Annotated in this window: 194 protein-coding genes, 2 tRNA genes and 1 pseudogene (2 of these 197 only partly in view); 81 read left to right on the top strand and 116 right to left on the bottom strand. The window is 55.1% G+C overall.

Translation table 11 applies throughout. The annotated features are described in order from the left end of the window. The 9 genes from H7849_RS13950 to H7849_RS13915 form a co-directional block, all read right to left on the bottom strand. Positions 1-1700, bottom strand: partial view of an FtsX-like permease family protein gene (locus H7849_RS13950; protein ID WP_251106266.1) — the 5' portion only. It extends 133 nt beyond the left edge of the window; 1700 of the gene's 1833 nt are visible here — the first part of the coding sequence; it begins with the start codon at positions 1698-1700; the stop codon falls past the left edge of the window. Continuing rightward, entirely contained in the window at positions 1682-2476 is a 795-nt protein-coding gene (locus H7849_RS26465) for an ABC transporter permease (protein WP_222439647.1), read from the bottom strand. The genes H7849_RS13950 and H7849_RS26465 overlap by 19 nt, the downstream gene beginning before the upstream one ends. A gap of 1 nt (position 2477) precedes the next feature. Continuing rightward, on the bottom strand, positions 2478-2843 hold the full coding sequence (locus tag H7849_RS13945) for a PadR family transcriptional regulator (RefSeq protein ID WP_186740056.1): 366 nt from the start codon (positions 2841-2843) through the stop codon (positions 2478-2480). Between the two features lie 154 nt (positions 2844-2997). Continuing rightward, on the bottom strand, positions 2998-4200 hold the full coding sequence (locus tag H7849_RS13940) for a serpin family protein (protein ID WP_186740055.1): 1203 nt from the start codon (positions 4198-4200) through the stop codon (positions 2998-3000). A 186-nt stretch (positions 4201-4386) separates the two neighbouring features. Next, on the bottom strand, positions 4387-5202 hold the full coding sequence (locus H7849_RS13935) for a family 1 encapsulin nanocompartment shell protein (RefSeq protein ID WP_186740053.1): 816 nt from the start codon (positions 5200-5202) through the stop codon (positions 4387-4389). Next, entirely contained in the window at positions 5195-6262 is a 1068-nt protein-coding gene (locus H7849_RS13930) for a Dyp-type peroxidase (protein ID WP_186740051.1), read from the bottom strand. The genes H7849_RS13935 and H7849_RS13930 overlap by 8 nt, the downstream gene beginning before the upstream one ends. A gap of 196 nt (positions 6263-6458) precedes the next feature. Continuing rightward, positions 6459-6534, bottom strand: a tRNA-Lys gene (locus H7849_RS13925). 113 nt (positions 6535-6647) lie between these two features. Further along, positions 6648-8339, bottom strand: a complete 1692-nt coding sequence (locus tag H7849_RS13920; RefSeq protein WP_186740049.1) for a carboxypeptidase-like regulatory domain-containing protein — start codon at positions 8337-8339, stop codon at positions 6648-6650. A 164-nt stretch (positions 8340-8503) separates the two neighbouring features. After that, complete coding sequence (locus H7849_RS13915) at positions 8504-10261, bottom strand: GWxTD domain-containing protein (RefSeq protein ID WP_186740047.1); 1758 nt, start codon at positions 10259-10261, stop codon at positions 8504-8506. 275 nt (positions 10262-10536) lie between these two features. Between H7849_RS13915 and H7849_RS13910 the strand changes: the two genes are divergently transcribed. The 3 genes from H7849_RS13910 (at position 10537) to H7849_RS13900 (ending at position 13898) form a co-directional block, all read left to right on the top strand. Next, complete coding sequence (locus H7849_RS13910) at positions 10537-11940, top strand: efflux RND transporter periplasmic adaptor subunit (RefSeq protein WP_349627425.1); 1404 nt, start codon at positions 10537-10539, stop codon at positions 11938-11940. A 148-nt stretch (positions 11941-12088) separates the two neighbouring features. Beyond that, entirely contained in the window at positions 12089-12766 is a 678-nt protein-coding gene (locus H7849_RS13905; protein ID WP_285288965.1) for an ABC transporter ATP-binding protein, read from the top strand. 160 nt (positions 12767-12926) lie between these two features. Next, positions 12927-13898 (top strand): sigma-54-dependent transcriptional regulator, encoded by a 972-nt coding sequence (locus H7849_RS13900; RefSeq protein WP_186740045.1) that lies wholly within the window; start codon positions 12927-12929, stop codon positions 13896-13898. A gap of 466 nt (positions 13899-14364) precedes the next feature. On the opposite strand, the gene H7849_RS13895 is transcribed toward H7849_RS13900, so the two are convergent. Continuing rightward, positions 14365-14646: a VOC family protein gene (locus H7849_RS13895; RefSeq protein WP_251106817.1), complete on the bottom strand. Its 282-nt coding sequence runs from the start codon at positions 14644-14646 to the stop codon at positions 14365-14367. On the opposite strand from H7849_RS13895, the gene H7849_RS26855 reads away from it, so the two are divergent. Further along, positions 14563-14964 (top strand): hypothetical protein, encoded by a 402-nt coding sequence (locus tag H7849_RS26855; protein WP_251106839.1) that lies wholly within the window; start codon positions 14563-14565, stop codon positions 14962-14964. The two genes, H7849_RS13895 and H7849_RS26855, sit on opposite strands and share 84 nt — an antisense overlap. A 317-nt stretch (positions 14965-15281) precedes the next feature. Here the strand turns inward: H7849_RS26855 and H7849_RS27445 are convergent, their stop codons facing one another. The 4 genes from H7849_RS27445 to H7849_RS13875 form a co-directional block, all read right to left on the bottom strand. Further along, a complete protein-coding gene (locus tag H7849_RS27445) occupies positions 15282-15476 on the bottom strand; it encodes an energy transducer TonB (protein ID WP_186740041.1) in 195 nt (64 codons plus the stop codon). Then, positions 15422-15709 (bottom strand): hypothetical protein, encoded by a 288-nt coding sequence (locus H7849_RS13885; protein WP_186747920.1) that lies wholly within the window; start codon positions 15707-15709, stop codon positions 15422-15424. Before H7849_RS13885 ends, H7849_RS27445 begins: the two co-directional genes overlap by 55 nt. A gap of 97 nt (positions 15710-15806) precedes the next feature. Beyond that, positions 15807-15995, bottom strand: a complete 189-nt coding sequence (locus H7849_RS13880) for a hypothetical protein (protein ID WP_186740039.1) — start codon at positions 15993-15995, stop codon at positions 15807-15809. A 160-nt stretch (positions 15996-16155) separates the two neighbouring features. Continuing rightward, positions 16156-17070: a cation diffusion facilitator family transporter gene (locus H7849_RS13875; protein WP_186740037.1), complete on the bottom strand. Its 915-nt coding sequence runs from the start codon at positions 17068-17070 to the stop codon at positions 16156-16158. A 161-nt stretch (positions 17071-17231) separates the two neighbouring features. Here H7849_RS13875 and H7849_RS13870 point away from each other — a divergent pair, with 161 nt between their 5' ends. Both H7849_RS13870 and proC read left to right on the top strand, forming a co-directional pair. Next, positions 17232-19010 (top strand): DUF885 domain-containing protein, encoded by a 1779-nt coding sequence (locus tag H7849_RS13870; protein ID WP_186740035.1) that lies wholly within the window; start codon positions 17232-17234, stop codon positions 19008-19010. 178 nt (positions 19011-19188) lie between these two features. Continuing rightward, the gene (gene proC / locus H7849_RS13865; RefSeq protein ID WP_186740034.1) at positions 19189-20013 is read left to right on the top strand and encodes a pyrroline-5-carboxylate reductase; all 825 of its coding nucleotides are present in this window, start codon (positions 19189-19191) and stop codon (positions 20011-20013) included. On the opposite strand, the gene H7849_RS13860 is transcribed toward proC, so the two are convergent. From H7849_RS13860 to H7849_RS13850, 3 genes are all read right to left on the bottom strand, one after another. After that, positions 19991-21061 (bottom strand): NAD-dependent epimerase/dehydratase family protein, encoded by a 1071-nt coding sequence (locus H7849_RS13860; protein WP_186740032.1) that lies wholly within the window; start codon positions 21059-21061, stop codon positions 19991-19993. The two genes, proC and H7849_RS13860, sit on opposite strands and share 23 nt — an antisense overlap. A 28-nt stretch (positions 21062-21089) precedes the next feature. Beyond that, a complete protein-coding gene (locus H7849_RS13855) occupies positions 21090-22328 on the bottom strand; it encodes a glycosyltransferase family 4 protein (RefSeq protein WP_186740030.1) in 1239 nt (412 codons plus the stop codon). 153 nt (positions 22329-22481) lie between these two features. Then, the gene (locus tag H7849_RS13850) at positions 22482-22889 is read right to left on the bottom strand and encodes a Synuclein family protein (protein ID WP_186740028.1); all 408 of its coding nucleotides are present in this window, start codon (positions 22887-22889) and stop codon (positions 22482-22484) included. A 77-nt stretch (positions 22890-22966) separates the two neighbouring features. Between H7849_RS13850 and H7849_RS13845 the strand changes: the two genes are divergently transcribed. Continuing rightward, positions 22967-23938 (top strand): COX15/CtaA family protein, encoded by a 972-nt coding sequence (locus H7849_RS13845; RefSeq protein ID WP_251106265.1) that lies wholly within the window; start codon positions 22967-22969, stop codon positions 23936-23938. Between the two features lie 168 nt (positions 23939-24106). Here H7849_RS13845 and H7849_RS13840 read toward each other — a convergent pair whose 3' ends face one another. The 5 genes from H7849_RS13840 to H7849_RS13820 all read right to left on the bottom strand — a co-directional run bounded on the left by H7849_RS13840 (position 24107) and on the right by H7849_RS13820 (position 33864). Next, positions 24107-24916, bottom strand: a complete 810-nt coding sequence (locus H7849_RS13840) for a ferritin-like domain-containing protein (RefSeq protein WP_186740026.1) — start codon at positions 24914-24916, stop codon at positions 24107-24109. Between the two features lie 320 nt (positions 24917-25236). Continuing rightward, positions 25237-27114 (bottom strand): CRTAC1 family protein, encoded by a 1878-nt coding sequence (locus tag H7849_RS13835; protein WP_251106264.1) that lies wholly within the window; start codon positions 27112-27114, stop codon positions 25237-25239. A 188-nt stretch (positions 27115-27302) separates the two neighbouring features. Beyond that, positions 27303-29063 (bottom strand): tetratricopeptide repeat protein, encoded by a 1761-nt coding sequence (locus H7849_RS13830; RefSeq protein WP_186740022.1) that lies wholly within the window; start codon positions 29061-29063, stop codon positions 27303-27305. A gap of 3 nt (positions 29064-29066) precedes the next feature. Then, entirely contained in the window at positions 29067-29984 is a 918-nt protein-coding gene (locus tag H7849_RS13825; RefSeq protein WP_251106263.1) for a tetratricopeptide repeat protein, read from the bottom strand. Positions 29985-30195: 211 nt separating this feature from the next. Continuing rightward, entirely contained in the window at positions 30196-33864 is a 3669-nt protein-coding gene (locus H7849_RS13820; RefSeq protein WP_186740018.1) for a TonB-dependent receptor, read from the bottom strand. A 280-nt stretch (positions 33865-34144) separates the two neighbouring features. On the opposite strand from H7849_RS13820, the gene H7849_RS13815 reads away from it, so the two are divergent. Both H7849_RS13815 and H7849_RS13810 read left to right on the top strand, forming a co-directional pair. Further along, positions 34145-34768, top strand: a complete 624-nt coding sequence (locus H7849_RS13815; RefSeq protein ID WP_186740016.1) for a redoxin family protein — start codon at positions 34145-34147, stop codon at positions 34766-34768. 29 nt (positions 34769-34797) lie between these two features. After that, positions 34798-36996, top strand: a complete 2199-nt coding sequence (locus H7849_RS13810) for a tetratricopeptide repeat protein (protein ID WP_186740014.1) — start codon at positions 34798-34800, stop codon at positions 36994-36996. Here the strand turns inward: H7849_RS13810 and H7849_RS13805 are convergent. The 3 genes from H7849_RS13805 to H7849_RS13795 form a co-directional block, all read right to left on the bottom strand. Further along, positions 36990-38663: a tetratricopeptide repeat protein gene (locus tag H7849_RS13805; protein ID WP_186740012.1), complete on the bottom strand. Its 1674-nt coding sequence runs from the start codon at positions 38661-38663 to the stop codon at positions 36990-36992. The genes H7849_RS13810 and H7849_RS13805 overlap by 7 nt on opposite strands. A gap of 85 nt (positions 38664-38748) precedes the next feature. Then, positions 38749-39639 (bottom strand): SAM hydrolase/SAM-dependent halogenase family protein, encoded by an 891-nt coding sequence (locus H7849_RS13800; RefSeq protein ID WP_251106262.1) that lies wholly within the window; start codon positions 39637-39639, stop codon positions 38749-38751. Between the two features lie 84 nt (positions 39640-39723). Continuing rightward, on the bottom strand, positions 39724-40323 hold the full coding sequence (locus H7849_RS13795) for a YkgJ family cysteine cluster protein (protein WP_186740010.1): 600 nt from the start codon (positions 40321-40323) through the stop codon (positions 39724-39726). Positions 40324-40533: 210 nt separating this feature from the next. Here H7849_RS13795 and H7849_RS13790 point away from each other — a divergent pair, with 210 nt between their 5' ends. The 6 genes from H7849_RS13790 to fahA all read left to right on the top strand — a co-directional run bounded on the left by H7849_RS13790 (position 40534) and on the right by fahA (position 46970). Next, on the top strand, positions 40534-41322 hold the full coding sequence (locus H7849_RS13790; RefSeq protein WP_251106261.1) for a hypothetical protein: 789 nt from the start codon (positions 40534-40536) through the stop codon (positions 41320-41322). Then, a complete protein-coding gene (locus H7849_RS13785; RefSeq protein WP_251106260.1) occupies positions 41319-42665 on the top strand; it encodes a multicopper oxidase family protein in 1347 nt (448 codons plus the stop codon). Before H7849_RS13790 ends, H7849_RS13785 begins: the two co-directional genes overlap by 4 nt. Before the next feature lie 3 nt (positions 42666-42668). Continuing rightward, positions 42669-43409, top strand: a complete 741-nt coding sequence (locus H7849_RS13780; RefSeq protein ID WP_251106259.1) for an SIR2 family NAD-dependent protein deacylase — start codon at positions 42669-42671, stop codon at positions 43407-43409. A gap of 77 nt (positions 43410-43486) precedes the next feature. Next, positions 43487-44788, top strand: a complete 1302-nt coding sequence (gene hmgA, locus H7849_RS13775) for a homogentisate 1,2-dioxygenase (RefSeq protein WP_186740008.1) — start codon at positions 43487-43489, stop codon at positions 44786-44788. Between the two features lie 20 nt (positions 44789-44808). Continuing rightward, positions 44809-45681, top strand: coding sequence for a hypothetical protein (locus H7849_RS13770; protein ID WP_186740006.1), 873 nt, complete (start codon positions 44809-44811; stop codon positions 45679-45681). Continuing rightward, a complete protein-coding gene (gene fahA, locus H7849_RS13765) occupies positions 45672-46970 on the top strand; it encodes a fumarylacetoacetase (protein ID WP_186740004.1) in 1299 nt (432 codons plus the stop codon). The genes H7849_RS13770 and fahA overlap by 10 nt, the downstream gene beginning before the upstream one ends. Before the next feature lie 2 nt (positions 46971-46972). Here fahA and H7849_RS13760 read toward each other — a convergent pair whose 3' ends face one another. From H7849_RS13760 to H7849_RS13730, 7 genes are all read right to left on the bottom strand, one after another. Continuing rightward, positions 46973-47719, bottom strand: a complete 747-nt coding sequence (locus tag H7849_RS13760; RefSeq protein ID WP_186740002.1) for a copper homeostasis protein CutC — start codon at positions 47717-47719, stop codon at positions 46973-46975. Between the two features lie 23 nt (positions 47720-47742). Further along, positions 47743-48261: a hypothetical protein gene (locus tag H7849_RS13755; RefSeq protein WP_186740000.1), complete on the bottom strand. Its 519-nt coding sequence runs from the start codon at positions 48259-48261 to the stop codon at positions 47743-47745. 57 nt (positions 48262-48318) lie between these two features. Next, the gene (locus H7849_RS13750; protein ID WP_186739998.1) at positions 48319-49401 is read right to left on the bottom strand and encodes a LacI family DNA-binding transcriptional regulator; all 1083 of its coding nucleotides are present in this window, start codon (positions 49399-49401) and stop codon (positions 48319-48321) included. Between the two features lie 50 nt (positions 49402-49451). Next, a complete protein-coding gene (gene xylB / locus H7849_RS13745; protein WP_186739996.1) occupies positions 49452-50948 on the bottom strand; it encodes a xylulokinase in 1497 nt (498 codons plus the stop codon). 92 nt (positions 50949-51040) lie between these two features. After that, the gene (locus tag H7849_RS13740; RefSeq protein ID WP_186739994.1) at positions 51041-53533 is read right to left on the bottom strand and encodes an ABC transporter permease; all 2493 of its coding nucleotides are present in this window, start codon (positions 53531-53533) and stop codon (positions 51041-51043) included. Positions 53534-53561: 28 nt separating this feature from the next. Continuing rightward, the gene (locus H7849_RS13735; protein ID WP_186739992.1) at positions 53562-56036 is read right to left on the bottom strand and encodes an ABC transporter permease; all 2475 of its coding nucleotides are present in this window, start codon (positions 56034-56036) and stop codon (positions 53562-53564) included. A gap of 165 nt (positions 56037-56201) precedes the next feature. Further along, positions 56202-57338, bottom strand: a complete 1137-nt coding sequence (locus H7849_RS13730; protein WP_186739990.1) for a glycoside hydrolase family 5 protein — start codon at positions 57336-57338, stop codon at positions 56202-56204. Between the two features lie 118 nt (positions 57339-57456). On the opposite strand from H7849_RS13730, the gene H7849_RS13725 reads away from it, so the two are divergent. Continuing rightward, positions 57457-57996 carry an NUDIX domain-containing protein gene (locus tag H7849_RS13725; protein WP_186739988.1) on the top strand — a complete coding sequence of 180 codons (540 nt, stop codon included), beginning with the start codon at positions 57457-57459 and terminating at the stop codon, positions 57994-57996. 91 nt (positions 57997-58087) lie between these two features. Here H7849_RS13725 and H7849_RS13720 read toward each other — a convergent pair whose 3' ends face one another. Then, positions 58088-59203, bottom strand: coding sequence for a hypothetical protein (locus H7849_RS13720; RefSeq protein ID WP_186739986.1), 1116 nt, complete (start codon positions 59201-59203; stop codon positions 58088-58090). Positions 59204-59651: 448 nt separating this feature from the next. On the opposite strand from H7849_RS13720, the gene H7849_RS13715 reads away from it, so the two are divergent. After that, positions 59652-60575, top strand: coding sequence for a hypothetical protein (locus H7849_RS13715; protein ID WP_186739984.1), 924 nt, complete (start codon positions 59652-59654; stop codon positions 60573-60575). On the opposite strand, the gene H7849_RS13710 is transcribed toward H7849_RS13715, so the two are convergent. The 4 genes from H7849_RS13710 to H7849_RS13695 form a co-directional block, all read right to left on the bottom strand. After that, the gene (locus H7849_RS13710; protein ID WP_186739982.1) at positions 60572-61294 is read right to left on the bottom strand and encodes a ZIP family metal transporter; all 723 of its coding nucleotides are present in this window, start codon (positions 61292-61294) and stop codon (positions 60572-60574) included. The genes H7849_RS13715 and H7849_RS13710 overlap by 4 nt on opposite strands. 5 nt (positions 61295-61299) lie before the next feature. Further along, positions 61300-62379 (bottom strand): redox-regulated ATPase YchF, encoded by a 1080-nt coding sequence (gene ychF, locus H7849_RS13705; RefSeq protein ID WP_186739980.1) that lies wholly within the window; start codon positions 62377-62379, stop codon positions 61300-61302. A gap of 442 nt (positions 62380-62821) precedes the next feature. After that, positions 62822-63292, bottom strand: coding sequence for a DUF4149 domain-containing protein (locus H7849_RS13700; protein ID WP_186739978.1), 471 nt, complete (start codon positions 63290-63292; stop codon positions 62822-62824). A gap of 2 nt (positions 63293-63294) precedes the next feature. Beyond that, positions 63295-64167 carry a zinc metalloprotease HtpX gene (locus H7849_RS13695; protein WP_251106258.1) on the bottom strand — a complete coding sequence of 291 codons (873 nt, stop codon included), beginning with the start codon at positions 64165-64167 and terminating at the stop codon, positions 63295-63297. Between the two features lie 260 nt (positions 64168-64427). Here H7849_RS13695 and H7849_RS13690 point away from each other — a divergent pair, with 260 nt between their 5' ends. Both H7849_RS13690 and H7849_RS13685 read left to right on the top strand, forming a co-directional pair. Beyond that, positions 64428-67868, top strand: a complete 3441-nt coding sequence (locus H7849_RS13690) for a TonB-dependent receptor (RefSeq protein ID WP_186739977.1) — start codon at positions 64428-64430, stop codon at positions 67866-67868. Positions 67869-68038: 170 nt separating this feature from the next. Beyond that, positions 68039-68365, top strand: a complete 327-nt coding sequence (locus tag H7849_RS13685) for a DUF5818 domain-containing protein (protein WP_186739975.1) — start codon at positions 68039-68041, stop codon at positions 68363-68365. 54 nt (positions 68366-68419) lie between these two features. On the opposite strand, the gene H7849_RS13680 is transcribed toward H7849_RS13685, so the two are convergent. Both H7849_RS13680 and H7849_RS13675 read right to left on the bottom strand, forming a co-directional pair. Further along, a complete protein-coding gene (locus H7849_RS13680; protein WP_186739973.1) occupies positions 68420-68926 on the bottom strand; it encodes an SET domain-containing protein in 507 nt (168 codons plus the stop codon). 46 nt (positions 68927-68972) lie between these two features. After that, on the bottom strand, positions 68973-69881 hold the full coding sequence (locus H7849_RS13675) for a LysR family transcriptional regulator (RefSeq protein WP_186739971.1): 909 nt from the start codon (positions 69879-69881) through the stop codon (positions 68973-68975). A 90-nt stretch (positions 69882-69971) separates the two neighbouring features. On the opposite strand from H7849_RS13675, the gene H7849_RS13670 reads away from it, so the two are divergent. The 3 genes from H7849_RS13670 to H7849_RS13660 all read left to right on the top strand — a co-directional run bounded on the left by H7849_RS13670 (position 69972) and on the right by H7849_RS13660 (position 72189). After that, positions 69972-70439, top strand: coding sequence for a GNAT family N-acetyltransferase (locus H7849_RS13670; protein ID WP_186739970.1), 468 nt, complete (start codon positions 69972-69974; stop codon positions 70437-70439). Positions 70440-70507: 68 nt separating this feature from the next. Next, complete coding sequence (locus tag H7849_RS13665; protein WP_186739968.1) at positions 70508-71257, top strand: tetratricopeptide repeat protein; 750 nt, start codon at positions 70508-70510, stop codon at positions 71255-71257. A gap of 404 nt (positions 71258-71661) precedes the next feature. Continuing rightward, a complete protein-coding gene (locus H7849_RS13660; protein ID WP_186739966.1) occupies positions 71662-72189 on the top strand; it encodes a DinB family protein in 528 nt (175 codons plus the stop codon). A gap of 9 nt (positions 72190-72198) precedes the next feature. Here H7849_RS13660 and H7849_RS13655 read toward each other — a convergent pair whose 3' ends face one another. Next, a complete protein-coding gene (locus tag H7849_RS13655) occupies positions 72199-73056 on the bottom strand; it encodes a prepilin peptidase (protein WP_186739964.1) in 858 nt (285 codons plus the stop codon). A gap of 15 nt (positions 73057-73071) precedes the next feature. Between H7849_RS13655 and H7849_RS13650 the strand changes: the two genes are divergently transcribed. The 8 genes from H7849_RS13650 to H7849_RS13615 all read left to right on the top strand — a co-directional run bounded on the left by H7849_RS13650 (position 73072) and on the right by H7849_RS13615 (position 81076). Continuing rightward, positions 73072-74064, top strand: a complete 993-nt coding sequence (locus H7849_RS13650; RefSeq protein WP_186739962.1) for an oxygenase MpaB family protein — start codon at positions 73072-73074, stop codon at positions 74062-74064. 47 nt (positions 74065-74111) lie between these two features. Further along, entirely contained in the window at positions 74112-76535 is a 2424-nt protein-coding gene (locus H7849_RS13645) for an ABC transporter permease (protein ID WP_186739960.1), read from the top strand. 35 nt (positions 76536-76570) lie between these two features. After that, entirely contained in the window at positions 76571-77416 is an 846-nt protein-coding gene (gene mazG / locus H7849_RS13640) for a nucleoside triphosphate pyrophosphohydrolase (RefSeq protein WP_186739958.1), read from the top strand. Next, positions 77413-78279 (top strand): GNAT family N-acetyltransferase, encoded by an 867-nt coding sequence (locus H7849_RS13635; protein ID WP_186739956.1) that lies wholly within the window; start codon positions 77413-77415, stop codon positions 78277-78279. Before mazG ends, H7849_RS13635 begins: the two co-directional genes overlap by 4 nt. A gap of 3 nt (positions 78280-78282) precedes the next feature. Beyond that, positions 78283-79404, top strand: coding sequence for an o-succinylbenzoate synthase (gene menC / locus H7849_RS13630; RefSeq protein WP_186739954.1), 1122 nt, complete (start codon positions 78283-78285; stop codon positions 79402-79404). A 179-nt stretch (positions 79405-79583) separates the two neighbouring features. After that, complete coding sequence (locus H7849_RS13625) at positions 79584-80366, top strand: DUF2076 family protein (RefSeq protein ID WP_285288892.1); 783 nt, start codon at positions 79584-79586, stop codon at positions 80364-80366. Between the two features lie 53 nt (positions 80367-80419). Then, a complete protein-coding gene (locus H7849_RS13620) occupies positions 80420-80737 on the top strand; it encodes a type II toxin-antitoxin system RelE/ParE family toxin (protein WP_222439646.1) in 318 nt (105 codons plus the stop codon). A 15-nt stretch (positions 80738-80752) separates the two neighbouring features. Then, positions 80753-81076: a helix-turn-helix domain-containing transcriptional regulator gene (locus H7849_RS13615; RefSeq protein ID WP_186739950.1), complete on the top strand. Its 324-nt coding sequence runs from the start codon at positions 80753-80755 to the stop codon at positions 81074-81076. Between the two features lie 38 nt (positions 81077-81114). On the opposite strand, the gene H7849_RS13610 is transcribed toward H7849_RS13615, so the two are convergent. Beyond that, positions 81115-82011: a hypothetical protein gene (locus H7849_RS13610; RefSeq protein WP_186739948.1), complete on the bottom strand. Its 897-nt coding sequence runs from the start codon at positions 82009-82011 to the stop codon at positions 81115-81117. A gap of 234 nt (positions 82012-82245) precedes the next feature. Between H7849_RS13610 and H7849_RS13605 the strand changes: the two genes are divergently transcribed. Both H7849_RS13605 and H7849_RS13600 read left to right on the top strand, forming a co-directional pair. Beyond that, entirely contained in the window at positions 82246-82665 is a 420-nt protein-coding gene (locus tag H7849_RS13605) for a bactofilin family protein (protein WP_186739946.1), read from the top strand. Positions 82666-82727: 62 nt separating this feature from the next. After that, positions 82728-83384, top strand: coding sequence for a class I SAM-dependent methyltransferase (locus tag H7849_RS13600; protein ID WP_186739944.1), 657 nt, complete (start codon positions 82728-82730; stop codon positions 83382-83384). Here H7849_RS13600 and H7849_RS13595 read toward each other — a convergent pair. After that, the gene (locus H7849_RS13595) at positions 83374-84474 is read right to left on the bottom strand and encodes an SPL family radical SAM protein (RefSeq protein ID WP_186739942.1); all 1101 of its coding nucleotides are present in this window, start codon (positions 84472-84474) and stop codon (positions 83374-83376) included. The genes H7849_RS13600 and H7849_RS13595 overlap by 11 nt on opposite strands. Positions 84475-84663: 189 nt before the next feature. Here H7849_RS13595 and H7849_RS13590 point away from each other — a divergent pair, with 189 nt between their 5' ends. Continuing rightward, positions 84664-85374: a metal-dependent hydrolase gene (locus H7849_RS13590; protein ID WP_186739941.1), complete on the top strand. Its 711-nt coding sequence runs from the start codon at positions 84664-84666 to the stop codon at positions 85372-85374. 45 nt (positions 85375-85419) lie between these two features. On the opposite strand, the gene H7849_RS13585 is transcribed toward H7849_RS13590, so the two are convergent. The 3 genes from H7849_RS13585 to H7849_RS27110 all read right to left on the bottom strand — a co-directional run bounded on the left by H7849_RS13585 (position 85420) and on the right by H7849_RS27110 (position 88538). After that, the gene (locus tag H7849_RS13585; RefSeq protein ID WP_186739939.1) at positions 85420-85647 is read right to left on the bottom strand and encodes a hypothetical protein; all 228 of its coding nucleotides are present in this window, start codon (positions 85645-85647) and stop codon (positions 85420-85422) included. Positions 85648-85918: 271 nt separating this feature from the next. After that, positions 85919-88297: an APC family permease gene (locus H7849_RS13580; RefSeq protein ID WP_186739938.1), complete on the bottom strand. Its 2379-nt coding sequence runs from the start codon at positions 88295-88297 to the stop codon at positions 85919-85921. Between the two features lie 115 nt (positions 88298-88412). Further along, the gene (locus H7849_RS27110; RefSeq protein ID WP_285288891.1) at positions 88413-88538 is read right to left on the bottom strand and encodes a hypothetical protein; all 126 of its coding nucleotides are present in this window, start codon (positions 88536-88538) and stop codon (positions 88413-88415) included. A 77-nt stretch (positions 88539-88615) separates the two neighbouring features. Here H7849_RS27110 and lnt point away from each other — a divergent pair, with 77 nt between their 5' ends. From lnt to H7849_RS13565, 3 genes are all read left to right on the top strand, one after another. Beyond that, positions 88616-90235 (top strand): apolipoprotein N-acyltransferase, encoded by a 1620-nt coding sequence (gene lnt / locus H7849_RS13575; RefSeq protein ID WP_186739936.1) that lies wholly within the window; start codon positions 88616-88618, stop codon positions 90233-90235. Between the two features lie 15 nt (positions 90236-90250). Continuing rightward, a protein-coding gene (gene prfB / locus H7849_RS13570; RefSeq protein ID WP_222439645.1) for a peptide chain release factor 2 occupies positions 90251-91388 on the top strand; the annotation gives its coding sequence in 2 pieces (ribosomal slippage) (positions 90251-90319 and positions 90321-91388; 1137 coding nt in all). Positions 91389-91390: 2 nt separating this feature from the next. Next, on the top strand, positions 91391-91840 hold the full coding sequence (locus H7849_RS13565) for a CoA-binding protein (protein WP_186739934.1): 450 nt from the start codon (positions 91391-91393) through the stop codon (positions 91838-91840). A gap of 18 nt (positions 91841-91858) precedes the next feature. Here H7849_RS13565 and H7849_RS13560 read toward each other — a convergent pair whose 3' ends face one another. Further along, a complete protein-coding gene (locus H7849_RS13560) occupies positions 91859-93430 on the bottom strand; it encodes a flavin monoamine oxidase family protein (protein WP_186739932.1) in 1572 nt (523 codons plus the stop codon). A gap of 263 nt (positions 93431-93693) precedes the next feature. On the opposite strand from H7849_RS13560, the gene H7849_RS13555 reads away from it, so the two are divergent. Both H7849_RS13555 and H7849_RS13550 read left to right on the top strand, forming a co-directional pair. Beyond that, a complete protein-coding gene (locus tag H7849_RS13555; protein WP_186739931.1) occupies positions 93694-95811 on the top strand; it encodes a protein-disulfide reductase DsbD family protein in 2118 nt (705 codons plus the stop codon). A 355-nt stretch (positions 95812-96166) separates the two neighbouring features. Next, positions 96167-99709: a TonB-dependent receptor gene (locus tag H7849_RS13550; protein WP_186739929.1), complete on the top strand. Its 3543-nt coding sequence runs from the start codon at positions 96167-96169 to the stop codon at positions 99707-99709. Positions 99710-99834: 125 nt separating this feature from the next. On the opposite strand, the gene H7849_RS13545 is transcribed toward H7849_RS13550, so the two are convergent. From H7849_RS13545 to H7849_RS13530, 4 genes are all read right to left on the bottom strand, one after another. Beyond that, the gene (locus tag H7849_RS13545; RefSeq protein WP_186739927.1) at positions 99835-101550 is read right to left on the bottom strand and encodes an alpha/beta hydrolase; all 1716 of its coding nucleotides are present in this window, start codon (positions 101548-101550) and stop codon (positions 99835-99837) included. 196 nt (positions 101551-101746) lie between these two features. After that, positions 101747-101980: an anti-sigma factor family protein gene (locus tag H7849_RS13540; RefSeq protein WP_186739925.1), complete on the bottom strand. Its 234-nt coding sequence runs from the start codon at positions 101978-101980 to the stop codon at positions 101747-101749. Further along, the gene (locus H7849_RS13535) at positions 101977-102603 is read right to left on the bottom strand and encodes a sigma-70 family RNA polymerase sigma factor (protein WP_186739923.1); all 627 of its coding nucleotides are present in this window, start codon (positions 102601-102603) and stop codon (positions 101977-101979) included. Before H7849_RS13535 ends, H7849_RS13540 begins: the two co-directional genes overlap by 4 nt. Before the next feature lie 172 nt (positions 102604-102775). Then, a complete protein-coding gene (locus tag H7849_RS13530) occupies positions 102776-103243 on the bottom strand; it encodes an energy transducer TonB (protein ID WP_186739921.1) in 468 nt (155 codons plus the stop codon). 218 nt (positions 103244-103461) lie between these two features. On the opposite strand from H7849_RS13530, the gene H7849_RS13525 reads away from it, so the two are divergent. Continuing rightward, complete coding sequence (locus tag H7849_RS13525) at positions 103462-105837, top strand: lytic transglycosylase domain-containing protein (RefSeq protein ID WP_251106257.1); 2376 nt, start codon at positions 103462-103464, stop codon at positions 105835-105837. A gap of 16 nt (positions 105838-105853) precedes the next feature. Continuing rightward, a complete protein-coding gene (locus tag H7849_RS13520; RefSeq protein ID WP_186739919.1) occupies positions 105854-106348 on the top strand; it encodes a VOC family protein in 495 nt (164 codons plus the stop codon). Positions 106349-106365: 17 nt separating this feature from the next. Here the strand turns inward: H7849_RS13520 and H7849_RS13515 are convergent, their stop codons facing one another. The 4 genes from H7849_RS13515 to H7849_RS13500 all read right to left on the bottom strand — a co-directional run bounded on the left by H7849_RS13515 (position 106366) and on the right by H7849_RS13500 (position 113743). Further along, on the bottom strand, positions 106366-107892 hold the full coding sequence (locus tag H7849_RS13515; protein ID WP_186739917.1) for a hypothetical protein: 1527 nt from the start codon (positions 107890-107892) through the stop codon (positions 106366-106368). Positions 107893-107976: 84 nt separating this feature from the next. Continuing rightward, the gene (locus H7849_RS13510) at positions 107977-110628 is read right to left on the bottom strand and encodes an ABC transporter permease (RefSeq protein ID WP_186739915.1); all 2652 of its coding nucleotides are present in this window, start codon (positions 110626-110628) and stop codon (positions 107977-107979) included. A gap of 71 nt (positions 110629-110699) precedes the next feature. Continuing rightward, positions 110700-113393, bottom strand: a complete 2694-nt coding sequence (locus H7849_RS13505; protein WP_186739913.1) for an ABC transporter permease — start codon at positions 113391-113393, stop codon at positions 110700-110702. Beyond that, the gene (locus tag H7849_RS13500) at positions 113390-113743 is read right to left on the bottom strand and encodes a PadR family transcriptional regulator (RefSeq protein ID WP_222439644.1); all 354 of its coding nucleotides are present in this window, start codon (positions 113741-113743) and stop codon (positions 113390-113392) included. Before H7849_RS13500 ends, H7849_RS13505 begins: the two co-directional genes overlap by 4 nt. A gap of 256 nt (positions 113744-113999) precedes the next feature. On the opposite strand from H7849_RS13500, the gene H7849_RS13495 reads away from it, so the two are divergent. Then, positions 114000-114833, top strand: a complete 834-nt coding sequence (locus tag H7849_RS13495; protein ID WP_186739911.1) for a hypothetical protein — start codon at positions 114000-114002, stop codon at positions 114831-114833. A 97-nt stretch (positions 114834-114930) separates the two neighbouring features. Here H7849_RS13495 and H7849_RS13490 read toward each other — a convergent pair whose 3' ends face one another. The 3 genes from H7849_RS13490 to H7849_RS13480 form a co-directional block, all read right to left on the bottom strand. Next, positions 114931-115875: a hypothetical protein gene (locus H7849_RS13490; RefSeq protein ID WP_186739909.1), complete on the bottom strand. Its 945-nt coding sequence runs from the start codon at positions 115873-115875 to the stop codon at positions 114931-114933. A 351-nt stretch (positions 115876-116226) separates the two neighbouring features. Then, positions 116227-116892 (bottom strand): response regulator transcription factor, encoded by a 666-nt coding sequence (locus H7849_RS13485; RefSeq protein ID WP_186739907.1) that lies wholly within the window; start codon positions 116890-116892, stop codon positions 116227-116229. A 3-nt stretch (positions 116893-116895) separates the two neighbouring features. After that, positions 116896-118284, bottom strand: coding sequence for an ATP-binding protein (locus H7849_RS13480; protein ID WP_186739905.1), 1389 nt, complete (start codon positions 118282-118284; stop codon positions 116896-116898). Positions 118285-118556: 272 nt separating this feature from the next. Between H7849_RS13480 and H7849_RS13475 the strand changes: the two genes are divergently transcribed. From H7849_RS13475 to H7849_RS13460, 4 genes are all read left to right on the top strand, one after another. After that, positions 118557-119843: a TolC family protein gene (locus H7849_RS13475; RefSeq protein WP_186739903.1), complete on the top strand. Its 1287-nt coding sequence runs from the start codon at positions 118557-118559 to the stop codon at positions 119841-119843. Next, positions 119840-120979 carry an efflux RND transporter periplasmic adaptor subunit gene (locus tag H7849_RS13470; protein WP_186739901.1) on the top strand — a complete coding sequence of 380 codons (1140 nt, stop codon included), beginning with the start codon at positions 119840-119842 and terminating at the stop codon, positions 120977-120979. Before H7849_RS13475 ends, H7849_RS13470 begins: the two co-directional genes overlap by 4 nt. Next, complete coding sequence (locus H7849_RS13465) at positions 120976-124113, top strand: efflux RND transporter permease subunit (RefSeq protein ID WP_186739899.1); 3138 nt, start codon at positions 120976-120978, stop codon at positions 124111-124113. Before H7849_RS13470 ends, H7849_RS13465 begins: the two co-directional genes overlap by 4 nt. A 71-nt stretch (positions 124114-124184) precedes the next feature. After that, positions 124185-124322 (top strand): hypothetical protein, encoded by a 138-nt coding sequence (locus H7849_RS13460; RefSeq protein ID WP_186739897.1) that lies wholly within the window; start codon positions 124185-124187, stop codon positions 124320-124322. 64 nt (positions 124323-124386) lie between these two features. On the opposite strand, the gene H7849_RS13455 is transcribed toward H7849_RS13460, so the two are convergent. Continuing rightward, the gene (locus H7849_RS13455; RefSeq protein WP_186739895.1) at positions 124387-124680 is read right to left on the bottom strand and encodes a GYD domain-containing protein; all 294 of its coding nucleotides are present in this window, start codon (positions 124678-124680) and stop codon (positions 124387-124389) included. Between the two features lie 279 nt (positions 124681-124959). Between H7849_RS13455 and H7849_RS13450 the strand changes: the two genes are divergently transcribed. From H7849_RS13450 to H7849_RS13440, 3 genes are all read left to right on the top strand, one after another. Beyond that, positions 124960-126072 carry a DegT/DnrJ/EryC1/StrS family aminotransferase gene (locus tag H7849_RS13450; RefSeq protein WP_186739893.1) on the top strand — a complete coding sequence of 371 codons (1113 nt, stop codon included), beginning with the start codon at positions 124960-124962 and terminating at the stop codon, positions 126070-126072. A 110-nt stretch (positions 126073-126182) separates the two neighbouring features. Then, the gene (locus H7849_RS13445; protein ID WP_186739891.1) at positions 126183-126677 is read left to right on the top strand and encodes a MerR family transcriptional regulator; all 495 of its coding nucleotides are present in this window, start codon (positions 126183-126185) and stop codon (positions 126675-126677) included. Between the two features lie 62 nt (positions 126678-126739). After that, positions 126740-127003, top strand: a complete 264-nt coding sequence (locus tag H7849_RS13440; RefSeq protein WP_186739889.1) for a hypothetical protein — start codon at positions 126740-126742, stop codon at positions 127001-127003. A gap of 76 nt (positions 127004-127079) precedes the next feature. Here H7849_RS13440 and H7849_RS13435 read toward each other — a convergent pair whose 3' ends face one another. After that, positions 127080-127430, bottom strand: a complete 351-nt coding sequence (locus H7849_RS13435; protein ID WP_186739887.1) for an STAS domain-containing protein — start codon at positions 127428-127430, stop codon at positions 127080-127082. 18 nt (positions 127431-127448) lie between these two features. Continuing rightward, a complete protein-coding gene (locus H7849_RS13430) occupies positions 127449-127919 on the bottom strand; it encodes an ATP-binding protein (protein ID WP_349627424.1) in 471 nt (156 codons plus the stop codon). A gap of 183 nt (positions 127920-128102) precedes the next feature. On the opposite strand from H7849_RS13430, the gene H7849_RS13425 reads away from it, so the two are divergent. Then, complete coding sequence (locus H7849_RS13425; protein WP_186739885.1) at positions 128103-129356, top strand: magnesium transporter MgtE N-terminal domain-containing protein; 1254 nt, start codon at positions 128103-128105, stop codon at positions 129354-129356. Between the two features lie 105 nt (positions 129357-129461). Then, positions 129462-130718, top strand: coding sequence for an NRAMP family divalent metal transporter (locus tag H7849_RS13420; RefSeq protein ID WP_186739884.1), 1257 nt, complete (start codon positions 129462-129464; stop codon positions 130716-130718). A gap of 146 nt (positions 130719-130864) precedes the next feature. Here H7849_RS13420 and H7849_RS13415 read toward each other — a convergent pair whose 3' ends face one another. Further along, a complete protein-coding gene (locus H7849_RS13415) occupies positions 130865-132298 on the bottom strand; it encodes a sigma-54 interaction domain-containing protein (RefSeq protein ID WP_186739882.1) in 1434 nt (477 codons plus the stop codon). A 452-nt stretch (positions 132299-132750) separates the two neighbouring features. On the opposite strand from H7849_RS13415, the gene H7849_RS13410 reads away from it, so the two are divergent. Then, positions 132751-133044 carry a helix-turn-helix domain-containing protein gene (locus H7849_RS13410; RefSeq protein ID WP_222439643.1) on the top strand — a complete coding sequence of 98 codons (294 nt, stop codon included), beginning with the start codon at positions 132751-132753 and terminating at the stop codon, positions 133042-133044. A gap of 10 nt (positions 133045-133054) precedes the next feature. Here the strand turns inward: H7849_RS13410 and H7849_RS13405 are convergent, their stop codons facing one another. The 4 genes from H7849_RS13405 to H7849_RS13390 all read right to left on the bottom strand — a co-directional run bounded on the left by H7849_RS13405 (position 133055) and on the right by H7849_RS13390 (position 138363). Further along, a complete protein-coding gene (locus tag H7849_RS13405) occupies positions 133055-134557 on the bottom strand; it encodes a Dyp-type peroxidase (protein ID WP_186739880.1) in 1503 nt (500 codons plus the stop codon). Positions 134558-134570: 13 nt separating this feature from the next. Next, positions 134571-135869, bottom strand: coding sequence for a hypothetical protein (locus H7849_RS13400; protein WP_186739878.1), 1299 nt, complete (start codon positions 135867-135869; stop codon positions 134571-134573). Further along, positions 135866-136306, bottom strand: coding sequence for a hypothetical protein (locus H7849_RS13395; RefSeq protein ID WP_186739876.1), 441 nt, complete (start codon positions 136304-136306; stop codon positions 135866-135868). Before H7849_RS13395 ends, H7849_RS13400 begins: the two co-directional genes overlap by 4 nt. A gap of 137 nt (positions 136307-136443) precedes the next feature. Next, on the bottom strand, positions 136444-138363 hold the full coding sequence (locus H7849_RS13390; RefSeq protein WP_186739874.1) for a GMC family oxidoreductase: 1920 nt from the start codon (positions 138361-138363) through the stop codon (positions 136444-136446). Between the two features lie 148 nt (positions 138364-138511). On the opposite strand from H7849_RS13390, the gene H7849_RS13385 reads away from it, so the two are divergent. From H7849_RS13385 to H7849_RS27440, 4 genes and pseudogenes are all read left to right on the top strand, one after another. Next, positions 138512-139687: a catalase family protein gene (locus tag H7849_RS13385; RefSeq protein ID WP_186739872.1), complete on the top strand. Its 1176-nt coding sequence runs from the start codon at positions 138512-138514 to the stop codon at positions 139685-139687. Positions 139688-139814: 127 nt separating this feature from the next. Next, the gene (locus tag H7849_RS13380) at positions 139815-142268 is read left to right on the top strand and encodes a hypothetical protein (protein WP_251106256.1); all 2454 of its coding nucleotides are present in this window, start codon (positions 139815-139817) and stop codon (positions 142266-142268) included. A 2-nt stretch (positions 142269-142270) separates the two neighbouring features. Continuing rightward, positions 142271-144457: a hypothetical protein gene (locus tag H7849_RS13375; protein ID WP_186739870.1), complete on the top strand. Its 2187-nt coding sequence runs from the start codon at positions 142271-142273 to the stop codon at positions 144455-144457. Positions 144458-145146: 689 nt separating this feature from the next. After that, a pseudogene (locus tag H7849_RS27440) lies at positions 145147-145563 on the top strand (DUF4136 domain-containing protein); the annotation flags it as partial. A gap of 21 nt (positions 145564-145584) precedes the next feature. Here the strand turns inward: H7849_RS27440 and H7849_RS13370 are convergent. The 14 genes from H7849_RS13370 to H7849_RS13305 form a co-directional block, all read right to left on the bottom strand. Beyond that, the gene (locus tag H7849_RS13370) at positions 145585-147273 is read right to left on the bottom strand and encodes a M1 family metallopeptidase (protein WP_186739868.1); all 1689 of its coding nucleotides are present in this window, start codon (positions 147271-147273) and stop codon (positions 145585-145587) included. A gap of 27 nt (positions 147274-147300) precedes the next feature. Continuing rightward, positions 147301-150051, bottom strand: a complete 2751-nt coding sequence (locus H7849_RS13365; RefSeq protein ID WP_186739866.1) for a DUF5695 domain-containing protein — start codon at positions 150049-150051, stop codon at positions 147301-147303. An 82-nt stretch (positions 150052-150133) separates the two neighbouring features. Continuing rightward, complete coding sequence (locus tag H7849_RS13360; RefSeq protein ID WP_186739864.1) at positions 150134-151558, bottom strand: trypsin-like peptidase domain-containing protein; 1425 nt, start codon at positions 151556-151558, stop codon at positions 150134-150136. Beyond that, a complete protein-coding gene (locus H7849_RS13355) occupies positions 151555-151947 on the bottom strand; it encodes an efflux RND transporter permease subunit (protein ID WP_251106255.1) in 393 nt (130 codons plus the stop codon). Before H7849_RS13355 ends, H7849_RS13360 begins: the two co-directional genes overlap by 4 nt. A gap of 76 nt (positions 151948-152023) precedes the next feature. Then, on the bottom strand, positions 152024-152446 hold the full coding sequence (locus tag H7849_RS26850; RefSeq protein WP_251106816.1) for a helix-turn-helix domain-containing protein: 423 nt from the start codon (positions 152444-152446) through the stop codon (positions 152024-152026). Positions 152447-153179: 733 nt separating this feature from the next. Beyond that, complete coding sequence (locus H7849_RS13345; protein ID WP_186739860.1) at positions 153180-153539, bottom strand: cupin domain-containing protein; 360 nt, start codon at positions 153537-153539, stop codon at positions 153180-153182. 191 nt (positions 153540-153730) lie between these two features. After that, entirely contained in the window at positions 153731-154243 is a 513-nt protein-coding gene (locus H7849_RS13340) for a hypothetical protein (protein ID WP_186739858.1), read from the bottom strand. Positions 154244-154337: 94 nt separating this feature from the next. Continuing rightward, complete coding sequence (locus H7849_RS13335; protein WP_186739856.1) at positions 154338-154592, bottom strand: DNA-directed RNA polymerase subunit omega; 255 nt, start codon at positions 154590-154592, stop codon at positions 154338-154340. A 115-nt stretch (positions 154593-154707) separates the two neighbouring features. Next, the gene (locus H7849_RS13330) at positions 154708-154947 is read right to left on the bottom strand and encodes a hypothetical protein (RefSeq protein WP_186739854.1); all 240 of its coding nucleotides are present in this window, start codon (positions 154945-154947) and stop codon (positions 154708-154710) included. A 229-nt stretch (positions 154948-155176) separates the two neighbouring features. Then, positions 155177-156445, bottom strand: a complete 1269-nt coding sequence (locus tag H7849_RS13325) for a cupin domain-containing protein (protein ID WP_186739852.1) — start codon at positions 156443-156445, stop codon at positions 155177-155179. A 189-nt stretch (positions 156446-156634) separates the two neighbouring features. Beyond that, positions 156635-156835 (bottom strand): LysR family transcriptional regulator, encoded by a 201-nt coding sequence (locus H7849_RS13320; protein WP_186739850.1) that lies wholly within the window; start codon positions 156833-156835, stop codon positions 156635-156637. 531 nt (positions 156836-157366) lie between these two features. Continuing rightward, positions 157367-158173, bottom strand: a complete 807-nt coding sequence (locus tag H7849_RS13315) for a hypothetical protein (RefSeq protein ID WP_186739848.1) — start codon at positions 158171-158173, stop codon at positions 157367-157369. 60 nt (positions 158174-158233) lie between these two features. Beyond that, the gene (gene fdhA / locus H7849_RS13310; protein WP_186739846.1) at positions 158234-159433 is read right to left on the bottom strand and encodes a formaldehyde dehydrogenase, glutathione-independent; all 1200 of its coding nucleotides are present in this window, start codon (positions 159431-159433) and stop codon (positions 158234-158236) included. 102 nt (positions 159434-159535) lie between these two features. Beyond that, entirely contained in the window at positions 159536-160480 is a 945-nt protein-coding gene (locus H7849_RS13305; protein WP_186739845.1) for an SDR family NAD(P)-dependent oxidoreductase, read from the bottom strand. A 228-nt stretch (positions 160481-160708) separates the two neighbouring features. Here H7849_RS13305 and H7849_RS13300 point away from each other — a divergent pair, with 228 nt between their 5' ends. After that, on the top strand, positions 160709-161137 hold the full coding sequence (locus H7849_RS13300) for a hypothetical protein (RefSeq protein WP_186739843.1): 429 nt from the start codon (positions 160709-160711) through the stop codon (positions 161135-161137). 31 nt (positions 161138-161168) lie between these two features. On the opposite strand, the gene hypB is transcribed toward H7849_RS13300, so the two are convergent. The 21 genes from hypB to H7849_RS27435 form a co-directional block, all read right to left on the bottom strand. Beyond that, entirely contained in the window at positions 161169-161867 is a 699-nt protein-coding gene (gene hypB, locus H7849_RS13295; protein WP_186739841.1) for a hydrogenase nickel incorporation protein HypB, read from the bottom strand. Further along, positions 161833-162171: a hydrogenase maturation nickel metallochaperone HypA/HybF gene (locus tag H7849_RS13290; RefSeq protein WP_251106814.1), complete on the bottom strand. Its 339-nt coding sequence runs from the start codon at positions 162169-162171 to the stop codon at positions 161833-161835. Before H7849_RS13290 ends, hypB begins: the two co-directional genes overlap by 35 nt. A gap of 28 nt (positions 162172-162199) precedes the next feature. After that, a complete protein-coding gene (gene hypF / locus H7849_RS13285) occupies positions 162200-164479 on the bottom strand; it encodes a carbamoyltransferase HypF (RefSeq protein ID WP_186739838.1) in 2280 nt (759 codons plus the stop codon). After that, a complete protein-coding gene (locus tag H7849_RS13280; protein WP_186739836.1) occupies positions 164479-164718 on the bottom strand; it encodes a glutaredoxin domain-containing protein in 240 nt (79 codons plus the stop codon). The genes hypF and H7849_RS13280 overlap by 1 nt, the downstream gene beginning before the upstream one ends. After that, positions 164705-165889, bottom strand: coding sequence for an SIS domain-containing protein (locus H7849_RS13275; RefSeq protein WP_186739834.1), 1185 nt, complete (start codon positions 165887-165889; stop codon positions 164705-164707). Before H7849_RS13275 ends, H7849_RS13280 begins: the two co-directional genes overlap by 14 nt. A 10-nt stretch (positions 165890-165899) precedes the next feature. Beyond that, positions 165900-167024 (bottom strand): hydrogenase expression/formation protein HypE, encoded by a 1125-nt coding sequence (gene hypE / locus H7849_RS13270; protein ID WP_186739832.1) that lies wholly within the window; start codon positions 167022-167024, stop codon positions 165900-165902. Beyond that, a complete protein-coding gene (gene hypD, locus H7849_RS13265) occupies positions 166955-168085 on the bottom strand; it encodes a hydrogenase formation protein HypD (RefSeq protein WP_186739830.1) in 1131 nt (376 codons plus the stop codon). The genes hypE and hypD overlap by 70 nt, the downstream gene beginning before the upstream one ends. Before the next feature lie 27 nt (positions 168086-168112). Then, positions 168113-168421: a HypC/HybG/HupF family hydrogenase formation chaperone gene (locus H7849_RS13260; RefSeq protein WP_186739828.1), complete on the bottom strand. Its 309-nt coding sequence runs from the start codon at positions 168419-168421 to the stop codon at positions 168113-168115. Positions 168422-168435: 14 nt separating this feature from the next. Continuing rightward, entirely contained in the window at positions 168436-169032 is a 597-nt protein-coding gene (locus H7849_RS13255) for a YceI family protein (protein WP_186739826.1), read from the bottom strand. Between the two features lie 23 nt (positions 169033-169055). After that, positions 169056-169277, bottom strand: coding sequence for a hypothetical protein (locus H7849_RS13250; protein ID WP_186739824.1), 222 nt, complete (start codon positions 169275-169277; stop codon positions 169056-169058). A 27-nt stretch (positions 169278-169304) separates the two neighbouring features. Continuing rightward, entirely contained in the window at positions 169305-170138 is an 834-nt protein-coding gene (locus tag H7849_RS26460) for a hydrogenase maturation protease (RefSeq protein WP_222439641.1), read from the bottom strand. Further along, positions 170135-171205, bottom strand: coding sequence for a hypothetical protein (locus tag H7849_RS13240; RefSeq protein ID WP_186739822.1), 1071 nt, complete (start codon positions 171203-171205; stop codon positions 170135-170137). The genes H7849_RS26460 and H7849_RS13240 overlap by 4 nt, the downstream gene beginning before the upstream one ends. Further along, a complete protein-coding gene (locus H7849_RS13235) occupies positions 171202-171849 on the bottom strand; it encodes a DUF6084 family protein (protein ID WP_186739821.1) in 648 nt (215 codons plus the stop codon). Before H7849_RS13235 ends, H7849_RS13240 begins: the two co-directional genes overlap by 4 nt. Then, a complete protein-coding gene (locus H7849_RS13230) occupies positions 171842-172501 on the bottom strand; it encodes a DUF5947 family protein (RefSeq protein ID WP_186739819.1) in 660 nt (219 codons plus the stop codon). The genes H7849_RS13235 and H7849_RS13230 overlap by 8 nt, the downstream gene beginning before the upstream one ends. Before the next feature lie 2 nt (positions 172502-172503). Further along, positions 172504-173079, bottom strand: coding sequence for a NifU-related iron-sulfur-binding protein (locus H7849_RS13225; RefSeq protein WP_186739817.1), 576 nt, complete (start codon positions 173077-173079; stop codon positions 172504-172506). A gap of 13 nt (positions 173080-173092) precedes the next feature. Then, entirely contained in the window at positions 173093-174895 is a 1803-nt protein-coding gene (locus H7849_RS13220; RefSeq protein WP_186739815.1) for a nickel-dependent hydrogenase large subunit, read from the bottom strand. 38 nt (positions 174896-174933) lie between these two features. After that, on the bottom strand, positions 174934-175998 hold the full coding sequence (locus H7849_RS13215) for an NADH-quinone oxidoreductase subunit B family protein (RefSeq protein WP_186739813.1): 1065 nt from the start codon (positions 175996-175998) through the stop codon (positions 174934-174936). A 251-nt stretch (positions 175999-176249) separates the two neighbouring features. Then, the gene (locus H7849_RS13210) at positions 176250-176921 is read right to left on the bottom strand and encodes a response regulator (protein ID WP_186739811.1); all 672 of its coding nucleotides are present in this window, start codon (positions 176919-176921) and stop codon (positions 176250-176252) included. Between the two features lie 7 nt (positions 176922-176928). Next, positions 176929-178452, bottom strand: a complete 1524-nt coding sequence (locus H7849_RS13205; protein ID WP_186739809.1) for a PAS domain-containing sensor histidine kinase — start codon at positions 178450-178452, stop codon at positions 176929-176931. 121 nt (positions 178453-178573) lie between these two features. Then, positions 178574-179620: an NADH-quinone oxidoreductase subunit B family protein gene (locus H7849_RS13200; RefSeq protein ID WP_186739807.1), complete on the bottom strand. Its 1047-nt coding sequence runs from the start codon at positions 179618-179620 to the stop codon at positions 178574-178576. A gap of 162 nt (positions 179621-179782) precedes the next feature. After that, a complete protein-coding gene (locus H7849_RS27435; protein WP_432756490.1) occupies positions 179783-179884 on the bottom strand; it encodes a DUF6893 family small protein in 102 nt (33 codons plus the stop codon). Positions 179885-180463: 579 nt separating this feature from the next. On the opposite strand from H7849_RS27435, the gene H7849_RS13195 reads away from it, so the two are divergent. The 6 genes from H7849_RS13195 (at position 180464) to H7849_RS13170 (ending at position 189981) form a co-directional block, all read left to right on the top strand. Then, positions 180464-181204: a 6-phosphogluconolactonase gene (locus tag H7849_RS13195; protein WP_251106254.1), complete on the top strand. Its 741-nt coding sequence runs from the start codon at positions 180464-180466 to the stop codon at positions 181202-181204. Next, positions 181201-182511, top strand: coding sequence for an MFS transporter (locus H7849_RS13190; protein ID WP_186739803.1), 1311 nt, complete (start codon positions 181201-181203; stop codon positions 182509-182511). Before H7849_RS13195 ends, H7849_RS13190 begins: the two co-directional genes overlap by 4 nt. A gap of 320 nt (positions 182512-182831) precedes the next feature. Next, positions 182832-186251: a TonB-dependent receptor gene (locus tag H7849_RS13185; protein WP_186739801.1), complete on the top strand. Its 3420-nt coding sequence runs from the start codon at positions 182832-182834 to the stop codon at positions 186249-186251. A gap of 293 nt (positions 186252-186544) precedes the next feature. Beyond that, positions 186545-187456, top strand: a complete 912-nt coding sequence (locus H7849_RS13180; RefSeq protein WP_186739799.1) for an amidohydrolase family protein — start codon at positions 186545-186547, stop codon at positions 187454-187456. A gap of 153 nt (positions 187457-187609) precedes the next feature. After that, the gene (locus H7849_RS13175) at positions 187610-188533 is read left to right on the top strand and encodes a DUF6807 domain-containing protein (RefSeq protein WP_186739797.1); all 924 of its coding nucleotides are present in this window, start codon (positions 187610-187612) and stop codon (positions 188531-188533) included. 41 nt (positions 188534-188574) lie between these two features. Further along, positions 188575-189981: a Gfo/Idh/MocA family protein gene (locus H7849_RS13170; RefSeq protein WP_186739796.1), complete on the top strand. Its 1407-nt coding sequence runs from the start codon at positions 188575-188577 to the stop codon at positions 189979-189981. A gap of 41 nt (positions 189982-190022) precedes the next feature. Here the strand turns inward: H7849_RS13170 and H7849_RS13165 are convergent, their stop codons facing one another. Continuing rightward, entirely contained in the window at positions 190023-191066 is a 1044-nt protein-coding gene (locus tag H7849_RS13165; protein WP_186739794.1) for a LacI family DNA-binding transcriptional regulator, read from the bottom strand. Between the two features lie 460 nt (positions 191067-191526). Here H7849_RS13165 and H7849_RS13160 point away from each other — a divergent pair, with 460 nt between their 5' ends. From H7849_RS13160 to H7849_RS13140, 5 genes are all read left to right on the top strand, one after another. Next, positions 191527-194823: an outer membrane beta-barrel protein gene (locus H7849_RS13160; RefSeq protein WP_186739792.1), complete on the top strand. Its 3297-nt coding sequence runs from the start codon at positions 191527-191529 to the stop codon at positions 194821-194823. Between the two features lie 77 nt (positions 194824-194900). Further along, positions 194901-196034, top strand: a complete 1134-nt coding sequence (locus H7849_RS13155; protein ID WP_186739790.1) for an amidohydrolase family protein — start codon at positions 194901-194903, stop codon at positions 196032-196034. 152 nt (positions 196035-196186) lie between these two features. Beyond that, positions 196187-196966, top strand: coding sequence for a glucosamine-6-phosphate deaminase (locus H7849_RS13150; protein WP_251106253.1), 780 nt, complete (start codon positions 196187-196189; stop codon positions 196964-196966). A 60-nt stretch (positions 196967-197026) separates the two neighbouring features. Then, positions 197027-198451: a Gfo/Idh/MocA family protein gene (locus H7849_RS13145; RefSeq protein ID WP_186739786.1), complete on the top strand. Its 1425-nt coding sequence runs from the start codon at positions 197027-197029 to the stop codon at positions 198449-198451. 43 nt (positions 198452-198494) lie between these two features. Further along, positions 198495-199805, top strand: coding sequence for an MFS transporter (locus H7849_RS13140; protein ID WP_186739784.1), 1311 nt, complete (start codon positions 198495-198497; stop codon positions 199803-199805). A gap of 497 nt (positions 199806-200302) precedes the next feature. Here the strand turns inward: H7849_RS13140 and H7849_RS27430 are convergent, their stop codons facing one another. The 3 genes from H7849_RS27430 to H7849_RS27105 all read right to left on the bottom strand — a co-directional run bounded on the left by H7849_RS27430 (position 200303) and on the right by H7849_RS27105 (position 201213). Further along, entirely contained in the window at positions 200303-200512 is a 210-nt protein-coding gene (locus H7849_RS27430; protein ID WP_432756549.1) for a VWA-like domain-containing protein, read from the bottom strand. Between the two features lie 188 nt (positions 200513-200700). Further along, positions 200701-200973, bottom strand: coding sequence for a hypothetical protein (locus tag H7849_RS13130; RefSeq protein ID WP_186739780.1), 273 nt, complete (start codon positions 200971-200973; stop codon positions 200701-200703). Positions 200974-201084: 111 nt separating this feature from the next. Continuing rightward, on the bottom strand, positions 201085-201213 hold the full coding sequence (locus tag H7849_RS27105; RefSeq protein ID WP_285288890.1) for a hypothetical protein: 129 nt from the start codon (positions 201211-201213) through the stop codon (positions 201085-201087). Positions 201214-201274: 61 nt separating this feature from the next. On the opposite strand from H7849_RS27105, the gene H7849_RS13125 reads away from it, so the two are divergent. Beyond that, positions 201275-201433 (top strand): hypothetical protein, encoded by a 159-nt coding sequence (locus H7849_RS13125; RefSeq protein ID WP_186739778.1) that lies wholly within the window; start codon positions 201275-201277, stop codon positions 201431-201433. Beyond that, a complete protein-coding gene (locus tag H7849_RS27100; protein ID WP_285288889.1) occupies positions 201430-201561 on the top strand; it encodes a hypothetical protein in 132 nt (43 codons plus the stop codon). The genes H7849_RS13125 and H7849_RS27100 overlap by 4 nt, the downstream gene beginning before the upstream one ends. A 419-nt stretch (positions 201562-201980) precedes the next feature. Here H7849_RS27100 and H7849_RS26455 read toward each other — a convergent pair whose 3' ends face one another. Further along, the gene (locus H7849_RS26455; RefSeq protein WP_285288964.1) at positions 201981-203018 is read right to left on the bottom strand and encodes an ABC transporter permease; all 1038 of its coding nucleotides are present in this window, start codon (positions 203016-203018) and stop codon (positions 201981-201983) included. Between the two features lie 25 nt (positions 203019-203043). Further along, positions 203044-203385 (bottom strand): PadR family transcriptional regulator, encoded by a 342-nt coding sequence (locus H7849_RS26845; RefSeq protein WP_186739776.1) that lies wholly within the window; start codon positions 203383-203385, stop codon positions 203044-203046. Between the two features lie 225 nt (positions 203386-203610). Here H7849_RS26845 and H7849_RS13115 point away from each other — a divergent pair, with 225 nt between their 5' ends. Then, positions 203611-203844 (top strand): hypothetical protein, encoded by a 234-nt coding sequence (locus tag H7849_RS13115; RefSeq protein WP_186739774.1) that lies wholly within the window; start codon positions 203611-203613, stop codon positions 203842-203844. A gap of 133 nt (positions 203845-203977) precedes the next feature. Here H7849_RS13115 and H7849_RS13110 read toward each other — a convergent pair whose 3' ends face one another. After that, complete coding sequence (locus H7849_RS13110; RefSeq protein WP_186739772.1) at positions 203978-205687, bottom strand: carboxylesterase/lipase family protein; 1710 nt, start codon at positions 205685-205687, stop codon at positions 203978-203980. Positions 205688-206021: 334 nt separating this feature from the next. Here H7849_RS13110 and H7849_RS13105 point away from each other — a divergent pair, with 334 nt between their 5' ends. Then, the gene (locus H7849_RS13105; protein WP_186739771.1) at positions 206022-208652 is read left to right on the top strand and encodes a hypothetical protein; all 2631 of its coding nucleotides are present in this window, start codon (positions 206022-206024) and stop codon (positions 208650-208652) included. A 488-nt stretch (positions 208653-209140) separates the two neighbouring features. Then, positions 209141-212635 (top strand): carboxypeptidase-like regulatory domain-containing protein, encoded by a 3495-nt coding sequence (locus tag H7849_RS13100; protein WP_186739769.1) that lies wholly within the window; start codon positions 209141-209143, stop codon positions 212633-212635. A 168-nt stretch (positions 212636-212803) separates the two neighbouring features. On the opposite strand, the gene H7849_RS13095 is transcribed toward H7849_RS13100, so the two are convergent. Further along, entirely contained in the window at positions 212804-213595 is a 792-nt protein-coding gene (locus H7849_RS13095; protein WP_186739767.1) for a DeoR/GlpR family DNA-binding transcription regulator, read from the bottom strand. Positions 213596-213890: 295 nt separating this feature from the next. Here H7849_RS13095 and H7849_RS13090 point away from each other — a divergent pair, with 295 nt between their 5' ends. Together H7849_RS13090 and H7849_RS13085 are read left to right on the top strand one after the other, a co-directional pair. After that, positions 213891-214904 carry an L-rhamnose/proton symporter RhaT gene (locus tag H7849_RS13090; RefSeq protein ID WP_186739765.1) on the top strand — a complete coding sequence of 338 codons (1014 nt, stop codon included), beginning with the start codon at positions 213891-213893 and terminating at the stop codon, positions 214902-214904. 24 nt (positions 214905-214928) lie between these two features. Then, the gene (locus H7849_RS13085) at positions 214929-215876 is read left to right on the top strand and encodes an ROK family protein (RefSeq protein WP_186739763.1); all 948 of its coding nucleotides are present in this window, start codon (positions 214929-214931) and stop codon (positions 215874-215876) included. 5 nt (positions 215877-215881) lie between these two features. On the opposite strand, the gene H7849_RS13080 is transcribed toward H7849_RS13085, so the two are convergent. From H7849_RS13080 to H7849_RS13065, 4 genes are all read right to left on the bottom strand, one after another. Next, positions 215882-217675 (bottom strand): class I mannose-6-phosphate isomerase, encoded by a 1794-nt coding sequence (locus H7849_RS13080; protein WP_186739761.1) that lies wholly within the window; start codon positions 217673-217675, stop codon positions 215882-215884. 444 nt (positions 217676-218119) lie between these two features. After that, on the bottom strand, positions 218120-219925 hold the full coding sequence (locus H7849_RS13075) for an AAA family ATPase (protein ID WP_222439639.1): 1806 nt from the start codon (positions 219923-219925) through the stop codon (positions 218120-218122). A gap of 39 nt (positions 219926-219964) precedes the next feature. After that, positions 219965-220177, bottom strand: a complete 213-nt coding sequence (locus H7849_RS27425; RefSeq protein WP_186739759.1) for an AAA family ATPase — start codon at positions 220175-220177, stop codon at positions 219965-219967. Positions 220178-220514: 337 nt separating this feature from the next. Further along, positions 220515-220589, bottom strand: a tRNA-Val gene (locus tag H7849_RS13065). A gap of 147 nt (positions 220590-220736) precedes the next feature. Here H7849_RS13065 and H7849_RS13060 point away from each other — a divergent pair. From H7849_RS13060 to H7849_RS13050, 3 genes are all read left to right on the top strand, one after another. Then, positions 220737-221576, top strand: a complete 840-nt coding sequence (locus H7849_RS13060) for an RNA polymerase sigma factor (protein WP_251106251.1) — start codon at positions 220737-220739, stop codon at positions 221574-221576. 14 nt (positions 221577-221590) lie between these two features. Further along, positions 221591-222091, top strand: a complete 501-nt coding sequence (locus H7849_RS13055) for a hypothetical protein (RefSeq protein ID WP_186739757.1) — start codon at positions 221591-221593, stop codon at positions 222089-222091. A gap of 102 nt (positions 222092-222193) precedes the next feature. Continuing rightward, a complete protein-coding gene (locus H7849_RS13050; protein ID WP_186739755.1) occupies positions 222194-222967 on the top strand; it encodes a DUF3106 domain-containing protein in 774 nt (257 codons plus the stop codon). Between the two features lie 320 nt (positions 222968-223287). Here H7849_RS13050 and H7849_RS13045 read toward each other — a convergent pair whose 3' ends face one another. Next, entirely contained in the window at positions 223288-224199 is a 912-nt protein-coding gene (locus tag H7849_RS13045) for a LysR family transcriptional regulator (protein ID WP_186739753.1), read from the bottom strand. Between the two features lie 115 nt (positions 224200-224314). Here H7849_RS13045 and H7849_RS13040 point away from each other — a divergent pair, with 115 nt between their 5' ends. Then, positions 224315-225097: an alpha/beta hydrolase gene (locus H7849_RS13040; RefSeq protein WP_186739751.1), complete on the top strand. Its 783-nt coding sequence runs from the start codon at positions 224315-224317 to the stop codon at positions 225095-225097. Between the two features lie 816 nt (positions 225098-225913). Here the strand turns inward: H7849_RS13040 and H7849_RS13035 are convergent. Next, a complete protein-coding gene (locus H7849_RS13035) occupies positions 225914-226522 on the bottom strand; it encodes a TetR/AcrR family transcriptional regulator (protein WP_186739749.1) in 609 nt (202 codons plus the stop codon). A gap of 162 nt (positions 226523-226684) precedes the next feature. On the opposite strand from H7849_RS13035, the gene H7849_RS13030 reads away from it, so the two are divergent. Together H7849_RS13030 and H7849_RS13025 are read left to right on the top strand one after the other, a co-directional pair. Beyond that, positions 226685-227815 carry an alkene reductase gene (locus H7849_RS13030; RefSeq protein ID WP_186739747.1) on the top strand — a complete coding sequence of 377 codons (1131 nt, stop codon included), beginning with the start codon at positions 226685-226687 and terminating at the stop codon, positions 227813-227815. Between the two features lie 81 nt (positions 227816-227896). Then, positions 227897-228640: a glucose 1-dehydrogenase gene (locus tag H7849_RS13025; protein ID WP_186739745.1), complete on the top strand. Its 744-nt coding sequence runs from the start codon at positions 227897-227899 to the stop codon at positions 228638-228640. A gap of 262 nt (positions 228641-228902) precedes the next feature. Here H7849_RS13025 and H7849_RS13020 read toward each other — a convergent pair whose 3' ends face one another. Beyond that, positions 228903-229358 (bottom strand): VOC family protein, encoded by a 456-nt coding sequence (locus H7849_RS13020; RefSeq protein ID WP_186739743.1) that lies wholly within the window; start codon positions 229356-229358, stop codon positions 228903-228905. Between the two features lie 143 nt (positions 229359-229501). Next, positions 229502-229885: an ArsR/SmtB family transcription factor gene (locus H7849_RS13015; protein WP_186739741.1), complete on the bottom strand. Its 384-nt coding sequence runs from the start codon at positions 229883-229885 to the stop codon at positions 229502-229504. Between the two features lie 169 nt (positions 229886-230054). Between H7849_RS13015 and H7849_RS13010 the strand changes: the two genes are divergently transcribed. After that, positions 230055-230686, top strand: partial view of a glucose 1-dehydrogenase gene (locus tag H7849_RS13010; protein ID WP_186739739.1) — the 5' portion only. 115 nt of this gene lie beyond the right edge of the window; only the first 632 of its 747 coding nucleotides appear in the window; the start codon lies at positions 230055-230057; its stop codon lies beyond the right edge, outside the window.

Below are 230686 nucleotides of genomic sequence, written 5' to 3'. Positions count from 1 at the left end.
CCAAACAACAGCTTGCGAATTAACATCGACGCTCCAATCGAACAGACCAGACCGATGGCAAGCCCGGTGACGGTCAGCCATAGCGCTTGTCGGATGATGAGCGCGTAAACTGAGCTGCGTTGCGCGCCCATCGCCATGCGCACGCCTATCTCGCGCGTCCGCTGGCTTACTGCGTAAGCAATAACTCCGTAGAGCCCCACTACGCCAAGTGTCAGAGCCATCGCTGCGAATCCGCTCACGAGCCACGCCGAGAAGCGGTGCAGCAGCGCCGCTTGCGTAGTGCCAATCTTCTCGTCCATCGTCGCCTCGTCGGATACTCCCAGGTTAGGGTCGATCTGGCGCAGTGCGCTTACCAATGCAGGCAGCAGCGCTCCTGCGTCCTGGGATGTGCGCACTGCCAGACTGAAAGAGTGATCCCGCGTCTGGCTGAGGGGGAAATACTCCGTAGGTAAGATGTTGGTATCAAGCGGGCCCTCGCGAAAATCTTCTATTACGCCTACGATCTCCCACACGCTTTCGCGCCCGCCCTCGTCATCGGCTATCCTCTGGCCAACGGGGTCATGGCCAGGGAAATATTTTCGCGCCAATGCCTGATTGATCAGAGCTACGCCGGGCTTCGAAGCGTCGTCTGTTTCGGCAAAGAAGCGTCCTCGCACGAGCCTCACCTTGAGCGTGGGCAGATACTCCGCGCTCACATGACGCTCGTTCACTTCGTTGTGTTCGCCGTGAAACGGCCTGCCCGGGAACTGGATCCTATCGGTCGGGCAGTCACATTCCACAGGGAGCATGCTGGTGAGGCCTGTCGACTCTACGCCCGGCAGGCTTGAGATGCGGCGCCCGATGTCCCGGAAAAGCCCAGTTGTCTGTTCGTCACTTTTATAAGCTGTGCCCGGCGCCATCACGCGCACAGTTGCCAGGTGGGCTGCCTCGAATCCTAGTGGCACGTGTAAGAGGCGATAGAAACTCTGCCCAAGCAGTCCTGCGCCCGCCAGCAGCACTACCGCGATGGCTAATTCCACGACGACGAGGTTTGCTCCCAGCCTGCGCCAGAGCAGGCCCACTGCGCCACGATCCCCATCTGCCAGACCATCACGCACCTTCTGAAACGAAAGCCGCAGTGCCGGGGTGATCGCCAGCAACAGAGCGGCCAGCAAGGCAACAACGGCGGCAAATGCGCCTGTGTGCGCGTTTAAGCCAACGCCTCCCAGAAACGGCATATTGGACGCCATATCCTTGGGAATCAGATTTGCCAGAAGTCGCATGAGCCCCGCAGCAACGATTACGCCTGCAATGTCCCCAATGGCGGCAAGTAAGAGTCCCTCAGTGAGGAATTGCTGCACCATCCGCGCTCTTGTTGCGCCCAGTGCGCCTCGCACCGCGATTTCGCGTCTGCGGCTTTCGGATCGTACCAGCAAAAGACTAGCCACGTTGACGCACGCGATCAGCAATAGGAGGCCGGCTCCGCCGAGTAGCATCAATAGAATGGGCCGCACATTGCCGACAGCAATCTCCGTGAGAGGCACGACATTTGCGCTCAAATCGCGACCAACAATGCCATATTGACGCTGGAGTTGCTTTGCGATTGCCATCATCTCAGCCTGCGCCGATTGGACGGTGACCCCATCCCGCAGCCGACCAACTCCTAGAAAGGCATAGAACGTCCGTGAGTGTTCGTGAGGGCTCAACTCATTGACCGGCACCCAGAATTCTGCGTTACCGCTGAATGCGAGGAAAATGATCGGGGCAAAACGCCGATAATCGCATATGCGTGATTGTCCAGGTCCACCGTCTGCCCGACTACGTTCGGCTGAGCACCAAAGCGATTGAGCCATGCTCCATAACTCAGTATTGCCACATTCGGACCGCCCGGCCGGTTCTCGCCAGGATAGAAGTCACGCCCCAGCATGGGATGCACGCCGAGCGTTTGAAAAAAGCCGCCGCTCACGCGCACACCCTGCACTGGCTCCACGGCGGAGTTGGTGCGCAGAAGGTAGCCGCTCGGAGCGTAGGCAGAGAGCGAACTGAAAGATTTGTTCAGGGCTTGCCAGTCAAGAAAATCCGGATACGAGAGTGGCCAAAGCGGCGATTCAACGTTGCTTTCGTTGACTGACATCAGGCGCGCGGGATTCGAGTACGGAAGCGGTTCCAGTAGTGCCGCATCCGCAAAAGCAAAGATGGCCACACTCGCACCGATACCCAGAGCCAGCACGAGAATCGCAGTGGCGGTGAACCCCGGGTGTCTCGCAAGCTGGCGAATGGCAAACTTAATGTCGCGGGCAAGATTGTCCAACCACACTAGGTGGCCTCTCAGATAGAAGCGCTCTCGGGCCGTCTGCACATTGCCGAACTCGATCCTTGCCCTGCGGCGCGCCTCATCCTCGCTCAGGCCTTCACTTTGCAATTCATGGGCTTCGAGTTCCAGATGCGCCTTGATCTCGGCAGCAAAATCATCCGCATTCCGCCTACGTCTGAACATGTTAGACCTCCTCGCCGCTCGGTCCCCCATCCAGGATTAAGCCCATTGCTCTTGTCAACCGCTGCCATTCGCTCGTCTTCTGTACGAGGTGCTCGCGGCCTTTTGCTGTCAGCGAATAGAACCTTGCTTTGCGGTTGTTTTCGCTTACTCCCCACTTGGCGCTGATCCACTTCTTGTCTTCGAGTCTCTGCAGAGCCAGATAGAGTGAGCCATGGTCGACTAAAAAGACTTCTTCCGATTGACGCTGTATGGATCGAGCTATGCCTTGACCGTGGCGTGGTCCCAAGACAAGAATTTTCAGAATGAGAAGGTCCAGCGTGCCCTGCAACAGCGCGATACGGTCATCGTTGCTCTTTTGGGTCGTCATCCGACATGAGAATAGGATTTCTCGGGTCGGATGTCAACATGAATCCATGGGACTTGCTCCGAGTCGACTATTCAGAGCTGTGCTTCGAGGCCGGATTTCTCATTCATGGCAAAGGATTTTCTTCGCCTCCCTGCATAGTCCCGTTCAGGTCTGGCTAGCTTATGGGCTTTCCGATTGAGCCGGTGAAGATGATTTGACCATTCCGTTCGTCGCGAATCGCGAGAAAGAATGGGTGGTCGACAACCATGTGGAAGGGTGGTGGCTCGATTCTGATTGCTGTGGCGCGAATGCCAACGCTTGTCGCAGCGGCAGCTTCGGTTCCTTCCTCGTCGACCTTCAGGAACGAGGCGTGTCGCACTTCGCTGATTCTCAGGTGAGGCGGAGCTTTGCAGATGCCTTCGAAATTCGCGTGATCGCTGAAGGCATTCCCCATACCGAGTTTCGTCAAGATTGCATTCAGTGTCGCGTCGTATGTAATCGTGAAGCGCGGCAACTCGATTGTTCCCCGTTGTGGATGGAGGGACGACACGATCTTCGTAAATGCATCCGCAGTCAATTGTTGAAGAAACGATTGCATTGCGGTGTCATTCTTGGGTAAGACCACATACATCGCAAATGTGCCGTCGGCATAGGGTAAACGAATCGCTTCCAGCCCCTCAGCATTGCTGTACCCGTATTCAGCAGTCTGTTGCATGATCTGCACTTTACTTAGGGTGCCGTTCGCCATTTTGAAGTCATGTGGTTGCGTGACTTTCGGATCAAACTGCATCGTCCATTTACCTTTGAACGCAATTGCATTCGTTAGTAATGCGACGGTCGAGGGATCAACCTGATCGAGAATCTTTGGAATGCGATCATTGGTGTGTTTGGCGACCCAGGCATTGATCGTTTCTACCGCTGATGCCTTTCGAAAGTCCAGATTTTCGGCTTGGGCGCTATACGCAGCCTGGAGTGTCTGCCTAAAGGATGGGTTTACTGGAATATCTTGCTGTAGCCAGAGTGCATTCGCCATGGAGAGTTGTACGGCCGTTGTCCCGGCGATCTGCTCTTCAAGCGCACGATTGGCAGCATTGAAGGTCTCGACGGGTTGCCCGTCTGCATGCAAAGTTTGTAGGATCGCCTGCCGAGTCGCTCCGCTTGCGCCATTGGATGTCATAGCCAACGCAACCGCGATGTTGGTGGGCGAAACGAAAATGTTCTGATCAGACTTGTTCGACGCCAATTCCCGCAGCACATCAAATCCAAATTGTGCGTACGGCTGAGAGAGCACATGTGTATCGATGGATGAATTAGGTGCAGGCTCACCGCTAGCTCCGAACAACAGGCAAGCCATTGCGACGAACAAGCACTTCATCATGACGCTGCTCCCTATATTAGACCTGGCAGAACACCGGACGAGAGCGAATTGTCTTCAGCTCTTGAACGTTGATTCTAGAGTGCTCGCCTGCTATGAGGTGATGCAAGCGCTGTACATCCGGAAATGGAGAGCGTCTTTTGGGGTCGGCTCGGCTGCGTGCTTATCGCGCAGCCAAGCGAATATCTATCAAGCGGAGGGTTGTTGGGATGAAGAAAGTGCGACCGACGCCTCACTTGTCAGTACGCGGAAAGTGAATGTCTCCTGGAGATACAGTCGAACGATGGCGTCCGTATGGTTGAGATAGCCTATGGAAACATCCTGTCCGATATTGAGTTCGAAATCGCCGCCTCGCGTGGTCAGCACAAAGGCGCCATCAATGGCTGGCGCCCATACGATGTTTCCGTCAACAATGCGCTTGACGTGTTCCAGCAGGGGATATCCATGATCGCGGGTCTCAGAGAGTTCTGTGTACTCTTTCGCTCCAAGCAAAACGGAGTAAGGCCCATTCACGCCAACGATGCGCAATTGGCTCAGCGCCTGCGCAATAGCATCCGGGTATTCACGCACTTCCGCGGGTAAGGTCTTGACCGGATTGCTGGTACCTTCCCGAATGCCCTGTATATTCGCTGCACTATAACCATTGAAGATGGCGCGGTCTTCAGCAAATGCCATCTTCATCGCCGCGTCCTTGGCTGGCTGCCAATCGGAATCGTCGGAACCGCGCTCCACATCATCGATCGCCTGCCGAGTAAGTTCGAAGGGTACCCGCAGTTCGACGAGGGCCTTCACCTCACGCTGACTTGCAGCGATGCCGTCGGCTGGAGGCGCAATCGTCAGCAAGTGGCCGGTTGCGACTCCCGGCAGATCTAATCCACCTGGAGAGGGTACGTCGACGACTCGCCTACCGGCGAGATACCGCTTGAGCGTTCGCGTGGTCTCTTCTTCGATCTGAGCCCACGCTGCGTCTGAAATTGGTGCCAACTCCCGATGGAGATTATTCATCCTTCACTCCTTTTAACGATCCGATTCCAAGTGATGTGTCCCGCATGGGCGAGGCAGAAGACGAGTCGGACTCCACTGGTGGAGCGGCGATTGCCACGGCAGCAGGCTCATCTCCGATATTTTCGAGAAACGTCGCAGACGGTGCAAAGAACAGGCTTCCGGTGATTGGGCGGCTGAAGTCCAGCAATCTGTCGTAGTTGCCTGGTGGTCGCCCCACAAACATGTTTTCAAGCATCAATTCTGTGACGCGCGGAGAACGGCTGTATCCGATGAAATAGGTACCGAATTCTCCGAAACCGGGTCGTCCAAAGGGCATGTTGTCCCTTAGAATCTTGACCTCTTTTCCGTCCTCGACGATGACGGTCAAAGCGCTATGCGCCGAAGTGGGTTTGACGGCATCGTCTAACTCAATGTCGGAAAGCTTCTTGCGCCCAATAATGCGTTCCTGAGCTTCAGTAGAAAGAGCGTTCCAACTCTTCATATCGTGAAGATATTTCTGGACCAGAACATAGCTGCCTCCGGCAAACGGAGCGTCTTCTTCGCCGACGAGCGCGGCATCAAGAGCGGCCGTGCCCCTTGGATTTTCCGTTCCGTCAACGAAGCCGATCAGGTCTCGATCATCGAAGTAGCGGAAACCTTGCACCTCGTCGACGGCCGAGACAGCTTCTCCAATGCCTTGCATAATTTGCGTTACCAACTCGAAACAGCTATCCATTCGCTTGGCGCGAACATGAAAAAATACGTCGCCTGGCGTGGAGACGGCATGGCGTCCGCCCGCTCGGATCTCTCGAAAGGGATGAAGGTCGGCTGGTCGAGGACTGCCGAATAGCTTGTTCCAAGTGTCCGAACCGAAGCCCACGACGCAAGTAAGACCGGCCTCAATATCGCGGAATTCAACAGCTCGGATGAGCCCACCGAGGTCACCGCAGAACGAGCGCATGGTTGCGTAGCTTTCACGATCGGGCTTCACGCAGACGACCAGAAAGATCGCCGCGCGAGTGAGCGGCGCGAGCACCGGTTGCGGAAGCGCCTCCCGATTCAAGCCTTCGGTTACGATCATTCGACTTGCCTCACTCTGCTCAGAGCTTCGTTCATTCGGTCTGTCCCCTGAAACACAACTGTTTTAATTCCATTCCAGGAAGCTCGTGTAAGAACTAATGGTAATCGATCACTCGTGGCGCATGGTTGACGAGTAAAACCGAGATCTTAGTGACTACGGAGCTGACCAAGAGATTCTGCAAATGTGATTGATTTTATGGTGGACGCGGTAGGAATCGAACCTACAACCTGTCGGTTAAGAGCCGAATGCTCTGCCAGTTGAGCTACGCGTCCACATGCGCAGGAGGAAAACACTGCAGGGCTGATGAAGGGAAGCGTTCGATTTCGCGAACGCACTCCTAAGAATATAGCACAAAATGGCGTTGGAATTTCGCGCGTGAGCGATCTTAGAAGGAGAAGGAAAGACCACCCTGAACGCTGCGTTCTGCCTGCGCGAAGTAGAGCGTACTGCCATCCTGCGTGACAAATGGGCGATAGCCCTGTGCAAGCAAATTGCGTACGTCGATCAGCGCCTCTACGCGGTAGGGCAGGATACGACAGTGAATCGGTTGCCGCAAATAGAAGCTGAGGTAGGGATCAGGCAACTCTCCGTTGAATGGATCGACCGCGGTGACTGTGTCTGTTGGCTGCCATCTGTACGACGCACGCCATTGGGTGCCTGCCTGCTTCAGCTTGCCGCTCATGCTGGCAGAGAGCATGCCCGCTCGCCGTGGATGGAGGCTGTTGATTCCTTCTTCCAGCGAAACCTTTCCTGGCACAGAATTCATCGTCAGCGCATCACCCATGGCATAGGCAACGCTGAACCACGTGTCGTCGTTGATCCTTTCACGCATTTCGGCGAGCACGCCATTGCTGAAGAAGTTCTGCCCGGTTGCTTTCAGCAGATCGGTATTCGGGTCATACAGAAGATTGCCGCTATTCCAATCTGCGAGCGATAGGGTGCCACCGCCGCTGACAACGGGATTGTCGATGTGGTCCTGATAGACGGTCATCCGCCAGCGCAAATTGCCGTCGTGCCGCTCGTAAGATATCTCCTGGTGAAGACCTCGCTCGAGGAGAAGCTTGCCGTCTTTTTCCGTTAACGCAGGGGACAGAGTGCTCGCGCGATCGATCTCGTTTGCATGCTGTGCGCCAGGCGATGTAGATACGTGATATTCAACCGTGTTTTCACCGGCATGAACGCTCACTCCGGCAAATGGATGATTGGCAAACTGAGTTTCACCGAGATGGATCGCCTCGATCTCGTTCCCGAACTCAGCCGTGATTCCGTCCATCAGGTCCATGGATTCAGAGGAACGAAGGATCGCAGCCTGCATCCCCTGACCATCGAAGCCGCCTTGAATGTCTGGGCGATCCTCGACCGCCACCACTGTCCGGAATGTACGCCCTGGAGCGAGCTGCTTTGCGTAGCCAACGACTGTATTGAGGGACGCGCTCTCCGCCTGGCTCAGATCAGCTCGAAGAATCAATTGTTGATCGTCGCCATTCGAGCGCTGCATTTCGAAATCGTGGTGCATGCCGCCGTCGCCAAACTCATTGGCGCCGCCGCGAATGGTGACGCGGGCTTTCAGAGAGGGTGCGGTTCCGTCTCCATCGGAGACAACCACAAGCGGTCCATCTTCAAGCATACGCAGCAGTGGACGGTTGGCTGAAAGGCGCAGGGTCCACGTCCAATCGTCCTGCGGCTCATCCGCCTGGCGCGGTTTTGCCGGAAGCCATCGAAAAGCTTCATAGAGGGTGTTCAACGTTAAGTTGACGACCACTTTGGAGTCAGCGAGCACGCGAAGGTTTTCGCGCAAAGTGGGCAGGAAAAAGGACCCCGAAGCTTTGAGGTTGTAGCTACCCGGAGAAAGATCCCTCAGGGAGTAGCGACCGTGGTCGTCAGTGAAAGTATTTGCAATGACAACAAGATTCGGCCCCAGCAATTCAACCAGGGCGCCGACCTGCGGTGTGCCCTTGGCATCGCGCACAATCCCTGAGACAGCCCCTGGTCCTTCTGCATATGCAGACAGCGCAAACGCAGTGATCAGCAGCGCAAGCGCTGGGCCAAACTTGATTCGCAGATTGGGAACTATCATCCTCACCGATTTCGTTCGTCGCTAGAATCGGTTGACACTCTTCAGGCGTTCCTTGCTGTCCTGGAAAACGTCAAGCGACCCTAAAATACTCCTGGCCGATTGCCCCAAAATCGTTGTTGTTCAGAACCGGCAACTCTTGTGGTTGCTCCGTCCTTTGCTTCCTGCTACTCCACCGTAAACGGCGCCGACTGGGCAATCTCCTGATTGGAGACGCTGTCGTTCACCTTGATTCTGATTTGATACTTGCCTGGCTGAAGATTTGCAAGGGGGACGCTACGCTCCAGCGTTACCTGATCGGAACTGGCGCTCAATTTCTTTGAGTCCTCCTGCATATCGAGGACCGCCTTATTCGAGGCCAAATCAATAATCTGATATTGAATAGTTGCGGAGTTTTGTTTGCTCTTCTCGTCAATTCCTAGGTTATACACCTGCATCCAGAAATTCAGCTTCTGCGTCCGCTGGAATGATGGCGAAATTGTAGGATTCGAAGTGACCGCTGGCAAGAGCTTTGTGTTACCGATCACAAAATTTCCTGCGCCAATTTCTTTCGACGGCACCAGTTCCATGCGATTGGCAAGAATCAACGATGAAGCCGAGAGTTTGTCTTCGTCGTACTTCGGAACGTTGATCGCCTGCGCCCACACGCCGAGGTGGTCCGGGTTGTTCACATCCTTGATGCCGATGTCAACGCGATAGCGGCCCGGGCGCAGAGGAAGCGACTTCCAGTAAAGGCGTTTGTTGTCGAGAGTCTTGGTCAGGAGCTCCGTCGGAACTTCTACTTCAACCGTGTCCTCAAAGCTCTGCACAATCTTGCCTGTGATCGTTGAGACGCGACCGATAATATGAACTTCACCGACATCGATGCCGTCTTTGTTGTTGAAGGTGATGTCGCGGTTCTTGATCTGTAGAGTGATCGGTACCAGCACGGTGTCATCCGTCACTTTGACGTAGTCCGTGCGCACATCGAAGGGGAAGTAAGGCCCCGTCATAAGCTTGTGGTTCGACATGAATGACTCAAGCTCGAGGTCCTTGAACTTGATTACGGGCGGTGCCTGCAGCTTGGCATACTGTTCGAGTCGATCAAATTGCTTGCTCTGTTGCATGCCCGCCATAGGCCCATTACCCAGCGATTCCAGGCCGCCGCGGAAACGATCGGACTGCTTGGCCATGCCCATCTGCTCATACATCGTCTGGCCCGCGCCCGGCACGTGCAACAGCGCATCCTTCTCCGAGCGGTCAATGGTCATGTGATAGTCGCCGCACATGCAGGTGTCGACGAATTCAATGTCGATGTTCTCGCCGATGCCTTCGATGTAGCGGTAGTGCCAGGTTTCGAAGGGGTACGTCGAAGTTGTGCCGCCCCCTTCATCCATCGGTCGGTCGTAGGTGCCGCCGCTGGGATGGGAGTCGATGCTGTCCGGCTTCCCGTATGCGATGTACATGTGGCCGCGGTCGGTCTTCCAGCCTGGCTTGCCCGCGGCGAAATGCTCGTTCGCGTATTCAATGCGGCGATAGTGTTCTTCGCGGAACTCATTCTCAGGCGAATCGGGGTTTGGATTGCGGCGCTGCCAGAAGGCTTCGATAAAAGCGTCGCGCTCTTCGTCGTTGCTGAGACTCTTGAAGGCTTTTAATTCCTGATCGGTGATGATCCAATGAACGTCCTGATCAACCCACTTTTTGTAGGGTCCCTTTAACTCCTGCTTCAGTTCTTTTTGCTGGCTTCGGCGCTCTTTATCAGAGAGCTGGCGCTTGAGCGGATCTTCAGTGGAAGAAGCCGGCGTCGAAGGACTCTGGGCGTCGGCCTGCGGCGCCGCCGGGCGGGTCTGCAATTGAGGATCGCTCTGCGTCGTGGACTGTGCCTGAGAAATCGCGAAGGCCCCAAGGGAGATCGCGACAAAAATGGGAATACGGCCCTTCAACATATTGTTTTTCTGTTACCCCTCTACCGCATTCTTAATTCTACGAATTCATGAAGAAGGAATACAAGCCGCTGTTGCACATTGTTAGACGGAAATGAACGCGATTCGGTGCTATCCCATCAATAATTCCGCCTGATATCATGGTCAGCACTCGGCGGGGTAGACAATCCAGCGCACGGACGCTGCGATTTTGGGGAACCTGGCCCGCCAGATTTGCGTACTTCTGGGCGAGTGGACGGGCAAGGCGTTCGAGATCCGCAGACACAGGAAGACTGGCTTTGAAAAAAATCATCATTGTAGTTGCAGTAATTCTTGCCGTGGCAGGTATTGTCGCGCTCACCGTGGTTCGTGCCCAGTCCGGGTATACGAAGGTTCTTACCGGCAAAGTTGTACGAGGCAACCTGGTTTCGGTTGTCAGCGGGACCGGCCAGATCAAGCCTAAAACGTATGTCAACGTCGGCGCGACAGCTTTCGGACGTATCACGCACCTCTATGTCAAAGAGGGAGATCACGTAAAAAAGGGTCAGATCCTGGCAACGGTGGAGAGTATCCAGCCGGAAGCCAACGTTGACGCCCAGAAGGCCGCGATTGACGCTGCCAAAACGGATATAGCCTCATATATCGCGGCGGAGAAGACAGCGGAAGCCAATGTCGAGCATGCCAAGGCCGATCTGGAGCAGAAAAAGCTCGATTACGATCGGTATACGGCGCTCTACGCAGAAAAACTGGTTTCCAAGGCCGATTTCGATGCCAAAAAGGCTGCTTATGACACGGATGTCGCCACGCTGAATCAGAGCACCGCCGCTCTTGTGCAGGCAAAGGCGCAGACAGACTCCGCTCGCGGACACCTGGGCACCCAAGTCGCGACACTCCGTTTTAATGAAGACGCGTTGAACAAGACAGTCAGCCTAGCGCCATTCGATGGGCTCGTGACCAACCTGCCAGTGCGCGAGGGAGAGACAGTGGTCGTCGGCATCCAGAATGCCGAAGGATCGACGCTGATGACGCTCGCCGACATGTCGATCATTACCGCAGAAGTGAAGGTGGACGAAACCGACATTGTGAACGTCGCTCTCGGTCAGGAAGCTGACGTAAGTGTGGATGCGCTTCCGGGCAAAGTCTTCAAAGGGCATGTCACAGAGGTTGGCGACCAGGCTCTGTTGCGGTCTACCGGTGTTGCCACCAGCCAATCGACCAGCGGGACAGAGGAAGCGAAGGACTTCAAGGTAGTCGTGACTGTCGATCAGGCGACCGATCTATTAAAGCCGGGACTCTCTGCTACGGCGAAGATCACGACCGCGAGCCGGGCGAATACTCTATCCATTCCGATTCAAGCGCTAACGCTTCGCGCTCCTGAGGATGCAAAAGGAAAGCCACATTTTCAGAAGGCATCCACTGCCACCCCCAGCGCGCCGCCCGCTGCCGACGCACCGAAGGTGCAGGGTGTTTTCGTAGTGCACACGGACAAGAGCGGGAAGATGCGGGCTCATTTCGTACCTGTGATGACGGGGATTACCGGCACCACGGATATCGAGGTGACCAGCGGACTGAAAGAAGGCGATGAGATTATCACGGGCTCGTATCGGATCTTGCGTAATTTGAAGGACGACTCGCTGGTTAAGCGGGATACGACTCCAGTGACGGTAAACAAAGACGAAAGCGATTCTTCTTCGTCTTCATAGGTATGGGAGAATCAGGAGCAGGTTAATGACGACCCAGACAACCATGGAAGCTGAAGAGCAAATCATCACCGGCCCAGGCAGCCCATCACCGAATGGGCCTGGACCGGGTGACATCATTGTGGTGCACGACTTGTGGAAGACCTACGATATGGGATCAGAGCAGCAGGTGCATGCTCTGCAGGGCGTATCGCTGCGTATTAAGCAGAACGAGTACGTTGCCATCATGGGTCCGTCCGGGTCGGGCAAATCGACGCTGATGAATCTGATCGGCTGCCTCGATACTCCAAGCAAAGGCGAGTACTGGCTCAATGGGCATCTGGTCAGCGATCTGAACGATGACGAACTGGCGCGTATTCGCAACCGGGAGATTGGCTTCGTTTTCCAGACCTTTAACCTGCTGGCACGCGCGACGGCACTGCACAATGTCGAGTTGCCCTTAATCTACAACGGCACCCATGCTGCTGAGCGCATCGAACGCGCTGAGGGCGCTCTTCGAGCTGTAGGCTTAGGCGACCGCATGCAACACAAACCGAACGAGCTCTCGGGCGGTCAGCGGCAGCGCGTGGCTATCGCGCGCGCGCTTATCAACCGGCCATCGATCATTCTTGCCGACGAACCGACAGGCAACCTCGATTCGAAGACCGGCGATGAAATCATGGCTCTCTTCGATGAATTGCAGGCGAAGGGGAACACGATCGTGCTGGTGACGCATGAGCCGGACATCGCCGAGTACGCGCATCGCGTGGTGATGATTCGCGACGGCAAGATCTTCTCCGACCAGCCGTCGTCCCGAGTTCGGAAGCCACCAGAACATACTCATTCTTAGGTGCTTATCGCAACTGAATTCAACTTGCAGAGAGCGCCATTTCCGGCGCTCTTTTTCTTTGCTGCCATCGCCTATCACTTTCCGCTCCGTTGCCGATAGATTGCGTAGGCTGCCGTATATCCGGTGAGTCTGACAATCGAACGAGGCCTGGGGAGCAGCGGTGGCAAGTTTTTCGCAAGTGAGTGGTCAATCGACGGCTGATGCAATGATCGCCGACGAGGTGAGAGACGGCGGTGGGGAGCTGGCGCGACTGGGAGACATGGTGGCGCGCAGTCTTGTCATGCAGCGGCTCCTCTCGCGCCTGAAACATTCTGCTCAGCACCTCCGTATCGTCGCCATCGAAGGCGAGGCCGGTACGGGAAAGGCGATCACGGCGCGGACGCTGCACGCGTTGGGCGCTGCGTCCCAGGCGGCGTTTGTCGCCTGCTCTGCTTCGCGGTTTATATCCGCTGAGACGCAGTCGGTGCTGGAGGAGGTTCGCGGTGGTGCGCTGTTTCTTACCCGCATCCACGATCTCGGCGCGGACCAGCAATCGCGCCTCGTCGATTTCCTCGAATGGTGGGAACACCGCAGCGGGCGTGATGCCACCGGCTTTTTCCCGCGGCAACTTTTTGTCAGTTCATGCAAACCCCTTCGTCAAATGTCGGCCAGCGGCGAACTGCGTGCGGATCTTTGCTACCGGCTCACCGCTATTCGTTTTGAGCTGCCGCCGCTGCGCGAGCGCCGCGACGATATCGGCGCGCTGGCCGATTGGTTTGCGACCCGCTGCGGAGCGGCGCATGGCAAACCGGTGCGCGGGTTGGGGCAAGGGTCGCTTGCCCGGCTGCTCTCGCACAACTGGCCCGGGAACGTGCGCGAGCTTGAAACCATCATTACCAACGCGGCGATGAACTGTCCGGGGCAGTGGATTCGGCCTATCGACATTCCGTCGCTGACGACGGTTGTGGCGCCCGAAACTCAGCCGCAAGATTCCGTAGTCGAAAATGATCCGAATCTCGACCGCATGATCCTGCGCCATGTCACCGAGGTACTTGCGAAAACGGGCGGAAACAAGCTACGTGCGGCACGGCTGCTCGGGATAAGTCGCTCGACGCTATACCGGCTACTGGATTCAGGAAGTCTTGCTTCCTAGACCCCCTCCGGGTTTTTTGTAAAATCCTCTTTTTATTCGGGTTATGGGTGCGGAGCGGGACAGCGCTCCCGCGGCAGCGAGTCAATGCTTCGCGTCGGCAAGTCGGCTATTATCGCCCTCCTGACTGCTCTCTCTCGTGGTTGTAAGATGACCCCCTAACTTCTGTTAAATTCCTCATTTGACATGGGTTAGGGTGTATCTTGATCAATTTTAGCCTAAATTGCTCTATTTACGAGGGTTAGCGGTTAGGCTGATGTTTCTCTAAAAGAAAAAGGCACGGGATTCGTCCCGCGCCTCTAACTTCTATTATAGCAAACTTAGCGGTAATTTCTCGCGAGTCCTCGTCCGAGGGGAAGTCATTTGAATTGAGATAGTTGTGGTGCTCATGGCAAGCGGAGGGGCTTGACAGGTTTGTGGGGGCGAAGCTGGCCCCTCTCTTTTTGCGATTGAATGTGGATCTAGCCCGTTATGATTTACGCCCGTCCGTGATGTGCCACAAAACGCCCGTCGGGTCGCTCAGGTAGAGGACGCGGATTCCCCAAGGCTGCATCGCCGGGGGCCTGCACATGATTCCCGGGTATTTGTTGGCGAAGTCCAGACGCTGGATCTGCTCCCACCATGCGTCCGCGTCCTCGACTGCGAGGCTCATCATGAAATTGCCTGCGTGTTCGGCGACGTAGAAGGTCTGGAGCAGGAATCGGAAGGAGCCGATCTGGAACTCGGCGATCTGGTCGTTGCTCCAATTGATCGTGAATCCGAGGTCGGTGTAGAACTGCCGGGAGAGTTCGGGGTCTCGGGCGGGTACGAATGTCTTGAGATCGGTTACGGGGCTTGGCAGCATGGCGTCTCGCTTTACGTCGGAAGTCTGGGTTTGCGTGGACAGGATATGGGAGGGTGGTGGATTCCTCAAGGTGTTGCGTTTGTGGATGTGGGGGCGCGGATAAGGTGGCGCGTCGGTTGCCCGACGCGCGTCGTGAGTGATCCGCTGCGGTCTTCGACCTTTGCGGATGGGCCTGCGGCAGCAAGGTACGCCGTCTTCGACGGCGGTTTTATTTCACAGGGCTGAAGCCCTGTGCTTCTACCATTCTGATGTGCGCGCGGACTGGAAAGACCCACGTTAGCTCGGGAAGTCTTCGACTTCGCTCCTCCTAACATGGGGCTCCCGGCTTTTCGACGGCGAGTTTTTTCGCGGGGCTGAAGTCCTGCGCTACTAACCGGCCTTGCTGCGCAAGGCGATCCCATGTCTCAGAATCGAGACATGGGGCACCCAAAGTTAGATCTGAGGCCGCCCCACCCATGGATGCTTCCTCCGGTTGGTGGTTAGAATGACGGCCCCTATCAGATTCTCCCTAAGACACGAAGCCCGTAGGAGCGGGCTTTTTCTTATGGAGCTGGCATTTCACAGTAATAGCTTACGGACAGGGTGTTCTTTTCGTAACCAGATGGGAGTGTTCCGTAGTTGGCTGTTTTCTGCACTGCTCTAAGACAAGAGCTATCAAGGGTCGGAGAATTACTCGATTTGGCTACAGAAATGTGAGTAGCGTCTCCATTCTTGGATATTTCAAATGAGACATACACTCTGCGCCTGGAGGAGTAGAAGCATCAACATCGTTCAAATTCCAGTGATATTGCGTAACAATACGTAGCTTTTGAACATACAAAGGAAAACGACTGGCGAAGTTCTTATCTGTAGACGTCGCGCTTTTAGTGGGCGCTTTCTCAGCGTTCTCGCTGGGTGGGGTTTCTTGGCAATAATCACCATGGGTAACCATTGAGCAGATCATCAGAGCCAGCAAAAATAACGTGCGCACATTTCCTCCAGCGCATTCCCGATACGCTCACTAGCGTAACCGAATATCACTCAATTCCGGTCGTCCAAGTTCTTTCCGAAAGCAATTCAATGGTTACTCATGGGCGCACCGGAAGCCCCTCAAGCTTGCGTCCCAAATCTCCGAGGCGGTGCCGGGCATCCGGCTGTGCGTTATGGCAAACCTGTTGAAAGGCTGAAGATTGTGCCACAGCCCTCAGCGCAAGCACTGCACCGTATTCCGTCGTTCCATAGAGGTTCCCGTTGGTACCCGGAACCAACGCCGACATTGGACTGGAGCCATCCTTGCCGTCAAAGGTGTGCAGCGTCGTCAGGGTCCAGATGCAGTGACTCTGAAGACCGTGCCAAGCTCCGTTGTCCCGTAGATAGTTTGAATGAGAACAGCAGATTAAACGTTTGAGGATCGATACCAAGCTGATGGCAATCGGATTACATTTGGCTGTGACTTGGATTGAGGAGCTCTTCCTCCGGTTCCATGTGAACTAGAACTTTCGCTACACGGTCGACTTCGGCGAGGACCCGGTCCTCAACACGATGGGAAATTGCGTGACCGGATCGAACGGTGATATTGCCGTTCACGATCACGTGAAGATCGACATAGTATTGAAAGCCGACCTTGCGCACGAAGCACTTTTCCAGGCCCACAACGCCGGGAACGGACGCCGCAACCCGGCGGACATGTTGTTCGATCTCCGGAGGCGGAGCTGCGTCGAGTATCTCTGCCAAGGGAGTGCGGATCTGGCGTGACGCGTTGAAGAAAATTACCACAGATGCGCAAAGAGCAGCCCAATCGTCTGCGCGTGCATTCTTCGTTAAAAGGGCGACTGAGATTCCAATAAATGCAAATAACGAAGTGATGGCATCACTCAAGTGGTGCCATGCGTCTCCCCGGACTGCGGTGCTGTCGATGTTGTGAGCGACGGAGGAGACATAGCGTGCCAGCACCAGTTTGATAGCGAAGACTGACAGCAGAACCCAGAGGGTGTATCCCCTTGGCAGGGGATGCGGAGTGCGAATGAGATTGAAGCTCTCAATGGCAATGACCACAGCGGCGGCTGCCATTCCGAGGGCGACAACAATCGCGGCAACGGGTTCGGCCTTGCCGTGTCCATAGGGATGTTCTTTGTCGGGTGGCTTGATTGCGAAACGCAGCCCGAAATAGACGACAGCGGAACTCAGCACGTCCGATAGGGACTCGATACCGTCGGCTACGAGGGCAAAAGAGTGCCCGATGAGTCCGACAGTGCATTTACAAATTGTGAGGGCAAAATTGGAAGCAATGCTTACAAGCGAGGCATGGAGTCCGTGTCGTACCTCTTGTTCTGTTTTAGAACTGTTTTTCATTACACAACAGGAGACGTGGCTAATTCTTCGAAACTCTTCGATCTTACTATGCAAGGGCGCGAGATACGATTGTGGCTCATGGAAATTGCCTGTTTCTCGGTTGTGCTCTGAACAGGGCATCGCGGTCCCCTGATACACTTCGCTTTAAGCCCATCCTTACTATGAAGAAGCTGATTTCTTTCACTCTCGCCTCCTCTTTGTTCTTTATTTCCGCTATCCATTTACATGCGCAAGCTGCGCAGAGTGCTGCGGATCGCAGTAAGGCGCTAAGTGGGCTGTTTGCGGAGATGTGGGAAGACCGGCTGCAGCATTCGCCGGAGTTTGCTTCTTCGATTGGAGACAAGCGGTGGAATGACCAGCTCACGGACTATTCTGTCGCGGCCTACAATGATCGGCTGGCGAGGGGGCGCGATTATCTGCTTCGTCTTGCTGCTATCGATACGACGGGGTTGAGCGATCAGGAGGAGTTGAGCAAGGACCTGATGGCGCGGGAACTGGCGGAGCAGCAGGAGGCTGCGAACTTTAAGCCCTGGGAGATGCCGGTCGATCAGTTCAATGGGTTGCAGTCGTCGCTGCCGCAGCTGGTTTCGCAGCTCAGTTTTGAGACGGTCAAGGATTATGACGATTACATTGCGCGTTTAAAGAAGATGCCGGCGGCCTTTCAGCAGATTACAGACAACATGATGACGGGAATGGACGATCACCGTGTGCCGCCGAAGTATCTGTTGGAGAAGGTGCTGGTGCAGGTGAATACGATCGCCCAGGAGAAACCGGAGGACACTCCGTTTGCGCGGCCGCTGAAGAAATTTCCCAGCGCTGTTTCCGCGGCGGATCAGGAGCGGATCAAGGCAGAGATGCTGGATGCGATCCAGAAGCAGGTGCTGCCTGCGTACACGCGCTTTGCGAAGTTTCTGCAGGGGGTGTATATCCCGGCGGGGCGCACGGAGCCCGGCGTGTGGTCGCTTCCGGATGGCGACAAGTACTATGCCTTTCGCGTGCGCCAGAGCACGACGACCGATCTGACGCCGGACCAGATTCACCAGATTGGCCTGGATGAAGTGAAGCGCGATGAAGCGGAGATGCTGGTGATCGCGCAGAAGCTTGGGTTCAAGGATCTGGCTTCGATGCGCGCGTCGATTGCGAGCAATGCGACGCTGCATGCGAAGACGAAGGAGCAGATGCTCGATCTTTATCGGCATGACATCGATCAGATGAAGACGAAGCTGCCGGATTTGTTTGGGCGGCTGCCGAAGGCTCCGCTGGTGGTGGATGCGGTGCCTGCGTTCATTGAGAAGGATCAGGCTCCGGCATACTACGAGCATGGAACGCCGGATGGCAAGCGGCCGGGAACGGTGTATGTGAACACGTATGACTTTGCGCACCGCTCGCTGGCGAATGTGGAGTCGATTGCGTATCACGAAGGATTGCCGGGGCATCATTTGCAGATTTCCGTTGCGCAGGAGTTGACGGGGCTGCCGGAGTTTCGCAAGTACATGCATTACACCGCCTACACGGAGGGCTGGGGGCTGTATGCGGAGCATCTGGGGAAGGATGTGGGATTTTATCAGGATCCGTATTCGGACTATGGACGGCTGGAGGCGGATATTTTCCGCGCGATTCGGTTGGTGGTTGATACCGGAGTGCACTCGAAGCATTGGTCGCGGGATCAGATGGTGGCTTTCTTCAAGGAGCATTCGGGGTTGGACGATGCGACGGTCAATGCGGAGGTCGACCGCTATATTGCGTGGCCCGCGCAGGCGCTGGGATACAAGATGGGTCAGCTGAAGATTCTGGAACTGCGTGCGAAGGCGCAGAAGGAATTGGGCGCGAAGTTTGATTTGAAGGCGTTTCATGATGAGGTGGTGGACTCTGGGGCGCTGCCGCTGGATGTATTGGATGAGCGGGTGACGGCTTGGATTGCGCAGCAGAAAGGGAAGTAGGCTAGTCTTAGTTATGCCTTTTCTGTACAGGTGAAATTTCCTCAGAAGAAGATCGCCATTGTGAAGCACGGTGAAGAATATTAGTAAGTTGCCTTACCGATAGATCGCTGAGATTCTTCCTCCCGTTGGTCGTCAGAATGACGATCTCCATCAACACGAAATCTGATTCAGAGGCGAGATGAACGAAGATCTTTCTCAAGTACGTGTCGCGGTTCTGGGCGCGGGTAAAATGGGCGGCATTCTGCTGCAGGCGTTTCTGAAGCAGCAGCTTTTTCGGCCAGAGCAGCTTGTGGCGACGGTTGCCCATGAAGAGCGCGCGCAGGTGCTCTCCGCGCAGTGGGGCGTGGAAGTGACGACGGATAATGTCGCGGCGGCGAAGGGCGCGGACCTGATTCTGCTGGGCGTGAAGCCGTTTCAGGTGGGCGATCTGGTTCACCAGATCCAGCCGGCGCTGACTGCCGATAAGATGCTGATTTCGTTTGCGACGGGAGTGAAGACGAGCGCGATGGAAGAGGCTGCGGGCGTTGCCATCCCTGTGATTCGCTCGATGCCGAATACGCCTTCCATGCTGGGCGTGGGGATGACGGCATTGTGTCGCGGCAAGTATGTGACGGATGCGCAGATGCTGATGGCTTCGCGTATCTATGAGACGATTGGCCGCACGGTAATTGTGGATGAGAAGCACATGGATGCCGTGACGGCGCTTTCGGCGTCAGGACCAGCGTATATCTATATCATTCTTGAGTCGCTGGCGGAGGCGGGCGTGAAGGTCGGGCTGCCACGCGATACGGCAACCTTGTTGGCGGCGCAGATGACCTTTGGCGCGTCGAAGATGGTGCTGGACACGGGGTATCATCCGGCGCTGCTGAAGGATGCGGTGACCACGCCAGCGGGCTGCACGATCGACGGCATTCTTGAACTGGAAGAGGGCGGACTGCGCGTGACGTTGATTAAGGCAGTGATGCGCGCGGCGCAGCGGGCTAAGGAGCTAGCTGCGGGCTGACCTGCCTAGGTAGACGAGTCTCTGACGGGTCGACGCCAAAGTCTTCCGGTTTGTCCTTTTTCCAATCCTCGAATGACTCTTCAAGAGAGTATTGGTATGCGTAGCCGAGCTCCTGCAAGCGGCGCGGCTCGATGTTGGTGGAGCGATAGAGTTTGCGAATGCGCGTCGGCGAGACCGGTTGCTTGATGCCGAATATCCTGGCGATGAATTCGACTGGATAGGAGACGCCGAGGAGCAAACCACGGGGAATCGAGTGCGGCTCGCGGTTGATTCCGCCAACTTTGCGGATGGCTTCGACGTACTGGCTGAGGGCGGGAGTAGGCTGTACGGAGAAGTTGAGCAACGTCAAGCCCTCGCTATTCCTCTTCTGGTAGTCGACGCCAAAGAGGAAAACGTTCGTGAGTTCCTTTACGTAGCCGCCCGCTTTCCGCGTGGCTTTATTTCCCATGTAAGCAAAATAGCCCTTTGTCAGGCTGTGGATGAGGCGCGTGACGTTTCCACCTTCTCCGGGACCGAAAACCACGCCGGGGCGCACGATCAGAAGCCTTCTTCCGGGGGCTGCCTTCTGCCAGGCAGTATGCATCTTTTCGGCGACGAGCTTCGAGCCTCCGTATGGGGTCTCAGGGACAGGCAGCGATTCTTCGTGCTTGCTCTCCTCGGAGACCGCATAGGGAGAAATGGAGCTGGTGAAAACGATGTGGTTGCAGTTGACCGCATCGGCGTAGTTGCAGACGTGCATAGCGCCGAGGAGGTTTGTCTCGTAGTATTCGCTCGGCTGGTGGCCCGGCTCACGATGGACGGCGGCAAAGTTGAAAATCAGATCGGCATTCGGCAGCGCATCGACCGGCATTGGCTGGCGAATATCGTGCTGGACAAAACGGGCCTTGCCCGACCCCAACGCAGCCCGAAGGCCTGCCGCATAAGGCGCGGTTTGCGGTGGGTTGATGTCAACAAGTACGATTTGCTCGACACCGAACTCCCGCAGGAGTCGCTGCGCGGTGTGGGTGCCGATAAATCCTGTTCCTCCAAAGATGACGACTTGCTTCAAACGTAGTTCCTTCGGCAAAAAAATCTAACTAATCTAGTTCACAATCCCGGGGGAAAAGACGTGCTGTTTGGCCACATCGGTCATGCCTGATCAGGTTCAAGAAGCGATCAGCGATGTGTCCAATATTGAAATTTCGCTCCGCGTATGCGCGCGCTTGTTTTGCGTACGCGGCTCTTTCATGAGGATTATCTATGAATTTCCGCGCAGCGAAAACGAAATCTTCGGGCGAATCCGGTGAAACCAGGAGTCCGGCCTTTGCTGCCTGGATGACCTTGGCCGCCTGATTCACGTTAGGGGCGGCCATCAGAATCGGCCGCGCAGCACAAAGGTATGCAAGGGTCTTTGAGGGAACGGCAAACTTTCCGGCATCGGAATCGAGCAGCGCGATAAGGACGTCGGCGGTTGCCATGACTTCTGAAAGGCGCTCGTATGGCTGAAAAGGATGGAGGCGGAAGGCCTCCGGGCTGATGTCTTTTGTCTGATCGCGCAGCCAGTCTGCGCCTGCGCCGGCCGCGTTTACGATAAGGATTGCCTCACGCGTGGCGTCCAGATGCTTTGCGAGGCACAGCAGCAGCTCCGGGCGATGTTTCATGCCGAGCGTGCCTGAGTACATGAAGCAGAACTTCTGTGCAACGCCATTTTCACGCGCCCAGGGATTGTCCTTGGACATCGGCGTGATTTCATCGAGCGGGGACCAGTTTTCGATGAGGTGAATTTTTTCTTCCTCAATCCCCCAGTCCTTTACGTAATCGACGAAGCTGTCAGAGATGCAGACAATGGAATCGGACTGACGAAGGAGTTTCTTCTCCAGCGATTCATAATAGGCTCCGCCAATATTTGCCAAAATTTTTTGTCTGCGTGCCAGAACGAAGCGCACAGCCATGCTGTATACGTCCTGAAGCCAATAAATGAATTTCGCGTTGTGCTTTCTCGCGGCCTTCAGGAGGATCTTCTGGGCGTCCAGCGGCATGTTCGCCGAAATCACTACGTCGGGCTTGAACCTGCTCACTGCTTCAGCTACGGCCATGCCGTATTCGATATCGGCTGCACGGCGGCTGCGGATGGAGTGTTTTTCGAAGGCTCTCTTGATGTTAAGCCCGCTGATATTCAGGCGATGAGCGGTGTTGGCCGCCTCGACGGCGCCTTTCGGAGTGGATAGATTGCCGGAGAAATAGACGTGCTCTACTTCGTGACCGCGGATGACGAGTTCACGGCTGAGTTGGATCTGAAATGGGTGACCACAAAACTCGTTAACGAAAATCCGCATTCCCTGACCTGAGGAAAAGTCTTAAAAGTCTAACAAGTAGTAGCTAGTTAGCAAGTAGTAGCTAGTTAGGTCAGTTTACTGGGAAAGAGGCTGGAATTTCCACACGAATCTCGTGCGTTGGCATTACTCTGTCGTAATCGTTACTAAGAGTAGTTACTGTGGTGAGGTAGAGTCGTTGACTTTCTGCTGAGTTTCCTTGCTTTTGTCTTTTACTTTTTGGGTCGTTTCTTTGTTCGTATCTTTTACTTTGGTAGACGGCTCCTTATCGGGGTCGAATACCTTCTGAGTTCCTTCTTTCGTCTTGTCGTAAGCCTTGGTCGAGCCCTCCTTGGTCTTATCGTAGGCTGTTGTGGTGCCTTCCTTTGTTTTGTTATAGCCGGTGGTCGTGCCCTTCTTGACGGCATGACCAGTGCTCTTGGCGGCATCTTTTGTGTCGGTTCCGGCTGTCTTCGCGTCTTGCGACGCGGTGGTTTGGGCCGAGGATGCGGCGTAAGTGCTGAAGATTAAGGCAGATGACAGTAGAATCGGCGCAAGTCGTTTGATCGGGGGCGGAATTTTCATAGCGTAAGGTGAGATTCGATGCCCTGCCAAAGAGTTGCAGTGCCGGAGCGATTAGAATTGATGCAGGCGGATTTCTTTTGACGACAAGCGCAATACCGCTTTTTTCGGCTGAGGCAGGGCATTCAAAGGGCGTGCAGCGCTTTGCCTGGAGTGTGCTTGTCTATAACGTTGCGGTCATCTTGTGGGGGTCGATTGTTCGGGCCACCGGATCGGGCGCGGGCTGCGGGGAACACTGGCCGCTGTGCAACGGTACAGTCATCCAGCATTCGCCACGGATAGAGACCATCATTGAGCTGACGCATCGCGCCATGAGCGGCGTCGCTTTGATCGCGATGCTGGCGCTGGTGGCGTGGACGTTTGCCGCTACGGCGAAACGCCATATTGCACGGACCTGGGTTGTTGCGGCTGCCGTGTTGACTTTCAACGAAGCGCTCCTCGGAGCGCTTCTTGTGCTTCTGGGCAAGGTTGCGCACGATCAATCAGCGTCGCGGGCAGTGTACTTGTCGCTGCATCTGGCGAATACTCTGCTGCTGCTGGCTTCTCTTGCGCTTACGGCGCACTTTCTGTCGCGAACGATGGGGTTCATGCGTGGCGTCGTCGAGCACCGTTCCTTTGGCATCGCCACGGTTGGGCTGGTGGCAACGCTGTTTGTGGGGGTCAGCGGCTCGCTTGCTGCGCTGGGAGATACGCTGTTTCCTGCGGCTTCTTTAAGCGCGGCGCTGGCACAGGATTTTTCGTCGAAGAGCGCGTGGCTGCTGCGTATCCGCTGGATTCATCCGATGATGGCTGTTATTGCGGGAGCGTTTATCTGCTGGCTTATCTTTACGAGCGCGTGGCGGGGAAGGAATCGCAAGCTGGCGATTGGCGTGGTGTGCCTGCTTGGGTTGCAGTATTTACTTGGCGCTGCCGATATTTTTTTGCTGGCGCCTACGTGGATGCAGATTGTACACCTGCTGGGCGCGGATGTTTTGTGGATTGCGCTGGTGGTGCTTACTGCGCGGCTGTGCGTGGTTCCAATTGGCTGCACGGAAGGTCTTTGCCGCGTGTAGGTTTCGTACTTCTCAGACCTTCCTTCCCCCGGTCTTGCCTCTGAGTTCATGCATAAAGCAAACGGCCCACGGTTATAAACGTGGGCCGCGATTGAGTTGGTCATGCCCTAGGGTTTCCCCCTTGGCCTCCTGCCTAGGACAGACGAGCTAAACGACTTACAAATATTCCTACGACTGACAAACTATCGAGCCGTTCATACCGTCGGGGAAGAATCCACCCGAGCATTTACCTCCGTGGTAGACGATGTTGAGTACCTGCGAGGGCGTGCGCGGAATGCTCAGAGCGTGGCTATTCACGTCATAAAAGTTCTTGGATGTCGGGGGAATGTCGATCGAGTCTACAGCCGGGCTGGTGACACCGTTCATAATGCAAGCGAATCGAACTGAACCAGAGTGCTGAGCTTCGGTTGCCAGGATGGCGGCGGCTGCGGCTAGATAGGTGCTGCTGCTGATCAGCGGGGCTGCTCCCAGATAGGCGCTGACGCCAACATCCTCGAATTGCCTTGCCAACTCCATCCAGCTATGAGTGCTGGCAAAACCGTAGCCGAGAGCGTTGAGGTCAATCGCGGGCTTCTTGACCGCATTGCTGCCAAGAGCAGCACGCAGGTAAAGCACGTGATCGATCTCGTCGGTTCTTAACGCTGTAGCCATGTCTGCGGCAGGCGAAGCCGCGAAGCCCGGAACCCTTTGGCCGCCCGTCGTAGGGCCGGATTCGTCTTCTTCCTTAATTACTCCCAGTCTGACCAGCGTAGCTCCATAGGTGGACATCGCGTAGAATTCGGCCTCAAGATATTCGAGGTTCAGTGCGAAATTGAGAATTTCGGCGTCGCTGTACGCGGCGGCATGGACAGACTGTTCCCTTGAAAACAATCTGCCACTTACCACGGCTCCAGTGGCGAGTCCGACGCCAGCGATTCCGGCTCCTTTCAGAAATGTGCGACGGCTTCCTGTGACACGGTTGACTCGTTCTTTTTTCATTGTGGTCTCCTTAAAGGCTGTCGTGCAGTGGGCGTACTTTAGCGAGCGAGACGACAGTGGTCTACGGGCTCGAGGAGAATATGCGCGACGTTCGGGACCTGCGTGCCTGGTCAATAGAAGTACGCCATAGAATCTGGGCTGGATTTGGAGAATGTTGTTTATTGTGCCCCAAAGCTCCATCCGAGTGAAAAAGACGCTAAATGACGCTTCGTAGCAACTCCATTTGTCGGGCAATGTTCTGACAGACCGGGCAGACCGGACGTTTCAGCCCTGGGACTAGTAATGTAGGACTTGTTCAGGGTGAGGGGTGTCTTCCGCGTTTAGACTTTCTTGCAGGCGGTAATTGTCTGGGCCTTCGGCGTCTTGCTGCCTTCTTCGATGATGTAGAGCTTGTTTACTTCAAGATTCTTGAAGATGTCCACCTGACCGGAAGGCCAGTGAATCTCAACCTGATCGACGATTTTTGCCTGGCCGAGCCCGAAGTGCAATCGCAGGTCGCTTTGCGAGTAGTAGCTGCCGCCGCTGCGCACTTCGTCAATCTGTAACAGAGGTTGTTGCGAATCTGGATCCGTTTTAGCGATTACTTTTATGCGCGCGCCGATCCCGGTCCGGTTGGATTTTGTGCCGATCGTCTTGATCTTGATCCAGTTGCGTTTCCACTCGGAGTCGCAGCGGAGCAACTGGGGGAGGGAATTGACGCAATTGACGACGACATCCAAGTCTCCGTCGTTGTCATAGTCGCCGAAAGCGCATCCGCGTGCGGCGACCGCAGCTGTGATGCCGGGACCGGCTTTGTCGGTGACGTCTTCGAATCTGCCATTGCGCAGGTTGCGGTAGAGGTATTTGTGCTCGGCGTAGGGAGCTTCGGTTTTCGAACTGCTTACTTCGGGGTAGACATGTCCATTTGAGACGAAGAGATCGAGCCAGCCGTCGTTGTCCATATCGAAGAAGCCGAGGCCCCAGCCGAGATAGCGCGTATTAATGCCGAGTCCGGAGAGGTAGGTCTGGTCTTCGAAGCTGCCGTCGCCCATGTTTTGGTAGAGCGAATCGGTGTCGCCGGCGAAATTGGTTTTTACGATGTCGAGGTTGCCGTCGCGGTTGTAGTCGCCGATGGAGACGCCCATACCGGCCTGCGGCTTGCCGTCGGGTGAGAGGGCTGCGCCGGCTTCGATGCCGATGTCTTTGAAGGTGCCGTCTTTTTGATTTTGATAGAGGGTTGCGGCAGTGGAGTCGTTGGCGACGTAGATGTCGGGCCATCCATCGTTGTCGAGGTCGGCTACGGCAACACTCAGCGCGTAATTGCCGACGGTGTTCCACATGCCTGCTTTTTCGGAGACATCGGTGAAAGTGCCGTTGCCGTTGTTGTGGTAGAGGATGTTTTTGCCGCCGGGTAATCCGGGAGGGCCACATGCGACGAGGATGCTTTTGTAGGTGCAGGGGCCGGATTCTGGAGTGGGTGCGGTTTTGAGGTCGAAGTCGATGTAGTTGGCGACGAAGAGATCGAGATGGCCGTCGCGATCGTAGTCGAGGAAAGCGCAGCCTGAGTTCCAGCGCGTTTTCGGTTGGAGGAGTCCGGCTTTTTCGGTCGCGTCGGTGAAGGTGCCGTTGCCGTTGTTGTGAAAGAGAGCATTCTGTCCGTAATAGCTAACGAAGAGATCGTCGTGGCCGTCGTTGTCGTAGTCGCCGACGCAGCAGGCTTGCCCCCAGCCGCTGCGGGCGAGGCCTGCCTTCGCTGTTACGTCAGTGAAGGTGCCGTCTCGATTGTTTTTGAAGAGATGGCAGGTTGGTTCCTGTCCTTTGGGGAAGCCTTCGAGGCGCCAGCCGTTGACGAGAAAGATGTCGACCCAGCCGTCTTCGTCGTAGTCGTAGAAGGCGACGCCGCAGCCGGTCGTTTCCAGGAGGTATTTGTTTTTTCCTTCGCCGCCGTAGATTGTTTTGGCGTTGAGTCCGGACTGCGTGGCTACGTCGATGAACTGGACGCCGAGAGGCGTACCTTCGATGGGCGAGTGCGGCCCCGGAGGCGGCGGCATCGGTTTCGTGTCGTATGACCGTTGTGCCCCAACCTGGCCCTGCATCTGTTCTTGCGGCGCGGCGAGCCGGGACCGTTTCCACGGCGGAGTGGCCATGGACAACACGTCAGAAAACGGAAGGACAAGCGCGGTGCGGCTCAGAGATTGAAGAAACCGGCGTCGATTCATCAGGGAAGATTGCTGGGACGATTGCATTGTACGGGTTTAATTGGATGAGAGTACACAAGGAGGTTGACGACGAGATCGAAGTATCAGCTTACGGAGACATCGTTCAGATTCTTCCTCCCTTTGGTCGTCAGAATGACGCCGCAACTTTGGTCCTCGCAGAGCTTCTCTGGCTCTCGCCCCGACATGTCCTAAGGGCGATTGGATTGAAGTGCCGCAGCTTTGGCGCGTTCTGCGGCGGCGTCGGCGGTGCGTCCCTGACGCTCGTATGCGGCGGCGAGCTGTGCGTGCGCCTCGCGGTAGGTTGGATCGCTGTTGATCGCGTCCTGGTAGCGATCGATTGCGTCGGCTATTTGTCCTTTCTGCAGCAGGAGATTGCCTGTGTTGGTGGCGAATGTGGCGCGCTGGCGGTTAACGGCGACGCGCGTCAGATCGGCGGCTATTTTGCGCTCCGCGGCCGCTTCCTGCTTCTTGCCCTGTTGCTGGAGAACGCTCGCGAGCGTGATGTGGGTGCCGGGCTGATTGGGCAGGAACTCGATAGCTTTGCGCAGTGCCGCTGCTGCTTCGTCATACTTTGCCTGCTGTTTATAGACGCTGCCGAGGATGGCCCAGCCATCGCCGTTTTCCGGGCGGCGTTCAAGTGCGGTGCGGAGTTGTGCAGCGGCGTCATCGAAGCGGCCTTGCTGCATGTAGAGAATGCCGAGCGTGTATGGCGGGTCGGGCGAATTTGCGTCCAATTTCGCAGCGGTCTCTAATTCCGTGATCGCGTGCGGTAAATCATCTTTCAGTTTGAAAGCTAAGCCGAGGTTGTAATGCAGCTGCGGGCTTTCGGGAGAGAGTTCAAGTCCGGCGCGGAATTGATGGATGGCGTCGTCGATATTGCTTTCCTGCAGATAGGCGACGCCGAGATCCTGATGCGTGGTGGCATCATTGGGATTGATGGCTATGGCTCGCTGATAATCGGGGACGGCCTCTTTTGCTTTTCCGGTTTGCACCAGTGCGAGGCCCAGATTGGTGAAGGCGATTGCGTTCTGAGGCTGCGCCACGACTACTTTTTCGAAGAGCGGAATTGCCTGTTCCTCTTTACCGGTGCGCTGGAGGGCCATGGCCCATTCATTTGCAGCTTCGATGAGTTTCGGATCGAGCGTGAGTGCCTGCTGAAATCGCGGAATCGCGTTATCGTCCTGATTGATGGCGGCGAATACTTTTCCAAGCTCCAGCTGTGCCGTAGCATTTTGTGGATCAATCTGAGTGGCGGTTGTCAGCTCCTGAACTGCTGCGACGGTTTGGTTTTCGCGCGCGAGAATGATTCCTAAGTGGAGATGCGCGACGGCGAGTTGAGGATCGAGTCGCAGAGCTTGTTCGAAGGCGTTCTGCGCCTGCTGCCAATTCTGCATCTGCGCGTAAAGCGAGCCTAGCTGGTCGTAGAGAGCGGCGCTTTGCGGAGCGGCTGCGATGGCCGCCTTGGTTTTTCGTATCGCGGCTGGAAGCTGCTGCGTAGCGGCGAGGGCGCGAGCATAGGAGGCAAGCAGATCGGCGGAGAGCGGCTGCGATGCCTGATTCTCAAGGCGATCGAAGATCGGCAGCGCTTTTTGATAGTCGCCGATCTGGGTATAGGCGAGGGCGAGATTTTCGTGTGCAGCCTGATCGCCGGGTTTGAGGCGGAGTGCTGTTTCCAACTCAGGAATGGCTTTTGCATATTCGCCCATCTGATACAAGACGCCGCCGAGCGCGCTGTGACCTTCTTCCACCTGCGGCGCAAGTTGCACGGCTCGCTGAAACTGCTGCCGGGCCGTGTTCAGATCGCCGTTTGAAGCGGCAGCATATCCGGCATGGAAGGCTGCGTTAGCTTGTTGCAGATTCGTTTCGGCGGCGTGAGTGGTTTGGGCGCGCGCCATGGCCAGAGCAGAAAGCAAGTAGGCACAAATGAATAGGCGCGAGGGCAATGACATGGATCAGTGCGGCGCTTCCATTTTGGAGGAGCGGGAGGACTGGAGTTGTTCCGCAGTCTGGAACTCGCGAGCTGCATCCTCGCGGCGACCTTCAGTGCGATAGACCTGCCCGAGGAGGAAGTGCGTCATGTAGTTAGCCGGGTCCATTTGCCGGGCTCGTTCAAGATACATGCCCGCCATGACTGGATTCTGTTGGTTCAACATCAGCTTGCCCAGAAGGATATACGGACCGGTGGCGTTGGGTTCAAGGAGAACAGCGCGATTGAGAGCATGCTGTGCCTCGGTGAATTGCCGGTTGCGCAGATAGGCGTCGCCGAGGCGGTCGTAGAGTTCACCGTTGAGCGGATTGAGTTGTTGCTCTTTTTCAAGCTCGGCAATTGCGCCGGGTATGTCGCCGGTGGCGAGGGCTATTTCGCCGAGGAGCTGATGCGCCAGCGGCAGACTGGGGTTTAATTGCAGAGCCTTGCTTGCAGAGGCGTGGGCTGCGGGTACATTCTCCTGATGAAAAAACATGCGAGCGGCGAGCAAGTAGGCTGGAGCAGAATCTGCTGGAAAGCCGTATTGTGCGGCGAAGGCGTGGCGCGCGTCGTCGAGACGTCCGACCTGCATGTAGGCTACGCCGAGCACGTAATTGGGATCGATGTTCGCCTCTGATATTGAGGCGTGGGCCTGTTCGAGCAGGGGAATTGCGTCCGCTGCTTTGCCCATGCGGAAGAGCGTGACTCCGCGCAGCTGCATGGCTTCCGTGTCATGCGGGTCTTGTGCGAGCGCCTTGGCGAAGGCGGCGTCAGCTTCAACAAACTTGCTTTGCTGGTAAAAGATGAACCCGCGCAGGCGTTCGACTCCAAGCGGCTCCGGTGTCTGTTTGCCGAGAGTGTTCAATTCTGCGAGCGATTGATCGAGCTTGCCTTGAGCCAACATCTGCTGGGCTTGTGCCAGGGATGGAGCTGAGTCCGTGGAGTTGGCTGTAGTCGCTGAAGATTGCAGTGCTCGCGACGGCCATGAGAGAAGCACAGGGGCCCATAAGAAGGCGCATAGGAGAAAACATCTGCGCATAGTGATGGACGAAGTGTATCGCAAAAATAAATCAGGGGAGCTAACAGCTCCCCTGATATGAGTGACTGCGGTTGCGCTAGAACTCAACTCTGAAACCGAGTTGAAGTTGACGCGGGTTGCTGTAGCCATTGATAAACGGACCCTGGCTGATTGTTCCGTTGCCGCCGTCGATGTTGGTCTGGCCGGGGTTGCCGGCATTCATGTGGTTGAAGACGTTGTAAGCATCCAAACGGAACTGGGCGCTCACGCTTTCCCAAATTGGAATTGTCTTTTGCAGCGACATGTCTGCGGTGAAGACATGCGGGCCGTAGACGCTGTCGCGCCCCGCCGTACCGATATTGTCAAGCGCAGGAGCGGAGAAGCCCTGGAATGACGCCTGGGTCAGCGGAGTTTTGGTTCCGATGAAGTAGGTGCGTTGATGAGCTACAGGGTCGAAACTGCTCAAATTGGTCTTCAGGAAGCTTCCGCTGCCGTTTGGATAGCAGGGAGCGCCGCCTCCTGGAACGGCCGTATTGCATTCCGCGTAGCCGAGGGTGAAGGGAAGCCCAGTAGCCCAGTTGATCGTCGGGCTGAATTGCCAACCCCCGATGATGTAGTCAGCCCAGGTGGGAACATTGGTGGCGACCATCCCCTTCTTGCCAAACGGGAGTTGCCAGACACCGAAGCCGACGACCTGGTTTTCGCGAATGGCCTCGTCACGCCCGTATACTGCTGATTTCTCCCAAGATGAGTAGCCGGAGTTGTAGTTGAACCCGCGTTGCCAGGCGTAATTCACGGTGAAGGAAAGACCCTTTGTGAATTGCTTGGCCATGGTTGCCTGTAAGGCATTGAAGTGGGTATCCAGATTATCCGAGTAGTAGCCGATGCTTTGGGTCCATCCGCATTGCCCCGGTACGATGGTTGACGGGAAGGCTTTGGGGTTCTGCGCCTGGTATTGCAGAATGCCGGCGATATACCCAGCATTCTGACAGGCGGGTAATGTGCCTCCGTAGTAGCGCTGCAGAAGTTGGGTCTGTGAAACGCCGTTGTTCGCAGAAATGGTATTGCCAGGTACGCTCGGGTCATAGTGCAAGGTCTGGCCATTGATGCTCTGCGCGCCGGGAAGGAAGATACCAGGCTCATTCGGGTTGGTATTGTTTCCATCACCGCCGGCGAGCGTGTGGGTGCCTTTATTGCCTACATAGGCCATCGTGACGGACAACGTTGGAGTGATGGAACGCTGAACACTGAGGTTCCATGCATCCAGTGTCGGCAGCCGCAAACCGTCCGGACGCGCATTCACGCTGACGTTGTAATTCGGGGCCGGGAGCAAGCCATTAGACGGAACGGTCGGAAAAACGTTGAGTGGTGGGCCCTGGGCCAAAGTGAAGGCGGCAGCTGTCGAGCTGTTATTTCCGAACGCTTGCTTTGCCAGGACCGGAAGGTTCTGCGTTACCACGTGTCCGAAAATGGAGCCGAAGACGCCGATATCGAAACTGCGCCCGTAGCCGGAGCGAATGACCGTCTTATCGTCAAGTTGATAGGCGACACCAATGCGTGGGTTCCACGCATTGGATGGCAGACTCCAGTTCATGTTGGTGCCGATGCCTCCGACTCCGGCAACCCGGATAAAGCCGTCGTTCAGGTTCATCAGAGCGCCATTTCCCGCGCCATTCACGACTTCAGGGAAATAGAACTCGTAACGCAATCCGAGGTTGACTGTTAGCTTAGGACTGGGATGCCAAGTGTCCTGTCCGTAGAAGAACAAACGTTTCTGGAATTCCTTGGCATTCGTAGAAGAGCTGACGTACCGCTGCAATAGGGTAACGTCGCCCAGCAGGAAGGTGGCCATGCCAAGGCCGCCCGAGCCGTTGCCATTGGAAGTTGGGCCAGAGCCGATATTCAAAATACCTACGCGGCTTTGGTCGCTGGGCACGCGCAGATTGCGTGCATAGCGAAGGTCGGCGCCGAATTTGACCGAGTGATTGCCGATGATCTTGGTCCAATTATTGACAATCTGATATTGGTCCTCGCGCTCGGTTAGCGGGCAGTTGCACCGGTTCAGGTTGAGTCCGCTGCCGTACTGAGCGCCACCGTTCGTAGGATTGTTGGGGCCATTGGCGCCGGTGATCGTGAGATCGGCAATGTTGAAGTAGGGGGCGCCATCCGTGTCAGGAGTTCCGAGGTTCATGTTGGGAATTCCGAGTTGGCTAGCGAATGCGATGGTCTGGTCGTACATCACATCGATGACGTTGTAGCGGTAATAGCCGACGCGGAAATCGGTCAGCAGCGAGGCATTGATGGCCATGTCAAAGCCAGCCGCCAGGCTGTCATCCGCGCCCGTGGAGTTGCCGCCGTAGCCGTTAATTCCGAAGCCCGGGCCGCCCGCTGCTCCAAAGAGCGTTGTACCTGTGAGAGTGCTGGTGAAGCGGCTGAAACGCTCGAAGACGTGGGTCTTCTGGGTGGCCTGCCAATCTACTCGCTCGTCCCATTGGTTGTTGTTGAAAATGCCGGTGCCGCTTGATGAATAGTTGTTGGCCAGGCCGGCGATGCCGGTGGTGTTTGGTGTAGGCAGCAGCTGCAGCAGATTGAGTGCCTGGGGAGAAAGATCTGCGGTAGGAATGACGTTGCTGGGATACGGAACTTGTGTTCCATTGACATTGTGATAGATGAGCTGCTTGTTTGGACCGACGGCATCTGAGCGATAGTTGGCATACTCGCTGAAATCGCAGCCGGCAATACCGCTAGGCGAGGTAGCCTGTCCGAGGCAGGTTGACTTCAAGTATGCAGACGGGACAGTTGCGGTTGCCGGAGTGCCAACTCTTTGCCGCACGCCCTGGTAGTCGCCGAAGAAGAAGATCTTGTCCTTAATGACGGGACCGCCGATGAAACCACCGAACTGGTTTTTCAGTCCGCCAGGAAAGATCGTGCCAGGGAATTGAGTCCAGGGGTCGCGCGCCAGGTTCGCATTGCTTTCGCGATAGTCGAAAGCGCCGCCGTGGAAGCTGTTGGAACCAGACTTGGTGCTGGCGACGATGACGGACGAAACTGCCTTGCCGAATTCGGCGTCGAAATTCTGCGTTGTAATTTTCGTTTCGGCCATTGCATCGAGTGGCGGGTTAATGACGATGATTCCCAGGATCGGGTCCTGGTTGTCGGTGCCGTCGAGCTGATAGGCGACGCCGCCGAATGCCTGGCCGTCGACCTGAATCTGCAAGCTCGCTTGCGGGTTCTCGTCCGCAGCGTGTGCCCAGTTCAATTGCTGCGCTCCGGGAAGCAGCAATTGAATCGCGGTGAAGTTGCGATTCGGAAGCGGCACGCTGCTGATGTCCTGCGACGTAAATTCCGTGGCCACGTCGGCCTTATCCGTCTTCAGGATGGGAATGGCATCGGCGCTGACGGTGACTGTCGTGGCTGCGGCCCCGACAACCAGTTGGATGTCAGCTTTTGGAGAGCTGTCGGCGAAAACCTGAATTCCCTTGGTCTCGGCGGTTTGAAAGCCGGCCACGACCACTTTCACGTCGTAAACATCGGGTATCAGGTGCTGGACAGAGTATTCACCAGCGGCGTTGGTTACGACGTCCTGGGCGGTGCCTTTTGCCTCGTCAGTAACTGTAACGGTCGCATTGGGAACGACTGCGCCGGTGTTGTCGGTTACCGTTCCGTAGATTGATCCGTAGATTGCTTGTGCTTGAGATGTGAGCGGAAGGAAAGAGAAGAGAACAGCACCCAACCCGCAGGCAAGCGCCTTGCTTATGCGTGTCATAATTGTGGTCTCCCAAAAACTTGAAGCCGTTGCCGCTCCGCGTACGCCGTCTTTGTCCCTTCCACGAATTCTGGAAGGCAGCATGCGTAAGAGCGATTCTCTTTATCTGGTCTGAAGACGATGTTCTGTCAAATACAACAGGAAGCAGCATTACGAGCCGCTGCATAACTGCCGTTTCACGTTGCGGTGCACTGCCGCTAACGAGCAGAAACTATAGTGACTGACAGTTGCGATTGTCAAGAATGGCACCCCGCCGAACCTTGATGATTAAGATACTTGTGTGTCCAGCAGGCCCTATTCGGCGAAGAAGATCGCCCTTCCTGAGATCGCAGTGAGATGGTGTTTGGCCGTTGCGATCCTGCTGCTTGCGTGGCCTGCGGAAGCACAGAGCGCCCCTTTTGGCATTGAACTTGACGGCACGCCGGTTGCGACTCTTGCTTCTCCAGGAACGCGCGTTGTCGTGCTTTTCTTTGCCGCGTCGGATTGCCCGATTTCGAATCGATATCTGCCAGAATTAATGCGATTAAAGCAGGAGTATGCGGCTAGAGGCGTGCAGTTCTGGGAGGTGTACCCCAACCCGGATGAGACGGCGGCGAAGCTCAAGCAACATGCAGCGCAATTTGGTGATACAGACAGCGTGATCCTCGATAAGGAACAATCTTTGGTGCGCATGGCGAAGGTGAGAGTGACACCGGAGGCTGCGGTTTTTCTGCGGGATGAAAACGATTTGCGCGAGGTGTACCACGGACGCATCGATGACCGCTATCTGTCTCTTGGCTCTGAGCGGCCTCGCGCACAGCACCACGAACTCGAAGATGCGATTGCCGCAGCACTGGAGAACAGGGCTGCCCCGCAACCTGGCGGAGCGCCTGTAGGCTGCGCGATCGTGACACGGCAGCCATGAAGATTCAACTGAGGTGCGGCGGAATTTTCATGGGGCTTGTCGTGTTTGCAGGCATGCGAGTCGCGATGCATCCTCCTGTTCGTGCTGCGGACGCTCCCGTAATCTATGCGCGGCAGATCGCGCCGATTCTTTATAAGAATTGCACCACGTGTCATCACCCAGGAGGCGCGGGGCCCTTCAGTCTGATGACCTATGCAGATGCGCGCCGCTGGGGACAGCAGATGCTGCAGGTGACGCAGAGTCGCTATATGCCTCCGTGGCTGCCGGAGCCGGGATACGGAGACTTTGCTGACAATCGGCGGCTTTCGGATTCCGATCTCAAACTCATTCGGGAATGGGTGATGACGGGAATGGCGCAGGGAGATGCGGCGGATGTTCCGGCTGCTCCGCATTATGGCGAGACATGGGAATTGGGCCCGCCTGATCTGATTCTGAAAGTTGCGAAGCCATATACGTTGATCGCGTCGGGCACGGATGTCTTCCGCAATTTTGTTCTTCCGTATCCGCTTAAGCACACGCGTTATGTGCGCGCGATTGAGATTCTGCCGGGAACGCCGCAGGTTGTGCACCACGCGAATGTCTTGATCGATCGGACAGCGTCGTTTCGCAAGGCACATCCGAGGGATTGGCAGGAGGGTGTTGCCGGGATGGAGTTGGAAGTCGATGCAGGGCATACGTTCGATCCTGACAGTCATTTTCTTTTCTGGAAGCCGGATACGCCGGTTCTGACGGAGCCGGAGGGAATGCCGTGGCGACTCGATCCGGGGAACGATCTGATTCTGAACATGCACCTCAAGCCTTCAGGCAAGCTGGAGACGATGCAGGCAGAAATCGGTTTGTACTTTACGGACAAGCCTCCGGAAAAGCAGCCGATGCTGCTGCAGCTGGAAGATGATCGGGCGCTAGATATTCCGCCGGGAGCGCGCGATTTTGTCGTTCAGGATCAGATGAAGCTGCCGGTCGACGTCGAGGTGCTCGGCGTCTATCCTCATGCGCACTATCTTGGAAAAGACTTGCAGGGGTACGCTGTTCTGCCGTCGGGCGAGAAGAAATGGCTCGTTTGGATCCGCAATTGGGACATCGACCGACAATCGGTTTATCGCTATCGCACGCCGCTTCGCTTGCCGAAAGGGACGGTGCTGTACATGCGCTACACCTACGATAATTCGAGCGAGAACATTCACAATCCGAATAACCCGCCGATTCGGGTGAAAGCCGGGAATCGGTCGGTGGATGAGATGGGCCACTTGTGGCTACAGGTTTTGCCGTTGAAGCGGGCGCCTGATGCGCCTGATCCACGCTACCTTCTGGAGCAGGCCTGGATGGAGAACAGGCTGCGGAAAGATCCGCAGGATTCGATTGCGATCTTCAATCTTGCGGGCGCATACCTGGGGCAGGGCAAGTATTCGCAGGCGATTGGCGCTTATCGGCGTGAGTTGGCCATCGATGCCGACAATCCGCGCACGTTGACGGCGCTAGGGGTGGCGTTGGATAAGGCGGGCGAAACACAGCAAGCTGCTGAAACTTACGAAAAGGCAATCGACATCAACTCGGATCAAGTGGACGCTCGCTTTGATCTGGGACGTATGGATCTGAATCATGACGACGCTGCGCGTGCCGAACAACAGTTCCGCGCGATTCTTGAGCAGCATTCTGACGACGCTGATGCGCACAGCGGTCTGGGATTGGCGTTGTTGAAAGAGCAGCGTCCTGATGCGGCGCAACCAGAGTTTCAGCGAGCGCTCGAACTCAATCCACACGATGCTGCTGCGCTTGATGGCTCGGCGCAGTTGGCGATTGCTTCGGGTGATCCGGCGCACGCTGCCGATTTGTTGGAGTCGGCAGTTAAGCAGGACGATAAGGACGCTGAGATGCGTGAGCATCTAGCGATGGCTTATGTGCAACTCGGACGCTTTGGAGATGCTGCGACGCAATTAAAGGCCGCGGCCGCGCTGACGCCGGACGATCCGACGGTTCACTCGCTCTTATCACAAGTGCTGACAACCACCGGGCAATTAAACGACGCAATTGTCGAACAGCAGGCAGCGCTTCATCTTGACGGGAATGACGCTGATGGTTGGAACAACCTCGGTGTGTTGGAGGTGAAGGCAGGAAAGACGTCTGAAGCCCGCGAAGATTTTCAGCATGCGCTGCGCATCGCGCCGAATCATGCGCAGGCGCAGGCTAATCTGGCCCGCCTACAAGCCGCGACGACAGGAAATCATTGATGCTGGCCGCACGGTTGCGCGCCACTTTTGATGGCGAGCAGAAACGCGTGTGCCCTGGTGTCGTCAGGCGAGAAGAGAAGAACACGATTGAGGGCCTGGATAGCGGCTGGCGCATTACCTTGATTGCACTGCACAACGGCGAGGTCATATCCAGCGGCGAGTTGTTCCGGATCTTCCAAGAAAGCAGATTGCAAGAGCGGGATGGCATTTGCGAGATCGCCGGCCTGGATGCGCAGAATCGCGAGATCGCCAGCCGCTGTGCTTTTGTGTGGATCTGCCTTTAGCGCCGTCTCATATTCAGTTGCCGCCAGCTTGTTGTCTCCTGTTCTTTGCGCGAGAAATCCGAGTTGCGTGTGCAACTCGGCATCAGATGCCTGCGTTACATCGGACTGCTCGGCTTCCTTCAGATACCGCATCGCCTGATGTATCGCAAAGGGATCGCCGTGCAGGGCCATCTGCGCATAGGCAAGCCCGTATTCACGCGCCGTTACCGGCAAGTTGTCGACCGTTACGATCTCCTTCGATGTCGCTGTCATCGCTCCCGGCGTGAGGCTTGCGGGCTTCTGGATGCGGTGATCGGTGACCTGTTCGTGCGCAATGTCTGTTGTTGACTGGCGCGGCATGTGGCAGGAGGCGCAATCCGGATTTTCCGGATGATGTTTTGCGATAAATGCAGTGTCGTTGTGGCAGGTGAGGCATTTCGCGCGGTAATAGCTCACACGCTTCTCCGGTTCAACCGTGTTGTGCGGGTCGTGGCATGTGGTGCATGTGAGCTTATCGCCACTCTGCTGCTTGCATTTGCTTTCGAGAAGGGCCTCCCACTGGCTGGTCGCGCGTCCCGCCGGGCCTGTTGTGTCTTTGTGCACAAAGAAGATGATGTGATCGAAGAGATTGTCTCCGGGGCGATACGAGGTCAGGCTGTGTCCAGAACGCGCAATGGTGGATTCGCCTTCAAGATGGCACTGGAGACAAGCCGAATCCCTACGGATTGCGTCCAGCTTATTTGGGTTTAGTATCGGTCCCTTACCGTTCTGCGCCAGGTGGGACGATGGATCGCCGTGACATGCGGCGCAACCGATGCCTCCGTGCAAAAACGGCGAACCAGCGTAGTGATTTCGACCGCCCGGCAGCGGTGTTTGCACATCACTGGCATGACAACGAAGGCAGCCGGCATCGATGGGAAGGGTTAGCGGCATTTCTTTGGCCTGGAGAAAATGCGGAGCCATATCCCAGACCTGTTTCTTTGCGTACCAATTCACCGGGATCTCAAACCAGAAAGCCTCCTGTTGAAAGAGGTACGTTCGTCCCCGCTTGCCGGAGCCGAGGTAATAGATCAGCTCCTGTTTGCCGTCGAGGGTGCGTTCCGGAGTCGCATTGGGTCGCTGATAGGAGAGCCACGCACGCCCGTCCTGCAAAAACAGGCGGTAGTGCACGCCGGAGGCTGCATGCAGAAAGTCGCCGGGAATGAGGCCGTCGGCAGCGATGCCGCTTGCCTGTGCCATCGGTGTTCGTTTGTAGCTATCGTAGATTTTGCGATGACACTTTGCGCATGCGGCGTCGGGGTCCGGGGCCTTCAGCGTTTGCTGCGTCGCCGATGAGCTGCCTGCAATCAGCGTGGTGGTGACAGCCAGGAAGGCGATGACCCAAAACTGTATGCGACGCGGCATAGACTCCGACTTATCTGTATATCATCGCGGGCCGACGAAAGGCGCGGCGGGAGCACCTGACTAGAATGCACCCCGCTATGCAATGTTATTTCTTCGGGATGAAGAGATCTGTGGGCGGTGTGATCTTGTAGGTCTCAGCAAAATTGCGCTGGTTGATTCCCAGGCTCAATCGGCCACGCGAATCGATGTAGAAGAGTGGCTTGCCTAGCGGAACATCGCTGAAGGTTTTCTCGAAGGGGAATTCGTATTTGTGGTTATTCAGCGTTACGGGCACCTTATCGCCAAGTTGATAGCCGAGCTTGGCAAAAGTGTCGGACGGCACGTTCAGGACCAGATTCCCAAAAGGTCCATCGGTTCCGATGACCTGTCCTTGAAGACCTTTGTCGTCTACTGTCGCTGTGTGAATGTCGAGGCGCACCAACTTTGACACATCGAGTTCTGGACCAGCCTGCGTCCAGTCGTCACCACGGGCGAGATGCGCGCCAGCGGGAGAAAAAATGTCGCGGCCGTGAAAGGTGGAAGAGAGCTTCGATCCGATCATCCATTGAGTGTTCGTAATTTCGCGGGCGGCTTCGATGCCGTCGCGGTCCTGCACCAGAGTGAGGAGTCCATTGTCCGGGAGAACGAAGTACTGGCCTACTTTTGATTTTGCGATGATCGCCTTGCGCGCGCTGCCGACTCCGGGATCAATGACGACGACGAAGATCGCGTCCTTTTGGAAGTAGGGTGCAGAGCCGGCGAGAAAGCGCGCTCCCTCTGCGATATCGAATGGCGTTACCTGGTGGGTGATGTCGATGATGCGCACTCCGGGCGCGATTCCGTCCATGACTGCTTTGCAAATACCGATGGCGTCATCGCGGACATCAAAGTCAGTCATGAAGCCGATGGTGTGCGGCGGCGGAGGGGGCAACGTGGTTTGAACGGTGTTGCAGCCGACTGAGATGAGGCAGACCGCCAGCATCGCGGAGGAGGACAAGAAATGCCTGCGCAAGAACGAGATCAAAGTTACATCCCCTGGAGAGAAATAGGACAGTGTTGCTAATGAATGTAGCAGGAGGTGCTATCGATGTAACGCAAAAGCGACGATGGTGTTGCCATGTTGGCCGGTCTCCGTTTCGACCTGCGATTCTAGTTCGGCCTCCAGCGCGTCAGTACCCAGGTGCATCTCGCATGCTGCGATTTCGTCTTCGCTCGCGTCGTGATAGCAAAGCTCGCAGACGCCAAGGCCATCTTCGGATCGCACTGGAGGGCCAAAAACACGACAGGTCATCGGACGGGCGGTATACAAATCGCACATGCCCGTCTCGGGGTCGAGCACTGGACAGACCTCATCGTTCGCAAAATCCGCAAATTGCTCTTGTGCCTCAGGTGACTCTTCCAGGATTCCGGTATGGACATTTCCGGGAAAATCGGCGGCGATTCGTGAAACCGAAAGGTGAACGCGTTCCAGAATTCGCGCAGCGCGTTGCGGGTCGGTCGCTTCAAGCTGTCGCAATCCTGTGCGGAGACGTTCCGCATCCAGTTGGCTGATGGCAAACGCTCCCACACAGCATTGCGTGCATCCCGGACGACAGACAAGCCACTCACCGCTGCGGAGAGCGGTATCAGCTAATGCTGCATCGACGATCTGTACGAGATGCTGATCACGCGATGGGAGCATGCCTTGAGCATAGCTGGAAATCGGACCAGTGCGGTCTCCGATTGGTTTTGCTTATGACAGTGATAGGAAATGAATCTGATTCGGCCGGTAGTATCCTGTCATCAACTATGCAGGAGTATCTGCTTGCCCCTGAAAACAGTCTTGTTGAAGCCCAAGCGGAAGAAAAAATCTGCCTTTGGCGTCCTTTTTCTGATGTGTTGCAGCCCTTTAGTGGTCCGACCACTTGCAGCACAAGACAATTACGAAATTCAGGTCTATGGTTCTCAGACGGTTGCACCGAAGACGACCATGTTGGAACTGCACAGCAACTTCACGGTGGATGGATCAAAGCCTCTTCCCGGGTCGGAATACACGGCAGACGGCACGTACCCGACAAATCATGCATTGCATGAGACTGTCGAGATTACGCAGGGGCTTACCAGTTGGTCGGAAGTGGGCTTTTACATTTTCACCAGCTCGCGGAGCGGGCAGGGCATTCAATGGGTAGGCGATCACATTCGGCCGCGTGTGCGCGTTCCGGACAGCTGGCACTGGCCTGTCGGTGTGAGCCTTTCGACTGAAATTGGATATCAGCGGCGCGACTTTTCGACGGATACGTGGACCTGGGAGATTCGGCCCATCGTCGACAAGCAGATAGGGCGCTGGTATTTCGCCGTGAATCCTGCGCTCGAACGCTCTTTTCACGGGCAGAGCGTTTCGCAGGGAGTTGGATTTTCGCCGAATGCCAAGATCAGTTATGACTTCACCAAGGTCATCACTGGCGGGCTTGAATACTATGCGTCATATGGGAGACTCGGCAGCTTCGACGATTTTCACAATCAGCAGCAGCAGTTTTTCCCGGCTATCGATCTCAATGTCTCGCCAAACTGGGAGATCAACTTTGGCGTGGGCATAGGTCCCACAGCGGGAACCGATCACCTGATCGTGAAAGCTATTGTTGGTCGACGTTTCGACTGGTCAGGCCACCATGAGCGCGGAAGTTCGATGAGTACGCAATGAGGATGAATCGCCGGGATTTTCTTGCGGGTAGCGGTGCTCTTGCGGCGAAGTCTGGTGTCGGTCATCTGACAAGAGCGTGGGGACAGCAGCCGGCAGATATCGCGCTGACCATCGCGAACCTCGATCTGGAGATTGCTGCCGGTAAGACGATCCACACTGTCGCGTATAACGGAACGGTTCCCGGTCCGCTGATTCGTTGGCCTGAGGGTAAGCCGATCACGATTGATGTTTCGAACCAGACGGATGCGCCAGAGATCGTGCATTGGCATGGCCTATGGATCCCTTCAGATGTGGATGGCTCCATGGAAGAGGGATCTCCCATGATTCCTGCGCATGGCCGTCAGCGATATAGCTTTACTCCGCGACCATCGGGCTTTCGCTGGTATCACACGCACACCTACGCCGGTCACAACCTGCGAAGAGCTACTTACTCAGGGCAGTTCGGCTGTTTTTATATTGACCCCAAGGAGAACGCGGGAGTTTTCGATCAGGAGATTTTCCTTACGCTGCATGATTGGAACGGATATATGGGTGGCGGCGGAGATACTTCGATGGACGTGAGCTACGACTATGCCACGATCAACAGCAAGATGCTTGGCGCTGGCGAACCGATTCGCGTGAAGCAGGGCCAGCGCGTTCTCTTGCATATTCTGAATGCGAGCGCGACGCTAACGCACTGGTTGGCGTGTTCCGGACATGAGATGCAGGTCGTCGCCATGGATGGTAACCCTGTGCCCGTGCAGAAGAATGTGCAGGCTGTGCGCCTCGCGCCGGCCGAGCGAATCGATGTTGCGATCGAAATGAAGCAGGCTGGCGTCTGGATTCTTGGAGAAACGCGCGACGATCTTCGCAAGGCAGGGATGGGCATTGTTATTGAGTATGCGAATCAGCAGGGCGACGCGCGATGGCTCTCTCCACCTGAAATACTCTGGGACTATGCGCATTTTGCACGTTCGCAAAAGGCAGCAGAGCCCGACGTACGCATTCCTCTAGTCTTCCGCTCTAAATTTACGGGGCATGGCGACTTTGACCACTGGATGATTAACGGCAAGTCTTTTCCTAAGACTGATATGATCACGCTGCAGCAGGGCAAGCGATATCGCTTGTCGATGCAGAACGAGAGTACCGACGATCACCCTATCCACCTGCATCGTCACACGTTTGAAGTCACAAGTCTTGATGGAACCAGCATCAGTGGCCTTATGAAAGATGTGCTTGTAGTGAAGGCGAAGAGCACTGCTGAGGTCGACTTCACTGCGTCGAACCCGGGCATGACGCTTTTTCATTGTCATCAGCAGAGTCACATGGATTTCGGGTTTATGATGCTTTTCCGCTACGCTTGATGCGTGAGCACAATCATTCCGATCACGTTGAAGGATCGCATTTTCGTTCTTACCGGCGCCGGCATCAGTGCCGAAAGCGGCATTCCTACTTTTCGCGATAGCGATGGGCTTTGGAGCGGATATCGGGTTGAAGATGTAGCGAGCCCTGAGGCGTGGGAGTCGAATCCGGAACTGGTGTGGCGGTTTTACTCCATGCGGCGACGGGACGCGCAGAGATGTGAGCCAAACCCAGCGCACTCAGCTCTGGCTGCTCTTGAGGCGCAATTGGGAGATCGGTTCTTTCTCTGTACGCAGAATGTGGATGACCTCCATGAGCGCGCCGGAGCACACAACCTGGTCCACATGCATGGAGAGCTTTTTTCTTCGCGCTGCGAATCCGATTGCGGTGCGCCGGTTTTCATCGACAGAAAGTTTTACGAATCGGCAAGCGAGATTCCAACTTGCGCATGTGGTGCGCAGATTCGTCCGAATATTGTGTGGTTTGGGGAGTATCCGCTGGAGATGGAATGCATCATGCGTGAAATCGATTTCTGCAGCGTGATGCTTGTGGTGGGGACGTCGGGAAATGTGCATCCGGCTGCCAGCTTTGTGCACTGGGCCAATCAGCGTAACTTGCCAGCAACGCCAAAAGTCCGCACCTACTACGTTGGACCCGAAAAGCCACTGAATGCGGGCGCGTTTACGGAGGTTGTGCTGGGCAAGGCCGGCGAGGTGTTGCCGAAGCTCTTTTCCGTTGAGCGATAACGCCTGAAGGGTTTGCCAAAGCCACGCTCCTCCCGGTAGCTTATAGAGTTTTGACGTCTTCGATTCAGGGAGAAACAATGCCAGCTTCTACGCTGAAATATCAGTCGGGGTTCGCCAATGAGTTTGCAACCGAAGCTGTCTCGGGCGCTTTACCTCAAGGACAGAATGCGCCACAGAAGCATCCGCTCGGTCTCTATACCGAGCAATTCAGCGGAACATCCTTTACATCACCACGGCACGTGAACCGCCGTACCTGGACTTATCGCATCAAGCCATCGGTTACGCACAAGCCCTACGAGGAATATTCGACGCGCCTGATGCGCAGTGGCCCGTTTACTGAAGTGCCGACGCTGCCGAATCAGCTTCGCTGGGATCCGATTCCGATCCCGTCGGAACCGACGGACTTCGTTGATGGCATTATCACGCTGGGCGGCAATGGTGATCCGGCGATGCAAACGGGAGTTGGCATTCATCTCTACGCCATCAATAAGTCGATGGACGATCGATTCTTCTACAACGCCGATGGCGAATTGCTGCTCGTTCCGCAACAAGGCGGTCTGCGCGTCCATACGGAACTGGGCATCATCGGTGTCGTTCCAGGCGAGATTTGTGTGTTGCCGCGTGGATTGAAATTTCGTGTTGTTCTCGAAGAGAAAGCGGCTCGCGGGTATATTTGCGAGAATTATGGGCAACCGTTTCGCTTGCCTGATCTTGGTCCGATCGGAGCCAACGGGCTGGCGAATGCGCGCGACTTTCTTTATCCGGTTGCTGCGTATGAAGATCGCGAGGGCGGCTTTCATATCGTCAGTAAATTTCTTGGAAATCTCTGGATTGCAGAGATCGATCATTCGCCACTGGATGTTGTTGCATGGCATGGTAACTATGCCCCGTACAAATACGATCTAAAGAACTTTAACTGCATTAACACGGTATCTTTCGATCATCCTGATCCGTCGATCTACACGGTGCTCACTGCGCCCAGCCTGATCCCAGGCACTGCCAACGTCGACTTTGCCATCTTTCCACCGCGATGGATGGTGGCGGAACACACCTTCCGTCCGCCGTGGTTCCATCGCAACATGATGAATGAGTTCATGGGTCTGATCTTCGGCCAATATGACGCAAAGGCGGAGGGCTTTGTGCCGGGCGGAGCGAGCCTGCACAACTGCATGGCCGGTCACGGTCCTGATGCGGAAACGTTTGAGCGCGCCAGCAGCGCGGAACTTAAACCGCAGTATCTTGGCAATACGCTTGCGTTCATGTTTGAAACGCAGCTGGCGGTGCGGCCAACGAAGTTCGCTCTGGAGACGAAAATCCTGCAGCATGAATATTACGAATGCTGGCAGGGGTTGAAGAAACATTTCAAGCCCGGCAATTGAACGGAAATCAGGACGAAGGAATGACAGTTACGCGTGCTCTGCTCGAAGGTATCATCGACTACGCAGGCCTCTTCCCTCCGGCGTCTCTCGACATGCAAACAGCGGTCCGCAACTACTCTGCGTATCGAACGTGCGAGGATGCATGGATGCTCGGCAGATTCGTCGTGCCTGCACAGAGATTGACCGAATTCACAGCGGCATTTGCTGAAGCCTGTTGCAGCGAACAGATGTCTCCGTGGCTTCTGAGTGTGCTTAGTTCGGGCGAGACGGATGAGGATGCGAATCTGATTGAGCCATTCAGCGAGGGGGCAGCTTTTCTGGATGCTATTGAGCTGAAGGCTCCCGATGTTGCGCAACTTGAGCAGAGGCTCGCTTCTGCTCCATCGGGCATGGTGGCGTATGCAGAATTCCAGTCGCAACAGAGCGACGCGATACTGCCTGTGTTGAGCAAGTTTGACGCAAGAGCCAAGATCCGCACTGGGGGCGTCACGGCTGATGCGATCCCAAGCACGCAGGAGATTGCCGACTTTCTGATCGCCTGCGCAAAGGCGAAGATTCCCTTTAAAGCGACAGCCGGATTGCATCATCCTCTGCGCTCGACGAAAAAGCTTACCTATGAAGAGAACAGCGCATCAGCCGTGATGCACGGATTTGTGAACGTATTTGTAGCAGCGGCGATTGCATATCAAGGCGCGGCCAGAGAGGATGTGATCGGTTTGTTGAATGAGGAATCGCCTGCCGCATTTCAGTGGAAGAAAGATACGCTGAAATGGAACAGCTATCGCCTTTCGACAAAGCAGATCAAGGCTGCTCGCCAACAGTTTGCGATTGGATTCGGTTCCTGTTCATTCACTGAGCCGGTTGCTGAACTGAAGGCTTTGGGATGGCTGTGACGGTGGATAAGAGCTGGGTGGAATCGGCCAACGATAGCGCAACGGATTTTCCATTGCAGAATTTGCCGTTCGGTGTTTTCTCAGCAAGTGAGCTCAAGCCTCGGATTGGGGTTGCGATTGGTGATCGGGTCCTGGACATTCGTGCCTGCGCTGAACAAGGGCTGTTTCGGGCGCTGGACCCTCTGTTGCAACAGGCCTGTACCGCCGCCACGCTCAATGGTCTTATGTCACATGGACGCCGGGCTGCAGCGACATTGCGCGCGCGTCTTATCGAGATACTTCGTATAGACGTCGCACCGGAAATCCGTAGCAAGGTTGAGCGAAATTTGCGTTCTGCGGGCGAAACTACGATGCATCTGCCTACAGCAATCGGCGACTACACGGATTTCTATGCATCGATCTATCATGCGACCAACGTTGGCAGGTTATTCAGACCGGATAACCCGCTGCTACCGAATTACAAGCACGTCCCCATTGGCTACCATGGGCGCGCGTCATCCATTGTGGTTAGTGGGACGGAAATCAAACGCCCCTGTGGACAGACAAAGGCAGCAGACGCTGAGAGTCCTGCCTTCGGTCCGAGCCGACTGCTTGATTATGAACTCGAAGTGGGATTTTTTGTTGCAGAAGGGAATCGCCGAGGCGAGCCTGTTTCCTTGTCTGAGGCCGAGAGCCACATCTTTGGGCTTTGCCTTTTGAATGACTGGTCGGCTCGCGATATTCAGGCCTGGGAGTATCAGCCGCTGGGTCCTTTTCTAGCCAAAAGTTTTGCAACGAGTGTTTCTCCGTGGGTTGTGACTTTGGATGCGCTTGAACCGTTTCGCACGCATGCTTTCGAGCGTGCTCCTGGCGATCCGCAGCCGTTGCCGTACCTCAATTCCGAGTCGAACCAGAAGCGTGGCGGGATTGATCTGAAGCTCGAGGTCTTGCTCTCATCGCGGCGCATTCGCGAAGCAGGACAAGCGCCCGCGCGCATCAGCAGAGGCAACGCACGCGATTTGTACTGGACACTGGCGCAAATGCTCACGCATCACACCAGCAACGGTTGCAATCTGCAGCCGGGCGATTTGCTGGCTTCAGGAACGGTTTCCGGCGCGGCGAAAGAGTCGGTCGGCTCTTTGCTGGAGATGACACAGCGCGGAGCGGAGCCGATTCCGCTGCCGAGTGGCGAAACGCGTAAATTTCTTGAGGATGGAGACGAGGTGATTTTTCGCGCTTACTGCGAGCGGGAAGGCCATCCCCGTATTGGTTTCGGCGAATGCCGTGGCGTGATCCAGCCTGCGTCCTGATGTTATGAATTCAGAATTCGGACTACATCCCGCACGGCATCTTCCGGCGTGACAAAGCGCACATATTCACGACCTTCCACGCCGCCCATCGGAATCTCGGCTTTACGAAACTGCATGGCGCTCGGTATCTCTGTTTCAAGAGCGATGTGAACTTCGCTCGCGCCGGTCGCTGCAAGAATGGACTGGACGTTGTCTTGACGAATTCCGCAGCCGGGCATGACGATGATGCGTCCTTTTGCTGCTTGGACCATTCTTGCCACCATTGGTCCGCCATCCACCACTGACGGTTGACCGCCGGAAGTGAGCACACGTGCGGCTCCTGTTGAAATCACGTCCTCGAGTGCTTCCAGCAGGTCACGCGAGACGTCGATGGCGCGATGAAATGTGACCGGCAGCGGTCGAGCCAGATCGACCAACTCCTGGGTGCGTTCTACGTCGACCGTGCCGTTAGCCCGCAGCAGGCCGAGCACAATGCCATCGGCGCCAAGCTCTTTTACCATGCGGATGTCATGCTTCATCGAGGCAAACTCGAGATCTGTATAGAGGAAATCGCCTCCGCGTGGGCGAATCATCACGTTAATGGCGATCTTTGCGTTCTCTCGCGCCGCGCGAATCGTTCCAGCGCTCGGTGTTGTGCCGCCCTCCAGCAAATTAGCGCAGAGCTCTATGCGCTGTGCGCCTCCGAGATCGGCGGCGATGACTGAGTCAACCGACTCAAGGCAGATTTCGAGTGTTATGGGGTTTTCCATGAAAGGTAAATCGTATTCCAATGTTACTTCGCTTGCGCGAAAGATACGTAATCGCGCCCGAAATAGAGTCGATATTGATCGCCGTCGGCGTTGAGCTGCAGAGGCATGGGTCGCTTCAATTCTGTATCGTGAGTCACTGGAGCGGTGAACAGATCATGGGCCGCAATATCCATCACAATGAAATGGTCTTTAACGATGCCTACGCCGTATGCGCCAGGTTTCAACGTCTGTCCGCTGAAATCGAGCGGAACTTCGGTGATGAAGTAGGCCTGATATTTCTGTTGCACTCCGCTGGAATATCCGGAGTTGTCAACCAGAGCGGTGAGCATGAACATATCGTCCGCAAAATGGATGCCTGCTGAGTTGCGCGTCTGCACGGTGGCCGACTGGCCGCGAAAGAATACGGCATCCGGCAGCACCTTTGCTGCCTCAGCAGCGTGCAGAATTGTCGGCGGCGTTGGCTGGGCAAAGATCGTGGTTGATGCGATGAGCAAGATGGCAGCCCACAGAGCTGCAAATACCTGACGGCGTGAAGCCTTCATTTTTGTGTCCCGGAAAATGAAATCAGCCAAAAGAGTATACCGTGTTCAGGCACTGGTTTAGCGCTTGCGCGCAATCCGCTTCGGTTTGGGGGGACACGTTGATTCGCGGATAATCAGCTCTGGCACTATGGCGATGTGCTCCGGATAATCCTTGAGTCCTTGAATGCGCTGCAACAGGAACCGGGCTGCATTGATGCCCATGGTGTGCAGTGGCTGTCGTATCGTTGTCAGGCTTGGATTGTGATACGCCGCCCCCTGAATGTCATCGAAGCCGACAATTGACACATCTTCGGGCACACTCAGACCGTGATCACGGAAGGCGCGAATGGCTCCGATGGCCGCTACATCGTTGAAAGATACGAGCGCGGTAAATGGACGGTTCTGCGCCAGCAACTGTTGCACCACTGGATAGCCAAGCTCGGGTGACGAGACGTTGACCTCCAGTTGCACTGTCAGTTCCGGAGGCACTTCGAGGCCCAGCTTTCTGGCGACGGACATGAAGCTGTTCCAGCGATCCTCTGAATCTGAGCTGAAGGTCTGTCCGCGCATGAAAGCAATTTGTCTGTGCCCTAACTGATACAGGTGATGCAGTGCCAATTCGGCGGCTCGTTTGTGATCAAGCGTAATGCTGGTGACACCTTCAATTTTCTTGTGCCCGGCAACTGCTATCACAGGGAGGGGCAGGCTGTGCTGCAACGCAGTATCGATTGCGATGAAGCCTTCGACGGAACGATCCATCAGAAGACGGGGATATTCTTCGATCAAGTCTGCTTTGCGCCGATGGCTTGCCGTCAGGTAGAAATAGCCTTCTTCGACGAGAACCTCTTCGATGCCATCCATTACCAGCACTGAGTAGCCATCGCTCAGCTCGGGAACAAGTACGCCGACAGAGAAGGATTGTTTTCGACGGAGCGATCGCGCATAGAAGCTGGGACGGTAGTCGAATTTCTTTGCAGCAGCCAGCACGCGATCGCGCGTCTCCTGTGGAATGGAACGCACGCCCGGGGCGTTATTCAGGACTAAAGAGATGGTGGCTGGCGAAAGATCTAGATAATCTCCCAGGATTTTCAGACTGATGGGCCGGCCCGGAAGGAACTCACTTTTCTTGAGTTCCATGACGGGAGACTTGCGTTTAGGCATACAAGTCTTTGTAGATGTTGCAGAAGAAATGTTCAATATAAATTCAGGGCTTAGAAGCTCGGAGGAATTCCTTCTCGCACAGAACGCAGCGCAGGATATAGCCGCCGAAACAGTTTGTAACCATCAGCATAGCTCAGTGTTGCCGCTGGATCAGGAGGAATCTGCTCGGCCACCCTGATTGCTGCAGCGCATGCGGCATCCGTATCAAGCCATGCGCCTGCTCCCACTCCTGCCAATAGCGCGGCGCCGAAGGCTGCACCTTCTTCGGCTACCAGAACATCGCTGATATAGCCATAAACGCCGGCCTGAATGGACCGCCAGAGCTGCCCGCGTGCCCCCCCGCCACCCAGGCGTACGCCCTTCACGGGAATTCCGAGTTCGGCGAATAGAGTGAATGTGTCCTTCAACGAATAGGCAACGCCTTCGAGCACAGAACGTACCAGGTGGCCGCGGGTGTGCGAAGCGGTGATGCCATAAAAGGCAGCTGTCGCTTGGGAATCGAGATGGGGGGTGCGTTCGCCAAGCAGATAAGGCGCCCAGATGAGGCCTTCGCTGCCTGCAGGAATTTGCGCGGCTTCGGAGGTCAGAGCGTCGTAGTTTGAACCGGGTGCAACGATGTCGCGCAACCAACGCAGAGAGAGGCCTGCCGCCTGCGTTACTCCCATCACATGCCAGCGTTCCGGAACCGCGTGACAGAAAGTGTGCAGGCGCCCAAGGGGATCTTTTGTCGGTGCTGCGGTTGCGGCAAAGACTACACCCGAAGTGCCGATTGTGGCCGACACGGAGCCCGGCTGCAGAATGCCCATCCCAACAGCGCCTGCGCCTTGATCGCCTGCTCCGGCGACGATAGGTGTTCCGGTGACCAAGCTTGTTTTCTCCGCTGCTTCTCTCGAGATGTGAGCGCAGATTTCGGGTGATTCGAAGAGCTGTGGCAGCCATGCCTCGTCGATTCCCGCGATCCGCGCAACTTCCGAAGACCAGCGTCGGTGGGTCACGTCAAGCAGAAGAGTGCCGGATGCTTCCTGCACGTCCATTGCATAGGTGCCGGTTAATCGGAAGCGAACGTAATCCTTGGGGCAGAGAACATGCGCAATGCGAGCAAAGATTTCCGGCTCGTGATCGCGCACCCAGAGGAGCTTCGTCAGAGTGAAGTTCGGCAGTGCTGGATTGCAGGTCAGTTCAATAAGGCGCTCGCGACCGATCCGTTCATGCAGCCAGTCACATTGCGCGTCGGTTCGTTGATCGCACCAGATGAGAGATGGGCGGAGCACGCGGCCCTCGGCGTCGAGCATGACTGCGCCATGCATCTGGCCGGTGAGCCCAATGGCTTTAATCCCAGATGCCGCTACGCCGCTTGTAGCCAGCACTTCCCGAATCGCTGCCTGCGCTGCTCGCCACCAGTCTTCCGGTTCCTGTTCAGCCCATCCGGGCTTCGGGCTGCGAAAGGGCGCATGTTCGCTGGCCGCTTCTTTCACCACCCGACCATGTTGATCGACCAATACCGCACGGGTCCCGCCGGTGCCTACATCGATTCCGAGAAAATTCACTGAAAGTCCTTAACTAAAGCGAATTAGTGAACGCATCCCAATGTATCACCTGCGGTTTTGTGAGGCTCTTCACAGTAAAAAGACGTGAAAGTCTATTCCGCCCGCAGAGCCATCAGCGGGTCTACGCTGGCTGCCCGGTTGGCCGGAATCAGGCTGGCAATGGCGGCTACCAAAGCGACGCCAAGCACTGCCAGCACGTAGCTTAAAGCGTCGTATGGCTTGACCCCGTAGAGCGCTGAGGCCAGCTCTCTGCTAACGAAGATGGCCAGGGGCACTCCTGCAAGAATGCCAATCCCAGTCATAAGAAGGCTGTCGCGCAGAACCATCCAGACGACTTGTTTACGCTGCGCACCGATGGCCATGCGCACGCCAATCTCTACGGTGCGGTTGTTCACGTAGTAAGCCAGCGTTCCATAAAGTCCGGTGGCTACGAGAACCACTGCCAGCAGTGCGAAGAAGCCTGCGAGGCGGCCAAAGAGCAGCTGCTGCGAGATGCTCTCTTCGTATTGCGCGCGCTGTGTCATGGGCTGCATTAGCGGCAGGTTGGGATCGATTTGCTGCACGACCTTGCGCACTGCGGGCAGGATCGCCATGGGATCGCCGTGTACGCGCATTTCGAAGTGCATTTCACCGATGGTCTTTTGCTGCGTGTACGCGAACCACTGCATGGGGATCGGTTTTTCTTCGATGCTGCGGTACTTGTGGTTCTTGACTACGCCGACGATCACCACGTCATCTTTGGGGTCGCGCCAGCTCAGGTGATGGCCGAGGGGATTCTCGTTGGGCAGGAAGCGCTGGGCGAAAAGTTCGTTGATGATGGCAACTTTCGGTGATGCCGCTGTATCGGAGTCGGCAAAATCGCGGCCCGCAACAATGGGCACACCGAGAGTCTGGAAAAAGTCAGGGCCAACAATATTTGCCCGGGCCATGGCATTGTCGCCGTCGGAATTGGGTGGCTTCTTGCCGTCGATTTTGCCCACGTCGTCGTTGTTCGACCAGCCGGAACCGATTCTGTCTTCCATGAGCGTTACTGACTGAACACCCGGGAGTGTACGCAGTTTGTCTGTCAGGTTCTGGTAGAAGGCCACGCCATCGGCGAACGAATGCACATGCTGAGGATTGATTCCGAAAACGACCAGTCCCTGCGTGCGCATGCCGAGCGGGAGGTTCTCAAGATTGCGTAATGTGCGAATCAGTAGTCCTCCGCCGACGAGCAAAACGAGGCAAAGCGCCATCTGCAGGGTCACGATGATTTTTCCCACACGCGCCTTGCCCGCGTCGGTATTGCTGGTAGCAGCAGAAGTCTTCAGCACGAGTCCCGGGCCGCCGGAGAGTGCCACGCGCAAAGGCGCCAATCCAAAGGCCAGCGCTGCGCCCAGCAAAATGACCAGCGTAAAGAGCAGTACGGTGCGATCCGGCGCGAGGCTGGCTTCGATCTGCGACCAGGCTGCAAGCGATCGCGTGGCTCCTGAGGCAAAGAGCCATGCCAGCACTCCACCGAGCGCAACCAGCAGCATGCTCTCGGTGAGTAGTTGGCGAAACAGCTCCTTGCGGCCTGCGCCGAGTGCAAGACGCAGCGAGAACTCGCGCTGCCGCGTCGTGTTCCGCGCCATCAACAGCATCACCACGTTGCTCAGAGCAATCAGCAGAACGAGCCCGACCATCGCCATCAAGATCCTGAGCGGCTTGCCGTAGTCTTCGTCATATCCGGGGAAGTTCTTGGCATCCTGAAAGCTGAGGACCGGGCGTTTTTCTCCTGGCTCAGGATTGCCGATGCCGATGTATGCCGCCGTCTGGAAAATGGGCTGTAGCTGTGCAATCGCCCGCTCTCTCGTAATACCTGGAGCGAGGCGCGCAAGCATCCGCAGGCACCACCAGTCAGGCCTCTGCAGATAGGTTTTGCCATCTTGTGCTGGTGTGCTCCAGGCGTTGAGTTCCACGCGGCTCTGTAGGGGAATCCAGAAGTCGGTGGAACTTCCCGGCTCAACGCCTTCAAAGCCTTCGGCTGCGATTCCAACGATTGTGAGGGGAACGCCTTTTACATAGAGGGTTTTGCCGAGAAGATCGGGGTTGCGCGAGAAGCGCTGCGTCCAGTAGTTGTAGCTGATGACGGCAATGGGAGCATGCTGCGCCTCATCCTGCGTAGTGAAGCCGCGTCCACGCGCCACAGATACACCCAAGCCGGAGAAGAAATTGCCGCTGACCATGTCGCCTTCGGCTTCCTCTGGTTGGGGGCCGACGCGGACGGCGACTTTGCTGCCACCGGAACTGATCGGGACGTATGCGATGACTTCAGAGAGCGCGTTCTTCTGTTGTCGAAGTTCTTCGTAAACGGGATAGGAAAACGAGGTATTCCAGTCGCCGGTGTTGTTGCCGTGATGAGGTGCGCCCGAAGTGTTGAGGTACACCACGCGTTCGGGGTCAGTTACGGGCAACGACTTCAACAGCACTGCATTCATCACGCTGAAGACCGCTGTGTTCGCGCCAATTCCCAGCGCCAATGTCAGCACGCAAACAACCGTGAACCCCGGAGTTTTTCTCAGTTGGCGAATTCCGTATCGCAGATCGCTTAGGAATGTAGTCATCCATTCACCTCGCCTACGGGAGTTCACTTCACTCGGTTCGCAGGGCAGTCAGCGGATCGATACTTGCGGCGCGACGCGCCGGGATCATACTCGCTGCGATGGCGACAACGGATACGCCAAGTATCGCGAATATGTAAATCGATGCGTCGAATGGTTTCACGCCATACAATGCGGAGGTTAACGCCCTGCTCGCCAGCATGGCGAGCGGTATCCCAACGCCAATGCCGACGGCGGTCAGAATCAGACTGTCGCGAAGAACCATCCAGACCACCTGTCCGCGTCCTGCGCCCACGGCCATGCGCACTCCGATCTCGACAGTGCGATTGTTCACGCGATATGCCAGTGTTCCATAGAGGCCAGTTGCGACGAGGACCACAGCCAGCAATCCGAAGAATCCAGCGAGACGTGCAAATAGAAGCTGCTGTGAGATGGTCGTCTCATATTGTGCCCGCTGCGTGATTGGTTCGATCAATGGCAGGTTCGGGTCCTGCTCTTGTATGACTTTGCGCACGGATGGCAGAATCGCCAGCGGTTCGCCCTTGACACGCAATTCAACGTGCATTTTGCCGACTGGCGGACCTTGCGTGTACGGAACCCACGCCATAGGGATCGGCTCTTCATCGATGCTGCGGTATTTGTGGTTCTTCACCACCCCGACGACTGTGAATTGGAACTTTCCATCATTCGTGCCGATGCGATGTCCAAGAGGATTCTGGTTCGGTAGAAAACGCTGTGCGAAGAGTTCGTTGATGATGGCGACCGGCGGCGAGGCAGCCGTGTCGGAATCGGCAAAGTCGCGGCCTTCGAGGATCGGCACGCCGAGTGTGTGGAAGAAGTCTGACCCGACGACATTATTGCGTACGGTCTTTGAGCTGTCAGGCACGTCGGGCAGCTTGCCATCTACGGTCATGGAGAAGTTATCTGACCACCACGAGCCGAGGCGCTCTTCCATGATGGTTACGGATTCGACGCCGGGGAGTGCGCGGAGCTTGTTGGTTAGCGTCTGGTAGAAGGTTATAGCCTCTGCCGTTGAGTGGGTGTTCGGCTTTATACCAAAGACAACAAGGCCATCGACCCGCATTCCGAGAGGGATATCTTGAAGATTGCGCAGCGTGCTGACGAGCAATCCGCCACCGACCAAAAGCACGAGACACAATGCCATCTGCAGCGCGACGACGATTTTCCCAGTGCGCGTTTTACCTGCGTCCGTGTTCGATGTGGCAGAGGAGGTTTTTAGCACCAGCTCAGGTCCAGACGAGAGGGCTGCGCGCAGTGGCGCCAATCCAAATAAGAATGCGGTCAGTATGAGAACGGTCAGCGTGAAAAACAGGACAGTCTGGTCCGGAGCTAGAGTGGACTCGATCTGCGCCCAGCTTCCGAGAGCTTTCGTAGCAGCCATCGCAAAGAGCCACGCCAGCCCGCCTCCCATCGCCACCAGCAGCAGGCTTTCGGTTAATAGTTGACGGAATAACTCTTTGCGCCCTGCGCCCAGAGCAAGGCGTAACGAAAACTCCCGCTGGCGTGTTGCGTTGCGCGCCAACAACAGCATGACGATGTTGCTTAGCGCGATTAACAGCACGAAGCCCACCATCGCCATCAGCATTTTGAGCAGCTTGCCGTACATATTGTCGTATCCGGGGAAGTTACTTGCGTCGTCGAAGCTCAGAACCGGTCGCTTTTCCCCTGGTTCAGGATTGCCAAGGCCAATGTACGCTGCGGACTGAAACACGGACTGCAACTGCGCGGCAGCCTGTTCTTTTGTCACACCGGGAGCCAATCGTCCCAGCAGACGCATGCACCACCAGGTTGGGTTGGTGATATAGGTCTTGCCATCTTCTGGAGGATTACCCCATGCATTCAATTCTTCGCGGCTCTGCAGGGGAATCCAGAAGTCGGTTGAACCGCCGGCCTCTGTACCTTCAAAGCCCTCTGCTGCGATTCCCACGATCGTGACCGGAATGCTGTTTACGTACAGCGCTTTGCCCAGCACGTCAGGATTGCGTGAAAAACGTGAAGTCCAGTAGTTGTAGCTAATCACGGCAATGGGAGCATGGCTGGCTTCGTCCTGTTCGGTAAAGCCGTGCCCACGAACGAGCTGCACGCCCAAGCCGGAGAAATAATTGCCGCTCACCATGTCGCCTTCGGCTTCTTCTGGCTGCATACCATAACGCACGGCGACCTTGGCTGTAGACAGCGGCACATAGGCCATCAAATCCGTCAACACTTGAGTCTGATGGCGGAGCGCATCGTAGACCGAATAGGGGAAGGTTTCCTGCGAGTCGATTGTGCCTGTTCTGTGCGGAGCATGGGAGGTGCGCAAATAGACGACATGCTGGGGATCGGCTACGGGGAGCGACTTGAGTAGTACGGAGTTCATCACGCTGAATACGGCGGTGTTCGCTCCGATTCCCAGCGCCAGGGTTAAGACGCAGACAAGCGTGAATCCGGGTGTTTTCCTCAATTGCCGAAATGAATACCGCAGATCGTTCAACAGGCTGGTCATGTAGGTGATTCCGTCGTTGGAGTCTGGTGAGCCATCAACTACGGTGCAGCTTGAGAGCCACAATGCGCCGCGCTTAACCCGTTGAAAACTTTGAAGGATACCTGGGGCAAGTGATGACTTCGCTGTCCACAAGCGGATGCAGGCGTCCGCTTCTGGACATAGTCTTTATGGCATTTTTAATCCGAGCGCGTTTACGATCGCCGGATCTGGAACGGCTTTGCCGTCTTTCTTGGTTACCACGCCGAAGTTTTCCTGATAGTCCCACATGGCCCAGCCGATCTTGTGGTTTTCGAACGCCACTCGCATGTCATGGACCCATTGCGCGCGCATGGCTGGGTCCACGTAATCGCGCAGGACTCCAAACTCTCCGCAATACACCGGAGCGTGGTGAAGATTGGACCACTTCTCGGCAAAGGCCAGCGTTGCGTCTACGCGCTGCGCGTCCCAGCGGTTGAGACCGTATTGCTCCACCCAGAACTGCCCTGCCAATGTGGGCTCCTGATTCACATTGGGCTGAACGGCTTCCGGTGTCGAAGGGTAGGGAACTGAACGCAGTGGCAGAACCTGCGAACTGGTCCATGTCGCTCCCTGATGCGTGAAAGGAAAAGGTTCGTAATCGTGGAAGGTGTAGATGACGTTGGCCAGGGCAATCGGTTCGAGCATCATCAGGTCTTCAAGCCCTGACCAGTGCGCACCAGCCGCGATGATGGTGTGGTTGGGCGCGGCCTGGCGAATCTGTTGGCCGACAAAACTTTCGATCCCCTGCCAGCGATATGGATCGTCCTGTTCGGGTTCGTTCATGATTTCGAAGAAGACGAGCTCAGGATCAGTTGATGCGAAGTGTTTCGCCAGAGCGCGCCAGAGTGCGGCAAAGTGTTCGACTCCTTCCGTTCCTCTCAGCAACTGCGCCTTGTAGCTGCTCTCGGGGTGAATGTCGATGATGACCGCCAGTTGCTGATCGAGCATGATCTTCACCGCTCGATCAAGCTCTGCTACAAACGGTGTTGTTTCTGGATCTCTCAACCAGGGAAGCAGCGGGTCAGCGTCGATGCTGACCCGGATGTGATCAAACCCGAGCTGGCGGATGAGCGCTATGTCATCACTCGTCGTGAAAGTGCGCAGGCGCTCCACCGAATAGTTGCCGGAAGACTGCGCGAACCAGATGCTTGCATTGATGCCGCGTTGCAAGTGCTGCGCTCGCTTAAAGGCGAGCATATCTTCCGCCGATGAGGTCAATCCGGCAATCACAAAATAGACAGCGAACGATAACGTTATCAGGCGCAGGGAAGATGTTCTTGGCATCTAAGTTCGTTCCTCTTTTGCGATGTGATTCAAGGATAACTGGTGCTGAAAATCATCGGTAAGAGAGTTGCCTTGCCTTGCGCATCACTTTCCGCATGGGAGAATACAGGTGAGCCCTATGAGCATCAAGACACTCGGCACCCGTGAGGTCTACCGCAATCCCTGGCTTCGTCTGCGCGAAGATGAAATTGAGCGCAGCAACGGCGCGCGCGGAATTTATGGCGTAGTCGATAAAGATGACTGCGCCGTGATCATTCCTATCGAAGGCGAGCGCATTTACCTGGTAGAGCAGTTTCGCTACACCATCCAACAACGCTGTCTTGAGCTACCACAGGGAGGATGGGAGACGGCGGACATCGATCCCGAAGAGCTTGCACGTGGAGAGTTGCGCGAGGAGACGGGATTTGATGCAGCCACCATGACCAATCTCGGCATGATGTATATCGCCTATGGGTTCGCCAACCAGAAGCAGTATGTATTCCTGGCGTCGGGCCTGACGCATGTAGGCACGGATTTCGATGCGGAAGAGCATGACCTGACTCTGCACTCTTTCACCATCGCTGAATTTGAAGAGATGCTGCTCGACGGCACCATTCGTGATTGCTGCACGCTGGCCGCGTGGGGACTCTACAAGGTGTGGAAAGAAAAACAGAAATAGAGCGCCGTGGCAGCGAGCCTGGGTCCAAGGAGCTTGTGGGGAGAAATTGAATATCAATAAGCGTTGAGGGTGTTAGAGCCAGTCGTCAGGATCACCACACCTTTGTTTCTTTGGGAACGTCACGCTCCGCACTCCCGTTTTCCAGCCAGCGATACATGTCGCGTATCGTCCGGTGAATTGCAGCCCACTCTGCGTCCACTCTATCCATCTTCTGCTCAAGATAGTCGCGCGATAGCTCGACGGAGTTTTCCTGGCTTCTAGCGCCAGGACGTTCCAGATGAGCGAATACACGCTTGTGCTGGCGCTGAAACCAATCTTCCAATTCCTTGCCGGTTTCTTCGATACGCTGCCAGCTGACGTTCAGAGCGATGAGCTGCTCGCGGAAGCCTGCTGCTGGAACAGAGCTTCGTTCCTGCGCCGGGGGTTGGGACATCCATGAGTGCGAAGGCATTGGCTGCGACGTCGCCATCGGTGTGGGAGCAGGTTGAGGCGTGAATTGCTGCGACATTACCGGTTCAGGTGTTGATGGTTGCGGTGGCGTCAGCGACTGGGCTGGTGCTGCAGGGGTCGTGCTGAGTTGGGCTGTCGAGGGTTGTGCGTCAAGATTCAAAATCGTCATATTCTCCATTCCAATGGCCTCATCTTTAATCTGCTCTTTTACTGCCTCGCTTTGTTTCTCGGGTGTCCTCTCAAGCCCCACTGCTGGCTGACTTATAGACGGTTGCATCGTAGAAGCCTGCATCGCGACAGGCTGACTTACGACAGGTTGATTCACAACAGAAGCAACCGCGGGCGCTTCTTCCTTGACCTCGGCATCGCGATTCGTTGTGACCGGGGGAGAATAATCCTGCAGCCCAAGAATCGTGCGGGAGAAATGAGCGCTGGAAATCGGCTCCTCTCCGTCTCCGTGCGCATGATCCTGAAGCCAGGTATGCCACCGATTCCAGAGAACAATTGGCACAGCGACCGAAATTCCTACGGCGAACAGATCAGACACTGATCCCGTTGCGGCGTTGGCCACCCGGCTATGTGTTCCCACTCTGTAAAGGAGAGCGCAGCCAATTAGCGCGCCGCTGAATCCCGCCATCCAGGCCACGTCCTGACGGCTCCATTCCGATCTGTGTTGGTACTTTTCAGCAGCTACCCACAGAAGACCGGCAACACCCAGGGCGCCGAATGCGCCCAGAATCAGCCATGTAGTATGCATCTGCAACCGTACCTCGCTTCCGATTGAGAAAAGGTAACGCGCGAATGATTCATCAGAATATTGGCTGCTTGTGTCCGGTGTAAGAGGAATGCCCAAAAATCGGCAGAGTAAAAGCGACATCCCAGCGCTTCCTGCCCACAGGGACGCGCAGCACGCTGTCAATGACGCGATTCGCTTGTTCATTCTTTAGGCAGAATCTCCCGGACCTCTGTTTTCGTGTAGTTATGCCCGAATCTTATCCAGTCGTAATCTAAAAAAGACAAAATTGTTGAAACGACCTTATTCTTTGGGCACCAACTAGTTAACAGCGTGGGAAAAATCCCGTAGCTGATCGCTCGTAATATCTGCAGAGTATTTCAGGAGTATCCGGTAAGGATGATTGGAAGCGAGGATTGTAACTAGATTGATTCCCCAGCCCATCATAACTCCCACTCTTTGAGGAACTACTATGCGTAAGTCTTCACCTTCGCCTCGCGCCAGCTTCTGGCTTGTGCTGGCTATGTTCGGCATGCTGGCAGTTCCGGCGGCTATCACGCTACATACAGTCCGTGCTTCCTCGCAGAATCCCACGCCGCACGGTTATACGGTAAGTCTACTCCTCTTTATCCTTCCCATTGCCGTAATCGCATTCTGGTTCATTCCGCAGGAGGGCATCCAGGTATCGAAGAAAGCTTTCGGGTGGACTATTGCTTTGCTCTTCCCTCTGGGAGCTTTACTCGACTTTTTCTTTGCGCAGTATTTTTTCTATTTTCCCAATGTCCGAGCTACTCTCGGCATCAAGGCTCCAGCGCTCGGCGGTGGTGTGCCGGTTGAAGAGTATCTCTTCTACCTCACTGGATTTCTAGCGGTACTTCTCTTGTATATCTGGCTGGATGAATACTGGCTGGCTGCTTACTCTATTCCAAACGATGATGAGAATCGGATTAGCTTCGTTCGCCTTCTGGAGTTTCATCCGCAGTCGGTTGTGCTTGGCATCTTCCTGATCCTGGCCGCGATTCTCTACAAGAAAAACTACGGTGGCCCCGGCTTTCCTGGATATTTCACATTTCTGGTACTCGGTGCATTGTTGCCGTCGTATATGTTTTTGCCTACTGCGCGGCCCGTGATTAACTGGCGCGCTGTTAGCCTCGTCATGTTCATGATCGTGCTCATCAGTCTTCTCTGGGAAGTGACTCTAGCGCTTCCGTATGGGTGGTGGAACTTCCGCGACGAACAGATGATCGGAATTCGCGTTACCGCATGGTCGCAACTACCGCTTGAGGAGGTATTTGTGTGGGTGACGGTTACGTATGCGACGGTGATCGTCTATGAAATTCTCAAGCGCTGGAAATCTTCCGGAAGAAAGCTAATCAATGCGTTGATGGGCCGCTAAACTGTTGGCAGCAACAAACGAAAGAGCAGGAATAGCAGCACTCCGGCAAAGAAGACCAGAGCCATGCGGATGCCTGGTTCACGGTTCACCTCGGGAACCAGATCGGTAGCCGCAACATATATGGCGACGCCTGCGGAAAGTGGCAGACCTGCCTGAACCCACGAAGGCAAAACACTGATCACAAGGACACCGAGCAGTGTCGCTGTTGCCAGTACGGATGCAGCGATCACGGCTGTCTTGCCGCTGCGTCCCGAGGCCATCATTATGGAGGCTACGGTGAAACCCTCGGGGACCTTATGCAGAAAGATGGCGATAAAAATGAGCCACCCCAGCCATGCTGACAGCACAAAACCCGAAGCAATGGCTACGCCGTCGAAAAGTGCGTGCACTGCCAGTCCACCGAGTACCGAATAGCTCGTGCGCGCGGAAACAAATTCATCGTGGTGCGTCTCTTCCCCGAAATGAAAATGGGGAACGATCGTGTGCTCCAGCAGATGGACTGAGCAGTATCCAGCCAGGACCAGCACCGGCGCCCATTTTGGCGAAAAGCGCAGGCTCTCGGGAAGCATTTCGAGAAATGCGACCGCCAGCATAAAGCCTGCGCCCATTGCCACCGAGTAACGGAGATAGCGCTTTTCCCAGTTCGCGCGCACGAGTAGAAGGCCACCGAAGACGTCGGCGACTGCAGCGGCTGCGCCAAGAACAAGAGCCAGAAGCATCTGTATCAGCCGCTGTGACGAATGTGCATCACGTCGCCGTCCTGCACCTGGTAGTCCTTACCCTCAAGCCGGAGCGTGCCCTGTGCTCGCGCCGCGGCCTCTGATCCGGCAGCCAGCAACGTGTCCCAATGAATTGTTTCCGCACGGATGAAGTGCTTTTCGAGATCGGAATGAATCGCGCCCGCGGCCTCCTGCGCGCGGGAGTTTACTGGAACGGTCCAGGCACGGCACTCATCTTCGCCCACAGTAAAGAAACTGATTAGCCCAAGCAATTCATAGCTTTTGCGGATGAGGCGGCGCAGCCCGCTTTCTGTCAGCCCATACGAACCGAGAAATTCAGCTGCTTCTTCATCATCCATCTCGGCGAGTTCGGCCTCCACTTTGCCGCAGAATGCTGTTGCTCCCGCATTCGGTCGCGTGGCCGCCTCTTCAATCTTGTATTTCGCCGCAGCCAGTTCGAGATCTTTGCCGAGCGTCGTGCTTTCCGAAAGGTTGAGAGCATACAGAATGGGTTTTTGCGAGAGAAACATGAAGCCGCGAATCAGCTTCTTCTCTTCCGCCGACATTTCCAACTCACGCAGAGGCTTTTCCTGTTCAAGCGCCTCCTTTGCACGTAATAAAAGCGCATTCTCCTTTTCGAGATCCGGAGTTCGCATCTTCTTCAGATCTTTTTGTAAGCGCTCGAGCCGCTTTTCAATCTGGGTGAGATCAGAAACCATCAGGTCGAACTCGACACTCTTAATGTCGCGTAAGGGGTCGATCTCACCGACATGAGGAATGGAGTCGTCTTCAAAAGCACGCAGGACGTGAATGAGAGCATCTACGTTGCGCAGGTTCGTGAGAAAGGACGTCTCTTTGAGCGCCTCCTGCCCGATGGCGGCAACGTCGGCGTACTCCACTGTCGCATAGATGGTTTTCTTAGGATTGTAGAGCGCGGCCAGCTTTTCCAGCCGATCGTCGGGCACCTTGGCAATGCCCAGATGGGCTTCGCGCGAGTAGCCGCGGTCTTCGACCTTTGCTTTCGTCAAAATCTTGAACAGAGAGGTCTTGCCCACCTGAGGCAGACCGATAATGCCAGTTTTCATGCTTGTCCTAGAGTGAAATCAGGAATGATGCCAATTCTCCATCATACCTGTTGTTGCGGTTTTGAACGGGTCTGCGGAACTCACTAATGAGCCACAACATACAGCGAAATGTGAAATGACAGGCCACCCTGCCCGTGATTTTTCCTATCTCATTACCGTACGCGTTCCGAATTCATCGGAAAGGAGCACGTCAATGACGGATCAAAAATCATCAGGCGACTGCGGTAACGAGAGTATGCGTCGTGATGAGCAAGGCATTACACAAGAGAAGCCTTCGCATATGAATCAGGGGAATCAGGCTTTTCGTCCTGACCAGCAGAAGAGCCAATCGCCTAGCGATCGGCGTGGAGATCAGAGAGGCGGACAGGAGAACGAGGAGCGGTCTCGCAAGGCTTCATAATTCACTTCGACATGAGAGGAGGGACTCAAATTTGAGTCCCTCTTAATCACGCGCTACAAGCGCCACGAGAACGATCCCAGCCAGCAACACGCCCTCTTCGACGTGCTCCGACACAGCATGCAGCTTGTTGAAGGCGACTCGATTCGGGTCGTTCGCAGAGACGGCGTCAATCGCGCCTCCCGCAGCGAGCCGGAAGCCTTCCATCCTGGGGATGATCCAGTATTGTGAGAAAGCCGTCAGCACCAGCATGATCAGTGCAAAGAGTAGTGGCAGCGTCACGCTCCGGGCATAGGCACGGAAGCGGGCTGCCGCCAGCAGCAGAATGATCAGCATTGCGCCGGAGAACAGTCCTTCATAGTGAAGAACCAAAAGACATTTGCGCACGACCGTTCCAGCGACGTGCGTATCTGCGATCGAAGAGAAGGCTGAGGCGGCGACTACAGGAAAGAACATTACGCCGCCAAGCCAGAGAACAATCAGCAGCAGGATCAGAGCGCGCAGTAGAGTCTTCATCTCTAGTTTTGTGCTCCATAGACACTCGACCGCCCGATCAGCCGCTCAATCCGTTTCGGAATCGGCGGATGCGTAGCGAAAAGACTGGCAAAATCACGACCGCTTAACAGGGGCTGAACGATGAAGAGATGAGCATTCGAAGGCGAAGCCTGCAGCGGTAGCCGCTTGGAATATGCGTCCAGTTTTTCCAAGGCACTGGCCAACGCATAGGGATTCCCTGTAATGTGCGCACCCGTTGCGTCAGCTTCGTACTCGCGCGAGCGGGAAATCGCCAGCTGAATGAGCGTTGCTGCAATCGGCGCGAGGATGAGCATCAGAAGCGCGCCGAAACCGCCTCCGCGATCGCGATCACGGCCTTCGCCGCCATATCCGCCGAAGAGTGCTGCCCAATACCCCATGCGAGCGAGCATGGTGATGGCGCCTGCGAGAGTCGCGGCGATGGAACTGGTCAAAATGTCGCGATTGCGGACGTGTCCCAGTTCATGAGCAAGCACGCCCTCCAGCTCATCATCGTTGAGAAGATTCAGAATGCCCTGCGTGACGGCGACCGAGGCATGCTGTGGATTCCGTCCCGTTGCGAACGCATTTGGCGAATCGGAAGGGATGACGTAGATCTTTGGCATTGGCAGCCCAATGCGCTGGGTCATGCGCTCCACCACCTGATACACGCGGGGGAGCTCCTCGCGGCTGACGGGCTGAGCCCTATACATAGTCAGCGCCAGCTTGTCCGAATAGAAATAGCTGAAGAAATTTATGCCGGCAGCAATGGCAAACGCCAGAATCATGCCATTGCGCCCGCCATAATGTTCCCCTAGAAGCACGAGGCAGAGGGTCAGTGCAGTGAGGAGCAGTGCAGTCTTAAAAGTATTCATCATTGCGGCCCTCCATGATAGATCGACCGCAAATTTATTGTTTCACGAAGGAATAACGAGATGAAATAGTGCCTCAATTGAGCAATCTACAGTTTTTTGTAGATCCGCCTTTAGTTTTGCGGATAGGATATAACTTATTATTAAACAATGAATTACAATTTAGTAACTATTAAGGCCAGATTAATGGCTTGACTTTTGTAGAAGATACGGATTCGAGGAAATTAACTCCTCTGACGGTATGAAAATTGCTGTGCCAATGGCTCATGAGCAATCTGCGTTTAAGAAATACAGCTTTTCAAAGCTTGGGACGGATCACCGTTCTGAGCTTTTTCTTCCTGGGCATGTGGTTGTTTGCGCACACCGCGTACTCGCAGTCGTTAACCTCGGGTGATATTGCTGGCACAGTCACTGACCCCAGTGGCGCAAATGTGGCTAACGCCAGCGTCTATGTGAAGAGTCTGGACACTGGTCAGGCTCAGACCGTGGCTACGAATGGTGCCGGCACGTACCGCGTTTCCCTGCTGAAGCCAGGGAAGTATTCGCTCACGGTAACGGCCCCTGGATTCGAAACTGCCTCAGTCAATGTGGACGTTAGCGCGGGTATTGTTGTTCCTGCCGATATTAAGCTCACGATCGGATCTGGCACGCAGACAATCGAGGTTTCTGAGACCGAGCCTCTGCTTCACACAGATAGCGCAGATATCAGCACTACGTTCACGATGCAGCAGGTGCAGAGCCTTCCCAACCCTGGCAATGATCTTACCTTCGTGGCCCAGACTGCTCCGGGCGTGGTCATGAATACCACGACCCCGTCAAACGGGACCTCCTTTGGGTACGGAAACTTCTCGGTTTTCGGTCTGCCTGCGACATCGAATACTTTTACCGTGAATGGCGGCTACGAGAACGATCCGTTCCTCAACCTGAACAATTCGGGCGCCACCAACCTGCTACTTGGCAACAACGACGTTGCGCAGGTTTCGGTTGTGAATAACCCATACAGCGCGCAATACGGTGGTCTGGCTGGATCGCAGGTGAATGAAATCACTCGCTCCGGCACGAATTCCTTCCACGGCAATGCAAATTATTGGTGGAACGGTCGCATCATGAATGCGAACGACTACTTCCGTAACCAGACGAAGGACATCACTCCTCGCACCTTTGACAACGTGAATCAATGGGCTGCTGGTGTGGGCGGTCCGATCATAAAAGATCGACTTTTCTTCTTTGTCAATACTGAAGGACTCCGCGTCGTGATTCCGGTTACTGGTACAGCGGGAGCGCCGAGCCAGGCGTTCGAAAACGCAGTGCTCAGCCCAACGCCCATTTGCCCCATGCCGACGGACCCGAAAGCTCCGGTGCCCGCTTGCGCGAATCCGAACTTGCCGAATGGCAACCTTGCGTATAACGGGAATTCAGCTCAGGTTCCTTATTACCAGCAACTCTTCAGCGTATGGAATGGCGCAAAAAATTATGCGTCGGCCGTACCCAGCGCCGGAGACCCGAATGCAGTTGTCTTTCCCTACTCGGTCACTAACTTTACGCACGAGTGGCTGTTGACTGCCCGTGTTGACTACCGTCTCTCCGATAAGGACACATTGTTTGGGCATTTCGAAGCGGATCACGGATTACAGGCCACTTACACGGATCCTCTCAACCCAATCTTCAACGCAGACAGCATTCAACCCCAGTATCAAGGTCAGCTGAACGAAACTCACATTTTCAGCCCGAAAATTGCCAACCAGTTCGTTTTCGCTGATATCTACTACAGCGCCATCTTCACCAACCAGAACCTGAAACAGGCCAACGCACTTGTGCCAGGCACCATGATCTTCCTCAGCGGCTCGGCATTCAACTCCCTCGGTGGCGATGATCTCGTCTGGCCGCAGGGACGCAATGTAAATGGTTACCAGCTTATTGATGACCTGAGCATCAATCATGGGAAGCACACTGTGAAGTTCGGCTGGAGCATTCGTCGCGATAATGTGACCGACTACAGCCCACAGGTTTATACCTCCCCGGAGCAGCTCTTTGTGGAGCCGGACTTCGCAGCTGGAAATACTTCTCTTTACTTTCAGCAATTTCCAACTCGCCTGACACAGCCGGTGTCTCTCTACAACATGGGCTGGTATGCGCAGGATGAATGGAAGATAAAACCAAACCTGCAACTGACGTTTGCTCTCCGCATGGAGCACAACTCCAACCCGGTATGCCACACTAGCTGCTTCGCCACACTCAATGGACCGTTTGAATCCTTGAGCACGGATACATCAACCCCATATAACAGCATGATCAAGACCGGCCAGTACGCGGCCTTCCCTGATTTCGCGAAGATCGGCTGGCAACCGCGCTTCGGCTTCACCTGGTCACCCGCCGGGCCGGACACGAAAACCGTCGTTCGTGGCGGCTTCGGTATGTTTAGCGATGTATTCCCGGCCACGATCGCTGACAGCATCCTGAACAATTCGCCAACGAACAACGGCTTTACTTTGTACGGTCCGGGGTTCGGAGGCTCGAATATTCTGACTGATCCATCCCAGGCGGGCAGTGCAGCTCAGACAGCGGCAGCCTCTAACGTGGCGTTCCTCGGTGCCTATCCGAATGGTGGCAGCTTCAAATCTTTGAGCGCTTCGGTTCCGGGATTTGCTGCTCCGAGCTTTACAACCCCGCTGAGCAAGATATATTACCCAACCTACGAAGAATGGAGTCTTGGTATCGATCGCCAGCTCGACAAGGCTACAGCTCTAACCGTTATGTACGTTGGCGATCGTGGCTATCACGAGCCTGTACAGAACAATGGAGTGAATTCGTTCCAGGCGGCTGGTCCAACGGTGATTGCCGGCTATCCTCAAGCTCCCGCGAATAATTCGTACTCTACAGTGACCGAAGTGGGTAACGGGGCGTCGTCGAATTACAACGGACTGATTGCCTCGGTCGTTCGCAGGTCCAAAATGCTGACACTGCAGGCAAACTACACCTACAGCCATGCTATGGACGAGATCTCCAATGGCGGTATTCTTGGTTTCTCGGCGGGCAAGAGTCTCATCTATCCCATCAATCCGTTCAACCTTCGCTACAACTATGGGAACTCTGACTACGATTCTCGCCACAACATTACGGCTGGTTATGTCTTTACTATGCCGTACTATCGTGGACCGCGAGCCCTGACCGACGGCTGGGAGTTGAGCGGGACCGTCTTCCACCACACCGGCTTCCCGTTCACCGTTGCCGACGGCAATATGTTGCTGGGTAACGGAGGAGTGAACATCGGCGGCACGAGTCAGTTCCCGGCCGCCCAGATCAACGGGATCCAGTCATGCGGTGGGAGCCACGTTTTCAACAACGCTACTGGCGGCGGGAATGCTTGCGCAATTACCCAAGCCAGCGGCAACTATACCAATCCCACCGGCTTCGGCCAGCAGGGGCGCAATCAGGTATTCGGACCAGCCTACACCGATACCGATTTAGCAGTTGTCAAGGGCTTCGCTGTTCCGCACTGGGAATCGGCAAAGCTGAAGGTGGGTGCACAGTTCTTCAATCTGTTCAACCACCCGAACTTTGCCAATCCGACCGCCGACATTGCGAACACAACGTTCAACGGCTTGATTACGAGCACTGTAAACACTCCGACCAGCATTCTGGGATCGGGGCTCGGTGGTGATGCTTCTCCTCGGCTTATCCAGCTGAAGGCAACCTTCAGCTTCTAATTTCAACCACGACACTCGATAACGGCGGAGGCTCAGGCCTCCGCCGTTGTTTTTCCTGCCTAGGAGCATACCGTCTTTTATTCGGATCAAAAGCAGGAATTTTGTCTCTAGCAAGGCGCATGCTTGCCGTGGGATGATTCTGTTTCCAAAACGTTTATGGAGGGTCGACGATGCAATTCAAATCCCTTGCGGTTGCAGGCTTCCTGGCACTTGCTGTGACTGGCCTGTCAGCCCAGTCCGCTACCACCATCAATGGCTATATTAGCGAGGCGCAGTGCGGCGCTTCCCATAGTTCCCCCAGCGCCGACAATACCAAATGCGTCAAGGGCTGCATCAAACGAGGCGCAGCACCGGTGCTGGTGAGCGATGGCAAGGTCTACAAGCTGAAAGGCGAAGAGGAGGCCGTCAAGAATCTGGCAGGAGAAAATGTGACCGTAACTGGAACCGTTGACGGCGATACCATTACAGTTTCGTCGGTCGCGGCCCAGAAGTCCTAACCATTCTCTTCTGTTACTTCCATACCATCAGACCGGTCTCCCGTCTGCGGGAGTCTATGTGTGTTTGGCTCGGTTGGAATGGTTGGGAGACGCTCCGTTCTTTCCATTCAGCGCGTTTTTCCTCGCCAATCGTTTGGCGGCGCGTGCTCGCTTCTTGACTTCATCCTCTGAGTACATTGTCTTGCGGCAATTTGCCGTGCCGCAGTTGCACGTAGCTTCATCGTCTTCGCCATCGTAAAGGCAGTAATCATACGTCAGCTCTTCGCCGGCTGCGATGTTGCGGATGGCCGTGATCCATACGCGACCGCGAATCTCATCGGTTTCGCAGTTCGGATCGCAGGAGTGATTGATAAACATCGCGGTGCCGTGGCCGTCGATGACCTGCGAACCATCTCCCAGGCCGAAGAGATAGGTTGTGGGTGAATTCTGATACTTCTCGTCGGCTTCGTCTTTGCTGATGCGCGGTCCGGTGTATTCGATGACGCGCGTGCCTTTCTTGATGGGAGCAGTCGTATAGCAACCGGCTGCGTGGATGGCAGAGGAACGGATAATCAGGCTCATGACAAAAGGATTCGAGCCGAGTATATCTCACTTGGCGATAAGAGTTTTACGCAGGCTGGCGGCGAAATGTTTTCCTTGCCAGCGAAAGAAACGTCTCTTCAAGTTCGGTGAGAGTCTCGGCGCGATACGCAAGTTCCAGGTGGCTGAAGACCTTCGAGTTTCGCAGCTTGATGCAACGCACTTCCTGATCGGCGATTCTCTCCACGCATGCCGGAGCGATCGTTACCCCCAGGCCTGTGCCGACGAGTCGTAGAATCGTGAGCCAATGCGGAGCTTCCTGCACAATCTTCGGTCGAAAACCTCCCTGCTGGCATAGACGCATCACCTTGTCCCATGCGTTGTGGCCGACCTCGGGTGAGAAGAGAACGAAGGGCTCGCTGCGTAATTCGTCCATACGAATGGACATCCTTGATGCCAGCGGATGCCGCGCAGAAACTACGGCGATATACGGTTCCGGCAGCAGAATTTCTGTCTGGAGCGTCTCTTCCTCGCCGGCATCACGGGTGAATCCGAGGTCTGCCGTTCCGTCGCGAAGAGCGCGCAGCAAGGCGCTGGTATAGAACTCGCGCAGGCGCAACTCCACCTCGGGAAAGCGGTTGCGGTATTCGCTGAGCATCTTCGGCAACACGGTCAGCATGGCTGAGGCGATAAATCCGACGGTGAGCGTGCCGACTTCGCCGCGTCCGATGCGGCGCGTGTTGTGTATGTCTTCGGCTACCTTGCGGAGCGTTTGTTGGGCGCGCTTCAGCAGTTCTTCGCCTGCGGCTGTCAGCCGCACGTTGCGCGAAGTACGCAGCAAGAGCGGATGCCCGACGGCCTCTTCCAGTTTGCGAATCTGCTGCGAAAGGGGAGGCTGGGCAATGTGCAATCGCTGCGCCGCGCGGCCGAAGTGCAATTCCTCGGCTACGGCAACAAAATACCGGAGGTGGCGCAGTTCAATGTCAGCAATATCCATAGCGTCTGAATGGAGACAAACAATATATTGGACATCTTATTCGCCCTATAGCTAGATAACAATATAAGGAGCGACCGAATGCAGGCCCTCATGCAAATTACCTTTCGTCAGTTCCTCCCGGGCGATGGTGAAACCTTTCGCAGGCTGAACGAGCAGTGGATCGCGAAGTATTTCGAGATCGAGGAAAAAGACCGGCTCACGCTCAATGATCCGGTGAAGTACATTCTTCGTCCTGGCGGGCATATTTATTTCGCCACATTGGACGACGAGATCGTTGGCTGCTGCGCGCTCATCGCCACCGGGGCCAATTCCTATGAAGTGGCGAAGATGGCGGTGGATGAGTCGGTTCGCAACCACGGCATCGGTAAAGCGCTCCTCGCGCATGTGGTCGCAGAGGCGCGAGAGCTAGGTGCGCGAAAGCTTACGCTGGAAACGAACAGCAAGCTGATGAATGCGATTCACGTTTATGAATCGCTCGGATTTAAGCACATCGATCCTTGGCGGGTTGAGCCGTCGCCATATAAGCGAGCCGATGTTTTTATGGAGCGCCATCTCTAAGATCCGATCGCAGATTTTCAAATCCTTTTGGCTCCGCATCGCGTCTACAGTTAAAGGATAGGAATTTCATGCGGCGGTTGGTTTCAGTTCCGGTTCTTGCTCTAGTTCTCTCTGTTCCGGGGGCATTTGCCCAGCAACAGCAGTCTTCCTCCGATCCCTACGCTTCGCCTCCGCCGCCACCGCAGGCTCCTTCCACGCAGCCGGACAAAGGCTGCAGCGGCCAGGCGACCCGTGGGGATAAAGGTCCGTGGAAGGCGAGCAGCACCTGTCCACCGGCAAGCGATTCGAGCAAAGACGCTCCCGCCTTGCAGCCAGCGCAAAATTCCGCGCAGCAGCCGAAGAAGTCGACGGCAGACGACAATCCGTTTCCTGAGGATATTTCAGAGAAGGCGGCTGCAGATGCCAAGGCACGCGACTCCGAAGCTGCGAAGCCGGCTCCTGCTGCAACCGGCGAAAGCTCGAGCCGGGATAAGCTCGACAACCTTGATCTTGAGGGCGATCGCGACACCCGGATTGCCGATGGCGCCGGTGGAGTCGTTCACAACCCAAAGCTGGCGGCGGACGATGTGCACGTCGGGCAGTTCTATCTGAACCGCGAAGACTACAAAGGCGCGTACGCCCGCTTCAAGGAGGCGACGCTGGCTGACCCTGAGAATCCCGAGGCGGTCTTTTATCTGGCGGAAGCGGCGCGTCGTATGAACCATCGGGACGAGGCGGTGACCAATTACCAACTTTATCTGGCGGCGCTGCCGGATGGTCCCAAGGCAAAAGAAGCGCATAAGGCGCTTCGGGATCTGAGTGCTTCGGCAAAGCACTAGCTGCGGCTAGCACCCCCCCATATTTTTGCTAAATTCCTCCAAACAAAGGTAGTTGGATTGGTGGGGAATTACCAGCTATCTGGCGGAGATGCTGGATGGTCCGAGGCAAAGGAAGCACACAAGAGCTTCGAGGACTGACTGCTTCGGCGAAGCCTAACTGGCCGATACCCTCCCCTATATTTTTTCCAAATTATTCCAAACAAAGACGGTTAGAGGTAAGCTCGCGTGACTGGCTAGCAAGAATGTCGATTCCGATAGCGGCTTTTGGCCCCTACTACTATGATATCCAACTGGGTCGAAAATCACGCCAGTAGTCGTTCTGACAATTATCTTTTGGAATGAGGCGGTTTCGGGCTGGTTTTTCGATTCCAGGCTTGACAGGGTGGGGAAGGTGTCCAAGATCGATGCATCCGACATTTGAATCCGTGCAGCAGGCATATGCCGAGGCGCTTGGGGGCGTCAGCGCGGCGAAGGCGCAGATTCGCCCCGACGCCGATCCCGGGAAGTGGTGCGCGCAGGAAGTGATCGAGCATCTGATTCTCACTTACCGGAGCACCGCCGAAGTGCTTGAGGAGCGCTTGCGGAAAGGACGGCCTACTCTGGCTCCGCTCCTGCCCGCGCATGAATCGAGTTGGCGTGCGACCATCATGGCGGGAAGATTTCCCGGGGGCGGCAAGGCGCCGGACCGGGTGCGGCCGGGGCAGTTACAGCTGGGCGAGCTTTCGGGTCTGCAACTGGCAGCGAAGTTCAAGCTTGAACTGGCAAGAGTGGATGGCCTGCTCGATGAGTGCGCGGAGAAGTTCGGCTCGCAGCCAATGGCTTCGCACTTTGCTTTTGGCCCGCTTACAGCGGATCAGTGGCGCGAATTTCATGCCGTGCATGCGCGGCATCACTTGACGCAGCTGTCACGGATTCTGTCCAGTGTCCATTAAAGCTTGATGTTAGCGAAAAAACTGCAAGTACCACTTCAAGATCGGCTGGCCCTGAAATACGGCATAGATGGCGGCGGCGCAGAGGAACGAACCAAACGGCAACTGTAGAGTTCTCATGCTCCCGCCTTTCTTCAACGATATCCAGAACAGTCCAAAAATCGCAGCAGCAACCATGGCCAGAAAGAATGCAAGCAGGGTCTGCCATGGTCCTAACCACGCTGCGATCATGGCCATAAGTTTCGCGTCTCCCAGTCCCATGCCTTCCTGTTTGCGCACGAGCCAATAGGCGCTTCGGATGAGGAGAATAAGACCGGCGGCTGCAACGGCGCTGACAACGGCGAGGACTGCCGCGCGCCAGCCTCCGCGTATTGCGGAATAAACGATGCCAAGTGCGATTCCGGGCACGGTGAAGGCGTTGGAAAGGAACAGGGACTCGGCATCCATGACTGCCAGCCCCAAGAGCAGGAAGCAGAGTACAACCATACCTGCGCCTTCGAGTGTCAAGTTGAAGGTAAGGTACGTCAGGAGAAATAGCGCTGCGGCGGCCAGTTCGACGAGCGGATACCGGAGCGGAATACGCGAATTGCAATGGCGGCAATGGCCGCCGAGCAGAATCCAGCCGACGAGTGGAAGATTGTCCCGGATCCAGATCGATTCTCCGCACTCGGGACACCGCGATGGCGGGTGGACGATGGATTGATGCTTCGGCAGGCGCGAGATGCAGACGTTCAAGAAGCTGCCGAAGCTGAGTCCGAAAAGTACGGAGAAGATGGCGACCACGATCACTGGACGAAGTATAGAGCCTCCTGCTTTCGCGCTCGGAACTGTGACAGGGCTGCTAAGCTGGTTAGTTCGCGAAGAGGGCATGGCATCCAAGTAGACATGATCACGGGAAGCGCATCGCCGCAGTTCGTGTCACGGAACAATCTGGAAGAAGTGCTTTCCGAACTGGAGAGACTGCCGGGCGAGCCTCGTTCTGGCTTCTTCGGTCCGGATTCGGTGATCTGGCGGGTGGATCGGGAGTCTGTGCTCTTTCTCGGAGCCGGGCGCGCAGCTCTGCTGCAGTTGGCGCATCCGTGGGTTGCGGCTTCACTCATGCAGCACTCGAATTTCAGGAACGATGCGCTTGCGCGGTTTCATTCTACGTTCAGTGTGGTCTACACCGTACTGTTCGGCACTCGCGCGCAGGCGATCGCTGCCTCACGGCAGCTTTACCGTCGCCATAGCGGAATCCGCGGCGAGCTGTCTCATGCTATTGGCGCACATCCGCGTGGCGAGCATTATGAGGCCAATGAGGCCAGCGCTCTGCAGTGGGTTTACGCGACGCTGGTGGAAGGCGCGGTTTTGGCTCACGACCTAGTGCTAACGCCGCTGACTCCGGCTGAGCGCGAGCAGTACTACGCGGAGAGCAAACGGATGGCGGCGCTCTTCGGTGTGCCGGTGAATGCGCTGCCTAGAGACTGGTCGGCGTTCGTTCGGTACACGACGGAGATGATGGAGTCGCCTGTACTGGGAGTCGATGACGACGCGCGCATGCTGGGGGAGAGTGTTCTCTCGGGAGTGGGTACGTGGGTTCGTCCCCCGCGCTGGTATCGGGCACTGACAGCTTTCTGGATGCCTCCGAGGTTACGAAGTGGGTTTGGGTTGTCGTTCGGTGCGCGCGAGGAAGAATCGGTGCGGCGCGCTGCTCGCCGATTGCGACTGCTGTATCCGCGCATTCCGCGCGCGGTTCGATTTGTTGGGCCATTTCACGAGGCTGAGGCACGGCTTCGGGGGCGTTCGCCGGGGTTCGTGGCGCGCGGGAGCAACCGCTTCTTAATGGGGAAGCCGCGGCTGCTTTATTCGGAACTGGCTGACCAGGACTACGCGAGCTGATTGCCCGGAACCTATAATCTGAGGATCATGCTGGTAATCTGAGCATCATGCTGGCTCTTCTTCGCGATCTTCGTTTCAGTCTGCGCGTGCTGTTCAAGAATCCGGGATTCGCTTTGGCGGCGATCCTGATTCTCGCTCTCGGAATTGGCGCGAATACGGCGATGTTCACGGTGGCGAGCGCGCTTTTGCTGCGGCCATTTCCTTATCACGACCCGCAGCAACTGGTGAGCGTGGAATCGAAGGACAAAACGGCGGAGCGCGGCGGCACACTGCTGCGCTATGAGCTGCTGCGCGATCGCAGTCAATCTTTTCAGTCAGTCGCTGCGTGGACGAATGACACTTTCGATCTGACGGGGCATGGCGAGCCGATGCAGGTGCCGGTGGCCCGCGTGTCGCCGAGCTTTTTTCCTATGCTGGGAGTGCGGCCGCAGCTTGGTCGCGTGTTCAGCGATGCGGAAGGTCGGCCCGAAGGCGAGCACGTCGTGATGCTCAGTGATGCGCTCTGGCGCAGCCGGTTTGGCGGCGATCCAAATATTGTGGGGCGGACGGTGACGCTGGATACGGCGCCGCATACGGTGGTTGGTATTCTTCCGGCTGACGCGCAGTTTCCTTTCATCGGGCAGGCGGATGTCTGGACCCCACGCTACTTTGAGCTGACGCTGATGACTCCGCAGCGGCTGCGCTCGGGGGTGGGATATCTCAGCTTTCTGGCGCGGCTGCGGTCCGGAACCACGGTGGCGCAGGCTCAGTCAGAGCTGGCGGTTCTGAATGAACAGTACAGGCAGCAAAATCCTACGGCGCCCGATGCCGATCCAGCTGTGATGATGATGGCCAGCCCATTGCGCGATCTGGTGGTGGCGAATGTGCGTGGCCGAATACTGATGCTTTCCGCCGCGGTTGCCGTGGTGCTATTGATTGCGTGCGCGAATGTGGCCAGCCTGCTGCTCTCCCGCGCGCTGTCCCGGCGACGGGAAATCGCAGTCCGCACTGCGATGGGCGCGAGCCGAGGTGTGATTGTGCGGCAGCTGCTGACGGAGAGTATCCTGCTGGCGCTTTTCGCTGGTGTGCTGGGAGTGGGACTTGGCTGGGCTGCGACGCGGGCAATGGCGACTCTATCGGCGAGCCAATTGCCGCAGGGCATGCCAATCACGATGGATTTGCGCGTGCTGCTGTTTGCTGTCGGGGTATCGCTGTTAACCGGAGCGGGTTTCGGTATTTTTCCGGCGTTGCAGCTGGCACGGGCTGACCTGAACACGACGTTGCGCGAGGAAGGACTGAGCGCGTCGGCTGGCCGCGAGCGGGCGCGAGTGCGCAGTCTTCTCGTCGTGGGTCAGGTGGCGCTTTCGCTCTTGCTGCTCATTGGTGCTGGGTTGCTGCTGCGCAGCTTTGCGCGATTACTGCGTGTCGATCCGGGGTTTGATGCGCATAGCGTACTCACCATGAATGTTTCACTTCCCACGGTGAAATATGCAAAGCCGGAGCAGCAGATTGCTTTCTTTGACGAGGTGTTGCGGCGCGTGTCGGCGCTGCCGGGCGTGCGCAGCGCGGCGATTTCAGCGGCGTTGCCGTTGAGCTCGAAGCGCATTACGCCGATGTTGCCGCAAGGCCAGGCGGAAGTGCCGCTGGCGCAGCGGCCTTTTCTTGACATCGAAGCAGTGAGCCCGCAGTGGTTCGATACGATGCGGGTTCCTTTGCGCGGTGGCCGCTGGTTTATCGCAGCGGACGATGCGCAGGCACCCAAGGTTATTGTCGTGAACGAGACGTTTGCGCGGCGCTTCTGGCCGGGTGAGAATCCGCTGGGCAAGCGAGTCATCATTGGCCGCGCGACCGTAGGGGCTGAAGTGGTCGGCGTGGCAGGTGACGTCAAGAACCAGGGGCTGGCGGAAGAGACACAAGCGCAGGTCTATGTTCCGTTTCCGCAGTTGCCGTGGGGAAACATGAATTTGCTGGTGAGAACGGATGTGCCTCCGCAGGGGATGGCTTCGGCGGTGCAGAAACAGATTGCTGCCGTTGATGCGGACCAGCCGGTGACCAGCATTCAGACGGTCGACGAGTTGATGGATAGCTCGCGCTCGCAGCCGCACTTCACCATGATGCTGCTGGCTGCGTTCTCGGTGGGGGCCTTTGCGCTGGCGATCATCGGGATTTATGGCGTGCTGGCGTATTCGGTTGCGCAGCGGCGGCATGAGATGGCGATTCGCCTTGCGCTCGGGGCAGAACGGGGCGACATTTTACGGCTGGTGGTCGGTCAGGGGCTTTGGCTGTCGGTTGTTGGAATTGGGATTGGGCTGCTTGCCGCGATTCTGATGACGCGGTTGATGTCGGACATGCTGTATGACGTGAGCGCTCGCGACCTTATGACATTCATACTGGCGCCGGTGATTTTTCTTGGCGTTGCGCTGCTGGCCAGCTATGTTCCGGCACGGCGGGCAACGAAACTGAATCCGGTAGAGGCGCTCAGGCAGAGCTGAGAGCGGTCGTGGTGCATCATTTAAAGTAAAGCTGTATGCCCACACAGCAATTTGCCGAGGCAGTTGCCATTATGGCCAGGCTGCGGGCGCCGGGTGGATGTCCCTGGGACCGCGAGCAAACCTTCGATTCGATCCGCAAATACACGCTGGAGGAAACGTACGAGGTCTTTGACGCGATTGAGCGGCGGGATTGGGCTGATCTGAGAGAAGAGCTGGGCGATCTGCTGCTGCAAGTGCTTTTCTACTCGGAGATGGCGGCGGAGGCAGGCGACTTCACCATCTCGGATGTGATCGAGGGGCTGAACCGGAAGCTGATTCGCCGGCATCCTCATGTTTTTGGCGATGAAGCTGCGGCAGCTGCGGGCAATGTTGCCCAAGGGCTGGAGACGAATGGGATCGATGCAATACAGGTTCTCCGCAACTGGGAGCAGATCAAGCAGCTGGAGAAGAATGCTCAAGTAAAAGATGAGGAAGTAGCGGGTCGGCTGGATGCCGTGCCTCGGGCGCTCCCGGCGCTTGCTGAAGCGACGAAGCTAGGTTCGAAGGCGGCCAAGGCGGGATTCGACTGGCCGGATGTGCGCGGGCTCTTTGACAAGCTGCAGGAAGAGATTGGCGAGTTGGAGGCGGAGTTAGCTGAGCCGGAGAAGCACAATGCATCTGCGGTCGCCTCGGAGGTGGGGGATTTGTTGTTTACGGCGGTCAATCTGGCGCGGCATCTGCATGTCGACCCAGAATTTGCCCTGCGAGAGACGAACGCCAAGTTTCGCCGGCGGTTCGCTGCCATGGAAGCGGCCAGCGTTACGCCGCTCGAACAGCTTGCACCCGAGGCTCTGGAAAACCTGTGGAATGGCGCCAAAGAGCAGGAGCGCAGCGCGAAATGAGCACGACCTTTGTTACTCCGCAGGCGCGCACGGTGCTGATTCGCGCCTGCCAGGGATTTGAGGAACTGGATGCCTGCGTGCAAGTGCAGGTGGATGTCTGGGGCTATTCCGACGGTGATGTGATCCCGCGACGGGTGTTCACCGTGACCCAAAAAATTGGCGGCCAGGTGCTGGCGGCATTCGATGTAAGTGACGGAACTGACGACACTTCGGAGAATCTGGTGGGCTTTGCCATGGCTCTTCCAGCCGTTCGGCCTCAAAGTGGTCCTGGGGCCACTCCGGAACCGTACCTGCATTCGCACATGCTGGCAGTGCGGCCGGAATTTCGCAATGCCGGAATCGGTCGCCGGCTGAAGCTGGCGCAGCGGGAAGATGCTCTTGCCAAGGGATTCCAATTGATGGAATGGACTTTTGATCCGCTGGAGATCAAGAATTCTTTCCTAAATATCCACAGGCTTGGCGCCATAGTCCGCAGATATACATCGAACTTTTATGGTGTATCCTCATCTCGTCTGCAAGGAGGATTGCCTACAGACCGTTTGCATGCCGAGTGGTGGATGCAGTCGGAGCGCGTCGAGGCAATCTTGTCTGACGCTCCCACCGTGAAACCCAATACTGAGCAGGCGAATCAAATAGTAACAATTCAGGAAACGATCACGGTTCCGCACGAGATCGGCAAGTGGAAGTCGTCGGTTGAAAATCAGGACCGAGCGCTTGCTGTGCAATCGGAAAACCGCCAGCGGTTTGAGAAAGCGTTTGCGCGCGGCCTCGCGGTGATCGACTTCAGGACGGATGCAGAAGGCAACGGAATTTTTGGACTCGGGCACTGGCAGGAGCCAGTGTTTTCAATACCAAGAGATTGATGCATGAAAATTGACGCCATCGTTCTTCGAGAGATCCGCATGCCGCTGGTGCAGCCTTTTCAGACCAGCTTTGGAATAACCACCGAACGCCGCATTATGCTCGTCGAGATCAAGGCGGAGGGTTTCACCGGCTGGGGAGAGTGCGTTGCCGGGGAACATCCTTATTTCAGCGACGAGACCATCGACACCGCCTGGCTGGTGTCAGCGCAGGAACTTGCGCCGGCGTTAGCGAGCGCCGACCCGGAGCACGCCGGGAAGTGTCCAAACATTTTCGGACAGGTGCGCGGACATCGCATGGCCAAGGCGGCGCTGGAAAATGCGGTTTGGGATCTGGAAGCGCAGATGCGCGATCTTGCGCTGGCTGAATTGCTTGGCGGCATTCGCGAGGTAATCCCCTGCGGCGTTTCGATCGGTATTCAGCCGACGCTCGAAAAGCAGCTTTCCGAGATTGAAAAAGAAGTAGCAGCGGGATATAAGCGCATCAAGCTGAAGTGCAAACCGGGATGGGATGCGAGAGTGTTCGATGCGGTGCGGAAACGCTGGCCCGACATCATGCTCAGCTGCGATGCAAACTCGGCCTACCGGATGAACGACATCGAGCATCTGGTGAGTTTTGATGAGTTTAATTTGCTGATGATCGAGCAGCCGCTGTGGTCCGATGATTTTTATTTTCACTCATTGCTGCAGAAGCGGCTTAACACGGCGATCTGTTTGGATGAGTCGATTCGTAACCGGCGCGACGCACTGGCGGCGATCGAGATGGAATCCTGCCGCATCATCAATATTAAGAATGGGCGCGTTGGTGGCTTCAGCGAGGCGATTGCTGTTCACAACGCGGCGCAGGAGCGGGGCATTCCCGTCTGGTGCGGAGGGATGCTCGAAACCGGGATTGGGCGCTCGCATAATATTGCGCTTTCGTCGCTTGAGAACTTCTCGCTGCCCGGAGATGTGTCGGCCTCTAAACGCTACTGGAAGCAGGACATTATCGAGCCGGAGGTGGTGGTTTCTTCAGAGGGCGAGATTACGGTTCCGCAGAGCGCGGGGCGTGGTTTTGAGGTCCGTGAGGACTTGGTCAGGGAACTCACCGTTCGCAAGGAAGAGATTCGCGCCCTGGCGTTTGCCTGATACTCCACCATGCGAACACCGCGCATAGCGGGGACTCCGTTTGCTGAGATTAAGGAACGAAATTGGGTTGCAATTCGTATTACAAAGTGGCGGATTAGTCCGCCACTTTGTGCGTTTATACGCGTTTTAACAATGAACGGGTGCTTTTGAGGAGCATCCTAGGAGTTTGAGGGACTGTCATGACACCGCAAGAAAGCTCGATGCTTGAAGATCTGGTTCGCAAGGTAGAAGGAACACAGCTGACGGAAAAAGATCCGGAGGCTGAACAACTGCTGCTGGAGGGATTGGCGCGCGATCCGGACGCGATCTATAAGTTGGCACAGACGGTTTTGATACAGAACATGGCCCTGAACCAGGCGCGTGCGCAGATTCAGCAATTGCAGCAGCAAGCACAGCCACAGCCACAACAACCTGCTCGTGCGACCAGCTTCCTTGGCAGTTTGCTCGGCCATCGCGATCCCGCGCCGACAGCAGCTCCGCCGCAGGCGCAGTATCAGCCGGTGCCGGCGTACCAACCTCAGTATCAGGCGGCTCCGCAATACGCGGCGGCACCCCAGTATGCGCCGCCAGCTCCCAGCCCTGCGGGAGGCTTTCTGCGCAGCGCGGCCACTACGGCTGCCGGAGTTGCCGCCGGTGCGCTCGCTTTTGAGGGGATTGAGTCGCTGATGCACGGCGGTTTCGGTCACGGCGGCGGTGAATTTGGGGGGGGCGGTTACGGCTCCGGCTTCGGCGCACCTCCGGTTGAAGAGACTGTCATCAATAATTACTATGACGATCCGCAGCAGCAGGGCTTCGCTGAACATCGCGAGCATGAGGCATCCTACGACGACCGTCCGGACAACCAGGGTGACCTGCATGAGGCCAGCTACCAGCCCGACACCGATCCGACTTCCTTCGACGACACGCAGGGAGATGATTTTGGAAGCGGGGATGATTTTGGCGGGGATGACAATCTGGTCTGATTGCTATATAACTCACTTGTTTAGATGGTAACGTATGCGTTACCATCTAACGGATGATTGCGATACGGGAGTATCTGACTGAATCTGGCGAGAGCCCGTTCGCAGAATGGTTCCACGGCTTAAATGCTCCGGCTTCCGCTAAGGTCGCGACAGCGCTGGTGCGCCTTGAGAGCGGCAACTTTTCGAATGTGAAGGGTGTCGGTTCAGGTGTTTATGAATGCCGCATAGATTTCGGTCCGGGCTATCGGATTTACTTCGGGAAAGACGGCGACAGGCTGGTGATACTGCTTGGTGGCGGCAGTAAGAAACGCCAGCGGCGAGATGTCGCGGAAGCGATCGAGCTGTGGGCGAAATATAAGAAGGCAAAGTAGTCGAGAGGCAAAGCAATGGCACTCACACGCGATTTCAGAGAAACAATCCAGAAACGGGTTCAAAAGGACAAAGCGTTTCGCCGGGAACTTCTTAAGGAGGGAATCGAGTGCCTGCTTTCAGGCGATGTGGAGACCGGCAAGGTTGTTCTTCGCGACTACATTCATGCGACGTCAGGTTTCGCAGCATTGGCAGAAGCGACAGAGATTCCAGTCAAGAGCCTACTACGGATGTTTGGACCATCGGGCAATCCACAAGCTAAGAATCTTTTTCAGGTGATCGCCTATCTGCAAAGACTAGAGAAAGTACATCTAAAACTTACAGCATCAAAGGCCGCCTGATTGAGCCCGAAGACATGCTGGAAGTGCTAACAAATTGACTAGTGTTCGCGTCCTTCGGCCACTTGGGCGCTGCCGTTGTCGTTCAGCAGCATCTTGATTGCGTTCTGATAGCCCATTTCGGGCGGAACGGGCTCGAAGTGTGAGGCGTCTTCCGTTGTCTGAAAGCTGAGAGGCTTGATCATGAGAGCTTTGCCGGTGAGGCTCAACTTCATGTGAGTTGTCTCCCAATGGTGGTCGCCAACGTCGGCCTGTTCCACATGGATACTGCCGCCTTTGTAGAGGCGGCCAAGGATACCCCATCCGAAATCGACATCGGCGATAAGGTGGGCATCGAACTTTACCATGCGTTCCTGTGCCTTGTCGATCCACAACTCGCCTGCCATGCCGTGATACACCTCGGCTTCGCGGTCGGGCGGATTGAAGTTGGGATTGGGCTGGAAGCTGAGACGGTAGCACTGGCCGTTGGGGCCATCGACCATGTCTATGTATTTGTAGAGAAAGGCATCGGGCAGCAGGCGAAGCATTTCATTCGCGCGGTCGCTGTCTTCCTGTTCTTTCTTATGGCGATGGGCCTGAAGCTCAGGATGAATCGCGAGGTTGTTCAGGCGATCGATCTCAGCCTTTTGCGCGTCCGCATCAAGAGGCTTGTCGTTAAATGAGACCAGGCGAGCCACGTCACCGTCTTTGGTTTCGACAATCTCCTTGGTTGTGACCTTGCTGTCATCAACCTTGTGCAACTGATAGCGATACGGATGATTGCCATTCCCAGACTTCAACTCATTCTGTGAGGCGCGGCGTACCAACGCGGCAGGGTCGCTGGCAATGTCTTCGCTCTGCGCGAAGGCCGTATAAACCGGGAAGGCTATGGTGAGGGCTGTAAGAGTGACAAAGGTCAACAATCGACAGGGCCGATGAATTACGCTTTCACTCCTCATGGCCTGTTTTCCATCAGACATTTTCTCATCATGACAGCATTTCTGTGCATATTTCGAAATGCATCTAGGCAGTTAGACGCCGGATTCGGCAGTGAAGTTTTCCCGAATCAAGGAGTTCGCGCCCATTTTGGAACGACTCTGCAAGTGATAGTCGAGTCGAATGGTTGCAGGCTTGGTCGTCGTTGCGTATATTCGTGGCAACGTCCCAGTTACAGAAATTGAGGAGATATTTACATGGCTGCAGGCGACAGCACGACCGCCACGATTGGCAAGTCCGTCCAGATTCGCGGGGAAGTAAAGGGAAGCGAAGACCTTCTTGTGGATGGGCTGGTTGAAGGCACCGTTACGCTGACGGACAGCCGGCTTACGATCGGCGCCAATGCGCGCGTGCAGGCCAACGTGTCGGCACGCGATGTCGTGGTGCTTGGCACGCTGAATGGCAATATTAACGCCACCGGGCGGGTTGAGTTGCGATCCGGATGCCGCGTGACCGGAGACCTGCGAGCTGCCCGCTTGTCGATTGAAGAAAACAGCGTTTTCTCCGGCAAGGTAGACTTAATACAGGGCTCGGGCGCGACGGAGAAATCGGCAACGTCCGCGCAACCCGCGGTTCAGTCAGAAAAGGCGGGAGCGCTCTTCAACGCTCCGAATTAAGCGCCGTTTAACACGCGGGGCCGATCGCAGATGATGAAATTGCTGAAGGGCATGGAATGAGCGTGCTGCGAAGTATATTCAACCGCGGCCAGGCAGAGGAGCAGGGAAACAAGCCTACTCTGCTTGCGGGACCGCGCGTGCCGCGTCACTCCAGCGGCTGGTCCGCTTTGCAAAAACATCTGAAGACTGAACAGGCTCTGCGGGTGCTGGATATTGGGCCTACGTCTCCTTCGAATATTAATCAGCTTACCAGCCTCGGCCACAGTGTGTGGATGGCCGATCTCGTGCATGAAGCGGTGACCGGAGGATGGGAGACACCGCCGGCAGAAGCAGGAGAACAGCCGGTATTCGATGTCAAGGGATTCTTCGAACAGAACCTCAGTTTCAATGGGCGTGAGTTTGACGTTGTGCTGCTTTGGACCACGCTCGATTACATTCCCGAAGGGCTGATTGCTCCGCTTGTCGAGCGCCTCTACCAGTCGCTGCGAGAAGGCGGGCGCATTCTTGCACTCTTCCACACCAAAGCTACGGGACCTGAAACAACCTTTTGCCGCTACCATCTCACCGAAACCGAGATGATCGAGATGCAGGAGAGCGCGCCATTTCCGGTGCGGCGCGTCTATACCAATCGCAATATCGAGAAACTGTTTTCCGTTTTCAGCAACTATCGTTTCTTCCTCGCAAAAGACAACCTGTACGAAGTGATCATTACGCGCTAAACCGCTGCTTGACGCGGTCGGTTTGCGCTTGTTGCGGGAGCTTCGCCTGCTCAGGCCATAGCGATTGCTGAAGAGGTCCCGGATCGACCGGCGGAGTTTGCGCCGGTTGGAACTCTCCGCGTCTTTTTCCCAGTCCATACTTGTCATTCACCAGTGCGAGCAGATCTGCAATGCGCTTCTGGTAGGCCTTCGACACAAAGGCGTTGTCTTCATAGCGTTTCTCGTAGCTCGGCGCGAGTGTGGGAAAGTTCTGCTGCACGAAATCCATGAATGTTGCCTTCGAGCATGGTTTGAGAAACAGCGGATTGGCAGCCAGAAAGCTTGCCTGCACCGCCTTTGCGCGCCTGGCCATTGCATCGAAAGCCGCTGGGGTATCGTTGATGCCGGGCATGATTGGGCAGCAGAGGATACCGGCTCGCAAGCCGGCACTTCGCAGCGCAGCGACTGCTTTGAAGCGCAAATCGGGACGCGGCGCTCTGGGCTCAAGAATGCGCGCCAGCTTTGCGTCGGGTGTTGTGATGCTGAGGTGGATGGAAAGCCGGTTTCGCAGCGCGAACTCTTGCAGCAGATCGATGTCGCGGAGGATGAGGGTCGATTTCGTCACGATGCCGAGATTCAGACCGCGGCAATCCGCCATGACTTCCAGCAGGCTTCGGGTCACGCGCATTCGCCGCTCAATTGGCTGGTATGGATCGGTTGCGGTGCCCATCGCGATCTCTTCACCAGGTCGCAGCTTGCGGAGTTCCTGGCGCAGCAGCCATGCGGCGTTCTGCTTTACGAAAATGAGGCGTTCGAAGAGCGTGGGGTCGCGTAGTTCCATGAATTCGTGTGTGTAGCGCGCGAAGCAGTAGCGGCAGCCGAACTCGCACCCTCGGTATGGATTGATGGTTTTGCCGAAGGGGAGGCCGCGTTTGGAGACCGACTTATTGAGGATAGATCGGACATGAATTGCCCGGTATTCGGTCAAATGGCTGGTGTCGGCGAGTTCGGCCTGATTGGCGAGGCGCGCGATGCCGACTAATTTGACTGGAGGATCGTCTTCGATAAAGAGCGATTCGCCTAAGCTTAGATTCGCCTTTTCTTCGCCCATGTCGATGAAGTTACTCCGAGCGGGGGGAACCGTCAAGGGATGAAAGTCAAGGGATGAAAGTCAAGGGGTGAAATTTGAGTCAATCAAACACAGCGATTTTCCAAAATGCATGTGCGCATCCTAAGCTAAAGAAAAGACGCTTACCGTAATCCACCAACCAACACCAAAAAAAAACAAAGAGGTGCATACATGGCAGATTTGAAAGGTACGACTGTGACCTGGCTGGGACATGCTACAGTCCACATTGCTACGGCGAAAGGGACTTCCATCCTTATCGACCCATTTATCGAGCAGAATCCGAAATTTCCCAAGGGCTACAAGCTCCCGGAAAAGATCGATCTGATTCTGGCTACCCACGGTCATGGCGATCACGTGGCCGACTTAGTGCATGTTGCGACAACGCATGGGTCGACCGTCGTGGGCATGGTGGAACTGATGGGTTGGGCGCAGTCCAAAGGAGTAAAGAAGACTGTCGGCATGAACCTGGGAGGTTCGTGGAAGCATGAAGATGTGACGATCAGCCTAGTGGAGGCGAAACATAGTTCCGGAATAGATGGCGGCAGTCAGATCATCTATGGTGGGGAACCTGCAGGCTTCGTCATCACCGTGGACAACGGACCGGTTCTATACCACGCCGGTGACACGAGCGTCTTCCTCGACATGCAGCTAATCCGTGATCTTTACCAACCGCAGTTCGCTATGCTGCCTATCGGCGATCACTACACGATGGGACCCAGGGGTGCAGCGCTGGCGGCGAAGTATCTGGGAGTTACTACTGTGCTGCCTATTCACTACGGAACGTTTCCGGTACTTACTGGTACACCCGAAGAATTTGTGAAGTCACTTGAGGGAAGCGGAATTACGGTGAAAGCAATTTCGCCGGGTGAGAGCCTCAGGTAACCAAGGTGAAAGGCGGCGGCTACTCTGCCGCTGCCTTTGGATAGGCTACTTCTTTCCTGATTGCTGTTTTCTGCGCTCAGCCCAACGCTTCTTCATTGCTTCCGCAATCCGGCGGCGGCCTTCGGCAGTCATAGTTCGCTTGCGTGATTTCGTTGCGGATTTCTTGTTGTTCGATCCGCGATTCGGTGAAGATATTCCTGCAAGCAGGGCTCGGGCTTCCTTTAGCCGTGCAATCTCTTTATCCAGTTCAGCCACAATTTTGCTAACTTCCACTATTCCTCCATTCGGACACCACAATTGCCTGATGTTGTATTGCTACGGCAAAAGAATCAGGGATAGTCATCCGCGGCACTTATCTTCTGCACGCTGAATAGTCCGCTCTTATGCTTGCGATCGCACGGAACTCTTCCATGCATACGGAACCTGGAAATCCAAGTAACTCCCTCCTACTCTACGGGAGTGGTCAAATATTGACAAACATGCTTTCCAAAATAGTCGCGAAAAAATAAACAACTAAGTAATGGATCCTACTCGGAGCAGCCGCCTATGTTTCGTGATCGGATGGTCCCGAAGAAGGCTTGGGAGCGGGAATCGAATAGTCTGTCCCTGGCTTACCGGACTTTGGAGTTAAAGGTGACTCAATCGTTCCGCCTCTGTTACTGCCATCTCTATAACGACGTATATCTCGCAGCGTTTCCTGCTTGTCGCGCGCATACTCTACTGCAAGACGAGTAAGAGCATAGGTAACTATATCGCTGTGATGCAGTCCCTGCATATCGGGATCTCGGCGGAAGTTGAGCCACAATCTATGGACGAGTTGTACGTCATCGGCCTGCAGGGTAGGAGCGTGAGGTCCAATGTGAAAGCCCTGGGCGTCGCCATTCGGCATAACTACATAGAAGGTGAACTGCCGCTTTGGCTCGGCAAGATTCTCCCAGGCCTGCCCTACGTGATAGGCCTGCTCCTGCGCCGTCATCTTTGTAGAGAGGCCAGAGACGAGCGCTGTAACTTCGAGCGAATTTGCAGTCTGCACCAGCGCAGCGAAGATATCGCCAGCCGGGACGACGAGCAGCGAGATATGTTTGCCGAAACTCTCAGCTACTGAGACTGCTTTTGTAAAGAGCATCTGCTCGTGCTCGCTGAAGAGTTGCTCCGATGCATCGATGTATTCAGGACCGCCTGCGCCCATCATGCGCGCGGTCAGTACGACGATGTCCTGATCGTCCGCGTTGGTGCGCGATAGAGCCCACTTCAGCGCGAAGGGATTCGCAGCATCGCGCATGGTGACCAGAATTCCACCGGGCCGGATTTCCAGCGCTTCGCGCCCGATGGTTTCCGGATGCTCAAGCTGAAAGTGCTCCTTCATTTGCTTGGCTGTAGCCGCATGCTTGCGCTGGTTGCGCGCTTCGGAGACGGTAAAGATGGTGTAGAACGCAGCTGCGAATAAAATGCCGCTTTCGGTGGCCACACTCTTGGTGAAAAGATTCACGATTGCTGTCGAAAGCAGGACGAGAAAGACACAGAATAATCCGACCGGAAGTTCGGCTTTGCCGATTTTGATATTGATCGGCACCTTCCATCCGCGCTCGCCCTTGTACTTCCAGCGCAGCACAAGCATGGCGAGCGAGTTGAACGTAAAGCTCCAGATGACGCCGAAAGCGTATGCCTCGCCCAGAGTGATGACGTTGCCGCGGCTGACAATGATGGTGAAGAGCTGCATCGCTGTGACCAAGTTCACGATGCGATAGCTGGTGCCGTATTTTCTCTGCGGCTTGCGGAACCAGTCTGTCAGAACACCGTCTTCAGCAACGCGCATCAGTACGCCCGTTGAGCCAATGATGGAAGTATTAATCGCGCCGGAGAGAATTAGAAAGCCGACGATGACAACAAAGACGCGGAAGACAATCTTCAGAGTGAGCGGGCCCACGACATACATCGCAAGGCCAGCGATCAGGTTATCGCGGTAGACCGGAACACGTACCGAATCGGGAATCAACATCACTGCGAGCAGTGAGACGATTCCGGTAAAGACGAAACTGTAGATCGCGATCACGATCGCGGCGCGCTTCAGGTTCTTGAGCTTGGGATGCTCGATCTCACGATTGACCTGGGCCAGTGTCTCCTCGCCGCTCATGGCGAGCACGGAGTGGCCAAAGGCCATCAGGATGCCAAAGAGTCCCAACGTTGTGGCGAACTTTGTTCCCGCGAGGAAGCCGAGAGCATCATGCGAGAAGTGGAGATTCGACGGAATGGGAAGCGGCGGCAGCTTGGCGCTGACGTGAATCGCTGAGAAGATACCCCATCCGAGCAACAGAACCACCATGACAGTGGTGATCTTCATTACCTCAAGAGCTTTGTCTGTCGATTCCTCGATGCCCTTGATGTTCTGCCACCAATAGTAGATGGTGACTGCAGCGCAAAAAACTGCCGACGTCTCATTCATCGGCAATTGGCGTGCATGGCCTGCGTTGATCAGGGCGAGCGGTAACCATCCATGCGCGGCGCCGACCGTCATCAGTTCGTTTAAGAGTCCCGTGATGTATTGTCCGGCTGAAACGCCTGAGATTGGTCCCGTAAGGATGTAGTCGAACATGAGCGCGGAGACACTCAGCTTTGCAAATGTGCCGCCAAGAGCTTCCTTTACTACGCGGTAGACGCCTCCACGGGTGAACATGGAGCAGCTCTCGACATAGACTGCCCGCACTGCGAAGGAAAAGAGCATGACGCCGAGAATGAACCACGGCGCAGCTTTACCGACGGCTTCTTCCGCAATACCGCCAGCATAGAAGGCTGAGGATCCTAAGTCATTGAGAACGACGGCTGCCGCTCGCCAGAAGGATATGAATGTAAGCATGACCGAGGAGGCAACGACTAGCCTCACCCGGTTCGATTGAGGAGCGGTAAACGTTTGACCAACTGGCATGGATAAAGGTGAAAAACCTTGCTACTCACCACCGGGCCAACAACTGCCCCCGGCAAGGACGCTCAGCGCTGAGTGTATGTCTAGATGAAATTGCCGTCAAATGGAAAGCGCCCGATTACTCGCCGAAGAGTTCGTGTAGATCCTCAATGAAGCTGATAACAATCACGACGGCTGAGCCTGCCAGTCCGATGAAAAAGAGATACGTCAGCAGGCGCATTCCTAAATAGGCGAGTGTGCTCACACGGACATTCTAGCGCGATCTGTGATTGTGTCCAGGCAAGTACCTTCAGAATTGACGCAATGGTAGACTCAGCGTGAATGCGCACTTATCTCCGCAATCCCATTTTTCTTGGATTGCTCTCGTCTGTTCTTCTTGATCTGCCATTTCCTATCGCCGGGCCAATGCCGCCGTGGCGCGCCGTTTTTTCCTGGATTGCTCTTGTGCCGCTGCTTTACGGACTCCTCGGCCAGCGGAATGTGGCGGGTCCGCGCTATCTTCGTCGCAGTGCGCTTGCCGGCTATGGTTGCGGAGTGTTCTGGTACATCCTGAACTGCTATTGGATCTACGACACTATGCACCTTTATGGTGGAGTGCCACCCGCCGGAGCCTTTGGCATCCTTGTGCTCTACAGCCTGGTGCTGGGTTTGTACTTTGCCGTTTTCGGATTCCTGATTGCGCTCTGCCGCAAGGCATTTCGTACAAATTTGTTTCCGCTGGTGCTCGCGCCGTTCTTCTGGGCTGCGCTTGAGTTCGCAGCATCGCGGATCACCAGCGTTCCCTGGGATCAACTTGGCTACGCGCAAGTGGACAACTTCCTGCTTACGCGACTGGCGCCGTTTACGGGCGTCTATGGGATTTCCTTTGTACTCGTCGCGGGAAATGCGCTATTTGCTGCAGCTTTGCTTACGTCTTCTCTGCATATGCGACTGCGCATTGGAGTCGGTGCGATTCTATTTGCGATTTTGCTGCAACTCGGCTCCTTTTCTGCGCCGAAGCCAGTCGCCACTTCGGACTACGCCGTGCTGCTGCAGCCGAATCTCGATGTTGCAGTCAACCAGGCCTGGATCGGTCCCGAGTGGGATGAGCACGTTTCGTGGATCATGGAGCAGAGCCAGCGCAACTGCACGCCGGCGATCACGGGAATGCCAACGCGGCAGTCTGCCGTGGCAAGGCAAAATTGCGGGCAGAACACGCCGCCTCCGGGTATTGTTGCCTGGCCCGAAGCGCCGTCGCCATTCGTCAGCGATGATCCACGCACCATCGCCTTATTACGAAGCGTTGCCACTGCGAACAATGCGCCGGTTGTTGCCGGAATGTTCGGCCATGACGCCACAGGCACATACAACTCGGGTGTCTTTACTGCACCGGACGGTAACGTTCTCGGCAGATACGACAAGATTCATCTAGTGCCCTTTGGCGAATTTGTGCCTTACCGGGATGTCTTTTTCTTTGCCAAAAAGCTCACGCAGCAACTCGTAGATCTGCAGCGCGGCCAATATCGCAAAGTCTTTCGCGCAAACGGACACACCTTCGGCATCTTCATCTGCTACGAATCCGTTTTTGCCGATGAGGTGCGCCAGTTCGCCGTCAATGGTGCGCAAGTCTTCGTGAATATCTCTGATGACGGCTGGTATGGCGACACCAGCGCTCCATGGCAACATCTGAATATGGCGCGCATGCGTGCTATTGAAAATCGCCGCTGGATTTTACGCGACACAAATAATGGCGTAACCACGGCAATCGATCCAGCAGGGCACGTCACTCTGAGCGCGGCGCGTCATGCCGAGACAACGCTTGTCGTGCGCTACGGATACAACGACGATCTCACCTTCTACACGCGCTACGGCGATCTCTTTGCCATCCTCTGTGGGATAATCACAATAGTGGCCGTGGCGATGGCATTACGCCCAACGCTCCGAGTCAATCTTCGAATATAAAGACAGGTCACCTAAGTGTTGAACGATCTCGAATTCGCCTACACTCCCGTCCGGGACAAAGTCCGCGACCTGCGGGAGTATCTTTGACTCGGCCCGTCTCCATAAACAATTAGCTGAAATCGAATCGAAATTATCGGACCCCGGCGTGTGGGCCAATGCTGCCGTCTCACAGCCGCTCATGCGAGACCGTAAGCGCATGGAAGAGCAGGTGGCGTCGGATGACGAACTTGTACGTCGCACAGGAGATATCGAGGCTTACTTCGATCTGGCGCGCGAGGGCGAGCCGGTAGAAGCGGATCTCGAACGCGAAGTTCAGTCGCTGAGTGAATACGTTGACAAGCTCGAAGAGCGGACGATGCTTTCCGGAGAGACGGACGCGCTGAATGCCATTGTGACGGTGCATCCGGGTGCGGGCGGCACGGAGAGCCAGGACTGGGCCGAGATGCTGATGCGCATGTATCTGCGCTGGGCTGAGCAGCAGGGCTTCAAGACGGAGATGAACGATTATCAGGACGGCGAAGAGGCTGGCATCAAGTCAGCGACCTTCACCGTCTCCGGCGAATACGCCTTTGGCATGCTCTCGGGCGAGACCGGCGTGCACCGCCTCGTACGGATTTCGCCGTTCGACTCTGCCAAGCGCCGCCATACTTCCTTCGCGTCGGTCTTCGTCTCGCCTGAAATTGATGACTCGATCGAGATCGAGATCAGGCCGGAAGATATTCGGACAGACACGTATCGGTCGGGCGGCAAGGGCGGACAGCACGTGAACACGACGGACTCCGCTGTGCGCATCACGCACATCCCTACCAACATTGTGGTGCAATGCCAGAACGAGCGCTCCCAGCACAAGAACCGCGAGAAGGCGATGAAGATGCTGCGCTCACGCCTCTACGAATTCGAACTGGATAAGAAGAAAGCGGAGAGTAAGAAGCTCGAAGATTCGAAGTTAGACATTAACTTCGGCTCGCAAATTCGGTCGTACGTGCTTCAGCCGTATCGGATTGCCAAGGATCACCGGACCAAAGTTGAAGTTGGCGATGTGGATCGAGTGCTTGATGGTTACTTAGAGCCGTTTATTCGTGGCTATCTAATAATGCGTAGGAGCGGCGGCGATGGTGGTGTGTTAGTTGGTGTTGAAGACGATCTGGATTAGTTATGAACGAACCGACTACCATCCGGGAAATACTCGACAATGCTAAGACCATCGCCGTAGTTGGCCTTACTAACAAGGAAGGCCGCGCCAGCCTGGGCGTTTCGCGGTTTATGCAGAGCCGCGGCTACCGCATCATTCCGGTCAATCCGCTGATAGAAAGCTCGCTTGGCGAGAAGGCTTATCCTACGCTCGATGCGGCTTTGGAAGCAGTGGGGAAGATCGATGTTGTGAATGTCTTCCGACTGCCGAGGTACATTCCTGACATCGTGAAGGACACGATTCGCCTCAGAATTCCTTATCTGTGGATACAGGAAGGTATCGTGCATGAAGAAGCTGCGGCAGAAGCCGAGGCAGCGGGCATCAAGCTGGTGATGGACCGCTGCATTCTGAAAGACCGCATGGCTGCCGGCTGGGGACTGGCCGTCCAGGCAGACGCGCCTTCGGCGCCTTAGCTAAGAGTACGTTGAATCCTAGCTGCTGCGCATCTGCTCGGCGATTCCATGGATGGCTCGGTGCGCGGACAAGGCCGCGCCTTCCTGCCAGCCGACGATATGGCTTAGATAATCTCCGGCAAAGTAAATGCGGCCATCGGGCTTGTTCAGCTCGTTATATGCGGGTTTGGTATCGGGCATCATGTTCATCGCTAAACAGCCAAGGCTATACGGAATCTTCTGCCATGAAACATAAATCGGCTTGGTCAGCGACCTGCCATGACCGGGGTGCAAGACCTCGACGGCTGCCCGCGACGCGTCTAGTTTTCCCTGCGTTGATAAAGCGCCGAATGCAGTCGGCGATCCATCAGCAAAATCCTTCTGCTCGAAGTTGAAGCCGGAAAGGATGATCCCGGTTTTGGTGAACAGTCCGTTGCTCGGATACCAGACGAGGTCAACAGTCTGTTTCGGGAACGAAATTCCGCCGTAGATGTTGTATTGCTTCTCCCAGAAGCGCGGCGCCTCCCATCCGATCTTGTAAAGAGAGGCGAGTTTCATTCCCTTGAATGCCTGCTTCTTTTCGAGCGCGCAATCGATGTCGAGCGTGCGGAGAATCGTCAGCGGCAGCGTGCAGATGCAGTAATCTGCCTCAATCTCTTGCGACGATCCGGCGTTGGCGTATTCCACCTTTACGCCGGAGGAACTTTTGCCCACCTTTTTCACCACGCATCGATACTGCACGATGTCGCCCAGCGATTTCGCAAACGCATACGGGATGCGGTCCATGCCGCCGATTGGCTGAAACATCGTGGCCTGCCAGTCGATTTGCTCCTCGTATAACTCGCCGGTCGAGAAGTCTGAAACCAGAAGCTCATGCAGGCTCAGCGGTTGGTGCCACTTTTCCTCGTCGGGTCCTGCTCCCGGTGATACGACAAATCCACTGCGCTGCGAGCCTTTGTAGCTGTAGTCGTTCGTAAGGTCGCCATAGGTTTGCAGAAAATCGAGCATGCGCTGCGTATCTTCTTTGTCCAGAAGCTTGTCGAGGCCATGCTGATCGATCGACTTAGCCAGCAACTCGGAGATATAGCCGCGTGTGTCGTTGACGACCTGGCGCTGTTCGACTGGCTTTCCGCCATTCAGAGTGTCGGCTTGCATCAGCGTGCTGCGCGAGGTGTTGATCTCGACTTCGAGCGGCACGCCCAGATCTTCACAGTATTCGATCATGACGCGATGGATGGATGGCAGTCGCGCCGGGCCGACGTTCAGGTAATGACCTTCTTCCCAATCGCATGTCTGGACGGCTCCATCGGTGAATTCGACCTTGCAGCCGTTGCGCACGCTCCAGTTCCGGCCACCGGGGCGCTCGCGCGCTTCGAGAATGGTGCAGGTGAATCCGGCTTTGCGCAGTTCGTAAGCGGAGACAAGGCCGGCGATTCCACCGCCGAGAATTATGACTTTCTTCCCCGCGCCGAAGTTTGGAGGCAAGTCAGGCAGCGGTGAAGCCTCGGAAGTCGTCGCCAGCAGGCCGAGCGCCTGCATCGCTGTATACATCGCCCGATAGCCGGCTGCCGCCGCTACCCGGCCGAGGAAAGTACGCCGCGTCCACGTCATAGAAACTGACCTCTCCAAAAAACTGCGAATATGTAGCTGGAAAGCCTTCAGAACAAAGAGAGGTCTCAGTGTCGCGTGCCGGGGCCAGGTTTTGCAACATCAATGAATACGGCTTCTACGCCGGATAAAGGTATTCTTTGGCGGGTCTTGCTGTCGATCTATTGGATCCCAGTAAGGACAACAAAATAGACGCGTTTGATCTCACTCAAGCATCTGTAACCGGCAAGATGGCTCCGCCGTCCTACAATAAGAGTTACTGACGAATGCGTATCCGCACCTTGATCTCGACTTTGTGCCTGCTGATCTTTTCTGCATGGACGAATGTGGCCCTGTCTGCGCCCACGGCCACTGCGCAGCACCTCACTGTGCAATTGGTTGTGCCGCCGGCCGAGATCTATCCCGGCCAGAACTTCACCGCCGGGCTCTACTTCAAGCTTGAACCGGGCTGGCATGTGTATTGGATCAATGCCGGGGATTCCGGTGAGCCTCCGCGGATCAAGTGGACTCTGCCCGAAGGCATTACTGCGGATGCGATGCAGTTTCCCGCGCCGAAGCGGCTGCCGCTGGGTCCATTGATGGACTTCGGCTATGAGAACGAAGTTCTGTTTCCGATGGCCATGCATGTGAGTGGCGACTTCAAGCCGGCGGGCGAATCAGTCACTCTCGGCTCAAAGGTGGACTGGCTTGTCTGCCGCGAAGTCTGCATCCCCGGCAAGGCGTCGCTCGACATCGAGCGCAAGGCGCTTTCGTCACCGCCCTCGACGCCGACCTTCGTCGCAGCCGATCAGCAACTTGTTGCCCGGCTCCAGCGCACGCTGCCGCAGCCCTTGCCTGGAAGCATGCAGGCAAAGTTCATGCCAACGGCTACCGGCTTCAATCTCACGGTGATTACCGGCAGGCGCGAGGCTGACGCTCAGTTTTTCCCATTCGATCAGAACCAGCTTGCCAATGCTGCGCCGCAGCCGGTTACGCCACTCAGCAATGGATTTCAAATCAGCCTGAAAAAAGACGAGAACTTGCAGCAGAATCCTGGTCAGCTGCATGGGCTCGTTGTACTGGCAGATGGCAATGCTTTCGAGATCAACGCTGCGCAGGGAACAGTGACTGCCAGCGAATCTTCGCGCAGCAGCGATTTCGCGGGATTGGGCAGAGTGGCTGGTCTTGCTTTTATCGGAGGCGTCATTCTGAACCTGATGCCCTGTGTTTTTCCCGTGCTCTTTATCAAAGGGCTCGCGCTGGTGCAGTCGTCGCAGCATGAACGTCACAAGCTGCGCGCGCACGGATGGGTCTACGCGCTGGGAATTCTCGCTTCGTTCTGGGCAGTCGTGGCGGTACTTCTTGTTTTGCGCGCCGGTGGCCGACAACTGGGTTGGGGTTTCCAGTTCCAATCGCCCAGCTTTATCGCGGTGATTGCGCTGCTGCTGTTCTTTCTCGGGCTATCGCTTGCAGGACTGTTTGAGATCGGTCTTTCACTTACCAGCAAAGGCTCCGGCCTCGCCGGGCAGCATGGGTACGCAGGGAGTTTCTTCACCGGCGTACTTGCGATGGTCGTTGCCACACCGTGCACGGCGCCGTTTATGGGAGCCGCGATCGGCTACGCGCTTGCGCATTCGGCAATCGTCAGCTTTGTGATCTTTACCGCGCTGGGTCTGGGCCTGGCTGCGCCATACGTGCTGTTGACCCTTCAACCTGCGTGGACAAAACTGCTGCCGCGTCCGGGAGCATGGATGGAGATTCTCAAGCAGGCAACTGCGATTCCCATCTTCGCTACTGTGATCTGGTTGGTGTGGTTGTTCGCGCAGTCGGCGGGACTCAACGCGCTTGCCGGACTGCTCGCAGCTTTTCTGCTCCTTGCGGTTGCCGGATGGATTCTTGGACGCTGGCCGGCGAAGGCTCCTGCCACTGCGGCAGCGATTGCTGTGCTCGCGCTGGCGGTTGCGTTGCCCATTTACGGTGTGCGCAAACTCGGAACAACCTCAGCGCACGTGAACACGGCCAGCAACTCGCAATGGGAATCGTTCTCGCCCGCGCTGGTGGAAAAATACCGTACGCAGGGCCGTCCTGTATTCATTGACTTCACGGCAAGCTGGTGCCTCAGTTGCCAGGTCAATGAACGCGTCATCCTGAGCCGCTCTGATGTGCAGCAGAAACTGCATGACCGCGGTTTCGCGCTCGTTCGCGCTGATTGGACCAATGCGGATGAAAGCATCACGCAGACGCTGAACAGCCTCGGGCGGAGCGGCGTGCCGACTTACGCGATCTATCCCGGCTCAATGCAGGAGCCGCCGCATGTTCTGCCTGAAGTGCTGACGCCAGGGATCGTTCTCGACGCGATTGATCAGGTGCAGCCCAGGCAAGCGGCGCTCGACACTGCGCGATGAATCGCTGTGTGATCGCGCCTTAAATTCGTTGTCATTCTTCCATCCCGCCAAATATTGTCATGAACGCCCAGTAAATATAGGGCGAGGAACTGCGCAGAAACCGTTTGTAATGTTCATGTCACATATCTATGACATGTTTCTGAAGAGGTAACTTCCTCGATTACAAATAGATTTCTCTCGACCTGAACTGGTATCTCCTGCACAATGGAGGCCAAACCCAGATCTCGAGCGAAATTTATAGGACGCCGCAGGATTACTCCCCCCAGCCGCCACGACGGCTGTTCTCAACCTGCGGTGTACGCGCAGTCATTCGATTCGTACGAAAGCTAGTCAATTCAGGAGACCTGTGTTTTCTATGAAACGCGTATTTCTCTGTCTATCCCTCTCCCAATTCAGATTGAGCGCGCTCGCGGCGCTGCTTGTTACGGTGTTGACGTGCTCCCTGGGCCTGCGTGCGCAATCCACGCAGGGAACGATACTGGGCACGGTGCACGACGCCAGCGGCGCGATCGTGCCAAATGCAACGGTTACGGTGACAAATATCGATACCAGTGTCGTGGGTACTGATGCTACGGACGCTTCGGGTAACTATCAGGTGCTCAATCTGACCGAAGGCCGTTATAAAGTCGAAGTGACCGCTTCGGGATTCGGCACCACCGTCATTGACAATCTCGTCCTTGTCGCGCGCGAAGAGCTGCGGGCCGACGCGACTCTCAATGTCGGCACGGTGAACCAGCAAGTCAACGTCAACGCGGCAATCGGCGCCATCACCACGGAAACGGCCTCGATTACCGCGACCTACAGCGCTGTCGACGTGCAGAATCTGCCGGCAAATTATCGCGCCAGCGCGAATGGAACCAGCCCGCTGAATCTGATTCAGACGCTGCCCGGCGTTCAATCAGATACAGGCACAAGCACCGGCACTGGCGTCTCATTCTCGGTGCAAGGCGGATTGCCTTCGCAGGCTGATGTGACGATCGACGGCGTGACTGCACAGAACACGACCAGCAACACGCCGCTGCAAAATGCTTTGCCTTCCGGAGAGTCGATTTCCGAGTTGCGCGTTGATGGCGTGCTGAACAATGCGGAATTCGGCCAGCCAGGCGAGATTACATTTGTCTCAAAGAGCGGCACCAACCAGCTTCACGGCGGAGCTTTCTGGTATCACCAGAACTCGGCTTTCAACGCTACCCCGTTTGGAGCTACCACCAAGCCGCACATCGTCGGCAATGATTTTGGCGGTTCTCTGAATGGCCCGGTTGTCATTCCACATCTTTATAACGGGCACGACAAGAGCTTTTTCTTCGGGACGTATGAAGGCTTCCGCCTGCCCAGCGCGACTCCGTATCAGGCTTATGTTCCAAGCACGCCGATGAAGAAGGGTGATTTCAGCTTCCTGCCTTATCCGCTGCTCGATCCTTTCACCGGAACGCCATATCCGAACAATCAGGTGCCCATCAATTCTGCCTCACAAGCGTTTCTACAGTTCTTCCCCGATCCCAATGTGGGTGATCCGACGATCTACAATCCGAGTTCGCCGAATTACATTGTGAATCAGAACTCAAGCTATAACTCCAATCAGTTTGACGTGCGCGGCGACCAGTATTTCGGTCAGAAGGCTCTGGTCTTCGGACGCTTCACATGGAAGAACATCAACTATGCCCATCCCGAACCGCTGCTCATTCCTGGCGGTTCAAACATCGGTCAGGACCGCGTGCTGGTGGTTGCTGCGAACTATAACTTCACGCCAAACCTCATCAACGAATTTCGGTTTGGCTTTACCTGGGATACTAGCGGCAGCACCAACCCATTCAATGGACCCGGGTTTGCGAACTCCAGTGGGCTGCAGGGCCTGCAGAACCTTTTCTTTAACGGGCTCTCGGAGCTTGATTTCAATCAGCTCACCAGTCTCAACGGAGATCGGCTGGCATCGACTACTAAGTCACGCACCTATCAGTATGTCGACTCGGTTTCATGGGTGAAGGGCCATCACAGCATGAAGTATGGTCTCGACATCCGGCATATTGAGGCACTTACGCCGCTTGGCTTCTTTGGCGCGGATAATTATGGCACTTTCGCGTTCAACACGGGGCATAACTTCACGGGCCTCGGCGTAACTCCAGGGCAGGAGTTTGCCGACTTTCTGATCGGGACACCGCAGGGAACTGGCTATGACGTTGTTACTGCCGACAACGACGGGCTCTCCATCTACTACGACTTTTATGGACAGGATGACTGGAAAGTGACGCCGCGCCTCACACTGACCTACGGCTTGCGTTACGAATATCATCCCGCCTATCACGACCCATCGGGCAACATCGGCAACTTCGATCCTTTTATTCCGCTCTCAGGCGAAGCTGTCTTTCCGAACGGCGCGGAAAATACACTCAGCGCGGGCTTCCTGGCCAGCTTTAACGCCTGCCCGGTCGGTCAGTCTAGCGGAACGCCTGATGCAAACGGTGCGCCCTGTACGCCGGTGCTGCCCAACAACGCCGCCGGACTTCCATCGGGTCTACGCCATGCACCCACCAAGCGCTTTATGCCGCGCTTCGGCTTTGCCTATCGTCCGTTCGACAACGACCGCACAGCTGTTCGTGGCGGCTTTGCGATGTACAACATCACGACGCTCGGCTCCATCTTCTACTCACTCACCGGAACGCTGCAGGCATCGACGAACATCTACAACAATGCGGAAACTGCGACGGGTCCAGCCTACGCATGGCCGGCGATCTATGCGGGGTCAGGCTCGAGTTCCGCAGCGGGTGCACTGGGAACGGCCTACTTCGGCACCGCGAATGACATCAACTGGAAAGATCCGTACGCGGAGCAGTGGTCGCTCTCGATCGATCACGAATTCGGTCAGGGATACGGCGCCCGTATTTCCTATATCGGTATGAACACGCGGCAACTGGTGTGGGCGCCGAACGAGAACGATCTGCCGTACTCCAATACTGTCTCTGCCTATAACCAGCCCTTGAGCGCGCGGCCATTCCCCAACTGGGGCGTGATCAACGACCGTGCGACGGGCGCGAACGGCAGCTACAACTCGATGCAGCTTGAGGTGACGCATCGCTATACCAACGGCCTGACATTTGACTCGGCGTACACCTATGCGAAGAGCCTGGCAGACAATCAGGGTCCGAATAACAACGGTGGCTTTGCCGGTGAAAACGGCGGCCAGCGCACTTCCTATGGCCGCAGTCACTTTGTGGATTTTGGCAACGTCTACGGCACACGCCGCAACCGCTGGAGCACCACAGCGGTTTACGCTCTGCCGTTCGGCCGGGGTAAGCAGTTCGGCGCCAACATGAGCCGCTGGGCTGATATGGCCGTCGGTGGATGGCAGCTCAGCAGCATCTTCCTGTGGCAGGGCGGTCCTTATCTTACGCCGTACTTCCCCGGCGGCAGCGTCGATCCATCCGGCACGGGTTCAGGCCTGACTGGAAACTTCCAGGGCGGCTCGTATCCGGGGCGCGCGCAAAAGCCCGATCAGGTAGCCACGGCAAAGCCCCGTAGTCAGGGCCGTAATAACTGGATTAACATGGACGCGTTCATCTGTCCCGGCGTACCAAACTGGCAGTTTGGCCAGACCTGCAACGTCGGCTCTGGCCAGGTGGGCGCACCCAGTCCCATTGGGCGCTTCGGCAACGCGCAGGTTGGATCAGTGATTGGCCCGGGAACGGTGAATCTCTCAGCCGGTCTCAGCAAGAGCTTTCCGATCACTGAGGGTGTCCGTCTCCGCGCCGAGGGCACTTTCACCAACGTCCTGAATCACACAAACCTGGGTGATCCAAACCTCAACCTGACCAGCCCAAATTATGGCGTCATCACCGCTCCTCGCGGGTCTGACTTTGCTTCGGCCCGCAACGGACAGGTGTCTATGCGGCTGGAGTTCTAAAGTCGCACCCAAAATGAGAAGCCCGCTGCGAAGGCGGGCTCCTCAGTTAGAGATATTTGCTAATTCTGCATCGCTGAGATTCTTCCTCCCTCCGGTCGTCAGAATGACGGCTCACAAGGGGATTCTCAATATCGCCAGCTTGTCAGGTCCGCGCCTTTCGGTGCGGTCTTCTCAATCCGGTCGAGAATCTTTGGCAGGTACATCGTGTTGTAGTGCAGCCGCGACATATAGTTCGGCTGCGTCGGATCCCCGTTCCAGCAGTGCTCAGCCTTGTCACCGTATTTCACTTCGCCGTCATACGGAGGGTTCTTCGTCGACTTCAGAAAATCCTCGGTGTAATACACGGCGTTGTTCAGGAAGTAGGTATCGGCGCTGCCCACGTAGATGTGGATCTTGCCCTGGAGCTTCGGGCCGAGCGTCGGCCAGTTCTTTTCGATGATGGCGCGGAGATCATAGTGCTCCTTCCAGTATTCGGCAGTCTTGTGATCAATCACGCCTGTCTCTTTGTCGAAGATCGGCTGCGGATACCCATCGGCGCCCACTGGCCCGAAAACAGCTTGCCAGATGTCATATTTTTCGCCGGAGCGCCCGTGATCACCAAGCGCCAGTTCATACGCATTGTTGTCCTGCTGCTGCGCCAAGGTCTGTCCAAGGTAGTTACGCATGGAAGGCTGCGGCACCTGCTTGTGCGCGCCCTGCGTGTAGAAGGCATTCGCGTCGTCGTAGAGATTGATCGTTGTGTATCCGCGGAAATCAATGGGATCGGGGCAGGCGGCGAATGTTCCGTTGTAATGGTCGGGATAGAAGACCTGTACCGCCAGCGCCTCCCATCCACCGGTTGAGCCTCCGTACATGAAGCGCGCCCAGCCCTTAGCGATGCCGCGAAACTTCCTTTCAATCGCAGGAATCAGCTCTGTTTCAATCGCATCGCCGTACGGGCCGACGTTCGCTGAGTTCACGGCGTAGGAATCGTCATAGTAGGGATTGGCGTGGTTGATCTTCACAATCAGCACGCGCGGGAATCTGGGGCTGATCCATTGCTGGTAAAACTTGTAGGCTTCCTGTTGCTGAATGCGGTTGTAGCCTGAGATATGAAAGCGCTGGCTGTAGTCCGGCTTCAGGTTTGGATCAGGCGGCTCGGTGCGGAAATCACCAAAGCCCTCAGAGAAATGATCGTGAAAGATGATGAGCGGGAAGTGCGCATTCGGATGGTCGTCGAAACCTTCCGGTACGAGCACAATCGCCGAGAGATACATGGGCCTGCCCCAGAACTTCGTCAGCAGCTCACTCTGAATCTTCAAGTGCCGAATGTACTTGGTATCTTTCGCGTCGGGGATCGCCGGGATTTCCTGATCGAGCGTGATCGAAGCCATTGTTCCTGGTCCAACGTGCATCTTCTGCGGCTTGCTGTAGAGATTGCCGGGTGAAATATTCCAGTGCTGCCCCTCGCCCTGATCCATGTGCAGCTTCACCGTTGTGCCATCGCTGCGGTGAAAGGTCTCGTAACGATTGAGCACGCTCTGCACATAGTAGTCGCCCTCGGGGACGTCCTTCAGACTGCGGATCGGGTAGCCAAAAGCCGAGTCATCTACAGTGGTCGCATCTCCCGGCTTCCATCCGTCTACCGTTACGCCAAAAACCATCTGCGTACGTGCAGTATCGTCGATCTGCATGCGCGGTTCAGCACCGGGGTCATTCGACAGCAGCAGAAGAAGCCGCCCGTCAAGCGGCTGTGCGCTGCGTTCTGAAGGAAAACTGACGGAGAAGCGTGGCGACTGGGCAAGGGAGAAAACGGAAAAACAGCACACTGCAAGCGTGAGAGCAGTTTGTAAACGCAGCATGCTCGGAAGTCTATCGAAGTGACCGTTGAAACGAAAGAGTTTCTAGATGGGGCAGGGAGTAAAGATCCAATAAATAAGCCGTCATTCCGAGGAGCGAAGCGATCAAGAATCTCAGCGACGTCTCTTCTGCACTGACCGCTGAGATTCTTCGCTGTGCGCAGAATGACGCCAACTCGTTATCAAGGCTTGAGGGGCACTAACACTTCTTGCACTTGGCAAGAATGGCCTTCTGCAGACGATCGCGCAGTTCGTTCGGCAGCTCATACAACTCATGGCTGCGATAAATCTCGATCGTCTTGCGCGTGGTGTTCATGGTGATCACACAATGTTCACAAGTGCGCAGATGCTCTTCAAGATCTACCCTCAGTGTTTTCGATACCCGTTCTTCGAGCAGGTCATCCAGTTGCGCTATAAACTCTGTGCAGGTCACTTTGCACCATCCCTTTTATTCTTGCGAAAGTAACGGCTCAGCCGTTCCCGCAATTGCAGCCGCGCCCGCAGCAGTCGCGACTTCACTGCCGGGACACTCAGTCCCAAAGTCTCCGCGGTCTCTTCTGTTGAGAGACCTTCTACGTCTCGCAGTACGAACACCGTGCGAAAACCCGGCGGCAGACCTTGTATCGTCTTCCGCAAAATATCGGCCAGCTCCGATTGGCCATACTGCATCTCCGGATCCGGACCCCAGTCCGCCAGATCGCGCGGCATGGAGCCTTCATCCGTCTCGACGTCCTCGTCGATTGAAACCATCCTGCCGGTGCGCCGCTTTCGCAGCCGCATCAGCGATTCGTTCACCGCAATCCGTACCAGCCAGGTATAAAACTTCGAATTCCCCTGGAACTGGTCCAGCTTTTCGTACGCCTTCAAAAAGGCGTCCTGTACCACGTCTTCCGCATCTTCGCGGTTTTGCGTAATGTGCTGGGCAATTCTGAAAACCTGGCGATCATATTGCTTCACCAGCTTCTCAAACGCCTGCACATCCCCTCCGCGCGCCCGGTTTACGAGCAGAACGTCGGGGTGAACTTCTTCAGTTCCTTGTGTTTGGATGTTTGGCATGTCAGATGGCTTCAGGAAATCGACCTTTCATGACCGGAGCAGAACTGTGCCGCACGGTTTGGCCGGGGCCCGCTCCTGCTCTCATAGTAAATGATTTGCTGTGCCAGCCAGCAAAGTCGCTCATTCTGCATATGTTGATTTGCGGGACTCAGCACCATGCCGGCGATGAACTCTAGAAAAGGAAGAAACGGCGCTTCTTCTTTCCCAGGATTGGCGCTGGATCAGAAATCACCAGCGGTTCTGCTGAAATCGAAATCCGTAAAATGCTAGGGGTAAAACTCACCCCAAATTCTGGTTCGGGGGCGGGAGGATCAAGACTAAAGTTGGCGATAACGAGGCTTTGACACAAATCTTCGCCTGATGAATCCGTCTTCACGGTCCACTTCTTCAACTGATCATTTGCTGACTGTGTCAACATCTTGGGGCCAGAGATCGTTTCAACATCAGCGATCTTACCTGCTGGAGCGAAAGTTACTCGGTCAATTACAACTCCCGAGACTCGTGCGGCCCTAGCTATGGCAGGATAGAGCAGGGTGTCACTCTCACTTTTGCCGACAATCGAGCACCATCGCGTTTTCGCATGGCACGATAGTACAAATACGCTCACACTAAGTAGCATCGAGATAGCTGGTTTTTTCAAAAAGAGCTCCTGACGAAGCATATGGTACTCGTCAACATAAGCGAAGTCGTTGAGAGATGATGAGATAACTCAGCATTTGTGTCCACCGCTCAAAATGCCCAAAGCGGACCCCATTCCTGACATTGCAAAAACAGGAACGTTTTTGACTGAACATTATCAAAGGAGCACCGCTCCAGCCCATTTCGGCTTACATTGGATTAGGAGCGTGCAAGTTAGCAGTGAGTCGAGTCTTTTGCGGTAGAAATATGGTTGCAGCGCTGGCCCTGGCTGGTGCGTTGTCGGCGGTCTGCTGGTCTCAGGATAGTTCATCGTCTTCCACAACCCATAAGAAGCATGCATCAAGCACAGCTTCACACACCACGGGAAGTAAGACCACCCACTCCACGTCGCATAGCACCACCCACAAGACTTCAACGACTCACGGCAAGTCAAAGCATCGCCGACCGCTTTCTGCCAAAGCCAAGGCCAAGAGTCACAAGCTGCAGCAGGCATTCGTCGCCTCATCGCAGCTGCGGCCGATGGCGCAGCAGTTGGCGAGCATGCGAACGCCGGCAGCCTACGCGGGTGTTTCTGCCTATGCGCATTCGCATACTGGCGAAGCATCGGCGGCTGCCTACCTGGCGGTCGGACACGCCTATCTACTGGACCGCAAGTTCCCTGAAGCTGTGAACGCCTTCCGCCAGGCAAATATTCAAGGCGACGCGCTCGACGACTACGCCGATTACCTCGAAGCGCAGGCCGATCTGCAGTCGAACAACCTGTCGCAAGCGGAGACTATTCTCAGCACCTTTGCGCAGAGGCATCCGGACAGCATCTTCGTTCCCAGCGTGCCCGTTCTGCAGGCGAATCTCTTTCTCCAGGAAGGTGATCCGCAGGCAGCTTTGCGCATCCTCGACGCGCATAAGGGCGAAGCGATTGCCAATCGCGCCGACTACCAGCTGGCACTGGCAAAGGCTGACCAGATGGCAGGCCGTCTGCCGGAAGCCACCCAACTCTACCGCCACACGTTTCTTGGATTCCCACTGAGCAACGAAGCAGCAGTAGCCAAGACGCAGCTGGCGGCAATGGGAGCAACATCCTCGTTGACTATCGAAGAGCGCAGCCACCATGCCGACGCTCTCTACAAGGCGGGACGCTTTGCCGATGCTGCTGAGGAATACCACGCGCTCGCCAACGATCCGGGTGTCACAGACGGACTGAAAGGTTCGCTGCTCGTGGCTGCCGCGAATTGTGACTGGAAGCTCAAGCGCCTCAATAAGAACGAACTGGACCGCATCCCCGACAGCAGTGACGAGACAGGCGCACGCCGCACGTATCTGCTGATGGAACTTGCTCGCGACAGGGATGACGGCGAGACCCAGCGCAACATCGTCGAGCAGATGGAAACGCGGTTCCCATCCAGTCCGTGGCTTAACGAAGCGCTCTATTCGAGCGGCAACATGTACCTGCTACGCAAGGATTTTCCAACTGCCATTACTTATTACGGCGAGTTGGCGAAGCGCTTCCCGACCTCGTCATACGCGCCCAGTGCGCACTGGCGTGCCGCGTGGCTGAACTACCGCATCGGGCAATACTCTGAAGCCGCACGCCTCATGGATGAGCAGATCGCCGTCTATCACGGTGGCAAAGAGATTCCGGGAGCGCTGTATTGGCGCGGCCGCCTCTATCAGAATCAGGAGAACCGTCCGGACATGGCGGCGACCTACTACAAAACAGTCGCCCGCATTTATCGCCATTACTACTATGCATCGATCGCGCAACAGCGCCTGAGCGAACTGGGCAGCGTCACGCCGGCGAAACTGGATTCGCTCGAAGCGATGAAACCCGAACCAATCCCGACGCTCACCGACGATATCCCTGAAGACGATCCGCATGTCGTACGTGCCCATCTGCTTGCCAACGCCGGGCTGAACGAATACATCGCGCCCGAGATTCAGGCAGCCGATGGCAGCGACGAGTGGGGCGCTCTGTGCGAAGCAAAGATCTATGCGTCCTACGGAGAGAACTGGCGCGCCATGCGCTCAATGAAGCGCGCCATTCCGTTCTACACTTCGGCTCCGATCGATGCGATCCCGACGGAGTATTGGCGCATTCTCTTTCCGCAGGCTTATTGGTCAACCATCAAGTCGGAATCCGAGAAGAACGGTCTCGATCCGTACATGGTCGCCGCTTTGATTCGTCAGGAAACAGAGTTCAATCCAGGAGCCATTTCGAACAAGAGCGCCTATGGTCTGATGCAGCTGTTGCCTTCTGTCGGCAAGAGCATGGCGAAAGAAGAAGGGATTCACCACTTCGCGACCAACGATCTACTCGATCCGAATACCAACATCCGGCTCGGCACGCGCTACCTGCGGCAGACACTGGATCGATTCAACAGCCAGCCGGAGTACACCTTCGCTGCTTACAACGCCGGTGACAATCGCGTAACGGATTGGCAGTCGATCGGCAACTACAAGGGCATGGATGAGTTTGTCGAGTCGATTCCCTTCACCGAAACCCGCGACTACGTGCAGGCCATTATCCGGAACGAAGAGATCTACCGCGAGCTCGACCACGCATCCAACACCCTGGAGCGCGCCTCAGCCACTCACTAGCCATTGAGCGCAAACTATGAGAAGAACTTTCATCCTGCTGTGCGTTCTCACCGTGAGCGCCACAGCATCGATACTCGCCGTATTCACGCACTTCAGTGCAAGAGCGACAGCACAGTCCGTGGTGGATCCGGCACCGGCGCTGATTAACACCTGTCTCATCACCAGCGACGTCAACCGGCTTACCGCCTTCTACGCAAAGGTCCTGAAAACCGAACCGGAGAAGACCGGCAGTGACTACGTGGAATTTCGCACCGGCGCCGGAGTGCTGGCGATCTTTTCTGCTGAAGCACAAGAGAAATACATTCCCGGCTCGACAAAGCCCGGCGAGAATCACAGCGCGATCCTGGAATTCAAAGTGAGCGACGTCGATCAAGAATATGCGCGACTGCACGACGTCGTCTCAGTATGGGTCAAGGGACCGACCAATCAGCCATGGGGCACGCGTTCGATCTACTTCCGCGATCCCGACGGCAACCTCGTCGACTTCTTTACCACCCTGAATACAGCCTAGGCGGAAGTGACTGCAGGTCATTGACGCGCAGTGAAGCCCCGTCCCGTATTTGCGCGCTGTACTCGCTCTAGTTCCAGCAAGTATCCATAGAGTGCAATCGACGGACTCGGCGCATCCTGAATTGCTGTTTCCAGCTTGGCTCGCGCCGCTTCTCCATTAGCTCTGTTCAAACGAATCCGCTGCATCAGGTTCTGAATGCTCCAAAGCCAGTAGATCCGCACCTCGTCACTGGGCGGCGGCTCGCTGAGAAAGGCAATGTATTCGTTCAGCATCTCGTCGTAAATCGATGCGTCAGTGGGAGTGGTGACCAGCATCTGGGAATACAGCACGGCCTTTTCGATATAGAAATCTTCCTCGGAAGGCTCGCTGCCGCTGTCGATCCATTCGCGCAACGATGTCAGCGTGCTTGACGCACTATCTTGCCATTGCGGCGAGTCTTTGTCCCCGGAGCGCAGAGCGCGCACGCTTCCCTGCAATTGCTTCGCATTGGGTGATTGCCAATACGTCTGCGTGCTGCTTTCGCTCGCAGGCACCACCGATCCTGGCTTCACGTCTCCATCGCTGATCGGCGCGATTCCATATCGCACAAGCACCTGATTGAGCGCGATGAAGGAACTGCTGGTTGGCGTTGCGCCATTTACGCTTCCAGATTGGTCGCCGCACACGGCGCCCGAATCGTTTGCGATCAGGTAAGCCTTCGTGGCTTCCAGCAGCGCGTGACTCGCGCGTCCCGGCACTTGCGCCAGCCGTGTCACGTTTCGTGTGAGGTCGTTTTGCGTTGCGGCAAAGGAGCGGTAGTCGCCGCGAATCCCGCTGAGCGAGCGCGCAAAGGCTCCCTCGGCCCGCGCCAGCATTTCCGCGTCGAATTGCTGTGCTCGCAGCAACTCCGACGCCGAACCCACTTCGCTCGCGTGGTGCACGTCGCGAAATATAGATTCCAGAAAATCGTCAGGCAGCCCTTTCGCTTGTTCTTCCGGCGTAAAGCCTCGCTTGAAGACATTGCCGGCGGAGCGGTAATAGGCGGAGGGATCGTAGAGCATCGCGTCGGCGCAGCTTCGATTCGCAAGCGCTAGCGGGCGCAATTGCTGATACAAGTCACGTGCCCGCTCCGGATCGAGCTTCAGCATCGCCGTTACTGCGCGTGTTCGGAGAGAGAGCGAATCCAATCCCTGCGTCAAAGCCTGCGAGAGATATCCTGCACGCGAGTCGCTAAGGCCTCCTGACGCTGTCAAACGTACCGCATAAGGACTCTGCCCTGCCAGCATGTAAGCTTGTTCGATCAGCTGCCTCTGCTGTTCCTGCCGGCTGACTGCCTTGGCTTCGACCAGGCGCAGCAGTGCATAGGCTGCCAACTCCGGTGGAACAGACGTAGTCAGATCCTGAATCTGTTGCGTGAGGGCGGCAAGTTCAGCAGATTGTTCGGACTTTTTTGCGGTTGTAGTTTTCGGAGCCGCCTGTGTCTGCGCAACATCCGGCGTCTGCGCGAAAAGGCAGCAGAGAAGCACGGCAACCATCAGGCGGACAGATATGGGCCCAAGTCCCATGCTCGCATTATAAGGTCGCGCAACTGATGGCGACAGCAGCACAGGGATGGCCTACGACGCACGGTCTCCCTGAAACGCTGGTCCTCAGTTTGTGCGCAACGCGATCATCGGGTCGATGCGAGAAGCCCGACGCGCCGGCAGATATCCAGCAAGCAGCGCCACAGATCCAAGCAACAACACCATCCCCGCGAACGTTTCTGGGTCGGTAGGTTCGGTTCCATAGAGCAGGGAAGCGATCGCGCGCGCCATCACAAACGAAGCTGCTCCGCCCAGAAGAATGCCGATAAGAGCCAGCCGCATCGTTCTGCCGATTACGCCAAGCTGAACCTTCGATCGCGTCGCACCGAGCGCCATGCGAATTCCAATTTCCTGTGTCTGCCGAGTAACGGAATAGGAGATCACCCCGTAAATCCCCAACGAAGCCAGAAGCAACCCAAGTCCGGCGAAGATCGAAACGAGCAGCACGAAAAACTTCCGCGGCGAAACCGCATGGTCCACCAACGCTTGAATCGGCCTGAACTCCGTTGCCGGCTGCCCCGGATTCATCTCCTGCAATGTGCGCATCAGGCTTGTGCCCAGCGTGGCTGGAGGAAGCTTCGACCGCACCACAAGATAGCAACCTTCCGGCCCGAAGTTCTTGGTCGCCGGCAGATACATCTGCGCGCCCCCGTTGTCCTCAGCGCTGCTTTCGCGCACATCAGCAATCACGCCGATCACGCGCGCCTCCTGGCCACCGGCAATTGCTGTCCTGCCGATCGGATCCTGTCCAGGCCAAAGCTTTTTCGCGACTGTTTCGTTGATGATGACCACATTCTCGTTATTCGCCAGGTCCTCCCAGCTGATGTCGCGCCCCTTCATCAGCCGCATGCCCATCGCCTTCAGGTATCCGGGCGAAGCGATGTAGACGAATACTCCTATGAAATCGCTGTCCCTGGGCTTCTCCTGTCCTTTTGCGGCTATTCCCCAGCCCCGGTTCCGGCTCATCGGCAGGTTATCTGATATCCCAGCAGCCTCCACACCGGGAAGCATCGAAGCCCGACGCACAACCTCCTGCCATATCACTGTCCGCTTAGCCGTACTTCCGCCATCGTCATAGTCCACGCTGATAGCGGCAGCCCGGCTCGGCTCAAAACCCAGATCGACCTCCAGCACCTTCAGAAAGCTGCGCAGCAGCAGACCAGCGCCCACCAGTAACATGCAGGCCAGCGCTACTTCGCTGATCACCAGCACCGACCGCATCCGCTCATGCTTCCTGCCGTCGCTCGTTCCATGCCCGCTGTCCTTGAGCGACTCCTGAAGATCGTTGCGCGACATCCGCAGCGCCGGAGCGATGCCGAAGAGCACACCCGCAGCCACGGCAATCAGCAGCGTCCACGCGAGCGCCTTTCCATCTACATGCACGCTGCTCAGCAGTGGCAGAGCAATCGATCCCTGGTGCGCAAGGTAAGCCGTCACCGCATAGGCAATCGCGAGCCCAAGTATCGCGCCGGCTCCGGATAGCACCAAGCTCTCTGTTAACAGCTGACGTGCCAACCGCCAGCGATTCGCGCCGAGGGCGCTGCGCATAGCGAACTCTTTGCTGCGCGCCGCCGTCCGCGCCAGCAGAAGGTTCGAAAGATTCACGCAAACGATCAACAGAATCAGCCCCACCGCGCACCACAGCACAATCAGCGATCGCCGCAGCTTGCCGCTGATGTAATCCTTCAATCCAGTGAGCTGGCCGGTGTAGCCTGCTTTGTCGTTCGGGTGTTTATGATCGAAAAGGAGCCGCGGAAAAATCTCGTCGGCCTCTCTCTGTGCTGCCGCCAAAGTGACTCCGGGTTTCAGGCGGCCAACCAGCGCCAGGTCGTTTCCGTCATCGCGGAAGTCATCCATGATATAAGGCATGAAGAGGTCGACCTTGGCTCCCGGTGAAAATACCGAGCCAAAGTCCCATGTTTCCGGCAGTACGCCTATCACGGTCACCGAAGTATTGCTGAGGTTAATCGTTTGCCCTACGATGCTGCGATCTCCGCCCAGTTGACGTTTCCAGAACGGATAGCCTAACAACGCCACAGGCTGAGCGTGTTTCACAAATTCTTCAGACCGGAACAGCCGCCCCATGAACGGATCCACACCGAGCGTCTGAAAGAAATTCTCTGCCACCAGGATGCCGGTGACCGGAAGCGGCTGGCCATTGCCCACAAGCTTAAGGTTGTCGGGTCCGGTGAAGGCGAAGTAGCCGCTCACGGACTGGAAAGAGCGGTTCTGCTGTTGGTAGTCCTGAGTGGCATCCGCCGTATATGTTTTGGCGGATTCGTTGGTCCCCGCATTTTTCTCCACGATTCGCACCAGCCGTTCCGGATCGTGGAAGGGAAGCGGACGTAGCAAAATGGTATTCACTACGCTGAATACGGCAACATTCGCCCCGATGCCCAGCCCTAGAATCAGTACGGCGATGATCGTGAACCCGCGATCCTTAGCCAGCGTGCGGGAGGTAAAACGCAAATCCTGCATAAGCACATCCATCCATGGCAGACCGCGTGTCTCGCGATGCTGCTCACGCGCCTGCTGTAAACCGCCGAAACGAATCATTGCCCGCCTCCGTGCTTCCTCGGGATGCATCCCGCGTCGAGTGTTCTCCTCAACCGCCATCTCCAGGTGCGAAGCGATCTCAGCATCCAGCTCGCCATCCAATGGTGCTTTATGCAGGAAAGAGCGCACACGGCCCAGCATCTGCCGAAAGAGATAAATCATTGAATCAACCTTTAAAGTTCGCTGCACAAGCCAGGGTGCCCACGTCTCGTTTTTTGAGGCATGGGGAATTTTCAGTTCGTACGCAATGCAATCATGGGATCAATCCTGGAAGCCCGCCGCGCCGGCAGATATCCGGCAAACATGGCCACAATACCCAGCAGCACCACCATTCCCACAAACGTAAGCGGATCGGCAGGCTCCGTTCCATAGAGCAGGGATGCGATGCCCCGCGCCATTACAAACGAAGCTGCTCCGCCCAGAACAATGCCGATTAGAGCAAGCCGCAGTGTCTTCCCGATAACCGCAGCTTGTACCCGCGTGCGCGATGCTCCCAGTGCCATGCGAATGCCAATCTCCTGCGTCTGTCGCGCCACGGAATATGAGATGACACCATAGATTCCCAACGAGGCCAGAAGCAGCCCCAGCCCGGCGAAGGTCGATACCAGCAGCACAAAGAACTTCCGCGGGGAAACCGAGTGGTCGACCAATTGTTGAATGGACCGGAATTCCGTCGCTGGCTGTCCCGGATTCATCTGCTTCAGCACCTTCATCACGCTTGCAGCCAGCGCTTCTGGCGGCAGGCTGGTGCGGACTACAAGCTCTGCGCCAACAGGTCCGTTCTGGGTGACCGGGACATACATCTCAGCGCCCGGATCTATCTCCAGTCCGGTTTCCTTCACATCGGCAACAACGCCAATCACGCGAGAGTCTTCGCCATTCGCCACTGCAAGACGCCCTACCGGGTCCTGTCCGGGCCACTCACGGCGTGCGAGCGATTCATTGATGATGACTGCGTGCTCAGCGTGCGTTGAATCGTCCCAGGTGAAATCGCGTCCTTTGATCAGCCGCATGCCCAGAGCGCCGATATATCCTGGCGTTACTACCTGCACATACGTGCCAGTATCCGGTTTCTGATTCGGGTCCCTACCTTTCCGAAATAGATTCCAACTGCGATTCCGATCCAGCGGAAGCATGTCGGTGATGCCAGCCGCTTCGATGCCGGGGATAGCCTTTACGTGATCGAGCATATTCTCGAGAATCGGCCCGCGATTCTCATCTTTGTTGCCATCGTCATAGGTCACCTGCATTGAAGCCGCGCGGCTGGGCCTGAAGCCGAGGTCTATATCCAACACGTGAAGAAAGCTACGGAGTAACAGGCCCGCCCCTACCATAAGAATGCAGGCCAGCGCGACTTCCGACACGACGAGAATCGAGCGCATGCGATCATGCTTTCTGCCTGAGCTCGCGCCCATTCCACTGTCCTTGAGCGACTCCTGCAGGTCTCCGCTCGACATCTTCAGTCCCGGAGCCAGCCCGAAGAGTACCGCTGCCACAACCGCGATCCCAAGCGTCCACGCCAGCGCGCTTCCGTCTACGCGAATGCTGCTGAGCAAGGGCAGGGCAATCGATCCCTGATGCGCCAGCCATGTCACCACGGCATAAGCAATGCCAAGTCCCAAAACAGCGCCTCCAGCCGCCAGCACAAGGCTCTCGGTCAGGAGTTGCCGGACCAGCCGACTGCGGCGCGCGCCCAGAACGCTGCGCATCGCGAATTCCTTGCTGCGCGCTGCTGAGCGAGCCAGCAGCAAGTTCGAGAGGTTCACGCAGACGATCAGCATGATTAGCCCGACAGCCGACCACAGAACTACCAGCGAGCGATGCAGCTTGCCGCTGACATACTCTTTCAGTCCCCAGACTGTTCCGGTGTAGCCCTTGCCATATTCCGGATGGGTCTTTCTGGCATAGAACTGCGGAATGAGCATGTCCGCCTCAGCCTGCACCTGCCCGACGCTGACGCCCGGCTTCATGCGCCCAATCAGCGAAAACACATTTCCCCATTCGCGCATATCGTCCATGACGGCGGGAACGAAAATGTCCATCCTTGTTCCTGGCGCAAAGACTGATCCGAAATCGAACGTCGCAGGAATCACTCCGGCAACGATTGTCGGAGTTTTGTTCAAATTGATCGTCTGCCCTACGATCTTCGGATCGCCGTTAAATTGCCGTTTCCAGAAAGGCTCGCTCAAGAGGACCGCCGGACGTCCGCCCTTGATCAACTCGTCTTGAACAAACGACCGTCCCAGCTTTGGCTGAATGCCGAGCAGCTCGAAGAAATTTCCTGCCACCATTACGCCATTCACTGGCTGAGGCTCACCGTATCCGGTCAGCTTGTAATCGCCCTGTCCGTAAAAGGGGAAGTAGGCAGTCACATCCTGGAGAGATCTGTTTTGCGCCCGATAGTCCTCATATGCATCGACGGAATACGTCATCCCCGACAAACCACCAACGCCCTTGTTCCCGGTAATCCACACCAACTGTTGAGGATCGCGAAAGGGAAGTGGCCTCAACAGAATCGTATCGACCACGCTGAAGACGGTGACGTTCGCGCCGATCCCCAGCCCGAGAATCAAAATCGCGATAATCGTTAAGCTGCGATCGCGTGCCAGCGTGCGAAAGGTAAAACGCAGGTCCTGTCCCAGCACGTCTATCCACGGCAGCCCGCGCGTCTCGCGATGCTGCTCGCGCGCCTGCTGCACTCCGCCAAAACGGACCATCGCCTGCCGCCGTGCTTCTTCTTCGGGCATTCCCTTGCGCATGTATTCCTCCATTGCCAGCTCGATGTGTGAAGCCATCTCGTCATTCAGTTCGTGGTCGAGCGGATCTTTGCGGAAAAAAGAACGAAGGCGGTGAAACGCCCTTCGCAGCGACGCGCTCAGGGAGGTCTTCGATGAGGTCTTGGGAGACTTGTCCGTTATACCCGTCATCGACCACCGCCTTCGTTCTGCATGGCTAGGACCCGGCCCATGACACCCGCCAGCCGCTCCCAGTACGCGGCATCCTGCGCAAGCTGCTTTCGGCCAGCTTCGGTAATCGAATAGAACTTGGCCTTGCGGTTGTTCTCCGACGTACCCCAAGCGGCATCGATCCAGCCACGCTGCTGCAGCCGTACCAGCGACGCGTAAATGGTGCCCTGATTCAGCAGTAGCTCATCGCCGCTGATCTGTTCAATGCGGCGCGCAATGCCGTACCCGTGCAGAGAACCCATAGCTGCCAGTGTCTGTAGAACCATCAGGTCCAAAGTCCCCTGCAATAGATCGAGTTTCGAGTCTCCCAAGCTCATCTCCTGTGGCAGTACCACATAACTTTCTCACATTTATATGTGGTGATACCACAGGGAATTTGCAACAGAAAGGCTAGGCACTTTCTTCTCTTGCTTCTACTTGAGGTGGAGCGTATGGTACAGCCGGCTCAGGAATCGAAGCGAAAATCCCTCCAACGTTCCACATGCTGGCTTAGTGAGGCTGGTTTCTCCCTCACGCTCGGCATTCTTGGTCCTGAAACTCACTTCGTTAAGGACTGGAGCAAGACCCATGAAAAAACTCATAGGACTCTCTTTAGGGTTCTGTCTATCCCTTTGCAATCTGGTTGTTGCGTTCGCGCAAGATGCCTCCGATCAGGTAGTGCAACCTCCCAAAGTGCTGGTTATCATGCGCGAGTTTCTCAAGCCGGGCAAGGCGGGCAGCGTGCATGAAAAGAGCGAAAGCGCTTTTGTCAAAGCGATGACGGACGCCAAATGGCCGACCCATTACTTCGGAATGGACTCCCTCTCGGGCCGGTCGCGATCCCTTTTCTTTGTTCGCTACGATTCGATCGCAGACTGGGAGAAGGACAATCAGGCCACGATGCGCAACAGCACTCTCGCTTCAGCGCTGGACAGCGCGTCACTCAATGACGGAGAGCTGCTCAGCGAGTACGACACCACCGTTGCGACCTATCGGGAAGACCTGAGCCTTCGGCCAGCAGTGAATATAGCAAAGATGCGATATATGGAGGTTACACGCTTCGTTGTTAAGCCTGGCAAGGGCGATGAATGGGATGCCCTCGTCAAGGCTTACAGAAGCGCCTTTGAGAAAGCCGCCCCTGACGCCCACTGGGCTGTTTTCCAGAGCATGTACGGGACGGAGAACGGCGGCGTCTTCCTCGTCTTCACGCCCATGAAGTCGCTGGCGGAAGTCGATCAATCGATCGCAGACTCCAAGAAGTTCGGCGCCAGTCTGGGAGAAAGCGAGATGAAGAAGCTCGATGACATGGAGGCTTCCTGCGTGGAGTCCCGTCAGTCCAATGTCTTCGCCTTCAACCCGAAGATAAGCTACCCGCCGGATGAATGGGTCAAAGCCGATCCCGACTTCTGGTCAGCCAAATAGTTCCGTGATCGCCACCTGGTCAGTTGCAAACCATTTCTCCTCGAATGAAACTGACCAGCTGGCGTAGCGCGCTCGAATCCTAAGTGAGCAATCTGCTTCAGGAATTCCCGCCGTGTTCACGCTTTGAGACTTCAGCCAGCCAGTCACTGTAACGCTGCACGGGAATCTTGATCAGGCTGCGCACAGTCTTGTCGCGCACCGTAACATCATTATCGGGCAGCAGGGAAGATCCCATCCCGAGCCCGGTGAGAGATTGTTTGAGCGAGGCTGAAATGCTGTGAGTGGCGGCAGCAGAGGCCGTCGTAACTTCATATTCGAATTCCACCTGCTTGCGGAAGCGGATGCCAAATTCAAATTCATCGCCATTGCCAACAAGCTCCGCGAGCTTCGAATCGAAAGCCCACAATGCCTTCCGAACATCGTCGCTTTGACTCGGCGCGTACATCACGCACCAGGTCTCGTCATCGTTATGCAGGTGCGCCAGTCTGCTGACCAGCGCCGCATCAGCTGTTGTGTTGGCAAGATACCGGTCGAGTTCCTCGCGCACACTGGAGACGCTTCCGAAGATAAGAAGACCCGGATCGGGAATCGCGAGCCAGCGAACTTCTGTGAATTCGTTGAGCTCGCGCGCGAAGGGCTGAATCTGAAGGAGCGTCACACCGCGATAGTTGATGCTCTGCTGTCCGCTGTCTACTGCGGACTTGTAGATGTGGGCCGCATCGAAATGTCCGCTCATCATCAGAGTGTGTTCACTCAGGGCCCCCCGAGTGTCACCAATGGCAGCAAATACAGCGTGATGTACCCTGCGTGTACTGTCGACGCCCGTCAGCGCAAAGAAATCGTCCAGGTCGATGGTGTTGTTGCGGGTGATGAGTACGAAACTACCCGGCCGTCCCGGCGGCGCTGGTGAATCCATTCCGGCAATAATCTGCGCGCCGGGAGGAACCAGGGAAAGAAGTCTCGGATCAGAAGACAGGGCTGAGCTGAGGGGAACTGCGAAAAACGCAAGAAGGGCTAACCAAACTCCTGAGAATCGCCGCATATCGTCTCCATTTGCCCGCTTTTCGAGTCAAGCGAGAAATAGTGCGACCACCCAGGAGTGAGAATGACAACTCTCTTCGCCGACCGGATCCATCGGCAAAGAGATTGGGCGCTAATAAAGATTCAGCTTAATGACATATTCCTCAACAATACGCCCTCAATAGTGTCTCGACAGCCTGCCGAAGCAGATTGGCATTCGTTAAGATTCTTATACGAAGTATTTCGTAGGAAGTCAACGAAAATCTTCGTAGACTGCTTAAATTTCCTGCAAACTAGATAACTAATCTGTTACTGCTGCTAACTAATACGTCACTGCAAGGCGAAAGTTCCAACTTTATTTTCTTTCAGAAATTTATTCGGCGCTGTCGGGTCTCAGCCAATCCGAGGGATGCCGTTCGATGACGATGCGCACGAGCTGACTCCGCGTTCTCACTCCCGCCTTGTGAAATAGCTCCTGAATCACGGCCTTGACTGAACTTTCGGAGACCTTGAGATTCCAGGCTATTTCTTTGTTCGTCAGCCCGTCCAGAATGCCTCGCAATACTTCGCCCTGCCGGATTGTCAGAGGACGGACGCGCTCGAAACGCACCTTTTGTGTACTACCGCGCCCAAAAAGAGAATGAGCGGCGCCTTTGTCCAGCCAGATCTCACCCTTCACAACCTGATGGATGGCAGAGATCAGTTGGTCGAGGCTGCTGTGCTTCAGAAAGACTCCTGAGGCGCCGGCTTCCATCGCTTCGAGCGTACTCGCGTCGGACATGCCCGCCGTAACCATAAGGACTCTTGGTTCGCGAAGCTGACTCTTTAATTCGGAGAGCAATCGGGAACCCTGTTCTTCGCCGAGATCATAGTCCAGCAGAACGACATCGGTTGGCGTCTGAGAATATGCGGCAATCGCTTCGGTTATGGTTCGGCATTGGCCGACCACGCGGAAGGTGGGATCAGTCTCCAGAAACCTGCTAAGGCTTTCGCGAAAGAGGCTGTGGTCGTCCACCATCAGTATGCGAATTTCATCCACAGATTATTCCTGCCCCGTCGACAGCGCGGGAGTCAAATGAACAACAAAGCAGGCGCCGTCAGGAATTGGTTTGTAACGCAGATCCCCACCGAAGGAACGCATGAACGCACGCGATAGGTAGAGGCCCAAGCCGGTTGCTGCAGCTCCAGCCTGAAAAGGACGAAAAAGATCTTCCGGGCGAACGACGCCTCCTCCGTTGTCTGAGAATTCCACCACGACCTGGGTGCCGTCGTATTTCGCAGTAACGTTAAGCACCCGATCGCTGTTTTTGGAAAGCGCACGGACACTGTTGGTGATCAGGTTGAGAAACACCTGCATGAGACTTGGCCGATCTGCCCAAACGAGCGGCAGGCCAGCCTCAGTCAACCAGCGTGACGTGATCTCCTCTTCTTGTAACGAGGGCGCAACCACGATCTTCAATTCATCAAGCAGCGCTGCAAGATCGATGACAGAGGCTTGATCGCTCGGTTGTCGAAGGTTTACGTTGGCGATGCGTTCAAGCGCGACCACAAGGTTTCCAAGTGCTTCGAAATCCTTATTGCCGTTGAGCGAACCAGAGTGCGCGAGGTTCTGGTGAACAACGCCGATGGCGCCAGAAACATTGCGAATCTCATGGGAAACGGCGCCAATGGCGATCCGGGATCCAACAAGAAGTTGCTGCAGGCCGGACACCTCGTGTGTGCGAAATTCCTCCGAAGCATCCAGCACCATCGCGGTCAGGCGCGACCCGGCGTTTGTGCGATAGGTTGAGAAACAAATGTCAGCCAGAAAAGTTTCGCCATCTTCGCGTTGTCCGCGAGCCTGCATGACGGTGCGAAAATGCTGCGAGGCTTCATATCTGGAGACATTTGTCAGAGAAGGCAGATAGCGATAGATGATTCGCCCCTGCAGTTCCTTTTGTGGAACACCCAGCAGACGGTGAGCGGCCTCATTTGCCATCAGGACTCTGCCATCGGCCTCCGTGGTAACAATCGCCGCGGGGCTGCTTTCAATCAGAATGGTCAATTGCTCTTCTGCTTCGCGGCGCGCATCTCTTTGACTCTCAATTTCGTGAAGATGCTGCAAAGCGGCTTTGCGACTGAGGCTCACGCTGCGAACGTAGAAGCCTGCACCGAGGAATGCGACGAAGTAGAGCACATCGCGGGACAAGCCCGTGCGCAGAGTCCACCTGAGATCGTCAAATACTTCCGACAGCAGAGTGCATAAGACTGCAAAGAGGCATATCTCAGCGGGGCTGAGCACAAAGCCAATCGCCAGCATGGGAAGGAGGTAGAGAAATCCAAGAGGAATCTCGCCGACAATCCGCCAGTCTAAGAGGGCGATCGCAGCGATCATGACTCCTGCCTTGAGCAGGACTGATCGCTTGTTTCCCTTGAATAGTGCCGCGAACATAAGCTCCCGAGATGCTGCGCAGTATACGCGCGCAGCCCTAGCTCCATTGTAGATATCGCTGATGCCACTCCCTGTCAAACGATTCAACTGAAAGGATGTTTGGCCAAAAGATAGGGGGCAATGGCTTAAAGATGCATCGCGATACCTGAAAGATAGCGCCACGCGTAGTTGTCAGCAACCTATGCTGAAAACTATCTGCCACATGAGCAGCGTTTCTGCGATTGGGAGCCCACGCTCCTGAGCGTTCCTCGTGAGATTACAAGAGTTCTCGAATGCAAACTACAAAATCTTTATTCGACATCCGCGGCCCCGCCGTCCTGGGACTTCTGTTGGCATCGCCTCTTCTGGCCTGCGGCCAGGCGAGTCTCACCTGGGATCAGGTGAAGACGAAGTTTGAATCGGCAAATCCAGCGCTGAAGGCGGATGAGCTCAACGTGCAGGAGATGAAGGCCGAAGAAATCACGGCGTATTTGCGTCCGAACCCACAGTTCACGCTGTCACAAGACGGGACGCAGATTGCGCCCCATGACTCGACCTGGACTCCGCTCAAGGGGACCTATGTTGTTCCCACATTGAGTTACCTGCATGAGCGCGAGCACAAGCGGGAGCTTCGGCTCGAGAGCGCGCAGGAAGGAACGCAGATTGCAGCGTCACAGCACGAGGATCTGGAGAGAAACCTCGTGTTCAATCTGCGCGTCGCCTTTGTTTCGACGCTGCAGGCAAAGGCCATCGTGGATCTCTCTCGTCAGGAGCTGGATTATTACGACAAAATCATCGACATCAGCCGCGCGCGCTTCAAAGCAGGCGATCTGGCGCAGATTGATCTGGACCGGATTGAGTTGCAGAGAGTCCAGTACGAGTCAGATTTGCAGACCGCGGAAGTCAACCTGCGCACTTCGAAGATTCAGCTTCTGCAACTCCTCAATGACAGGACACCTGTAGACCAGTTCGATATACAAGGAACATTCGACTTCACAGACCAATTGCAACCGCTGGATTCCTTTCATCAGATTGCTCTTGATAACCGGCCGGACTTGAGAGCCGCGCTCCAGGCGGTACAGCAGGCCGATACCAACCACAAGCTGGCCATTGCGAATGGTTCAACTGATCCGACCTTCAGCGGCTGGTATACGTACAACTCATCGAACAACAACCCCAACGGCATTAATACCCTGGGCGCCAGCGTCAGTATTCCGCTGCGCATTTTCGATCGCAACCAGGGCGAGAAGCAGCGCACGCTGCTCGATATTGGCCGCAATCAGGAACTGACGGATGCAACGCGCGCGCAGGTATTCGGCGATGTGGATTCGGCGTATGTGCAGGTGAACAGCAATCTGATCCTGTTGCGCCCGTACAAGGACAAATACCTGGCACAGGCCGTGCGCGTGCGAGAAACGGTGACATATGCATGGCAGCATGGGGGCGCGTCGCTCATGGATTTTCTCAATGCACAGAGCGACTACCGCAATGTGCAGATGGCGTATCTGCAATTGATCGGCGCTTACCTGACCGCAGCAGGCCAGTTGAATCTGGCCGTAGGACGCGAGGTGATCCAATGACAAGTAAGTCTGCTCTGAAATCCATTTGCTGCCTCGCTGTCTGCCTTTCACTCGCGGCCTGTGAGAAGAAATTCAATCCTACAGACGGCGCGCCTCCTGCGACGCAGACCGTGCCAACCGGCGACATGAGTCTCGTCACCGTTGATAAGCCGGATCAATTTCCGCTCATTCGCGCCGATCAGGTTGAAGCTCCCACGGAGTTGAAAGTTACCGGATCGGTGAATCCGGATATTGCTCGCGAAGTCCCGGTTATCTCGCTCGCCAGCGGCCGCGTTGTGGATATAAAAGCCCGTCTCGGCGACGACGTGAAGAAAGGCGATCTGCTCCTGAAGGTGCAGAGCCCTGACATCACGAGCGCATTCGATACCTACCTGAAGGCCGCCAACGACGAACAGCTTGCGAACAAAGCCTACGCTCGCGCGCACGACCTCTACGATCACGGCGCCATTTCGCTCGGCATGCTGGAACAGGCCGAGGATACAGAAAAAGACGCCAAGGCAGACTTGACCGCGGCCGAGGATCAGCTAAACACCCTCGGAGTAAAGAAAGACCATCCGTCAAGCATTGTCCCGGTCTATGCGCCGATCTCAGGAGTCATCATTGCGCAGAACGTGACGAATTCCGCTGCTGCCGGCGTCACCTTTTCCGGCTCGTCGACCTTGTTTACGATAGCCGATCTATCCGTCGTCTGGGTGATCTGTGATGTCTATGAAAACGATCTTTCGAAGATTGCCCTGGGCCAATCCGCCGTCATCACCGCCAACGCTTTTCCAGACAAACCAATCACAGGTCGAATCTCCGATATTCAACCGATCCTCGATCCGAGCATCCGCACCGCGAAGGTGCGAATCGAGGTTCGCAATCCCGGCTTTTTGAAAGTCGGAATGTTCGTCACTGCTACATTCCAGAGCAGGAAAATCGAAGATCACGCCGTTGTGCCCGCGTCCGCTGTGCTGCACCTGCATGATCGCGACTGGGTCTTCGTTCCTGCCGACGACAACAAGTTCCGGCGAGTGGAAATACACGGAGGCCAGATGCTGCCGGGGAACAGGCAGGAGATTCTTTCCGGCATCAATCCCGGTCAACAGGTTGTCTCGAATGTACTTCAATTCGAATCGACTCTGGAGGCGCAATGATTCGACGGATCGTCGACTTTGCGCTAAACAATCGATTCCTCGTGCTGGGCGGGGCGATTCTGCTTTTCGTATGGGGTATCGTCTCGTTTCACAATCTGCCCGTCGAAGCCTATCCAGACGTAGCCAACAACTATGTCAACATCATTACGCAATGGCCGGGACATTCAGCAGAGGACATCGAGCAGCAAGTGACTGTCCCGACAGAAATCCAGATGGCAGGCATTCCGCACCTGCAGCATCTGCGCTCTACTACGCTGGCTGGTCTGTCGAGCATCATGCTCATCTTCGACGATGACTCTGATAACAAGTGGAACCGCGAGACAGTCGTTGAGCGAATGGGGATGGTTTCGCTGCCAACGGGTCTCACGCCGCAGCTGGGTACGGACTGGAGTCCGGTCGGACAAATTTACTTTTACTCACTCGAAAGCAAGAATCCCGAAATCGATGTGATGGAACTCAAGTCCATCGAAGACTGGACTCTCGAAAAACAATTCAAGCAAGTTCCAGGAGTCGTCGATGTCTCCAGCCTCGGCGGAGAGACGAAGGAATACCAGATACGTCTCGATCCCGACAAGCTCGTCTCCTACGGATTAAGCATTGCGCAGGTTGAGCAGCAGCTTGCGAACAACAACACCAATGCGGGCGGCAGCTTCATCGTCGCTGGCTCGCAGCAAATCAATGTACAGGCCGTCGGACTTGTTTCACGCGTACAGGACATTGAAAATACCGTAATCAAAACGCAGGCTGGAACAGCACTGCGTGTGAAAGATATTGCCATAGTCGAGCAAGGTCCGAAAATTCGCCTGGGGCAGAATGGCAGGACCATTCGCCGGGTCGACGGAAAACTTGTCGATAATCCGGATGTCGTTGAGGGCATCCTGCTTCTTCAAAAAGGCGATGACTCTGACCCTGTGCTGCGCGGCATTGAAGCGAAAGTGCGGGAACTGAATGATCGGATTCTCCCCAAGAGCGTGAAGGTTGTTCCATTTCTCGATCGCAGCGACCTGATTCACTACACCACGCACACCGTGCTGCACAACCTCACCGAGGGAATTGTGCTGGTGGTGATCGTTCTCTTTCTCTTCCTCGGCAACGCGCGCGGCGCTTTGATTGTTGCGCTCACCATCCCGTTCTCGCTGCTGTTCGCCTCTATCCTTCTCGACCTCCGCCACATACCGGCCAACCTTCTTTCCCTGGGTGCGTTGGACTTTGGCATGGTTGTTGACGGCGCCGTGGTCATGGTCGAGAACATCGTCCGACACCTCAACCGCAACGGTCACGGATCGCAGACTCCGCTCGAAAGAATTCGCGATGCTGCGCATGAAGTGCAGCGGCCGGTTTTCTACGCCATCGGCATCATCATCACCGCGTATCTGCCGATCTTTACGCTGCAGGCAGTTGAGGGCCGTCTCTTCAAGCCGATGGCATGGACAGTCGCCTTTGCTCTGCTGGGCGCGCTGATCTTCTCCATGTTGCTCGCACCGGTTCTGTCCAGCTTCTTGTTCCGCCGAGACGCCAAAGAGTGGCACAACCCGGTCCTGGCATGGCTTATCAAGCACTACAGAAGCACTGCCGCGTCTGCCATTCGCTATCGATACGTGACAGTTGGTGGCGCAGGCTTGATGCTTGCGGTGTCCGGCTATCTGGCGTTTAGCGGTGTCATCGGATCGGAATTTCTTCCCCACCTCGATGAAGGAGCCATCTGGGTTCGCGGAACGCTGGCGCCGAGCACCGGCCCCGACGAGAGCGTGGCGATCGCAAACAAAGCGCGGGTGCTGCTGGCCTCGTTCCCCGAAGTAACCGAGACCACCAGCCAGGTTGGCCGAGCCGACGACGGCACCGACACAACCGGCTTCTTCAACACCGAATACTACGTCGGGCTGAAGCCAAAAGAAGACTGGCGGCCGGTCTTCCACCAAGACAAAGAGGACTTGATCGCCTCCATGAACGAGCAATTGGGGAAGATGCCCGGAGTTATCTGGAATTTCTCGCAGCCTATCTCCGATAACGTCGAGGAGGCAGTCAGCGGCGTGAAAGGTGAGTTGGCGGTCAAGATCTACGGCGACGATCTCAAAACGCTGGAGCAGAAGGGCAACGAGATCGTTGGCATCATGAGCAAGATTCGCGGAATCGAGGATCTCGGTTTGTTTCGCGTCATCGGCCAGCCGAATCTCACTTTTACTGTAGACAGGCAGGCCGCCGCGCGCTTCGGAATCAACGTAGCCGATGTGCAGGATGCGATTCAGACTGCTGTTGGCGGAAATGCTGTAAGCCAGGTTCTGCGCGGCGAGGCTCGCTACGATCTCGTGCTCCGTTATCAGGAGCCGTACCGTGATACGCGTGAGGCCATCGAGAATGTACGTCTGCTGTCTCCATCGGGCGAGCGCGTTTCACTGGCGCAACTCACCAAGATTGCCACTACCGACGGCGCTGAAGAGATCTATCGCGAGGGAGAACAGCGATACATCGCCGTGAAGTACAGCGTTCGCGGACGCGACCTCGGCAGCACAGTCGAAGAGGCCATCGATAAGGTCAACAAGCAGGTGACTCTGCCTGCGGGATATCACATCGATTGGGCCGGAGAATACGAAAGCCAGAAGCGCTCGCAGAAGCGTCTGCTTCTCGTGTTGCCCATCACTATCCTGCTGATCTTCGTGATTCTCTACACGATGTTCAAGTCTGGAAAATGGGCGGCGCTGATTATGGTGAACGTGGCTATGGCTCCCATCGGGGGTCTGCTTGCCCTGCTTCTCACCCGCACAAACTTCAGCGTGTCCTCGGGGGTTGGATTCCTCGCGCTCTTCGGCGTCTCCGTGCAAACCGGAGTCATCATGCTTGAATACATCAACCAACTGCGCGTGCAGGGCCACTCGATCCTCGAAGCCGCAATCGAAGGCGCCGTGCTTCGACTGCGACCCATCATGATGACCATGCTGGTTGCGACTCTCGGTCTGCTGCCGGCGGCAATGTCGCATGGCATTGGGTCCGACTCCCAACGTCCCTTCGCCATCGTCATTGTTGGCGGTCTTGTTGGCGCCCTGGCTATCAACGTCTTTCTACTTCCCACGATCTACGTTTGGATTGCGGGAGACAAAGATGTGTTGCCGGTGCCTGAACCCGAGTTCGAGAACTGATTCCCATGTTTACAGCGAGATTGTTCAAGGCGACAGACAAGCGTGCCTTTGGGCGAGCAAGCAACAATCGAATGCGGCGACTCAGAAAGCCACATCCACGCCGCTTTGTGGATGTGGTCTACGTTGTGGGCGCAATCCTCGTTGGAACGTTCCTGCTCTGGGCTTTTTTGCTGGTGATTCTTCAGGCTCTGGAGCAGTGGCGCAGATAGCCGGAGAAATGACCGGTCCGGGGCGCGTTGTGAAATTGCAGGTCTGCCTATGAATCGAGCCCGGTCAGGCAATGCCTGAAACAATCTTCCGATATTCGTCCTCGGTAAACGCACGCAGCGTTTCTGTTTGAATGTTGCCGGCGGAAGCGAGAGTGAGAGCGGCTTTGGCGAGCGTAGCGTCGTCCGGTGCGTCGACGACAATGATCATGTCATACTGGCCCATGACCAGGTAGAAATCCTTCATCTTGATACCAGCGGCTTCAAACGCTTTCCTGCCTGCGTCCAGCCGCCCTGGGCTTTGCTTTACGCTCTGTATCCCCTGACTTGTCCATTTGCACAGCACAGCATATGTAGGCATCGGAACACCTCCGGCGGAAAGCCTTTCACCCGACGCTTGCCTGACGATTCAGCCCAATGCGTACGGAAAGTCCCGCCGGCACAGAATCCTACGCGAACTTCAACGGCGTGTCTCCAGAAATGATGTCGCGGAAATCACGACGATCTTGGCTGTACGGCGGGAAGTCCATTGACCGAAATCCGTATGGCATTCGTCTGTAAAGCCATTGAAACTAAACAGTCAATGTGCAAAATGCGCGGGCCGCTCCTCTGCGTGGCAGGAATGCGCGAAAATTAAAGAATGCAGTTCATTGACCTTAAAGCGCAGTACCGCAAGCTCAAGTCTGACATCGACAGCCGCATCCAGACCGTGCTCGATCATGGCCAGTACATCCTTGGACCGGAGGTTGCCGAACTCGAAGACCGCCTCGCCGCACGCACCGGCGCGAAGCACTGTATCGGTTGCGCCAGTGGAACCGACGCACTGTTGATGGCGATGATGGCGCTTGAAATCGGTTCAGGCGACGAGGTCATCACCTCGCCGTTCACCTTCTTCGCTACTGGAGAAATGATCGCGCTGCTCGGAGCGGTCCCCGTCTTCGTTGACATCGATCCGGAGACCTACAACATCGATCCGGTCAGGATCGAAGCCGCGATTACGCCGCGCACCAAGGCAATCATGCCCGTGAGCCTTTACGGCCAGTGCGCCGACTTTGACCCGATCAACGAAATCGCAGCCAGGCACGGCATCCCCGTCATCGAAGACGCCGCACAGAGCTTTGGTGGAACTTACAAGGGCCGCGAATCCGGCAACCTCAGCACCATCGGCTGCACCAGCTTCTTTCCGTCGAAGCCGCTGGGCTGCTACGGCGATGGCGGAGCGATCTTCACCAGCGACGACAGCCTCGCCCGCCGCATGCTGGAGTTGCGCAATCACGGGCAAGACCGCCGCTACCACCACACGAGCATCGGCATCAATGGCCGCCTCGATACCATCCAGGCAGCGATTCTGCTGGCCAAACTGGATGTCTTCGACGAAGAGCTAGCGGCGCGCCAGAAGGCCGCGGCGACGTACAACAAGTTGCTAAAGGACCCAGTACAAGCGCCGGTGGTTCGCGATGGATACACCAGCCCATATGCGCAGTACACCATTGAAGTCGATGACAGGGATGCCGTTCAGCAAGCCTTGCAACGGGCCGGAATCCCTACCGCCGTCCACTATCCGGTTCCGCTGCACCTGCAACCCGTCTTCCGCCACATGAATCTAGGTGAAGGTGGTTTCCCGCTATCCGAGCGGGCAGGCGAGCGTGTGCTGAGCCTTCCCATGCATCCGTATCTCGAAGCAAGCCAGATTGTCCAGATTGCGGAAACCCTCCGGCGGGTAGTCGCCGACGTGACTACGGTTACCAAATGAATACAAAAGTTCACCGGATGAAACCGCCGAGGGATTGACATCAGGCATCGCCGGGTGAAGAATCGCATCAAACATTTCACGACCGAAATGTTTGAGGTCATCGGCCGCCTATGTTGGCAGACCGCTTCACCACCGGCGATGTTCTGGAAATGACTGGCGTCACCGCGCGCCAGTTGCAGTGGTGGGATGAAAAGCGCGTAGTTGTACCAGAGCGCGAAGGCCGCAATCGGATCTACTCGACCGCAGATCTGGTCGAAATTCTCGTCATCGAAGAGCTTCGTCGCAAGCACATCTCATTGCAGCAGGTGCGTCGGGTTTTGCGCTTCCTGCGCCGGGAAGTGCACAGTCGGCTGGCCGACATCGTCCAGGGCAGTAAGGAACACCATCTGCTCCTGGATGGGAAGCACGTCTATCTGGAGTCAGATTCGCGTCAGATTGTTGACCTCATGCGCAACACAAATCAGCCGATGCTGTTGATATGTTTAACGGACACCGTCAGCCGGCTGAAGGTTGACGTGAATGAAGTCCTGGCCAAAGCGCCACGGAAGCCGGTCAGTCGGTACCGGAGCAAAAGGAGGGCACCGGAAGTAGCCAGAACAGCATAAAAAGGAAATCCAGGGAGCAGTACTGACACTATTCAATAGCAAGCCCCAAAAAGGAGGCGACTATGTCCGCAGAATTGCAGTTGTTGGAAGAATGGATCCCCGAGCAAATGGAACCAGGAACCCTGTTTGTGCTTGAGAATGCCGGCACGATGGGCGATGCGAAGAATCCTTATTGGGCTGTGCTCGCTTGCCCAAGCTGTGGAGCATTGGGCTTGATTACGAGGGCGCAATTTGCCGGCCTTGAATCGATGATCTGCGGCGCGAACAACTGCTCTGCTGAGTATTATCTGCGCGACGAGGATATTGAGTACCGCAAGCCGCACTAGCAAGGTGCAGGTTCGATCGCAATGGAAAAGGCTGCCATCCGGCAGCCTTTTCTAACAAGTTGTGGAAAAGCGATTCTTAGGCGCGCGTATACGATGCGATTGCGCTGGCTTCGTCATCTTTCACGTCAAAAACTGTGTAGAGCTTGGTAATCTGAAGCAGATCGTGAACCTTCTTCGTCAGGTTCAGAAGCTTCAATTCACCGCCCTGATTGCGGACTGTGGTGTAGGCGCTGACCAACTCGCCGATGCCCGAGCTGTCGATGTAATTCACGTCGGCAAGGTTGAGCAGAATGAGTTTTGATCCCTTTGCCAGTAAATCCCGAATCGCATCGCGCAACTGCACACTGCCTTCGCCGAGGGTAATGCGGCCGCTAAGATCGAGTATGGTTACTCCGTCGACCTGACGGGTATTCAGCTTCATGCTCACGTAAGATTCCTCCTTAGACTAACTGCCGGTTTGAGCGGTCCCAAGATGCTTAATCAGTGTCAGCTCGGTTCCAGGATGCAATAGCTTGAAGTGTACCTCATCCATAAAAGAGCGGATGAGAAAGATTCCGCGGCCCGAACCGCGCAACAAATTTTCCGGTGCAAGGGGATCGGGCAGCGTATCAGGATCGAGCCCCTTTCCCTGATCGGCGATGCGAATCACCAACGAATCGCCCGTATTTTCAAAGGATGCCGTAATCCGTTTGTCCGGATCGTAGGAATTGCCATGCAGAACTGCATTCACTGCTGCTTCCCGCACCGCCATGGCGATGCGAAACACCTCATCTTCGTCCACTCCGGCCTTCTTGGCCATCTGCTCGGCTGTTTGCTCAACCCGGTTCACGCTGTCCAGCGAAGATTCGAGTGTATACGTTATCCGGCTTGCCTGCGATCCCGTCAATTGTTGATCCTCGCCATAATGCATGGACATCCTTATCTTTAACCTGTTGTAGGGCAGTTTGCTTGCTCGGCCGAGCAATGTCAAGCAGGTGCGAAACCGGGGCCCGGAAATCATTCCGCGGATGAACAATCTGAGGCGCTTTACGGGCATCTCATTGAAAAAAACTACACACATGCAGGCGCCTGTTAGACTGCACGCGGGATACGAAACCAGATGGACGAAAAACGCAATGGACCCAGCCTGGCTCTGCTGCTCGGGACCCCGGTAACCGAACCGAAAGGGAGTCTGTTTGGACGGTTGAAGGACATTGCTGTGGCGACCGGCGCCGATGCAGGCCGAATTGCCGGCCTGGTGTTGAAGACGAAGAAAGGGTTGGAACTGGTGCCCGCCACGGAGGTCAGGAGTACGCCAAGCGGAGCGCTCGAACTGCGCTCCACGGATGCCGTGCAGCCATTGCAGGGTGATGAGAACTTCATTTTTCTCAAGCAGGATCTGCTGGATCAACAGATTATCGATGTGCACGGGCGCAAGGTCGTACGCGTCAACGATGTCGATCTGCAATGGTTTTCCAGGGACGAGAAGCAGGATCTTCGCGTCCGGGAAGTTGAGGTAGGGCTGCGGGGCGCTGTGCGGAGGCTGCTGCTTGGGGTGATACCCAAACATGCCCTGGACACGTTTTCGCGCAAGTTCCCGGCGCGGGTGATCCCATGGGAATTTGTAGACATGATCGAGGTGGACCCCGCTCGACGGGTCAAGCTGAAGATCGAGCATGAGCGCCTGGCGCAGCTCCATCCATCCGACATTGCAGACATTCTGGAAGATCTTGCCCCCGCTGAACGCGAGGCAATTCTGACCACCCTGGACGAAGAAGTCGCGGCTGAAGCGCTGGAAGAAGTCGAACCAAAGCTGCAAAAGGCCCTGGTTGAATCTCTGGATTCGGAAACGGCAGCTGGAATTGTAGAGGAAATGGATCCGGGAGCTGCGGCTGACCTGCTGGCTGAGCTACCCGAGGAACGCTCCGAAGCAATTCTCGAAGAAATGGGCGCGGAAGAGCGGCAGGAGGTCGAAGAGCTCCTCGAATTCCGGGAGGATTCCGCAGCCGGCCGCATGACCACAGCGTATGTGCAGGTGCCGGTCCAAGCGACAGTTGCAGACGGGATTGAAGCCTTACGGGGGTTCGAGGGTGATCCTGAAAGCATTACCGAGTTGTATCTGGTCGACGAAAAGGAAGTCTTGATCGGTGTGGTGCCACTGGCCCGGATGATTCTGGCAAAGCCGGAGACGAGACTCGAGGTTCTCACCGAACCACGTTTTATTTCATGCCAGGTGCATGCTCATCAAAACTTCGTTGCCGAACTGTTTGATAAGTACAATCTGCGCGCGTTACCCGTGCTGGATGATGATGGAAGGTTGGTGGGCGTTGTACAAGCGGATCATGTCATCGCTTTTTTGCGGGACAAGATTTAGAAACGAACTGCCGACGTTCCATCACTCTGCACACGTGATATGTTCGCCATAGAACGCTCCCCTAAAATTTTTGAAATGTAGAAAACCAGAGACTAGAACCCTGCAATGTTGAAACGATGGAGAACCCGGATATTTCTGTTTCTTGCTGTGCTCGGACCGGGATTCATAACAGCGAATGTAGATAACGACCCGAACGGAATTCTTACCTATTCGCAGGCAGGTGCGCACTTCGGCTACGCGCTGCTCTGGACAATGATTCCTATTACCCTCGCGCTGATCATCGTTCAGGAAATGTGCGCGCGGATGGGCGTTGTAACAGGCAAAGGCCTGAGCGATCTCATCCGCGAAGAGTTTGGCCTGCGCATGACGTTCATCGTCATGGTGCTTCTGGTCATCGTCAATTTCGGAAACGTCATTGGCGAATTCGCAGGCATTGCCGGAAGTATGCAGCTTTTTCATCTGTCGAAATACATCTCTGTTCCAATCTGCGGGGTGCTGGTGTGGCTGCTTGCAGTTCGCGGAGACTATAAAAGCGTTGAAAAGATCTTTCTCACAGCGTCTGCTTTTTACATCGCTTACATCATTACGGGTGTTCTTGCCGGGCCTAGCTGGCGAACGGCCATCGTTGCGACAGTCGAATTGCCGCCGCGAACACTTTGGGGGCAGCACGACTATCTCTACATGGTAGTAAGCGTAATTGGGACGACGATTGCTCCCTGGATGCAGTTTTACTTGCAGTCCTCCATCGTTGAAAAGGGAGTCAGCGTCAGAAAGTATGCGGCTACGCGGCTTGATGTGATTGTTGGCTCGATTTTCACGGACGTTGTTGCGTGGTTCATCATTGTTGCTTGCGCGGCAACGCTCTGGGCGCATGGCCTGGGCAATATTGCCATGCCTGCCGACGCGGCGGAGGCGATGAAACCCCTGGCGGGATCGTATGCCTTTCTGCTTTTTGCCTTCGGGTTATTCAATGCGTCTTTCTTCGCGGCGTCGGTTTTGCCTCTTTCCACCTCATACACAGTTTGCGAAGGTCTTGGCTTCGAATCGGGAGTGGACAAAAGCTTCCGGCAGGCGCCGTTTTTCTATTGGCTTTACACTCTACTGATAGCGGGCGGTGCAGCGGTTGTGTTGATCCCGGATTTTCCGCTCGTGCAGTTCTCCATCTTTTCCCAGGCTCTCAACGGCATCTTGCTGCCTATCGTGATCGTTTTCATGCTGCGGTTGATCAACCGCAAGGATTTGATGGGAACGCATGTGAATTCTCACTGGTTCAATGTTGCCGCCTGGCTGACGGCAATCATTGTGACCGTATTGTCGGGGATGTTGGTAATACAGCAGGTAGGGACCATGTGGAAGCACTGAAGGACAAAAAGAAAGCCCCAATCTTTGCGGAAGATTGGGGTTCAGGAGGTATTCGTTTTCAAGAGACATTGCTAGAGTACGCAACCGCAGACAGGTCGTCTTGAGCAAGATGGCTGGTTTTACCCTCCACCTTTTGGTGTACTCACCTAAGAGACGTACTTATCTTCGGCCCGGTCTCTCTTGTCGGCGATTCCGTACTTCTGCAGCTTGTAGAGAAACGCTCTGTATTCCAGATTGAGACTGGCGGCAGCCTGTCGCCGGTTCCATCGCGTGGCCTCCAAGGCTTCCAATAAGAGCTTGGATTCGGCTATACGAGATTGTTCGGCCAGACGATCGATGGATGATGAGCCATTCGAGGAGCCATTCTGGACGGAAATTCCATGATGGTGATTGGCAATTGCAACTGGCTTGGGCTTCGAGCACCCAATCGCCTGATTTAATTCGTCGACCAGCATGGATGGATGCTGATAGACGATAAAACGGCGCATGATATTTTCCAATTCGCGCACATTGCCGGGCCAGTGGTACTCCAGCATCGTTCGCTTTAGCTCTTCGGTGATGTGCGGCATTTCTTCACCCGGACGCACATGCCTGCGCAGCAGTACGTTCGCCAGGGAAAGGATTTCATTCTTCCGCTCGCGCAAAGGGGGAATGACGATGTTGATGACGTTTAGCCGATAGTACAGATCTTCGCGGAAATTACCTTGCTCAATCGCGCGTCGAAGATTGCAATGTGTTGCCGCAAGTACGCGCACGTCGACTCTTACTGTCCTACTGCTGCCGAGAGGTTGGATCTCGCCGTCCTGGAGCACTTGAAGAAGCTTTGCCTGAAGACGGATGTCCATGTCTCCGATCTCATCCAGCAAAATGGTTCCGCCCTGAGCGATTTCAAATTTGCCCGGCTTGTCAACAATCGCGCCCGTAAAAGCACCCTTCTCATAGCCGAACAATTCACTCTCGACTAACTCCGAGGGCAATGCAGCGCAATTCAACTTAAGAAATGGCTTGTGGGCCCGTGGAGAATACGCACACAAACGCCGAGCCACTACCTCTTTGCCAGCTCCAGTTTCTCCTTGCAGCAGAACGGGCACATCGGCCATTCCAACACGAGTGAGAAATGCCGTAGAAAACAGCGGAGAACTTCCACCGAGCAGTCCCTCAGAATGTGTAGTCCTGTCTTCCAGTCGAGCTTTCTCCGTCAGGATGCCGGCAGTGCGAGCTGCGTGCTGAACTGTCTGGATCAAACCATCCACAGATGCGGATTTTTGAAGCATGTGAACGTTGCCGTTGCGCACGGGAAGATCGCTGGGCAGGCTTCTTGCATTCTCCGGAAGCAGAAGAATCTGGAGATGGGGATGAGTCGTAGAGATTTCTGATAAGAGGTTAAAGTCCTGCTCCCGCCGCATGGTTACATTGCAGAAAAGGGCTACAAGCGCCTTGCACGACGGTTCGCGAAGATAGGGGACTGCTTCCGGGACGTCTCTCAGCCAAAGAAGGCTGTACGTGTCGTCGCGAAAGGCCTGGTGCAGGCAGGCATGTACGGTCCGATTTTCGCCGATTACAACAATCTCGCCTAACATAAGTCGTTCAACTCGCAAGCGTTGGATATGTTGAAAGAGCACTGCATGGCACCAGCCTGCAGCTATCATACGATCTGCTGATGCTCTCTCCTACCGCAGACCTGATCACCTTGTTCAACAACAATTTATTGGTCGGCGTGGGACGAAAACACGCACCATCAACACTGTGACACTCTTGGAACGCTACAACAACCCCTCTTTAGTCCTTGATTACCATTGAATTCTCAGTCCCATGCGGAGCCAATGCCAAAAGTAAGTTACCGAAAGATTAAGTCAGCTTTCTGCACCCTTTTCGTCTTTTAGGGAACAATGGCAAAAGTTGGGGAGGCAGCATGGCCGTTGATTTGCTGCAAGTACAACAAAATGTTGACGAAAGCGCGCTTCTTCGTTCTGGCACACTGATTGCTTCAAGCCAGTCAGCAACGGGGCCCATTCGACTGAGGAGGTTTCCAATGCAAATAAACGATCATTGGGTTATGACAGTGCCAATTCAACGTGACATCTACCCGAATTTGAAGCTGCGGATCTACACCAGCGGTCTTCGTCAAAACAGAATGGCAAAGATGCTCGGAATTGATGAAGCGCATCTCAGCAAAATTATTAACGGATTTCGCGAACCCAGCGAGGATCTGCGAGCGCGAATTGCGGAACTTCTCCACTGCGATTCGGCGTGGTTATTCCACAAGGTCTTCGTGACCGAGGAGAGCCCGGTAATGGACAGCGAACTCCGGCCTCCGAGCAAATAGGAATCATCTTCTATATCGATCCTGCCTTGACAAGAAAACGCAAAGCACGAATGCCCGGCAGGAAAAAGTAAGCTCCTCCTCGAACTGTGATGAACTGCGGAAGTGCCATGATCTGGCGCTTCGCAGTGTTTTCTTGTGTAAGGGAAAAAGCGCTTGTCCCTCCACAAGGGAGAATCGGCTCACGGTTGCCGAGTAGCGGATCGCTTTCACCTGTAAGGCCTGCAAACTTACTGCTCATCACCCATGCGCTTTGCACAAATTCAAATTGGCGCGAGATATTTGCCCCGAGACTGATGAAATGTATTCCACGGTTTGCGTCATCGGGCGGCGCTGGTTGCAAAGCATCTGCCACCGAGAGACCAGGGCCATATTCCCTTCCGCGGCGGAGCAGCCTATGAAAACGTGTTGAAGCGATCACATCCTGCCCATAGCTGCCTTCACCGAAGCCCAATGTGTGTTTCAGTTTCGAAAAGACATTGTCGCTGGCGCCGGGGAGATCAGTTGTTCGAGGATTCGCGCGGCGAATGTGCGCGCCCAAAGGGCAGCGCAAACCGTTGGTGTCCGAATCAAAAGTGAATTGATTTTGAATCGCATCCTTCTTGTCGATGCCTTCAATTGGCTCCTTACTGAGATCCACCAGAGGCTTGCCATTCTGCTTCCGGCCCACAAATGCTTCTGCCAAAGTCTGTCGGGTCTGGGGATCGGAATTTGCCTGTCGGTCGAGAAATTGCCAGAAGCCGCGAACGTCCTGGGTCAGTTGGCGGAGAACGAGATAAGTCCCGTTTCTGCCTAGATCGTAAAGCGCAGGCTTGTCTTCGGCGAATAGTAAAACCGATTTCTCGTCGTTGGTGGCGATCAGCGGACGATCTGTATATTTGCCGTATTCGTTCGGGTAGCCTAAGAGAAACTCGCCCAATGCCACCAGGTTTCCATAGGCGATCTGATCCTCTTTGGGCTGACGTTGCCGCTTCCAGTCAATTGTGGGCTGACTGATGCCGTCTGTAAAACCGAATGGTTCCACTCCGAACAGATTTGAGGTGGGGAGACAATCCAGCACGGAAAAGGCGCTTTCCCAGTCTGCTCCGCGAATCGTCTGCGACCAGGCCTCGAGTTGACCTTCGCGTGCGTAGATCATCACAACCAGATGAGGGTTCTTGCTCGATCCGCCCCACTCCCAGTATTGCGGAGAGTTTGCTCCCACGTCACCGAGCCGTCGCGAACGGTTCTTATCTCCGGCCATTCCCGAGTAGAACTCAGCGGAGAAGCCCGTGAGGATATCTTCTCCAATGCCGAGAGCGCGGAGCCCTTCGCACGTAAATGCAATCTGCAACGCAGTGTCGGGTGCTTGAGCCAACTCCACGCCAGTCGAAACAGGTGCGGAGTCAAGCCACGCGCGCGCCGTCGACGGATCTCTAATTTCAAGCAGAACAAATGAGGCTTCTGTAAGCGCTCCGTATCCAAAACGCACCAGGCCTTGTATGTCTGCAAAATCGACTGGAGATGGCGTGGTCATTACGATTCCTCTTTTAGAGCAGTTGGACCCATTGCTGTAGTTGCGAGTCCGGCATGCCCGGATTTTCAAGTCCCTGACGAATCAGCGTATTCCGCTGCATGCCCAGCGCTGTTAGACCGGGGTGCCCGTTGTACCAGACTTCTGTCGGCAGTTCATGCCGGCGAATGAAGTACTTAAATTTCTGCTCATCTTTTGCGCCACCCAGGACAAGCCAATTGGTGGTTGGATATCCAATGCCATTGCTGAAGACGACATTCAAGCCAAAGGCGACTTTGTCGATGAAGTCATCCATGTAGCTGTCGAGGCTGCCGTCGTAATTGCTGGCAAAGAAGAGCCGCTTTTTATCATCAAGAAAAACCCAGCGGGCAAAATGAATCGTAGTGACGCGCGCGAGCCTGCCGCGATTGAAGATGTGCCGCGTTGTGTAATTGATGATCCAGAGAACGTAGGAAAGCGCCCATCGCCGGAACAGGCCAGGTTTAACGCTGCCGAATGCGCTGAATTGATTTGTGACGTCGTAGTCTTCGAGAGTACCCAGTTGTTCAGCATGACTTGGAGTCGGGCGCGGAGCAATCTCGGGATCAGTTCGTTCCCGCCGCCGCAACTGAATTATGAAGATAGGCGCGTAGAGGATGAGCAGGGGTAGTAGGAGTATCAGGAGCAGTGGGACCGCGATAAGATGAGCGATGTCCTGCAACTCCCAAATAAAAGGAGTGGCGGGGTCTGGGGTGAGCGAAAGCCTACCGGCAGTTTGCTCGGAGACAATGTACGAACGCAAATCGCTCTGTAACTGACGTGGTGACAATTTTGTTCGCGAACTGTCTGCGTTAAGCCATTTGCGAATTGCCAGCCGCAAGGCTTCCTCCTCGCGAACCTGCAGCATCGTTCGACCCAACCAATTTATGTAGGAAGTTGCAGGGTTTCGATGATGGCCCTTCATCCACTTAAGGAGATCTGTTCCGGTTGAGAAGTCATCGCAATGTTCGAAAATGATCGTCAACCCGCCATGTGCGCAACCTACCAGTTTTGGGAGGAATGCATCGAGCGATCCATCGAAGTCACAAAAGAATGCCAGGTAAACAGGATATTGAGGCGGCGGAAGGTTATAAGCGCGAATGTCCTGAAGAGTTTGATCTTCGAGTATGACCAGTCGCGCAAAATGCAGTTCTTCGAGACTGCCAAACGGAATCAGCGCGTTCTGTGGATCTGCAACGCCCGGCGACTGGTTCATCGAAAGCAGCAGTTGCCGTAAATCGTCCACTCGCCCGGTGGCGATGGGCGCCACGAACGTCAAATGCGCTTGCGGAATCATTGTCCGGGGAACTGAATTGCAAAATCGATCAGTTTCGTCTTGTCCCAGTAAACAACTCCTAGATACAGACCGGGAGCGATCAGACGAATCTCATCGCGAATCCAATGCGCCAGAAGAGAAGTCTCAGAATAGTCCAGAACAATGCAGTCTTTTCCGTCGAACCAGCTTTCTCCCCTGTAAACTTTGGCGACAATTGCGTTCAAGCCAAACGGAAGAATGCGGTTTCGTAAGGTGCCACTGCTTGCATCGAAGGTTTTTCCCTGCCATGCGAAATGATTGATAAATGTTGCAATCTCTTGCGAATAGATAGTTCCAGGCGCGATGATCGCAGTTCCATTCGCTTCGCCGTTAGGAATGTCGCCTGGCAGGCTGGCGCTGAACAGGTCGTCGAGTTCTTTCTGGGACATGCCCAGCAATTGCGGAACGGTATAGGGCATAGACTTGTAACTCCTCGGAAAAACCGGAACACCTTCCGGTATAGCCGCACTCTGTCAGAAATAGTGCGCCCCAACTCTGGCGCGTTGCAGATTACGCGGTGAATTGCAGTCCAATATCGTTTGGAAGCCGGGAGTTGTCAATCGAAAGATTCAGTCAGAGGCCGCGCATCTTCAAGGATGACGTCGGCGGCCTTTTCTCCGATCATGTAAACCGCGCACGCAATAAAGAAGCCTGGAATGCGGGGAAAGACTGAGGCGTCTACTACCCGCAGACCTATCGTTCCATGTACGCGGAAGTGGCTGTCGAGTACACCTCCAGATTCGCGTGGCCCGATAGCGCAGGTGCAGGACGCGTGATGTCCCCACGCGTTATTTCGAACATATTGACGCAATTCGTCGTCTGACTGAAGCGTTTCACCGGGGAGCGTTTCTTCCGCAATTACGTCTTTGCGGCGCAGTCGGTCCGTCAGTTTGCGCACGAAGCGAATGCCATCTACTACTGAATCGAGGTCCTGGCCGTCATCAGGCGTGCCCTCCTCGAAGTAGTGGAAATTGACCTCAGGCATGTCGAGAGGATCTGCCGAGCGAAGCGTCACTCGGCCAGCTCGGTTGTTTGTGTGCGCTTTGAGCACAGCCCATGTGAGGTAGTTGCGGTTCGTAGCGAATACCCGAGAATAACCGGGGAAATATCCTTCAAAGCGGCCAAGCACTGCGAGACAAAACAGGTCGGGCAGAGGCCGCTCGGGCGCAGAGCGTTTGTACATCGAAAGTAGTGTGCCATTTGTCGTATAGGCGCCTTCCCGAGACCGATCCCAGCAGTCATACTGGGAGTCTCCTGTCGAAAATTCCGCACCCTCGAAGATTTCCCACTCCTCAAAATTCATCCGGTTCACAACGCCGATTTCATAACGATCCTGCAGATTTTTGCCGACTCCAGCGAGATCCACGCAGACTTCAATCCCATGGCGCTGCAGCTCTTCGGCTGGCCCAATACCCGACAACATGAGAAGCTGCGGTGTGTTGAATGCGCCTCCCGCCAGGATGACTTCGCGCTGGGCATATGCTGTGCGCCGCACACCAGGCATCATATTGGGGTGAGCGTGGGCTTTGTAGAGGTTTTGGCCCTTAAGATATTCAACGCCAATAGCTCGACGATTCTCGTCGAACAAGACGCGCGTGGCCAGCGCATTAAGCTCTGTATGTAGTCGATCCGGATGTCTCGCGGCAACTTCCAATACGCGCTCGCGCGTGCCGATCCGGGCATGGTCCTTCGTAGTTAGCGGCATGTAATGCAGGCCGATGGAATTTGCTCTTACCGTGCGCCAGTCATTTGGATCCAGTAAGCCTTGCAGAGACCATTCCACTTGATCGGCGACATAGCCCATCTCGTGAACTGCTTCCTTGATCGACGCTATCAAGACGTCACGCAGGTCTTTTTCAAGCAGCGCCGATAAGGGAATGGCACACTCCGTATGCAGCCATCCATGCCATCCATGGCGGCTTGGATTCATGCCAATTTGTGCCAGCAAGCGTTCTGGTTCACGATGATGACAATTTTCCAGCCGCTCGAAGTAGCGCCGCATATTCTCGCTGTTCCAGGAATTGTCCCCGGTCAACTCAGCGATGCCGTCCCAGTCATCGTCGTGTGGATATACAAAGATCATGGCGTTGTGCGCGGTACAGCCGCCGAGAGTTCCAGCTCGGGGGTAGAGCACGCCATCAACTCGCTGCCCGTCATTGATCTCGCGATATTTGGGATCGAGCTGCTGCGCCTTGGCATCGCTGTAGTGGCGGACAAAAAAATCCCAACGCATCGCTTCATTTTCCGAGGCGAATGTATGGAAACAGGGCACGTCATAATCGGCGGGCAACCTCTCAGCACCTGGTTCTCTGGCACCGTCCTCTAGAGGCTGCTTACAGTCACTGCCCGCCTCCAGAAGAAGCACGGTATAGCCGGCTTCCGCCAACCGAGCTGCGACAGTGCCCCCACCTGCGCCGGAGCCGACGACGATGTAATCCCACGAGTCTTGCGCTGGGTTACTAGCGTTATTAGCCATGAAGTTTCCTGATCTTCAGCATGCTATAAGAAAATCTCCCAGTGCAGACGTTTAGTTTCCGGGCTTAAAGAAGCTGTTTAGTATCTGTCGCATTTCGCGGTAGAATTCCGCTCTACTACTGTTGTACTTTCCGAGGAAGCGAATAGCGATGGCTCTTGGTCCGCGCATCAACGATGCAATTCTCGGCCTTGTCACACTGGAACATCGCGTCGATCCTTACTTTCGCGACGGCTTTAATGCGCTTTTTCAGCGACCTCTCGCCAATATGGTGCAGTTCTTTCTGCGCCTGCTTCACAAGAATCCAGAGACGCGGCTCTGTCAGGAGATTGCTGAAGCTGAAGAACAGGAACTCGCTTCGGCTATTACGGACCAAATGAAGGCGTTCACCACGCGTGAATATCAGGGGCGCGTCGCTGAACGGGCAGGAAACACCAAAACTTACGGTGTAGTTCGGGCAGAATTCCGAGTGCTATCGGGTATTCCAGACGATTTCAAGAAGGGTATTTTTGCTGGACCAGAAACCTTTCCTGCATGGGTCAGGTTTTCTGGCCCGGGTCCGCTCTCGCCTCCCGATGTGGCCGATGCGGGAATCCTCAGCATCGGCGTGAAGGTAATCGGTGTTTTAGGAAGCAAACTCTTAGATGACGAAAAGTGGACGCAAGATTTTCTGGGCATTAGTTGTCCGACGTTCACCACCCCGAACACGAAAGAGAACCTGAAGCTGCAACGTGCGATTTATGCCGGGACACCCGTGTTCTATTTCTTTAAGCCATTCGATTCCCATCTACTCGACGCCACGATGCAGGGTCTGTACGCGAGAATGAACAGAAGCCCATTGGAGGTCCAATACTGGAGTTGTGTTCCTTATCTTTGCGGCGAAGGAATGGCGGTTAAGTACTCTGTGCGCCCAACCTCGAAATATAAGACAAGGATTCCGTGGAACCCGCCTGATGACTGGTTGCGACAGTCCCTAGCGATGAGGCTCCGGAGTGAGGATGTGGAGCTGGATTTTTTGATACAGAAGCAGACGGATCCGCGACGCATGCCGATCGAGGATGCATCCATTGAATGGCCCGAACGCTTGTCGCCGTTTGTTCCGGTTGCGAAGATCCATTTTCCGCGGCAGCGATTCGACTCGCCTGAGCAACTGGCTTTTGCCAATGTGCTCTCATATAACCCGTGGCACACGACAGCAACACATCGTCCTTTAGGAAATCAGAATCGCGCGAGAAAGCTTATCTATACAAAACTGTCCGCGTTGAGGCAGGCAATGAATCACGTACAGCACTTTGAGCCTGATGGTTCGGAGAGATTCCCTCAGTAATTTCTGCTGCGATCAAAGGATTCGCTATGTTACTATCCTCGGCCATACAGCATCCTGTGAAACTATCAGCAGCGCCGATTCACTATTCGCTATATCTGTGCTTTGAAACAGGAGTCCTGAAGTAGAAATGACAATGACTCGGTTCTACCCTTCTCGCGCATGGATGGCTGGCGCTCTTGTCTGTCTTGCTTTGATGGCAGGCTGCAAGCGCGGCCCACAACCAAGCGAGGTGCAGGATGAAGCCCGTCGCGCGGGCCGTGCAGCATCCTCGTTTCCTGCCGCTGACGAAGATTATTTTCATGACATGGATGGCGGCATTGCTCTGACTCCTGACGAAGTCAAGGGCCGCAACATGTGGTTGGTGTGGACGGGTGGCAATGATAGATTCTGGGACACGATGGCGACTGCCAGTGTTGGAACGCTCGATTTTTTGAAGACGATATCGTCCTATCCTGGTTACAAATACGGCCGGGACAATCGCTGGAACTATCTAGGCCTGGTGAATGAACCATGTTTTCAAAAGGCTACTGGGCCGGATCAGCAGCATTTCGGGCTGTGGCTTGATCAACGCAGCGCCAGTTGTCCGGCTGATCCGTTCGCGAATGAGCAGAAGTACCCGGGTGTGAAGATTGGCTCGCGTCGTGACACTTTGCCAGTTGGCTCCTACTACGGTTATCCCACCGGAATCGTGGGATTGCGTCTCTTTCCGAATCCTGACTTCGATGCGGCAGCTGCCAAGCGATGGGATGCGAAGCGTTATTACGAGGACCCAAGCTATTACAACGACAAGAATTTAATCAGACCATATCGCGTGGGTATGTCCTGCGCGTTTTGCCACGTGGGTCCGAATCCAATCAAGCCTCCGGATGACCCAGAAAATCCGAAGTGGGAAAATCTGAGTTCGAATGTTGGCGCCCAATACTTTTGGGTGGATCGCATCTTTGTCTGGAAGCCAGACGCGAGCAATTTCCCATATCAGTTGTTCCATACCTCCCGGCCGGGCACGCTCGATACATCACTGATCTCCACGGACAACATCAATAACCCACGCTCAATGAATGCGGTTTATGGTCTCCGTGCGCGCTTGGAAGTTGCTAAGCGATGGGGCAAGGAGACACTTACAGGAGGAGAACTTAATAACAAACAGTTCAATGATTTTGTACATGAAGGAGAACTTACACAGTTCTTCCAGCCTCCAGACACAGTCCGGACGGCTCGTATTCTCAAAGATGGCTCCGACTCGGTGGGTGCGCTGGGCGCGTTGAATCGTGTGTATCTCAACATCGGTCTATTCAGTGAGGAGTGGCTGCTGCATTTTCGCGCGCTCGTGGGAGGCAAGCCGATTACGCCGATTGAGATCGCTGTTGCGAACAAAAACTCAGCATACTGGGAAGCCACGGAACAACAGACGCCGAATATGGCTTTGTTCTTTTTGAAGAGCACGGAACCGCATCTCTTGAAAGATGCGCCGGGTGGTCAGGCTTACCTCACCAAGGATCAGAGCGTGTTACAGCATGGAGCCACGGTCTTCGCTGATCGCTGTGCGCGCTGCCATTCAAGTAAGATTCCAGCGCCTGCCCCGGGCGTGGACCCCGATGGCTGTGCTGGTAAAGATTACCTAGCGTGTTGGAATACGTACTGGGCATGGACGAAGACGGATGAGTTTAAATCTGCCATGCGGAAGATCGTGTTGCAGAAAGATTTTCTCAAAGATAACTACCTTTCGACAGATATGCGTGTTCCGGTAACATTGCTGCAGACGCAGGCGTGCAGCCCTTTAGCAACAAATGCGATTGCGGGAAATATCTGGGATAACTTCTCTTCGCAGACCTATAAGGACCTTCCATCGGTGGGAACTGTCACGGTCTATGATCCCTATTCAGGCAAGCCGAGCACTTACCAGATGCCCGCGGGTGGGCGCGGTTACATGCGGCCTGCCTCACTGATTAGTGTCTGGTCGACAGCGCCGTTTCTACAAAACAATACCATCGGAAATTTCAATCCCAGCCCATCCGTTGCCGCGCGCATGACCTCGTTTCAGGATGCGATTGAGAAGCTTCTCTGGCCCGAGAAACGTGATAAAGATTCAGTGCTTGGCGATAAGATTCCTGGACTGATCGATCGCACAACAGAGACAAGTTATCTGCGCATTGCTGGCGGCTATCTGCCCGACTATCTGAAGCCGCTCATCTCGCCCGGCCAACGGTACTTCCCCGCGATATTTGGTGAGGGGGGATTGAAATTAGGCCCTATCCCTGCGGGAACTCCCGTAGATTTGCTTTCGAATATCGATCTTCTTGGCGAGCCCGCGAATGCCGAAGAGAAGAGAGCGCATGAGGAAAAGGTTCTAAAACTTCTGCTTAGGATGAAACACGATCTGGACGAGCTTCCCGGAAATGCGACTGACGATGATGCACGGAAGGTCTTTGCAAATCTCGTGCAGCCGATGCTCGAGCTAAACAAGTGTCCAGATTTCATCGTTAATCGTGGACACTATTTCGGCACCAGCTATTTTGCTGAAGAGCCAGCGCTCAGCGATCAGGATAAGCGTGCCCTGATTGAGTTCCTGAAAACGTTCTGATCATGAACGAGCCTGGTGACAGGGCTGAGGGGCAGGCGAGATCTCCCGTATTCGAATTTGCTGCGGTAGTCCTGTTCTGCGCTGCTATCGTTGCGATCTCAGTCGTTCTTCTTCGACGCCATCACCGTAGCGAAATCATTCCTGACGACGCAATGCTTGCGGGGAAGACGATTGCCGATTTTCCTCAAGCAAATATGCATGCCTTCGATGAAATGGACAGTGGTATTGCGTTGAATGATGACGAGACCAGAGGTCGAAATACCTGGCTACTGTGGACGGCTGGTGATCAGGTTTTCTGGGATCACATGGCGCAGCGGGGTTTCGGAATCGTCGATCTTCTCAAGACACTTGATTCCCGTCACCGCGCAACACGATTCGCAGATATGGGACTGATGAATGAGCCGGGTTACGCACCTGCTACACAGCCTGATCAATATGGTCTTTGGCTTGATCAAGGGGCGCAGGAGGAGGGCGTAGATGCGCGCGTCTATGGCCGCTCTTCTGGAGTGATCGGATTGAGGATTTATCCCAATCGGAAGTTCGATGCAGCTGCGCAACGGGCGTGGGATCCGCAGCGCTACTATAATGATGCCCCTTACTATACGAACCCTCAATTAGTCCGGCCTTACATCGTCGGAATTTCCTGCGCCTTGTGTCATGTAGCGTTCAATCCGCTTAAACCTCCTGATGATCCTGAGCAGCCGAAGTGGCAGAATCTGTCGTCGACGATTGGGAACCAATACCTGGTGGGCGCGAAGGTGTTTGCGGCAACTGCCAGCGCCGATAGTTATGCATTCCAGGTTCTTCATTCGTGGAAGCCGGGAACGATCGATACGTCGTTCCTGGCTACTGACAATCTGAACAACCCCAGCAAGATAAATTCCATTTATGCGATAAAAGATCGCCTTTCGGTTGCGCATACTGAGGAGATAAGCGGCGGCGCACTGTATTTCTCGAATGGCGCAACCTCAGCTGCAGTCCCGCATGTGTTGAAGGATGGTGCTGACTCTGTCGGACTGGCTTGTGCTTTGAGCCGCGTCTACGTCAGTATTGGAGAGTACAGCCAGGAATGGCTTCGCGATCATAACGTGATTGTCGGCGGTTCAGCGCAGCATCCTTTTGCAGTGGAGAAGGCGCAAAAGGGCTCGATTTACTGGCAGTCAACGATCGAGCGTATTCCTAGCCTTTCAAGATTTCTGATGCGGATGAAGAGTCCGCATCTCGCCGATGCTCCTGGCGGCAGGGAATTCATTACCCGTGATGCGAAATTGCTTGAACAGGGAAAGATCGTTTTTGCCGAGCATTGTGCACGATGTCACTCCAGCAAACAGCCACCTGCATCGATTGACCGGTCTTCGTCTGAATATACGCGGTGGATGAAAGCGGAAGTCTTGAAGGCCGATTTTCTGGATGAGAATTTTCTTTCGACTGAGGAGAGAATTCCTGTATCCGTTGTTCAAACCAATGCGGCGCGCGGGCTGGCTACAAATGCTGTTGAAGGACACGTCTGGGATAACTTCTCGTCGAGAACATACAAGTCATTGCCTTCCGTAGGAGAGATTGAGGTCACGAATCCGTTCGATCAATCGACCAGCAGTTTCTCGCTGCCCGCAGGTGGGCCGGGATATTACCGGGTTCCTTCGCTTCTTGGCATATGGGCAACTGCGCCGCTTCTGCATAACAGCGCCCTGGGAACCTACACTGACGATCCGTCGACGGCTGGACGCGTTGCGGCGTTTGAAGATGCCATGGAAAAGCTGTTGTGGCCGGAGAAGCGTCGCGGCGTGAACTCTATCCTGCGCACGTCGGAGCAAAGTTACATCGAGATTGCTGCGGCGTATCTTCCGAAAGAGATCAGCGAGTTTGTGTCCAATGGATATCTGCGTGTCGGGCCGATCCCGGAAAACACGCCCATCAACCTGCTGGCAAATGCCGATCTCGATCTCTCAAATCCACATGGAGAAATCGATCGGCTCAATCTCCTTGCTCGTGTTCAGGGTGAGTTGTTACGGATCAAGGTTGAAAAGCTGAATGCTGAGGAGGCCCAAAAGGCGCTGCTGAAGCTGGTTCCGGACCTGCTGAAAATCAGCAAGTGTCCGGACTTCATCGAAGATCGCGGACACTACTTTGGAACGAACCTTTCCGATGCAGATAAGCGCGCTTTGATCGAATTCATGAAGACCTTTTAGCGGCAAAAGGCGGCTGCCAGCCAGGTATCCCCCTCCCCCTCCCGCATCGCGGTGGGCCTTATTTGTTTTCAATCACTTACGGGGGGATAATCTCCTGCTATGCCTATGATTCTAATCGGGTTAACCTGTTTCTAGTGTTTTCAATCACTTAGCAGGGGGTCCGGTTTCCTTAGATTCTGCAATGAAAATAAAAGCCCGCCATTTGGCGGGATTTTTCTTCCTATTTCCAGTTTAGCAAATTTGGCGGAAATACTACGCCAATCCAGCTCGGGTTTTTTCGGTTTGGAATGTGCAAGTTAGAAGTTTTTTTGCAGATTATCCCCTTGACAAAGGAAAAGGATGTAAGATGCGCCGGGGCTAAAAGCCCCTTCTTGTTGGGGCCTAACGCGGGGCTGAAGCACCGCTCTTTCACCGCCGTCCTGCTTCGCAGGACAAACGGTCCAACTCCAACCTCAGTCAAAGGGATCACCATTGTTTTTTTCTGCGGAGGGGCTTGACAGACAAGGCGATCAGCTGCGCTGAGGCCCTCAAAAGCGTGCAACTGGCCGTTTAGGGCCAGACAGGATGCAAAGGAACGCGAGTCGAGCGAAGATGGTCGGAAGCCGGTCGGATGACAGCTACAGCCCGCGCCGACATTGGTGCCCGATTCGAAGCCCGATCGAAAAGCGTGGGTCTGGGGTTGCGTACAGATGTGTGATGACGGCTGCCGGATTCCAGCGACGATCTCGATTGGAAGTTTGCTCTGTGTCCGCGCCCCGGGCATCCGAAGTTCATACAGCTTGGCTGTTCGGTATAACTTCGACAAGGATACCAATCTCTCAAAGTTCAAAACTCACAAGTGGGTTGCCATCAGGTGCGCAACGCCGGTAGATGACATCACGGACAAGCAAATCAAGGCTTCAGTCGATGCCCAGTTAGCCACAAAAGGCCTGACCAAAGTCGAAGGAGATAATCCTCCGATCTGTTTATCGGCTATCAAACGGCCATCGGTACGGGAGAAGCAATTTACGTCGCATGACATAGACGGGTGGGGCTACGGACCCGGCTGGTATCGGGGTGGATGGTATGGCGGCGGGGGCGGGATGACGACAGGGCAAACCTCGACGATCTATACCGGACATGAGGGGTCAGAGCTTTCTGATATTCACGTAGTATTGGTCTGTTGCCACATCGAAGTGCTCACTGTCAAGAGGAGTGTTCATGGCCTGCCATCGGGTGGTGACTGGTGTGATGATCTGCCAGTGGTTCTTATCGCCCACCTTTACTGGCATCGCAAATGCCGGTTCGTCAGCTTGCCAGCGGTATGCGACGGTGTGAGCCTGCGAATCAAAGCGCAGCTCGAGCGTGGGAATGGCAGCATGACGGAGATACTCGTTGAAGATGGGGGTTAGATTGCGGCCGCTATGTTTGCTGAAGTAGGCCGCGATGTCTGTGGTCATGATGGTCTGATATTTGAAGTGCTGGTAATAGTCATGTAGCAGGGCAAACCATTCATGATCATCATCGATAACGCTGCGCACGGTGTTAAGGAATAGACCGCCTTTCTTGTACTGGTCGACTGGCGGCGTGCAGACTGTGCCTTCTTCGCAAATCACGGGCTCGGCATTCTTCACATTTTCCTTGCCTGTGTTGATGTAGGTGATGGCGTCTCCCTTACCCCACATATATTCGACAAATACGGACTCGCAGTAATTCGCCCAGCCCTCATGGATCCACATGTCGGACCGGTCACGTGCGGTGATGCTGTTACCGAACCACTCGTGCGCGCTTTCGTGCACGATGATGAAGTCGAACCACGTGCCGATGCCGGTTTTAGGCCGTCCAAGGTAGCCGTTCTCGAAGTGATTTCCGTAGGTGATTGCCGTCTGGTTCTCAACGCCTGAATAGAGTGCTTCGATGAGCTTGTAGCCATCTCTGTAGAAGGGGTATTCGCCAAATGCATGCTCGAAAGCCTTGAGCATGTTCTTTGCCTGAAGGAACTGCCGCTTTGCTTTGTCCAGGTCTTCCGGAAAGACGTAATAGTCAAGAGTCAGCGGGCCATACTGATCGCTGTAGACATCGCTGAAGTGCTCATATTTACCGATGTTCAGCGAAACGTCGTAGTTGTTAATCGGATAGCTGACCGCCCAGTCCCAGCGCGTGAAGCCATCTCCAAGATCGGTCTTACGCTGAAGGCGTCCGTTGGAGACTTCAACGAGGTCGCTGGGAGCCTCGACACTGATGTCCATATTCTCAACTTCGTCCTGCCACTGGTCCTTATTCGGCCACCACACGCTGGCGCCCTCTTCCTCGCATGCGGTGTTTACCAGCGGCCGCCCCATTGGGTCGGGGCGGAAAACGAAGCCTCCGAACCGTCCCATCTCGACGGGATGGCCGGAATAGTAGAACTCAATGGTGTACGTGGTGCCCTTTTTCAGGGTCTCGGGAAAGTCGACATAAACAGTTCTGCCAGCCGCCCGTTCGTACTTGAGCGCACGCGTTGTGCCGCCCGCTTCATCGAGGACAATTTTGTCGATGTTGAAGGTTGGCACCAGATCGAGCTGGATACGCGTATCCGGCTTGAGCATGGCAAAACGAATGACATTTTTGCCGCTTAACATCTTTTGTGCCGGATCGACGCGCACGTCGAGGTGGTAGTAGAGCAGGTCGTTGTTGGCCCGGTAAGGACCGTAGGCTCCACGCAGGCGGTCGGCTTCACTTACTTCATGAGGGGCGCCGGCCGGAGCCTGCGCATGCGCCACGGGAAGGCAAGTTGGGACGGCCAGCAGGAGAGCGCATTGAAGAAGTTTGGCGGTATTGCGGAGCGAACTCGTCATTCTCAATTTCCTTGATAAGGCGTGCGGTTAGCTTCGAACGATCTCTACTTTCGCTTTTGAACTTCCGGCGGGAATGCGGATTCGCAGAGGCTTCTTGTCGTCGGGATGGAATGTGTTCGTTTCCTGGCCACAAATGACTTTGTAGCTCTGCTCCGGCAAGCCCGTGATTAAAAGCAGTGCCTCACCATTGGTTGTTGTCTCCGTCTCCAATGCGAAACGGAATTCCTGTTGATCGGTCGACCATTGGATGGGCTCTTCTTTGACGAAGCGCGCACCAGTCAATTCGAGATCGATCTGCTGTCCGGCTGTGCGCAGATGTAGACGCCGTCGGACGCCGTCGCGCGGGATGATGTGTAGCGACGTCTTCTCGGCGTACATCTCACCGCCGAAGCAGAAACGTCCGAAGACGGGGTCGTCCGCAACGATGGTCGCAGCGGTGCGGAGCGCGCCACAGTAGCCCAGATCTGTTTCGCAGGAGTAGTACCAGGAACCGCGGTGGTGAGGCTGTCCGAGCCAGGTCATGCCGTATGCTGCCGGCTCGAAGCCGCCGCCTGTGCCGCCATCGTTTGCTTTGCCCGGGAACCAGTAGCCGAAATCGCTCTCGTTCGTGCCTGTGTTCATCAGAGACCACGAACTGAGAAAGGAAGCATACCCCAGGCGAATGGTGGCGTCGGGCTCGCGGCGATCGTGCAGCGCGTGATTCAGGACGCCCCAGCCACCCATCGGTGACATGTAGCTCAGCGTGAAGGAGTCGCCAGCGCCGCCGCGATAGTCGCTGCCGTAGTAGTAATACGCCTTCTCGATGACTCCGCGGCAAAAGAGATTGGCGCGAATCTGAGTGACGGCGAAATTCTCGGCCGCCTGTGGAGTGATGCCTGGTGTGGTTGGGTGATCGAGCGCGTAACGCGCAATGGCCTGCGTTGACTCGAAGCCGGTGGAGTCAAATGCGTACTCCGATCCGAACAGGTTCGGGCCGCCGCTGACGAAGAATGCCACCTTCTTCTCCCAATGCGTGCGCAACTGCGCAGCCTCGTCGTGCTTGCCGACCAGATCGAGTTCTTCGATGAGTTGCGGTATGACGACTTCGTTATAGAAGCCCGTCTCGTATGCGGACCAGCCGGTGACGCGCATGGGAATGGTAAACATGCCGTTCGCCGTACCGTATGCCCGTTCCAGGTAAGTGGCGCGGTCCAACTTCATTTTCATTCCCGGATAATCGCGGGCGATGCGGTACATGCTGAGGTACATCACCACGATGTGCGGATAGTCGTATGGTCGCCAGATATGGCGCTTGCCCTTGTTGCCGGGATCGCTGCTGTCGCGGTTCTGCTTCCAGTCTGGGATGCCATAAATGCCGTAGCTATCCGTCTCTTCGGTGGTGCGCTGCAAGCCGCCCCAGACGAAGTGTTCAATGTAGTAGTCCAGCGCTTCGATCTCGGCCTGGTTGGGAAATTCGGCATTCTTGCTGGCAAGATGGGCGGGCTTGCTCAACCCTGGATCGTCGCAGGTGACCTCATAGATGCGCCAGCCTTTGATGCGGTCGTAGTTGTCTGGTCCCAGTTGAACCTGAGAGTCCATGTTCCACTCCGCGAGCAGACCGTTGTACCACTTGCTTGCATCGCGGACCTGATGCCTGGCAATAAACGCAGCGCGCTTGTGGATGAGCGTCTCCAGAGGCTCGGCGGAAAAAAACTCCAGCCGCGTGGCGCCTCCCGCGCCATGGTTCACAGTCAGCATGTTCTCGCCGAGGCGGTTGAATTTTACGCGGTAGAGCGTGCGCCCGTCCTTCTCGCCGAGGGAATCAATTGTCGTCTGTTCCGGATGCTCGGCAACGATGCTCTTGAGGGGATCATGCGACCGGACAGCGATGCAGGTGAACAGATTTGCCGGCACCGTCATGCCAGGTGCAATCTCGATATCGATTCCTCCCGCTTCCACCAGACGCTGTCGTACGCCTGCGTAGTCCGGCGCCCAGGCTAATTGGAAAGCGTACGTTCGATCAGCACCGGCTTTGCCAGCGGACGCCAGCGTGACGCTTGTACGTGGCTGGCGCCAGCGGCCTCCCGCTGCCTGTACCGATTCGCCTATGGCCACGGAGTGTATATAGGCGCGAAATGCCGGGCGCTGACCTTTTGTAGCAGGCGGAATGTGGTCCCAATATTCCAAGGATGTATCAGGTTCCGGCGTCATCACCAGATACGGGCCGACACTGTTCGAGCGCATCCAGAACAAGAACGAGCCGTGCCCGGAAATGAAGCTGTGCTTCAAGACTGAAGCGGTTGGAGGTTCTTTGTCGCTGAAGCTGGAGTGCATCGGCAACGGAAGCGCGATGTCGCCAATCTCGATAGGGTCGGAGGAATGGTTGGACAGGGCGATTGTCCAGCGGAGGATGCTGTTCTGAGGCTCCAGGCGAACGGCCACGTCGAGTACCTCGCCGCGATCGTCCAGCACATGGTACGTACCGGCAGAGTCTTTGGGTGAAGTGGCGTCTGCTGAGTGGAATTTCTGCCATGGGCCGTTGGGACGTCGCCATGCGATCTGGATGTGACCCAGCTTCTGCCCCGTTGCGATGTAGTTCGTTGGAAATGCATCGGCAGCAAAGCGGAGACTCGTCAGCGCACATCCGTCGAACTCAAGAAGGAACAGAGAAGCTGCATTGACAGCCTGTGCTGAAGCTTCCACCTCGGTGTTGTCCGCAGTCAGACCGAATGACGGAAAAGAAGTGCTGGCCGCAAAAGTGGCAGCTCCCAGCAAGAACTCACGACGGTTCGCGGCCATCGGCCACCTCGCTATAAATATAGTATCCAATTATGGATTCAAAAGAAGATTTGTCAATGCGAGGACGAATGGACGTCTTCTTTCACTCGATCTCGAAAGCGACGTATTGGATGACGCCCTGACGTTCGACTTCGAAAACCACGGCGTTGCCTGGTTTGAAGTTGACCAGGTCCTGGCGCAGGTGCGCTGTGTCGCTGACGGGCTTTCCGTTCATGGTGAGAATGAGGTCGCCCTGTTCAAGGTCCGCTAGTGTAGCCGGCTCGCCGCTGAGCAGACCGGCGACGAGAATTCCGGTCTTGGAGCGGGTTTGCATGGAATCGCTCAGCGGTCCTTTGAGATCGATGCAGAAGACGCCAAGCGATGCAATGAGATCGGTGCTGGGATTGATGAGATCGGAGAGACTGTCGACAGTTGGCGGCGCGTCGATAGGCATCACGGTAACTGTGACTGGCTGGCCGCTGCGCAGGATCTTCATTTGCATGGGAAAACCGCGTGGATGGAGGTACATGTAAGCCGTATATTTGGGCAGGGAATCGATGGGTATGCCATCGATGGCGGTGATGACGTCGCCACGATGCAAACCTGCAGTTTCTGCGGGACTGCCCGGGTCTGTGTCAGAGATGATCACGCCCCAATCCTGCGGGAGTTTCAGTCCGGAGGCGAGGTCGGGCGTGATAGTTTGCGCGTGCGCTCCGATGGTGATGGGATGAACACCGCCGTGCGCTTTGATTTCGTTATAGGCGAAGCGCACGACCGGTTCGGGAATGGCGAAGCCCAGGCCTTCGCTGCCTCCTCCAGAACTGAGGATGAAGGTATTAATCCCGATGAGGTTGCCATTGCGGTCGACAAGCGGGCCTCCGCTGTTGCCAGGGTTGATGGGGGCGTCGGTTTGCACGTAGACCATGGGGCGATCAAGTTCGGGTTGCCGTCCTATTGCGCTGACGATGCCTTTGGTGACGGTGTGATCGAGTCCCTGCGGTGCGCCGATGGCGAGAACGGATTGTCCTAGCCGAACGTGAAACTGCTCATTGGGTAGCGGCATTGCGGGGAGATTCTTTTCTTCGATTTTGATTACGGCCAGGTCGGCGTAGTGGTTCGTGCCAATGAGTTTGGCTTCGTAGACGCGCTGCTTGCGCGCAAGCGACGTGTGATAGGGCGCCATCTCAACCGTTGCGGGTGAGATGATGACACGGATGCGCACTGCTCCGTTGACAACGTGGTTGTTGGTGACGATGTAGCCGTCAGGGTCAACGATGACGCCCGAGCCCAACGAGCGCTGGCGTTGCAGCATCTGTGGAGTGCTGTTGTCGTCGTTGTGCTCGGGCACGCCGTAGCCGGTAACTTCTATTTCTACGACAGACTGCATGGCCTTCTCTGCTACGGCGTCGATGGCCTGATCGTAATCCTGCAGGATAGAAGGTGCGGCCGGCTGAGGTGACGGATTGGCCTGTCCCTGAAGATAGAGCGCGCTTGCAAATACAAAGGTAAGAACGATGCCGTGTCTCATTCGGGATGACTCGCTGATACGTACGGTTGATGATTAGGAAGACTTGATGGCTGTGAAGGAGTAGGCTCCTCGACTATACCCCACTCCAGTATCTTAAGGCCGAGAAAGAAGATCGCGTACATGACCGGCACATGAAGCTTGGTGACGACGGTTGCGATGAGCAGACCGCCTATTTGCGCGTAGCATAGAGGCTTCCATAGCGGCCCGCCGTGCAGCGCGAGAGGAAAGAGCGCAAGCGCCGTTGCGAAAACAGTGATGAGCACTGGGTGAAGCCGGAGAATGGCTACGTCGATGAGTTCGTTCTCGAAATCGTCCCCTGCAATGTGGCGTTCCTCAATGTAGTCGAAGAGGACGATAGAATGACTGACGATGACACCCACCAGCGACACCGAGGAATGCCATGAAGCTGAACGGCTCGCCCATGATCCATAACGCCAGGAAGGCTAGTGTCTGGAATGTCTCCGGCTAAAGGCATCTTCTATACTGGCCGGGTGTCAAGCCTACAAATTTTCGGAATGTAGTCGTGAACTGGCTTTGGTCTGCGAATCCACAGCGAAATGCAATTGCTACAAGTGACAAACTTAGATTCGCTAGTAGTTTGCGTGCATGCGCGATTCGTCGCTGCAAGACAAATCTGTGCGGGGTCATACCGACTGACTGGCGAAAAAGAGATACAAAGTAGTTGGGACTGACTCCTGCAATGTCAGCAAGGTCCTCAAGTCCAAGAGATCTATCGAGATTTTCCTCGATATATGAGCGCACTCTTCTCTCACGCGTTGGCCCAAGACCGCCTACGTATGCGGGACCTGTAGCGGATTTGGGACCATATGTTCGATACAAGTGAACCGCAATCACATTAGCGATCGACCCGATTAACAACTTGGACATGGTGCCCAATTTAGATTCACGATGAAGGACTTTTGCCATCTCGACGATGAAAGGGTCGCGCACCAAGAATGCAGGGGAGAGTTGTGGCACCCTGTCACCAAGCGAGTCCTGCGCGGCCCTATGAAAAAACTCGTCGTTTACATAGAGGTTCAACAGATTTGCGCGGCGATTCCAAAAAGTAGTATGCGCGACACCAGGGGGGATAATTGAAATGCAGTCACCACTGAGCTCTCGATGCTGAACGTTTCCGATAACACCGCGCCACTCTGCACGAATATAGGCCGGGTCGAAACCGACCATGATTTGCGTGCAAGTATGACTGTGTTCGCGCCAAAGAGTAGTCGGCTGTTCCGCGCAGTAAACACTATAGTCGGAGAGTTCATGCCACGCATGATTTTCAGGCAGAGGGTGCGCTAGTCCTGTAAGGATATGTTTTGATGCATTTACGTGCTCAGACATTTGTAACCTCAATATCTTTGGCAGAAAGATTCGGTCAGCTCAGGTCCCTTTAGGCAGAACAGCGAATTACACTGCAAAAGTTGATCCTTTGGAAGTGCAGGTCTTTGTCTACTGAGCCATCCATCTATATATGGATATGGCGTCAGCTGATGTTTCTCTTTGCGCGCGATGCCGCCGGAATCATATCGTGGCTATCAGCGCGGCAATTACCTCAGAGCCTATGAAACGTGAAGGCTTCACGGTTTCACCTTTGATTAAGTCAATAGACTGTGTGTTACGTTGACTCGAAAGTTCCAGATGTTTCCGGATCTTTGGTCCAAAAGTCATCAGGAAGATTGACGACGATTGGGTCCGGCGTACTTCGAACGACTATCCACCGGAAAGGATGATCGTCTGAAGGGTTCAGTTCCTGATGGGGCAGCCAACTTGGCACGTGCAGGAAGTCGCCAGCTCTGACCGTAACTGACTGTTTCCCACGATCTCCCCAGCGAACAAGGGCTTCGCCCTCCAGTACATAGACGATCGTCTCCTGCTCGCCATGATGGTGAATGCCTGTTTTTGCGGAGGGTTCCACCAAAAACAGTCCGGCCCACATCGAGGAGACGACGCCTTGCACAGCTGAGATTGCCGACATTCTCAGCGACCCTGACGTCTGCTGCGTTTGGGCGCTTAGTTCGGTCGGATGTACAACGGTTATGGAAGAAGAAGGATTATGTTGATGCGAACGCTTTAATTCCCTAGTCATGCCATTCCTCAATTATTAAAAGCGGGACCGTCAAAGTGCTCCGCGGTTAAGTAATGCACTGTGCATTACGGTGTTGGTCATTATGAAACAGCAAAACCAGCATCGGCACTTGCGACACAGTTGAGCGCAAGCACGCGAGCCATCATGACATCGTGGCGCGCGCATCTAAGACGAAGCGCGCACTCCTGCTCGGGCCAGCCTTCGAGGATCGTCATAACGTAGACAAAACGCTCGAATACGCCGAGTGCGCGAATTGCGCCAAAATGACTGTCCTCTCCTGGCTTTGCAATTCCTTCGACGCCGATGAATGAAAAGCTGTTCGTGGGTCCTGGAATCGGCATGACCAGTTGGATTGCATGCCTGATGATCACCCGCCGCGCCCATGACCGCGTACACTCTCTCAAGACACCGCCCTCGTCTACGCACTCTTCCAATGCGCGGAGAAAACATAGTTCAGCTTTGTCATTGTCGCCGGTTAGCAAGAGCGAGAGCAGGTACAGACTGGACATCTCGTCTGTGAAGATCTTGCAGAAGTCAGTTACGGTTGCGTATGGTGCAACGCTTTGGTCAACAAAGTGCGATGTCGTGAGCATATTTACCTCTTTCGCGCCTGACTCTCTGTCAAGTGAGCCGAGTGCTTTGAATCAGGAAGGTTGCGAGAAAGCAGAGCCATGACTGTGGCTCAGTTCAAGCAACGGACTGCTTTAAATGCGTGCCGTTTGACGGGACTTCGGCAACGGAAGAAACCACCTGCAACCGGGTGGCAGGTTGTTCTCCGGCCACGGGGTTCGCACGACTGAAGCGTACAAGTACGGCGTTCATCGTCTCCTGGATGCGAGTATTGGGTCGATGCAATTTGCGAGTTGCCTTCGCGGCCAGCTTCGTAAGCAGAAATTGGTTGGAAATGTGTGCCATTGCACCAAAGACGAGTTCAGAACGCATAGCATCCTCCGCTGACATTCACGTTTGATTTGCTCCTCAGTAGCCTTGACAGCTCCAATGCATTCGCCGGCCAAACTGGATCCGATAAAGTAGGTGTGCCCATCTCTGCAGTCTCCTATTTGTTGCGTATTGAAGGTTTGTTCCTGGATCGTGAGGCACGTGCCTTCGCAATCCCCGCTTCGATATAGGGCGGACAATTCGCCAACTCGAATCCACCTTTCATGTCGAAGGTGATCTTCCGCGTTTCTGCATCCAGCAGGGCCCGCAACCCATCCACCCGGCTCGACGCGGAGCCTGCCGCTGAGGAAAACGTCACAGCAGCCTGGCTCTCAGAAATGGTCTGAATCTTCCACATGACATTGGCAACGAGTCCGCCTCAAATTAGGCCTGCGGTGTTCTGATCGGCCGAGGCGAAATCTTGCCATCGTAAAGTGCAAGCGAGGGGCCAAAAGGATTGTGCTGCAGTATCAATCGCTTACCGGCCCCGCGGCGCACATGAATATTCGGAAATTCACGAATATTCGTGAGTGCCGACGGCGGGTCGACACCTCTTGTTGCATTCCAGGTAGAGAATGCGAGAGGGATTACCCGGCGATGATGGGCTGCTTCTCCCTAGGAATCTTCTTAAGAGCCGACTCATCGAGATTCAAGTGAGCGGCCGCCATTTCCGGAGGCATACGACCGATCCAGTTGTTCAATGAGAAGTCCACGAAGTGCGGCGACTTGAACATTTCGAGAAAGACAACATCTGTGTTGCCAATGTTCTCGATGTAGTGGCCTGCGACAGGGGGAACATAACCAACATCGTTTGCGTTGAAGTCCATTGTCCGCGCTCGTCCTTCAGGCATCACGATCGTCATGCGAGCTTTGCCTGCGAGCCAGAACTGCCACTCCGCCGCGTTGGGATGCCAGTGCAACTCGCGCATTGCTCCGGGCTTTAATTTGACCAGGGCAGCCGCGACACTGGTGCTGACTGGGAAGTTGCTCGAGTCCACAATGCGGACCTCACCGCCAGCACTCTGCACGGTCGGCGGCATCGATCCCATCTTGAAGGTGTACTGCTGAGGCGCAGCGATGCTGCTTCCTCCAATGGCTGCCCGGTCGGCAGCGAGAGAACGGGGCAGGCTCGCAGAGAAGATATAAAGCTGTTCCTTGGGGAGCTTCGCGATATCACTCGATGAAAGGCGGGAATTCTTTTTCAGAACCTCTGGTGGAACATGCGCAACGAACTCAGAGATTAGAAAGGTATTGTCTTCCGAAAACATGCCTTGATCAAATACCAATAGAAACTGGCACCCGTCGGGTCCGAGTCCCTGAATGGAATGGGGGTAGCCTGCCGGGAAGAACCAAAGGTCCCCTTCACTTACATCATCGATGAACATGGTTCCATCGGGGTTCATCACCGTGACGCGAGCGTTCCCATACTCCATGATGGCCCACTCGTCAGCAGTATGCCAGTGCAACTCGCGGAAACTTCCGGATGTAAGCCGCATATTCACACCAGCAAGGTCTCTGGAGGGCGGAAGCTCTCGCTGTGTTACCTGATGGGTCCAGCCGCCCTCTTCTACACGCTTGCGCGCGAGATCAAAGGAATACCAGATCGGCCCAATATCGCCGTGGTCGGTGGGTGGAGGCGTGTTGCTGTTAGGGTTGAGCCCGAGCAAAAGCTTGTTTTCGGGGCCCGGATCGCTTGACGAGTGATCGCCCTCTGCTCGGGTTGTGTCCTCGCGCTGCTGGGCGTTCGCTGCCAAACCTGATAGCGCAGCGGTTGCCAGCGCAGCTGATCCGACACTCACGAAACTGCGCCGAGATACCCCGTCGGCAAACGGTCTCTTATCATTCTGGTCGTTCATTGCTCTTTCTCCCTGGCTGTTCCAATGGTGAAGTGCTGATCGAGGCTATCGCACTCTCATGCTCTATCTGAATGAATGGATAGGGCCGAGCAGTAATTAGCTTCATCGTATTATGTGTATTCAGTAATTAGCATTTCTTATTACTAGATCTTTATCGACGAGTCGACATTGCACTGATGTATGGCGGCTTCAAATCTTCTTGCAAAGATTACGCGCGACGGAGACGAAGTGATTGACAAGAGGCGAGCTATTTCCCGCACCGAGCTCCTCTTCAAGTTTCTGGACCTGACCACTCAGAGAAGGTTGCGAGATATGAAGCTGGTTTGCAGCGCGCACAAAGCTTAACTGAGATGCTACGGAAACGAACGATTTCAAATGCTTTAATTCCACTTCATTCCTCGTCTCACGAGTACTATCCCTATCATTGCAACCGCGAAATGCTTTGGAGTCCAGTAGCTGTTCCTACGAACATTCTCAGCTTCGATGGAGTTCCGAATCCTTGGGTCAGTGACTTTTGCTTCAGATCCCTTTCAGTGCATCGCACGTTCTATATCGCGCTTTCTCTTTTCAGCCTTGTCTTTTGCTCGAAATTGCGATCCTAAAATTCAGCCGGGGTGGCCTCGCCACTTACGATGAAAAGAACCTGCAGGTGAACCTGTGGTGGATGATCGAGGTTTGTTGTTGACAAGCAGTTCGATGGAAGGAAACAACCTTGGCGACCAGATGCTGATTCTGGAGCTGTAGATCTTCAAACCACTACGCCGGGTATAGAGTCCATCTTCAAGACATTTAACCCATCTAGTAACTTTGCCCGGGCGAAGTGAAGACGCGGCATAGTGTGGATGAGATGGTTGTACCTGCGATCGCCGAGAGAGGGAACAGCGATTTCCGAAACTGCTTCGTCGCGAAGCTTACACTGCTTTATAACGTGATATAGGTGTACTTGCCTTCGGCCTGCAACAGGGCAATGGCGGAGCCCATCGATGCAACAACAAGAACCCCTGGAACGGTATGCGCCAGTATCTCATGAACGATCTCCTCCGGATCCTTTGACCAGTTGTTTCGTTTCGTCAAGACGCGCGCCTGTTCTTCCAATGCAGTATGGCAACTGAGGAACTGTACCCCCCTAGATTGCAGGGTCTCGATGCTCGTGTCCTGATAAAGGGAGTTCTTATCATTCACACTGCTTGGGGCATCGTTTTTGGTATTCAGAGTAGTTTTGTAGAAGGGGTTTCTTATCGCGGGTTTGTCCGTTACCGGATCGGTCACCTTCAACCACGCGCCGATTTCATACTTTTCCCAGATGAAATCGTCATAGTTGAGCATGTTCGCAGGACCATGCAGTGCGGCAACGATTTTGATTTGATGTTCTGGAATATTGAAACCAAAGCGCAGGCCGTTGAGCGAATTCTTAACATTGTTCAGAAACTTCCCATCGCCGATCTGGATGACATCAAACATCTGTTTAATGCGGGCTGGATCTTTCACCAGCTTTTCAAACTCGGCAAGCTTCCAGTCTTCAGCTTTCCATACGAGTTGTGCCTCAGCTTCTCTGGAGATGCTTCCAAATGCACCGAGCGCTGCGATGCCAGCAGTCGCGGTCGATACAAATGATCTGCGAGTTATATTTTGCATGGTTGTTGTCCCGAGAAACGTTCGGTTGCTAGCCTGCGTACTTGCGGAGTTTAGTGTCCGACTTGCGAATGTTTCGTCCAGATGCAGAACCACTTCACGAAGTGGCTCTGCCTTGTTCTATTTGCTCTCTGGCAGTTTGTACCTTACCTGAGATCAGGCAGTTTTCTTGAGCAATCCGTGCGGATCGAGGATGAACTTCTTCGCTACCCCTGAATCGAAGTCCTTGTAACCTTGTGGCGCATCGTTCAAGGAAATGACCGTAGCGTTGACGATTTTCGCAATCGGCAGCCGATCGTAGAGAATCGCCTGCATGAGAGCGCGGTTGTACTTGAGTACGGGTGTCTGTCCGGTGTAGAAGCGATGAGACTTTGCCCATCCCAAACCGAATCGCATGCTCAGGGAGCCATTTTGTGCCGCCTGATCTTTGGAGCCCGGGTCTTCGGTGACATAAAGCCCAGGAATACCAATACCGCCTGCGGCGCGCGTGATCGACATTAGTGAATTGAGCACTATGGCCGGGGCTTCAACCGTGTGTTGTGCTCCATGTCCCTTTGCCTCAAAACCGACAGCATCGATTGAGGCATCGACTTCGGGTACTCCCAACACGTCTTCAATCAAGTCCTCCAGCTTAGCATTCTTGCTGAGATCGATCGGCTCGAAACCAACCGACTTCGCATGCGCGAGGCGTTCCTGATTCATATCTCCGATCAATACTGCTGCGGCGCCGAGGATTTGGGCAGAAGCCGCAGCTGCTAATCCAACGGGACCTGCTCCCGCGATATATACGGTAGAACCAACTCCGACACCCGCAGTGACCGCACCGTGAAAGCCAGTAGGGAGAATATCGGAAAGCATGGTCAGATCGCGGATCTTTTCAAGAGCCTGCGCCTTGTCAGGGAACTTGATCAAATTGAAATCCGCATAAGGAACCATGACATATTCTGCCTGTCCGCCGACCCAGCCGCCCATATCGACATAACCATACGCGCCGCCAGCTCGGCTTGGATTGACATTGAGGCAGACTCCGGTTTGTTCTTCTCTACATGTCCGGCAGCGGCCACAAGCTACATTGAAGGGGACGGTCACCAGGTCGCCAATCTCGAGATACTCGACGTCTTTGCCTTTTTCGACCACCTCACCAGTGATTTCGTGACCAAGCACAAGCCCTTTGGGTGCAGTCGTGCGACCACGCACCATGTGCTGGTCCGAGCCGCAGATATTGGTTGATACGACCTTCAGGATCACTGCATGTTCAATCTTTTTTCCCGCTGGATTTTCGAATTTCGGGTAGTCGATGGATTGCACTTCGACACGATTCGGACCGAGGTAAACGACACCGTGATTGCTAGCCATATATGTGCTCCTTGCTTCGTTGTATCTGCTTCAGAACGCGCCTATTGCTCAGGCGCGCCAAATTCCTGCGGCATTGATTCAGTCGTCCGCGTTTGACATTATTTATGCGGCATTGTTTGCGCTGTCGCCACCCGTGACATCATACGTAGCGCCGGAGACCATCCGTGAGGCATCGGACGCGAGGAATACGACGACAGGCGCCAAATCTGCGGGATCGATCCAAGGCACTCGGAGCGGTGATCGCGTTTCGAGTATCTTCTTCGCGGCTTCTTCGTCTTTCTGCAGGTCGTTGGTTGGCACTCTGCCGGCAATTTCGAGTACTTGCGCAAAGCGTTCTTCATGCCTAGTCAAAGGCGTGTCAATCAGTCCAGGCACGAGCGCGTTCACTGTGATCTTGTATTTGCCGAGTTCCAGCGCAGCCGACTTCATTAACCCGATGATGCCCCACTTAGAAGCTGAATACGCTGCTCCGTACATCGTTCCGTGTCGCCCCTGCGTGGAGGTAGTGAGAATAATGCGGCCAGTTCCTTGCCTCACCATCGCGGGCGCAAAAGCACGGATTGCGTTTGCCGTCCCGCTTAGGTTTACATCAATCTGAATATGCCAATCGGGGTCTTCCATTTCGAGCAACGGCCTGAAGGCTTGAATCCCGGCATTTGCGAACAGGATGTCGATTCTCCCGAAATATTGCTCGATCTTTGCCGCGGTCGCACGAAGTGCCGGCAGATTGCGTTGATCAACCACGAAGCCTTCCCACTTTCCGCCTGCTGCCTGGACGAGGCGGCCGGTCTCATCGAGATCTTCCCTGGTTGCTGGCGTCACGCCTGACCGGGGATCGACCGTTGCACAGATATCGATTCCTGCAATGGTGGCTCCGCTTCGCGCCAGGCCGATTGCCGCAGCTCTTCCGATGCCTCGCGCAGCGCCTGTCGCGACCGCTACCTTGCCTCTGAGGATATTCGCCCAGGCAGCGTCGGACTCTCCTGTCTGCTCCTCTGCATTAGCCGAAAATGCGGCAGCCGCCAGTGCGGCGGACCCAACTCCCATAAAGCTCCTCCTGGATATTTGCTGATTCGATGGTGCTATATCCACGTGATCACTCATTCTCCTGTCCCTCCACATCAGTACAAGCCTGAGTTTCGCCCAACGCTATGTTCCTCGTCCTTTCAATATCTCGGAAAAATTGCGAAAACTTCGGGGCAAATCTCTCTTTTCGCATTGGGCTTTCGCTTGTGGGGAGACTTCTGCTCTTGCCGTGCGCCAGGCCTTATCTTGATGAATACCACTTACTACTGGCGCGCTAATGCCTCAAACCTCTTGTCGATGGATTTTCTACAGATCGTCCGCTCTAGTCTCAGCCAGGGTGGAGTTTGCTATTACAACACCACTTGGTCTGACGCAGCGCAGACCACTGCTATGGCTGTATTCCCGTATGCTCTGCGCGTAGCGAACTTTATTGCAGCCAGCGACAGCCCCATCATGCTTGACAAACTGCGCTGGCAAAACGTGCTGACTAGCTACCGAAGTGACGGCCGTCCCGTCTTCACTCTTTCTGATCCCAAACAGAAGATGCGAGTCAACGAGGTTCTGAACATGGATGAGAAAGAGCCGCACCTTTTTGTATCTCGCCAGAGTATGCTCGAACGATTCAAAGGCACTCGTCTGATCACTGATGACAACATAGGAGAGGAGCGGAGCCATTAACACGTGTTAATCAGAAGCGTCGGTTCCGATTTTAAAGCCCGCTTCTCAAAGCTGGATCTAGTTGTGGAAATTCGCTGCGCCGGTCCACGAAAAATTGCAGAACTTCTTGCAATCCGAAATTGGTTTTTGCTGAGACAGAATAGCAGTGCATTCCCGGACGGACGGCCTGAATATTGGCCCTGAGCCCGGCCTCGTCGAATTCAACGGCTCGAGCCAAATCTATTTTAGTGATTATTGCAACATCAGCGCTGTTGAAGATGGTTGGATACTTTAACGGTTTATCCTCGCCTTCGGTGACGGAGAGCAGGACGAGGCGCAGATTCTCCCCCAAGTCATATGAAGATGGACAAACTAAATTTCCAACGTTCTCGATGAAAAGAAAATCGAGAGGGCCAATTTCCCAACCGTTGAGAGCCCTTTCGACCATCGCTGCTTCCAGGTGACATAGGGTCCCTGTGTTTATCTGTCTCACCGGAGCCAGGCTACGTGCCAGCCGTACAGCGTCGTTCTCTGTGGCGAGGTCGCCTACCAGCGCGGCTACGCGATATTTGCAGCGCAGGAAAGTAAGCATTTTTTCCAGAAACGCAGTCTTGCCTGCGCCTGGGCTGGAAACGAGACTGACAACAAATATCCCGTCATTGCGAAAACGATCACGCAGCACTCGAGCAATCTGGTCGTTTTGCTTCAGGACATTTTTACGCACTTCCAGCAAGCGTGGTTCGGCGTTCATCTCGTACCTCCAGGCCCGTTATCATCAATTCTTTTCCGTGAATCACCTCTGAAGCTGGCACGCCGCACGTGGGACAGTAGAACCACTGCATGGATGTCAATGTCTTCCGTGTTTTGCAAGCTGGGCAATATACTTCGATCGGAACCTCGCGTATTACCAGCCTCGACCCTTCTAGCGGGGTACCGTTGCACGCGATCTGATAGGAAAAAAGCAATGCCTCTGCGACAACGCCGGACAGTGGGCCAAGATCCAGATGAACGGCGTCAATTGTGACCTGGCGAAATTTGGCCTCTTCAAGCGCCATGTCTGCAATGCTCATTGCGATGGAGAGCTCATGCATAACACTCTCCGTCGTTGGCGTTTTGTTGGAATACAGCGATTGCAGCCTGCCCAAGACTGATTCCACCGTCATTCGACGGGACCGCATGGTTGGTCCAAGCTCGAATCTTTCCCACATCAAACAGCGGCTTCAGATCCTCGAGTAGCAAACTATTCTGGAAAACGCCTCCCGACAGGACGACGGTGCGAATATCTCGTTCCTCACAGATTGTCCTAATGGATGTCCATAGACCCTGAGCAAAGCCGAGTTGAAATGATCGAGCAATCTCCTTTATCGGGCGTCCGCGAAGACGGTCGCGGATGACAGCAGTAAGCAGCGGGCGGAAGTCGAGCTCGTTCTCGGCGAACGGAAAAGGATAATTATCCGCAGGCGGCAGGTTTCGCGCCAACTGCTCGAGCCAAATTGCGGCCTGCCCTTCAAAGGTGATTTCTCTTACGAAACCGAGCAAGGCTGCCACGGTATCGAAGAGTCGGCCGGTCGACGTCGTGGGGAAAGCGCGCACGCCGCGGCGCACGAGTTGTACAGCGCTCTGATAGCGTGAGTTGAATCCAAACGGAGGCGCAGTCAGGTCTGGAAGATCGTCAAGCTGTGAAAGAAAGCCGGCTGCGGCCTGCATCGGATATTGAGCCGCCGCATCTCCACCGGGCAAAGATGCTTGACGAAGATGCGCGACGCGCTGGAAACCTCGCTGCAGGCTGCCAACGAATATTTCTCCGCCCCATATCATTCCGTCGTCTCCGTATCCTGTGCCATCGAGGCTGACACCAACAACGGTTTCCTCCCATTCGCCTCGTTCAGCAAGAACCGATGCAACATGAGCGCGATGATGCTGTACGGCGAACCGATTCATAACCGGCAAAGAGAGAGCATGCGCGGTCGATGCGTACTGAGGATGGCAATCGTGCACGAGCAACAGATCATGCCATCGCACGTCATACATCGAGACGAGGTCCTTCACTGTTTCTTCGAAGGCGCGGAACGCCTGGTAGTGATCAAGATCGCCGAGGTGCTGGCTTACGAATGCTTGTCCGTCAACGACAAGAGTGATCGTATTCTTGAGGTCCGCGCCTAGAGCGAGCAGCGGACGTTTTGTCGGGAGTACAGCAACTGCACCCGGTGCGTAGCCACGCGCTCGTCGCAAAATCACAGGGCCGAACGGCCCGACACAAGCAACGGAATCATCGACCCGTCGCGCGATAGGTCGCTCTCCGACAAGAAAAGCATCCGCGATTCCTCTAAGCCGATCGAGGGCATCGTCATCTTCATAAGCAATGGGCTCGCTTGAACGGTTTGCACTGGTCATGACCAGCGCTTCTGGAGCACCTGCGGCGAAGAGAAGATGTTGCAGCGGAGTATAGGGCAGCATTACTCCGAGCTCATCGTTCTCAGGAGCGACTCCGGCAAGCTCCAATCTCCGAGGGGCGAGAACAATTGGGCGCGCACTTGATATAAGCAGAGCTTCAGTATCCGAAGAAATATGAATGAGACTGCGCGCCACTTCAAGGTCCCGCGCCATCACAGCGAATGGTTTTTCTTTCCTGAACTTTCGTTCCCGGAGTGCAATACTTGCTTCTGGGTTTCGCGCATCGGAGGCAAGGTGATAGCCTCCAAGCCCCTTGATCGCGACAATTTTGCCTTCGTTGAGCAACTGTGCTGCGCGCGTGATCGCTGCCGAACCGTCAGTGATCGGCATCGACCCTTCGAGAAGAAAATAATTCGGGCCGCACGCAGGACACGCTACAGGTTGCGCGTGAAATCGACGGTTCGCAGGATCCTGGTACTCATCGCTGCAGTAGCTATCCATCGGCCACCCCCGCATGGTGGTATTGGGCCGGTCGTAAGGCAATGCGATGATGACGCTGTAGCGAGGGCCGCAATTGGTGCAATTGATATATGGATAGTGGTAGCGCCGATCGGACTGACCAAAGAGTTCAGTGAGACACTCCTCGCACACGGGTAGATCAGGGGAAACACGAACGGTCGGCCTGTCCTTCCGCTCGCTCTCCCGGATCGCGAATCCGGTCAAGCCTTCGCATAACGCAGGTTCGACTTCGAACTCAGCAAGTTCAGCCGCCGGCGGGGGCTGTGCTCGCATTTCTCGAACGAATGCGGCCATGTCCTGCTCGGTACCCTCAAGATGAATCTCAACTCCTCGCTCACCATTGAGGACCCAGCCCTTCAACGCATTTGCCTGCGCTAGTCGATAAACAAAGGGGCGGAAGCCGACGCCCTGTACCACTCCGCGTACACGAATCGAGCAGGCAGTCGCCATCACGACCCCGAACCCACAACGCAGCCATGGCCGCGCCAACCAACCTGAATCACTTCGCCGTCTTCGACAAGCACCGGAACAGTGTGGAGGGATCTGTCGAGAGAGCGCATGCGCTCTCTCGCGTCCGCGTCCGACTCAATGTCATATTCCACAAAATCGCGACGGGTCCACTCCAACCATTCGCGCAATTCCTTGGTGTAGGGACAGCTGGCGCTGCCGTAAAGCTCAAGCTTCGCCATGAGCGAGCACCTCCAGAGTGTCGCGGATGACGTGATAGGCGGAAGCCTGCACCTCCTGGATACGCGGGATGTAATCGCTGTGAACAATAATGGGAAAGTCGGCGAGGCCGCGGCGGTAGATTTCCCCTCCGTCATAGCCAAGAAGAGCAATCGTTAACAGCCCGCGCTTGCGTGCTTCTTCAAGCGCCATCACGATGTTGCGAGATCCGCCGCTAGTTGATATCCCGATTGCAACATCCTGCGGCGCGGCTTGTGCAATCAGCTGCCGCAGAAAGATCACATCGGTACCTACGTCGTTGGCGAGCGCAGTGATGTTAGCCGGTTCCATCGAAAGCGAGATCGCCGGAACCGGACGAAAACCAAGCGGTGGGATTACGCAGTCGAGTGCCCAATCATTCGCGTCGGTCGCCGATCCTCCATTGCCAAAGAGGATCAGTTTCCCGCCTTTTGACAAACGCTCATGGATTGTTCTTGCTGCATTGCCGATTTTCTCGGCCTGTTCTTTTGCCAAATGGGTTCGTAGTTCCGCATCGTCGCGGACCTTCATTTGAATCGACGTGGCGACCTCTTCAACGACATCAGTCGTTTCCTGTTTTTCCTGTCCAAGAAACGGGTAGAGAAATGCCGCCTGGCCAACGTCCTGGCCGAGTTGGCGGTGCTCAAAGAATACGTGCACTGTCTCCCAAAGTGTGTGATAGAAGATCTCGATCAGCTCCTGATGGATAAATGAATCCTGCGTCACCGGCTCGAGTGCATACGAGGCCTCATTTCCGGGAAGGGCGAGTGTCATTGCTTTTCGCGCGTGCGCTGATCTCAAAGCAGCAAGAACTTCGGGATCACCTTCGGGAGGACCAAACCCCATCACGATGTCTTCGGGTCGGAGAATTGTTTCGAGCCACGGCTGGAATGCCATGGAAAGATCAAGCGCGGGAAGAGCTCGCTTGCCTACGATCACCGGGTGAACGAATTCGACTGAAACATGCTGCGCATCCGTTGTGTAAGGGCCTCGACCAAATGCAAGCAAACGCCCGCCCTGGAGGAAACGCTCCGACATCTCGCGACAAGCTTCCGCGAGAGGCATTGCTTCCCGTGAAAAGAACTTCTCAAAAATCTGATTGCGCATGAGCAGCCGTTCTTCGATCCGCGCCGCCAGTTTGCAAGCCGTCTGCATAGCCGTTGTCCTAACAAATTCTCGGCAGGGGATCGCCGACCAGCATATCTACAATCCGGCTGCCACCATATCGAGTGGTTACCAGCACGGCGCAGGATGGTTCGTTACGCACCTCGCCAATGACACACGCGTCCTCGCCTCCGGCTGTCTGACTCAAAGCGTTCACAGCGGCGTCAGTATATTCCGGCGCGACCACCGCCAGAAACTGCCCCTCATTCGCTACATGAAGCGCATCCAACCCGAGCAATTCGCAGGCGCCGCGAACCTCATTCCGCATCGGAATATCTTCTTCTGATAGGACGATGCCAAGACCGCAGTCGCGCGCAAGCTCATTCAGAGAAGTGGCAACACCTCCGCGAGTAGGATCGCGCATCCAGCGAATTCCCGGCGCAGCTTCCTCCGCCATTGTTTCTATCAGAGGAAGAACGCAGCGTGTGTCGGAAGAGAGATCTGCCTCAAGATCAAGTTCACCCCGCGCCAGAAGAATCGTAATCCCATGATCACCAATCGGTCCGGAAAGAATGATCTTGTCGCCGGGACGCACGGATTGCGGATCGATAACGACGTGCGCCATGAATTTGCCAATGCCAGTCGTCGTAATGTACATGCCGTCAGCTTTGCCGCGCTCAACCACTTTCGTATCTCCGCCGACGATCGTCACTCCCGCCCGTTCGGCAGCGGCCGCCATGGCGTGCACCTCGTCACTGAGAACAGATGTGGGCAATCCTTCCTCGAGAACGAATGTGACGAGCATAGCCTGGCCTCTTGCCCCGGAAACAGCGAGATCGTTCATCGTCCCATTCACGGCGAGTTCGCCGATAGACCCGCCAGGAAATTTGAGCGGTTTCACCACGAAGCTGTCGGTAGTCATGGCGACTGCTGAGCCGTCTATTTCGACGCGTGCGGCGTCACCGAGAGGCGCGGCTGTGTTGTTGAATAGAAGTGGTGCAAACAGGCCCTCTATAAGCCTGCGGCTCGCTTTGCCGCCGGCTCCGTGCGCCATCTCAATCTGCGGATCTCGAAAGCGAACGCTGGCGGCTACGGTTTTGACAGCGGGCTTTCCGTTTAAGCCACCGAACTGATGCTGGTCACCATTGCCGCTTTGCGGTGTTCGTAGTTGTAATACGCTGCGCATGAGCCCTCTGTAGAAACCATCAGCGCGCCGATGGGGTGTTCCGGCGTGCATTCCTTGCCAAACAATTTGCACTGCGCGGGCTTCAGCACGCCCTTTAGCACTTCTCCGCATTGCGCAGCTTTCGGATCGGTGACCCGAGTACCGGGGATGGGGAAGCGCTGTTCAGCATCCCATTCGGCATATTCGTCGCGGATCCTCAAGGCCGATTGCGAGATGAATCCAAGCCCCCGCCATTCAAAGTATGGCCGCAGCTGAAAGATCTCAGCCATTGCCTTCAGCGCAGCACGATTGCCTTCCCATGGAACAACGCGTTTGTACTGGTTCTCCACTCGCGCTTCGCCTGCCCGAAGCTGGCGGAGTAGCATAACCAGCGACTGCAACAGATCCAACGGTTCGAAGCCGGATGTGACGACCGGTTTGCCTTCACTTCTTGCAATCCATTCATAGGGACGGCAACCGATCACTGTCGAAACGTGCCCGGGACCGATAAAAGCGTCAAGGCGCATATCAGGAGAGTCCAGAATCGCGCGGATTGCTGGAACAATCGTGACGTGATTGCAGAAGACTGAGAAATTTGTAATGCCTTCCGACTTGGCGCGCATCAGCGTAAGAGCCGTTGACGGCGCAGTAGTTTCGAACCCGATCGCGAAGAACATTACATGTTTCTCAGGGTTCTTTCTTGCGATCTGGAGAGCATCTGCCGGGGAATAGACTATGCGTACGTCCGTGCCGCGTGCTTTGTGTTCGAAGGGGCTGCCCTGTGTTCCGGGAACGCGCATCATGTCGCCAAAGGCGGCGAAGATAACGTCGAAATTTGTGGCGACCGTAAGACCATCGTCGATTCGTCCCATCGGCAGAACACATACTGGGCAACCGGGTCCGTGAATCAATTCAATATTGGAGGGCAAGATATCTTTCAACCCGAAACGATAGATGGCATGTGTGTGGCCACCGCAGACCTCCATAATGCGATAGTGTCTGTCGGGATCGGCCAAGCGATAGATCTCCTCGGAGGCCTTAATGATCAACTCAGGGTCCCGAAACTCGTCAACGTATCGCATCTTCATGTCTCTACAGCGAAAACTCTTTCAGTTGGGCTGAGGATTTCCGCTGCTTTGCTCACCAGTCTCCTCAAATCCATAACCGCGTACTTCTTGCATGGCCTGCTCTGTTTCACCGAGCATTTGGAGAAGGTGCATCTGCTCCAGTGCATCCTGCTCGCTGATTTTCGTCATGGCGAATCCAACGTGGATCAGAACCCAGTCCCCGACGACGGGCATCTCTTCCAGCAACAGCCCCAGATCCACCTTGCGACGCACACCAGCGACCTCTACTGTGCCCAGATGCGTCTCACCGGGAACGAGCCCGACGATTCTGCCTGGAATTGCTAAGCACATTCAGCCTGTTCCTCTCATTCCTGCTTTCGAGCCACAATTTCAAAAGAAAACATTAGCCTATCTTTCAGCTTGAGGGCGCCTCCGGCAACAGAAACCAGGTTTGTGCCGTAATCGGTCTGGTCCAACGAGAAATCACCAGACGCACGTAGCATATTCCCTAGCAGCGTGACGCGCGAGGTGATTGGCTGGCTGCGCGTTATGCCGTGCAGAGTGAGGTCGCCGTTAAGGGAAGCGGAGTAGAGCATTTCTGACATCTTGGTCACACCGATGACGGCGGCGGCGTACCGTATTTCCGGGAACTTTTCCGTTTCCAAAACCTCTTTGTGCATGAGCCGCTCGATTTCGCGTCGATCTTTGTCGCTGATGTCATCCTGTACGCTCAATGAAGCGGTCTTAATGACGAGATAAAAAGAACCCGCTTCGACTTTTTCCGGGTTAAAGCTCATTCCACCGCTGAAATCGTGTATGCCGATGGTCGGGCTGTGGCCCAGCTTTGCCAGGAATCCTGTAGCAAAGGCGCGCACGGTAAACCGGCTGGCACGGCTATCGATCGTGTAGAGCCCTGCAACGACGTGGGGATGATTCGCAGCTTCTGTCGAAACTTCGCGCATGCGGGCTCCTCCGTCAACGTTGCTCACATCGCACGTAGTTTTAAATATCGTTCGACGTCTGGCATTGCCGCGTGGGCCAGATTGCCCACTCCGAGTTCAGACATATATCTGCGGATCAAGGGATTGGAAAGAACCAATCCCGCGCCAAACAGTATCAGGGACATGCCAGCGAGCATGTAAAGCATGTCCTTGTCGCCGCTGTTTCCGTTGATGTTGGTACTGGTTTCGGATAGTTCCAAAGCCACAATATATCTCCTTTCACTTGCAAATCCTTAACTGGCTGCCTTCGGATCATCCAAAATTGTCTGTACGAGTTTCTCCACAATCTTTACGGCCTCTGGTACCGCGGCCTGAACAGCATCACTCAGGCCCATCTTTCCGTCGTCACCACCAAATGTGGCAGGCTCGCACCCAACCAGAAGCACTCGTTTCAGAGAGCCATGCATTGCCGTTGCCATGCGAATCACGTTCACCGGATTCATGGCGTGCGGCTCGACGAAATTCACTTGCGCGAGTGAGGCGTCGGGAGCGTTCAGATCCGGCTCAACCACATCGACAGTTCCCGATGACTGGCCATGAGGGAAGGCGTCGATCAAGATCGTCGTCTCGTATCCATCCTGCAGGGCATAGGCAAGATCGAAGCCGCGTATTCCGAAATCGGCAACTCTCACCGAGGAAGGGAAATTGCCTTGAGCAAGCTGTTGCGCCACCTCGACCCCGAAGCCGTCGTCTCCCAGAAAAATGTTGCCGATTCCGGCGATCAGAATGCTGGGCTTTTGAACCACATCTTTGAGTTGCGGTTTATCTTGCGGAATCCGCTCAACCTCAGACGGATCGAAGAAAAATCGATGGCCGGGTTGTCGCAGCAATCCCAGATCGCGGCCAGGATCATCGTCGAGGACTACGCACACGTGCGATTTGCCTTCATAGTCCTGCTCGATGCTTTCGATGGTCGCAATCTGGCCATGTAAAGCTATGTCTAGCACGTCTCCGCCTTTGTGTGGAATAAGGCGAACACGATCGCCCGCTCTCACTTCCGAACCGGAAATGACGAGATGATCGACAAGCATCTTGTCTTCGAGCAGCTGCCATTCCCACTCGTTCATTGCGCCTCCCGCCTTGTTGCCGCTGCTGGATGCAATCCGCGCAATGCGCCGTGCAACTTCATGAATTGTTCAGGCGGCATGTTTTCAGTACGTTCGAGGATTTTGGCGGTGCGTTCATCCATTTGCCGCATTTCGCGCTTCTCTTCGTCTGTCATCGTCAGAATTCGCAGCGACAGAATTTCGTCGATCTCGGTCCCATCGAAGAGACATCCTTGGCTTTCGGGAGCGATCTGCGGGTAGTCATAGAGAATGATAGGCGACGACAATAAACCGTCCCTCTCGCTCTCGTTCCCGACAAGGACCGGCCAGGTTCCGACGTTGTTGCATTCTGCGGCAAGAGTTCGTAGATTTTCGGGAGGATCAAAGAGCGAGACAAATTGACCGTTTTCCGCAGCCAGAATCGTATGCGCAGAAACCAGCGAGTACATCAACGCATCAGCGCGAGACTGTGTTTGTTGTGGTTTGCACGGGGTTAGATTGCAAATTCGCACGGTTACTTTCGCCACACCGTCTGCGCAATTCCTCGCTTCAATCTCCACTGATCCAGAAAGAGCTCTCCACTCACGGACGATGACACCCACAATCAGTCCACCACTGTCGCGTATTGATTCAAGCTTTCTCGTGGCTGGGAACTCAAATAAAACTAGTTCCCGTGACGAAAGAGAGGCAGGATGGATCGGATGCACAGCTACTTGACGTTCGATTACCTCCTGCCATGAGATATAAGTCAGACCGCCAGCCACTAGCCTGTCGACAATCTCGAATTCTGGTTCGTCATCCTGCGGAAGCTCATCGAGAGGCTGTGCCAGCTCTCCAATCAAGCGACCGACGATCTGCAGAAACCGAACCTTGATTGTCACCTGTGTGGAAGCATGCGTTTGCAGAAGACATTCCGTCTGCATCCTCCAGGCCTCAACGCCGCTTTCCGCTTCGCTGTAAGCCCGAGGGCACAACACGCCGAAATTCCACCGCTGCTGATTCTTTACAGCGGACGCGCGATACGGGTAGAGCATGTAGCCCTCATAAAGAACGGCCTCGGCGATTTTCTCTACCTCGTCGAGATTCATGAGTGCACCGTTTCTTCTATCGGGAGTACACTTTCGAGCGCCTGTTCCCATGTAGGAATGCCGCGCTGAGTTTTGTATTGATAGAGGCGCTCAAACACATCTCGGCGCAGATTCAACCACGCGGTTTTGGGATAATAAGCATCCATCATCTCGCGCCACACTTTTAGAGCCAGGCTGAAACGAGCTTCCTGATCCCATGGAATTGGTGTTACCTGTAATAGGCCCTCGGAGTCGGCATAGAAGACCGTTCCGCTGAACATGAGGAGCAGAGGTATCTCACCATTTGTTAGTCCTTCGAAGTACTTCGTGACACCGACGTTGAAATCGAAGGTGCAGTGAATGGGGAGAAGGACCGGAGTGCTGCCCTGGAATGCAGGGACCACAACACTAACGTGGGTCCACAGAAGGCTGCGTAGAGTTTGGCTCCAGCGCTCAGGTTCACCGAAGAGATCGCGCATGCGCGCCTGTTCTTCAGGGAGATAGCGGCGTCGCGTCACGTCGATCTGGATCTGGCATCGCAGAACCACGGTATGAATGGTCTCGGCGGGGTCGGCGTTCATGATACGGAGCTTGAACGCGAGCGTGGGTGCAATCGCGAACGGGACTGCGGCTGCCCCTTCAATCTTGAAGCTCAGATCAGGCATGTGCTTCTCCACCGACAACATCAGCCCGCGATTTCAGGTCAGCGAAGAAGCGCCCGATCTCCATCCAGACTTCCGCTCCTCCAGACAATCCTTTCCAATTCGCGCGAATCAGTCCGACAAGCCGATAACAATCGTCGATCGGAGCAATATAGTACTCAGCGCTCGACAAGTCCTGCGCGTGTCCAATCCGATTGACAAGCAAAGCTTCGATGTCGGATCGCAAGTGGCTCAGGATCGCGTTCCTCTCAACAATTTCGTTCCATGCTTCCAGCGACAAGAGGGACTCGACCGCGCCAGCGGGGCTGGGATAGAGTGGGACCATCCTGTTTTCTATGCTTGAGCGAAAGAAAAATGCCATATTGATTGGAATCAACAGGCTGTTCCATTGCGCGTCTGTCATTTCGAAATCGGTCAGAAGCTTAGCGCACCGCGCCGCTCGACGATATCTGCCTTCGGTCATCGAATCGAAGAGTGTTGCACAAGCGTCGCAGGCACAAACAATCTGACGCGAGGAAAGCTCGATCAGATGCGGATGCTCGTGCGCCAAAGGCAGACTGCACAATTCGCACCGCTCCATAGGTCGCCGCACGCGCGCGAACTGGCGCAACATAGAAAATGCCTGATCCAATGGCGCAGATGTACTAGCGGGCATGATCAGCCTCTCTCCGCTGGAGTCGCCACGTGGGCGGCAGGTGACTTCAACAGATTCTCAACAGGGATGAAACCTGAAGCAGCTTCATCTTCCGGCGTGATTATGGAGAGGGAAGTCAGATCCGGCGCTTGATCGTAAAGGCACTCCTCCACGATTGCGTGCAGGTTCTTCGTCGTCGAACCACACGCGTGGCTAGATGTGTTCAGGCGAACCTGAATCACACCTTCGTGCATACGGATCAGTTCCACTTGCGCGTCGAACTTTCGCAAACGGACACACGCAGTATCCAGGCCTTTCAGAACGCGGGTTTCGAGGCTATCGGGATGCAGCGAATAAAGAAGCAGCAAGTTACGTACGAGAGGGTCATGTCCAAGCTTGTCGATGAGGGCTTCACCCTTCGGCCCTGACTCAAAGACAATCTCCATGATTCGCTCAAGTCCAGTCCCATGAATCTCCATGAGAAGTTGAACCAATTGCCGTGCCGCAACCTTCAAGCCTGCGCCCGGCGACTGGTCGAGTTCACCGACCAGTGTGCCGAGTTGTCTGATCTTGTCCTGGAATTCCTTTTCGCCAGTCACGCGTCTCCTTTAACTAAGGCTTTTGCTGTAGCCCGAACATTGGAGAATGGTGGGTCTCAAGCACTTTTCCATTCCCCAGGTACATATGCACGCCGCAGGGCAGGCATGGGTCGAAGCTGCGCACAGTCCGCATAATGTCGATGCCCTTAAAGTTTTCCGGACCGTTCTCTTCGAAGATCGGCGTATTCTGTACCGCATCTTCGTAAGGTCCGGGTGTGCCGAAACTGTCACGTGGATTCGCATTCCATGGCGTTGGCGGATAAGGATGATAGTTGGCGATCTTGTGATTGCGGATCACCACATGATGCGAAAGCACTCCGCGAACCGCCTCATGGAAACCGCATCCAATGGCCTCTTCAGGAACCTTGAAGTCATTCCATGTCTTTGTTCTGCCAGCATGCAGCTCAGCTAACGCCTGCTCGGCGAAATAGAGTCCGGCAGCAGCCGCATAAGCCTGGAAATACGTACGGGCGCGATCGCGTTCGATGGCATTGCTCCACTTGGGAATCTTCCACTCGAACTCAACCTCGGGCAGCGACATGGTCTTCGGAAGATAGATTTTTACGCTGTGTCCGGTGGCTTTGATGTAGCCGATGTCGACCAAGCCGGCCAGCGCCGTTGCCCAGAAGCGTGCGATTGGGCCACCGCCTGTGTCGAGCGCCAGATAGTCTCCTGTGCGCTTGTCATACCAGCGGGGAGACATTACCCATGTGTACTTTCCCGTAAAGTCGCGCTTCTGCGGCTTTGGATACGTAGTCTGGTTCCACGGGTGCCGTTGATCTACTGGATTCCCCAGGGGATCCTTTCTTACGAAAATTTCAGCGTTTTGCCAATCGTCGTAATAGGAGCTACCGAGCAGGATGCGTATGTTGAGATTGATGTCCACCAGGTCTGTGGTGACGAGCTCGCCGTCGACCACGACACCCGGGGTGACGAACATATTCCTACCCCAGTCGGTCATTTTCTCGTACGTATAGTCGCAGACATCGGGATTGTTGAATGAGCCCCAACAACCGAGAAGAATCCGCCGCCTGCCGACCTCTTCGTAACCGGGGAGGGCTTGATAGAAGAAATCGAAGAGGTCGTCATGCAGCGGCACAACTTTCTTCATGAACTCGACATACTTCATCAGCCGGACGATGTAATCGGTGAAGAGCTGAACGGTCGGGACGGTCCCAACACCGCCCGGATAGAGCGTTGACGGATGGACGTGACGCCCTTCCATTAAGCAGAACATTTCGCGGGTCATGCGGCTCATCTGCAGAGCCTCGCGGTAGAAGGCACCGGTAAAGGGATTGAGAGCGCGCATGATATCGGCGATGTTTTTATATCCATGCAGGTTGGCATGCGGAGATTCGGTCTTTTCCGCTTTCTCAAACACACCGGGATTCGTTTCTTTCACCATCTGCTCGCAGAAGTCCACACCGACCAGGTTGTCCTGGAAGATGTTGTGGTCGAACATGTATTCGGCGGCCTCGCCAAGGTTCACAATCCACTCCGCCATTGCTGGAGGCTTCACACCGAACGCCATGTTCTGCGCGTAAGTGGCGCAGGTCGCATGGTTGTCGCCGCAGATACCACAAATGCGGCTTGTGATAAAGTGCGAATCCCGCGGATCTTTTCCCTTCATAAAGATGCTGTAGCCACGAAAGATCGAGGAGGTGCTGTGACACTCCGCCACTTTGCGCTTGCCGAAGTCAATCTTTGTGAAGATTCCCAGGCTGCCGACGATCCGTGTAATCGGATCCCAATTCATCTCTACTAACTGGCTTGGCGGGTTGGCTTCTTCTTTGCGCTCGACTGTAATTGTGCCCATCTTAGTAACTCCTAAATTGAGTTAGCCGGGTTGGTAAGTTAATAGGATCTCGGATGATATCCGGTTGTCAGCTGAGCACGTGGATGTCGCCACTTCGGCTCTTTGTTCACGGTTTCGTTGGTAAGGGCTCGCAGAGCCCGAATTCCTTTGCCATAAGCGCCAATGGCCGTGCTCGATAGCTTTGCGCCTGGAGGCTCATCCATGAAGGGCATGAATTTATCAGGGAATCCGGGCATTGTGCAGCCGATACAAATTCCGCCCACGTTAGGACAGCCTCCGAGCCCTGCCATCCAGCCGCGCTTGGGCACGTTGCAGTTCACGACGGGGCCCCAGCATCCCAACTTCACGATGCATTTGGGTGAGCCGTATGAAGTCGCAAAGTCTCCGCCTTCGTAATATCCGGCACGGTCGCAGCCTTCGTGTACGGTCCTGCCGAACAGCCACGTAGGCCTGAGTTGATCATCGAGCGGGATCATAGGAGCCAAGCCGGCCACCTGATATAGCAAGTACAGAACCGTCTCCATGAAATTATCCGGCTGAACAGGGCAGCCGGGAACATTCACAATCGGCAAACCCGCCTTCGATTTCCAGTCCCATCCCAGATAGTCCGCCAGCCCCATGCAGCCCGTTGGATTACCTTCCATTGCATGAATGCCGCCATATGTTGCGCACGTTCCACAGCCAATTACGGCCAGTGCTTTCGGAGCAAGACGATTGATCCACTCATTCGTTGTAATTGGCTGCCCTGTGTCTGGGTTGGTTCCTAACGCGGCCCAATAGCCTTCTTTTTTTATCTTTTCGTTTGGAATAGACCCCTCGACGACAAGCACAAACGGATCGAGTTTGCCTTCCTCCGCCAGGTACCAGTACTTCAGGAAGTCATCGCCAACCTCATAGGCGAGAACAGGATTGTGCAGATGCACCTTCGGCAGACCGGGAATGGCGCCGAGCAAAACATCTTCTATACTGGGCTGCGTAGCCGCCGTGATTGAGACCGAATCTCCATCGCAGCCCAAGCCGGCAGTCATCCAGACAATGTGCACTTCTGCCACGGCCGGCGCTTTCTGAGTAACGCGGCCATGAGGTGCTTGTTTCGCTGTCATGATCTGCTTCTCCTTTTTTGCAAGTGCTTGCTATTACGAGGATGGCGGAGGAGTGAGTGAACGCCGCCGTCACGGGCGAACATGTCATCGGAACAGAGGCAGGATTCGATTTACAAGCGGGACTGATCCTATTTTGTCTTCGTCCCGAATACTCGTTTTGGCATAAGGGATTCCCTGAGGGAGTTGGCACAAAGCTCGACTGAATAGCTTCGGATAAGTCGAGCAATGCAAATGTAGAAGTTTCCAGGTCGCTATCGGAGCTTCGATTGAATGGCATGCTGTACAAGTTCGCGTCCGCTGCGAAGCGAAAGCTTGTCCTTGATATGTGCCTGATAGGTTTCAACCGTTTTTATGCTGAGGTGCAGCTTTTCTGCAATCTGGCGAGTCCCGCGACCCTCACCAATAAGGCGGAATACTTCTAATTCGCGATCGGAGAGAGCGGAGAGTTGTGAATCCAAATCTGTTGAAGCTCCACTGATGTACTGATGGAGCAGCTTGCTGGCCATTCGATCACTCAGATAGATTTCTCCCCCGAGAATGCGCCTTACAGCCACGAGAACCTTCTCCGTAGCTTCTTGCTTCATAATGTAGCCGTTCGCGCGAGCCCGTAGTGCGCGCTCCGCGTAGATGGACTCATCATGCATCGAGAGGATGAGTACGGGGAGATCTGGATAGAGCGCACGGATATTTTTCAGAAGATCCAATCCATCTGGACCATTGAGCGAGATATCAACAATCAAGATATCCGGCTTGTCTGCGGCGATTGCTTTCATCACTGCCTGCGCTTCTTCGGCCTCTGCGCAAACCATCAGATCGTTTTCGCGATTGATCATGAGCGCCAAGCCCTGGCGCAGCAGGGGATGGTCGTCCACGATGAAGACTTTCTTCCGCGCAGAGCGTTTTGATTTGGCGATCTCTGTCATGCGAACGCTATCCGCAATCTTTCATCGGAAAACTACAGATCACCACGGTCCCGCGCGGTGGGACTCGTTGTATCTCAAGCGCTCCTCCGACCATTCCAGCTCTGTAGCGCATAATATGTCGTCCCATTCCCTGGGCTCGTTCAGATACATCCGCAATGCCTTTGCCGTCGTCGCGAACGGCGAGTCTGCCTCGTTCCTGGTCAGCCGTCAATTCAATCACGATATTCTGAGCCTCTCCGTGCTTCATTGCGTTGTTCACGGCCTCCTGCGCAATGTGATATAGGTGCGTAGCTGTCGTCACGTCGTGAATCAGGACGGGCGATTCGCACTGAAAGCGGCATGATACTCCAAATAAATCCTCTACTTCTGCCGTCCAAACTTGCAAAGCAGACATGAGCCCGTGTGAATCGGAGACTACCGGAAGCAAACCGCGGGCGAGTTCGCGTGTTTTGTGTATGGCTTCATTAACAAGCTTCACAATCTTTGTGGCATCTTCTGTTTCCGACCGCTTGTGCTCCGCCAGTCTCGCCTCATGAACCTTGGCCATAAAAGCGATTCCGGTGAGATGCTGCCCCAAACCATCATGCAAGTCCTGGCCAATGCGGCGCTGTTCGCGCGCGCTGATGTCGAGAATCGCTTTTTCCAATTGCTTCCGTTCCGTGATATCGATTCCCGTAGCGATGACATAGTTTGAGGTGCCGCCGTTTCCGTGCAGCAATGTGCTCGTCCACGCGATCAATCGCTGCTCCCCATGCTTTGTCATCCAAGTGCTCTGGTAATCCTGAGTGAGCAGATCAGCGCGCAGCACTTCAAACATGGTCCTGAAACGGGCTGCTTCTTCGGGAAGGAGAAACAGGTCCCATATGCATTTGCCCTGCACCTCTTCAATCGAATAACCGGTGGTGAGTTCACACGCAGGATTAAACCGCAGGATACGTCCCGCGTCATCTAGGACGACGACCAGCGCTCCCACCGTGTCCAGAATCGTGGTTACAAAGTTACGCTCTTCCTCGAGCTTTTCTTCAACTCGTTTGAGATCCGATATGTCGAATGCCACGCCGTGAATAAACCACGGACGTCCATCATCGCGGCGCACCATACGGGCATCGCAATGGAACCAGATCACCCGTCCGTCTCGCGCAATGACACGATATGAGGATCGCAGCGGCTTGCCCGTTAGGAACATTTCCGCGGCTTCCACACTCCACCGCTGTTTGTCGTCCGGGTGGATATGCTGATACCAGCGAATGGGATCTTCCAGCCATTCTTCCCGCGAATAGCCAAGGGCCGCTTCGATCTGCGGGCTAACGTAAGCCTCACTGATTCCTCGATCGAGATAAACCATGAACACGACTGCCGGCATTTGTTCCAGCAGGGCACGGTATTTAGCTTCGAGGTCCGGCGTTTGCGCATCCGCACTCGGCGCATCCGAAACGCAATATTCTCCGATTGACCCCGAACCTGCGGACGAATTATTAAAAACACTGGCTAGATCGAAGAGGAGGGCCTCCGCCTGACCGATCTCTCTCAATTCGTCTCCGGCAACCGCAAACTGCGATAAGTGGGCGCCTTTCTCTCGGATCCTCTCGACGGGAGAAGCCATGTTGATTAGACGGCACCGTTTGCCGTTTTCCTCCATCTCTATCGAAGAGTTACGCCATTTCATTCTGGTTGCCTGACGAAGACATCTTCTGTCGCCAGATCGGTTCTTTATTGAGTGACGCCTGGGTGAACCGCCGAAGGGCGTGGATGGCGCGTCCGTAGGTTTGCACCGCGGCCGACGAAAGTAAGGAACCGGGCGGCTGATTCATAAACGGCATGAACTTGTCCGGAAACCCTGGCATCGTGCACCCGATGCATATGCCTCCAACGTTGGGGCAGCCGCCGATGCCACCCATCCAGCCGCGCTTACCCACATTGCATTGCACCACCGGACCCCAGCAGCCCAGCTTCACGATGCAGAGCGGCGATCCGTACTCTTCCGCAAACTGCGCCTGCTCATAGTATCCGCCCCGATCGCAGCCTTCATGCAACGTGCTGCCAAAGAGCCATGCGGGTCGCAGACATTCATCGAGCGGAATGATGGGAGCGCGACCGGCGGCCATGGTCAGCAGATAGAGCAGCGTCTCCATGAAATTGTCGGGTTGAACAGGGCAGCCTGGAACGCAAACAATGGGAATGCCCGCGATCGAGCGCCATTTCCAGCCAAGATAATCAGGCAGGCCCATGCATCCGGTTGGATTGCCTTCCATCGCATGGATTCCGCCATACGTTGCGCAAGTGCCTGCCGCGATGATTGCCCATGCTTTCGGCGCAAGTCGGTCAATCCATTCGCATGTGGTAATAGGCTGGCCCGTTGTACGGTCAGTTCCGAACGATGCCCAATATCCCACCTTCTTATTCTTCTCGTTGGGGACAGAGCCTTCCAGCACGAGAATGAAGGGCCTTGATTTGCCTTCAGCAGCGGCGTGAAAATGCGCCATGAAGTCGTCTCCAACTTCAGAAGCAAGAAATGGATTGTGAAAGTGTACCTTGGGAATCCAAGGAAGCGCTCCAAGAACAATGTCCTCAATGCTTGGCTGCGTAGCGGCTGTGGCGGCGATCGTGTCCCCATCGCAACCCAGACCCGCAGTGATCCAGAGAACTTCAATCTCCGAAATGGGCAGCGGCTGGCGGTCTGCCTTTTCCTGAGAACACATGACGAGGATGCCTGCTTTTTCCTGCGGAGCGTGACACCACAGAGAAAATACACGCGTCCATATTCAGCTTCAATCTTGATTTAGGCAAGAGAGCTGATGCACGGAGAAAAGAAAAACTTGTGCGCCGTATCGAACGAAACCACGCCTCTGATTGCGCGCCGATTACATACAGCGAATGCGGAGATAGCGGCGAATATCCGGTGCCAGCGTAACTAAAAGGGTAAGCATGCCCAAAGAAGCTAAAGTCCAAATTGCTCTCTTCATGCGCGACCCCCTGTAATTGTGATGCGAATGAATTTGTATTTCAAGGTCGTACGATGTGCGTTCATAAATATTTTCTAACCTCTGGCGGTGGCTCTTCCAATTAGAGCATCCTGTGATGGGATGCAAATAAGAACCATTACGACCTCCCGGCGGCAACTTGCCTTCTCGCGTCTTGAGGCGGACGATAGCCGGATTGGTCCCTCGCAAGCCAGCGTATCTTCAATAATCGGCTCTCGGCTGAACTTCTCGCAAATGTTTCGGCTCAGCTCGCTGGCTCGCGACATTATGTCAAATCCAGGTCGGCCATGACAGCGGTTGTGTGCGTTCTTTTAACGCGGGAAGTGCCAGATAATTTTTTCTTTATAGACATGGCGGACTGTGATATCAACAATCATTCGTATTCAATCGATTCAATGTGCTGAGTAACAATGAGATCATCTATCTCGCCAGGAACTGTGCAGCGATGTTAAGACTCTCGACGCCAGCAAAATAACTCAATAAAGACGAGCTCAGGAAAGTTGCATTGACCAGCGAGGACATACACGGATGAATTTCAGAATTTTCCATGATAGGCGCTCCATGGGCAGGGCTGCTGCAGAGCAGGCTGCTGCGGCGATTCGGGCGGCAATTCGCGACCGTGGCTCTGCGCGTATCGTAGTCGCGACTGCGGCATCACAGAAGGAATTTCTCGAGGAGCTAACCAATTCCCCTGGAATTGATTGGCGACTGGTTGAGGTCTTCCATCTGGATGAATACATCGGTCTGGATATTACTCATCCCGGTAGCTTTCGCAAAATGCTTTTGGACCAGCTCATTTACAAAACCGGAATCCTCAACTATCACTTGCTTGACGGTGATGGTGATGTTGCATCGGTTGTGCAGAGTGCCAGTCAGGCGATAGCTTCGGCCCCGATCGACATTGCGTTTCTTGGAATCGGCGAGAATGGGCATCTGGCTTTCAACGATCCACCAGCGGATTTCGAGGAAGAAGAACCCTATCTGGTTGTGACGCTCGACGAAGCCTGCCGTCGCCAGCAAGTAGGTGAAGCTTGGTTTGCTGATATCACCGCGGTTCCGCTGCAAGCGATATCAATGTCAGTCAAGCAGATTCTAAAGGTGAGAGAACTTCTTGCAGTTGTACCGGGTCCGCAAAAGGCGCCAGCCATCAAAGCTTGTTTCAATGGAGAGATCAGCCCCATGGCGCCGGCTTCAATCCTAAGAACGCATGCAAACGTCACTGTATATCTTGACGAAGACTCCGCAGCCCTCCTGGATCGGAAGTTATATTCTGGCTCAATCAGCTCAGCCCCTTCGAAATGAGCCTATCGAACAGAGCGCGGCCAATACTGTCGTTGCGCTGGTGGATTGGCGGCATTCTTTTTGCTTCGACCGTTATCAACTACATCGACCGCCAGACCCTGTCACTGCTGGCTCCCTATCTGAAGGTGCAGTATCGTTGGACGAACAGTGATTATGCCACCATTGTGATCGGGTTTCGTGTTGCCTATACCTTGGGGCAGGCCTTATCCGGTCGCCTGCTGGATCGCATTGGGGTTCGACGAGGCCTGACGATCACAGTGGTTTGGTATTCGGTCATTTCAATCCTGACGTCGTTATCTCGAGGTTTCTTCAGTTTCACGATGTTTCGCTTTCTGTTGGGAGCAGGTGAATCGGCGAATTGGCCAGCTGCGACCAAGGCAGTCTCGGAGTGGTTTCCGAAAGAAGAGCGCGCACTAGCCACAGCCTTGTTCGATAGCGGCTCATCGATCGGAGGCGCTATTGCACCCTTCTTGATTCTTCCGATCTACTTTCGTTGGGGCTGGCGTCCAGCATTTATGATTCCTGGACTGCTTGGTTTTCTCTGGCTAATCGTCTGGCGCTGGCTTTATCAGCCTCCAGAGAGGCATAGCCGCATCAGCGCTGCCGAATTGCAATACATCGTGGCAGATAAGAGTGAAGACGACGTGTCGAAAAGCGCGTTGTCTCCGCACTGGATCGACCTTCTGAAGTTTCCTCAAACCTGGGGAATCATCATCTCCAGGCTGTTTACAGATCCCGTCTGGTTTTTTGTCACCGATTGGTTTCCGATTTACCTGGTGGCGAAAGGGATCGCACTCAAGAGTGGCTTGATTGCTATTTGGATACCGTTCATTAGCGCAGATCTGGGCAACTTCTTCGGCGGCGCTCTTTCCGGTTACTTGATTCAACGTGGATGGCAGGTCGGCGTCGCTCGCAAAGCGGTGGTTATCTTTGGTGGCATTGGCGTGACAATGCTGATCCCCACCATTTTTACGAACAACCTGTATCTCATCGCAGGCCTATTTGGTCTGGCTTCTTTGGCTTATTCTGCTTTCTCAACGATGGCGAATGTGTTTCCGTCGGATGTGTTTCATGGAGGCTCGGTAGCTTCGATTAGCGGACTAAGTGGAAGTGCAGCTGGCGTCGGAACGATCGTGGCATTCTATTTCGTGGGACACCTCAGCGACGCGCGTCAATCAATGGGGAGCAACTCTTTCGACCCCATCATTGTTGTTGCAGGGTTAGTTCCTTTCGCAGGAATGCTCTTAGTGCTGTTGCTTGTGCGCAATACCAGAGCGACGGATGAAGGATTAATTAAGAGGATCTAGCTTTCGTCTGTATCGGCCACCGCGATTCGTTAGTTCCTGGGAGCCGAGCGGTTCGGCCAGCGGAGGATCGATGACAATTTTCGCGAGGGGTTCACTGCCGACCGGCTGGATGGCTTTAACCCATTGTCGCGGCACTCGGTCTAATGTCGCGATTCCCGCAAAACGGTATAAGCAATTCACCAGGCTAAGCCTTCAGAAAAGTAATCGCGATCCTAGGTCGCAGTGAGTGTAAGGCTATTCAGAGAACTGTAATCGAAAGTGATGTAAAGTACTGTGTTGTTTGACGGGCCAGCAAAAACTCTCCCGAAAAAGGGGACGCCATGCGTTCGGTCTTGCGGCTTCTCATCCTCCTGTTGCCTCTCGCAACTCTATCCTGCACATCTGTCCTCATTGCTCAAACATTTCGGGGCACTCTGCTTGGCACTGTGACTGATGCGTCCGGAGCGGTGATTCCCGGTGCTCCCATCTCAGTGAAGAACATGGATACCGGCATCGAACGAACGACGCAGAGCAATAGCGACGGCGCGTTTACAGTACCGGAACTTCCCGTTGGACGCTACAGCATCACCGTAAGCATGACGGGATTCAACCCGTACCAGGCTGACGGACTGGAAGTGACCGTAGGAAGTCAGGTAAATCTTAACGTCACGCTGCAGACTGGCGGCCTGAAGGAAGAAGTCGTCGTATCAGCCAATGCTCTCCAGGTTGAGACCACATCGAATACGCTGGGCGCAACTTTGACCACCCAGGACGTGAAGAATCTTCCCGTAAATGGGCGTGACTACACTAAGCTCATCTATCTCTCGCCCGGAGTCACCGGCTCACCCGATCAGATCAGTGATTCCCCTGGCTCTTTTGGCGCATTTTCCGTAAATGGCGCTCGCGGGCGTTCCAACAATTTCCTGCTCGACGGCACCGACATGAACGACGGCTACCGCAACGACCCGGCCGTCAATGAGCCCGGCGTTTTCGGCGCGCCGGCGACCATCCTGCCCATCGATGCCGTCTCGGAACTGCGGGTGCTTTCGAACTACGAGCCCGAGTACGGACGCAGCGCCGGTGGCATCATCAACATTGTCACCAAGAGCGGCACAAATGATTTTCACGGGACGGCTGCGGAGTACTTCCGCAACAACGCTCTCGATGCGCGGAATTACTTCAATCCCAGGGGACAAACGCAGGCGCCGTTCCACAACAATCAGTTCGGAGGGTCAATCGGCGGCCCCATCATTCGCAACCGTACCTTCTTCTTCTTCGACTATGAAGGTCAACGCGAGAGCGTCGGAACGGTGAGCCAGGCGTGTGTTCCGGATCCCGCGTACATTGCCAGTCTGGGCGGCGTCACCAATGCAGTCACTGCGGCGATCCTCGCCCGCAATCCATGGCCCACTCCGAACCTAAGCGGAGTAACCACAGGTCCAACCGGCTGCAGCGCGCCCAATGCAGCGGTGATTGCGCCCTCCAGCAATCTGATTACCAGCCTCATCGCAAAGGTCGATCACAATTTCAACCAGAGCAACATGCTCAGCGGGCGCTATTTTTACGGCGACAGTACGCAGAGTTTTCCGCTGGCGTTGTCAGGCGGTGGCATTCTCCCCGGATTCAACACATTCACTCCCACACGCGTACAGCTAGTCTCGATCTCGCTGGTTTCGATCCTCGGGCCGAACAAGGTGAACGAGGCCCGCATGGGATGGAACCGATTTGCCGAAGGATTCTTTCCTGAGGATCGTAGCTTTAATCCGAGTTCCATCGGACTGAATGTTGGCACCGGCTCAGCGGACGAGGGACTGCCTGTGATCGCTGTTGGCAGCTATTCGGTGATTGGCGCCAGCAAGTCCGATCCGCGTCAGCGCTTTGACTCCAACTGGCAGGGCTTCGACAACTTCTCCTGGACCACGGGAAAACACTCATTGAAATTCGGCTACGAATTCCGGCGCACCAGCATTACGCAGTTCCTGGGCACGAACTTTCGCGGACGCCTTGTATTTGACACGCTTGCTGACTTTCTCGCTGGAACCGTAACCAATGGCACACAATCGCTCGGCTACTCGCAGCGCCACAGCTACCAGAACAATCACGGTCTGTACTTCCAGGACAGCTACCGCGTGATGCCGACCCTGACTTTGAACTACGGAATGCGCTGGGACTACTTCGGTGTCTTCCACGAGAAGAACGACCTGCTGAGCAACGTCACGGCATTCGACCCCCCTGGAGGCACTCTGACCCTTACCCAGGTGGGCCAACCGGGATTGGGCAGCCTCTATAAGCCCGATTATCTAAACTTTGCTCCTCGCGTCAGCTTTTCGTACGATCCGCGCGGCAAGGGACAGACCGTTATTCGCAGTGGATTCGGCGTCTTCTTCGATGCCTATTCTCAAGATGTCTTTCTCGCGCACCTGCCGTATAACAGTTCCTTCGATCCCGGCCCCGCCTATAATCCGCTCGGCCCGGCGCCGATTTTCTCTGTGGCTGCCAATGGAGGTACCATCGTCTCCGGTGCGCCCGTGTTCTCTGCACCCGGAGCAACTCCCTCCGGCGACATCTTTTCGGTGGATCGTAATATTCGCACGCCGTACATGATGAACTACAACCTGAATGTGCAGCAGAAGATTGGAAGTTATGCTCTTGTGCAGGTTGGCTACGTGGGTTCTGTGGGACGCCGTTTGTTGCGCTTCCGCGATATCAATCAGCCTGGTCAGGCTGCCATCACCGCGACCGATATTGCGTTTGCACAAGGGAACACCTATCCCAACCCCATAACCGGAAACCGTGTTCCTTGCTATCCCGGTGGTGGGCCTGGCTGCATTCCCATCTTCAATAGCGCGAGCCGCGTTTACCTCAATAACCCCTACGGCGCGTTCTACATCAATCAGGAGGAGTCCACTTCTCACTCCAACTACAACTCCTTCCAGGTCAATCTGCGCGTCCCGGACTGGCACGGAATCAGCACCATTCTCAACTACAACTGGTCCCACTCCTTCGATAATGCGAGCGACAGTGAAGACTTTGTGCCGAATGCTTCCCAGCCAAACAACAGCACGCGCCCGGACCTCGAATATGCCGACTCGAATTTCGACGTCCGCAACCGTTTTACTTTGGTCTTCGGTTATGAGTTGCCAAAGATGCAGGGAAGCATGCAGCTACTCCGCAATGGCTGGGGGCTTGACAGCACAGTCACGCTGCAGGACGGCCAGCCCTTCAACCTGAACTACAACTACGAAGACGACTACAGCGGAAGTGGCGAAGGGTTCGATCGCCCCGACATCGTGGCGCGGCCGCAATACAAGACCAACCCTGCTGTATTCCTTGACCTCTCTTCGTTCGCAGTCCCGTGTTCGCTGACACAATATGCATTAACCAACGGCATCACCGGCAAGGCGCAGGACTGCGTTCCCGGCACGCGGCATTTCGGCAATCTGGGTCGCGATTCTTTGCGGGGACTTTCCTATAAGAACTGGGACTTTGCGGTTTATAAGAACACCAACTTCTCCGAGCGTTTTTCGCTTCAGTTGCGAGCGGAGTTCTTCAACATCGTGAATCACCCAAACTTCGCGAGCCCATTGCTGCCAGCATTTATTGCAGACGCCGCACCGAACGGCTTCTCCCAGAGCGGTTCGCGTGAAGTGAGCGCTGGATTTTACCCCATCACCGCAACCGGAGATGTAGGTTTGGGCAATCCCTTCCTCGGTGGAGGTGGCCCGAGAGGCATTCAGTTGGCTGCCAAATTTACTTTCTAAGGAAGTTTTGGTGAGTCAGTATCTGGCGTATCTTACCTCTTCTCCTGTTTACCCGCGCAGTCGCGCGGCGGACCATGTACTTACCTCCGAATCTTAACGCCCACCAGAAGTAAACAATGAATCGAGAAAAGGTGCTGGCAGATCGAGAAAATTTTCACAATAAACGAGAAACAATTCTTGACTTATCGAGAAGATGTTATTACGCTATCCGAAATGATCAGGCAAGGGTTTACGAAGTGAGCCTGTCGGAGATACTCCACCGCAGGAAATCTGAAAAGCGAAATGAGAAATTGATGAGGCCGTTTCATCGATGGGGGTTACTGTTCTTTACATTTTCGGTTGCAATTTCAGCGTTGGCGCAAGCTGGTACTCCAAGGCTGATCGACGTTCATGTGCATTACAACGGCGAACCAGGTGTTTTAGAGAAGCTTCTCGTTAAGTTGAACGCCGTCGACGGAATCGCAATATTGCTCACAACGCCTCAAGGACTGCCTGAGGCCACCAGATTTATCCGAGAACATCCGGATCGATTCGTCGGGTTCGGAGATGTGAAATTGGACGACTCGAACGTCATGGATGAGATCGACCGATTTCATCAGGCAGGCTTTCGTGGCTTAGGCGAGATTACCTCTACACTGAAAAACTACGATGACCGTTCTTACTGGCCTATTTATGATCGTGCCGACAGATACCACATGCTTCTTCTCTTCCATACGGGTATTGTCAACCGACTACACCCAGAGCAGCCAGCTGACATCAGTTTCGACCGAAGTCGCGTGACTCGTCTTGATCTGATTGCCCGGCACTGGCCGAAGTTGACGATTATTGCCGCTCATCTTGGAAATCCCGATTACGCCGAAGCAGCCGAAATTGGTCGATGGGATCCAAATCTTTACTTCGATGTTTCGGGAACGACTCTTCTCAAGAAGAAGAACGACTACCGCTTCTTCCAATCGATTTTCTGGTGGAGCGGTCTCGTCAGTCCTCACACCCCGAAGAGCGGAGCGAACGCTTTTGAGAAGCTTGTCTTCGGTTCGGATGTCTTCAATGGGGAACTCGATGAGTTTGATGGTGCGCTGTCACGTTATCACGCCATGCTGGATGCCTGTGCGGTTCCGCAGAAGTCACAGGAGATGATTTTCTCTGGGACGATGTGGAGCATTCTTCAACAGCAGGAAAGAGAAATGGCGGCAGATAAGCAGTAGCACCAGAGATGCTTCAGTGATCATGCTTCGATCGTCTCAGTGGAATTGAATTTAAAGATTGCGAGGGAATACTCCGTGGCGTGTAAGTGGCTTTATCGATTGTCTCTTTTTACATTGGCGGCAAGATTTCTGACTCTACCAGCTTCGGCGCAGATGGAACCCATCAAGATTACCCGCACGGGCTACACAGTCGAGGTGACAGTTGGGGCAAAGCCCTTCACAACCTTCAATTTCGATCCGAAGATCGCGAAAGCCTATCTGCAGCCAGTGCGAGATGCCGATGGAGCCGTGGTAACACGCAGCTTTCCTGACATGGACGTTGTCCCGCCGGAACACGAACATGACCGCAGCCTGGAACCGCATCAGCGCGGGATGTACTTTGGCCACGGTGATATCAATGGCTATAACTTCTGGGCGGAAGAGACGTTTAAGAAATACTACGGACATGATGTGTCGTCCAATTATGGCCGGATGGTCTTCCGCAAGATAGATGAGATGCATGGCGGGCCAAATTCTGGCAAACTGCGGGCGACATTCGACCTTGAGGGCCCAGATCAGAAGGCATTCGCGCAGGAAATCCAGGACTATACATTCAGCGGAGACAAGAGCACGCGCATCATCGATTGTGAAATCACAATTCGCGCCGGGAAGCAACTGGTGAAGTTTGGTGACACCAAAGAGGGAACGTTCGCTATCCGTCTTGCTCCCGAACTCGACGCACCGCAGGGAACCATGGTTAGTTCTGAGGGCGGAGAAGGAGAGCCTCAGATATGGGGTAAACGTGCCAATTGGGTGAATGTCGATGGAACGATCGACGGCCACGAACTTGGTGTCGCGATCTTTGATCATCCGAAGAGCTTTCGCCACCCCACATATTGGCACGCTCGCGGATACGGACTGTTGGCAGCAAATCCATTCGGGCTCTCTTATTTTCTCCGTGATACAAAGCAGGACGGCAGCTATACCATCCCAGCCGGAGAGTCGATTCACTTTCGTTACCGGCTCCTGGTCCACAAAGGCAATTACAAAGAGGCGCAAGTGGCAAAGCAGTACGATGACTATGCTGCGCACCCATAACGAAAGCTGCATAACTATTCATGGAGAAACGGGGTGAATAAATGGATGAAAGCAGGCGGGATTTTCTAAAGACGGGAGCGAAATCGATTGCTGTCGCGGCAGCCGGCACCAGCCTTCGCACGTGGGGCGATCAACCAAAAATTCTTGGCGCCAACAGTCGGGTGCGGGTCGCAGTTGTTGGCTTGCGCGGCAGGGGTGAAAATCATATTCAATCCTATGGGGCACTCCCGAATGTGGAAATCGCAGCACTTTGCGACATCGATGACAACGTGATGAGTGAGCGTCTCGCCGGAGTGCGAAAGCTGGGTTGTCAGCCTAAGACATATAAAGATATTCGTAAACTCCTCGATGACAAGTCGATTGATGCCGTTTCCATCGCCACGCCCCATCATTGGCATGCCTCGATGGCCATATGGGCGTGCCAGGCAGGAAAGGATGTGTATGTCGAAAAGCCCTGCTCGCATAATCTGTGGGAGGGGGGCCAGATCGTACGCGCTGCCGCGAAATACAACCGCATCGTCCAGCATGGGACTCAAAGCAGATCAAACCCTGCAGTAATAGAAGCAGTGCAGAAGATCCAGAAGGAAGCGTTGATTGGAGATGTCTATCTCTCACGCGGATTGTGTTTCAAATGGAGAGACACGATCGGTCACACTCCCGCGTCGCCTGTGCCAGCAGGCGTCGACTACGATTTATGGACCGGGCCTGCTCCGCTTCAGCCTTTTACGAAGAATCACTTTCACTACAACTGGCATTGGTTCTGGGATTACGGAAACGGAGATTTGGGCAATCAGGGGATTCACCAGATAGACATCGCGCGATGGGGATTGGGACTGGGATTTCCGAACAAGATTTCAGCGATCGGCGGCCATTTTATGTTCGATGATGACCAGCAGACGCCGAACACTCTGAACTGCGCCTTCGAATACAACCTGCCCAATGGAAAGCGCGCCCTGCTTGAATTTGAGGTGCGCCATTGGATATCAAACCATGAGGCTGGCATAGGACAGCGACGCGATGCGTCGGCGGCATCCGCCGAGACAGCCCATGGAGGACTGGGGCCAAAGGAAGGGTCTTACAACAGCGTGGGAAATATCTTTTATGGCTCGAAAGGCTATCTGGCGATCGACAACGTTGCCGGATACAAAAGCTGGTTGGGACAGGAACAGCAGCCCGGCCCATCGGCTCCAGAGGCGAAAGAGAATCACTTCGCGAATTTCATTGAATGTGTCATAAGCCGCAAGAAAGAGGACCTGCGTGCCCCGATCGAGGAAGGGCACTTTTCCTCAGGACTGGCGCACTTGGCGAACACATCCTATAGGCTTGGACGCACTCTCAATTTCGATCCCGAAACACAACTCGTTAAGGGCGATGATGCGGCCAACCAGATGCTTCGCGACGGAGATCGGGGATACCGTGCGCCATTTGCCGTTCCGGAAAAGGTCTAGAGGATTGTTACGAACCTCAAAGGCCGGTTGCTATCCCCAGATCAGGATTGGATGGCGCCGGCAATGGCGCGGCAGGACTCCCGTTTTATCAGCTCCGTAGGAATTTTGATTCGTTGCGGCTCAAGGTTCGGTCGGGCAATGCGGTTGAGCATTAGCTCTACCATCTGCTTGCCCAATTGCTCAGGGAATTCTCGAATGGTGGTCAGGCCGGGAAAAAGCCAGGCACCCACCGTATCATCACATCCCACGACGCTGATGTTGTCCGGGATGCTCAGGCCGCTATCTCTGATCGCTTTATAAACGCCATGTGCAGTCGAGTCGTTGCCAGCGAAGATGGCGGTCACAGGTTCTCCGCGAGCCAGCACGGATTTTGTTCCGAGATATCCCGCTTCCGCATCGTCTTCCGAATCGATGCTGCTGTGGCGCGCCTGCAGATCGCTCTCCTCCATTGCGCCCTTGTAGCCAGAGAAGCAGCGGGCGAACCAGGGCAAACGAATATTACCGACAAACCAGATGTCGCGATGGCCCAGCGTGAGGAGATAGCGGGTCATATCGTAGCCACCCTGTCCATCATCAGAAAAGATCAGATCGTTCTTTGAATCCTGTGATTCTCCAACGATATTGTTGCCAAGCGCCACGTAGGGGATTCCCTTGTAGTCCAGCAGTTCCAGAAGATTGGCGAAATTCGTCCCGGCGAGGATGACTGCACGGATAATGTCACGCCGCTGGATCACGCGAGGCAGATGCAATTCGTCGCGAGTGGCGTTCCGAGAATAGTGGAAAGACAAGAAGACCATGTCCCATCCGTGTGCTGCACAGTATGATTCTGCGCCGCTTAAAACACGTGAGTGGAAGGGATGAAGCATGGCGCGGTTGCTAAGCAGGAAAGCAAGCGCCTTTGTCCGGTTTCTTTGCGAGAGATCGATCTTCAGCTTAGCCGCTGAGCCGAGCACGGCTTTCTGGATCGCCGGATCAACGCGACTGTTTCCGTTCAAAACCCGGGAGACGGTAGCTACACTCACCTCAGCAGCAGCCGCGATTTCCCGTAGACCGACTTTCGACTTTTTGCTCTTTGCGCTTTTCATGAAGAGTGGTGAAGAAGTCTTTGAGAAACGTTTCGCATACGCTGGATTCCACCCAAGACTATATCTCTGATGGCGACATTTTCCAAACGAGGCACCTGACAAAGTCCCAGGCATTTCTGAACTGACTGCAAGACGCTTCAATTCAGGGGCTCGATTCTGCTCCGTGGTCAGTATATTCCAGGGCCTTTTCATCATTTATGAGGCCAATGATTTCTCCCTTTCCGTTATTCTTCAGATCCCTCTTTGAGAATCCATTTTGAAGCCTGATCGCAGAATCCTCCATAAGGGAATGTTATTTTCACTATTAATTAAGAAAATTTTCACATAAGTTGTGAAAATATTCTTGACCACGATAGGCCGTGAGGTATATCAAACGTACATCCCCAAAACGGACCACTCGTTGCGATGGTGGAAGAAAAACTCTGGGAGGCTCCAGTTGGAACGTACACAGAAACGGCAAGTGGCAAGATACAGTTGTCTGTTTGTGGTTTTTCTGGCTTTGGCAGGACTTCCGGGTGCCTGCTTCGGTCAGGGACTGGCTACTTTGTCAGGAACTGTGACCGATAGCACCGGGGCGGTCATTGGATCCGCCGCGATCACCGTATCCCAGATCGGCACCGGCACAACAACGGTAGTCAAAACGAACGACAGCGGAGTGTATCTCTTTCCGTCTCTGCCGCCTGCCGGCTATTCGCTCGGAGTCGTCGCCACTGGTTTCAAGGATTATCAGCAGAAGGGCATCGTCCTTCAGGCGGATCAATCGTTAACGGTGAACGTTGTCCTGCAGGTAGGGCAAGCTTCGCAGACGGTCACAGTCTCAGCGAACGCCGTTCAGGTAGATACGACTACCGGGACACTGTCTCAAGTGATTGATCGGACCCGCGTGAACGACCTGCCGTTAAACGGACGAAATGCGGCACAGTTGACTGAGTTGGTGGCAGGCGTCGTCCTCGGGCCTGTCGACAATGCTGATCAAGGTGTGACCAAGACGTTTCCGGCCGCCGTAACTGTATCTGTAAACGGCGCGCGAACAGCAGATACAAGCTATATGTTCGATGGCGGCAACAATATCGACGAATACACCAATGTCAATCAGCCGTTCCCATTCCCCGATGCTCTACAGGAATTCAGCGTTCAGACGAGCAACTACAACGCCGAGTACGGCCAAAATGCGGGAGGCGTCGTCAACATCGTCTCGAGGTCGGGCACCGAGGCCTATCACGGAAATCTGTTTGAATACGTTCGCAACGGCGTTTTTAATGCCCGGAACTATTTCGCTTCAACAGTTGACCCTTTGAAGCGCAACCAGTTTGGCGGCACCTTCGGTGGCCCGGTTTCGATCCCTCCACTGTTTCACAGCAAGCACACTTTCTTTTTTGTGGGGTACCAGAAGACGATCATCCGTGACCAGCAGGGTGGCGTGAATGCGTTTATCCCGACACAGGCAAACCTCGCTGGCGACTTTTCCGCGATGCTCAGTGCTTCGAATCCGGACAACCCACTCGGCAAAGCCGTGCAGATTACGAATCCGCACACCGGAGCGCCTTACCCAAACAACTTCATCGATCCGTCCACATTTGATCCCGCTTCGGTGGCGCTCATGAAGGATCTTCCGAGTATCGGCGGAAGCGGTTCCGTCTTTTATCAGAATCCTCTTGCACAGAACTTTGACGAGATCCTTGTCCGCGGAGACCAGGACTTTAGATCGAAGGATCATATCACGCTTCACTACTACCAGAATGACTTCTCAAACGCAGGCGTTCTGAATTCCTCCAATCTGCTCACATATGCGAGCCATTCCAACATCAGGGTGCAAAGCGCACTAGCGTCAGAAACGCATGTCTTCACCCCCAACATACTCAATTCACTTATCGTCAATTACTCACGCGAGGTGTCGGAGCGCGGTCCGTTGTCCAATTCACCGAGCGTGGCAGACTTCGGCGTAAATATCTATCAGCCTGCACAGAAAGCGATCGTTGGCATTGCAGCCACAGGATTCTTCACCTTCGGCGACAGCGCCTTTGCCGAGTTTCAGCGCAATAACTACATACTCGCCGACGACTTCCATTGGGTGAAGGGAAATCACAACCTGGCCTTTGGCGTACATGCGGAAATCAGCAAGGTCGATCTCAACAACGAGTTCAACGAGCCTGGCACCTTCGCATTCAATTCCAATAACACGAACTATGCCCTCGCCAGCTTCCTGCTTGGATACCTCTATACCTTTAATCAAGGGGCGGGTCAGTATTACAACGCGCGTAATCAGTTCTATGGATTTTATGCTCAGGACAGCTGGCACCTGACGCGGCGGTTCACCCTGAATTACGGTATCCGGTATGAGCCTTTCCTGCCGTGGAGTGAGTTGTTTCATCGGGTAGAGCAGTTCAATCCCGACGCTTACGCCGCAGGCCGCACCTCGACTGTTTACACCAACGCGCCTCCAGGCCTACTGTTTCCCGGCGACACGGGCGTTCCGGAACAAGGCGTCCGATCATCGTTCAAAAACTTCATGCCCCGCGTAGGATTTGCGTGGGACGTAATGGGCAATGGCAAGCTGAGTCTTCGCGGCGGTGCGGGCATGTTTTATGACACGCGTCAGCCCGCTATCATGAACAGCATTCCTTCTGAGATCAGTCCGTTTTCGTTGTCGGTATCTCTAACAAACCCTGTAGGGCCATTCAGCAACCCATATGAAGGAATCAACAATCCATTTCCGGCGCCAGTGCCGCCGCCTAAGAATGTCGTGTTTCCAACTCCCGTTCAAGCGAACACCTTCGACCCTTCTGGAGACTTTCAGGTTCCTGTGACGTATGCCTGGAACGTCACTCTCGAGCAGCAGGTGACCAATAACATGACAACAAGACTCGCCTATGTAGGAGCACACGCGAGCCACTTATTCGTCGACGACCAATTGAACCCGGCAACCTACATTCCAGGCAGCAAGTTAAGTACGGACCAGCGTCGGTATTTCGCCGGATATACGAACATCGGCGAAGCCAGCATGAGCGGTAATTCCGCATATAACTCTCTGCAGGCATCGATTCAGGAAAAAGTGGCGGCAGGCTTCAGCATCCTGGCGAACTACACCTTCTCGAAGTCGATGGACACACTGCCTTATCTGACAGGTAACACTACGCCTTCCAATGGACCGGGGAATCCATATGCATATTCCATTTACATGCCCAACTATAAAGCGCTTGATATAGGACCTTCCGATTTCGACCGGCAAAACGTCTTCTCAGCGTCGTATGTATGGCAGTTCCCCCGGCTTTCAGAAGGGAACTCGATCATGCGCGCCATCGTGAATGGTTGGCGCAGCACAGGCATCTTCCAAATCCAGAGCGGAGCGCCCCTTACCATCACCGCTGGCTCGGATATCTCGCAAACCGGATTACTTCAGGATCGCGCCCAATGGAATGGCCGCCAGCCCTATGGTGCAGGAGCCTGCAAAGCGAGTGCTGTCTGCAAGAACTATTTCGATCCCTCAGTGTTCGCGTTGCCTGCGACAGGTAACTTCGGCAACGTAACCAAAGGCGCGTTCCGGGGACCTGGCTACTTTGATTGGGATGCCGGCCTGGTGCGTTCCTTCCCGCTCAAAGGGGATGGCAACTTTGAGTTCAGAGCGGAATACTTCAATCTGCTGAACCACACCAATCTAAACAGTCCAGTCACGGCAGTGGGTTCGGGAGGATTCGGCAGCATTACGGGCGCCAACACGCCTCGCATCGCGCAACTCTCAGCCAAGATCAATTTCTAGCTGAGTACCAGTTCAAAATGCACCGACTCTTCGGACCGAATAAAGTGAGGCACCATATGCGACGAGCACATCTTGGAATGAAATGGCAATTGGCATGGACATTCTTGCTCATATATGCCGCAGCGGCAGTGTGCGGATGCAGGGCCACGCTGCCGGCGCAAGGTACATCCTCTTCAGCCATCGAGGCTCCAGTAACCGGGCCGTTCGCTGTCCAAGAGCTTCAGCAATTCACTGCGCTCGATCCCATCGATACACATACCCATGTCTATCAAAACGCGCCTGAATTGATTGCGTTGCTTGAACGGCTGAATCTCCATATTCTCGACATTGTTGTGGCGCGCGATCCCGATCAGAAGTCGCTGGATGTAGAGAGGCGCCAGGTTTCGGACTTTGTGAATAACAGCCACGGCCATGCAACCATGTGCACCACATTTGATCCGTTTCTGTACCGCGAGCCTTCTTTCAAGAAGACTGCCATTGCTGAGATTGATGGCGATTTCAATCACGGAGCAGCAGCAGTGAAGATCTGGAAGAACATTGGCGAACAGGTTAAAGATCCCAAGGGAAACTATCTGATGCCGGACGATCCTGTTTTTGAACCTATTTATAAGGAAATTTCAGATCGCGATAAAACACTCATCGCTCATGTGGCTGATCCAAATACTATCTGGGAGCCGCCGACTCCTAAAGCAGCAGATTATGAGTATTACATGCATCACCCAGAGTGGTACATGTATAAGAAAGCGAATGCGCCATCGAAAGCGGCAATTCTGGTAGCTCGCGATCATGTCCTCGAGATGAATCCGAAGCTTCGAGTTGTGGGTGCGCACCTGGGTAGTATGGAAGCCGATTTCAAACAATTGGCGGATCATCTTGACCGTTATCCGAACTTCGCAGTCGATATAGCAGCTCGCATGCCTTACGTTGTCATGCTGCCGCGGGCAGATGCGATTGCCTTCATCGAGAAGTACCAGGATCGGTTGATTTATGCGACGGATCACAGCCTTGCCGCAGAAGCAAAAGCTCAGGATGCGGTGAAGCAGTGGGAGAGTTCCTACGCCTTCGATTGGCGCTTCCTGGCGACATCCGATCTCCTTCAATACAGAGATCATCAGGTCCAGGGGTTAGCTCTTCCCCCTGCAGTACTGCACAAGCTTTACCATGACAATGCTCTGCACTGGATCCCAGGAGTCATAACCGCTCAACGATGAGCGGTTCATTATTCGCAGGTTTCAGCCAACAAGGAATGAACGATACATAGCGATCGCTTGAAGCGTGCAAAGGTGCAACGCTGAGAAGTTACGATAACCGAATAAATTCACGAGTATATGGAGCATTAGGAATGCTGGTAGAGAAGGATAGGATGCGAAGCTTCCAGGTTGAGGCCGCAAAAGTCGAGATTTATCCGGATGCTGTTTCTATGGGAAGGGCGGCGGCACAGGCAGTAGCGGAGGCCATCAAGGAAATTGAAAAACGTCACACAACAATCAATGTGATTTTCGCTACAGGTGCTTCGCAGCTTGATATGCTTGACGCGCTTACGAAGATCAACAACCTTCCTTGGAACAAGGTGCGCGGTTTTCACATGGATGAATATATCGGCCTTCCGATCAGCCATCCGGCGTCGTTTCGCGGATACCTGCGAGAGAAACTGACGGAGAAGGTGAGTCTGAAAGAATTCAATGAAGTAGATGGTACTGCGCCTGATGCCGAGGCATTCAGCCATGACTATGCCGCGAAGCTACGTGCCGCCGAGCCTCAGATCTGTCTCTTGGGAATCGGAGAAAATGGACATCTCGCGTTCAACGATCCAGGAGTAGCCGATTTCAATGATCCCTTGGACGTGAAGGTTGTTCACCTTGACCTTGTCTGCAAAGAGCAACAGGCTGCCGAGGGATGGTTTGCCAGCACTGATGAGGTTCCTGAATCTGCCATCACGATCACAATTCCGGCACTTCTGCGCGTGCCGCGACTCATCGTGTCGGTTCCAGGAAGCCGTAAGGCAAGGATTGTTCGCCGCAGCCTGACTGAATCGATTTCTACCAATTGCCCTGCTACCATCCTACGTGCACATCCCAACGCCACAATCTATCTGGATGAGGCTTCGGCTGCTGAGTTGGACGACCTGTTTCCCAGACCGTGACTCGTATGGTTTGCAGCACGACCGCCACCTATGACTTGGCCGCAACAGACGGAGAGAGAGATGAGTGATGAGTTGAATGGCGGTACAGACCGCAGAACCTTCATCAAGCAGGCAGTCGGAGCGGCACTAGTGGCCGGGATGGATGCGCGTTCTTATGCGCGTGTCCTGGGTGCGAACGATCGCATACGCCTGGCGCAATTGGGATGTGGCGGACGTAGCCATGGACACGTGCACATGGTGCAGCTGGCATCGAAACAGATTCCTGTCGAAACTGTCGCCGTATGCGATATCTGGAGCCTTGCCCGCGAACGGCGGGCTGCCCAGGTGAAAGAGGCATTCAACCTCACTCCGCAAACATACAAATACTCCGAAGAGATGTTGGCGCGTAAGGATATCGATGGAGTGATGATAGCGACCGGCGATTTTCAACACGCGAAGCTCTGCGCGGAGGTTGTGCGCGCAGGCAAGGACTGCTATGTGGAGAAGCCCTTTGCCAATGTGTTGTCAGAGGCGAAGGAGACGCGCGACACGGTGAATGCCTCCAGGCAAATGGTTCAGGTTGGTTCGCAACATCGCAGCGAGCCGTATCAACTTGCGGTACGGGATCTGATCCGCGCTGGCCGCATCGGCAAGATCGTTCACATCGAACAGGAGTGGAATGTTAATGAAGAGCGCTGGCGGTTTGTGGGCGCCGATACCGGGATCTCCCGCGAAATGCTGCAGGACCGCAACGTGGAATGGAAGGAATGGCTGCTCGGTAGGAATTCGCAACTCCGAGAAGAAGATACGGATTGGCAACGTTGGCTGCTCGGCAAGCCCTATCAGCCATTCGATCCTCACGTTTACCTTGAGTTCAGACTCTACAAGAACTTCTCCTCCGGGATTTTTGATCAGTGGATGAGTCATGGCAGCGACTTGGTGCATCTGTGGACGGACGAAACATATCCTGAAAGTGTGGTAGCGAATGGTGGAGTATTTGCGTGGAAGGATGGGCGCGAAAATCCTGATACTTGCGTCGCGGCTGTCACCTATCCCAAAGGATTTCTTTACACGTACAAAACGGTTTTTGGCAACAGCTATCGCAGTTTTTCGCGCATTCAGGGCCGCGACGGCACGATCGCGAATTATGGTGGCGAAGGAGCATCGCTCTTTACCATCAGCGGTGAAGGGGGCAGAGATGAATACTCCGGATCGCCACTGGAAACCTCACTACCAGTAAGCGTGCCGGCGGGAGATCATGAGGAGATCGTCAAGGTGGAAGGAGCAGAAGCGCCGAACTCAGATGGTCCCGGTGATGACAGCGTCATTCATGTAACGAACTGGCTCAAGTCCATGCAATCGCGTGTACAGCCGAATGCAAATGTGGATCACGGATTTTCGCACTCCATTGTGATCATCATGGCTGCACAGTCTTACTGGAGTGGCAAAAAACTCTACTGGGATCCACACAAGGAAGAGATCGTTGATCATCCGGTAGCTGGGTAGCCGAACCATCGCTGCAAAAGAAAAGAGCCGAAGCCGAAACCATATGAGCTCATCAGCTGATGTTGAGCAGCCGGAAGCGCTGCCTGCCAGAACTCGACGGCGCGTGGGAAGAACGCGCTGGTGGATCGTATGGACACTCTTCTTTTCGACGACGATCAACTACATCAGCCGTCAGACGTTCTCTGTGCTGTCCCCGGTCATCGCCGCTCAATTTCACCTTACACACACCGATCTGGCAAAGATCATTGGAGCTTTTCAGATTTCTTATGCGCTTACCTGGCTGATCGGAGGCATTTTCCTCGACGCCATAGGAACACGCATCGGATTGGCCATTGCTGTAGTGTGGTGGTCGCTGGTCAATATTATGATGGTGTTCGCCCGATCAGTCTCTGCCTTCATCCTATTTCGCTTCATGCTCGGTATCGGCGAAGGTCTCAATTGGCCGGGCGCGAGCAAGACTGTGGCTGAGTGGTTTCCCAGCGAGGAGCGGAGCGTTGCCGTTGCGATTTTCGATAGCGGGTCGAGCGTCGGAGGCTCACTTGCCGCGCTGATTATTCCCTGGATTGCGCTTGCCTTCGGGTGGCGATGGTCGTTCGTCTTCTCAGGCGCATTGGGATTTATATGGTTGGTGGCATGGTTGCGCATCTACCAGCCTCTCGATCGTCATCACCGTGTGCTCCCCGAAGAGGTTGCGCTGATTCGAGCAGGGCGGCAGACAGCATCGAAATCGGAGAAAAGGGGCGCGGAGCGGTGGTTGACATTGGTGCGCGATCCCAACGTTTGGGCGATTGTCCTCGGCCGTGCACTCACAGATCCTATCTGGTGGTTTTACGTCTTCTGGCTGCCGCAATACCTGGCGGATAACCGCGGGTTCGACTTGAAGAGAATCGCTCTGTTCGCGTGGATTCCCTTTGTCGCCGCTGATATCGGCAACTTCACCGGTGGCTTCCTTTCAGGCTACTGCGTCAAGCACGGAATCTCCGTCACTCGAGCTCGATTGTGGGTGTGTGTGGCGAGCTGCGCGCCAATGCTCGCCGGCATTCCCGCAGCACGAGTGGGCAATGCTCTTTTGGCCATTACGTTGGTCTGTGTCGCGCTGTGGGGATTCGCCAGCTGGTCGACTATGGGCTTGACATTGCCAGCGGATCTGCTGCCTCAGGACGTGGTAGCAACGGTTACCGGTTTGAGCGGCTTCGCTGCGGGTCTGGCGGGCGCCGGGTTTACCTATGCTGTCGGCAAGACTGTCGATCGATTCTCGTACGGGCCAGCGTTTTTAGCCGCGGGGTTACTTCCGCTGGTCGCGACCGCATGTCTGTTTCTACTGATAAGACCGCCACGCACAGGACCCGCCTAAATTGCCTGTCTCAACTGCAAGGTTCAGGGAGCATGCAGATATTTTGAACCAAAGTGGATCGTTATGACATGAGTAGAGGCGCCGGCCCGACCACGTGGCTAATCGGAAGTGCCTCACTTGGACGGTTAACGGTTAATGAGAAATGGTCCGCCGTTTGATGAACCAGCGAGCAACAGATCGGGGTACTCAGTCATGAACTGGAACGCATCGCTGATACCGATGCCGGTTGCAGTCGCATCCAGCAGATTCCGGGGAATATCCTCTCAAAGCCCAGTGGCGGACCATTTATATCCGGACACTAAGTCGTTCTGTAGGTAGAGCTAAGTGAAGATCTTACCTATGGAAGCGGATGCTAAGCCGCTTTCATGGGAATCACTTGCCCGAATGGTGCCCGGCGCGCCCACAATACGGGGGTAGGTAGGAGCTTCTCTCGGGAATGAGCCGCATAGATCGTTAAGGAGGACGAGCGCCTGAGGCACAACTTCGCGCTCGTCCAACTACCTGAAGACGGGCGCGAAGTTCGTTCCTCCTCCGCCAATCGGGCTAAAGGACGATAGGCTGCCCTGCTTGATAGACCACGGTCTTATGGACCTCAGTATTTGAAAGAGCACGTGCACCCGGCTCGGGCATTTTCCTTCGAGAATCGAGCGAATTTCTGCCTCGAAGAGACCCAGTCGGCGAGCGTGAATCGATCCCGAGCAGTCCACGGCGATGGCGATCCCCCGCGTCTTCACATCTGACACCTGGAAGATAGAGCCCAGCCCAGATGTACCGCCAGTTTGGCGGCATCCAGCTGTAGTCAGACGGAATGGTTTCTGACCGCGCGCAGCAACTCACGCCAATCCAGGCCTGAAGCTTGGGATTCTTCGAGGCTCCGAGTGACACCGGCGGGAAGTCAGGTTTTGCGACGTTCTCTGCCTGCTCGACGGCTATCTTCCATTCCCGCCTGTTCAGCTACCGTGTCGTCTCCTTTGGGCTCAGGAGCGTCAAGCACCTGACCAAAGGCGCCCGGTGTTGCGGCGCAGTGGGCTCGCCGTCCGCACTCTTTTTGTCGGGTTGTTTCCCGCTCTCTCGTCGGAGCAACAGCATCCGCATTTTCTCCTTCCCCGTTTGAGCTGTCCTGACCTTGCTGTTCGTCGGTCAGGTTGTAGATGCGCTCTGCTCTCATGCCGCGAAAGCGATGGTCGATGAGAACGTCCTTCGGCAGCGTCAGCCCAGCATCCAGGAGTAAGGGTTAATGGCATAGTCGCATGCCATATTCCAGCGCTTTCGATTACGGTCACCGCGACGTGTGTGGTGCTGAAGTGCCGGTGCATGATTCATGGACCAGAACGCCTGCAAGTTCTGCCGCGTTCAGCGTCTCGACAAATTCCGGATTGTAGAAGAGGGAGACATCATCGATGGTCATAGTCTGAGTCGAACTCGAGGGCCGTCCAGGGAACAGCATTGTTGCGGGAGGGCTCGGCAGGATGCTGACGGGAGTCACGGATATAATCCGAGCCGGCGTTGATGTCGGCGTACATGGAGGTTGCAACGCCATGACCATTAACCGCTACGGCATTGCGGCTACTCTTCAGACTCTCGCCTCGCAGGTCAGCGCTACGATCCTAAGCCATGAGTGGCAATGAGGACCCATCGACCAAGTCTTTTTGCCGGCTACTACCAGGCTTTGTGGAATAGCGATGTCCTTGTGGATTTCATCGAACCTCAGAGCCTGGCCAACAGCGACAAATACAAAGTCATTGTTGCTCCATAGCACCCCATAGCAAAGCAGGAGACCTGTGAGCGCTTGCGGCGATTCGTCGAGGGCGGAGGCGCACTCTCTTCTGGAAACCGGGTTCGCATCCTGCGATGAGCACATGGTATATAACCCTGTGGTTCCCGCGTTTGGGCTTGCCGAGGTGTTCGGCTACCGCGAGCAGGAAAGTCTGTACATGATGCAGAACGATATAAAGGACAACACGATGTCTGAAGATTTACCGCCGTCTGAACGTGTCTATATTGAAGGTCAACTCACGTTTTACAGAACCCATAAAAGCCCACCGTTAAAGCGCATACTTTCCTCACTCCGATCAAAGTCTGATCAGCGAAGATAATCGCGTCGTGTGAATCGACGGGAGCGAGCATCGAAGACGGCTCCCAGGAGGGCATGGATCTCGTCCGCGAGATCGTAAGTCAGGCGGTGCAACGGGTCATTTCGTCTGACAAGGTTCGCCCACGGTTGATTGAAGTCAGCGAACGGCAGCTTGTGATTGTCTTTAATGTCCGGATCACCGACCAAACAGAAGAGATCCAGGTGCCATCGATGGGCTCGAGCGCAGCGTTGGCGGCGGCAAGTGTGACGTGAGGCCGGAACTTGATCCACGGTATGTAGGCCATGTAGGGAACGTTGGCAAGATCCCGCATCAGACTGCCCGGCAGGTAGACATCGCCGACGCCCATGCTGTCATTGAATGCGAAGCTGCGCGGCATGACCCCGATAATGGTGTAAGGGGTGTAATTGATTTCCAGCGTTCGCCCAAGGATGTGCGGATCGCCGCTGAAGTGACGTTGCCAGAAGCGATAGTTGAGAACAACGACGGAGTGGCCGCCGTTCTCTGCATCGGATTGCTCGATGTTGCGACCGAGAAGGGGGTGCACACTAAAGAAAATCCCAGCATTCTCTGTGAGGTAAATGCCCGAGATGTCTTCCGGCAGAGCGCCGCCGGTGATCTCCATGTGCGAGCTGTTAAAGCCAAGCGGCGAATCAACCGGGACTGCAAGGCGCAGGTCATCAAATTGCTCCTTGCTAAGGGGAAACCAGAGAGGCTCGTCAGGATGTTGCTCGTCAATGATGACGGGGTTCATGATGCGGTCGGCGCCGGCGTAGGGATACGGGTGCAGCAGGACGGCATAGATGAGCGAGAACATCGCCGTGGTGGCGCCGATGCCAAGCGCGAGTGAGAGCACGGCGACGGCAGCGAAGCTAGGATTGCGGCGCAGGGCGCGGAGGCCGTAGCGGAAGTCTCCGCCTAACTCATCGAAGGGGCGGAGGCCTATGGCGTCGCGGTAAGTTTCGTTTTGGGCGACGGGCTGGCCGAGGTCGATACGGGCTTTGCGGCGGGCTTCTTCTTCGGGCAGACCCTGGCGGATTAAATCTTCCTTGTAGGCGTCGAGAGTAGAACGAAACTCTTCTTCGACGTCGCTGTGGTGCGTGACACAACGGTGTGCCAGAGCTTGCGAATGGCGGCGAGGAGACTCATATCTCGTCCGCCTTCTTGTCGAGAATGTTGGCGACGACAGCGGCCATGTCGGCCCATTTGGCGGTCTCGGCTTTGAGCTGACGCCTGCCTGGAGCGGTGAGCGAGTAAAAGCGGGCGCGGCGATTGTTCTCCGACTCGCCCCACTCGCCTTTGATCCAGCCACGGCGCTCAAGTCGATAGATAGCAGTGTAAAAGGAACCCTGGAGGATTTCGAGGCGCTCCCCGGAGATCTGCTGGATGCGCAGCAGGATGCCGTAACCATGCAGGGGACCGAGCGAGACTGCCTTGAGGATGAGCATCTCGAGTGTGCCCTGCGGAAGTTCGACCGGTTTCGTCAAAGGCTCTCTCCTATCTGGGAAAGGAGAATACGCTCTCTCCCCTTTCCCGTCAAGGAGACTGCCACCCTAGCGATTGCATCTTCGGCCGGCTCTGCTAATTCGCTTTCGGGGTCCCGCAATTCCTCCATGTCAATTCTTAATAAATCGCCAAACCGCGCATCGGAGGCGGATGTGTACCGGGAAAATAGGATGAGCAGGTCTTCCAGAAGGGAGAGACTGTTCCCCATGAAGAAGACGACGCATCACCTTGCCGAGGAAGTTCCATGCAGACGTTTCAGGGTTGAGATGACCATTGGCATCGACCTTGGAGATGTCTGGAGTCATTACTGTACTCTCAACGAAGATGGCCGAGTGGCCGATAGAGGCCGTTTCCGAACCACACCGAAGGCTATTGAGAAGTGGTTTACCGATGTGCTTCACGCACGCGTGGCGATGGAGGCCGGCCTTAGCCCTCATTGAGCTTTTGTTACGGGCTATTACGCGTTCCGAGCGAGTGTGCGCCATGGATCATCAACAGAAGTCCATGTCAGATCTGATCGCAAACGATGCTTGATAATGTCCTTGATCATGCACACGTTGTGTCGCCAGAAAGTTAATCCAATCGCGCAGATTCCGAAGGCTGCGACCGCATGATGATCTCGAGCCCCTTGCCTTCCGGGTTGTTGCGCGTCGCACAGGGCGCGTCGAAGCACATGACCGCTCTAGACTCCTGCGTATAGCGCGGCCAATGAGGAAGCCCGCTGTGATTCGGATTTCCGGTGCGCGCGAAGCTGACCCACGATGTGCTCATTTGCTTCGACAGTGCAAATGCCGCTGGATCGCCTGCACTGTAGTGGTCGCAAAGCTCTGCATTGTCAAAAGCAAAAGAAATCTCACACGCGTGGAAAGTGCCTGGGCGACTGTCCAGCACCGGCGTGCGCCAGGAATAGATGTAGGAGTAGGCAGGCGCACCGCCCAACGCGGCCTTCCTCGACGCCTGCGTGAATGCCGGAATGCGCCATTTTGCAGTCGCAATGGTCGCGTAGAGGTCGAACGGCCTCGCATTCGGATAATCCTGCTTATACGCTGCGATGATGGCATCGGCGTCGATCCCGTACATCTCGTGAACTCGCCGGTTCATCTCCTCGGCCGTCATAGTATCTGCGCCAGGATGGTCGAGCCCGCTCACGCTCTCGTGGAGATTGGTGCCAGTGATCAATGGAATGTCGGCGGAGATCACCGGCGCACCCGGGTCAAAGGGATGAATCGGAAGAGAGTGGCCGTCGACGGTCGGACCCCAGCCGCTCTCGCCAAAGGAATCGCGGTAGGAAGGCTGTGGCTGCGGCGTCTTGCGAATGGCTTCCGCGGCAGCCCCCGATAGCTGGTCCACCGGAATCGTTTGCAATTTCCTCACCTCCGATTTTCGCAATCCGAGTTCGGCGAGCAACGTTTCGGTCACGCGATGTGAGTAATCTGGCGATAAGGCTCTGAGAAATGGTCCGCTTTGGATAATCGCGCGATGGAAAAGGCCCTTCGCCGCCGGCATGGCCAGCAGGGCCGCAACTTTTCCGCCACCACCCGACTGGCCAAAGATCGTGACGTTATTCGGATCGCCGCCAAACATCGAAATATGAGTGCGCACCCACTCGAGCACAGCCACCAGGTCCAGCATTCCCACGTTGGCGGACGCAGCGAAGTCATCGCCGCCTAGAGCCTCCAAGTTCAGATACCCGTACACATTCAAACGATGATTGTGGTTCACGAGTACGACGTCGTGATTGCGCGCTAGACTCTCGCCTTCGTATGAAAGGAGGTCGTGGCCGCAACCACCAGAGAATCCACCCCCGTGCATGTAGACCATCACTGGGCGTTTACCAGATCCATTGATCTCCGGCGTCCAAACGTTGACACGCAAGCAGTCTTCTCCAGGTACGCGGATGGCGTACCCGCGATGAAGCAGGAAAGCATCTTCGTCCGCGTTCGCGAGGTTTTTGCCGTCTGTATTAAAGTGTGCGGAATCTTCCTGCGGACAGATCCGCCCGTATGCCAACGCATTGCGAATGCCCCCCCAGGACTCCGGTTTCATCGGCGGCATAAAGCGGTTTGCTCCAGAAGTGGACGCGCCGTAGGGGACGCCTTTGAAGATGAAAACACCGCTTCTTTCGAATCCCCGAACCTTCCCCGCGCTGGTCTCGACTACTGTCACTTGATCTGAGGCAACGATCTTGCGTCGCTCGCAGGGTGCCTGCGATTCACATTGCCCCACCTGCGATGCAGCTTCCGGAGCTGCCGATGCGCTGGATAATCCGATCGCCGTGCTCACAATTCCCGCACAGGATGCCGCAATCCCAGTCAATACGTTTCTTCGTTCCCTTGAGAGTGGTACCGAAAGGTCCTTATGCGATTGCTTTTCAACCCGGTTCACTGCTCACTCCTCCGTCGGTCTTTTGCGGTTCCAAGGCGGTCAGTGGTTAAAACTAACGTATCCTCGGTGCGGCTATCCTGAAGCTATCGAAGATACGGCAGCCACTCATTGCAATAAAATACATGTTTCATTCACGTAGCATGATCGTTATTGATATAACAATCATTATGTGTGATCCTTGTTCCCGAGCACGAATTCTTTATTCCTATTCTTTATTCCTCTTGAGCGAATCGTGACAACTCTCACTCGACGTAGCGCGATGCGAATACTTGCTGGAGTACCTGCGCTGGTTCTTGGGCCTAAGATCGCTCATTCGCTGGTTGGCTCACCTCCATCTCAGGAGAGTCGCATAAACCAAATCATCGTGGTGTGCAAGACTCATTTCGATATCGGATATTCGGACAGAGTAGCCGATGTGCTGACCTTTTACCGCACGACGATGATTGATAGTGCGCTGGATCTGATCGATAAATCGACAGTGTTGCCTCCGGAAGAACAATTCATTTGGACCTGTCCCGGTTGGGTATTTGATCGAGTTGTTGAGGACTGGCCCGGACAGACCACCGAACGTCGCCAGCGACTGGATCGCGCTGTAAAGGCTGGCCGACTGGTCGCTCACGCGCTGCCGTTCAGTATAGAGAGTGAGTTGATGTGGCCGGAAGAATTTGCGCGTGGTTACGCATTTGCTGACGATTCAGGTCGGCGCTATGGCCTACCGCTACGGCGAGGAGCGAAAACTTCAGACGTACCGTCGCAATCGAGAGCGCTCGCGACGGGCCTTGCGCACGGCGGCATACGATTTATGCACATTGGGTGCAACTGGCCATCAGGGTATGTTCACGACCTTCCACCACTCTTTTGGTGGGAGGGTCCGGACGGGTCTCGTGTGTTGACGATGTATTCAACTATTTATGGCACTTGCACAGCACTGTGGCCGTGGGGTGGCGAAGGAGATCCCTACATTGGACATAACCTGATTCCTCCATCTGACTGGCCATATAAAACCTGGCCCGCCATCATAGTTACTTCGGATAATTCGGGACCACCAACTTTGGAGGCCGTCCGGTCCTTAATTGCTGAAGTATTAGAAAAGCTCCCGGACGTAAAAGTCCGAATGGGCACGTTGGACGACATCGCGGACGCAATCCTGGCAGAGAAGCCGGAACTAGCTGTCGTCCGCGCTGAAACACCTGACACTTGGATTCATGGATGCATGTCGGATCCAGGAGGAATGCGACATGCCAGAAATGTACATCCACTGATCCCAGCAGTTGAGGTTTTGGGTGCTCAATTGTGCCAGTGGGGTGTGCAAGCTAAAGCACACGACGAAGAAGTCTCGAAGGCGTTTGAACAAAGCTTACTGTACAGCGAGCATACCTGGGGCCTTGGACAGTCCGTTGACGTTTACGGAAAAGCCTTTAACGAACTCCCTGCGGACAAGTATCAAGAACTTGAAGCCTCTTGGGACGATAAGACCAACTACATCCGAAATGCAGCAAGCATCTCCTCATCGCTCTTGGACGCCGAACTCGCAGCGCTCACGCAGGCAGTTGACACCGAAGGACCTCGGGTTGTGGTCTACAATCCCTTGCCTTGGAAACGTTCGGGAATAGTTGATATCAATGGCTCATCTTTTCATGCCAAGGATATTCCGGCACTCGGCTACAGGACATTTCCGCCTCCGCCCTCTCCAGGGTCGAAGACACTGCCCGGTGACATTCTGGAAAACGAGTTTATGAGGGTAAGGCTCGATCCTGCCCGTGGCGTGATTGCTTCGCTTGTCGATAAACGTACGGGCCGCGAGTGGGTTGACGGGTCTATTGAATATGGTCTGGGACAATATCTCAACGAGCGATTTGAAAGTTCGCAAACAGAGGACTACTGTCGCGCGTATCAACAAGGCAGATGGGGCACACATCTTCATCCTGGAATGTACAAGCCTGGTCTTCCTGCTGGAGTGCCCTACCGTCGCGCTTCAGGCTCGAACGGCTCTATGCATCTGGTCAAGCGAGGTGAAACGCTGACCGGCACTCTAGAGATGCCGGGTGATTTGAATAACCATCTCCCTGCAACGTCTTTGCGGGTGACCCTTTGTGCTGACGTTGCCTATCTTGATGTCGAGTTGACGATCAAGGATAAGGCGAAAGACAACTGGCCAGAAGCCGATTGGCTTTGCCTACCATTCAGACTAAGTTCGCCGCAGTTTCGCGTAGCCCGGACACTGGGAGTCATGGACCCGGCACGCGATATCATGCCCGGCTCAAATCGCCACATATATGCGGTTGGAGCTGGATTGATAGTCACGGGCAGCGATGGAGCGAGCATCTCACTCTGTCCAATAGACCACCCATTGGTCAGTCTCGACACGCCGGGCATCTGGAAGTTTTCGCTGGATTTTGTTCCGAAGAGGCCGGTGGTCTTTCTCAATCTGTACAACAACCAGTGGAATACGAATTACCGTTATTGGTATTCAGGCACTTGGAGTTCACGAGTACGCATCTGGTTTGGCAACCAACTCGCCGTGCCCGCACTGGAAACTATGTTGCCACTGTTGGCTTGTGCCGGTTCTGGGGCTCGCGGGATACTTCCCTCAAGTCAGTCCGGAATCAGCGTGTCGCGTCCGGGCGTGGTGATCACTGCGCTTAAGCAAAAGTCCGAAAGTAAGGTGACCACCTTGCGGCTATGGGAACTTGCGGGAGAATCTGGCAAAGTAACCGTGCGACTCCCTTCCGGATTACTCGCACGCTTAGCCAAACCTGTGGATCTCCGCGGCGATTCACTCGGTCCATCAATTGCCATCGAAGGCGGATCCTTCGAGTTCTTTCTCAATGGCTTTGCTCCAGCTTCGTTCGAATTGGGATAGTTTCGCATCTAGTTAAGCGCCCTCCATTGAGACGTCTCTCGTCGGGAAATTAGTCGCCGATCCAAGGGACGGGGATGATCCTCGATTACGATGGGCGCAGGCGGCTCATGCCCACCTTCGATGCGTTCTTGCCCTCAAAACATAGGCACCTTACTGCCTGGTCTATGGTCGAATATCAAAATGAAACGCGCGTATTAAGAGATCAATACATGCAATTACCTGCATGAATTTCATCAAATCAAATCGATGTGCTCAGATTTGACCGCTATATAAATGCCGTGGACCCCTCTCAAATCGCGACATCTTGGGAAAGCCCAAACCTCGATTATTTAGAGTGAAAATGTGCAATACGATCATTGTTTATGATTGACAACGCACCATTCGCTCTCCTATGATCCCCGCCAACTTAAGAATCAAGGCCGCAATCCGATGGGTGGCGGCAATGAATCATGCAAGCCCGGATCAAAGTCTTTTTGGAGGTCAAAGCAATGAACAAAGCTGCTCGGAATACCAAGGTGCATGACCTGAAGTTTTCAGTTGAGCGGTGGAAGACCTGCAGAGTATTTGCCCTGTGGCAAGCGTGTCTTCTGAGTGGCATTCTATTGCTATCCGGCACGGGGTTTGCACAGCTATCGACGGCCTCGCTGAGCGGAGCTGTCCGAGATCCCAGCGGCGCGGTGGTTCCAGGCGCCAATATCGTGCTGAGGAATGTGGCTACGGCTGTCGAGCACTCAACCACATCCAATGGTGCGGGCGCCTATCTCTTCCTGGATATCACCCCGGGTAGATATACGGTTCAAGCATCGGCTTCAGGCTTCGCGGAGCAGCGGGTTCCTGAGTTCATACTTGCGGTCGGACAAGCCGCGACGATTGACTTTGCTCTGACCGTTGGTTCACAAAGCACCGTAGTGACGGTGCAGGGCGCCACACCGCAACTGGAAACGACAAGCGCCAATCTCGGCACTGTCATCGGGACGAAACAGGTGAACGATCTTCCCCTTAACGGGCGTGACTTTACCCAGCTTCTTACTCTGACCCCGGGTATATCTCCGGTCAACAATGGGCAGTCCGGTCCCTCAGGAGGCCAATATGCAACACCGGAGCCTATTAATCAGGCATCTGTGATTCCTTCCGTTAATGGGCAGGGTAACCGAAGCAATTATTTTTTTACGGATGGTCTGAGCAATTTCGGCGCCTTCCACAGTGTGTATGCGGTCCCACCCATCATCGATGAAATGCAGGAATTCAAGGTCGTGTCTCATACAGACAGCGCGGAATACGGGTCTGTAACCGGTGGGGTCGTCAATGTAGTCACCAAGTCCGGCACAAACGACCTTCACGGCTCAGCGTTCGAGTATGCCCGCAATGCAATCTTCGATGCTCGGACCTACTTCCTTCCAGTTGATTCGCCCAAGCCGTCTTTTAGCCAAAACGAATTCGGTGGAGTTGTCGGAGGTCCGGTTTGGCTTCCGAAACTGTACAACGGCAGGAACAAGACCTTCTTCTTCGGGGCATACCAGGGATTCCGTTATTCGGAAACCTCCGATAACCCTATTAAAGTTCCGACTGCCGCGCAGCTTGCGGGGGATGAGAGCGCTTGGCCGACACAGATATACAACCCGTTTTCTACTCGACCGGATCCAGCCCACCCTGGCCAGTTCATTCGTGACCCGTTTCCAGGGAACCAGCTTACTCCAGATCCCAACATGGTAGCTTACGCGAAGTTCATCTTCCCTGCAGCTGGGCCTGTACTTAATGCAAGCGGAGATAATGCGATTGATCCAACTCCCGTCACCCAGACCATCAACCAGTGGACTGCCCGAATTGACCAAAAGATTGGCCGGAACGACTCAGTATGGTTTCGGTATAGCTACGACACCAGCGTACAGAGTGCTTCCGATGGCGCTCCCGGAATACCAAACGTCGTCACTGTTCCGAACAGGAACTATGGCGGCAGTTACGTACATGTCTTCAATCCCAGTCTCATTCTTCAGGTTGAATTTGGCCGAACTACTGTCGGAGACAACGCGGTAAGTATCTTTACAACGGGATCGGCAGGCATCATCAGCCAGATTGGGTTCTCGCCGGCATTTGTGGGCAATTTCACGGCAGCACCAGGGAAAAGCTTTCTTCCTTCACCTGGAATCGCCGGCGGATATGCCGGCCCAGGCGAAGGCGTGGCGCTGCATCCTAAAGTTCCGAATGCCAACCAATACAGTGGCGTATTGACGAAGACATGGGGAAACCACGAGATTCGCGTAGGTGGGGGGTTCATCAGCAACAAATTTTACAGTCCGATTACGGTCGATGGTCTCACATTCGGCGCGTTGCCAACCGCAGACACAAATCCTCAAGATACGGTCAATACCGGCGACCCATTTTCCTCCTTTATCCTCAACGTTCCAGTGGGAGCGGACCGGCGCAATGTCGTTACCGAAACGCGTCCTGGCGGTGTAATGAGCGAATTTGTACAGGATTCCTGGAGAGCCACAAGTAAGTTAACGATCAATGTGGGCCTTCGCTACGACCTCACATTTAATCCACCTATGGGTACCGACAAGCAAATTGGTGTGAATGGTGGGCCAGAGACAGGTGACGTTGATTTCAACAACGGCACCTATATTATTCAGAAGCTTCCTCCTCCCTGCAGTGTGCGCGGCTATGCGCCTTGTATTCCCGGAAACGGCACGCTCCCGGCGAACGTCGTCGTGTCTCCAAACGATAAAATACTTCATAACACAGACACGAATGTCGGCCCCCACCTCGGATTTGCCTATAGGGCGACGGATCGCTTAGTCGTTCATGCAGCTTTCGGCATCGTGTATGACAATTGGGCCGGCGTATTGCAAACGTCACAGAATATCAGCGGACTATGGCCCGACATTGGTCAACAGGAAGCCGCTAACTTGAACACGCCGACTACAAGTTCACCAACACCGACGGTTACAGCTCAGAATCCATTCGCAATCGCCGCCAATAATAACTTCTTTCCGGCGCCTACCCCATTTACTCAGGTCGGCTTTGAATACGATCCGAATCTAAAGAATCCCTATTCAGAACAATGGAACTTTGGCGTGCAGCAACTCCTTACCTCATCGACTACACTGACGGCGAATTATGTTGGCTCGAGTTCGCACCGGCTTGATGTTGGCGGCATTTACAATAGCGCGCTTACGCCAGGACCAGGCGACCCCCAGTCACGCGCTAAGTATCCCTACATTGCCCCGACGTTTTATGACCGTAGCCAGGGCAATGGTAATTACAACGGGTTGCAGGTCTCGCTGGATAAGAGGTACACCAATGGTCTCTCGTACGGAGTGGCCTACACCTGGTCAAAGTCCATTAATGTCGGAGGCGATGGATATTACGGCGTTGAAGGCGGCGTTCCGCAGGACGCCTATAACCCAGCTCGCTATGATCGGTCTGTGTCAGGACTTGATTTAACGCACATTTTATCTGTGAACACGCTTTACGACATTCCTGTTGGGAAGGGAAAGAGATTTTCCACTGGGCACGGTGCGCTTGATTACATCCTGGGGGGCTGGCAGTTTAACAACCTGTTCCAAGCCCATTCGGGCATTGCTTTTACTCCCCTCAGCAGTAGCGATATCGCGAATACTGGGCAAGCACTTGGTTATGAACATTTGAACCTTGTGGGAAATCCTGGGCTTGCGAAGAGGACCGCAGCGGAGTGGTTCAATACCGCGGCGTATGCCACGCCGGCGCTTTACACCTACGGCAACGCAGGACGCAATTCCATCCGGGGCCCGTCCTATTGGGAGTTGGACTCGTCGCTCTTTCGCCAATTCCCTGTGGGAGAAGGGCGACGGTTCGAGTTTCGAGCCGAGGCATTCAATTTGTTCAATAACGTAGACTTGGGTCAGCCCCAGAACGACATCGATAGCGGACCAGCCTTCGGTACGATCAACAGCACCGCAAACACCGCGCGACAGATTCAGCTCGCATTGAAGTTTATCTTTTAAGACTGTCAATGGCGGGGAGCACGAGTGCTCTTCTCGCGCCGAGAAACCGATAACAACGCGTTGCGAGGCGAGGGGGCCTTCCGTCATCTTCGAGCAATTCGCGGGATGGCAAGAACAACTGCTCTCGGGTTTCGCACCGATGGTTATGTGCTGCGCTCTTAATTTCGGCTACACCCGGGTTACTTCAATACCGAGTTTTTCGAAGGGCGCAATGGCTGAAGCGGGTGCCCCGGTATCAGTAATTAATCTGTCTATACCCTTTGTTGGACAGAGGAGGTACTTGCTGACGGAACCGAGTTTGCTGTGATCAGCTACCACGACCTTCATCTTGGCATGTTGCGCGAATTTGCGCAGAACTTCAGCCTCGGAAGAATTTGTGCACGTCAGGCCTTTTCTTGCATCGATGCCATCGACGCCGATGAACATGATGTCGGAAAACAGCATCTCGGCTGCAGCCGTCGCGAGGGGACCTACGAGCGTAAACCAATTTCCGCGGAGGTGCCCTCCGGTCACGATCACTTCGATATCTTTCCTGTTACTCAATTCCATCGCAACATTCACCGTATTCGTGATAATGGAAATGTCGCTGAGCACCTTAAGGCTTCGAACCACTTCGATGGTCGTAGTTCCGCCGGTCAACGAGATAGTCTGGCCCGTGCCGACTAGTTTCGCTGCTGCGAGGCCGATCCTACGCTTTTCTTCGGCAAAGCTGCTCACCTTGTCCTGAAACGAGGTATCATGCCGAAACGGTTCGTAGAACAGTGGTCCGATTGGTACGGCGCCGCCGCGGGTGCGCCTGAGCAAAGACCGGCTTTCAAGGTCTTCTAAATCTCGGCGAATGGTGGCGATGGATGCGCCGAGCGTCGAGCAAAGCTCGTCAATGGCGACGGAGCCGGTCTCCTGTAACCGCTGAAGGATGTATTCGTGGCGTGCAACCAGGTTGTCACTCTTTGCGGGCATAATGCTTTCGCCTAACGAGGCGGTTCGTGTGGCCGCGCTCTCCAAAATAGTAAGTCTACAAGTGATTGTACGGATCGATAATTCGAGCGTTACAGGATAAGAAGATCATATTAAATGATTGAAATTTGAGTTTAGTTCGCATTTAATGATATAAATTCGATCCTGAATATCAAAGCCCCAATATCTGCTCCATACCATTTTGGGGCGAACTCGTAGACTCCCTCCGTAGAAACGGAGTCACGCAACACCGGTTTCACTCCGGTAGCAGCATAGTCTTTGGGGAGGGCAGCCAATCATGAGCAACACCTCGAGCGGAATCGCAATCCTCATTATTGCCGGCATTACGAATGCTAGCTTCACAATGCCCATGAAATACGCCCGGAAATGGGCCTGGGAGAACACGTGGCTCGCCTGGACAGTTTTTGCGCTCGTAGTTCTGCCTTTCGTGGCCGCCCTGCTGACCATCCCAAATCTATCGATGGTGTACCGCTCAGCCACGCCGGACATCATTCTCGAAGTCTGTGGATTTGGCGCGGCCTGGGGAGTAGCGCAGGTCTTTTTCGGCCTTGCGGTGGATATGATCGGGATTACACTCGCATTCTCTATCGTCTTAGGAACCTCTGCGGCCGTAGGCAGCCTAATTCCGATGGTGTCTCTGCACAGAGAACACCTCAACAGCGCGGCAGGGTATGCAGTCCTCGGCGCAATCGGTTTCGTTCTATTGGGTGTGATGCTCTGTGCCTCCGCCGGAAGGATACGTGAGGGACCAAATGCACAGTCTATTTCTGCGCAAAAACGGACCTCGCAGGGGCTGCTGCTTTCTATTCTGTGCGGTCTTGGCGCATCCTCGATGAATTTCGGAGTCGCTTTCGGAACGCCGCTGGTCCAAGTAGCTCGCTCCTTTGGTGCAAACGGGCTCAACGCTATCAATGTAATTTGGTTGCCGCTGATGCTTGCCGGTGCAGTTCCAAATCTCCTGTATTGTGCTTGGTTGATGAAAAGGAATCATTCGGGACATAGATTCCGAGTGGGAGGTTCGCATTGGGCGCTGGCAGCGATCATGGCGATCTTCTGGTTCGGGAGCACGCTGCTTTATGGACTGGCAGCGGGTCAACTGGGGGCTTGGGGTCCGATTCTCGGATGGCCGTTATTCATGTCACTGATTGTGATCACCGCGACCATGTTGGGTATGCTTACGGGCGAATGGAAGGACTGTGGACCACTTCCTATCCGCATCCAGTGGACAGGCGTGACCGTGCTCGTGCTGGCGATTTTTATTCTGGCAGGCTCAACCCGCTATTTGCACTAATTCCAAACCCGGGAGTTCGAACAGATGTTGGCTTTGTCGATTGACATGGGCGGCACGCACATTGGGTGTGGCGTCGTTCGGGACAATGAGTTGCTGGGCTCATCATCGCTCGATTCGGAGCGAGCGGAATCGCTCGAATCACTTTTGCCTTGCGTCACGGCGGCGCTCAAGAAGATCTTGCGCGAAAGCGGTGTAACTGCTGGGGAGTGTCACGGCGTTGCAGTTGGGTTCCCGGGGATAGTGGATGTGCGCAAGAGCCGCATTCTCTCGACGCTGAAGAAATACGAAGATGCAATTCGCCTCGATCTCGAGCAATGGGCAATTGAGCAATTCGGTCTCCGTCTTCGGATAGAGAATGATGCACGGATGGCCCTGCTTGGCGAACAATACGCCGGAGCGGCTCAAGGCGCGCAGGATGTCGTTATGATCACGCTCGGCACCGGAATCGGCGGCGCGGCAATGATGCTGGGAAAATTAGTACGCGGTGCCCATTCTCAGGCTGCATGTCTCGGAGGTCATTTGCCGGTGAACTATCGGGGCCGCAAATGCGCATGCGGCAATGTTGGGTGCGCCGAAGCAGAAGCGGCGGGCTGGTCTCTGCCACAGATAGTACGAGAAACACCGGGGTTTCATGAATCCAGCCTGGCCGGTGTCGCGCACATCGACTTTCAGACGCTCTTCGCCGCAGCGCGAAACGAAGATGCTGTCGCGTGCGCAGTTCAGCAACATTGTTTATACGTATGGGCGGCTAACGCGGTCGCGCTCATTCACGCCTACGACCCCGAGGTAGTCGTATTCGGCGGAGGCGTTATGCAAAGCCCTGATGTCATCCTGACATTCGTGCAGAAATACGTGGAAGAGCACGCATGGACAAGTTGGGGAACACCTCGCGTGCGCGCGGCAGTCCTAGGTGGAAACGCTGCGTTGCTGGGGGCAGTTCCGCTACTATCGGAAGACCTCCGGCACACGTAGTAAACTCACCCGGCTGATGATCTTTCAGCCAGTTGTTCTGAGTGAGACCACCCGTTGCGAACCGACGCTTTGATCGTCGCGCAGCTCTTTCCGATCGATTGACTGGTTGGCGAGATTCTATAGGCGCCAATCTCTGCCGGGACAATGAACGTTTCGGCATAGTGAACAACGAACGGTTCGAACGCGTTGGTAGGACTCTCGACAATCGCCTCCTCGCCCTCAACAAGGTTGAGAACATTGACAGTGTCACGGGTTTCGTGAGGCGTCGTACCTGTAAACCAGTGTCTGCGAGTCTCGATAAACTCCAACTGGTGAAGTCCGGTGCGCTCTTCTCGCCATCCTGGGCCTTCCGCAACCAGTTCTATCTGATTGATGAGGTTCTTTCGGACCCAATTGGTGTCGCGATCCCAGGCGATGTTCCTCAACCCGTGGTCAATATGAATCGGCCTTGGCAAACCATCCAACCCGAGCCGGTCCCAATCCCACAACTTAAACGTGAAGATGTATGGAGTAGCACTGATTTCAAGAATCATACTGTTCTTGCCTGAGCAGTGGACAGTGCCCGCCGGGATCAAGAAATGGTCGTGTTTCTTGGCCGGAAACTTGTTCACATACACTTCTGCCCTGAAAGAACGGCCATTTGACTGAGCCGCCTGCAATTCCGTTATCATGGCGTCTCGATTTACCTGATTCTTAACGCCAAGATAGACACTTCCATCTTCGGCGGCATCCAGAAGGTAATAGCTTTCGTCCTGGGTATACTTCATCCTGAATTTTTCCCAAATGTATTTCCTTTTCGGGTGAACCTGCAGCGAGAGGTTTCCGCCGCCCATGGTATCGAGGAAATCGAAACGAATGGGAAATTCAGCTCCGAACTGAGAGTAAACACTCTGGCCCAGCAACTCGCGGGGATGAAGTAGGGTGAGGTTCATTGCTGGAATCTCGACGCAGGTCGATCCGAATTTGAGCAGTAAACTGTTCTCTTCCGGAACGCAGTCGAAACACCATGCATGATTCGGCACGTTGTTCGGCAGATCGCATACCTCCTCCATCCAATGCCCACCCCATGGGCCGGGGTCGAAGTAAGGAACTACGCGAAAGGGACGCTGTACCAGTTGGCGCAATCCTTCCCGCATGGATTGTCCGGTAACTAGCTTGGGGATATCATCGTTCGTGTCGAGCCAAAAATCTATACGCGAGAACAACGAAGCCTTTAGTCGGTCGGCCGCGCGCCAATCCACAAAGAACGCCCGTTTGTACTTCAGGCCTGCGCTCTCTCCGAGGTTGTCGGCTCCGAAATTCCCGATCGCATTGCGGCGCTGACGCTGCTGGATCTCCCATCGCGCCATATCAGCATAGATAAGGAGATTCGGTTCCGGGACTACAAGAGTGGCACCAGTGCCGACGATGATCAGCAGGCCTTGGTTCCAATTCTTTGCCAGATCGCGAGCGTTGCCGAGTTTCCACTCATCGAAAAAGTCCCGGATTTGAATCTTGTTCATCCTGCCGAATACAGGGTCATCGCCTAACACGTCGCCGACCATTCGCTCGATCGCTGACGAACGCTTCAGAAGATCGGTTGTCATTATCACGGCTGCGGACTGCAGGCCTTCTTCGAGAGTCCTCCTGAGCGCGAGTTCCTGAACGCCTGGATAGCATTCGATGCAGATCACAGAATTGGTTTCGGTCGTGTAAGCCCTCAAGCGATCAAGAATTAGGGGCCAACTCTCCCAACAATCCGATCCGGACGTGGAGACAGAAATGATTGGGAATTTATCGTAATTCGATTTTCGCCGCATCTGTCCTCGCCTCGTTCAATGTCTGTGCCGCATATTCGATCGCAAACGCCTACGATGAAAGCCAGTATCGCTTTATTGTTCTCTTTGTCCTGAATCCGCGTGTAAGATCACGCAAGATGATCAAAAGCGCCGCGTCATGCAATCGTGCTTCTGTCCCATTGTTGTTCGCCGCCGTGCCAGAAATGACTCGGCATAAGTGTATTTTCCATTTATGGAGATGTACCAAAATCCTTCGAACGTTATCCTGAGTTTGCTCTGAAATATGATCGCAAAATACGATTAAAAATGTCAATATCACTCATATATAATGAGTGATAGATCACTGTGAACCGCGACTTCGATTGCCGCGAGAAAATTCGGCTGGAAGAACCCATGTACCAGCACCTAATTCTGGAAGGCTGAAAACACTCGACAAGAGGAGAAACCAGCTGTCATTGGTTGTATTCACAGTAGCGCATTTAATCTTTTGAATGCAGCTTCAAACCGATCAAGCGTTTCGGGAGACAGCTTCGTCGCCAATGTGCCGATGTGTTCCGCAAAATATCGTGAAGGCCTATAGTGATTGAATGCCGCGTCTTTAAGCGGCGAGGTTTGCAAATAGCTATCGAGTGAAGCCAGAACTCTCTCACGTTTAGGAAGATCGGAGAGAGTGATGGGCTTCTGAAGAGTTGCTTTGTATTCTGCATTAACTAGCTTTAAGTAGAAATCAGCTTCAAACATGTCTTCGATGTCTGCTTCCTTCTTGCCGATAAAATCCGCAAAGGTGAGGACGTTCTTTTGTTGCAAGAGCTTTTTCTTGTATAGATTGTCGATGCTTTGCTTGTCCTTTTGTTGGATGTCGATAAGCGTGGCAACATTAAGGTCTTGCTGGGAACCCAAAAGTGCGGCAAACGTTGGAACCTTGTCAGACCCACCCACAGGCGTAATAGTCCACGCTAGACTGAGGCCTTCTCGCCCGAGAGACTCTAGTAACGGGGAGACAGTTTGAAGAAAAAGTAAGTCGGACACGCCCTCAACGATGAGTATGTTGGGCCCGACAAACAACGTTTGTGAAAGGGTGTCTCCGAGCGCACCTTGAAGAGGAAAAAGACTACCTTCAGAAACTTCTAAGACGTCTGTGTACACCTTCGTTCCGGGAATCTCCTCCTCATGAATATCCTCGATCTCCGTGCTTTTGTCCTCGACAACTCGCACTCGATCGAAGTGTTTGGAGTCCACCATAAATGGCGAATGGGTTGTATAAACTACCTGATGATGAGGCTTTAATTCCTTCTCTATGTAACGAAGCAAGTCCCCTTGGGCTGTACCATGCAATGCCAATCCAGGCTCATCCAAAAGCAAAATGATCTTACCTCCCGTCTTGCGCTGTTGAGAAAACCACGCGAGAAAAGAGAAAAACCATACGAAGCCTTTTGATCGGGTGCCCAGCCGAGTGGTCGCAGAATGAACAGAGTCATAAACCAATCCCCACAGATTTGTTCCCTGTTGCATCCCAGGTGGGTCGTTCGGCTTCGCTGGACGCACATCAAAACGAACAGACAAATGCCGATTCTGCGACCAGTATTTGAGAACTTGCTTCGTAAGATGATTCGAGGTTCCTTCGAGCTTGTTCAGCAGGGCCTCCGTACGGTTTGTTGATATAAGCTGATCCAAATTCAATCGTGCGAGATCGATCAAACCGATCATCGGCCGATCTGAGTCATATAGTGTGTTTGAAGCCTGACGCTGTTTCAGCTGCTCGATATTAAGTTGGCCTTCCATTTGGTAGTACTCATCGAAATAGAGAAACTTTGGTACGCTGCCAACTAGATATTTGTCATAAATGTATTTAGTGATCCCAGTGTTGTTGACTGAAGCGAGATGCTCCCGCAGGGTCTTGGCCGCCGCCGTTTCTTGTAAGAGTTGCGCGTCATCCAGCGCTTTAGCTTTAGCGTCAGCGTCTGGGAGAGCGTTCGCTGCAGTCTGAGCAGCAGTAAATGCTTGAGCCTGGTTCTGTGAACGCTTCACTAAAGCCGCATGAAGCTCCTTGAGTGTCTTCCAGGTGATATTTTCTTTCTCGAAGACTTCCGACAGTCCTGCCTTGGATAGCAAGAATTGGCCGGCGATCTCTTCTTTAACCCACAGCCAAGAAGCAAGAACGTTGTCATATCCCTTCATCAGACACAAGGTAGGAAGTGATAGAACTCCAGCCCCAAATTCAGCCTCAATCGAGGCAACCTCGGTCGCATCAAGAGCAAACCTAGCATCCACTACACGAGCTGGCCCGCGCTGTTTTCGTTCGACGGCCTGTTAATAGTCTTCTTTGTCGGCACGAGGAAAATCTTCGGTCACGTCGAAGTTACCTTGATTTTGAATGATGGGGTTTAGGCGATATAGAGCCTGCAAGATAGCCGTTTTTCCTGACTCATTTCGTCCAACGAGGCAAGTTACATCCCCTATATGGAACGTGCCTGAATCTTTGACCGACTTAAAGTTCGTAATATGGACCGACTCAAGCTTCATCTACATCGCCTCCAACAAGGTTCAATAGGGTCGATAAGTGATTCAATAATAAAGGACAACAACTAGATCGGAGATCGAAACTTCATATGGACTACGTTATTGGATCATCACCGAAGTTCTGCATTGAGTGCGGATATTCGGCGCCACATCCCGTGCTCGCTGCGCGATCTATACAGGGGGTGGGGGGCAGAGGTCGGAATGCTGAAAGCTCGCGGAACTGCGCAAATGTCTCAGACGCGGATCGCCTGCCTCGCAGCATGCTTATTCGACGTGTAATTCGACATTTTCTAAGAGCTGTCGGACGGGCAATTGCAATCTATTAAATTTAAAGGATTTATGGTGGGCGCAGCAGGATTCGAACCTACGACTTCCACCGTGTGAAGGTGGCACTCTACCGCTGAGTTATGCGCCCGATAGGAGAGAATATGGCGATTTCTAGATTATCATTTAGGCGATTAACTGCCAACGCGTGTGTCAACCAGGCATCTTTGTCTCCTGAAATAGATCTTCTGTGGGACGTCCTTTCGGCATCTGTTTACAATCAAATGGATAGACGATCATGCTTCCCGGCAATCCAGACGCGCCTTCCGAGCATTTCGCAAGTTCCACGGGAAGGAGCGGCGGAGGCGATGATGATCCCACGTCCACTGATTGGTCGGATGAAGCCGGTGAGGACCTCGAGGAAAACGCATCTTATCCGCAACCTGGGGACAGTTCCGGTGTTCCTAGAGATATGGCAACCATTGCCCTTGACCGAGTTCTGGATCAACCACTGTTGAAGGGTGCTCGCAATGAGGCAGTAGCCAGTGCGCGAGTGTCCGACTGGAGCGCCCTGAGCGATGCGGAGATCATGCTGCGGGTCAGCGAAGGGGACGATCAGGGCTTCAATTATCTGATTGAGAAATACCGTAAGCCCATTATCCACTTCATGTTCCGCATGGTGCACAACCAGGCAGTGGCGGAAGAGCTGGCCCAGGAGGTCTTTCTGCGGGTGTACCGTTCGCGCCAGACCTACAGGGCTGAGGCTCGGTTTACGACCTGGCTCTATCGCATCGCTACGAATCTTGGCGTTAACTATGCCAGAGATACGAAGCATGAGCGCGCCGCGCAGAATGTGTATCTGGACCAGCCTGATCCGGAGACGGGTACAACGCCTGACGTGGCGGATGCTACACCGTCGGTCGAGCATGATCTTGTCCGTGGTGAGCGAATGCGGGCGATCCGCCAGCATGTGATGGCATTGCCGGAGCGGCAGCGGATGGCGGTGCTGATGCATAAGTATCAAGGGATGGACTATAAGCAAATCGGCGAAGTTCTGAAGCTGAGCGAGTCCGCCACGAAGTCACTCCTTTTTCGCGCGTATCAGACACTGCGCGAGAGGCTGAAGGAATTTGTTTAAGCAGTGAGGGAATTATGATCTGCCGGAAAGTAAAAGCGCATCTTGCAAACCTGCTCTTCGAGCCAGAGTCGGTCCCGGCTGATGTGCGCAACCACCTGGAAGATTGCGCAGATTGCAGCATGGAACTGGCGTCGATGGAAGCGACGATGAATCTGATGGACGAGTGGCAGGCGCCGGAGCCGTCACCGTATTTTGATTCGAAACTGGCCGTGCGCATGCGCGAAGAACAGCGGGCGGAGCCTGCCGGATTGCTGGAGCGCATGCGAGCGCGGCTGCTCTTTGGCAGCAATGTGCATCTGCGTCCAATCGCGGTAGGCGCGCTGGCGCTTTTGATTATTATTGGTGGGGGCACGTATGCGGGATTGATGTCGTCGAACTCGGCGGCTCCGGTAAAGACCTCGGCCGCAGTCGAAGATCTCAAGTCTCTGGATGACAACGCGCAGGTATTTCAGCAGCTGAACTCTCTGGACCAGAACGATCAGGACGATAACGGCGGTTCGTCGAACGATCTCTAGGGGCGGGTGAGAGTGTATGAAGAATTGCGCAGAGACCACGAGATTTTCAACCGATGGCCCTGGTGCGCACGAATCGAAGAACGAGCCTTGGAAACATATACGATGCGAGCACAAAAACAGCACAGGAAGGCAGACCGCAAGCGGCGGAATGCGAACACTCTGCTGTCTGTAGCGTGCGCGCTGGCAACGACACTTTCTCCTTTCACAGCTTTTGCCGGACAGCATAACGGAGGGCATCCGCCGGCTCCGGCTCCGCATATGCAGGCGCCGCATTCTGCGCCGCCAGCGCGGCCGCAGTCGATGCCCAAGCAGCAGATGCAGCCTAAGCCAGCGCCGGGAACACAGCCGCACTATAACGAGCAATTCAACAACGGGAACGCGCAGCAATTCAACAACCGGAATGTGCAGCAGTTCAACAATCGGCCCGGGCAGGCAGGGCACTTACCCGAATGGTTCAATAATCATCAGAATATGACTCCGCAGCAGCGGGAAGACGCATTGCGGAAGGAGCCGGGCTTCAATCGCCTGCCACAGGACCAGCAGCAACGGCTTGTTAACCGGATGCATGCGCTCAATAACGCGACCCCGGAGCAGCGGCAACGGATACTGCAGCGGAACGAGATGTTCGAGCACCTGAGCCCCGAGCAGAAGGCTGGGGTGCGGGGCGCTTCTCAGGCCTTCCACCAGATGCCGGCAGACCGCCAGACCGAGATGCGCCGCGCATTTCAAGATTTGCGCGGCGTTCCGCCGGCGCAGCGGCAGTCGATTCTGAACTCTGCCCGCTTCCAGCAGCAGTTCTCGCCGCAGGAGCGGACGGTGCTGGGGAATCTGCTTACAGTTGAACCGTATCAGCAGCGTGCGGCCGGGCCTCCATAAATCCATGCAGGGGCCCCCATATTTTGTAAATTAGCCAGAATCAGGAATTTAGACTGCGAATCGGCTGAAGCAGTTTTGAAAACTAAGAAGCCCGCTTTCAATGGCGGGCTTTTGATGTCTCTATTTCAATTTTAGCAAAATCGGTCGTAATTCTACGCCAGTGCTCGTTGCAACGAATATTATTATAGAGCCGCTCATCCCATAATGGGAAGACTTCTGTTGTCGGCAGATCTTTCCCGGCGGGAAAGGGTTCATCGGGGGAGCGGGCGCGATCACTTCCGACAAGCAGGACTTATCAGGACTAACCGTTCAAATCAGCGCTACTGAACGCTAGAACTACCTGCCCAGTTGGCAATGTAAGTCTCCAAAAACCGGCTGAATTCTTTAGCGTCCGCTGACAAATGGCTGCCTCGGTTGCTAATTTGATAAAAGTCAAGATTCACTACAGGGTCAATGAGCGCGCTCATTGTGACTTTGCGGTTGCGGCAAGCGAGCATACCAAACGAAGGGATGACGGCAATTCCCTCGTTGGCCTCGACAAGCGCAATCTGTGTTTCGAGTAATTTCACTACCTGTCCACGTTTAGAAACTGCACCGACTTTTGCAAGCTGTTTGTCGATAACCAACTGATGGGGATAGTCCTTTGTCAGAGAGATTAACCTCTGCCCGCGGAGAGATGACCATCGCATCGCCACACTGTTGATCGCAGCCCCTTGATCGGGGAGCACTGCCATCAGCGCAAAGCGAAAGAGTGGACTTCTCCTCACTCCAGAGGAGATCTTAAAAATTCCAACTCCCATATCAAGCTTTCCAGCTTGAACGCGCTGCTGAATCTCGTCTAGCCAGCCGTCCAACAAGCGAATACGCAGATCTGGACGCCGCTCACGGAATTGCTTGATCGCCGGCGGTAGTACATTTGCCGCAAGCCAGGGAGTAGTTCCGACTGAGATCCATCGTTCCCGGCCTTTGGCGGAGTCTTCAATGCGAGACATGGCAGCATCGAGCACACCTAAACCGGGTTCCGTTACCATAATCAGTTCATTTCCGAAGGTCGTCAGGGTGACCTGTCTTGTTGTGCGATCGAATAAACGGAATCCAAGTTGTCGCTCCAACTCGCGGATCAGAACGCTCAACCCCGATGCGGTAATGAGCAGTTCTTCAGCCGCCCGGGCAAAACTACGATAACGCGCGACCAGGTGGAAAGCTCTGAGCTGTCTTGAAGAGAATTCCATTGTTGAATATTCCTCAACACATGATAACTATTAGGAACTTGTTATTAACGTTCCAGGAGCTTAAAACCAGCACAAGGAGATCCTGGCCGAGGAAGGCCGGACCCTTGGAGGAAGAATGAGGTTTCAAAAATATCTGTGGCGACTGCTCCCCGCTGTTGCCCTTGTGTTCACCGGCTTAATCGCCCGCGCTCAAACGACTAGTGAGACCGCCATCAAGAACATAGTGCTCGTTCACGGTGGCTTCGTCGATGGCTCCGGATGGGAAAGCGTGTACGAGATACTCACAAAGAAGGGCTACCACGTCACGGTCGTGCAAAACCCCACAATCTCTCTTGCGGATGATGTTGCAGTGACAAAGCGAGCCATCGACGCGCAGGACGGCCCTGTGATCCTCGTCGGCCATTCGTATGGAGGTGTGGTGATCAGCTCGGCGGGAGACGATCCGAAAGTAATCGGGCTTGTTTACATCTGTGCTTTCGCAGCGGAAACCGGCGATTCCGTCCTCTCTCTCATCAAGACGGCTCCGGCGAACGCACCAGCTCCCCCAATTTTGCCACCACAGGACGGCTTCCTGTTTCTTGACCGCCAGAAGTTTGCAGCATCCTTCGCTGCTGACGTAAAGCCCGAGAATGCAGATTTCATGGCCAATTCTCAGGTGCCGTGGGGATTAGCGGCGGCAAGTGCCGGGGCCACAGCGGCTGCCTGGAAGACGAAGCCGAGTTGGTATTTGCTTACTACAGAAGATCATATGATCGCCCCGGAACTTCAGCGATTCATGTCGAAGCGAGCCGGTTCCAAGGTGGTTGAGATCAAGGGAAGCCATGCGATCTATATCTCTCGGCCCGATGCGGTTGCGTCCATCATTGAGCTGGCTGCGGATGGGACTGCCGCCAGGTAAGAATCAAATCAGTTGCTAGAGCTTGGCCAGTTCGATGGCCACAGCGGATTTTGGTCGGCTCCGAAAGATGAGCCAAGCTCTAGCTCCCTCTTGCTGCTGGATATTCGTCAATAGTTAGTGACTGACAATAAGTAACGACAAACGCGCATGTGGGTATGCAGGGGCCCCCATATTTTGTAAATTAGCCAGAATCAGGAATTTAGCCCGCACGCATTTGCAGGGTCCGATCTAAAAATCAGTGGACCGTCCTGGAGCCGCTTCTCTTCGATCTTCCAGGGGTCTTCTTGGAAGGTAAACGGCCTGGTTCACCCCTATATTTTGTAAATTCGCCAGAATCAGGAATTTAGCCCGCATCCATTTTGCAGGGTCCCATCGAAGCATCAGAAGGCTGTCCTGAGCGGATTCTCTCTTCGATCTTCCAGGGCCTGCACGGAGGTCAGAACGGTCTGGAACCCTCCCCCTATATTTGTAAATTAGCCAGAATCAGGAATTTAGACTGCGAATCGGCTGAAGCAGTTTTGAAAACTAAGAAGCCCGCTTTCAATGGCGGCCTTTTGATGTCTCTATTTCAATTTTAGCAAAATCGACCGTAATTCTACGCCACTGCTCGTTGCAACGAATATTATTATCGAGCCCGCTCATTCCATAATGGGAAGAGTTCTGTTGTCGGCAGACCTCTCTCGCCGGGAAAGGGTCATCGGGGAGCGGGCGCCATCACTTCCCACAAGCTGACTTCCGAGGACCAATCTGTCGTCGGCGATTTGGCGATTTGTTGGCAACAAACGAGATTCGCCGGTCACGATTGCTTCCCACAAGTTAAGGTGGACAGTCGCGCGAAGCGCGATCCTTCCCGCCAAGCCCCTTCATCGCTCGCCGAAAAATCCTATCAACATATGCGTTCGAAAGCGCACCTGTCCCCATCTGCAAACGGTAGTAGATCGGTCCGTACAGAATGTCGATAACATCGGCCGGATCAATATCCGCAGACATCTCTCCCTGTCGAATCGCTTCCTCGACAACAGCGATCCCCAGTTTGCGCCGAGGCATCGTCCATCGCTCGCGAAACGCCCTGGCTAACTCCGGATCGAACTGTGCCTCCGCCAGCAGCGCCCTGACCAGCGCACCATCGTCCCCCCGGAAAGACCTCGCCATCGCACGCATCTGCAAGCGGATGCTCTCCGTCGCACTCTGGGCCTTCGGAAACAGAGACCCCGACCCGACCCTGTCCGTGAAGGCGTCCATCACAACGGCTGCCTTGTTAGGCCAGCGACGGTAGATGGTGGCCTTGCTCACGCCCGCGGTGGCGGCAATCGATTCAACGCTCACCGCGCGAAATCCAACCTGAAGTACAAGATCGTAGGTAGTTTGCAGGATGGCCCGATGAAGTTTCTCGTCTCGCGGCCGTCCGCCCGGAGCAGATCGCATAGAAGCAAGCATATACGGGAATTCAAAGAATCCAGTAAAAAACATGAATCGATACGATGCGTACCGTATCTTATACACCGGCAGCGGCAGGAAAGTTGATGTGCAGACTGCTACCAGGCGCCACTTCTAAGAATCAAAGTAGAGCCCGGCGAAAGGAACTCCATGTCAAATACAGCAAAGAAACTCTTCACTCCGGTTCAGCTTGGCCCCCTTGAGTTGAAGCATCGCGTCATCATGGCGCCGCTCACGCGTTCACGATCAACACAACCTGGCGATATTCCCAGCGATCTGATGCTCAAGTACTACACACAGCGTGCCTCCGACGGCGGTCTCATCATCTCGGAAGCCACAAGCATCTCCACCACCGGCCGCGGCTGGTACGGTGCTCCCGGCCTCTATACCGACGAGCAAGTGCGCGGTTGGAAGCGCATCGTCGACGCCGTCCACGCAAAGGGTGGCTCTATGTTTTCGCAACTATGGCACACCGGCCGCTCCTCCAACATCGAGACAACCGGCGGTACGCAGCCTGTCTCCGCCTCCGTCAACCCCGCTTATTGGAACGACACATCGCACCTTGTCTCCGCTCCCAACGGCTGGGTCCAACCCTCACCTCATCGCGCGCTCGAAACCGCTGAAATCGCTGGCATTGTCGAGGACTACCGCAAGGCTGCCGAACGCGCTAAGGCCGCAGGGTTTGACGGTGTGGAACTGCACTCCGGAAACGGCTATCTGCCCGATCAGTTTTTGCAGGACGGCAGCAACAAACGAGCCGACGCCTACGGAGGCTCCATCGAGAACCGCTCGCGCTTCCTCCTCGAAGTCGTCGATGCAATGGTGTCGGTTTGGGGCGGCGACCGCGTGGCCGTACGAATCGCTCCAAGTGGAACCTGGAACGGAATGTCCGACAGCAACCCGAAGGCCTTCTTCTCATACGTCGCCGAGCAGCTGAACCGGTTCGGCCTCGCGTACCTCCACATCATCGAGCCTCGCGTAAAAGGCAACGTCGTCATCGCCGAAGGCCAGGCGCCCGTCGCAGCGCAGCTACTGCGAACGATCTTCAAAGGTAAAATCATCGCTGCTGGCGGCTTCGAACCAGACACCGCGGAGGAGGTCATCGAAAAGGGTGATGCCGACGCCGTAGCCTTCGGCCGTCACTTTGTCTCCAACCCCGATCTGCCAAAGCGGATCGAGCTCGGAGTACCGCTCAACCAGTACGACCGCAATACCTTCTACACCTTCGACGCCCACGGCTATATCGACTACCCGTTCTACGAAGACCGCGCATCAGCCTAAGCGCCAAAGAAGCCCGGTACCACTACTGGACGAACCAGGTCGGTGGATCGACGATCCACAGGCAATCGAAAGGAGTTTCAAATGAGCAAGCTAAACGGCAAGGTAGCAGTCATTACGGGCGGGTCAAAAGGAATCGGGGCCGCAATCGCCAAATCATTCGCCGCAGAGGGCGCATCCGTCGTCGTGAACTACGCGTCCAGCAAGGCCGGAGCGGAGAAGGTTGTCGCTGCGATCACCGCTGCGGGCGGCAAAGCTATCGCTGTGGGCGGTGACATCACGAAGGCTGCTGAAGCTCAAGGCGTCATTGATGCCGCAATCAAGAACTATGGACGGCTCGACATCCTCGTCAACAACTCCGGTATCTACGAGTTCCTTCCCATTGAGCAGATCACCGAGGAGCACTTTCACAAGCATTTCAACCTCAATGTACTCGCCCTGCTGCTCACGACGCAGGCAGCCGTGAAGCACATGGGTGAGGGAGCCAGCATCATCAACGTCGGCTCCAACATTACGCGCCTCAAGCCTGCAACCACCGCGGTGTATACCGGGACCAAAGGTGCGGTCGACGTAATAACCTCAGTGCTCGCCAAGGAACTTGGTTCGAGGAAGATTCGTGTCAACTCCCTCAATCCTGGCCTTGTCGAAACTGAAGGCACTCATGCCGTTGGCGTCATCAACTCAGACTTCGAGAGGGCGCTCGTCTCCCAAACGCCGCTTGGTCGCATCGGCCAACCCGGGGATATAGCTGCGGTCGCCGTCTTCCTGGCTTCGGACGACTCCAACTGGGTTACCGGCGAGGTGCTTCCTGTCGGTGGCGGTCTCTGATCGATACACTGAGAGAGATTCAGTAAGCTGCTTACGTTCACAACGAACGAGAAACAGGCGTTTCGCATAAATAGGCATATTTCGAATTGTCGACCTAAAGGCGAATCTCGATGAGTGCAATCACCAATGCACTCATCGACCACGGCCCGTTTCGCTTTTGGATCATTAGTCCTGTTAAACGCGCATGTGGGTAGTGACTCGGTTGGTGAACAGACGACTTCTCCATACAAATGTTCTGACTGGAAATGGCTAGAGAAGGCTCTCAGTCCTCGCGCGCGGCGGCTTCCAACGCGGGTAGGTCCATCTTGATCATCCCCATCATGGCTTCCATCGCTTTGGGGTGACTGATCAACTCGCCGATATTGCGTGGCACGATCTGCCAGCATAGGCCGAAGCGGTCTGTGAGCCAGCCGCAGGCCATGGGTTTGCCGCCTTCGAGCAACTTGCCCCAGTAGCTGTCGATCTCTTCCTGGGAGTCGCAGCGGACGAAGAACGAGAAGGCGGGGTTGAGCTGATACGAGGGGCCGCCGTTGAGAAAGACCATCTCCTGACCCTCAAGCTCGATCGTAATCGTGGCAATCTTGCCCACGGGCCAAGGACCTACGCCTTTGGAACGCACCTCATCGAGCTTGCGCGCATGCGGGAAGACGCTCAGGTAAAACTCGGCAGCCTCTTCAGCGTTGTCATTGAACCAGAGGAATGGCGCAACTTTGTTCATGGCTGGCATCGTAGCAGACAGGAGGTCACTTCCGACAAGCTGGCTTTACTGAACGGATCCCTCGCCAGCGATTGGTTCAGCAGACACCTGCGAGGCAGCACGTGCCATAAGAGTTTCGTTGCGCCCTGAACTCTGCATCTTCGTTACTTATTTTTCGTTTTCTTCGTTGCCCGTCCGGAAGGCTTTTTCGCAGCTTCGTCCTTTAATTGAATGGTATGTGCGTTGACGATCGCGCGAATCAGTCCCGGAAAGCGTTGCTCGATCTCCGCGCAGCGCGAGGTGTTATGCACTTCGACGCCGCGCCGTTCTCCGCGGATCAGCCCTGCCTCTCTCAGCGCTCTGAAGTGCTGCGAGAGCGTGGACTTAGGGATCGTCTTGTCGCTGACAGTCAAGAATGTCGAGCAGTTTTGCGAGCACTCCTGCGACACGATATCTGCGTAGATAGCCACGCGTATCGGGTCGGACAAGGCGTGAAGGATTCCCTCAACCGTCACGTCTTCGACCGCGGGATGGTACAGGGGCCGCATGACTATAAGAGTAGTCAGGGAATAAAAACGGTTCAATAGTTCAAAAATACGGAACTAATGAATCCTTCTTCAGACGACCTCATCTACTCTTCAGAATACGCAAGGGGCGGCCGAGTGAGGCAGCCATGAAGGCTTGGAATCAGTCTGGTTCCGGAAAAGAGATAAAGATATGAGTAAGCTCACAGGTAAAGTTGCAGTTGTTACGGGTGCCTCCAAAGGTATCGGAGCCGCCATCGCCAAATCACTCGCCGCTGAAGGCGCTTCCATCATCGTCAATTATGCCTCCAGCAAGGCGGGCGCCGACGCGGTCGTTGGCGCCATCGCCGCTGCCGGTGGCAAGGCCGTGGCCGTTGGCGGAGATGTCTCGAAAGCCGCAGAGGCACAGGGCCTGATCGACGCAGCCATCAAGAACTTCGGCCGCCTCGATATCCTGGTCAACAACTCGGGTGTGTATGAATTCTCACCCATCGAAGCGGTCACTGAAGAGCAGTTCCACAAGATCTTTAACATCAACGTGCTCGGTGTATTGCTTACCACGCAGGCCGCCACCAAGCACCTTCGTGAAGGCTCCAGCATCATCAACATCGGCTCCGGCGTCAGCCGCATCACTCCACCGAACAGCGCGGTCTACACGGCGACGAAGGGTGCGCTCGATGCCATTACCGGTGTGCTTGCCAGGGAGCTTGGCGCGAAAAAGATCCGCGTCAACTCTGTAAATCCCGGCGTCGTCGAAACCGAAGGCACACACAGTGCCGGCGTTATCGGCTCAGACTTCGAAAAGGCGCTCATCCAGCAGACGCC

The sequence above is a fragment of the Alloacidobacterium dinghuense genome, assembly GCF_014274465.1.
Classification (GTDB): Bacteria; Acidobacteriota; Terriglobia; order Terriglobales; family Acidobacteriaceae; genus Alloacidobacterium; species Alloacidobacterium dinghuense.
Note: the sequence above shows the minus strand (reverse complement) of the source record. Positions and strands in the feature narration are given on the sequence as shown.

What these genes read in the sequence shown, in the direction of transcription:
- H7849_RS13365 (WP_186739866.1), bottom strand. Translation starts at nt 150,051, where the DNA reads ATGGCCGCGAACCGTCGTGAGTTCTTGCTGGGAGCTGCCACTTTTGCG.
- hypE (WP_186739832.1), bottom strand. Translation starts at nt 167,024, where the DNA reads ATGCGCAGCGTATTACAACTACGAACACCGCAAAGCGGCAATGGTGAC.
- H7849_RS13155 (WP_186739790.1), top strand. Translation starts at nt 194,901, where the DNA reads ATGAAATGGCAATTGGCATGGACATTCTTGCTCATATATGCCGCAGCG.
- hypF (WP_186739838.1), bottom strand. Translation starts at nt 164,479, where the DNA reads ATGGCGACTGCCTGCTCGATTCGTGTACGCGGAGTGGTACAGGGCGTC.
- H7849_RS13785 (WP_251106260.1), top strand. Translation starts at nt 41,319, where the DNA reads ATGAGGATGAATCGCCGGGATTTTCTTGCGGGTAGCGGTGCTCTTGCG.
- H7849_RS13565 (WP_186739934.1), top strand. Translation starts at nt 91,391, where the DNA reads ATGAACGAACCGACTACCATCCGGGAAATACTCGACAATGCTAAGACC.
- H7849_RS13190 (WP_186739803.1), top strand. Translation starts at nt 181,201, where the DNA reads ATGAGCCTATCGAACAGAGCGCGGCCAATACTGTCGTTGCGCTGGTGG.
- H7849_RS13700 (WP_186739978.1), bottom strand. Translation starts at nt 63,292, where the DNA reads ATGAAGACTCTACTGCGCGCTCTGATCCTGCTGCTGATTGTTCTCTGG.
- H7849_RS13820 (WP_186740018.1), bottom strand. Translation starts at nt 33,864, where the DNA reads ATGACACGCATAAGCAAGGCGCTTGCCTGCGGGTTGGGTGCTGTTCTC.
- H7849_RS13805 (WP_186740012.1), bottom strand. Translation starts at nt 38,663, where the DNA reads ATGCCGCGTCGCATACAGTTTTGGGTCATCGCCTTCCTGGCTGTCACC.
- H7849_RS13725 (WP_186739988.1), top strand. Translation starts at nt 57,457, where the DNA reads ATGAGCATCAAGACACTCGGCACCCGTGAGGTCTACCGCAATCCCTGG.
- H7849_RS13235 (WP_186739821.1), bottom strand. Translation starts at nt 171,849, where the DNA reads ATGCCTGATCTGAGCTTCAAGATTGAAGGGGCAGCCGCAGTCCCGTTC.
- H7849_RS13470 (WP_186739901.1), top strand. Translation starts at nt 119,840, where the DNA reads ATGACAAGTAAGTCTGCTCTGAAATCCATTTGCTGCCTCGCTGTCTGC.
- H7849_RS27100 (WP_285288889.1), top strand. Translation starts at nt 201,430, where the DNA reads ATGAGGACCCATCGACCAAGTCTTTTTGCCGGCTACTACCAGGCTTTG.
- H7849_RS13510 (WP_186739915.1), bottom strand. Translation starts at nt 110,628, where the DNA reads ATGATTTATCTCTTTCGGCAGATGCTGGGCCGTGTGCGCTCTTTCCTG.
- H7849_RS27435 (WP_432756490.1), bottom strand. Translation starts at nt 179,884, where the DNA reads ATGAAGAGAGCAATTTGGACTTTAGCTTCTTTGGGCATGCTTACCCTT.
- H7849_RS13220 (WP_186739815.1), bottom strand. Translation starts at nt 174,895, where the DNA reads ATGGGCACAATTACAGTCGAGCGCAAAGAAGAAGCCAACCCGCCAAGC.
- H7849_RS13100 (WP_186739769.1), top strand. Translation starts at nt 209,141, where the DNA reads ATGAACAAAGCTGCTCGGAATACCAAGGTGCATGACCTGAAGTTTTCA.
- H7849_RS13495 (WP_186739911.1), top strand. Translation starts at nt 114,000, where the DNA reads ATGAAAAAACTCATAGGACTCTCTTTAGGGTTCTGTCTATCCCTTTGC.
- H7849_RS13580 (WP_186739938.1), bottom strand. Translation starts at nt 88,297, where the DNA reads ATGCCAGTTGGTCAAACGTTTACCGCTCCTCAATCGAACCGGGTGAGG.
- H7849_RS13480 (WP_186739905.1), bottom strand. Translation starts at nt 118,284, where the DNA reads ATGTTCGCGGCACTATTCAAGGGAAACAAGCGATCAGTCCTGCTCAAG.
- H7849_RS13915 (WP_186740047.1), bottom strand. Translation starts at nt 10,261, where the DNA reads ATGTTGAAGGGCCGTATTCCCATTTTTGTCGCGATCTCCCTTGGGGCC.
- H7849_RS13165 (WP_186739794.1), bottom strand. Translation starts at nt 191,066, where the DNA reads ATGAAAAGCGCAAAGAGCAAAAAGTCGAAAGTCGGTCTACGGGAAATC.
- H7849_RS13680 (WP_186739973.1), bottom strand. Translation starts at nt 68,926, where the DNA reads ATGAGCCTGATTATCCGTTCCTCTGCCATCCACGCAGCCGGTTGCTAT.
- H7849_RS13930 (WP_186740051.1), bottom strand. Translation starts at nt 6,262, where the DNA reads ATGATCGTAACCGAAGGCTTGAATCGGGAGGCGCTTCCGCAACCGGTG.
- H7849_RS13520 (WP_186739919.1), top strand. Translation starts at nt 105,854, where the DNA reads ATGAGAAGAACTTTCATCCTGCTGTGCGTTCTCACCGTGAGCGCCACA.
- H7849_RS26850 (WP_251106816.1), bottom strand. Translation starts at nt 152,446, where the DNA reads ATGTCCAAGTTGTTAATCGGGTCGATCGCTAATGTGATTGCGGTTCAC.
- H7849_RS13445 (WP_186739891.1), top strand. Translation starts at nt 126,183, where the DNA reads ATGTTGGCAGACCGCTTCACCACCGGCGATGTTCTGGAAATGACTGGC.
- H7849_RS13015 (WP_186739741.1), bottom strand. Translation starts at nt 229,885, where the DNA reads ATGCGGCCCCTGTACCATCCCGCGGTCGAAGACGTGACGGTTGAGGGA.
- H7849_RS13260 (WP_186739828.1), bottom strand. Translation starts at nt 168,421, where the DNA reads ATGTGCTTAGCAATTCCAGGCAGAATCGTCGGGCTCGTTCCCGGTGAG.
- H7849_RS13850 (WP_186740028.1), bottom strand. Translation starts at nt 22,889, where the DNA reads ATGAAAATTCCGCCCCCGATCAAACGACTTGCGCCGATTCTACTGTCA.
- H7849_RS13710 (WP_186739982.1), bottom strand. Translation starts at nt 61,294, where the DNA reads ATGCTTCTGGCTCTTGTTCTTGGCGCAGCCGCTGCAGTCGCCGACGTC.
- H7849_RS13875 (WP_186740037.1), bottom strand. Translation starts at nt 17,070, where the DNA reads ATGAAAAACAGTTCTAAAACAGAACAAGAGGTACGACACGGACTCCAT.
- H7849_RS13290 (WP_251106814.1), bottom strand. Translation starts at nt 162,171, where the DNA reads ATGGCGCTTGAAGAGGCCAAATTTCGCCAGGTCACAATTGACGCCGTT.
- H7849_RS13560 (WP_186739932.1), bottom strand. Translation starts at nt 93,430, where the DNA reads ATGACGTGGACGCGGCGTACTTTCCTCGGCCGGGTAGCGGCGGCAGCC.
- H7849_RS13870 (WP_186740035.1), top strand. Translation starts at nt 17,232, where the DNA reads ATGAAGAAGCTGATTTCTTTCACTCTCGCCTCCTCTTTGTTCTTTATT.
- H7849_RS13210 (WP_186739811.1), bottom strand. Translation starts at nt 176,921, where the DNA reads ATGACAGAGATCGCCAAATCAAAACGCTCTGCGCGGAAGAAAGTCTTC.
- H7849_RS13685 (WP_186739975.1), top strand. Translation starts at nt 68,039, where the DNA reads ATGCAATTCAAATCCCTTGCGGTTGCAGGCTTCCTGGCACTTGCTGTG.
- H7849_RS13040 (WP_186739751.1), top strand. Translation starts at nt 224,315, where the DNA reads ATGAGGTTTCAAAAATATCTGTGGCGACTGCTCCCCGCTGTTGCCCTT.
- H7849_RS13920 (WP_186740049.1), bottom strand. Translation starts at nt 8,339, where the DNA reads ATGATAGTTCCCAATCTGCGAATCAAGTTTGGCCCAGCGCTTGCGCTG.
- H7849_RS13375 (WP_186739870.1), top strand. Translation starts at nt 142,271, where the DNA reads ATGAACGAGCCTGGTGACAGGGCTGAGGGGCAGGCGAGATCTCCCGTA.
- hmgA (WP_186740008.1), top strand. Translation starts at nt 43,487, where the DNA reads ATGCCAGCTTCTACGCTGAAATATCAGTCGGGGTTCGCCAATGAGTTT.
- H7849_RS13400 (WP_186739878.1), bottom strand. Translation starts at nt 135,869, where the DNA reads ATGATTCCGCAAGCGCATTTGACGTTCGTGGCGCCCATCGCCACCGGG.
- H7849_RS13645 (WP_186739960.1), top strand. Translation starts at nt 74,112, where the DNA reads ATGCTGGCTCTTCTTCGCGATCTTCGTTTCAGTCTGCGCGTGCTGTTC.
- H7849_RS13395 (WP_186739876.1), bottom strand. Translation starts at nt 136,306, where the DNA reads ATGCCCTATACCGTTCCGCAATTGCTGGGCATGTCCCAGAAAGAACTC.
- H7849_RS13665 (WP_186739968.1), top strand. Translation starts at nt 70,508, where the DNA reads ATGCGGCGGTTGGTTTCAGTTCCGGTTCTTGCTCTAGTTCTCTCTGTT.
- H7849_RS13140 (WP_186739784.1), top strand. Translation starts at nt 198,495, where the DNA reads ATGAGCTCATCAGCTGATGTTGAGCAGCCGGAAGCGCTGCCTGCCAGA.
- hypB (WP_186739841.1), bottom strand. Translation starts at nt 161,867, where the DNA reads ATGAACGCCGAACCACGCTTGCTGGAAGTGCGTAAAAATGTCCTGAAG.
- H7849_RS13330 (WP_186739854.1), bottom strand. Translation starts at nt 154,947, where the DNA reads ATGTGGAAGATTCAGACCATTTCTGAGAGCCAGGCTGCTGTGACGTTT.
- H7849_RS13940 (WP_186740055.1), bottom strand. Translation starts at nt 4,200, where the DNA reads ATGATGAAGTGCTTGTTCGTCGCAATGGCTTGCCTGTTGTTCGGAGCT.
- H7849_RS13230 (WP_186739819.1), bottom strand. Translation starts at nt 172,501, where the DNA reads ATGCCCGCTAGTACATCTGCGCCATTGGATCAGGCATTTTCTATGTTG.
- fdhA (WP_186739846.1), bottom strand. Translation starts at nt 159,433, where the DNA reads ATGGCTAGCAATCACGGTGTCGTTTACCTCGGTCCGAATCGTGTCGAA.
- H7849_RS13050 (WP_186739755.1), top strand. Translation starts at nt 222,194, where the DNA reads ATGCGAGCACAAAAACAGCACAGGAAGGCAGACCGCAAGCGGCGGAAT.
- H7849_RS13280 (WP_186739836.1), bottom strand. Translation starts at nt 164,718, where the DNA reads ATGGCGAAGCTTGAGCTTTACGGCAGCGCCAGCTGTCCCTACACCAAG.
- H7849_RS26460 (WP_222439641.1), bottom strand. Translation starts at nt 170,138, where the DNA reads ATGAACGAGTGGGAATGGCAGCTGCTCGAAGACAAGATGCTTGTCGAT.
- H7849_RS13305 (WP_186739845.1), bottom strand. Translation starts at nt 160,480, where the DNA reads ATGGGAGTTGGGTCCGCCGCACTGGCGGCTGCCGCATTTTCGGCTAAT.
- H7849_RS13735 (WP_186739992.1), bottom strand. Translation starts at nt 56,036, where the DNA reads ATGACCAGCCTGTTGAACGATCTGCGGTATTCATTTCGGCAATTGAGG.
- H7849_RS13150 (WP_251106253.1), top strand. Translation starts at nt 196,187, where the DNA reads ATGCGAAGCTTCCAGGTTGAGGCCGCAAAAGTCGAGATTTATCCGGAT.
- H7849_RS13475 (WP_186739903.1), top strand. Translation starts at nt 118,557, where the DNA reads ATGCAAACTACAAAATCTTTATTCGACATCCGCGGCCCCGCCGTCCTG.
- H7849_RS13750 (WP_186739998.1), bottom strand. Translation starts at nt 49,401, where the DNA reads ATGCCTAAACGCAAGTCTCCCGTCATGGAACTCAAGAAAAGTGAGTTC.
- H7849_RS13385 (WP_186739872.1), top strand. Translation starts at nt 138,512, where the DNA reads ATGGCTCTTGGTCCGCGCATCAACGATGCAATTCTCGGCCTTGTCACA.
- H7849_RS13675 (WP_186739971.1), bottom strand. Translation starts at nt 69,881, where the DNA reads ATGGATATTGCTGACATTGAACTGCGCCACCTCCGGTATTTTGTTGCC.
- H7849_RS26465 (WP_222439647.1), bottom strand. Translation starts at nt 2,476, where the DNA reads ATGTTCAGACGTAGGCGGAATGCGGATGATTTTGCTGCCGAGATCAAG.
- H7849_RS13025 (WP_186739745.1), top strand. Translation starts at nt 227,897, where the DNA reads ATGAGCAAGCTAAACGGCAAGGTAGCAGTCATTACGGGCGGGTCAAAA.
- H7849_RS13550 (WP_186739929.1), top strand. Translation starts at nt 96,167, where the DNA reads ATGAAACGCGTATTTCTCTGTCTATCCCTCTCCCAATTCAGATTGAGC.
- H7849_RS13030 (WP_186739747.1), top strand. Translation starts at nt 226,685, where the DNA reads ATGTCAAATACAGCAAAGAAACTCTTCACTCCGGTTCAGCTTGGCCCC.
- H7849_RS13415 (WP_186739882.1), bottom strand. Translation starts at nt 132,298, where the DNA reads ATGTTAGGCGAGATTGTTGTAATCGGCGAAAATCGGACCGTACATGCC.
- H7849_RS13795 (WP_186740010.1), bottom strand. Translation starts at nt 40,323, where the DNA reads ATGCTCCCATCGCGTGATCAGCATCTCGTACAGATCGTCGATGCAGCA.
- H7849_RS13825 (WP_251106263.1), bottom strand. Translation starts at nt 29,984, where the DNA reads ATGTTGGCTCAAGGCAAGCTCGATCAATCGCTCGCAGAATTGAACACT.
- H7849_RS13465 (WP_186739899.1), top strand. Translation starts at nt 120,976, where the DNA reads ATGATTCGACGGATCGTCGACTTTGCGCTAAACAATCGATTCCTCGTG.
- H7849_RS13180 (WP_186739799.1), top strand. Translation starts at nt 186,545, where the DNA reads ATGAGGCCGTTTCATCGATGGGGGTTACTGTTCTTTACATTTTCGGTT.
- H7849_RS13555 (WP_186739931.1), top strand. Translation starts at nt 93,694, where the DNA reads ATGCGTATCCGCACCTTGATCTCGACTTTGTGCCTGCTGATCTTTTCT.
- H7849_RS13255 (WP_186739826.1), bottom strand. Translation starts at nt 169,032, where the DNA reads ATGCGCGAAGTTTCGACAGAAGCTGCGAATCATCCCCACGTCGTTGCA.
- H7849_RS13740 (WP_186739994.1), bottom strand. Translation starts at nt 53,533, where the DNA reads ATGACTACATTCCTAAGCGATCTGCGATACGGAATTCGCCAACTGAGA.
- H7849_RS13625 (WP_285288892.1), top strand. Translation starts at nt 79,584, where the DNA reads ATGACACCGCAAGAAAGCTCGATGCTTGAAGATCTGGTTCGCAAGGTA.
- H7849_RS13830 (WP_186740022.1), bottom strand. Translation starts at nt 29,063, where the DNA reads ATGTCATTGCCCTCGCGCCTATTCATTTGTGCCTACTTGCTTTCTGCT.
- H7849_RS13595 (WP_186739942.1), bottom strand. Translation starts at nt 84,474, where the DNA reads ATGGGCGAAGAAAAGGCGAATCTAAGCTTAGGCGAATCGCTCTTTATC.
- H7849_RS13430 (WP_349627424.1), bottom strand. Translation starts at nt 127,919, where the DNA reads ATGTCCATGCATTATGGCGAGGATCAACAATTGACGGGATCGCAGGCA.
- H7849_RS13195 (WP_251106254.1), top strand. Translation starts at nt 180,464, where the DNA reads ATGGGCAGGGCTGCTGCAGAGCAGGCTGCTGCGGCGATTCGGGCGGCA.
- H7849_RS13095 (WP_186739767.1), bottom strand. Translation starts at nt 213,595, where the DNA reads ATGCCCGCAAAGAGTGACAACCTGGTTGCACGCCACGAATACATCCTT.
- H7849_RS13880 (WP_186740039.1), bottom strand. Translation starts at nt 15,995, where the DNA reads ATGTCGGCGTTGGTTCCGGGTACCAACGGGAACCTCTATGGAACGACG.
- H7849_RS13420 (WP_186739884.1), top strand. Translation starts at nt 129,462, where the DNA reads ATGTTGAAACGATGGAGAACCCGGATATTTCTGTTTCTTGCTGTGCTC.
- H7849_RS13730 (WP_186739990.1), bottom strand. Translation starts at nt 57,338, where the DNA reads ATGCCAAGAACATCTTCCCTGCGCCTGATAACGTTATCGTTCGCTGTC.
- H7849_RS13130 (WP_186739780.1), bottom strand. Translation starts at nt 200,973, where the DNA reads ATGAGAGCAGAGCGCATCTACAACCTGACCGACGAACAGCAAGGTCAG.
- H7849_RS13615 (WP_186739950.1), top strand. Translation starts at nt 80,753, where the DNA reads ATGGCACTCACACGCGATTTCAGAGAAACAATCCAGAAACGGGTTCAA.
- lnt (WP_186739936.1), top strand. Translation starts at nt 88,616, where the DNA reads ATGCGCACTTATCTCCGCAATCCCATTTTTCTTGGATTGCTCTCGTCT.
- H7849_RS13490 (WP_186739909.1), bottom strand. Translation starts at nt 115,875, where the DNA reads ATGCGGCGATTCTCAGGAGTTTGGTTAGCCCTTCTTGCGTTTTTCGCA.
- H7849_RS13035 (WP_186739749.1), bottom strand. Translation starts at nt 226,522, where the DNA reads ATGCGATCTGCTCCGGGCGGACGGCCGCGAGACGAGAAACTTCATCGG.
- H7849_RS13080 (WP_186739761.1), bottom strand. Translation starts at nt 217,675, where the DNA reads ATGCGGCGAAAATCGAATTACGATAAATTCCCAATCATTTCTGTCTCC.
- H7849_RS13020 (WP_186739743.1), bottom strand. Translation starts at nt 229,358, where the DNA reads ATGAACAAAGTTGCGCCATTCCTCTGGTTCAATGACAACGCTGAAGAG.
- H7849_RS13650 (WP_186739962.1), top strand. Translation starts at nt 73,072, where the DNA reads ATGATCACGGGAAGCGCATCGCCGCAGTTCGTGTCACGGAACAATCTG.
- H7849_RS13945 (WP_186740056.1), bottom strand. Translation starts at nt 2,843, where the DNA reads ATGACGACCCAAAAGAGCAACGATGACCGTATCGCGCTGTTGCAGGGC.
- H7849_RS13325 (WP_186739852.1), bottom strand. Translation starts at nt 156,445, where the DNA reads ATGAACGACCAGAATGATAAGAGACCGTTTGCCGACGGGGTATCTCGG.
- H7849_RS13715 (WP_186739984.1), top strand. Translation starts at nt 59,652, where the DNA reads ATGCGTAAGTCTTCACCTTCGCCTCGCGCCAGCTTCTGGCTTGTGCTG.
- H7849_RS13175 (WP_186739797.1), top strand. Translation starts at nt 187,610, where the DNA reads ATGGAACCCATCAAGATTACCCGCACGGGCTACACAGTCGAGGTGACA.
- H7849_RS13450 (WP_186739893.1), top strand. Translation starts at nt 124,960, where the DNA reads ATGCAGTTCATTGACCTTAAAGCGCAGTACCGCAAGCTCAAGTCTGAC.
- H7849_RS13905 (WP_285288965.1), top strand. Translation starts at nt 12,089, where the DNA reads ATGGGATCAGAGCAGCAGGTGCATGCTCTGCAGGGCGTATCGCTGCGT.
- mazG (WP_186739958.1), top strand. Translation starts at nt 76,571, where the DNA reads ATGCCCACACAGCAATTTGCCGAGGCAGTTGCCATTATGGCCAGGCTG.
- H7849_RS13360 (WP_186739864.1), bottom strand. Translation starts at nt 151,558, where the DNA reads ATGAGACACGGCATCGTTCTTACCTTTGTATTTGCAAGCGCGCTCTAT.
- H7849_RS13215 (WP_186739813.1), bottom strand. Translation starts at nt 175,998, where the DNA reads ATGACAGCGAAACAAGCACCTCATGGCCGCGTTACTCAGAAAGCGCCG.
- H7849_RS13060 (WP_251106251.1), top strand. Translation starts at nt 220,737, where the DNA reads ATGCTTCCCGGCAATCCAGACGCGCCTTCCGAGCATTTCGCAAGTTCC.
- H7849_RS13370 (WP_186739868.1), bottom strand. Translation starts at nt 147,273, where the DNA reads ATGACGAGTTCGCTCCGCAATACCGCCAAACTTCTTCAATGCGCTCTC.
- proC (WP_186740034.1), top strand. Translation starts at nt 19,189, where the DNA reads ATGAACGAAGATCTTTCTCAAGTACGTGTCGCGGTTCTGGGCGCGGGT.
- H7849_RS13335 (WP_186739856.1), bottom strand. Translation starts at nt 154,592, where the DNA reads ATGCGTTCTGAACTCGTCTTTGGTGCAATGGCACACATTTCCAACCAA.
- H7849_RS13090 (WP_186739765.1), top strand. Translation starts at nt 213,891, where the DNA reads ATGAGCAACACCTCGAGCGGAATCGCAATCCTCATTATTGCCGGCATT.
- hypD (WP_186739830.1), bottom strand. Translation starts at nt 168,085, where the DNA reads ATGCGATACGTTGACGAGTTTCGGGACCCTGAGTTGATCATTAAGGCC.
- H7849_RS13695 (WP_251106258.1), bottom strand. Translation starts at nt 64,167, where the DNA reads ATGATGAATACTTTTAAGACTGCACTGCTCCTCACTGCACTGACCCTC.
- H7849_RS13605 (WP_186739946.1), top strand. Translation starts at nt 82,246, where the DNA reads ATGGCTGCAGGCGACAGCACGACCGCCACGATTGGCAAGTCCGTCCAG.
- H7849_RS13610 (WP_186739948.1), bottom strand. Translation starts at nt 82,011, where the DNA reads ATGAGGAGTGAAAGCGTAATTCATCGGCCCTGTCGATTGTTGACCTTT.
- H7849_RS13390 (WP_186739874.1), bottom strand. Translation starts at nt 138,363, where the DNA reads ATGGCTAATAACGCTAGTAACCCAGCGCAAGACTCGTGGGATTACATC.
- menC (WP_186739954.1), top strand. Translation starts at nt 78,283, where the DNA reads ATGAAAATTGACGCCATCGTTCTTCGAGAGATCCGCATGCCGCTGGTG.
- H7849_RS13125 (WP_186739778.1), top strand. Translation starts at nt 201,275, where the DNA reads ATGCTGACGGGAGTCACGGATATAATCCGAGCCGGCGTTGATGTCGGC.
- H7849_RS13760 (WP_186740002.1), bottom strand. Translation starts at nt 47,719, where the DNA reads ATGGAAAACCCCATAACACTCGAAATCTGCCTTGAGTCGGTTGACTCA.
- H7849_RS13655 (WP_186739964.1), bottom strand. Translation starts at nt 73,056, where the DNA reads ATGCCCTCTTCGCGAACTAACCAGCTTAGCAGCCCTGTCACAGTTCCG.
- H7849_RS13275 (WP_186739834.1), bottom strand. Translation starts at nt 165,889, where the DNA reads ATGCAGACGGCTTGCAAACTGGCGGCGCGGATCGAAGAACGGCTGCTC.
- H7849_RS13690 (WP_186739977.1), top strand. Translation starts at nt 64,428, where the DNA reads ATGAGCAATCTGCGTTTAAGAAATACAGCTTTTCAAAGCTTGGGACGG.
- H7849_RS13515 (WP_186739917.1), bottom strand. Translation starts at nt 107,892, where the DNA reads ATGGGACTTGGGCCCATATCTGTCCGCCTGATGGTTGCCGTGCTTCTC.
- H7849_RS13425 (WP_186739885.1), top strand. Translation starts at nt 128,103, where the DNA reads ATGGACGAAAAACGCAATGGACCCAGCCTGGCTCTGCTGCTCGGGACC.
- H7849_RS13200 (WP_186739807.1), bottom strand. Translation starts at nt 179,620, where the DNA reads ATGTGTTCTCAGGAAAAGGCAGACCGCCAGCCGCTGCCCATTTCGGAG.
- H7849_RS13770 (WP_186740006.1), top strand. Translation starts at nt 44,809, where the DNA reads ATGACAGTTACGCGTGCTCTGCTCGAAGGTATCATCGACTACGCAGGC.
- H7849_RS13340 (WP_186739858.1), bottom strand. Translation starts at nt 154,243, where the DNA reads ATGCTCACGACATCGCACTTTGTTGACCAAAGCGTTGCACCATACGCA.
- H7849_RS13045 (WP_186739753.1), bottom strand. Translation starts at nt 224,199, where the DNA reads ATGGAATTCTCTTCAAGACAGCTCAGAGCTTTCCACCTGGTCGCGCGT.
- fahA (WP_186740004.1), top strand. Translation starts at nt 45,672, where the DNA reads ATGGCTGTGACGGTGGATAAGAGCTGGGTGGAATCGGCCAACGATAGC.
- H7849_RS13405 (WP_186739880.1), bottom strand. Translation starts at nt 134,557, where the DNA reads ATGACCACGCCATCTCCAGTCGATTTTGCAGACATACAAGGCCTGGTG.
- H7849_RS27425 (WP_186739759.1), bottom strand. Translation starts at nt 220,177, where the DNA reads ATGAAGCTTGAGTCGGTCCATATTACGAACTTTAAGTCGGTCAAAGAT.
- H7849_RS13720 (WP_186739986.1), bottom strand. Translation starts at nt 59,203, where the DNA reads ATGCATACTACATGGCTGATTCTGGGCGCATTCGGCGCCCTGGGTGTT.
- H7849_RS13185 (WP_186739801.1), top strand. Translation starts at nt 182,832, where the DNA reads ATGCGTTCGGTCTTGCGGCTTCTCATCCTCCTGTTGCCTCTCGCAACT.
- ychF (WP_186739980.1), bottom strand. Translation starts at nt 62,379, where the DNA reads ATGAAAACTGGCATTATCGGTCTGCCTCAGGTGGGCAAGACCTCTCTG.
- H7849_RS13835 (WP_251106264.1), bottom strand. Translation starts at nt 27,114, where the DNA reads ATGAATCGACGCCGGTTTCTTCAATCTCTGAGCCGCACCGCGCTTGTC.
- H7849_RS13635 (WP_186739956.1), top strand. Translation starts at nt 77,413, where the DNA reads ATGAGCACGACCTTTGTTACTCCGCAGGCGCGCACGGTGCTGATTCGC.
- H7849_RS13345 (WP_186739860.1), bottom strand. Translation starts at nt 153,539, where the DNA reads ATGTCGGCAATCTCAGCTGTGCAAGGCGTCGTCTCCTCGATGTGGGCC.
- H7849_RS13620 (WP_222439646.1), top strand. Translation starts at nt 80,420, where the DNA reads ATGATTGCGATACGGGAGTATCTGACTGAATCTGGCGAGAGCCCGTTC.
- H7849_RS13840 (WP_186740026.1), bottom strand. Translation starts at nt 24,916, where the DNA reads ATGAAAAAAGAACGAGTCAACCGTGTCACAGGAAGCCGTCGCACATTT.
- H7849_RS13935 (WP_186740053.1), bottom strand. Translation starts at nt 5,202, where the DNA reads ATGAATAATCTCCATCGGGAGTTGGCACCAATTTCAGACGCAGCGTGG.
- H7849_RS13810 (WP_186740014.1), top strand. Translation starts at nt 34,798, where the DNA reads ATGGGGCTTGTCGTGTTTGCAGGCATGCGAGTCGCGATGCATCCTCCT.
- H7849_RS27105 (WP_285288890.1), bottom strand. Translation starts at nt 201,213, where the DNA reads ATGACCATCGATGATGTCTCCCTCTTCTACAATCCGGAATTTGTCGAG.
- H7849_RS13145 (WP_186739786.1), top strand. Translation starts at nt 197,027, where the DNA reads ATGAGTGATGAGTTGAATGGCGGTACAGACCGCAGAACCTTCATCAAG.
- H7849_RS13300 (WP_186739843.1), top strand. Translation starts at nt 160,709, where the DNA reads ATGAATACCACTTACTACTGGCGCGCTAATGCCTCAAACCTCTTGTCG.
- H7849_RS13115 (WP_186739774.1), top strand. Translation starts at nt 203,611, where the DNA reads ATGAAGAAGACGACGCATCACCTTGCCGAGGAAGTTCCATGCAGACGT.
- H7849_RS13855 (WP_186740030.1), bottom strand. Translation starts at nt 22,328, where the DNA reads ATGCGGATTTTCGTTAACGAGTTTTGTGGTCACCCATTTCAGATCCAA.
- H7849_RS13170 (WP_186739796.1), top strand. Translation starts at nt 188,575, where the DNA reads ATGGATGAAAGCAGGCGGGATTTTCTAAAGACGGGAGCGAAATCGATT.
- H7849_RS13410 (WP_222439643.1), top strand. Translation starts at nt 132,751, where the DNA reads ATGCAAATAAACGATCATTGGGTTATGACAGTGCCAATTCAACGTGAC.
- H7849_RS13670 (WP_186739970.1), top strand. Translation starts at nt 69,972, where the DNA reads ATGCAAATTACCTTTCGTCAGTTCCTCCCGGGCGATGGTGAAACCTTT.
- H7849_RS13240 (WP_186739822.1), bottom strand. Translation starts at nt 171,205, where the DNA reads ATGAATCTCGACGAGGTAGAGAAAATCGCCGAGGCCGTTCTTTATGAG.
- H7849_RS13535 (WP_186739923.1), bottom strand. Translation starts at nt 102,603, where the DNA reads ATGCCAAACATCCAAACACAAGGAACTGAAGAAGTTCACCCCGACGTT.
- H7849_RS13660 (WP_186739966.1), top strand. Translation starts at nt 71,662, where the DNA reads ATGCATCCGACATTTGAATCCGTGCAGCAGGCATATGCCGAGGCGCTT.
- H7849_RS13590 (WP_186739941.1), top strand. Translation starts at nt 84,664, where the DNA reads ATGGCAGATTTGAAAGGTACGACTGTGACCTGGCTGGGACATGCTACA.
- H7849_RS13440 (WP_186739889.1), top strand. Translation starts at nt 126,740, where the DNA reads ATGTCCGCAGAATTGCAGTTGTTGGAAGAATGGATCCCCGAGCAAATG.
- H7849_RS13455 (WP_186739895.1), bottom strand. Translation starts at nt 124,680, where the DNA reads ATGCCTACATATGCTGTGCTGTGCAAATGGACAAGTCAGGGGATACAG.
- H7849_RS13460 (WP_186739897.1), top strand. Translation starts at nt 124,185, where the DNA reads ATGCGGCGACTCAGAAAGCCACATCCACGCCGCTTTGTGGATGTGGTC.
- H7849_RS13085 (WP_186739763.1), top strand. Translation starts at nt 214,929, where the DNA reads ATGTTGGCTTTGTCGATTGACATGGGCGGCACGCACATTGGGTGTGGC.
- H7849_RS13505 (WP_186739913.1), bottom strand. Translation starts at nt 113,393, where the DNA reads ATGACGGGTATAACGGACAAGTCTCCCAAGACCTCATCGAAGACCTCC.
- H7849_RS13545 (WP_186739927.1), bottom strand. Translation starts at nt 101,550, where the DNA reads ATGCTGCGTTTACAAACTGCTCTCACGCTTGCAGTGTGCTGTTTTTCC.
- H7849_RS13055 (WP_186739757.1), top strand. Translation starts at nt 221,591, where the DNA reads ATGATCTGCCGGAAAGTAAAAGCGCATCTTGCAAACCTGCTCTTCGAG.
- H7849_RS13755 (WP_186740000.1), bottom strand. Translation starts at nt 48,261, where the DNA reads ATGAAGGCTTCACGCCGTCAGGTATTTGCAGCTCTGTGGGCTGCCATC.
- H7849_RS13380 (WP_251106256.1), top strand. Translation starts at nt 139,815, where the DNA reads ATGACAATGACTCGGTTCTACCCTTCTCGCGCATGGATGGCTGGCGCT.